General features: G+C 61.6%; 215 protein-coding genes, 1 tRNA gene, 1 other RNA gene, 1 pseudogene and 1 riboswitch (2 of these 219 cut by a window edge). Of the genes and pseudogenes, 113 read left to right on the plus strand and 105 right to left on the minus strand.

The window, feature by feature from the left end; genetic code table 11:
• The 7 genes from ftsZ to ligA all read left to right on the plus strand — a co-directional run.
• On the plus strand, positions 1–414 hold the final stretch of the coding sequence (ftsZ, locus tag BSY240_RS01060; protein ID WP_069043772.1) for a cell division protein FtsZ. Its footprint begins 1,335 nt before the window's first position; 414 of the gene's 1,749 nt are visible here — the last part of the coding sequence; its start codon lies off the left edge, out of view; its stop codon occupies positions 412–414.
• A 261-nt stretch (positions 415–675) separates the two neighbouring features.
• Positions 676–1,632: a UDP-3-O-acyl-N-acetylglucosamine deacetylase gene (gene lpxC, locus BSY240_RS01065; protein ID WP_054151684.1), complete on the plus strand. Its 957-nt coding sequence runs from the start codon at positions 676–678 to the stop codon at positions 1,630–1,632.
• Positions 1,633–1,911: 279 nt separating this feature from the next.
• Positions 1,912–2,718, plus strand: coding sequence for an outer membrane protein assembly factor BamD (locus tag BSY240_RS01070; protein ID WP_371418484.1), 807 nt, complete (start codon positions 1,912–1,914; stop codon positions 2,716–2,718).
• Positions 2,719–2,751: 33 nt separating this feature from the next.
• Positions 2,752–4,425, plus strand: coding sequence for a DNA repair protein RecN (gene recN, locus BSY240_RS01075; protein WP_069041124.1), 1,674 nt, complete (start codon positions 2,752–2,754; stop codon positions 4,423–4,425).
• Positions 4,426–4,483: 58 nt separating this feature from the next.
• Entirely contained in the window at positions 4,484–5,932 is a 1,449-nt protein-coding gene (cls, locus tag BSY240_RS01080) for a cardiolipin synthase (RefSeq protein ID WP_069041125.1), read from the plus strand.
• Between the two features lie 76 nt (positions 5,933–6,008).
• Positions 6,009–6,821, plus strand: a complete 813-nt coding sequence (locus BSY240_RS01085; RefSeq protein ID WP_069041126.1) for an endonuclease/exonuclease/phosphatase family protein — start codon at positions 6,009–6,011, stop codon at positions 6,819–6,821.
• A 63-nt stretch (positions 6,822–6,884) separates the two neighbouring features.
• Entirely contained in the window at positions 6,885–9,041 is a 2,157-nt protein-coding gene (ligA, locus tag BSY240_RS01090) for an NAD-dependent DNA ligase LigA (RefSeq protein ID WP_069041127.1), read from the plus strand.
• A gap of 2 nt (positions 9,042–9,043) precedes the next feature.
• Here ligA and BSY240_RS01095 read toward each other — a convergent pair whose 3' ends face one another.
• From BSY240_RS01095 to BSY240_RS01115, 5 genes are all read right to left on the minus strand, one after another.
• Positions 9,044–9,892 (minus strand): GGDEF domain-containing protein, encoded by an 849-nt coding sequence (locus BSY240_RS01095; RefSeq protein ID WP_069041128.1) that lies wholly within the window; start codon positions 9,890–9,892, stop codon positions 9,044–9,046.
• Positions 9,893–10,141: 249 nt separating this feature from the next.
• The gene (locus BSY240_RS01100) at positions 10,142–10,552 is read right to left on the minus strand and encodes a hypothetical protein (RefSeq protein WP_069041129.1); all 411 of its coding nucleotides are present in this window, start codon (positions 10,550–10,552) and stop codon (positions 10,142–10,144) included.
• 11 nt (positions 10,553–10,563) lie between these two features.
• Complete coding sequence (locus tag BSY240_RS01105) at positions 10,564–11,433, minus strand: TIGR02587 family membrane protein (RefSeq protein WP_069041130.1); 870 nt, start codon at positions 11,431–11,433, stop codon at positions 10,564–10,566.
• Positions 11,434–11,576: 143 nt separating this feature from the next.
• Positions 11,577–13,688: a DEAD/DEAH box helicase gene (locus BSY240_RS01110; protein ID WP_069041131.1), complete on the minus strand. Its 2,112-nt coding sequence runs from the start codon at positions 13,686–13,688 to the stop codon at positions 11,577–11,579.
• Positions 13,689–13,856: 168 nt separating this feature from the next.
• Complete coding sequence (locus BSY240_RS01115) at positions 13,857–14,390, minus strand: GNAT family N-acetyltransferase (RefSeq protein ID WP_069041132.1); 534 nt, start codon at positions 14,388–14,390, stop codon at positions 13,857–13,859.
• Positions 14,391–14,637: 247 nt separating this feature from the next.
• On the opposite strand from BSY240_RS01115, the gene BSY240_RS01120 reads away from it, so the two are divergent.
• Both BSY240_RS01120 and BSY240_RS01125 read left to right on the plus strand, forming a co-directional pair.
• Positions 14,638–15,279 carry a 3'-5' exonuclease gene (locus BSY240_RS01120; protein ID WP_069041133.1) on the plus strand — a complete coding sequence of 214 codons (642 nt, stop codon included), beginning with the start codon at positions 14,638–14,640 and terminating at the stop codon, positions 15,277–15,279.
• A gap of 43 nt (positions 15,280–15,322) precedes the next feature.
• Positions 15,323–15,811 carry a CreA family protein gene (locus tag BSY240_RS01125; RefSeq protein ID WP_054151695.1) on the plus strand — a complete coding sequence of 163 codons (489 nt, stop codon included), beginning with the start codon at positions 15,323–15,325 and terminating at the stop codon, positions 15,809–15,811.
• Between the two features lie 210 nt (positions 15,812–16,021).
• Here the strand turns inward: BSY240_RS01125 and BSY240_RS01130 are convergent, their stop codons facing one another.
• The 4 genes from BSY240_RS01130 to BSY240_RS01145 all read right to left on the minus strand — a co-directional run bounded on the left by BSY240_RS01130 (position 16,022) and on the right by BSY240_RS01145 (position 20,018).
• The gene (locus BSY240_RS01130; protein WP_054151696.1) at positions 16,022–16,381 is read right to left on the minus strand and encodes a hypothetical protein; all 360 of its coding nucleotides are present in this window, start codon (positions 16,379–16,381) and stop codon (positions 16,022–16,024) included.
• A 219-nt stretch (positions 16,382–16,600) separates the two neighbouring features.
• Complete coding sequence (locus tag BSY240_RS01135) at positions 16,601–17,065, minus strand: chemotaxis protein CheW (protein WP_006725961.1); 465 nt, start codon at positions 17,063–17,065, stop codon at positions 16,601–16,603.
• A gap of 2 nt (positions 17,066–17,067) precedes the next feature.
• Positions 17,068–19,035, minus strand: coding sequence for a methyl-accepting chemotaxis protein (locus BSY240_RS01140; protein ID WP_069041134.1), 1,968 nt, complete (start codon positions 19,033–19,035; stop codon positions 17,068–17,070).
• Between the two features lie 194 nt (positions 19,036–19,229).
• Entirely contained in the window at positions 19,230–20,018 is a 789-nt protein-coding gene (locus tag BSY240_RS01145) for a DUF2189 domain-containing protein (protein ID WP_069041135.1), read from the minus strand.
• A 51-nt stretch (positions 20,019–20,069) separates the two neighbouring features.
• Between BSY240_RS01145 and BSY240_RS01150 the strand changes: the two genes are divergently transcribed.
• From BSY240_RS01150 to BSY240_RS01160, 3 genes are all read left to right on the plus strand, one after another.
• Positions 20,070–20,312, plus strand: a complete 243-nt coding sequence (locus BSY240_RS01150; protein WP_069041136.1) for a hypothetical protein — start codon at positions 20,070–20,072, stop codon at positions 20,310–20,312.
• 119 nt (positions 20,313–20,431) lie between these two features.
• Positions 20,432–21,031 carry an SCO family protein gene (locus BSY240_RS01155; protein WP_069041137.1) on the plus strand — a complete coding sequence of 200 codons (600 nt, stop codon included), beginning with the start codon at positions 20,432–20,434 and terminating at the stop codon, positions 21,029–21,031.
• 86 nt (positions 21,032–21,117) lie between these two features.
• Complete coding sequence (locus BSY240_RS01160) at positions 21,118–22,002, plus strand: 50S ribosomal protein L11 methyltransferase (RefSeq protein WP_069041138.1); 885 nt, start codon at positions 21,118–21,120, stop codon at positions 22,000–22,002.
• A 153-nt stretch (positions 22,003–22,155) separates the two neighbouring features.
• Here the strand turns inward: BSY240_RS01160 and BSY240_RS24060 are convergent, their stop codons facing one another.
• On the minus strand, positions 22,156–22,329 hold the full coding sequence (locus BSY240_RS24060; protein WP_054151702.1) for a hypothetical protein: 174 nt from the start codon (positions 22,327–22,329) through the stop codon (positions 22,156–22,158).
• A gap of 264 nt (positions 22,330–22,593) precedes the next feature.
• On the opposite strand from BSY240_RS24060, the gene BSY240_RS01165 reads away from it, so the two are divergent.
• A complete protein-coding gene (locus BSY240_RS01165) occupies positions 22,594–24,429 on the plus strand; it encodes an aminopeptidase P family protein (protein WP_069041139.1) in 1,836 nt (611 codons plus the stop codon).
• 3 nt (positions 24,430–24,432) lie between these two features.
• On the opposite strand, the gene BSY240_RS01170 is transcribed toward BSY240_RS01165, so the two are convergent.
• The 6 genes from BSY240_RS01170 to pncA form a co-directional block, all read right to left on the minus strand.
• Positions 24,433–24,744, minus strand: a complete 312-nt coding sequence (locus BSY240_RS01170; RefSeq protein ID WP_054151704.1) for an AzlD family protein — start codon at positions 24,742–24,744, stop codon at positions 24,433–24,435.
• Positions 24,741–25,451 (minus strand): AzlC family ABC transporter permease, encoded by a 711-nt coding sequence (locus tag BSY240_RS01175; protein ID WP_069041140.1) that lies wholly within the window; start codon positions 25,449–25,451, stop codon positions 24,741–24,743. The genes BSY240_RS01170 and BSY240_RS01175 overlap by 4 nt, the downstream gene beginning before the upstream one ends.
• Positions 25,452–25,651: 200 nt before the next feature.
• Complete coding sequence (locus BSY240_RS01180; protein ID WP_054151706.1) at positions 25,652–25,993, minus strand: hypothetical protein; 342 nt, start codon at positions 25,991–25,993, stop codon at positions 25,652–25,654.
• Between the two features lie 142 nt (positions 25,994–26,135).
• Positions 26,136–26,963, minus strand: coding sequence for a 3-methyl-2-oxobutanoate hydroxymethyltransferase (panB, locus tag BSY240_RS01185; RefSeq protein ID WP_054151707.1), 828 nt, complete (start codon positions 26,961–26,963; stop codon positions 26,136–26,138).
• Between the two features lie 2 nt (positions 26,964–26,965).
• Positions 26,966–27,838 (minus strand): pantoate--beta-alanine ligase, encoded by an 873-nt coding sequence (gene panC / locus BSY240_RS01190; protein WP_069041141.1) that lies wholly within the window; start codon positions 27,836–27,838, stop codon positions 26,966–26,968.
• Positions 27,839–27,927: 89 nt separating this feature from the next.
• A complete protein-coding gene (gene pncA / locus BSY240_RS01195; RefSeq protein WP_069041142.1) occupies positions 27,928–28,554 on the minus strand; it encodes a bifunctional nicotinamidase/pyrazinamidase in 627 nt (208 codons plus the stop codon).
• A gap of 192 nt (positions 28,555–28,746) precedes the next feature.
• On the opposite strand from pncA, the gene BSY240_RS01200 reads away from it, so the two are divergent.
• From BSY240_RS01200 to BSY240_RS01210, 3 genes are all read left to right on the plus strand, one after another.
• The gene (locus BSY240_RS01200) at positions 28,747–31,086 is read left to right on the plus strand and encodes a glucose/quinate/shikimate family membrane-bound PQQ-dependent dehydrogenase (RefSeq protein WP_069041143.1); all 2,340 of its coding nucleotides are present in this window, start codon (positions 28,747–28,749) and stop codon (positions 31,084–31,086) included.
• A 140-nt stretch (positions 31,087–31,226) separates the two neighbouring features.
• Complete coding sequence (locus BSY240_RS01205) at positions 31,227–31,508, plus strand: DUF6074 family protein (protein ID WP_054151711.1); 282 nt, start codon at positions 31,227–31,229, stop codon at positions 31,506–31,508.
• Between the two features lie 114 nt (positions 31,509–31,622).
• A complete protein-coding gene (locus BSY240_RS01210) occupies positions 31,623–32,222 on the plus strand; it encodes a thymidine kinase (RefSeq protein WP_054151712.1) in 600 nt (199 codons plus the stop codon).
• A 12-nt stretch (positions 32,223–32,234) separates the two neighbouring features.
• On the opposite strand, the gene BSY240_RS01215 is transcribed toward BSY240_RS01210, so the two are convergent.
• Both BSY240_RS01215 and BSY240_RS01220 read right to left on the minus strand, forming a co-directional pair.
• The gene (locus BSY240_RS01215) at positions 32,235–33,017 is read right to left on the minus strand and encodes a glycosyltransferase family 25 protein (RefSeq protein ID WP_069041144.1); all 783 of its coding nucleotides are present in this window, start codon (positions 33,015–33,017) and stop codon (positions 32,235–32,237) included.
• 76 nt (positions 33,018–33,093) lie between these two features.
• Entirely contained in the window at positions 33,094–35,571 is a 2,478-nt protein-coding gene (locus BSY240_RS01220) for an ATP-dependent helicase (protein ID WP_069041145.1), read from the minus strand.
• Between the two features lie 279 nt (positions 35,572–35,850).
• Between BSY240_RS01220 and BSY240_RS01225 the strand changes: the two genes are divergently transcribed.
• From BSY240_RS01225 to BSY240_RS01240, 4 genes are all read left to right on the plus strand, one after another.
• A complete protein-coding gene (locus tag BSY240_RS01225) occupies positions 35,851–37,062 on the plus strand; it encodes an efflux RND transporter periplasmic adaptor subunit (RefSeq protein WP_069041146.1) in 1,212 nt (403 codons plus the stop codon).
• The gene (locus BSY240_RS01230; protein ID WP_069041147.1) at positions 37,059–40,208 is read left to right on the plus strand and encodes an efflux RND transporter permease subunit; all 3,150 of its coding nucleotides are present in this window, start codon (positions 37,059–37,061) and stop codon (positions 40,206–40,208) included. Before BSY240_RS01225 ends, BSY240_RS01230 begins: the two co-directional genes overlap by 4 nt.
• Before the next feature lie 117 nt (positions 40,209–40,325).
• Positions 40,326–41,735 carry an FAD-binding oxidoreductase gene (locus BSY240_RS01235; protein WP_069041148.1) on the plus strand — a complete coding sequence of 470 codons (1,410 nt, stop codon included), beginning with the start codon at positions 40,326–40,328 and terminating at the stop codon, positions 41,733–41,735.
• Positions 41,736–41,808: 73 nt separating this feature from the next.
• On the plus strand, positions 41,809–45,540 hold the full coding sequence (locus tag BSY240_RS01240; RefSeq protein WP_069041149.1) for an AsmA family protein: 3,732 nt from the start codon (positions 41,809–41,811) through the stop codon (positions 45,538–45,540).
• On the opposite strand, the gene BSY240_RS01245 is transcribed toward BSY240_RS01240, so the two are convergent.
• The 4 genes from BSY240_RS01245 to ssrA all read right to left on the minus strand — a co-directional run bounded on the left by BSY240_RS01245 (position 45,533) and on the right by ssrA (position 47,180).
• Positions 45,533–45,811 carry a ribbon-helix-helix domain-containing protein gene (locus BSY240_RS01245; RefSeq protein WP_069043773.1) on the minus strand — a complete coding sequence of 93 codons (279 nt, stop codon included), beginning with the start codon at positions 45,809–45,811 and terminating at the stop codon, positions 45,533–45,535. The two genes, BSY240_RS01240 and BSY240_RS01245, sit on opposite strands and share 8 nt — an antisense overlap.
• Before the next feature lie 62 nt (positions 45,812–45,873).
• Positions 45,874–46,062 (minus strand): DUF4169 family protein, encoded by a 189-nt coding sequence (locus BSY240_RS01250; protein WP_054151719.1) that lies wholly within the window; start codon positions 46,060–46,062, stop codon positions 45,874–45,876.
• 53 nt (positions 46,063–46,115) lie between these two features.
• On the minus strand, positions 46,116–46,619 hold the full coding sequence (locus tag BSY240_RS01255) for an SspB family protein (RefSeq protein ID WP_069041150.1): 504 nt from the start codon (positions 46,617–46,619) through the stop codon (positions 46,116–46,118).
• 184 nt (positions 46,620–46,803) lie between these two features.
• Positions 46,804–47,180, minus strand: a transfer-messenger RNA (tmRNA) gene (ssrA, locus tag BSY240_RS01260).
• A gap of 117 nt (positions 47,181–47,297) precedes the next feature.
• On the opposite strand from ssrA, the gene BSY240_RS01265 reads away from it, so the two are divergent.
• From BSY240_RS01265 to BSY240_RS01290, 6 genes are all read left to right on the plus strand, one after another.
• Entirely contained in the window at positions 47,298–48,092 is a 795-nt protein-coding gene (locus tag BSY240_RS01265) for a thymidylate synthase (protein WP_069041151.1), read from the plus strand.
• 23 nt (positions 48,093–48,115) lie between these two features.
• Positions 48,116–48,640, plus strand: a complete 525-nt coding sequence (locus BSY240_RS01270) for a dihydrofolate reductase (protein ID WP_069041152.1) — start codon at positions 48,116–48,118, stop codon at positions 48,638–48,640.
• Positions 48,641–48,789: 149 nt separating this feature from the next.
• The gene (gene hflK, locus BSY240_RS01275; RefSeq protein ID WP_069041153.1) at positions 48,790–49,926 is read left to right on the plus strand and encodes an FtsH protease activity modulator HflK; all 1,137 of its coding nucleotides are present in this window, start codon (positions 48,790–48,792) and stop codon (positions 49,924–49,926) included.
• Position 49,927: 1 nt separating this feature from the next.
• The gene (gene hflC, locus BSY240_RS01280; RefSeq protein WP_054151724.1) at positions 49,928–50,884 is read left to right on the plus strand and encodes a protease modulator HflC; all 957 of its coding nucleotides are present in this window, start codon (positions 49,928–49,930) and stop codon (positions 50,882–50,884) included.
• A 4-nt stretch (positions 50,885–50,888) separates the two neighbouring features.
• The gene (locus tag BSY240_RS01285; RefSeq protein ID WP_054151725.1) at positions 50,889–51,074 is read left to right on the plus strand and encodes a DUF2065 domain-containing protein; all 186 of its coding nucleotides are present in this window, start codon (positions 50,889–50,891) and stop codon (positions 51,072–51,074) included.
• A 110-nt stretch (positions 51,075–51,184) separates the two neighbouring features.
• A complete protein-coding gene (locus BSY240_RS01290) occupies positions 51,185–52,780 on the plus strand; it encodes a Do family serine endopeptidase (RefSeq protein ID WP_069041154.1) in 1,596 nt (531 codons plus the stop codon).
• Position 52,781: 1 nt separating this feature from the next.
• Here the strand turns inward: BSY240_RS01290 and BSY240_RS01295 are convergent, their stop codons facing one another.
• Genes BSY240_RS01295 through serB form a run of 3 tightly spaced genes read right to left on the minus strand, consistent with a single transcriptional unit; the run spans position 52,782 to position 56,669 of the window.
• The gene (locus BSY240_RS01295) at positions 52,782–55,157 is read right to left on the minus strand and encodes a putative bifunctional diguanylate cyclase/phosphodiesterase (protein WP_069041155.1); all 2,376 of its coding nucleotides are present in this window, start codon (positions 55,155–55,157) and stop codon (positions 52,782–52,784) included.
• A gap of 48 nt (positions 55,158–55,205) precedes the next feature.
• Positions 55,206–55,769 (minus strand): GNAT family N-acetyltransferase, encoded by a 564-nt coding sequence (locus tag BSY240_RS01300; RefSeq protein WP_069043774.1) that lies wholly within the window; start codon positions 55,767–55,769, stop codon positions 55,206–55,208.
• Positions 55,770–55,778: 9 nt separating this feature from the next.
• A complete protein-coding gene (gene serB, locus BSY240_RS01305) occupies positions 55,779–56,669 on the minus strand; it encodes a phosphoserine phosphatase SerB (RefSeq protein WP_069041156.1) in 891 nt (296 codons plus the stop codon).
• Between serB and miaA the strand changes: the two genes are divergently transcribed.
• The gene (gene miaA / locus BSY240_RS01310) at positions 56,668–57,582 is read left to right on the plus strand and encodes a tRNA (adenosine(37)-N6)-dimethylallyltransferase MiaA (protein WP_069043775.1); all 915 of its coding nucleotides are present in this window, start codon (positions 56,668–56,670) and stop codon (positions 57,580–57,582) included. The genes serB and miaA overlap by 2 nt on opposite strands.
• Before the next feature lie 3 nt (positions 57,583–57,585).
• On the opposite strand, the gene BSY240_RS01315 is transcribed toward miaA, so the two are convergent.
• A complete protein-coding gene (locus BSY240_RS01315; RefSeq protein WP_069043776.1) occupies positions 57,586–59,712 on the minus strand; it encodes an ATP-binding protein in 2,127 nt (708 codons plus the stop codon).
• Between the two features lie 365 nt (positions 59,713–60,077).
• On the opposite strand from BSY240_RS01315, the gene BSY240_RS01320 reads away from it, so the two are divergent.
• Together BSY240_RS01320 and ilvN are read left to right on the plus strand one after the other, a co-directional pair.
• Positions 60,078–61,835: an acetolactate synthase 3 large subunit gene (locus BSY240_RS01320; protein ID WP_442856005.1), complete on the plus strand. Its 1,758-nt coding sequence runs from the start codon at positions 60,078–60,080 to the stop codon at positions 61,833–61,835.
• Between the two features lie 17 nt (positions 61,836–61,852).
• Positions 61,853–62,425 carry an acetolactate synthase small subunit gene (gene ilvN / locus BSY240_RS01325; protein ID WP_054151731.1) on the plus strand — a complete coding sequence of 191 codons (573 nt, stop codon included), beginning with the start codon at positions 61,853–61,855 and terminating at the stop codon, positions 62,423–62,425.
• A 356-nt stretch (positions 62,426–62,781) separates the two neighbouring features.
• Here the strand turns inward: ilvN and BSY240_RS24295 are convergent.
• Positions 62,782–63,030: pseudogene (locus tag BSY240_RS24295) on the minus strand (metalloregulator ArsR/SmtB family transcription factor); the annotation flags it as partial.
• 161 nt (positions 63,031–63,191) lie between these two features.
• Positions 63,192–64,037 carry an aldo/keto reductase gene (locus BSY240_RS01335; protein WP_069041157.1) on the minus strand — a complete coding sequence of 282 codons (846 nt, stop codon included), beginning with the start codon at positions 64,035–64,037 and terminating at the stop codon, positions 63,192–63,194.
• Positions 64,038–64,193: 156 nt separating this feature from the next.
• Here BSY240_RS01335 and BSY240_RS01340 point away from each other — a divergent pair, with 156 nt between their 5' ends.
• The 5 genes from BSY240_RS01340 (at position 64,194) to BSY240_RS01360 (ending at position 67,668) form a co-directional block, all read left to right on the plus strand.
• Positions 64,194–64,787 (plus strand): LysE family translocator, encoded by a 594-nt coding sequence (locus tag BSY240_RS01340; RefSeq protein WP_069041158.1) that lies wholly within the window; start codon positions 64,194–64,196, stop codon positions 64,785–64,787.
• Between the two features lie 9 nt (positions 64,788–64,796).
• Positions 64,797–65,447: a nitrile hydratase subunit alpha gene (gene nthA / locus BSY240_RS01345; protein WP_069041159.1), complete on the plus strand. Its 651-nt coding sequence runs from the start codon at positions 64,797–64,799 to the stop codon at positions 65,445–65,447.
• On the plus strand, positions 65,444–66,103 hold the full coding sequence (gene nthB, locus BSY240_RS01350; RefSeq protein WP_069041160.1) for a nitrile hydratase subunit beta: 660 nt from the start codon (positions 65,444–65,446) through the stop codon (positions 66,101–66,103). The genes nthA and nthB overlap by 4 nt, the downstream gene beginning before the upstream one ends.
• Positions 66,090–66,464, plus strand: a complete 375-nt coding sequence (locus BSY240_RS01355) for a nitrile hydratase accessory protein (RefSeq protein WP_069041161.1) — start codon at positions 66,090–66,092, stop codon at positions 66,462–66,464. The genes nthB and BSY240_RS01355 overlap by 14 nt, the downstream gene beginning before the upstream one ends.
• 73 nt (positions 66,465–66,537) lie before the next feature.
• Positions 66,538–67,668 carry an ATP-dependent DNA helicase gene (locus tag BSY240_RS01360; RefSeq protein ID WP_054151737.1) on the plus strand — a complete coding sequence of 377 codons (1,131 nt, stop codon included), beginning with the start codon at positions 66,538–66,540 and terminating at the stop codon, positions 67,666–67,668.
• Positions 67,669–67,683: 15 nt separating this feature from the next.
• Here the strand turns inward: BSY240_RS01360 and BSY240_RS01365 are convergent, their stop codons facing one another.
• The 3 genes from BSY240_RS01365 to BSY240_RS01375 form a co-directional block, all read right to left on the minus strand.
• On the minus strand, positions 67,684–68,196 hold the full coding sequence (locus BSY240_RS01365; RefSeq protein ID WP_069041162.1) for a DUF4405 domain-containing protein: 513 nt from the start codon (positions 68,194–68,196) through the stop codon (positions 67,684–67,686).
• Between the two features lie 106 nt (positions 68,197–68,302).
• Entirely contained in the window at positions 68,303–68,989 is a 687-nt protein-coding gene (locus tag BSY240_RS01370) for a MerR family transcriptional regulator (RefSeq protein WP_069041163.1), read from the minus strand.
• 181 nt (positions 68,990–69,170) lie between these two features.
• Positions 69,171–70,148, minus strand: a complete 978-nt coding sequence (locus BSY240_RS01375; RefSeq protein WP_069041164.1) for a hypothetical protein — start codon at positions 70,146–70,148, stop codon at positions 69,171–69,173.
• A 244-nt stretch (positions 70,149–70,392) separates the two neighbouring features.
• On the opposite strand from BSY240_RS01375, the gene BSY240_RS01380 reads away from it, so the two are divergent.
• The gene (locus BSY240_RS01380) at positions 70,393–71,145 is read left to right on the plus strand and encodes a pyridoxine 5'-phosphate synthase (RefSeq protein ID WP_069041165.1); all 753 of its coding nucleotides are present in this window, start codon (positions 70,393–70,395) and stop codon (positions 71,143–71,145) included.
• A 14-nt stretch (positions 71,146–71,159) separates the two neighbouring features.
• On the opposite strand, the gene BSY240_RS01385 is transcribed toward BSY240_RS01380, so the two are convergent.
• A complete protein-coding gene (locus tag BSY240_RS01385; RefSeq protein WP_069041166.1) occupies positions 71,160–71,873 on the minus strand; it encodes an aspartate/glutamate racemase family protein in 714 nt (237 codons plus the stop codon).
• A gap of 164 nt (positions 71,874–72,037) precedes the next feature.
• Between BSY240_RS01385 and BSY240_RS01390 the strand changes: the two genes are divergently transcribed.
• The gene (locus tag BSY240_RS01390; RefSeq protein ID WP_069041167.1) at positions 72,038–72,502 is read left to right on the plus strand and encodes an Lrp/AsnC family transcriptional regulator; all 465 of its coding nucleotides are present in this window, start codon (positions 72,038–72,040) and stop codon (positions 72,500–72,502) included.
• Here BSY240_RS01390 and BSY240_RS01395 read toward each other — a convergent pair whose 3' ends face one another.
• From BSY240_RS01395 to BSY240_RS01420, 6 genes are all read right to left on the minus strand, one after another.
• On the minus strand, positions 72,503–72,889 hold the full coding sequence (locus BSY240_RS01395) for a DUF4087 domain-containing protein (protein WP_069041168.1): 387 nt from the start codon (positions 72,887–72,889) through the stop codon (positions 72,503–72,505).
• A 132-nt stretch (positions 72,890–73,021) separates the two neighbouring features.
• A complete protein-coding gene (locus tag BSY240_RS01400; protein WP_069041169.1) occupies positions 73,022–73,270 on the minus strand; it encodes a hypothetical protein in 249 nt (82 codons plus the stop codon).
• Positions 73,271–73,369: 99 nt separating this feature from the next.
• Positions 73,370–73,618, minus strand: a complete 249-nt coding sequence (locus tag BSY240_RS01405; RefSeq protein ID WP_069041170.1) for a hypothetical protein — start codon at positions 73,616–73,618, stop codon at positions 73,370–73,372.
• Positions 73,619–73,716: 98 nt separating this feature from the next.
• Entirely contained in the window at positions 73,717–73,965 is a 249-nt protein-coding gene (locus tag BSY240_RS01410) for a hypothetical protein (protein ID WP_069041171.1), read from the minus strand.
• A 114-nt stretch (positions 73,966–74,079) separates the two neighbouring features.
• Positions 74,080–74,328 carry a hypothetical protein gene (locus BSY240_RS01415; RefSeq protein WP_069041172.1) on the minus strand — a complete coding sequence of 83 codons (249 nt, stop codon included), beginning with the start codon at positions 74,326–74,328 and terminating at the stop codon, positions 74,080–74,082.
• Between the two features lie 103 nt (positions 74,329–74,431).
• A complete protein-coding gene (locus tag BSY240_RS01420) occupies positions 74,432–74,671 on the minus strand; it encodes a hypothetical protein (RefSeq protein ID WP_069041173.1) in 240 nt (79 codons plus the stop codon).
• Between the two features lie 404 nt (positions 74,672–75,075).
• Here BSY240_RS01420 and BSY240_RS01425 point away from each other — a divergent pair, with 404 nt between their 5' ends.
• Complete coding sequence (locus BSY240_RS01425) at positions 75,076–75,762, plus strand: TetR/AcrR family transcriptional regulator (protein WP_054151078.1); 687 nt, start codon at positions 75,076–75,078, stop codon at positions 75,760–75,762.
• 23 nt (positions 75,763–75,785) lie between these two features.
• Positions 75,786–76,805, plus strand: a complete 1,020-nt coding sequence (gene ilvC / locus BSY240_RS01430) for a ketol-acid reductoisomerase (RefSeq protein WP_054151077.1) — start codon at positions 75,786–75,788, stop codon at positions 76,803–76,805.
• A 73-nt stretch (positions 76,806–76,878) separates the two neighbouring features.
• On the opposite strand, the gene BSY240_RS01435 is transcribed toward ilvC, so the two are convergent.
• Positions 76,879–78,066, minus strand: coding sequence for a GGDEF domain-containing protein (locus tag BSY240_RS01435; RefSeq protein WP_069041174.1), 1,188 nt, complete (start codon positions 78,064–78,066; stop codon positions 76,879–76,881).
• A 201-nt stretch (positions 78,067–78,267) separates the two neighbouring features.
• Between BSY240_RS01435 and BSY240_RS01440 the strand changes: the two genes are divergently transcribed.
• The 5 genes from BSY240_RS01440 to BSY240_RS01460 all read left to right on the plus strand — a co-directional run bounded on the left by BSY240_RS01440 (position 78,268) and on the right by BSY240_RS01460 (position 82,653).
• Entirely contained in the window at positions 78,268–79,491 is a 1,224-nt protein-coding gene (locus BSY240_RS01440) for an aminotransferase-like domain-containing protein (RefSeq protein ID WP_069041175.1), read from the plus strand.
• Between the two features lie 99 nt (positions 79,492–79,590).
• The gene (locus BSY240_RS01445) at positions 79,591–80,700 is read left to right on the plus strand and encodes an endonuclease/exonuclease/phosphatase family protein (RefSeq protein ID WP_069043777.1); all 1,110 of its coding nucleotides are present in this window, start codon (positions 79,591–79,593) and stop codon (positions 80,698–80,700) included.
• The gene (locus BSY240_RS01450; RefSeq protein WP_069041176.1) at positions 80,697–81,434 is read left to right on the plus strand and encodes an NUDIX hydrolase; all 738 of its coding nucleotides are present in this window, start codon (positions 80,697–80,699) and stop codon (positions 81,432–81,434) included. The genes BSY240_RS01445 and BSY240_RS01450 overlap by 4 nt, the downstream gene beginning before the upstream one ends.
• Before the next feature lie 76 nt (positions 81,435–81,510).
• Entirely contained in the window at positions 81,511–82,428 is a 918-nt protein-coding gene (locus BSY240_RS01455) for a PhzF family phenazine biosynthesis protein (protein WP_069041177.1), read from the plus strand.
• Between the two features lie 149 nt (positions 82,429–82,577).
• Positions 82,578–82,653: transfer RNA gene (locus BSY240_RS01460), tRNA-Lys, on the plus strand.
• A gap of 320 nt (positions 82,654–82,973) precedes the next feature.
• Here the strand turns inward: BSY240_RS01460 and BSY240_RS01465 are convergent.
• The 3 genes from BSY240_RS01465 to BSY240_RS01475 are packed head-to-tail and all read right to left on the minus strand — an operon-like array spanning position 82,974 to position 85,734.
• On the minus strand, positions 82,974–83,765 hold the full coding sequence (locus BSY240_RS01465; RefSeq protein ID WP_054151072.1) for a heme ABC transporter ATP-binding protein: 792 nt from the start codon (positions 83,763–83,765) through the stop codon (positions 82,974–82,976).
• Positions 83,765–84,835, minus strand: a complete 1,071-nt coding sequence (locus tag BSY240_RS01470; protein WP_377278489.1) for a FecCD family ABC transporter permease — start codon at positions 84,833–84,835, stop codon at positions 83,765–83,767. Before BSY240_RS01470 ends, BSY240_RS01465 begins: the two co-directional genes overlap by 1 nt.
• Before the next feature lie 20 nt (positions 84,836–84,855).
• The gene (locus BSY240_RS01475) at positions 84,856–85,734 is read right to left on the minus strand and encodes an ABC transporter substrate-binding protein (protein WP_069043778.1); all 879 of its coding nucleotides are present in this window, start codon (positions 85,732–85,734) and stop codon (positions 84,856–84,858) included.
• Between the two features lie 246 nt (positions 85,735–85,980).
• Here BSY240_RS01475 and BSY240_RS01480 point away from each other — a divergent pair, with 246 nt between their 5' ends.
• The 8 genes from BSY240_RS01480 (at position 85,981) to BSY240_RS01515 (ending at position 94,090) form a co-directional block, all read left to right on the plus strand.
• Positions 85,981–86,325 carry an antibiotic biosynthesis monooxygenase family protein gene (locus tag BSY240_RS01480; protein WP_054151069.1) on the plus strand — a complete coding sequence of 115 codons (345 nt, stop codon included), beginning with the start codon at positions 85,981–85,983 and terminating at the stop codon, positions 86,323–86,325.
• Between the two features lie 7 nt (positions 86,326–86,332).
• Positions 86,333–86,851 carry a heme utilization cystosolic carrier protein HutX gene (gene hutX, locus BSY240_RS01485; RefSeq protein ID WP_069041179.1) on the plus strand — a complete coding sequence of 173 codons (519 nt, stop codon included), beginning with the start codon at positions 86,333–86,335 and terminating at the stop codon, positions 86,849–86,851.
• Between the two features lie 120 nt (positions 86,852–86,971).
• Positions 86,972–89,560, plus strand: coding sequence for a mechanosensitive ion channel family protein (locus BSY240_RS01490; RefSeq protein WP_069041180.1), 2,589 nt, complete (start codon positions 86,972–86,974; stop codon positions 89,558–89,560).
• 110 nt (positions 89,561–89,670) lie between these two features.
• Entirely contained in the window at positions 89,671–89,943 is a 273-nt protein-coding gene (locus tag BSY240_RS01495; RefSeq protein ID WP_054151066.1) for a hypothetical protein, read from the plus strand.
• A gap of 151 nt (positions 89,944–90,094) precedes the next feature.
• The gene (locus tag BSY240_RS01500; RefSeq protein ID WP_054151065.1) at positions 90,095–90,919 is read left to right on the plus strand and encodes a response regulator; all 825 of its coding nucleotides are present in this window, start codon (positions 90,095–90,097) and stop codon (positions 90,917–90,919) included.
• A gap of 193 nt (positions 90,920–91,112) precedes the next feature.
• Positions 91,113–92,327 carry a diguanylate cyclase gene (locus tag BSY240_RS01505; RefSeq protein ID WP_442856006.1) on the plus strand — a complete coding sequence of 405 codons (1,215 nt, stop codon included), beginning with the start codon at positions 91,113–91,115 and terminating at the stop codon, positions 92,325–92,327.
• 78 nt (positions 92,328–92,405) lie between these two features.
• Positions 92,406–93,332 (plus strand): ABC transporter ATP-binding protein, encoded by a 927-nt coding sequence (locus tag BSY240_RS01510; protein ID WP_069041182.1) that lies wholly within the window; start codon positions 92,406–92,408, stop codon positions 93,330–93,332.
• Positions 93,329–94,090, plus strand: coding sequence for an ABC transporter permease (locus tag BSY240_RS01515; RefSeq protein ID WP_069041183.1), 762 nt, complete (start codon positions 93,329–93,331; stop codon positions 94,088–94,090). The genes BSY240_RS01510 and BSY240_RS01515 overlap by 4 nt, the downstream gene beginning before the upstream one ends.
• A gap of 10 nt (positions 94,091–94,100) precedes the next feature.
• On the opposite strand, the gene BSY240_RS01520 is transcribed toward BSY240_RS01515, so the two are convergent.
• The 3 genes from BSY240_RS01520 to BSY240_RS01530 are packed head-to-tail and all read right to left on the minus strand — an operon-like array spanning position 94,101 to position 95,841.
• The gene (locus BSY240_RS01520; protein WP_069041184.1) at positions 94,101–94,802 is read right to left on the minus strand and encodes a TIGR02281 family clan AA aspartic protease; all 702 of its coding nucleotides are present in this window, start codon (positions 94,800–94,802) and stop codon (positions 94,101–94,103) included.
• Positions 94,799–95,020 carry a DUF1289 domain-containing protein gene (locus BSY240_RS01525; RefSeq protein ID WP_069041185.1) on the minus strand — a complete coding sequence of 74 codons (222 nt, stop codon included), beginning with the start codon at positions 95,018–95,020 and terminating at the stop codon, positions 94,799–94,801. The genes BSY240_RS01520 and BSY240_RS01525 overlap by 4 nt, the downstream gene beginning before the upstream one ends.
• Before the next feature lie 35 nt (positions 95,021–95,055).
• Positions 95,056–95,841: an adenosylcobinamide-GDP ribazoletransferase gene (locus BSY240_RS01530; RefSeq protein WP_069041186.1), complete on the minus strand. Its 786-nt coding sequence runs from the start codon at positions 95,839–95,841 to the stop codon at positions 95,056–95,058.
• Between the two features lie 124 nt (positions 95,842–95,965).
• Here BSY240_RS01530 and cobT point away from each other — a divergent pair, with 124 nt between their 5' ends.
• Complete coding sequence (cobT, locus tag BSY240_RS01535) at positions 95,966–96,988, plus strand: nicotinate-nucleotide--dimethylbenzimidazole phosphoribosyltransferase (protein WP_069041187.1); 1,023 nt, start codon at positions 95,966–95,968, stop codon at positions 96,986–96,988.
• A complete protein-coding gene (locus BSY240_RS01540; protein ID WP_054151058.1) occupies positions 96,981–97,403 on the plus strand; it encodes a diacylglycerol kinase in 423 nt (140 codons plus the stop codon). The genes cobT and BSY240_RS01540 overlap by 8 nt, the downstream gene beginning before the upstream one ends.
• Here the strand turns inward: BSY240_RS01540 and BSY240_RS01545 are convergent, their stop codons facing one another.
• Positions 97,404–98,939 carry a sensor histidine kinase gene (locus tag BSY240_RS01545; RefSeq protein WP_069041188.1) on the minus strand — a complete coding sequence of 512 codons (1,536 nt, stop codon included), beginning with the start codon at positions 98,937–98,939 and terminating at the stop codon, positions 97,404–97,406. It abuts the gene before it with no gap.
• 118 nt (positions 98,940–99,057) lie between these two features.
• Between BSY240_RS01545 and BSY240_RS01550 the strand changes: the two genes are divergently transcribed.
• The 3 genes from BSY240_RS01550 to BSY240_RS01560 all read left to right on the plus strand — a co-directional run bounded on the left by BSY240_RS01550 (position 99,058) and on the right by BSY240_RS01560 (position 100,868).
• Positions 99,058–99,624, plus strand: a complete 567-nt coding sequence (locus tag BSY240_RS01550; protein ID WP_069043779.1) for a thermonuclease family protein — start codon at positions 99,058–99,060, stop codon at positions 99,622–99,624.
• Positions 99,625–99,668: 44 nt separating this feature from the next.
• On the plus strand, positions 99,669–100,313 hold the full coding sequence (locus BSY240_RS01555; protein WP_069043780.1) for a uracil-DNA glycosylase family protein: 645 nt from the start codon (positions 99,669–99,671) through the stop codon (positions 100,311–100,313).
• Between the two features lie 66 nt (positions 100,314–100,379).
• Positions 100,380–100,868 (plus strand): Lrp/AsnC family transcriptional regulator, encoded by a 489-nt coding sequence (locus BSY240_RS01560; protein ID WP_054151055.1) that lies wholly within the window; start codon positions 100,380–100,382, stop codon positions 100,866–100,868.
• 13 nt (positions 100,869–100,881) lie between these two features.
• Here BSY240_RS01560 and BSY240_RS01565 read toward each other — a convergent pair whose 3' ends face one another.
• The 4 genes from BSY240_RS01565 to BSY240_RS01580 form a co-directional block, all read right to left on the minus strand.
• Positions 100,882–101,568 (minus strand): DNA alkylation repair protein, encoded by a 687-nt coding sequence (locus BSY240_RS01565; protein ID WP_069041189.1) that lies wholly within the window; start codon positions 101,566–101,568, stop codon positions 100,882–100,884.
• Complete coding sequence (locus BSY240_RS01570) at positions 101,565–102,437, minus strand: NAD(P)-dependent oxidoreductase (RefSeq protein ID WP_069041190.1); 873 nt, start codon at positions 102,435–102,437, stop codon at positions 101,565–101,567. The genes BSY240_RS01565 and BSY240_RS01570 overlap by 4 nt, the downstream gene beginning before the upstream one ends.
• Positions 102,438–102,508: 71 nt before the next feature.
• Positions 102,509–104,074, minus strand: a complete 1,566-nt coding sequence (locus BSY240_RS01575; RefSeq protein WP_069041191.1) for a hypothetical protein — start codon at positions 104,072–104,074, stop codon at positions 102,509–102,511.
• A 93-nt stretch (positions 104,075–104,167) separates the two neighbouring features.
• Positions 104,168–104,986, minus strand: a complete 819-nt coding sequence (locus BSY240_RS01580) for a class I SAM-dependent DNA methyltransferase (RefSeq protein ID WP_069041192.1) — start codon at positions 104,984–104,986, stop codon at positions 104,168–104,170.
• Positions 104,987–105,112: 126 nt separating this feature from the next.
• Here BSY240_RS01580 and BSY240_RS01585 point away from each other — a divergent pair, with 126 nt between their 5' ends.
• Positions 105,113–105,850, plus strand: coding sequence for a DUF2270 domain-containing protein (locus BSY240_RS01585; RefSeq protein WP_069041193.1), 738 nt, complete (start codon positions 105,113–105,115; stop codon positions 105,848–105,850).
• Positions 105,851–105,852: 2 nt separating this feature from the next.
• Here BSY240_RS01585 and BSY240_RS01590 read toward each other — a convergent pair whose 3' ends face one another.
• The 4 genes from BSY240_RS01590 to BSY240_RS01605 all read right to left on the minus strand — a co-directional run bounded on the left by BSY240_RS01590 (position 105,853) and on the right by BSY240_RS01605 (position 108,809).
• Complete coding sequence (locus tag BSY240_RS01590) at positions 105,853–106,119, minus strand: usg protein (protein ID WP_054151049.1); 267 nt, start codon at positions 106,117–106,119, stop codon at positions 105,853–105,855.
• 175 nt (positions 106,120–106,294) lie between these two features.
• Positions 106,295–107,125, minus strand: a complete 831-nt coding sequence (locus tag BSY240_RS01595; RefSeq protein WP_069041194.1) for an ABC transporter permease — start codon at positions 107,123–107,125, stop codon at positions 106,295–106,297.
• Positions 107,122–107,925 (minus strand): ABC transporter permease, encoded by an 804-nt coding sequence (locus BSY240_RS01600; RefSeq protein ID WP_069041195.1) that lies wholly within the window; start codon positions 107,923–107,925, stop codon positions 107,122–107,124. Before BSY240_RS01600 ends, BSY240_RS01595 begins: the two co-directional genes overlap by 4 nt.
• Positions 107,926–108,035: 110 nt before the next feature.
• Positions 108,036–108,809: an ABC transporter substrate-binding protein gene (locus BSY240_RS01605; protein ID WP_069041196.1), complete on the minus strand. Its 774-nt coding sequence runs from the start codon at positions 108,807–108,809 to the stop codon at positions 108,036–108,038.
• 360 nt (positions 108,810–109,169) lie between these two features.
• On the opposite strand from BSY240_RS01605, the gene BSY240_RS01610 reads away from it, so the two are divergent.
• Positions 109,170–111,449: an OmpA family protein gene (locus BSY240_RS01610; RefSeq protein WP_069041197.1), complete on the plus strand. Its 2,280-nt coding sequence runs from the start codon at positions 109,170–109,172 to the stop codon at positions 111,447–111,449.
• 66 nt (positions 111,450–111,515) lie between these two features.
• Here BSY240_RS01610 and mobB read toward each other — a convergent pair whose 3' ends face one another.
• Genes mobB through BSY240_RS01630 form a run of 4 tightly spaced genes read right to left on the minus strand, consistent with a single transcriptional unit; the run spans position 111,516 to position 114,805 of the window.
• Complete coding sequence (mobB, locus tag BSY240_RS01615) at positions 111,516–112,037, minus strand: molybdopterin-guanine dinucleotide biosynthesis protein B (RefSeq protein ID WP_069041198.1); 522 nt, start codon at positions 112,035–112,037, stop codon at positions 111,516–111,518.
• Positions 112,034–112,660, minus strand: coding sequence for a molybdenum cofactor guanylyltransferase MobA (gene mobA, locus BSY240_RS01620; protein ID WP_069041199.1), 627 nt, complete (start codon positions 112,658–112,660; stop codon positions 112,034–112,036). Before mobA ends, mobB begins: the two co-directional genes overlap by 4 nt.
• A 4-nt stretch (positions 112,661–112,664) precedes the next feature.
• Positions 112,665–113,870: a multidrug effflux MFS transporter gene (locus tag BSY240_RS01625; RefSeq protein WP_069041200.1), complete on the minus strand. Its 1,206-nt coding sequence runs from the start codon at positions 113,868–113,870 to the stop codon at positions 112,665–112,667.
• Positions 113,871–113,899: 29 nt separating this feature from the next.
• Positions 113,900–114,805, minus strand: a complete 906-nt coding sequence (locus BSY240_RS01630; protein ID WP_069041201.1) for a DMT family transporter — start codon at positions 114,803–114,805, stop codon at positions 113,900–113,902.
• 229 nt (positions 114,806–115,034) lie between these two features.
• On the opposite strand from BSY240_RS01630, the gene BSY240_RS01635 reads away from it, so the two are divergent.
• Complete coding sequence (locus BSY240_RS01635; protein WP_069043781.1) at positions 115,035–117,569, plus strand: methyl-accepting chemotaxis protein; 2,535 nt, start codon at positions 115,035–115,037, stop codon at positions 117,567–117,569.
• Between the two features lie 24 nt (positions 117,570–117,593).
• Here BSY240_RS01635 and moaA read toward each other — a convergent pair whose 3' ends face one another.
• On the minus strand, positions 117,594–118,580 hold the full coding sequence (moaA, locus tag BSY240_RS01640) for a GTP 3',8-cyclase MoaA (RefSeq protein WP_069043782.1): 987 nt from the start codon (positions 118,578–118,580) through the stop codon (positions 117,594–117,596).
• Between the two features lie 205 nt (positions 118,581–118,785).
• Between moaA and BSY240_RS01645 the strand changes: the two genes are divergently transcribed.
• Entirely contained in the window at positions 118,786–119,148 is a 363-nt protein-coding gene (locus BSY240_RS01645; protein WP_054151040.1) for a gamma-butyrobetaine hydroxylase-like domain-containing protein, read from the plus strand.
• Here BSY240_RS01645 and BSY240_RS01650 read toward each other — a convergent pair.
• Positions 119,129–119,620, minus strand: coding sequence for a MarR family winged helix-turn-helix transcriptional regulator (locus BSY240_RS01650; protein WP_054151039.1), 492 nt, complete (start codon positions 119,618–119,620; stop codon positions 119,129–119,131). The two genes, BSY240_RS01645 and BSY240_RS01650, sit on opposite strands and share 20 nt — an antisense overlap.
• Positions 119,621–119,668: 48 nt before the next feature.
• Here BSY240_RS01650 and BSY240_RS01655 point away from each other — a divergent pair, with 48 nt between their 5' ends.
• Together BSY240_RS01655 and BSY240_RS01660 are read left to right on the plus strand one after the other, a co-directional pair.
• On the plus strand, positions 119,669–120,595 hold the full coding sequence (locus BSY240_RS01655; protein WP_069041202.1) for an alpha/beta hydrolase: 927 nt from the start codon (positions 119,669–119,671) through the stop codon (positions 120,593–120,595).
• 67 nt (positions 120,596–120,662) lie between these two features.
• Positions 120,663–121,271 carry a pyridoxamine 5'-phosphate oxidase family protein gene (locus BSY240_RS01660; protein ID WP_069041203.1) on the plus strand — a complete coding sequence of 203 codons (609 nt, stop codon included), beginning with the start codon at positions 120,663–120,665 and terminating at the stop codon, positions 121,269–121,271.
• Between the two features lie 13 nt (positions 121,272–121,284).
• Here the strand turns inward: BSY240_RS01660 and BSY240_RS01665 are convergent, their stop codons facing one another.
• Both BSY240_RS01665 and BSY240_RS01670 read right to left on the minus strand, forming a co-directional pair.
• On the minus strand, positions 121,285–122,349 hold the full coding sequence (locus tag BSY240_RS01665) for a GGDEF domain-containing protein (protein ID WP_054151036.1): 1,065 nt from the start codon (positions 122,347–122,349) through the stop codon (positions 121,285–121,287).
• Positions 122,350–122,566: 217 nt separating this feature from the next.
• Positions 122,567–124,174 (minus strand): fumarate hydratase, encoded by a 1,608-nt coding sequence (locus BSY240_RS01670; RefSeq protein ID WP_069041204.1) that lies wholly within the window; start codon positions 124,172–124,174, stop codon positions 122,567–122,569.
• Between the two features lie 167 nt (positions 124,175–124,341).
• Between BSY240_RS01670 and BSY240_RS01675 the strand changes: the two genes are divergently transcribed.
• Positions 124,342–125,214 (plus strand): GGDEF domain-containing protein, encoded by an 873-nt coding sequence (locus tag BSY240_RS01675; RefSeq protein ID WP_069041205.1) that lies wholly within the window; start codon positions 124,342–124,344, stop codon positions 125,212–125,214.
• Positions 125,215–125,262: 48 nt separating this feature from the next.
• Here the strand turns inward: BSY240_RS01675 and fumC are convergent, their stop codons facing one another.
• A complete protein-coding gene (fumC, locus tag BSY240_RS01680; protein ID WP_054151033.1) occupies positions 125,263–126,651 on the minus strand; it encodes a class II fumarate hydratase in 1,389 nt (462 codons plus the stop codon).
• A 448-nt stretch (positions 126,652–127,099) separates the two neighbouring features.
• Between fumC and BSY240_RS01685 the strand changes: the two genes are divergently transcribed.
• Positions 127,100–128,971: a L,D-transpeptidase family protein gene (locus BSY240_RS01685; protein ID WP_069041206.1), complete on the plus strand. Its 1,872-nt coding sequence runs from the start codon at positions 127,100–127,102 to the stop codon at positions 128,969–128,971.
• A gap of 68 nt (positions 128,972–129,039) precedes the next feature.
• Here BSY240_RS01685 and BSY240_RS01690 read toward each other — a convergent pair whose 3' ends face one another.
• The gene (locus BSY240_RS01690) at positions 129,040–129,711 is read right to left on the minus strand and encodes an HAD family hydrolase (protein WP_069041207.1); all 672 of its coding nucleotides are present in this window, start codon (positions 129,709–129,711) and stop codon (positions 129,040–129,042) included.
• Positions 129,712–129,857: 146 nt separating this feature from the next.
• Between BSY240_RS01690 and rpiA the strand changes: the two genes are divergently transcribed.
• From rpiA to gor, 3 genes are all read left to right on the plus strand, one after another.
• Positions 129,858–130,559: a ribose-5-phosphate isomerase RpiA gene (rpiA, locus tag BSY240_RS01695; protein ID WP_054151030.1), complete on the plus strand. Its 702-nt coding sequence runs from the start codon at positions 129,858–129,860 to the stop codon at positions 130,557–130,559.
• Positions 130,560–130,576: 17 nt separating this feature from the next.
• On the plus strand, positions 130,577–131,116 hold the full coding sequence (locus BSY240_RS01700; RefSeq protein ID WP_054151029.1) for a DUF2059 domain-containing protein: 540 nt from the start codon (positions 130,577–130,579) through the stop codon (positions 131,114–131,116).
• 115 nt (positions 131,117–131,231) lie between these two features.
• Positions 131,232–132,620 carry a glutathione-disulfide reductase gene (gor, locus tag BSY240_RS01705; RefSeq protein ID WP_069041208.1) on the plus strand — a complete coding sequence of 463 codons (1,389 nt, stop codon included), beginning with the start codon at positions 131,232–131,234 and terminating at the stop codon, positions 132,618–132,620.
• Between the two features lie 444 nt (positions 132,621–133,064).
• Here gor and BSY240_RS01710 read toward each other — a convergent pair whose 3' ends face one another.
• Positions 133,065–133,922, minus strand: a complete 858-nt coding sequence (locus tag BSY240_RS01710) for an alpha/beta hydrolase family protein (protein WP_069041209.1) — start codon at positions 133,920–133,922, stop codon at positions 133,065–133,067.
• 241 nt (positions 133,923–134,163) lie between these two features.
• On the opposite strand from BSY240_RS01710, the gene BSY240_RS01715 reads away from it, so the two are divergent.
• On the plus strand, positions 134,164–135,540 hold the full coding sequence (locus BSY240_RS01715; RefSeq protein ID WP_054151026.1) for a class II 3-deoxy-7-phosphoheptulonate synthase: 1,377 nt from the start codon (positions 134,164–134,166) through the stop codon (positions 135,538–135,540).
• 82 nt (positions 135,541–135,622) lie between these two features.
• A complete protein-coding gene (locus BSY240_RS01720; protein WP_069041210.1) occupies positions 135,623–136,018 on the plus strand; it encodes a GFA family protein in 396 nt (131 codons plus the stop codon).
• A 6-nt stretch (positions 136,019–136,024) separates the two neighbouring features.
• On the opposite strand, the gene BSY240_RS01725 is transcribed toward BSY240_RS01720, so the two are convergent.
• Complete coding sequence (locus BSY240_RS01725; RefSeq protein WP_069041211.1) at positions 136,025–136,921, minus strand: hypothetical protein; 897 nt, start codon at positions 136,919–136,921, stop codon at positions 136,025–136,027.
• A 203-nt stretch (positions 136,922–137,124) separates the two neighbouring features.
• A complete protein-coding gene (locus BSY240_RS01730) occupies positions 137,125–139,086 on the minus strand; it encodes an LTA synthase family protein (RefSeq protein WP_069041212.1) in 1,962 nt (653 codons plus the stop codon).
• 170 nt (positions 139,087–139,256) lie between these two features.
• Between BSY240_RS01730 and BSY240_RS01735 the strand changes: the two genes are divergently transcribed.
• The 4 genes from BSY240_RS01735 to bluB all read left to right on the plus strand — a co-directional run bounded on the left by BSY240_RS01735 (position 139,257) and on the right by bluB (position 143,138).
• Complete coding sequence (locus BSY240_RS01735) at positions 139,257–140,936, plus strand: NAD+ synthase (RefSeq protein WP_069041213.1); 1,680 nt, start codon at positions 139,257–139,259, stop codon at positions 140,934–140,936.
• A 2-nt stretch (positions 140,937–140,938) separates the two neighbouring features.
• A complete protein-coding gene (locus tag BSY240_RS01740; RefSeq protein WP_069041214.1) occupies positions 140,939–141,274 on the plus strand; it encodes a hypothetical protein in 336 nt (111 codons plus the stop codon).
• 19 nt (positions 141,275–141,293) lie between these two features.
• On the plus strand, positions 141,294–142,130 hold the full coding sequence (locus BSY240_RS01745; RefSeq protein ID WP_069041215.1) for a TolB family protein: 837 nt from the start codon (positions 141,294–141,296) through the stop codon (positions 142,128–142,130).
• A gap of 39 nt (positions 142,131–142,169) precedes the next feature.
• Positions 142,170–142,359, plus strand: a riboswitch (cobalamin riboswitch).
• Positions 142,360–142,400: 41 nt separating this feature from the next.
• The gene (gene bluB, locus BSY240_RS01750) at positions 142,401–143,138 is read left to right on the plus strand and encodes a 5,6-dimethylbenzimidazole synthase (RefSeq protein WP_069041216.1); all 738 of its coding nucleotides are present in this window, start codon (positions 142,401–142,403) and stop codon (positions 143,136–143,138) included.
• Here the strand turns inward: bluB and BSY240_RS01755 are convergent.
• From BSY240_RS01755 to BSY240_RS01770, 4 genes are all read right to left on the minus strand, one after another.
• Positions 143,095–144,264: a DUF2865 domain-containing protein gene (locus tag BSY240_RS01755; protein ID WP_083229531.1), complete on the minus strand. Its 1,170-nt coding sequence runs from the start codon at positions 144,262–144,264 to the stop codon at positions 143,095–143,097. The two genes, bluB and BSY240_RS01755, sit on opposite strands and share 44 nt — an antisense overlap.
• Before the next feature lie 15 nt (positions 144,265–144,279).
• Positions 144,280–144,921 (minus strand): acyl-homoserine-lactone synthase, encoded by a 642-nt coding sequence (locus BSY240_RS01760; RefSeq protein WP_054151081.1) that lies wholly within the window; start codon positions 144,919–144,921, stop codon positions 144,280–144,282.
• 121 nt (positions 144,922–145,042) lie between these two features.
• The gene (locus tag BSY240_RS23880; protein WP_150127367.1) at positions 145,043–145,750 is read right to left on the minus strand and encodes a helix-turn-helix transcriptional regulator; all 708 of its coding nucleotides are present in this window, start codon (positions 145,748–145,750) and stop codon (positions 145,043–145,045) included.
• A gap of 115 nt (positions 145,751–145,865) precedes the next feature.
• Positions 145,866–148,181 carry an NADP-dependent malic enzyme gene (locus BSY240_RS01770; protein ID WP_069043784.1) on the minus strand — a complete coding sequence of 772 codons (2,316 nt, stop codon included), beginning with the start codon at positions 148,179–148,181 and terminating at the stop codon, positions 145,866–145,868.
• Between the two features lie 199 nt (positions 148,182–148,380).
• Between BSY240_RS01770 and BSY240_RS01775 the strand changes: the two genes are divergently transcribed.
• The 5 genes from BSY240_RS01775 to BSY240_RS01795 all read left to right on the plus strand — a co-directional run bounded on the left by BSY240_RS01775 (position 148,381) and on the right by BSY240_RS01795 (position 153,420).
• A complete protein-coding gene (locus BSY240_RS01775; RefSeq protein WP_150127368.1) occupies positions 148,381–149,238 on the plus strand; it encodes a UDP-2,3-diacylglucosamine diphosphatase in 858 nt (285 codons plus the stop codon).
• A gap of 171 nt (positions 149,239–149,409) precedes the next feature.
• A complete protein-coding gene (locus tag BSY240_RS01780; RefSeq protein ID WP_150127369.1) occupies positions 149,410–150,561 on the plus strand; it encodes an ABC transporter permease in 1,152 nt (383 codons plus the stop codon).
• 10 nt (positions 150,562–150,571) lie between these two features.
• On the plus strand, positions 150,572–151,381 hold the full coding sequence (locus BSY240_RS01785; protein WP_069041218.1) for an ABC transporter ATP-binding protein: 810 nt from the start codon (positions 150,572–150,574) through the stop codon (positions 151,379–151,381).
• A 3-nt stretch (positions 151,382–151,384) separates the two neighbouring features.
• On the plus strand, positions 151,385–152,758 hold the full coding sequence (locus BSY240_RS01790; RefSeq protein WP_069041219.1) for an MlaD family protein: 1,374 nt from the start codon (positions 151,385–151,387) through the stop codon (positions 152,756–152,758).
• Between the two features lie 26 nt (positions 152,759–152,784).
• Positions 152,785–153,420, plus strand: a complete 636-nt coding sequence (locus tag BSY240_RS01795) for an ABC-type transport auxiliary lipoprotein family protein (protein WP_442856007.1) — start codon at positions 152,785–152,787, stop codon at positions 153,418–153,420.
• A 112-nt stretch (positions 153,421–153,532) separates the two neighbouring features.
• Here BSY240_RS01795 and BSY240_RS01800 read toward each other — a convergent pair whose 3' ends face one another.
• A complete protein-coding gene (locus tag BSY240_RS01800; protein WP_069041220.1) occupies positions 153,533–159,385 on the minus strand; it encodes a hypothetical protein in 5,853 nt (1,950 codons plus the stop codon).
• Between the two features lie 473 nt (positions 159,386–159,858).
• On the opposite strand from BSY240_RS01800, the gene BSY240_RS01805 reads away from it, so the two are divergent.
• Positions 159,859–160,233, plus strand: a complete 375-nt coding sequence (locus BSY240_RS01805) for a transcriptional regulator (protein WP_069041221.1) — start codon at positions 159,859–159,861, stop codon at positions 160,231–160,233.
• Positions 160,234–160,327: 94 nt separating this feature from the next.
• On the plus strand, positions 160,328–160,648 hold the full coding sequence (locus BSY240_RS01810) for a 2Fe-2S iron-sulfur cluster-binding protein (RefSeq protein ID WP_054151010.1): 321 nt from the start codon (positions 160,328–160,330) through the stop codon (positions 160,646–160,648).
• Between the two features lie 292 nt (positions 160,649–160,940).
• On the opposite strand, the gene BSY240_RS01815 is transcribed toward BSY240_RS01810, so the two are convergent.
• On the minus strand, positions 160,941–161,567 hold the full coding sequence (locus BSY240_RS01815) for a DUF922 domain-containing Zn-dependent protease (RefSeq protein WP_054151009.1): 627 nt from the start codon (positions 161,565–161,567) through the stop codon (positions 160,941–160,943).
• 103 nt (positions 161,568–161,670) lie between these two features.
• On the opposite strand from BSY240_RS01815, the gene folP reads away from it, so the two are divergent.
• From folP to folK, 3 genes are read left to right on the plus strand one after another with little or no spacing between them, the layout of a single operon-like run.
• The gene (folP, locus tag BSY240_RS01820) at positions 161,671–162,546 is read left to right on the plus strand and encodes a dihydropteroate synthase (RefSeq protein WP_069041222.1); all 876 of its coding nucleotides are present in this window, start codon (positions 161,671–161,673) and stop codon (positions 162,544–162,546) included.
• Positions 162,543–162,914 (plus strand): dihydroneopterin aldolase, encoded by a 372-nt coding sequence (gene folB / locus BSY240_RS01825; RefSeq protein ID WP_054151007.1) that lies wholly within the window; start codon positions 162,543–162,545, stop codon positions 162,912–162,914. The genes folP and folB overlap by 4 nt, the downstream gene beginning before the upstream one ends.
• 58 nt (positions 162,915–162,972) lie before the next feature.
• Positions 162,973–163,419, plus strand: a complete 447-nt coding sequence (folK, locus tag BSY240_RS01830; protein WP_236759349.1) for a 2-amino-4-hydroxy-6-hydroxymethyldihydropteridine diphosphokinase — start codon at positions 162,973–162,975, stop codon at positions 163,417–163,419.
• Positions 163,420–163,446: 27 nt separating this feature from the next.
• Here the strand turns inward: folK and BSY240_RS01835 are convergent, their stop codons facing one another.
• From BSY240_RS01835 to BSY240_RS01850, 4 genes are all read right to left on the minus strand, one after another.
• Positions 163,447–163,989 (minus strand): hypothetical protein, encoded by a 543-nt coding sequence (locus BSY240_RS01835; RefSeq protein ID WP_054151005.1) that lies wholly within the window; start codon positions 163,987–163,989, stop codon positions 163,447–163,449.
• 141 nt (positions 163,990–164,130) lie between these two features.
• Positions 164,131–165,231: a YcjF family protein gene (locus tag BSY240_RS01840; protein ID WP_069041224.1), complete on the minus strand. Its 1,101-nt coding sequence runs from the start codon at positions 165,229–165,231 to the stop codon at positions 164,131–164,133.
• Positions 165,228–166,700, minus strand: a complete 1,473-nt coding sequence (locus tag BSY240_RS01845) for a YcjX family protein (protein WP_069041225.1) — start codon at positions 166,698–166,700, stop codon at positions 165,228–165,230. The genes BSY240_RS01840 and BSY240_RS01845 overlap by 4 nt, the downstream gene beginning before the upstream one ends.
• Positions 166,701–166,830: 130 nt before the next feature.
• Complete coding sequence (locus BSY240_RS01850) at positions 166,831–167,325, minus strand: SixA phosphatase family protein (RefSeq protein WP_069041226.1); 495 nt, start codon at positions 167,323–167,325, stop codon at positions 166,831–166,833.
• A gap of 34 nt (positions 167,326–167,359) precedes the next feature.
• Between BSY240_RS01850 and BSY240_RS23885 the strand changes: the two genes are divergently transcribed.
• The gene (locus BSY240_RS23885; RefSeq protein WP_150127371.1) at positions 167,360–167,578 is read left to right on the plus strand and encodes a hypothetical protein; all 219 of its coding nucleotides are present in this window, start codon (positions 167,360–167,362) and stop codon (positions 167,576–167,578) included.
• 22 nt (positions 167,579–167,600) lie between these two features.
• Entirely contained in the window at positions 167,601–168,020 is a 420-nt protein-coding gene (gene dksA / locus BSY240_RS01855; RefSeq protein WP_006726101.1) for an RNA polymerase-binding protein DksA, read from the plus strand.
• A 98-nt stretch (positions 168,021–168,118) separates the two neighbouring features.
• On the opposite strand, the gene BSY240_RS24300 is transcribed toward dksA, so the two are convergent.
• Entirely contained in the window at positions 168,119–169,585 is a 1,467-nt protein-coding gene (locus BSY240_RS24300; protein ID WP_069041227.1) for a flagellar biosynthetic protein FliO, read from the minus strand.
• A gap of 254 nt (positions 169,586–169,839) precedes the next feature.
• Here BSY240_RS24300 and cckA point away from each other — a divergent pair, with 254 nt between their 5' ends.
• A complete protein-coding gene (cckA, locus tag BSY240_RS01870) occupies positions 169,840–172,461 on the plus strand; it encodes a cell cycle histidine kinase CckA (RefSeq protein WP_069041229.1) in 2,622 nt (873 codons plus the stop codon).
• 90 nt (positions 172,462–172,551) lie between these two features.
• On the opposite strand, the gene BSY240_RS01875 is transcribed toward cckA, so the two are convergent.
• A complete protein-coding gene (locus BSY240_RS01875) occupies positions 172,552–173,478 on the minus strand; it encodes a pseudouridine-5'-phosphate glycosidase (RefSeq protein WP_054149779.1) in 927 nt (308 codons plus the stop codon).
• Positions 173,479–173,508: 30 nt separating this feature from the next.
• Entirely contained in the window at positions 173,509–174,453 is a 945-nt protein-coding gene (locus tag BSY240_RS01880; RefSeq protein ID WP_069041230.1) for a carbohydrate kinase family protein, read from the minus strand.
• 242 nt (positions 174,454–174,695) lie between these two features.
• Here BSY240_RS01880 and recA point away from each other — a divergent pair, with 242 nt between their 5' ends.
• The 3 genes from recA (at position 174,696) to BSY240_RS01895 (ending at position 179,982) form a co-directional block, all read left to right on the plus strand.
• On the plus strand, positions 174,696–175,784 hold the full coding sequence (gene recA / locus BSY240_RS01885) for a recombinase RecA (RefSeq protein WP_054149777.1): 1,089 nt from the start codon (positions 174,696–174,698) through the stop codon (positions 175,782–175,784).
• Between the two features lie 152 nt (positions 175,785–175,936).
• Entirely contained in the window at positions 175,937–178,594 is a 2,658-nt protein-coding gene (alaS, locus tag BSY240_RS01890) for an alanine--tRNA ligase (protein ID WP_069041231.1), read from the plus strand.
• 137 nt (positions 178,595–178,731) lie between these two features.
• Positions 178,732–179,982: a GGDEF domain-containing protein gene (locus tag BSY240_RS01895; RefSeq protein WP_236759302.1), complete on the plus strand. Its 1,251-nt coding sequence runs from the start codon at positions 178,732–178,734 to the stop codon at positions 179,980–179,982.
• 5 nt (positions 179,983–179,987) lie between these two features.
• Here BSY240_RS01895 and BSY240_RS01900 read toward each other — a convergent pair whose 3' ends face one another.
• Positions 179,988–181,622 (minus strand): SulP family inorganic anion transporter, encoded by a 1,635-nt coding sequence (locus BSY240_RS01900; RefSeq protein ID WP_069041232.1) that lies wholly within the window; start codon positions 181,620–181,622, stop codon positions 179,988–179,990.
• 206 nt (positions 181,623–181,828) lie between these two features.
• Here BSY240_RS01900 and BSY240_RS01905 point away from each other — a divergent pair, with 206 nt between their 5' ends.
• Positions 181,829–182,353 carry a hypothetical protein gene (locus tag BSY240_RS01905; RefSeq protein ID WP_069041233.1) on the plus strand — a complete coding sequence of 175 codons (525 nt, stop codon included), beginning with the start codon at positions 181,829–181,831 and terminating at the stop codon, positions 182,351–182,353.
• A 33-nt stretch (positions 182,354–182,386) separates the two neighbouring features.
• Here BSY240_RS01905 and BSY240_RS01910 read toward each other — a convergent pair whose 3' ends face one another.
• The gene (locus BSY240_RS01910; protein ID WP_054149773.1) at positions 182,387–183,601 is read right to left on the minus strand and encodes an NADP-dependent isocitrate dehydrogenase; all 1,215 of its coding nucleotides are present in this window, start codon (positions 183,599–183,601) and stop codon (positions 182,387–182,389) included.
• 220 nt (positions 183,602–183,821) lie between these two features.
• Between BSY240_RS01910 and BSY240_RS01915 the strand changes: the two genes are divergently transcribed.
• From BSY240_RS01915 to BSY240_RS01935, 5 genes are all read left to right on the plus strand, one after another.
• The gene (locus BSY240_RS01915) at positions 183,822–184,340 is read left to right on the plus strand and encodes a hypothetical protein (protein WP_069041234.1); all 519 of its coding nucleotides are present in this window, start codon (positions 183,822–183,824) and stop codon (positions 184,338–184,340) included.
• The gene (locus BSY240_RS01920; RefSeq protein ID WP_069041235.1) at positions 184,337–184,924 is read left to right on the plus strand and encodes a hypothetical protein; all 588 of its coding nucleotides are present in this window, start codon (positions 184,337–184,339) and stop codon (positions 184,922–184,924) included. The genes BSY240_RS01915 and BSY240_RS01920 overlap by 4 nt, the downstream gene beginning before the upstream one ends.
• 67 nt (positions 184,925–184,991) lie before the next feature.
• Complete coding sequence (locus tag BSY240_RS01925) at positions 184,992–185,825, plus strand: RNA methyltransferase (RefSeq protein ID WP_069041236.1); 834 nt, start codon at positions 184,992–184,994, stop codon at positions 185,823–185,825.
• The gene (murI, locus tag BSY240_RS01930) at positions 185,803–186,633 is read left to right on the plus strand and encodes a glutamate racemase (protein ID WP_069041237.1); all 831 of its coding nucleotides are present in this window, start codon (positions 185,803–185,805) and stop codon (positions 186,631–186,633) included. Before BSY240_RS01925 ends, murI begins: the two co-directional genes overlap by 23 nt.
• Positions 186,634–186,775: 142 nt before the next feature.
• On the plus strand, positions 186,776–188,002 hold the full coding sequence (locus tag BSY240_RS01935) for a hemolysin family protein (protein ID WP_069043786.1): 1,227 nt from the start codon (positions 186,776–186,778) through the stop codon (positions 188,000–188,002).
• 244 nt (positions 188,003–188,246) lie between these two features.
• Here the strand turns inward: BSY240_RS01935 and BSY240_RS24065 are convergent, their stop codons facing one another.
• Positions 188,247–188,540, minus strand: coding sequence for a hypothetical protein (locus BSY240_RS24065; protein ID WP_171901541.1), 294 nt, complete (start codon positions 188,538–188,540; stop codon positions 188,247–188,249).
• Positions 188,541–188,788: 248 nt separating this feature from the next.
• Here BSY240_RS24065 and BSY240_RS01945 point away from each other — a divergent pair, with 248 nt between their 5' ends.
• The gene (locus BSY240_RS01945) at positions 188,789–189,925 is read left to right on the plus strand and encodes an MFS transporter (RefSeq protein ID WP_069041239.1); all 1,137 of its coding nucleotides are present in this window, start codon (positions 188,789–188,791) and stop codon (positions 189,923–189,925) included.
• A 100-nt stretch (positions 189,926–190,025) separates the two neighbouring features.
• Positions 190,026–191,546, plus strand: coding sequence for an ATP-binding protein (locus BSY240_RS01950; protein ID WP_069041240.1), 1,521 nt, complete (start codon positions 190,026–190,028; stop codon positions 191,544–191,546).
• Positions 191,547–191,573: 27 nt separating this feature from the next.
• Here the strand turns inward: BSY240_RS01950 and pepT are convergent, their stop codons facing one another.
• Both pepT and BSY240_RS01960 read right to left on the minus strand, forming a co-directional pair.
• Positions 191,574–192,809 carry a peptidase T gene (gene pepT, locus BSY240_RS01955; protein WP_054149765.1) on the minus strand — a complete coding sequence of 412 codons (1,236 nt, stop codon included), beginning with the start codon at positions 192,807–192,809 and terminating at the stop codon, positions 191,574–191,576.
• Positions 192,810–192,838: 29 nt separating this feature from the next.
• A complete protein-coding gene (locus BSY240_RS01960) occupies positions 192,839–193,660 on the minus strand; it encodes a D-alanyl-D-alanine carboxypeptidase family protein (protein WP_069041241.1) in 822 nt (273 codons plus the stop codon).
• Between the two features lie 354 nt (positions 193,661–194,014).
• On the opposite strand from BSY240_RS01960, the gene rpsD reads away from it, so the two are divergent.
• The 6 genes from rpsD to BSY240_RS01990 all read left to right on the plus strand — a co-directional run bounded on the left by rpsD (position 194,015) and on the right by BSY240_RS01990 (position 199,597).
• Positions 194,015–194,632: a 30S ribosomal protein S4 gene (rpsD, locus tag BSY240_RS01965; RefSeq protein WP_006726124.1), complete on the plus strand. Its 618-nt coding sequence runs from the start codon at positions 194,015–194,017 to the stop codon at positions 194,630–194,632.
• 113 nt (positions 194,633–194,745) lie between these two features.
• Complete coding sequence (locus BSY240_RS01970) at positions 194,746–195,672, plus strand: glutaminase (protein WP_069041242.1); 927 nt, start codon at positions 194,746–194,748, stop codon at positions 195,670–195,672.
• Between the two features lie 58 nt (positions 195,673–195,730).
• Entirely contained in the window at positions 195,731–196,636 is a 906-nt protein-coding gene (gene ttcA / locus BSY240_RS01975; protein WP_082347656.1) for a tRNA 2-thiocytidine(32) synthetase TtcA, read from the plus strand.
• A 137-nt stretch (positions 196,637–196,773) separates the two neighbouring features.
• Positions 196,774–197,604 carry an inositol monophosphatase family protein gene (locus BSY240_RS01980; RefSeq protein ID WP_054149762.1) on the plus strand — a complete coding sequence of 277 codons (831 nt, stop codon included), beginning with the start codon at positions 196,774–196,776 and terminating at the stop codon, positions 197,602–197,604.
• A 209-nt stretch (positions 197,605–197,813) separates the two neighbouring features.
• Entirely contained in the window at positions 197,814–199,019 is a 1,206-nt protein-coding gene (locus BSY240_RS01985) for an alpha/beta fold hydrolase (RefSeq protein WP_054149761.1), read from the plus strand.
• Positions 199,016–199,597, plus strand: coding sequence for a protein-S-isoprenylcysteine O-methyltransferase (locus tag BSY240_RS01990; protein WP_069041243.1), 582 nt, complete (start codon positions 199,016–199,018; stop codon positions 199,595–199,597). The genes BSY240_RS01985 and BSY240_RS01990 overlap by 4 nt, the downstream gene beginning before the upstream one ends.
• A 5-nt stretch (positions 199,598–199,602) precedes the next feature.
• Here BSY240_RS01990 and BSY240_RS01995 read toward each other — a convergent pair whose 3' ends face one another.
• On the minus strand, positions 199,603–200,220 hold the full coding sequence (locus tag BSY240_RS01995) for a thioesterase domain-containing protein (RefSeq protein WP_054149759.1): 618 nt from the start codon (positions 200,218–200,220) through the stop codon (positions 199,603–199,605).
• Positions 200,221–200,399: 179 nt separating this feature from the next.
• On the opposite strand from BSY240_RS01995, the gene BSY240_RS02000 reads away from it, so the two are divergent.
• Complete coding sequence (locus tag BSY240_RS02000) at positions 200,400–201,227, plus strand: inositol monophosphatase family protein (RefSeq protein WP_054149758.1); 828 nt, start codon at positions 200,400–200,402, stop codon at positions 201,225–201,227.
• A 55-nt stretch (positions 201,228–201,282) separates the two neighbouring features.
• Here the strand turns inward: BSY240_RS02000 and BSY240_RS02005 are convergent, their stop codons facing one another.
• The 3 genes from BSY240_RS02005 to BSY240_RS02015 form a co-directional block, all read right to left on the minus strand.
• Positions 201,283–202,488 (minus strand): multidrug effflux MFS transporter, encoded by a 1,206-nt coding sequence (locus BSY240_RS02005; protein ID WP_069041244.1) that lies wholly within the window; start codon positions 202,486–202,488, stop codon positions 201,283–201,285.
• 130 nt (positions 202,489–202,618) lie between these two features.
• Complete coding sequence (grxD, locus tag BSY240_RS02010; protein WP_054149756.1) at positions 202,619–202,951, minus strand: Grx4 family monothiol glutaredoxin; 333 nt, start codon at positions 202,949–202,951, stop codon at positions 202,619–202,621.
• Between the two features lie 107 nt (positions 202,952–203,058).
• Positions 203,059–203,289 carry a hypothetical protein gene (locus tag BSY240_RS02015; protein ID WP_054149755.1) on the minus strand — a complete coding sequence of 77 codons (231 nt, stop codon included), beginning with the start codon at positions 203,287–203,289 and terminating at the stop codon, positions 203,059–203,061.
• A 122-nt stretch (positions 203,290–203,411) separates the two neighbouring features.
• On the opposite strand from BSY240_RS02015, the gene BSY240_RS02020 reads away from it, so the two are divergent.
• Positions 203,412–204,569 carry a hypothetical protein gene (locus tag BSY240_RS02020; RefSeq protein ID WP_069041245.1) on the plus strand — a complete coding sequence of 386 codons (1,158 nt, stop codon included), beginning with the start codon at positions 203,412–203,414 and terminating at the stop codon, positions 204,567–204,569.
• A 58-nt stretch (positions 204,570–204,627) separates the two neighbouring features.
• Here BSY240_RS02020 and BSY240_RS02025 read toward each other — a convergent pair whose 3' ends face one another.
• The 3 genes from BSY240_RS02025 to BSY240_RS02035 all read right to left on the minus strand — a co-directional run bounded on the left by BSY240_RS02025 (position 204,628) and on the right by BSY240_RS02035 (position 208,765).
• Positions 204,628–204,861 carry a BolA/IbaG family iron-sulfur metabolism protein gene (locus BSY240_RS02025; protein WP_054149753.1) on the minus strand — a complete coding sequence of 78 codons (234 nt, stop codon included), beginning with the start codon at positions 204,859–204,861 and terminating at the stop codon, positions 204,628–204,630.
• 114 nt (positions 204,862–204,975) lie between these two features.
• Positions 204,976–207,198 carry a phosphoribosylformylglycinamidine synthase subunit PurL gene (purL, locus tag BSY240_RS02030; RefSeq protein ID WP_069041246.1) on the minus strand — a complete coding sequence of 741 codons (2,223 nt, stop codon included), beginning with the start codon at positions 207,196–207,198 and terminating at the stop codon, positions 204,976–204,978.
• Between the two features lie 148 nt (positions 207,199–207,346).
• Positions 207,347–208,765 (minus strand): aminotransferase-like domain-containing protein, encoded by a 1,419-nt coding sequence (locus BSY240_RS02035; protein ID WP_069041247.1) that lies wholly within the window; start codon positions 208,763–208,765, stop codon positions 207,347–207,349.
• 81 nt (positions 208,766–208,846) lie between these two features.
• Between BSY240_RS02035 and BSY240_RS02040 the strand changes: the two genes are divergently transcribed.
• Complete coding sequence (locus BSY240_RS02040) at positions 208,847–209,107, plus strand: DUF1127 domain-containing protein (RefSeq protein WP_069041248.1); 261 nt, start codon at positions 208,847–208,849, stop codon at positions 209,105–209,107.
• On the opposite strand, the gene BSY240_RS02045 is transcribed toward BSY240_RS02040, so the two are convergent.
• The 5 genes from BSY240_RS02045 to purC all read right to left on the minus strand — a co-directional run bounded on the left by BSY240_RS02045 (position 209,108) and on the right by purC (position 211,526).
• The gene (locus BSY240_RS02045) at positions 209,108–209,494 is read right to left on the minus strand and encodes a hypothetical protein (protein WP_054149749.1); all 387 of its coding nucleotides are present in this window, start codon (positions 209,492–209,494) and stop codon (positions 209,108–209,110) included.
• Between the two features lie 61 nt (positions 209,495–209,555).
• Complete coding sequence (gene purQ / locus BSY240_RS02050) at positions 209,556–210,227, minus strand: phosphoribosylformylglycinamidine synthase subunit PurQ (protein ID WP_054149748.1); 672 nt, start codon at positions 210,225–210,227, stop codon at positions 209,556–209,558.
• On the minus strand, positions 210,224–210,481 hold the full coding sequence (locus BSY240_RS02055) for a hypothetical protein (protein ID WP_069041249.1): 258 nt from the start codon (positions 210,479–210,481) through the stop codon (positions 210,224–210,226). Before BSY240_RS02055 ends, purQ begins: the two co-directional genes overlap by 4 nt.
• 19 nt (positions 210,482–210,500) lie before the next feature.
• Positions 210,501–210,743, minus strand: coding sequence for a phosphoribosylformylglycinamidine synthase subunit PurS (purS, locus tag BSY240_RS02060; RefSeq protein ID WP_069041250.1), 243 nt, complete (start codon positions 210,741–210,743; stop codon positions 210,501–210,503).
• A gap of 18 nt (positions 210,744–210,761) precedes the next feature.
• Complete coding sequence (purC, locus tag BSY240_RS02065; protein ID WP_054149745.1) at positions 210,762–211,526, minus strand: phosphoribosylaminoimidazolesuccinocarboxamide synthase; 765 nt, start codon at positions 211,524–211,526, stop codon at positions 210,762–210,764.
• 243 nt (positions 211,527–211,769) lie between these two features.
• Between purC and BSY240_RS02070 the strand changes: the two genes are divergently transcribed.
• Complete coding sequence (locus tag BSY240_RS02070) at positions 211,770–212,084, plus strand: DUF1476 domain-containing protein (protein ID WP_054149744.1); 315 nt, start codon at positions 211,770–211,772, stop codon at positions 212,082–212,084.
• Between the two features lie 38 nt (positions 212,085–212,122).
• Here the strand turns inward: BSY240_RS02070 and BSY240_RS02075 are convergent, their stop codons facing one another.
• Positions 212,123–214,636 (minus strand): bifunctional diguanylate cyclase/phosphodiesterase, encoded by a 2,514-nt coding sequence (locus BSY240_RS02075; protein WP_069041251.1) that lies wholly within the window; start codon positions 214,634–214,636, stop codon positions 212,123–212,125.
• Between the two features lie 133 nt (positions 214,637–214,769).
• Complete coding sequence (locus tag BSY240_RS02080) at positions 214,770–215,324, minus strand: RBBP9/YdeN family alpha/beta hydrolase (RefSeq protein ID WP_054149742.1); 555 nt, start codon at positions 215,322–215,324, stop codon at positions 214,770–214,772.
• Between the two features lie 167 nt (positions 215,325–215,491).
• Between BSY240_RS02080 and BSY240_RS02085 the strand changes: the two genes are divergently transcribed.
• Both BSY240_RS02085 and BSY240_RS02090 read left to right on the plus strand, forming a co-directional pair.
• Positions 215,492–217,150: a tannase/feruloyl esterase family alpha/beta hydrolase gene (locus BSY240_RS02085; protein WP_069041252.1), complete on the plus strand. Its 1,659-nt coding sequence runs from the start codon at positions 215,492–215,494 to the stop codon at positions 217,148–217,150.
• A 245-nt stretch (positions 217,151–217,395) separates the two neighbouring features.
• Complete coding sequence (locus BSY240_RS02090) at positions 217,396–218,187, plus strand: DUF2189 domain-containing protein (RefSeq protein ID WP_069041253.1); 792 nt, start codon at positions 217,396–217,398, stop codon at positions 218,185–218,187.
• A 10-nt stretch (positions 218,188–218,197) separates the two neighbouring features.
• Here the strand turns inward: BSY240_RS02090 and BSY240_RS02095 are convergent, their stop codons facing one another.
• The 5 genes from BSY240_RS02095 to rpe all read right to left on the minus strand — a co-directional run bounded on the left by BSY240_RS02095 (position 218,198) and on the right by rpe (position 221,812).
• Positions 218,198–218,494 (minus strand): hypothetical protein, encoded by a 297-nt coding sequence (locus BSY240_RS02095; RefSeq protein WP_069041254.1) that lies wholly within the window; start codon positions 218,492–218,494, stop codon positions 218,198–218,200.
• Positions 218,495–218,573: 79 nt separating this feature from the next.
• Entirely contained in the window at positions 218,574–219,875 is a 1,302-nt protein-coding gene (purB, locus tag BSY240_RS02100) for an adenylosuccinate lyase (protein ID WP_069041255.1), read from the minus strand.
• A 64-nt stretch (positions 219,876–219,939) separates the two neighbouring features.
• The gene (locus BSY240_RS02105) at positions 219,940–220,419 is read right to left on the minus strand and encodes a hypothetical protein (RefSeq protein WP_054149737.1); all 480 of its coding nucleotides are present in this window, start codon (positions 220,417–220,419) and stop codon (positions 219,940–219,942) included.
• Positions 220,419–221,138, minus strand: coding sequence for a DUF2259 domain-containing protein (locus BSY240_RS02110; RefSeq protein ID WP_069041256.1), 720 nt, complete (start codon positions 221,136–221,138; stop codon positions 220,419–220,421). Before BSY240_RS02110 ends, BSY240_RS02105 begins: the two co-directional genes overlap by 1 nt.
• Entirely contained in the window at positions 221,135–221,812 is a 678-nt protein-coding gene (rpe, locus tag BSY240_RS02115; RefSeq protein ID WP_069043787.1) for a ribulose-phosphate 3-epimerase, read from the minus strand. The genes BSY240_RS02110 and rpe overlap by 4 nt, the downstream gene beginning before the upstream one ends.
• A gap of 210 nt (positions 221,813–222,022) precedes the next feature.
• Between rpe and BSY240_RS02120 the strand changes: the two genes are divergently transcribed.
• On the plus strand, positions 222,023–222,787 hold the full coding sequence (locus tag BSY240_RS02120; RefSeq protein ID WP_069043788.1) for an SDR family NAD(P)-dependent oxidoreductase: 765 nt from the start codon (positions 222,023–222,025) through the stop codon (positions 222,785–222,787).
• Between the two features lie 6 nt (positions 222,788–222,793).
• Here the strand turns inward: BSY240_RS02120 and BSY240_RS02125 are convergent, their stop codons facing one another.
• The gene (locus BSY240_RS02125) at positions 222,794–223,888 is read right to left on the minus strand and encodes a branched-chain amino acid ABC transporter substrate-binding protein (protein ID WP_069041257.1); all 1,095 of its coding nucleotides are present in this window, start codon (positions 223,886–223,888) and stop codon (positions 222,794–222,796) included.
• A 165-nt stretch (positions 223,889–224,053) separates the two neighbouring features.
• Here BSY240_RS02125 and BSY240_RS02130 point away from each other — a divergent pair, with 165 nt between their 5' ends.
• The 3 genes in view from BSY240_RS02130 to BSY240_RS02140 are tightly spaced (at most 26 nt apart) and all read left to right on the plus strand, a layout consistent with a single transcriptional unit that may run on beyond the window.
• Positions 224,054–224,539 carry a flavin reductase gene (locus BSY240_RS02130; protein ID WP_069041258.1) on the plus strand — a complete coding sequence of 162 codons (486 nt, stop codon included), beginning with the start codon at positions 224,054–224,056 and terminating at the stop codon, positions 224,537–224,539.
• Positions 224,540–224,565: 26 nt separating this feature from the next.
• Positions 224,566–225,498, plus strand: coding sequence for an AAA family ATPase (locus BSY240_RS02135; protein WP_069041259.1), 933 nt, complete (start codon positions 224,566–224,568; stop codon positions 225,496–225,498).
• A gap of 1 nt (position 225,499) precedes the next feature.
• Positions 225,500–226,186 carry the 5' portion of a vWA domain-containing protein gene (locus tag BSY240_RS02140; protein WP_150127373.1) on the plus strand. It continues 588 nt past the right edge of the window, so the window shows 687 of its 1,275 coding nt (coding positions 1–687); its start codon is at positions 225,500–225,502; the stop codon falls past the right edge of the window.

Consider the following 226,186-nt stretch of genomic DNA (forward strand, 5'->3'; position numbering starts at 1 on the left):
GTCATGCAGGCGCCGGTCGCTCCGGCACCTGTGATGACAGAGCCGCGCATGGCAGCTGAGCCCGTCCGCATGCCGAAGGTGGAAGACTTCCCGCCGGTGCTGCGCGCCGAGATCGACCACCGCGCCCAGCCGGCAGCACCCGCTGCCCAGGACGAGCGCGGCCCGATGGGTCTGCTGAAGCGGATCACCAATTCGCTCGGTCGTCAGGCTGACGAAGAGACTGTCATGGGTGACATGACCGGTTCTGCGCCGGCTGCTCCGTCGCAGCAGCGTCGTCCGCTGTCGGCCGAAGCCAGCCTCTACGCTCCGCGTCGTGGCCAGCTTGATGATCAGGGCCGTGCCACGCCGGCACGCGCCACCAGCGAAGACGATCAGCTTGAAATCCCTGCTTTCCTGCGTCGCCAGACGAGCTAAGGAAAGCACGACTCACCTTCGACAGACCCGGGTCGAGAGGCCCGGGTTTTTTGCGTCTCACACTTTGTGACAACACGTCGAATTCTTGAGGATAATCAAGGGACTGCCTTCGTTACAAAGCGAAAGAATCAGTGATTTGGCTCACGTCCCGGTCACACGTATGTATGTGATCGAACACAGGGCCTATCAGCCCTTTGACAAGAGATTGCGACGGGAAGCAAACGATCCACCGCCTCGTCGCTTCATTTTAAGGCTATCGGAATGGCAATTGCTTTGCTCGGATTTCAGACCACGATCGCAGCGTCTCTCACGCTGACGGGTATCGGGGTTCATTCCGGCCGCGAGGTCTCCATCACCCTCCAGCCGGCTGAAGCCGGGACAGGTATTGTGTTCGTCCGCCAACACGATGACGGTTCTACCAGTGAGTATCGCGCAGTGTCTGCGCATGTCGGCAATACCGATCTCTGCACCGTGCTCGGCACCAATCCGGCTCGGTCCGTGGCCACGATCGAACATGTCATGGCCGCATTTTATGCGCTCGGTCTCGACAATGTCGTGGTCGAAGTCGATGGTGCTGAAATGCCGATCATGGATGGCAGTTCGGAAGTCTTCATCGATGCGATCGAACAGGTCGGCATCACGAATCTCGGGGTCAAGCGCCGCTACATTCGCGTCATCAAACCGGTTCGCATCGAGGCCGGTGCGTCCTGGTCCGAGTTCCGCCCCTATGACGGCACGCGTTTCGAGGTCGAAATCGACTTCGACAGCAAGCTGATTGGTCGACAGAAGTGGGAAGGCGACCTGACGGCCGAAACCTTCAAGACCGAATTGTCGCGCGCGCGCACCTTCGGCTTCATGCGCGATGTCGAGCGCCTTTGGGCTGCGGGCTTCGCACTGGGTTCTTCGCTTGAAAACTCGGTGGTCATCTCGGACGACGATACCGTGATCAATGTCGAGGGGCTGCGCTACGAAAAGGATGAGTTCGTCCGTCACAAGACGCTCGATGCCGTGGGTGACCTCGCTCTCGCCGGTGCCCAGTTCATCGGCTGCTACCGCTCCTATCGCGGCGGTCACAAGATGAATGCGAATGCACTGAAGGCGCTGCTCAGCGACCCGACCGCCTATGAGGTCGTGGAAGCGCCGAGCCGCAGCCACCAGGTTCGCGCCCGGGAATTCGTTCCGGTGCAGGTTTCGGAATTCGCGCCCTGGTCGGCGTAAGTACAAGACAGGTCAATCAAAGTTCAACGCCGGCTTCTTCCTGAAGGCCGGCGCTTTGCTGAGCAGGCAAGGATAAGGGCAGAATGGCACTTTCTGGGTGCCCTGCCACAAAAATGCGTTAAAGTCACATCACTGCGTTGCCCTAGTGCCGCTTTTGTGGCTAGAAACGCCAGTTGAAGGCGACGGTTTTCAAGCGGCGCTGCAATCGGGATCTTTCGAATGAATCAAGTGGGATCGGTCGTTGTGAAGAATGCCGTGCGTATTGCGGGCCTGAGCGTGATGTTGTCTTTCGGCGCCGTGCTCGCGGGATGCCAAAGCGACCCTGATATCGACATCAGCAAACTCGCTGCCGAGACCGAGCCGCCGGAAGTGCTCTACAATCAGGGCCTTGCCAACATCAAGGCTGGCAATATGAGCGAAGCGTCCCGCAAGTTTGACGCGGTCGACGCCCAGAACCCGTTCTCTGAATGGTCGCGCAAGGCACTCGTCATGAGCACCTTCACGAAATACCGCCTTGGCCGCTATGCCGACGCGATTGCGACCGGCAACCGCTACCTGAGCCTCTATCCGAAGTCCGAGGATGCCGCTTACGCGCAGTATCTCGTCGGTCTGTCCTACTGGAAACAGATTTCCAACGTCACGCAGGATCAGCGCAATTCGGTCAAGACGATCGAAGCGATGCAGCGCGTCGTCAACGACTTCCCCGATTCGGAATATGTCGATGACGCACAGGCGAAGATGCGTTTCGCGCGTGACCAGCTCGCCGGCAAGGAAATGCAGGTTGGACGCTACTATCTGGAGCGGAAGGAATATCTCGCAGCCGTCTCGCGCTTCCGCGTTGTCGTCGAGCAGTATCCCAACACCAACCAGATCGAAGAAGCTCTCGCCCGTCTGGTCGAGTCATACTACGCGATGGGCGTGGTTTCGGAGGCCCAGGCTGCGGCGGCGGTGCTCGGACACAATTATCCGGACAGCCAGTGGTATGCCGACAGCTATGCGCTGTTGCAGAGAGGCGGTCTCGAACCGCGTGAGAATTCCGGTTCGTGGATCACCCGCGCCGGTCGCAGGCTGCTGATCGGGACCTGACGGTCTTAAGTCACGAAGTGAGAAACTGAGCCTATGCTGGTCCAGCTGTCGATCCGCGATATCGTTCTGATCGAGCGGCTGGATCTTGCCTTCGAGACCGGTCTATCCGTGCTGACAGGGGAAACCGGGGCCGGAAAATCCATTCTTCTCGACAGCCTCTCGCTGGCCCTTGGTGGCCGCGGCGACGGTTCGCTCGTGCGCCATGGCGAGGACAAGGGGCAGGTCACTGCCGTCTTCGATGTTGGCGGTAGCCATCCGGCCCGGACACTGCTGAAGGGGAATGGCGTCGATGACGACGGCGACCTCATCTTCCGCCGCGTGCAATCCGCCGATGGCCGCACCCGTGCCTATATCAATGATCAGCCTGTCAGCGTGCAGCTGATGCGCCAGGTCGGCCAGTTGCTGGTCGAGATCCATGGCCAGCACGACGATCGTGCGCTGATCGACACGAATGCCCACCGCATGCTGCTCGACGCCTTTGCCGGTCTGACCGACGAAGCGCTTGAACTCGGGGACAGCTATCGCCGCTGGCGTGAGGCCGAGCGGGCCTACAAGACCCACAAGGCGAAGGTTGAGGCGGCCGCACGCGAAGCCGATTACCTGCGGGCCTCCGTCGAGGAGCTGGAGGGTCTCTCGCCGCTTGATGGCGAGGAGGACGAGCTCGCCGAGCGGCGCTCCGCCATGCAGAAATCCGAACGCATCGCCGGCGACATCGCCGAGGCCTCCGAATTCCTGAATGGCAATGCCTCGCCAGTACCGCATATCGCATCCCTGATGCGCCGACTGGAGCGCAAGAGCCACGAGGCTCCCGGACTGCTGGAAGAGACCGTGCAGCTGCTTGGCACGGCCCTCGACACGCTGTCTGCAGCGCAGATGGAAGTCGAAGCCGCCTTGCGCCGCACGGAGTTCGATCCGCGCGAGTTGGAGCGCGTCGAGGAGCGTCTGTTTGCGCTTCGCGCGGCGGGCCGGAAATATTCGGTCGCCGTTGCAGATCTCCCAGCGCTTGCCGAAAAAATGGTGGCCGATCTCGCCGATCTCGATGCCGGAGAAGAGCGGCTTGGCCAGTTGGAGGCAGCCGTCCGCGAAACCCGGGCGCATTACGACCAGCTGGCGCTGCAACTGTCTGGCAAACGGCAGAACGCCGCCCAGGCGCTTGCCGATGCCGTCATGCAAGAACTGCCGGCGTTGAAACTTGAGCGCGCCCGTTTCATGGTCGAGGTCTCAGCCGACGCCGACAATGCGACTGCGGACGGTATCGACACGGTCGAGTTCCACGTCCAGACCAACCCCGGCACCCGACCCGGCCCGATCATGAAGGTTGCCTCAGGCGGTGAGCTCTCCCGCTTCCTGCTGGCACTCAAGGTGGCGCTTGCGGATCGAGGCTCCGCGCCAACACTCGTCTTCGACGAGATCGACACGGGTGTCGGCGGTGCGGTGGCCGATGCCATCGGCCAGCGGCTGAAGCGCCTGTCTGCCAAGGTTCAGGTGCTGTCCGTCACCCATGCGCCGCAGGTTGCGGCTCGCGCTTCTGCGCATTTCCTCATCTCCAAGGGACCGACCGGTGATGCGGGGGACAAGATCGCGACCCGAGTTGCCATCATGGAGCCGGAGCATCGGAAGGAAGAGATCGCCCGCATGCTTGCCGGCGCTTCCGTCACCGATGAGGCGCGGGCGGCAGCCGCCAAACTGCTTGCTGCCGGCGAGTGAGCCACATCCATCCGGCCGTGGTTGCCTTCCACCCTGAAACCTGTTTCGTTGCCGCATCATGATGGACCTGATCCAGATCTACTGGGCCGAAACCCTTGCCGTTCTGTCCGTCGTTTTCGGCACGGTGGCGGCCACCCATGCGGCGATGACGAAACGCGAGGTGCGCTCGGCGCTCGGCTGGGTCGGCATCATCATCCTGTCGCCGCTGGTGGGCGCAATGATCTACGCGGTCGCGGGGATCAACCGCATCCGGCGCGCAACGCTCATCTCCAGACGCGCGCTCGAACTCGACGAAATCTGGCGCAGCCTTTCGCTCTACAGCATCGACCGCGAAACCGTGGCCGCCCAGTTCGGTGATCGATTCGGACCGATGAAACTGCTCGGTGACAGGGTAACCCGGCATCCTCTGTCGTCGGGCAACCATATCGCGATGCTCTCGACCGGGGAGGAGACCTTCGATGCCATGTGTCAGGCAATCGAAGCCGCGCAACACAGCATCATCCTCGAAACCTACATCTTCGATCGCGATGTCGTCGGCCGACGCGTGGCCGACTGCCTGATCGCCGCGCATCAGCGCGGTGTCGCCGTCCGGGTGATCGTCGATGCCGTCGGTGCGCGTTACAGCGTACCCAGCATCATCGGCTATCTCGAAGAGGGGGGCGTTCCGGTCGCCGTCTTCAACGGGCAGGTCATCATGGGCCTGCGGCTGCCTTACGCCAATCTGCGGACGCACCGGAAAATCCTGGTGACGGACGGGGCCACCGCTTTTGTCGGCGGCATGAATATCCGTGCGGGTTTCACCGGGCCGGATGGCGCGCGCGACACGCATTTTCGGGTGACCGGACCTGTTGTCGCCGACATTCTGGCGGTTGCTGCCGAAGACTGGCACTTCGAGACCGGTGAAGTGCTGCTGGGGCCGGAATGGGGCGTCCGGCTCGATGACGCGGTGCCGGGGGCAGGGACCGCTGTTCGGGCGGTGGTATCCGGCCCTGACACCCATATCGAGACGAATCATCGGCTTCTGCTCGGCGCGTTTTCCGTGGCCGAACGGTCGATCCGGATCGTCTCTCCATACTTTCTGCCCGACACGACATTTATTGCGGCACTGAACACGGCTGCCCGTCGGGGCGTTCAGGTGGACGTGATCGTGCCCTCGCAGAACAATCTGGCGATCGTTGCGCGTGCAATGATGGGGCAGTTCGACCAGATCCTGCGCGAAGGGTGCCGGGTGCATCTGGCGGATGGTCCATTCGATCATTCGAAGCTGATGGTCATCGATCGGCAATGGTGTTTCATTGGCTCGTCCAATCTCGATTCGCGTTCGCTGCGACTGAATTTCGAGATCGATCTCGAGGTCTATGATCGTGACCTTGCCGCGCAGATCGAAGACCGGATCGATCGCAGCCTGTCCAGCGCCGGGCAGGTCACTCTTGATACACTCCGCACACGATCTCTGCCCAATCGGATGATTGATCGCTTGTTCTGGCTCGGATCGCCCTATCTTTGACCGAGGACGGCGTTTTGTGCATGGCCTCAACCGCAACCGGCCCCCGGCCCAACCGACGACGGATGCAACAGGTGTGATGAAGAAGACCAAGCCGAGCCTCGCCCGCACGATGGTGACATCCATTCGCAATCGCAGATGGCGTCCAGCAGAGCGGGTGGTCAAGGCACAGGTCGATGGTGCGCTGACCGTCGCTTCCTACAATGTGCACAAATGCGTCGGCACTGACGGCCGATTTGATCCCGAACGCATCATCGACGTTATCAGGGAAATCGGTCCCGACGTGATCGCGCTGCAGGAGGCAGACCAGCGTTTCGGCGAGCGCTCCGGGCTTCTCGATCTCAATCGGCTGCGGCTGGAGACTGGTCTTCTGCCGGTACCGGTACTCACCGGGCCGAAGTCGCATGGATGGCGGGGCAATGTGCTGCTGTTTCGCGAAGGGATTGTGCGTGACGTGCATCAGGTGGCACTGCCCGGTCTTGAGCCGCGGGGCGCTCTGGTGGCCGAAATCGATATTGAAGGCCGGGCCGGGCTGCGGGTGATTGCGGCGCATCTCGGATTGTTGCGCTGGGCGCGCCGCCAGCAGGCGGATGTCATTCTCGATCTCTTGCAGAACCGCGCCGAGCGGGCCACGCTCTTGATGGGAGATTTCAACGAGTGGCGGCTGGGGCCCGGCTCGGCGCTCACACGGCTTGAGCCGGTTTTTGGGCCGTTACCGCCACCAATCCCGAGTTTTCCCGCTCGTCTGCCGGTTCTCTCGCTCGACCGGATCATGGCGAACCGGTCCGGCCTGATCGCCGATCTGACGGCCCATGATACACCTCTTGCTCGCCTTGCTTCCGATCATCTGCCGCTGACGGCAAGGCTCGATCTCAGCAAGGTGGAGGAGTGAGCACACGCTCTTTTCATTCGCCGATTTTCCGCTAAACCCGACTGAAGAAATGCGGAGGTTGCCATGGCTGTTGAGACCATTCCTGTCGAGACCTTGACCGAGGAACAGGCGAAGGCCGAATTGCAACGGCTGGCAAGCGAGATTGCCCATCATGACGCGCTTTATCATGGCAAGGATAAGCCGGAGATCTCGGATGCGGATTATGACGCGCTGAAGCGGCGCAATGACGCGATCGAAGCGCAGTTTCCGCAGCTGGTGCGGACCGATAGTCCCTCCCAGCGCGTCGGTGCGGCCCCTGCCGGCATCTTCGCGCAGGTCGTTCATGCCCGCCCGATGCTGTCGCTCGACAACACCTTTTCGGATGAGGACGTCCAGGACTTCGTGTCTTCCGTCTACCGCTTCCTCGGCCAGTTGCCGGACAATTCCATCGCCTTTACCGCCGAACCGAAGATCGACGGGCTCTCCATGTCGCTGCGCTACGAGAACCGTAAACTGGTGACGGCCGCGACGCGAGGCGACGGGACGACGGGCGAAAACGTCACCGCCAATATCCTGACGATCAAGGAAATCCCGACCGAGCTTCCGGCGGATGCCCCTGACATCGTCGAGGTGCGCGGTGAAGTCTATATGGCGAAGTCCGACTTCCTGGCGCTCAACGCGCAGATGGAGGCCGAGGGCCGGCAGACCTACGTCAATCCGCGCAACACGGCTTCCGGTTCACTGCGTCAACTCGATCCGAAGGTGACGGCCAGCCGCAAGCTGCGCTTCTTTGCCTATGCCTGGGGCGAGATGAGCCAGATGCCGGCCGAGACGCAATGGGAGATGGTGCAGGTCTTCGGCCGCTGGGGTTTCCCCATCAATCCGCTGACGCAGCGGCTGACGTCGATTTCGTCCATACTCGACCATTACCGCGAGATCGGGCTGCAGCGTCCAGATCTCGACTACGATATCGACGGTGTCGTCTACAAGGTCGACCGGCTCGATCTTCAGGCGCGCCTCGGTTTTCGGTCCCGATCGCCGCGCTGGGCGACGGCTCACAAGTTCCCGGCGGAGCAGGCCTTCACCACGGTCGAAGCCATCGACATCCAGGTGGGCCGCACAGGTGCGCTGACGCCTGTCGCGCGTCTGACGCCGATCACCGTCGGAGGCGTCGTCGTGACCAACGCGACGCTGCATAACGAGGACTACATCAAGGGCATCGGCAATTCCGGCGACCGCATCCGGCCTGACGACCAGGACATTCGTATCGGCGATACCGTGATCGTCCAGCGCGCCGGAGATGTCATCCCGCAGGTGCTCGACGTGGTGCTGGAAAAGCGGTCAGAAGCTGCGGCGCCGTATGTCTTCCCGAAGACCTGCCCGGTCTGTGGCAGCCATGCTGTGCGGGAGAAGAACGAGAAGACGGGCAAGCTTGATTCTGTCACGCGCTGCACCGGCGGTTTCGTCTGCCGTGCGCAGGCTGTTGAGCACATCAAGCATTTCGTCTCACGCAATGCCTTCGACATCGAAGGGCTCGGGACGAAGCAGGTGGACTTCTTCTTCGAGAGCGACGATCCGGCGCTGATGATCCGCACGGCGCCCGACATCTTCACGCTGAAGGCACGTCAGGACCAGTCGCTGACGAAACTTGAAAACATCGATGGGTTTGGTCGTGTCAGCGTGCGCAAGCTGTTCGAGGCGATCGATGCCCGGCGCGAGATCGCGCTCCACCGCTTGATCTTCGCGCTCGGCATCCGCCATGTCGGCGAGACCACGGCGAAGCTTCTGGCCCGCTCCTATGGCAGCTACGCAGCCTTTGCGGAAGCCATGCAGGCGGCAGGGCCAAAGTTTGGCGACGCCTGGAACGAGTTGAACAGCATCGATGGGATCGGCGAGGTGGTCGCCGCCTCGATCGTCGAGTTCTTCAAGGAGCCGCGCAATCTGGAAGTCGTGCAGCGCCTTTTGAGCGAAGTGACGCCCGTGGACGCCGAGGCGCCGGTCGCAAGCGACAGTCCCGTGGCTGGCAAGACCGTCGTCTTCACCGGATCGCTGGAGCGCTTCACGCGTGACGAGGCGAAGGCCCGGGCAGAAGGGCTCGGAGCCAAGGTTGCGGGCTCCGTGTCGAAGAAGACGGATTATGTGGTCGCGGGGCCGGGTGCCGGCTCCAAGCTCGACAAGGCCCGTGAGCTCGGCGTCCAGGTGATGACCGAAGACGAGTGGTTGACGCTGATCGGCGGCTGAGGTCAGGCTGCGGTAATCGCCGTTTCCGCAAGGTCGAGCCGAACGGGTTCCGGCTGATAGGGCGTGCGCGGCAGATCGCGTTCGAGCACGATCCTGTTGCGGCCGGACGACTTCGCGAGATAAAGCGCCTGATCGGCTGCGGCGTAGACGGCCGTGAAATCGCGAAGCGGTGTGATGTCGGCCAAGCCGCCGGATATGGTGACGGCGATCGACTGGTGCATGGACTCGACCAGACGGTTGGCAATGTTTCGCCGTAGCTTTTCCGCCATCGCGATGACATCGGCAAACTCGGCATCCCGAAAGAGGATGGCGAACTCTTCCCCGCCGATACGCGCGACGAGATGGGCGGGTCCGGTGATTTCGCACAGCGTTCTTGCAACCGAGACAATCACGTCGTCGCCGGCCAGATGGCCATAGCGATCGTTGATCTGCTTGAAACGGTCGATGTCCAGGATCAGCAGATGCCCGCGCTCAACCTGAGAGAGATCATCGATGAAGGCGCGGCGATTGAGAAGGCCGGACAGCATGTCGGTTCGGCTCAACTGGCGGAACTCGAGCCGTGTTCTGGCGAGGTGAATGACCGCATAGCCCATGTAGAGCGAGCAGAGCATCGTCAGGACGAAGGATACAATCATGGCGATGCCGCAGCCGATTGCCAGATCGCGCAACAACGGGTTGAGCAAGACATCGAAGGCATGCAGGACAAGCAAGATGCCTGCGACCATGAAGCAGGCGATGATGGAATTACGGATCGACAGTCTGGTCGCAAAGCGGATTACCGCATCCCAGTTGTCGAATTCTGTGAGCCCAATATCGCGGATGACCCACGCTTCAATCCGTTGCTTCAACATAGGTTTTGACCATACAGAATGACTTGAAACGAAAATCGATCAGTCGACGCGAGAGCTTATCTGCCGCCGTCTGCTGTCATGAAATATGTTTGCTCGCAAACATTGCGACCGTCTTACGTCAAGGTGCCGAATGCAACCCTGGCCGTAAAGAGTTCATTTTCATTTATACTAGTATTAATCCCCTAAAAATTAAGGTTCGATGAATCCAAAACCCTGGATTGCATATGGCCGCGTGCCGATCCGAGACGTTCACGGCTCAGTGAAACCGGATGGGACAACCTGCAGCTGATGGAGAGACGGATTGTTGACGAAAAGCAGACCGCCCCGGGAAGTCGACCCGGCAGCGACGTAGTCGAAGGTCATTCCCGCTTCCTCGACCAGCTCAGGTCCGTCGAGGAGCGCCGCCTTTATTTCCACCGCAGCGGCCGCCTGATCACCTGAATTGCGTACCTCGATCATGACGCGCCAGCCGGAGAGCTGGGGATCAATGGCGAGGATCAGGACGGCAAGCTCCGGTGGGCGGTCGTCGCTCGTCATCGCTTCGAATGCCATCCAGCCGATCACCGCCACGACAATGGTGGTTGCCGCAAGGCCGGTGAGCCATTCCACCCAATGCGGGCGTATGGGGTCGGTCGCTTTGCTGGCATTGTCACGGGTCATGTCGGGCCTCCTTAAAGAATAAGTCTGGCGGCGGCCGCGCCGATCGCTGCCGGAAAGCCGAGCACGACCAGCGTCAGAAGGGCCTCTGCCATGCCGAGGTCATCCAGCCGACCGAAGGTCCAGAGGCTGTAGAGACTGACGGCGAGGGCGACAACGTAACCGGGGATGGTGAACCAGACAAAGGCATGCCAGACCGGCGTTTCCTCCTGAAGACTGTGGCCGCCCTTGAAGGCGAGCGCATAAACGAAGCCATGCATCAGCATCATCGACAGTGCCATGAGGGCAAGCGCATGCCAGATGGTCATTTTGTAGGCGAGAAGGATCATCTCCTCTGTCGGGGCCAGATTGAGCGACAGGAAAAGTGCACCCACGGCCATCATGAAGAGCTCGGTGAGGTAGCCGGTATTGGCCTCCTGGCTTGGATCGGCACCGTCCTGCTCGTCATCGGCATCCTCGTCCTGCATGCTGAGCTGGCTTCGGCCGAGCAATGCACCGATGCTTGCCGGTACTGCCTGTAGCGCCACCATTCCGACCCATTCGCGCGGCGCCATATCGAGCGTGATCACCCCGAGCAGCACAAGGATCAGCGCACTGGCGGCGACGCCCATGCCATAGGCAACGATCGCGTCGCGGGCCGATTCGCGCCATGTGGCGGTCCGTTCGAAGCCGATACGGTGGGAAAGTCCGACGAGGAGAGGCAGGTTGAGGACCAGCAGCAGAAGAAGCCGCTCTCGGTCCATGTAGAAGCCGAGGAACCACATCTCCATGGTCATCAGCATGGGGATGGAGAAGAGAAGGGCACCGGCAAGCCCGCGTGCAAGGCCGACGAGAAACCGGCTTACCCGTGCCGATTCGTGACGTTCATCTGCGACTTCTGCCATTGTTCCACCGTCCCTTGCCGCGCAGGGAATGCGCAAATGGGGGTGGTTGTTCCGTCTGGCGGGAGGTTGACCGGCTGCCGTGAGGCAACCGGTTCATGTCTGGCAGGAGCGTTGCATGTACACGTCCTGCGGCCAGGGGCCGATCAGCCCTTCGGCTTGAAGGTCTTTTTCTTGGGGCCTGCCGATGGGCCACGGTCGTCGAACTTGCCCTTGGGCTTGCCGGCGCCGGCGAAGGCGGGCTTGTCGCCCTTCGGCTTGCCGGCCCAGTCGGGCTTGGCAGGCTTGTCCCAGGAATTCGACGCACCCTTCGGCTTCTTCTTGAAACCGGGCTTGTCGTCGCTCCAGTCGGGACGCTTCGGCTTGGGCGCGTCGCCCCAGACTTCCGAGTCCGTCACCGCCATGGCGTCGCGCGGTGGCCGGGCAGGGCCGTCGTCCTTGCGGGCGTAGGGCTTCTTGTCGCCGAACGGCTTCTTCTCACCATAGGGTGCCTTGTCGCCATAGGCCTTCTTCTCGCCGTAGGGCTTCTTGTCACCATAAGGCTTCTTGTCGCCAAAGGGCTTGCGATCGCCTTCCTCGCGCGGTGGGCGGGGGGCGCGCTCCTTCGGAGCCGCGTTGAAGTCCGGCATGCCGGGGAGCTGTGACAGCGTAATGCCGCGCTCAAGCGCCTTGTTCGGGCCAAGCGCGCCCAGGAACGTGTCGAGTGCGCTTTCAGCGATCTCGACGAAGGTTTCCTCCGGCTGCATCTTGATCGCGCCGATCTCGTTCTTGGTGATGTTGCCGTTGCGGCAGAGCATCGGGATCAGCCAGCGCGGCTCGGCATTCTGGCGGCGGCCGACGGAAACGGAAAACCAGACGCTGGCGCCAAAATCGCCACGCGGCTTGGTCGCCGAGTTGGCCGGGTTGGCATAGTCCGGCTCCTTGCGGGCCTTGCCGGCTTCGAGGCTGACGGGGATCAGATCTTCGGGTGCCGAACGCTTGCCGCGCTGCAAACGCAGGAAGGCAGCGGCCACCTGTTCGGCGCCGTGGGTCGCGATCAGCGATGCGATCATCGGTGCTTCGTCTTCGGTGATCACTTCCGTCAGCATGGGATCGCCCATCAGGCGTTCATCGTCGCGGGCCTGAACTTCGTCGGCGGAGGGCGGAAGCGCCCAGGTCGGGCGAACATTGGCGCCGCCAAGCAGGCGCTCGGCCTTGCGACGGGCACTGTTCGGCACGATCAGCGCCGAGACGCCCTTGTTGCCGGCGCGGCCTGTGCGGCCGGAACGGTGCAAAAGGGTTTCGGAATTGGTCGGCAGGTCCGCATGGATGACGAGCTCGAGGCCCGGCAGGTCGATGCCGCGGGCGGCGACATCGGTCGCGATGCAGACGCGCGCACGGCCATCGCGCATGGCCTGCAGCGCATGGGTGCGTTCATTCTGCGAAAGCTCGCCTGACAGCGCCACGACCGAAAAGCCGCGGTTGTGCAGGCGTGAGGTCAGGTGGTTGACGGCAGCACGGGTGGAGCAGAAGACAATGGCGTTGCGGGCTTCATAGAAGCGCAGCACGTTGATGATGGCATTCTCGCGATCGGGATTGGCGACGGCGAGCGCACGATACTCGATGTCGACATGCTGCTTCTGTTCGGACACGGCCTCGATGCGGCGTGCGTCGCGCTGGTAGCTCTTGGCGAGGTCAGCGATCGAGCGCGGCACGGTTGCCGAGAACATCAGCGTGCGTCGATCGTCGGGCGATTCTTCCAGGATGAATTCGAGGTCTTCGCGGAAGCCGAGATCGAGCATCTCGTCGGCTTCGTCGAGCACGACGACACGCATCTGGGACAGATCGAGCGCGCGGCGGGTAATGTGGTCGCGCAGGCGTCCCGGTGTGCCGACGATGATATGGGCACCGCGCTCCAGTGCGCGGCGCTCATTGCGAATGTCCATGCCGCCGACGCAGGAACCGATGATCGCGCCGGTCTCGGCAAAGAGCCACTCCAGTTCGCGCATGACCTGCATGGCCAGTTCTCGGGTCGGTGCGATTGCGAGAGCCAGCGGTGCGCCGGCGCGCTCGAAACGACCGCCTTCCGGCAGCAGCGTCGGGGCCATGGCGAGACCGAAGGCAACCGTCTTGCCGGAGCCCGTCTGGGCGGAGACGAGCGCGTCGCGACCTTCCAGCTCGGGGTCGATCATGGCCTGCTGCACGGGTGTCAGGGTATCGTAGCCGCGCTTGCGCAAGGCCTCAGCGATCGCCGGAACGATGGCGTCGAAATCAGTCATGGAGTGGTCTTTCGAATGTGATGGATGATGCGGGCCAAAGCACCGCGCCCGCCGATTGCGGGTATGTTGGCGCTGTTCCTACCCGTCTCGACCCAGAAAGTCGAGGGGCAGGGAACGAAAACGCTGCGCTATGGTGAACCATAGGCCTCGCACCACCCGGACACGTCATCAGCGAAGCCGCGCCATGGCCAAGGCCTCGACATAGGCTCCGCCGCGAAAAGCGTAGTCCACCATCCTCCCTTCCACGGTGAAGCCGAAGCTCTCATAGAGGGCGATCGCGGCGCAATTGTCCGCATAAACGGTCAGTTCAAGGCGTCGCAGGTTCAGCCAGTCATCGGCGATGCCGACGGCTTCGCCGAGGAGCGCGCGCCCGATCCCGCGTCGGGTAAAGTCGTCATGCACGCCCATGCCGAGCGTTGCGACATGGGCACGCCTGCCTTTTGCCGGCGACAAACCGATATCGCCGACCACCGTGCCGTCGAATACGGCCACGAGGTATCGGGCATCGCCGGACTGCTGTTCTATGCCGCGCCTGATTTCCTCGACGCTGTGATAGGGGAGGCGCATGGTGCCCCAGCGGTAGCCTGGCAGATTGTGCAGGTCGGCGATCGCGGCGGCGTCGACTTGAGATCGCGCACGGATCATCAGGCCTTCTGGCCAGGGATGCTCCTCGCGGGAAGCGACGGGATGTGATTGCGGCATTCTTGCTCTCCATGTCGTGGGCGGGAGAGCGAACCGGACGCCTGCTCAACCGCAGGGCGTTCGGGATAAGTAGGTTCTACAGACGCGACCTGACCCGGACACCCTTGCAAAGGGGGATCACAAGAAGGGTCATAGAGGTGGTCGAGTAAGTTTTAGCCATAGGCATATGGTGGAGAGGGCGCAGGCGTCGGTCAAGAGCGACGCCCGGACCCTTGTCCGAATCCGCTTGAGGTTTTAAGGCTTTCGAATGTCCACCTCCCAATTCTCCGGCAAGACGATTGCCATCGACTTCGAGACCGCGACCGAGGCGCGTGCCAGTGCCTGCTCCATCGGCCTCGCCTTTATCGAGAACGGCCGCGTCGTGCGCGTCGAGGAGCGCCTGATCCGGCCGCCGGAAAACCGCTACTCGCCCTTCAACATCGCCATTCACGGCATCCGGCCCGAACATACGGCCAATGCGCCCGAGTTTCCCGATGTGATGGCAGAGTTCGCCGGTGACTTCGAGGGCGCGCGGATGATCGCCCACAATGCCTCCTTCGATTTTTCGGTGCTGAGGGCCTGCCTCGATTTTTCGGGACTGGAGTATCCGGAGCTGTCCTATCTGTGCAGCGTCAAGCTCGCCCAGCGCCACTGGCCCTCGCTCGGATCGCACCGGCTGAACGTGCTGGCCGCGCATCTCGGCTTCAGCTTCCTGCACCACAATGCCGCCGAAGATGCGCGCATCTGCGCCGAAGCCTGCCTTGCCATGGCTTTGGAGGCCGAGGTTGAAGACCTCTTCGATCTCGCTGTGACGCTCGGGCTCAATCCGGGGCGTTTGCACCGGCATGGCTATGATGCCTGCTCCTTTGCCCGCAAGCCGAAGAAGAAATCGCTCGCCTTGCAAGCGTGACCGGGCATCCTATCTTCAGGGATATCACGAAGGAGTGAAGTCCATGTCGATTCGCAAAGCCGCCGCCGCTGCCGCCATTCTCGCCTCGACGGCGATCCCCGCATCGTCCGAAGTCGTCGGCAAGGTCGGCGTGGACTGGGTCGGCAATGACATCGTCATCGAAGCGATGACCGATCCCGAAGTGAAGGGCGTTACCTGCCACGTCACCTATTTCGATCGCTCGATCATCGATCGGCTGTCCAAAGGCAACTGGTTCGAGGATCCCTCGAACAACTCGATTGCCTGCCGCCAGACGGGACCGATCGAAATCGGCGATATCGATCTTTCGGAGGATGGCGAAGAGGTCTTCCGGGAAGGGCTCTCGATCATCTGGAAGTCGCTCGTCGTCAATCGCATCTACGACAAGAAGAACGATACGCTGATCTATCTTGCCCATTCGCGACAGGTTGTAGAAGGCTCGGCCAAGATGGCGATCTCGACCGTGCCGCTGTTCAATCAGACGGTCGTCTGGACATCGGGCAAGCCGAACTGACAGACCAGTTTTGGGGAGAATCGGGATCGGCATGCCCGGTGTGACATCTGTCACTTCAATGGGGCGATACAGTGGGTCATGCATTTTGAACCGGCTCCGCGTCACCCCCAATTTCGCAGCCGGACGGAGAGCATCCTGTTCAACTCTCCACACAAAGACGCCCTGGAGCCTTGCGGATCCAGGGCGTTATTGAACGTTACGTAAGCGAGCTTACTTAACGTAGACGACCTTGCCACCGTTTGCGGCCGTCTCGACGTCGATGACGTTCATGGTTTCGATGCTCTTTTCCTGCAGAGCTGCCATGATAGCCGGATCAGCGCTTGCTTCAGCCTGCGCTTCAGACAGGGCGCTCTGGTCGTTGACCATGGCTTCGAGGCGCGTATGCTGCTGACGGTTCTGATCATTGTTCAGGCTGTCAAGGTAAACGATGTTCACGCCTTCAGCCATCGTCGTGGAATTGGTGGTGGTCGTCGTGTCGACCATCGGTGTAGCGGTCTGCGCGAGAGCAACGCCCGAGACAGAGGCGATAGACATAGCACCGGCGAGCGCGAGCTTTACTGCATTATTCATGATGTTTCTCCTTGGTTTCTTTTCAGAAACTTCCGCGTCGTCGGAAGTCATGGAGAAACGTCAAAATGCCGCGACGGTTCCGTATTTGGTAAAATAAGTGTTTACTATAACTTGTAGTCCCGCTCGCCCAGGCGGATATCCAGCGGGCCTGTCTGCTGCGCAAACGGGAACGAGCCCCGACAATGTCGAGGCTCCTTCCTGGGAAGAAATAAGATTTGATCAGGCGGCCTGAGCGAGCTCGTCGGCGATGACGGTGTCGAGGTTGAGGAAGCAGACCATCGACTTCTCAAGTGCGACGATGCCGCGGCAGAAGGCGCGCTGGGCTTCCGGGATGATTTCCGGTGCCGGCTGCAGGTCTTCACTCTTGATCGTCATCATGTCCGAGACCTGTTCGACCAGGAGACCGACCAGCTTGCCGGCGATGTCGGTGACGATGATCGCTGCCCGTTCCGACGGTTCGGTCATCTTCATGCCGAGACGGCAGGCCATGTCGATGACCGGGATGACGGCGCCGCGCAGGTTGATCAGGCCGAGAACGTAAGGGGGGGTATGCGGCATCGGGGTGACCGGTGCCCAGCCGCGGATTTCGCGGATGGCCATGATGTCGATGCAGAATTCCTGATCGCCGAGGTGGAAGGATACGATTTCCAGATAGGCGCCCGACTGTTTGATGGCATTACTCATGTTCAGAACTCTTCCCAGTGTTCCTGTGCTGCGGCAGCAGAGGCTGTTGCCGTGGCGGTACGGTTGAACGATCCCGCAACCTTGTTCATCAGCGCCCGTGCGGGAGACGGTCTCTGAGGGGAGGCGGCGCGCGCAGCCTCCTGATATTGGTCATGAGCAGCCTCGCCCAAGTTCACCTTGAACTGTCCGACAAGTCGCGAAAGGTTTTCCGCGTCACTTGCCAGCGTGTGGCTCGCCGCATTGGTCTGCTCCACCATCGCGGCATTCTGTTGCGTGACCTGGTCCATCTGGCTGACGGCCGAATTGATCTCGCTCAGTCCAACTGATTGTTCTCTCGCGCTGGTAACGATTGCCTTAACGTGCTCATTAATTCGTAAAACATCTTCGCCAATCCGGTGCAGCGCCTGTCCGGTCGCCGTCACCAGCTCCACCCCGGAGCGCACTTCGTCGTTGGAACGGGTGACCAGGGTCTTGATGTCGCGCGCCGCATCGGCAGCGCGTCCGGCCAATGCCCGGACTTCCTGCGCCACGACGGCGAAGCCCTTGCCGGCGTCGCCGGCACGGGCCGCCTCGACGCCCGCGTTCAGGGCGAGAAGGTTGGTCTGGAAGGCGATCTCATCGATGACGTTGATGATCTTGCCGATTTCGTCGGTCGCATCCTCGATGCGGTTCATCGCGGACATGGCGTCATTGACGACTGCGCCGGATTTCTCGGCGTAGTCCTTCGCATTGTCGACCATGTGGCTGGCTTCTTCGGCCCGGTCGGTTGCGCTCTTGACGGTTTCGGTGATCTCGGAGAGGGCGGCGGACGTTTCCTCGAGCGAGGCGGCCTGCTGCTCGGTGCGACGCGCAAGATCGTCTGCGGCGCTCTTCATCTGCTGGCCGTTGGCGCGAATCGAGCTGCTGTTGGTCGCGATCTCGGTCATGACCCGCTTGAGGTTGATGGCCACTTCGTTGAAATCGATCCTGAGCCGCTCGAGATCCTGCGGGAAGGGGCCGGCGATGGTTGCGCAGAGATCACCCTGAGACAGGCGGGTCAGTCCTTCGCCGAGCGCGTCGACCGCGAGCTTGAGGGCGCGCGTGTCGGCTTCCATGGTTGCCGTGCGGCTCTCGCGCTCAGCCTCGTTCTGCAGCCGCTGGGAAAGGCTTGCTTCCTCCAGGTCATGCTTTTCGATAGCCGCCTTGCGGAAGATATCGGCCGAACGGGCCATGCCGCCGATTTCGTCATGCCGGTCAGTCCCGGCGACTTCCGTCTGGTAGTCGCCATCCGTGATGCGTTGCATGCTCGTGCGAACGAGCCGGATGCCGTTGGCAATCGAGTTGCCGTGAATGAGCTGGAGTGCGATAACCGAGAAGAAGGCGATACTGCCCAGCCCAAGCTGGAAGGTCAGCGCCTGATTGCTTCGGCGTGTCGCCTCGTTGACATAGTCCTCGACCAGATTGCCACCGAGGGCCGAGAGGTTGTTGAGCACGTTGCCCAGACGCTCGCCCGCACCGTCGATCGCATCGTCGATGGCGGCGTATTCTTCTTCCGGCGCGCCGGTCTCGACCATGCGTTTCAGGTCGACCTGGATGGCTTGCGCGACGGCATTCAGGTCGGCTTCGTAGCTAGCCACTTCGCCCGGCGAACCGGCTTCTGCAGCGACAGAAGCAAGGACGGACGCACCATCCTGAAGGAGCGCGACAGCGGCGTTGATGATCTCGACACGCTCCGGCTGGATGCTTCCTTCCCCGCTGTCGATGATCGTGTCCATGGCCGCCAGCACCATATTGGCATTGGCCAGGCGCATCTCGTTGATGCGCTCGACTTCATTCTTGATTTCGATTGAGTCGTGGATTGCGGTCGATATGCGTGCGTTCTGGTACCAACCGACTGCCAGCATCGAGCCGATGCCCAGCACTGCCGCGGCGCCCAGCGTCATAAGGCGCTGTTTGACGGACAGGTCTTTACCCGTGATGAGATTGACCATGAAACTCCCCAGCCCTTGTCCCGACTGCCCCTGCACGCCGGTGACGTGTCATGCGCAATCCGGAGAGGAGTATCCCGGCGGACGATCATGTCCGCTTGGCTCATTTGAGCCAAAACGCCGATGCAGAATCTCTAATATTAGTTAATCAGGAACTAATAATGCAGCCAGCGGTCGAATTCTTTGTGTCTCGCGAGTTAGGTGGCTGTGATTGCGCGACGATAAAGGTGCCATGTCGCGTGTCCCGCGACCGGCAAGACGACCAGCAGCCCGAGAAAAAGCGGCGCCATGGCGAGTATGGCCAAGGCGGCAATGATCAGTCCGAAGACGAGCATGGGGGCTGCGTTCTCGATCACCGTGCGCATGCTGGTCAGCATGGCGGTGACGAAATCCACATCGTGATCGAGAAGCAGCGGCATCGAGATGACCGTGGCGCTGAAGAGGATCATCGCAAGGACTGCTCCAACCACAGTGCCCACGGCGAGGAAGAGCAGACCTTCCGGGGTGGTGAGCACGACATTGACGAATGCGTCGAGGGTTGCGGGAACGCGGAAGCCGAGGAACAGAGCCATCAAAAGACGAACCTGGTAGATCCAGATCCAGAAGATGAAGAGCACGACGAAGGCCATCCAGGACAGTTGCCGCTCGCGTTGGCGAAAGACTTCAGCGAGGATCGCCTTCCAACTGACGGGTTCGCCAAGCCTGTGCCGGCGGCTGATCTCGTAGAGACCAACGGCAATGAACGGTCCGATCAGCGGGAAGCCGATCGCGACCGGAATGATCATCCATGGCAGGTGGTAATAAGTAAGCATCACGGCGATGAAGATGCCGCCTGCCGCATAGATTGCACCAAAGAACAGGCCGTAGGCGGGATAGGTGCGAAAGTCACTCCACCCGTCGGAAAAGGCGGCACGGATATCGTTCATGCGCAGCCGGTTGATCTGCAGCTTCGGCAGAGAGCCCCGATCGAGTGCCTGCTGTTCCATGTGTCCCTCCCAAGACATGCGGTGCTGCGACAATCTGTCAGAAACTACCACGTGTGTTCCTTGATATCCGTCAAATCGCAAGGCCCGGAGTTCAAATTCTCGCGTTTCATCCTGAACGAACTGCGCTATCATGGCGTCATGTCCGATTTCGCGCGCTCACAGAAATGGTTGCCTCTGACCGCCCTCATGCTTGCAGGGACGTTGTTCACTGTGACTGTCTTCCTGGGCTGGCTGCACTATGGCTCGGACATCTTCCTAAGCTTGATCGAATCCGGTCTGGCCTATTGCTTCTAGCCATCGTGGTCCGTGACAAATCAGCGCTCGTTCCAGCATTTACAGCGAGTTGAATTGCCTTCTTTCGCCGGGAGGCTTATCCGGCTGGGCGAGAAGTTCGATTTCAAGGGAATGCCATCATGAAAACGGTCAGGGTCATCTTGTGGGCGGCGGTGGTCGTCATGGCGGGTGTTCTCGGCTGGCTGACCTACTCGGTCACGCAGTCGGATCAGAAGACAGCGGAGGCGCCCTTCGGCGTGCCGTTTGAGCTCGTCGACCAGAACGGCCAGCCGATCACCGAACAGGCGTTCCGCGGCAAGCCGACGGCGCTTTTCTTCGGCTTCACCCATTGCCCGGAAGTCTGCCCGACAACGCTTTTCGAGCTGGATGGCTGGTTGAAGCAGGTCGATCCCGACGCCAAGGGTCTGCAGGCTTATTTCGTGACTGTTGATCCCGAGCGGGATACACCGGAGATCCTCGGCCGTTATGTCTCCAACGTCACGGATCGGGTGAAGGCGATTGCTGGGGAACCCGACAAGGTCGCAGAGGTCGTCAGGGGGTTCCGGGTCTACGCGAAGAAGGTCCCGCTCGATGAGGCACAGCCCGATGGTGACTACACGATGGATCATACTGCTTCGATTTTCCTGCTCGATGCCGAGGGGCGCTTCAAGGGCACGATCGCCTATGGCGAGAACCCGGATACGGCCGTCAAGAAGCTCGAAAACCTGATGAAGGGCTGATCTCAGCTGCTTCGCCGGAGGTTGCCATGGCGTCATTTGCGTTGTACCGCAACGCCTGACCGCCCAGACCTTCGAGGAAGACGACCGTGAGCGAAATTCGCCTCTATGTGAGCACCACCGAAAAAAACGCCAACCGGATCCTCGATCTGATGAGCTTTGCTTTCGGCGAAGAGGATTTCGCGATCGCGACCACCGAGGTCGATGAGAAGGCGGATGTCTGGGAAGCGTCCATCTATATGATGGCGGACCAGGAAGACGAGGTCAGGCCACGTGTCGAGGACCTGCTCGCCGAGGAATTCTCCGATGCGACGATCGTGCGGGAGGTTATCCCGGACATCGACTGGATCGCCAAATCGCTCGAGGGATTGAAGCCGGTGCGCGCCGGTCGCTTCCTGGTGCATGGTTCCCATGACCGGGACAAGGTGCAGATGCATGATGTCGCGATCGAGATCGACGCTGGCCAGGCCTTCGGGACAGGTCATCACGGCACAACGGCAGGCTGCCTGGAAGTCATCGAGAAGGTGGTTCGCTCTCGCAAGGTCCGCAATGCGCTAGACCTGGGTACGGGCAGTGGCGTGCTGGCAATCGCCGTGCGCAAACTGCTCCCGGTACCGGTGCTGGCGACGGACATCGATCCGATCGCCGTCCGCGTCGCCAAGGAGAACGCGCGTCGCAACCAGATCGTCGAGGGTATCGACTTCCGCACGGCGCCCGGGTTTCACTCGACGGCTTTTCGCCAGCATGGTCCGTTCGATCTCGTCATTGCCAACATTCTCGCGAGACCGCTGATCAAGATGGCACCGCAGCTGGTCGCGCATCTCGCGCCGGGTGGCTCCGTGATCCTCTCCGGTATCCTTGCCGAGCAACGCTGGAAGGTGATTGCGGCCTATAGCGGCCAGGGCCTGTCGCATGTGAAGACGATCTGGCGCAATGGCTGGGTGACGATCCACTTCACGCAAGGGAAGGGCTGACACCTTACGTCAGCCAACGAAGAATACAAAAAAAAGGCGGCCCGCAAGGAGCCGCCTTTTTGGCATCGGCATCATGCCGCGCCGAGGTCCGCGAGCGTGGGAGGAGCGCTCAAGCGGATGCTAGACTGTACGGACGTTCAGACCGTCAAGTGATCAGATGATCGAGTGCTGGTGCGGACGACGGCGCAGTTCCTCGCGCTTCAGGCCCATGGCCTCCAGCGATGCGTCATCGAGCGACAGGAGAGCGCCCGTCGTATAGAGATCGGCACGGCGCTGGCGTGCCTCGACGAGATTGCTGAGGGCGGTGCGCAGGAAAGACTTGGCCATCTCTCGGTTCCTTTTCCGTTGTGGACGCTGGTTTGTCGCGTCCTCGATGACCCTGATATAGTCTGTTCTCGCTTGTTCAGTCAGAGGGGCTAGAGCACGGGAGACTTGCGAATGCTGCATAGCAGCATAAGCTCTGCCTGAATTTGCGGCATAACAATAGCTGCTGACGCGCATATGCTGCGAAAGCGTGCGGCGGTGGTGGTGGGGGCGATGCGGCCTTGCTATAAGCCCTGACAGAATCCGAAACCCATCGCGAGCCATGCCATGTTTCAGTCCTTTGAGGTCAAGTCCACGCCGCATCACGGCAAGTCCAGGATCGCAGCCCTTCGCGCGCTGTTTGCCGAACTTCAGATCGATGGACTGCTCGTGCCGCGCTCGGATGAGTATCTCGGAGAATATGTGCCTGAGTCCGCCGAGCGTCTCGCCTGGGCGACGGGCTTCACCGGTTCCGCCGGCATGTTGATGGTAACCGAAACGCTCGCCGTCGTTTTCGTCGACGGCCGCTATGTCACGCAGCTTGCCCAGCAGGTCGATGCATCGGTGTTCACGCCGGGCGACCTCGTCGGCGAGCCGCCGCACAAGTGGATCGAAAACCGCGCATCGAAGGGTTTCCGCCTCGGCATCGACCCCTGGACCCATACGGGAGCGGAAGTCCGCCGGCTGGAGAAGGCGTTGGCCGACAAGGGCGGCAGTCTGGTGTTCCTGCCATTCAATCCCGTCGATCGCCTCTGGACCGACCGTCCGGCCGAGCCCAAGGGCGCGGTGATGATCCAGGCGCTGAACCAGGCCGGTGTTTCTGCCGCCGACAAGCTGAAAACCATTGCCGCCGATCTCCGCGACAAGAACCTGGCGGCTGTGCTGATTGCCGATCCCTCGTCGGTGGCCTGGATCTTCAACCTGCGGGGTAGTGACGTGCCGCATACGCCGCACCCGCTTTCGCGTGCGATCATCAAGGCAGACGGTTCGGCCGAACTCTTTCTCGACAGTGCAAAGACCAATCTCGAAGTGGAAAGCTATCTGCGCGATCTCTGCGTGCAGGTGGATCCGGCGGTTCTGGCCGAACACATCGAGCGAGTGGCGGGTGACGATGCGCGCATTCTGGTCGATCCTGACTTCACGCCCTACGCACTTTCGCGGATGATCCGCGAGAGCGGTGGTGAAGTTGTCGAAGGCAACGACCCGGCGAAGCTTGGTCGGGCGGTCAAGAACATGGTTGAGCTCAACGGCTCGGCGGCTGCACACCTGCAGGACGGTGTGGCAATGGTCGAGTTCCTTCACTGGTTCAACGAACAGCCGCATGGCAGCCTGACGGAGATTGCGGCGGCGCAGAAGCTCGAAGCGGTGCGCGCAGCGGTTGGCGAGCGGATGCAGAACCCGCTCAAGGACATTTCCTTCGACACGATCTCCGGTGCCGGCGAGAACGCCGCCATCATGCACTACCGTGTCACCACCGAAAGCGACCGACAGATCCGTTCGGCCGAGATGTTCCTGATCGATTCGGGCGCGCAGTATGTGAACGGAACCACCGACATCACCCGCACGCTCGCTGTCGGCGAGGTTCCGGCGGAGCAAAAGCGCTTCTTCACGCTGGCGCTCAAGGGGATGATCGCGATCAGCACGGCGCGTTTCCCCAAGGGCACGCGTGGTTGCGATCTCGATCCCCTGGCGCGTATCGCCCTCTGGAAGGCCGGAGCCGACTTCGCCCATGGCACGGGCCATGGCGTCGGTTCCTATCTCTCGGTGCATGAGGGGCCGCAGAGGATTGCCCGGCTTTCGACCCAGGAGCTGCTGCCCGGCATGATCCTGTCGAACGAGCCCGGCTACTATCGTCCCGGCAGTTTCGGTATTCGTATCGAAAACCTGATCTATGTGCGCGAGGCCGAGGCGATCGAAGGTGGTGACCAGCCGATGCTCGGCTTCGAGACGCTCACCTTTGTGCCGATCGACCGTTCGCTCATCGTCGAGGATTTGCTGACGCGCGACGAGCTGCAATGGCTGGATGCCTATCATGCCAAGACGCGCGCAGAGCTCTTGCCGTTGATCCGGGACGCTTCGACCCGGGAGTGGCTGGAACAGGCAACGGCGCCCTTTGGGCGCTGAGCGTCAGCCGACGAACTGACGCATCAGCATGACGGCGGCCCAACCGCCGATCAGCATCGGGATTGCACCGAAGCGCAAGCCGATCAGGAAGGCCGCCGCCATGGCGACCTTCACGTCGATCTCGCCATAGAAGAAGGCTGGCGCGACAAGGGTCGTCAAAACCGCTGCCGGAACCGCGTTCAGCGCCGCCTCAAGTCGGGGCGGCATGTGCTTCAGGCGCTTCACCAAGATATAGCCGCCAATGCGGGTTGCGAAAGTTGCAGCGGCAGCGGCGGCGATCAAAAGCGTCATGTAGGGCGTGAAGAGTGTGCTCATCGGCTCGCCTCCTCGTGCTCGACCGGAGGTTCGGGCAGCGGCAGCAGGGCCGCGAGCAGGACGCCGGCGAGTGCCCCGACACTGATGTGCCAGGGTGAGCCGATCAGATGCTGGGCAATGATGGAGACCACCGCACTCACCACCACGATCAGCAGGAAATTGCCTCGCTTGCGGAAGCCGAGCACCAGGCCGAGGAAGTAGATCGGCAGGAGCACGTCGATGCCCCAGTCTGCCGGATCGCCCATTGCCTTGCCAACCAGTCCGCCGACGGCTGTCATGGCGACCCAAGGCACATAGATCATCGCGCCGAAACCGACATACCAGGGGAAGGAGACGCCGCGGCCGCTTTCGCCACGCGCCAGCGTTTCGGCGAATTGCGGATCGGTGAGCAGGAAGAAGCTCAGCATTTTCTGGGGCAGCGTGAAATGATCCATGAAGGGCGTGATCGCGGCCGAATAGAGGATGTGCCGGAAGTTCACCGCGAGGATCGACAGGATCACGACCCACATGGGCACGGCCTGGCCGAAGAGCTCGATGCCGACCAACTGACTTGCGCCGGCATAAACGGTCGCGCTCATCAGGGCGGCCTCGGCGACCGTCTGGCCGTTTGCCACTGCCACCGCGCCAAACAGCACGGCGAAAGGCCCCGCTGATATGATGACGGGGAGGGCCTTCAATGCACCCACGGTGAACTCTGATCGGGACATGGCGCAGTTTCTCACGTTTCTCTGCTGGCTAGCCGCTGTCGGCTTGTCCGACAAACCAATTCCGCTGATGGAACGACCATCGGCATTGATGATTGCCTATTGGCCTTGGGTGACTGCCGGCGTCTTGTCGAAAAGTCGCATTCAAGGAAGTTCACGGACTGCCCGCGCTCCGGCTTCATCGCCGCGGCTGTCGATTGTGGTCAGATCGACACCGGGCTTCGGCCGTCAATCACGACCCGCTTGCGCTGTGAAATCGGCGGATATCTGAAAATACTGTTTTCAGGTTCCTCCTGAATCAGCGCTCCTTCCACTTCGACCGCGCTGATCCAGGATAGGCCATATTGGGTGGCGAGATCCCGAACGGCTCTCCAATGCGCCGCTTTAGCGGTGTCTCCGGCTCGGATGGCGCTTCTGATATAGGTGATGCACTCGTCGGACAGTCCCACTGTCAGAGGGTGTCCCCACGCCTCGCGCAGCGCACAGAAGTCGCGCCAAACCTCGCCGCTGACAACAAAGATCACGTCAGGGCGATAGTCCTTCATCGTCCTGGCCCGACTGTCACATGAGTGCGTTGCGCGACATCTGTGTCAGCGTTCCCCAGCGCCAACCGCGCTTCATCTAACTCCTGAGAGCAACCGTCGCGGAAACCATTCCGGTCAGCTGAGGGACCCATCGAAATTTTGGCTATTTCTTCGGCCGGATCTGGAACGTGTGTTCCTGGCCAGGGAAGATGCGCTCCTTGACCTCAGCCGCGTAGTCGCTTGCGGCTTTCTCGATCACCTCGGCAAGTTCGCTGTAGTGCTTGACGAAACGCGGCTTGAACTCGTTGAAAAGGCCCAGCATGTCATCGGAGACGAGGATCTGGCCGTCGCAGGCCGGCGAGGCGCCGATGCCGATTGTTGCTGCCTTCACCGTGGTGGTGATCTCGCGGGCGAGCGGCTCGACAGTGCCTTCGATCACCATGGCAAAGGCGCCGGCTTCATCGATCGCCTTGGCGTCGCGGCGGATCTTGTCCTGCTCGACTTCGCTATGCCCCTTCGAGCGATAGCCACCCGACGTATTCACCTGCTGCGGCATCAGGCCGATATGGCCGAAGACCGGCACGCCGCGGCTGACGAGGAATTCGACGGTTTCCGCCATTTCCGCGCCGCCCTCGAGCTTCACGCCGTCGCAGCCGGTCTCCTTCATAAGGCGGACAGCATTGCGGAAGGCCTGTTCCTTGCTCTCCTGGTAGGAGCCGAAGGGCAGGTCGACGATGACGCAAGCACGGGACACGCCGCGCATGACGGCCTGACCGTGGGCGACCATCATGTCCATGGTGACGCCGACGGTCGTGTCCATACCGTAGAGCACCATGCCGAGGCTGTCTCCGACGAGCAGCAGGTCGCAGTGGCGGTCGAGGATGCGGGCGATGGGGGTCGTGTAGGCGGTCAGCGACACGATCGGCCTGACGCCCTTAAGGGCGGTGATGTCGGCCGGGGTGAAACGCTTCTGGCGGGGTGGTGTGCTCATGTTCAGGCGGCCTCCATGCCGGTGGCGGCCGCTTGGCCGATGATGCGGTTATCGAGAAGTTTGGTCTTGCCGAAGCGCACGTAAAGAAGCACGAGGGCGGTCTCCTTGACCGTCTCGATGCGCTCGAGCGTGCGCGGATCGCGGATGGCTACTACCTCCGGCTCTGCCAGCGGTTCTGTCTGCAGGAACTCGACGAGTTTTGCTTCCAGGGTCGCGACGTCGCGGATGCCGGTAAGCAGAAGCCTTTCGGCCTCGCCAAGAGTCTTCGGTACGATCACGGCTGCGGCACGTTCGGCGGGCGAGAGATAGACGTTGCGCGAGGAACAGGCGAGGCCGTCGGCTTCGCGGACCGTTGGCACGGGTACGACGCGCACCGGCTGGGCCAGATCTTCGACCATCTTCTGAATGATGGTGACCTGCTGGTAGTCCTTCTCGCCGAAATAGGCGGCATCCGGCTGGACGATGTTGAAGAGCTTGGTGACCACGGTCGCCACACCGGCGAAGTGGCCCGGACGAGCCTCGCCTTCGAGCTCCGAGCCGAGTTTCGGCAGATCGACAGCCGTCTGCATCGGTTCGGGATACATGTCTTCCACGCCCGGCGCGAAGAGATAGTCGACGCCGGCCTGTTCCAGCATCGCGCTGTCACGGGCCAGGTCGCGCGGATACTTCTCCAGATCCTCGTTCTTGCCGAACTGAAGCGGATTGACGAAGATCGAGACGACCGTGACGTCGTTTTCGGACTTGGCGCGGCCGACCAGGCTCAGGTGACCCTGATGCAGATAACCCATGGTCGGCACGAAGCCGATGGTCTGGCCGGCGCGGCGGCGGGGCGCGAGCTTCTGTCGCAAAGCGGCGATCGTGGTGACGACTTCCATGACCGGCGTCCTCCCTGTCTTCTCACTGGCTCGGCTCTAGCGCTTGCCGTCAAAAAAGGCAATCGCACGAATCCTTTGCAGAAACTTCCTCAGAAACCGATTCGGCTGCTGTCGATGATCTCGACGTCCGCCTCGCGCATGGCCTCGATTGCGTCCTCCACGCCCTTCGCATCGATACCACGGCAACCATCGGCGATCAGGCGGACCTTGACGCCCGGCAGCATGTCCACGGCATCAAGAGCTGAAAACTTCACGCAGTAGTCTGTGGCCAGTCCCATGACGTGGAGTTCGGTCACAGCCTTTGCCTTCAGCCAGTCGGCCAGACCGGTGAGTGCGGCTTTGTCATTGTCGCGGAAGGCGGAATAACTGTCCACGGCGGGGTTCTCGCCCTTGCGCTGGACGAAATCGATGCGGTCTGCGTCGAGATCGGGGTGAAAGTCCGCGTCCTGCGTGCCCTGCACGCAATGGTCCGGCCACATCACCTGCGGCTGCCCGGAGAGTTCGCCCATGTCGAAGGGCTTCTTGCCCGGATGCTGGGAAGCGAAGCTGCCGTGGTTTGCAGGGTGCCAGTCCTGCGAGGCAACGACCAGATCATAAGTGCCGTTTGCCATCAGGCGGTTTGCCACGGACACGACTGCGTCGCCGTCTTCAACCGGCAGATTGCCGCCCGGGCAAAAACCGTTCTGGATGTCGATAAGCAGCAGGGCCTTGGTCATGATCGCACTCCCATTCTTGTGCGGCGCAAGATGGCAATCGATAGCGGCGGGATCAAGAGCATTCCACGGTTTCCGAAGAGGTTTCAGAAAATGGAACAATCACGCTTTTGCCACGTTCGGCCTTGGTGATTGTTGTCTTTACCTCAAAAGGTCAGGGCCAATTTTCCATCTCGCATTACGATTGGAACCGGTATGTTTCTCACTATCACCGCTGTCATATTCGGCGTGCTGGGCCTGGTGCTCGGCATCGGTGGCGCACAGCTCTTGCTGCTCGGCGGCAGCCCTTATTTCCTGATCGCCGGCCTTGTTTTTCTCGGGACGGCCGTGCTGCTTGTCCTGCGCAGGGTCGAGGCTCTCTGGCTTTACGGCCTTTTCATTCTTGGCAGCCTCGTCTGGGCGCTGTCCGAAGTCGGGCTCGACTGGTGGCAGCTTGGACCGAGAGGTGGACTGATCGTCGTTCTCGGCCTCTGGCTGATGCTTCCGGCGGTTCGCCGGCAATTGGGGCCGGCCCATCGCCGTGGCCGTGTGGCGGCGGGTCTCCTGCCGGTCGCCGTGCCCGTGCTGATTGCGACGGTGGTCGCTGTCATTTCGCTGTTTACCAACTCGTATGACCGCGATGGTCGGCTTCCTACCGAACAGGTGGCGGCAGCGCCGGCGCTTGGTGGTGACGTGCCCGACGCTGACTGGCACCAGTATGGTCGCACACCCTACGGGCAGCGCTATTCGCCGCTGACCCAGATCGATACCGAAAACGTTCAGGATCTGAAGATCGCCTGGACCTATCAGACGGGTGACGTCAAGCTGCCGGAGGATGTTGGCGAGACGACCTATCAGGTCACTCCGCTCAAGGTCGACGATACGCTCTACCTCTGCACGCCGCACAATTGGGCGATCGCAGTGGATGCCGAGACTGGGCAGGAAAAGTGGAAGTTCGATCCGAATGCCGGCCTCGAACCCGACCGCCAGCACCAGACCTGCCGCGGTGTCACCTACTACCGCGATCCGACAGCCGTTGAAGGCACTGTTTGTGCCGAACGCGTTTACCTGCCGACCTCGGACGCGCGTCTGATCGCGCTGGATGCCGGAACCGGCGCCATCTGCGAGAATTTCGCCAATGGCGGCACGCTGCGTCTCGAGCAGAACATGCCCTACAATCCGGCCGGTTACTACTACTCGACGTCGCCGCCGGTCATCGCTGCTGGCAAGATCATCATTGGGGGTGCCGTCAACGATAACTACTCGACGCAGTCGCCGTCCGGCGTGATCCGTGCCTTCGATGTCAACACGGGCGAACTGGTCTGGAACTGGGACAGCGGCAACCCGACGGAAACTGCTCCGATCGGCCCCGACGAGGCCTATACGCCGAATTCTCCCAACAGCTGGTCGATCTTCTCGGTCGATGATGCACTCGGCCTCGTCTATATCCCGCTGGGCAATCAGGTTCCTGACCAGCTCGGTATGGGGCGTAGCGAAAGCGTCGAGAAATACTCTTCTTCGATCGTCGCGCTCGACGTCAACACGGGACAGGATCGCTGGGTGCGCCAGACCGTGCATCACGATCTCTGGGACATGGACGTGCCGGCACAGCCCGTGCTTCTGGATTTGACGAATGCCGAGGGTGCGGTGACACCCGCGCTGATTGGCCCAACGAAGCAGGGTGACATCTATGTGCTGGACCGCCGGACGGGCGAGCCGATCATTCCGGTGCGCGAGATCCCGGCACCGGGTGGTGCGATCCCCGAAGACTTCACAGCGCCGACCCAGCCGATCTCGGATCTGACCTTCCGTCCGCCGACACTCACTGAAAGCAACATGTGGGGCCTGACGATCATCGACCAGATGATGTGCCGCATCCAGTTTCATCAGCTGAAATACGAGGGTCAGTACACGCCGCCTTCGCTGGAAGGGACACTCGTCTATCCCGGCAATTTCGGCACCTTCAACTGGGGTTCGGTCGCCGTCGATCCGGAGCGCCAGGTGATGTTCGGCATGCCGACCTATCTCGCCTTTACATCGAAGCTGGTTCCGCGTTCCGACATTCCGCCGAAGGAAGAAGGCGCAACAGGGTCCGAGCAGGGACTGAATCGCAACGAGGGCGCACCTTACGGCGTCGTCATGGGGCCGTTCCTGTCGCCGCTCGGCATTCCCTGCCAGGCGCCGCCGTGGGGCACCATTGCCGGCGTCGACTTGCGGTCGGGCGAGATCGCCTATCAGAAGCGCAATGGTACGATTTACGACATGACGCCGCTGCCGCTGCCCTTCAAGGTCGGAGTGCCAGGTATTGGTGGTCCGATGATCACCAAGGGCGGCGTGGTGTTCCTCGGTGCAGCCGTCGACAACTACCTGCGTGCCTATGACCTGACGACCGGCGAGCAGCTTTGGGAGATCCGCCTGCCAGCTGGTGGCCAAGCGACCCCGATGACCTATGCGCTCGACAACGGCAAGCAGTATGTCGTGATGGTCGCTGGCGGTCATGGCTCCGTGGGCACGGATCCGGGCGACTATATCATCGCCTACTCGCTGCCCGATTGACCATGGTTCAGTAGTCTTGAACCCGCCCGCGATCGCGGGCGGGTTCACTTTCGGCACACTTCAGCGTGTCTGGCCTTGCTGCGAAACGGAACGTTAACCATGTGATTCTACACACATGTCGTAACGTGAGGATGTTTCGCATGAGTAGCCAAGCCATGAACGGCCAGTCCAACCCGACGACAATCGCCTTCTTTCCGCTCGCGAGCCGCCGGGATCTGGTGCGCCGTTCCGCGATCGAACTCGACCGCCTGAATGGCTATGCCGCGACGGAATTCTGGAAGACGACATGCCGCCGGCTCGGCAACGAACTTCTCGAACTCGGTTGCCCGGAAGACGAGATGCGGGCCGAAATCATGGACTTCCAGGCGGCAGTGCAGGTCGAACTGATGTGGCTGCATCGCGAGGAAGCCGCGCAGGGCTGAGTGCCCGAGGTCAGGCGCGATACTTCCTGTTGGCAACGCTGGCCGGTGCTTGTCCGCCATCTCACCTCTCCGGTATGACGGCGCCAGCATCACTCCAGTTCGAGCAGCGCAGCCTTGGCCAAACTTCATTTCATCTATGCCACCATGAATGCTGGCAAATCGACGCTTCTTTTGCAGGCTGCGTACAACTACCGCGAACGCGGTATGCGGGTGGCAATGCTGATCAGCGCGCTGGACAATCGCGCGGGCAAGGGCTTCATCGGGTCGCGGATCGGTTTAAAGGCCGAGGCCGATGCCTTTGGTCAGGAAGAAGATCTCTTCGCCGCAATCAAGGCCGATCACGAGACTTCACCGCTCTCCTGCGTCTTCATCGACGAGGCACAGTTCATGACGACGGATCAGGTCTGGCAGCTTGCGCGGGTCGTCGATGTGCTCGACCTCCCGGTCATGGCCTATGGTCTCAGAACGGATTTCCGCGGTGAACTTTTCCCCGGCTCCAAGGCGCTGCTCGCGATTGCCGACGAACTCACCGAGGCCCGTTCCATCTGCCATTGCGGCCGCAAGGCGACCATGGTCGTTCGTGTCGGCGAAGACGGCAAGGCACAGCGGGACGGTGCGCAGGTGCTGATCGGTGGAAACGAGACCTACACCTCTCTCTGCCGCCGTCATTGGCAATTGGCCTTCGCCGCGGAAGAAGTTACCGCCAGCAAGTGAGCATTTGCAGCGTCAGCCGTTCCGGTTGACCAGCTTCTGCCAGAGCAGCAGTCCGCCGCGCGCCAGAACCCGGCTCAGCTCCAGATAGGCCCGGTAGGGCAGAACCGTGAGATAACGCCAGCGCGGCAGCTTGTGGGCGTTGATGTTGCCCTGGATCTGCGATTCGAAATCGGAATCCTGGCTCGCCACCAATGGGCTGACGAAGGCGCCCTTCAGACCTGATAGATATTCGAGATCGAAGGCGATGTCATAGGCAAGGCGCATCGGCACCAGTTTCTCCGCAATCCAGCGGGCGGCCTTGCGGTTGATCATGTAGGCGCCCGAGCCCTTCTCACGGGTGAGGGCAATTGCCAGCGAGCGACGGTCCGTCAGCTTGCGATAGGGGAATTTCCGGCCGCTGCTGACTGTGGTGAGGCGCAAAATGTCCCAGGCGTCGGCATTCTTCGCTGCAGCATCGATCGTTTCGAGAAAGTCCGGCTCGAATGTCACGTCGTCTTCGAGGATGAGGCAAAGATCCGCGTCGGAGGCGAGAAAGCGGCGTGCGCAATCGACATGGCTCAGATAGCAGCCGACCTCGCCGTGTTTCAGGCGACGGCCATGCAGCAGCTTGTAGGAGAGTTCGGAGAATTCCGGAATCGGGAAGTTGAGGTTGCGCCCGATCACCGCCGGGACACGCTCCGCGACGATGCCGGCGGCAGCCGTCTCGCGGTTCATCACCTCCATGCGATCTTCCGCGCCGTCCATGTTGATCAGGTAGACGGCGAGGTTCAGGCGGCTTTCCGGAAGGACTTGCAAAGCTGTCTCCAATGACAGGGTCGAACAGCCTGCCTTCTGCGCAATCCGCACGAAAGCGTCAATAGTGCCTGTCGTCTCAGGCCTTCTCGACGAAACCGTCGAGCACGCGCTTCTGGCCGGCGCGGTCGAAATCGATGGTCAGCTTGTTGCCTTCGATGGCCGAGATATTGCCGTTGCCGAACTTGATATGAAAAACGCGGTCGCCCACGGAAAAGCGTGACGGTTCCGATGTCGTGGACTTGGCGACGAGTTCGCCATCGATCGTCTTCGCGCGTGGTCCGCTTTCGCCGTAGCCGATGCGCTCGACCGCATGGCCGGAGCGGTTGCCCCAGTTGTCGCGTGTGGCGTCGGTCTTGTTGGCTTGGGCGCGCTTCCAGCCTGGCGTCGAATAGCTGTTCTGGAAGGGCTCCTGCTTGTCGAAGCGGGACTGGCCATAGGGGTTGCGGCCATAGCCGCCATAGGAGGTCTCGGCTTCGGCGACCTCGACATGGGCGGGCGGCAGCTCTTCGAGGAAGCGCGAGGGCAGGGTGGATTGCCAGAGGCCGTGAATGCGGCGGTTCGAGACAAACCAGATGTGGCAACGGCGCTTGGCGCGAGTGATGCCGACATAAGCGAGCCGGCGCTCTTCCTCGAGGCCTGAGCGTCCGCCTTCGTCCAGCGCGCGCTGATGGGGAAACAAGCCTTCTTCCCAGCCGGGCAAGAAGACGGTCTCGAATTCCAGGCCCTTGGCCGAATGCAGCGTCATGATCGACACGGCGTCGAGGTTCTCGTTGGTCTCGGCATCCATGACCAGCGAAACATGTTCGAGGAAGCCGCGCAGGCTCTCGAAGGCTTCCATCGAGCGGATGAGTTCCTTCAGGTTTTCCAGACGTCCCGGCGCTTCCGCCGACTTGTCGTTCTGCCACATGGCCGTATAGCCGCTCTCGTCGAGGATCTGCTCGGCAAGTTCGGTATGCGGCGTGTTTTCGAGCAGGGTCTGCCAGCGGCGGAAATCGGTGACGACGTCGAAGAGCGCCTTGCGGGCCTTGGGCTTCAGCTCGTCGGTTTCGATGATGTCTGCTGCTGCCGCGAGCATCGGGATGTCGCGGGCGCGGGCATAGTCGTGCAGATTGCGGATCGTCGTGTCGCCAAGGCCGCGCTTCGGCGTGTTGACGATGCGCTCGAAGGCGAGGTCGTCGGCCGGCTGGCAGACAAGCCGAAAATAAGCCATCGCGTCGCGGATTTCGAGGCGCTCGTAAAAGCGCGGGCCGCCGATGACGCGGTAGTTGAGACCCAGCGTGACGAAGCGATCTTCGAATTCGCGCATCTGGAAGGAGGCGCGGACCAGGATCGCCATGTTGTTCAGCGGATGCTGGTTGCGCTGCAGCTGTTCGATCTCTTCACCGACGGCGCGGGCTTCCTCTTCAGAATCCCAGGCGGCATGGACGACGACCTTGTCGTCGTTGGGATCGACGCGGTCAGTAAAGAGGGTCTTGCCGAGGCGGCCCTCATTGTGCGCGATCAGAAAACCGGCGGCACCGAGGATATGCTCGGTCGAACGGTAGTTTCGCTCGAGCTTGATGACCTTGGCGCCGGGGAAATCCTTCTCGAAGCGGAGGATGTTGTCGACTTCGGCGCCGCGCCAGCCATAGATCGACTGGTCGTCATCACCGACGCAGCAGACGTTCTGCGGCACGCCCGGCGGCCGCTGGGCGAGCAACCTGAGCCACATATACTGGGCGGTGTTGGTGTCCTGATACTCGTCGACCAGCACGTATTTGAAGCGCTGGTGGTATTCCTTCAGGACATCAGGGTTCGCCTTGAACATGCGGATCGGATGCAGGAGCAGGTCGCCGAAATCGCAGGCATTCAGGGTCTTCAGACGGTTCTGATAGGCGATATAGAGCTCGCGGCCCTTGCCGTTGGCGAAGGCGCGGGCGTCGCCCTCGGGAATCTGGCTTGGGTCGAGACCCTTGTTCTTCCAGCCGTCGATCATCTGGGCAAATTGCTTGGCCGGCCAGCGCTTGTCGTCCAAACCTTCAGCCTGGATGATCTGCTTGATCAGACGCACGACATCATCGGTATCCAGGATGGTGAAGTCGGAGCGTAGGTCAACCAGTTCAGCGTGGCGGCGCAAGAGCTTGACGCCGATCGAGTGGAAGGTGCCGAGCCAGGGCATGCCTTCGACGGCGCCGCCGACAAGATGGCCGATACGCTCCTTCATCTCGCGGGCAGCCTTGTTGGTGAAGGTCACCGCCAGGATCTGGCTCGGGAAGGCCTTGCCGGTTGCCAAGATATGGGCAATGCGGGTGGTGAGCACGCGGGTCTTGCCGGTGCCGGCGCCTGCGAGCACGAGTACCGGACCATCGACGGTTTCGACGGCTTCACGCTGTTCCGGGTTCAGGCCGGAGAGATAATCGGGCGCACGAGCCTGATCACGGGCAGCCATAGCGCGGGCCGCAATGCCAAGGCCACCGGCAGCAGGAGCGCCAGAAGTGGGGGCAGGGGACGCGGCAGGCTTGCGCGGTGCGGGTTCTTCGTCGAAGAAGGGAATGTCGTCGAAACCGTTACTCATGCGGCTCAATGTAGTGATTCGGGTCGGAAAGGCCAGTGACGGCGTTCTGGTTTTATTCCTTGCGCCGTGTTGCGCACGGATTTCGGCAGGCTTTAGGCTGTGGGATGTGCTAAGCTTCTGGCCGAACGGTTTCGCCCGGCATGCAGTGGTTGCGGGATCACGGCGGCGTGAAAAGACGCGAGATTACAAATCAGTAAGCTTGACGTTCTGGCATTGCCACTGACTGTTTGCGCCCGATACTTAACCGCTGACATTCCGTTTTACATTTTGGAGCCTTGCATGCCGGTTTGGAAGCAACTCGCCATCAGTTTCGCCGTTCTTTTCGTCGGTCTCTGTTCCCTCGTCTATTTTTCACCCGGAGCGGGGCAGGCTCTCGTTTCCATGGGGGTGCCCGCTTCGGCCGTGGCGCTGGTGTCGGGCACGGCAGAAGGTGAAGGGCAGGGTCAGCGGGGCCAGGGGCAGGGCGGGCAGCAGGCGCAGTCCGGTGGACAGGGGCAGGGCCAAGGAAACCGGCGTGGTGGCGGCAATCAGGCCATTCTCGTGGCTACACAGCCAGTCGCCATGGGTGTCGTCAACGACCGCCTGAGCGCCATCGGCGACGGGGAGGCGATCGAGGCGGTGACTGTCATGCCGCAGGCGTCCGGAACCCTCGACGAGATCCTCGTGTCTTCCGGCCAGAAGGTCAGCAAGGGTGACCTCATCGCCCGGCTCGATCGTGAGGAGCAGGTCATCCTGCGCGATCAGGCGGCCGTTGCGCTTCGCAGTGCGAAGGAAAAGGCCGAATCCTACCGCAATCTCCAGAGCTTCTCGCGGCTCGATGTCCTTGACGCGCAAATTGCAGAGGAACAGGCGCAGCTGCAATTAACCACCGCCGAACTCAACCTGAAGCGCCGCGACATCGTGGCGCCGATCGATGGTGTGATAGGTATCGTTGGCGTCAGTGTCGGCGACAATGTCACGAATACGACAGCCATCGTCTCTCTCGACAATCGCAGCCAGCTGCTCGTCGATTTCTGGGCTCCCGAACGTTTCGTCGCGGCCGTGCGGCCGGGCATGCCGGTCGAAGCCAAGTCCGTCTCGCGTCCAGGCCAAGTTTTCCAAGGCACGGTCGAAGCGGTCGACAGCCGCGTGGATCAGGCGAGCCGCACGATCCGCATTCGCGCCAAGATCGACAATCCCGATGATGTGCTGCGCGCCGGGATGTCGTTTGCCGTGGCGATGCGGTTTCCCGGTGACAGCTATGCGGCCGTCAACCCGCTCGCGGTGCAATGGGACGGTGAGGGCTCCTTCGTCTGGCAAATTGTCGACAACAAGTCCGTGAAGACGCGCGTGACGATCGTGCAGCGCAATTCTGACCAAATCCTCGTCGAAGCACCGCTCAAGGAAGGCGACGTGGTCGCCGTCGAAGGGCTCCAGCGTGTGCGTGAGGGTGGGACCGTCGAAATTGCCGGCGAAACCCGCGCCGATGCCGAGGAGGTTGCTGTTCGATGAGCGCGAGTGAGAACGGTTCCGAACAGTCCGGGCGCAGCTTTACCGCCCTTTTCGTGCGCCGCCCGGTTCTGGCGGCGGTGCTGAATACACTGCTTGTCGTTGCAGGTCTGGCTGCCCTTGCCGGCATCGAAATCCGCGAATTGCCTGACGTCGACCAGCCTGTCATCACGGTCAGCACGGACTATGATGGTGCATCCGCGCAGACCATGGACCAGGAGGTGACGCGCATCATCGAGGGCGCAGTCGCCCGGGTCAGCGGCCTCAAATCCATGTCGTCGCGCTCCCAGTTCGGCGAGAGCCGAACGACGCTGGAGTTCAGCGACAATGTCGACTTGGCTGTCGCCGCAAACGACGTGCGCGATGCGCTCGGTCGGGTGCGCAACCAGTTGCCCGACGACACGGACGAACCGCGCATCGTCAAGGCGGACGCGGATTCGCAGCCGATCATGCGGCTTGCCGTGACCTCCACCACGCTTTCGATGGAAGACCTGACGCTGCTGGTGGACAACGAAATCTCGGACCGGCTGGCAGCCGTCGAGGGCGTCGCCGACGTCCAGATCTATGGTGATCAGGAAAAGGTTTTCCGCATTGACGTCAACCAGGCGGCACTCGCCAGCCGTGGCTTGAGTGTGGCCAGCCTTGCATCCGCCTTGCAGAATTCCTCGCTCGACGTTCCCGCCGGTTCGCTCGAATCACAGACGCAGGACATCGTTGTGCGGGCGACCGCCAGCCTCGCCACGGTCGACGATTTCGAGAATGTGTTGATCGGTGAGCGCGTGCGGTTGCGCGACGTGGCGACCGTGACGCTCGGGCCCGACGATGGCTCGACCTCGCTGCGTTCCAATGGTGTGCAGGGTGTCGGTCTCGGCATTATCCGTCAGGCGCAGTCCAACACGCTGAACATCTCCGCCGGCGTCCATGGTGCCGTCGAGGGCATGGCGAGCGCCCTGCCGGAGGGTACGCGGGTTATCGTCACCAGCGACGATGCGGTCTTCATTCAGGGCGCTCTGCACGAGGTTGAGATCGCGCTCGGGCTCTCCGCCGTAATCGTGCTTGTGGTCCTCTTTCTGTTCCTGCGCGACTGGCGCGCGACGTTGATCCCGGCGCTCACCATGCCCGTCGCTCTGATCGGCACGCTGGCTGCGATCTATATGGTCGGCTTCTCGATCAACATTCTCACACTGCTCGCAATCGTTCTCGCGACCGGCCTCGTCGTGGACGACGCGATCGTCGTTCTCGAAAACATCGTCCGCCGCCGGGCTGAGGGCATGGGGCCGCGCGCGGCTGCAGTGCTCGGAACACAGGAAGTTTTCTTTGCGGTCCTTGCGACCACGGCCACACTCGCCGCAGTCTTCGTGCCTTTGTCCTTCCTGCCGGGCCAGCTCGGTGGTCTCTTCCGCGAATTCGGCTTCGTGCTGGCCTTTGCGGTTCTGCTCTCGTCGGTCACGGCGCTTACCTTGTGTCCGATGATGGCATCGCGCATGCTCAAACGGGAAGCCGATGACGACCGGGGATTGCTCGGTGCGTTCGGCAAGCGCTTTGCCGGCTTCTATGGCCGAACGCTTCGGGCCTGCCTTTCAAATCCGTTGATCGTCTGCGTCGTTGCTGCGGTGTTCTCCGGCGCCGCCTATCTCGCGTTTACGTCAATCCAGAGCGAGATCACGCCCCGCGAAGACCGCTCGGTTGTGCTGATGCGGCTTTCCACCCCGCAGGGGTCGAGCCTTGCCTATACGCGTGATCAGGTGCAGCGGGTGGAGGAGAACCTGAAGCCGCTCCGTGACAGCGGGGAGATTGTCAGCATATTCTCGATCTCCGGTCAGGGCTCATCCAACAGCGCCTTCATGGTGATGACGCTGGCACCCTGGTCGGAGCGTGAACGCAGTCAGAACCAGATCGTTCAGGACGTCAACGCCGCCGCCGCTCTGGTGCCGGCGCTGCGTGGCAATGTGTTCCAGACCAACAGCCTCAGAATCCGTGGTGCCGGCAGCGGCCTGCAGATGGCGGTCGTCGGTTCGAACCATGAAACGCTGACGGCATCGGCACTGCAGATCGTCGAACAGTTGCGTGACCGTCCGGAGTTCCAGACACCGCGTCTCGACAATGAGCCGACCCAGGCACAGATCTCGGTGACGATCGACCGCGAACGGGCCTCCGATCTCGGCATAGATATCGGCGCCATCGGCACGTCGTTGCAGGCGCTGCTCGAGGGACGTTCGGTCACCGATGTCTTTGTCGATGGTAATTCGATCCCGGTTCGCCTTGTGTCGAGCACACAGCCGATCAACGACCCGACGGATCTGGAAAACATCTTCCTCACTACATCCGACGGTCGCGTCGTTCCGATGTCGACGATTGCCTCGCTCCAGGAAAATGCCGTCTCGCCGACGCTGAACAGAGATCAGCAGCTCGCCTCGGTGTCCTTCTCGGCAGGCCTTGGCGACGGCGTTGCGCTCGGAGATGCTGTCGAGATGGTGACACAGATTGCGCAGCCATTGCTGCCGCCAGGCTCGCGCCTGATCCCGCTATCCGAGGCGGCGACTCTGGAGGAGAACAGCTATGGCATGGCGCTGACCTTCGGCTTCGCGATCGCGATCATTTTCCTGGTGCTCGCCGCGCAGTTCGAAAGCGTTGTGTCTTCGCTGATCATCATGGCGACGGTGCCGCTCGGGCTTGCCTGTGCCGTCTTTGCGCTTGTTGTCACTGGCTCGACGCTGAACGTCTATAGTCAGATCGGCCTTGTGCTACTCGTTGGCGTCATGGCGAAAAACGGCATCCTGATCGTCGAATTTGCCAACCAGTTGCGTGACAGGGGGCTATCCGTTCGCGAGGCGATCGAAACGGCCTGCACCATCCGTCTTCGTCCCGTGATGATGACGATGATCGCAACCGTGCTCGGTGGCGTGCCGCTGGTGCTGGCGCAGGGCGCCGGTGCGGAGGCGCGCATCGCGCTCGGTTGGGTGATCGTCGGCGGTCTCGGCTTTGCGACCCTCGTGACGCTCTACATCACGCCGGTCGCCTATCTCCTGCTTGCCCGCTTCTCCAAGCCGCATGCCCAGGAAGAGGCGCGTCTGAAGACGGAACTCGAGGATGCCACGCTGAAGATCGCCAATGATCGCGGCGCGCCGCCGAGGGTTGCGGCCGAGTAACAGGAATAGCTTGCCTGTGCGGCTGTCTGACGACTGGACAATCTCCGAGCCCTATCCCATAGCAGGGACGCACCAATTTCCCGGTGCGTCCCAAGGCTATTATTCGGGAGGTCGCGGATGGCCCGCAAGGATGTGATCGACGGCAAACGCAATGAAGAAGGCATCGCTCTGGCCTTGCCGCTCCTCAAGCAGCGTTTCGGGGAGCGCTTCCAGACAGGTCAGTCGTTTTGCGACCAGCACAGCCACACCACCACCTATCTGCCGTCACAACGACCGGATGGGGTCGTCTTCGCCGAAAGCAGCGAGGATGTTCGAGAGGTCGTGCGGATCTGCGCCACGCATCGCGTGCCGGTCGTGCCCTTCGGCACGGGCTCCTCTCTGGAGGGGCAGGTGAACGCACCTTGCGGCGGCATATCGATCGATTTCAGCCGCATGAACCGGATCCTCGCGGTCAATGCCGAAGATTTGGACTGCACGGTCGAGCCCGGCGTGACGCGCGAGGATCTCAACACCTATCTGCGCGACACCGGTCTCTTCTTCCCCATCGATCCGGGCGCGAATGCGTCGCTCGGCGGCATGGCTGCAACGCGTGCATCCGGTACCAATGCGGTGCGTTATGGCACGATGAAGGACAATGTGCTGGCGCTGACGGTGGTGACGGCCGATGGTGAGGAGATGCGCACCGCGCAGCGGGCCCGCAAGTCGTCGGCCGGCTATGATCTGACGCGGCTGTTCGTCGGTTCGGAAGGCACGCTCGGGGTGATCACCTCGGTTACGCTCAGGCTCCAAGGCATTCCGGCGAAGATCAGCGGCGGTGTCGTGGCTTTCCCGACGCTCGAAGACGCCTGCAATGCCGTGATCATGACGATCCAGATGGGCATTCCCGTGGCGCGCATCGAACTCTTGGACGAGATGCAGATCCGCGCCTGCAACGCTTATTCGAAGCTTTCCTATGCCGAGCGTCCGACCTTGTTCGTCGAGTTCCATGGCACGGAAGAGACGGTGGCGCTCCAGGCCGAACAGTTCGGCGAGATCGCGGCCGAGTTCGGCGGTGGAGAATTTGCCTATACCGCCAATGCGGAAGAGCGAAATCAGCTTTGGAAGGCGCGCCACAATGCCTATTGGGCAAGCCGGGCACTGGCGCCGGAACTTTCGGCCCTGTCGACGGATGTTTGCGTGCCGATTTCGCGTCTCGCGGAATGCGTGGCCGCGACGCAGGCTGATATTCGCGAACATGGCTTTCTGGCCCCGATTGTCGGTCATGCCGGAGATGGCAATTTCCACGTCCTGCTGTTGTTCAACGACAAGGACGCCGCTGATGTCGAGAAGGCCGAAGCCTTTCTGGAGCGGCTGAACGGGCGGGCGCTTGCCATGGAAGGCACCTGCACCGGCGAACATGGGGTCGGACAGGGCAAGATCAGCTATCTGGAGCAGGAACTGGCCTCCGCACTGCCGGCGATGCGCGCCGTCAAGGCTGGGCTCGATCCTGACAATATCTTCAATCCCGGCAAGATCTTTCGGCTGTGACTGCAAGAGCTTGCGGGTTGCCCCTGCGGTGAATTGCGTTACCTTCGGGCCGTAATCAAGGGAGTGGCATTCGGTGCTCGGACGCATATTGGTAACGCTTGGCGGCCTGCTCGTGGTTGCGCTTTTTGCAGCGCTGCTTGCGCCGCTGTTCGTCGACTGGACCAATTTCCGCCGTGACTTCGAGGATCAGGCGAGCCAGTTGCTCGGCAAGAAGGTCGTGGTCAATGGTGAGGTTTCGGCACGGCTCTTACCGTTCCCGTCCGTCACCATGGAGGATGTCACTGTCGGGACCGACGTGGACGGTACGCCGCTCGTCAGGATCGCCCGCTTCTCGCTCGATGCGGAACTCGCGCCGTTCCTGTCTGGCGAGGCGCGCATCTTCGACATGCGCATCGAGGAGCCGAAGGCGCGTATCCGGCTTTTGCCTGATGGGACGCTTGACTGGTTGCGCGGCAGCAGACCCAGCATTCCGGCGCGCACGGTCGTTCTAGAGAAGGTCTCCGTCACCGGCGGTAGTGTCGAGTTCATCGATGAGCAGTCGGGGCGAAATCGCATGCTCACCGAGTTGGACGCTGCTCTTTCGGCGCGAACGCTTGCGGGCCCCTGGTCGGTCGAGGGCAGGGCCGTATTGGACGGAGAAGCGGCGCAGTTCGGCCTGACGACCTCGGAAGTCTCAGGCGTTGCCCTGCCGCTTCGCCTGCGGATCGAACCTGAAGCGCGTCCCTTCGACCTGATGCTCGAAGGCGAACTGGCGCTGGAAGAGGGCAAGCCGCAGTATGCCGGAAGCTTCTCGTCCACCTGGAAAGTCGCGACACCGGCCGAGGCCCTGGAGCCGGGGCAGACACCTGTGCCTGCACCGCGGATGCGGGGCGAGTTCAAGCTTGCCAATGACAGCATCACGGTTCCGAGCTACCGCCTTGAACTCGGCGAGGTCGTCGACCCTTATGTGATCTCGGGCGAAGCCAAGCTCGACACCGGTGCCAATCCGGAGTTCCTGCTGACGGCCGAGGGCCAGCAGGTCGACGTCAACAGGCTGGCGGCCGATGGTAGCCGGGCCAAGACCTCGCGCAATGGCAGCGTGTCGGTCCAGCAGCGCCTGGCGCTCTTGCTCGCCAGCGCTGCAGAGATCCCGATCCCCAAGGTTCCTGGCCGTGCCACGCTGCGCCTGCCGGCGATTGTCGCGGGCGATACCGTGTTTCGCGACCTGCAGCTCGACGTCCGCCCCGCAGGCAACGGCTGGGCCGTGGAAAAGGCCGTCGGCCTTTTGCCGGGCCGCACTCAGGTCGAGGCGAGCGGCCGGCTGACGCTCATCGGCACGCCATCTTTCGAAGGTAATCTCCTGATCGCATCGACCCAGCCGTCAGGCCTCGCCACTTGGATTGCGGGGCGCGTCGATCCGTCGATCCGAGGCCTTTCCTCGGCCGGATTTTCGGCCTCGGTCAATCTGACGCCCGAACTGCAACGGTTCGAAAACCTGGAGCTTGCGATCGGCGCGGAGCCTCTGAAGGGAAGGATCGAGCGAGAATCGCCCATCGGTCAAGCGGCGAGCCTCTCCATCGATCTGACGGGAGACGGTCTTGATCTCGATGCGGCTCGGGCGATCGTCGCCCTGGTCGTTGGCGAGGATGCCGAACAGCGGCTGCTCGCCGAACGGGTCGCGACCCGTCTGAAGCTCGGCACCCTGCGCGCGTTCGGTGTCAGCGCGGAAGATGTCGAAGCGATCGCCACCTACGAGGCGGGGCAGCTTTCGATCGAGCGGTTCAATCTGGGTAGCGTTGCGGGCAGCGCGATCCGGGTGAGCGGTGCGCTGAGAGAGACAGAGACTACTCCAGTAGGTGAAGCGGAGATCGGTTTCGTCTCTGACGACCCAGGCCCGTTCCTTGCACTGCTGCGGGAACGCCTGCCGGCCAACGCTCTCGTCGATCGCTTGGCCCAGAGCGCGCAATGGTATGCCGACACTGACGTCAAGGGCAGGTTGCAGGTGACGGAGGCGGGTGCCGTGACGCTCGGCCTGACTGGCCGCGTCAACCAGACAGCGCTTGCCGTGACAGCCGAGGCTGACGAGATCTCTGCGCTTTTGGGCGGCGGGCAACGCAGTGTAGAAATCCGGCTGGAGAACGAAGAGGCACAGGTCCTGCTCGGGCAGGCAGGTTTTGATCCGCTGCCTTGGACCACCGGTGAAGGTGGTGTCTTGACCTTGACGGTGAATGCCGCAGGTGAAGGCAATGCCGATGCCGTCGTCAGTTTTGCCGGGCCTGTCACTACGCTCGAGGCAACGGCGCAGCTGACGGCTATGGACACGCCTGGCATGCTGGATGGCAAGTGGGATGTGTCGCTCGATAGCCAGGACATCGGCCCCTATCTGATGGCGCTTGGTCTCAGCCTTCCCGACGCGGCAACCGGTCTGCCGCTCAAGGCAGAGACGCAATTCTCGCTTGGCGATGATCAGCTTGCGATCGAACGCATGACGGGCACGATCGGTGGACAAACGGTCGAGGCTGAGGGACAGGTGAACCTGACGGGATCCGTTCCCTCGATTGCCGGCACCGTGAGCCTCGATCAACTCGATCTCGACTGGCTTGCGGCGAACATGGTCGGCCCGCTCACGGATCCGGTTGATGGCGCCTTGTCGGAGGCGGCTCTTGGCGTCGTCAGCTTGCCCTTCGATCTCGATCTCGGCCTGACCGTCAAGCAATTCTGGCCAGGTGCGGCAGAGGCCATGACGGATGTGTCCGGAACGCTGCGCAACAAGGCCGGTGAACTAAGCTTCGATGACATTGCTGGTGACTGGCTAGGCGGCAAGGCCAAGGGTCGGTTCTCGGTGGCCAACACCGACGGAAACGGCTTCCTGCAAGCCCGCCTCGATCTCGAGGGGGGCGATGTGCTGAGAACGGTCAATTCACTTCGCATCGGACGCGGAATGACGGAGGCCGAAACGCCCGCCGGGCGCATGGATGTGACGCTGGTTGCCGAAGGCGCCGGCAAGACGCCGGCTGAGTTGATCGGTACGGCCAGTGGCTCTGGCGAGGCGCGGTTCAACAGCCTCACGCTCGACCGGCTGCAGCTCGACATCATGCCGGCACTGATTGCCGAGGTGGATGCTTTGGGAACGGAGATCAGTGAGGACAAGGTTCGGAATATCACCGATCGTCTGATCGAGGATGGCCGAACGGAACTGAGGGGATTGGTCCTGCCCTTTGCCTTGTCAGACGGTACGCTGCGCATTCAGGCGGCGAGCCACCAGGCGGATGCGGCCAAGCTCGACGGTGCGCTCAGGCTCGATCTGCGATCCGGCCTGCTCGACGGGGAAATCGGTGTCGCCCTGAACGCCGGAGAGGCCGCCATGGAGGGGGGAGAGCCGAATTTCCGGCTTCTCTTCCAGGGTGACGCGCTCTCGCTCAGTCAGTCACTTGACGTTACGGAACTTACCAATTTTGTCTCTCTGCGCGCCTTCGAGGCCGAGCGGCGGAGGGTTGAGGCGCTGCAGGCAAGCGTTCTCGAAAAACAGAGGCTGAGGCGTGAGGCGGCACTTGCGCGGTCGCGTGCCGAAGAGCGGGCGCGGGCAGAAGCGGAACGCCTGCGGCTGGAAGAGGAAGCGCGGCTCAAGGCGGAAGCGGAAGCCCAGGCGGCACAAGAGGCCGATACCTTGGATGCTCAACCTGAGGCGCCGGCGGCCACACCGGTGGAGCCCCTGACGACGGACACGGTGCCCGTTGCACCAGTTTTGCCGGTCGCACCGGAAGAGCGCGTGATCCGTCAGCCCTTGCCGGAGATGCGGTTCGAGGGACTGCCTGGGGTCAACTGACCGGATTGCGTTGGAAGTTCGCCTCTGCCGGTCTTTCCAAGACCTTCCCCTCCGCCTCCTGAGCCGTCTGCTTTAACTCGCGCAAGACGAACAGACGAAGGGCAGAGGAGAGGTTCGAGTCGAGCGGCCGGCTTTCGTCGATTTCGGCGATCAGGGCAGCAAAGCTCAAACCGCGTTTCCTGGCGATGGTCTTCAACTCGTCGAGGAAGGGATCTTCGACCGAAAAACTGGTGCGGTGTCCGTGCAGGGTGATCGAGCGTTTGCGGATCATGGCGGTCACCGTCTGGATGTTCGAGGTATGGCCGTCCCGATGCGCCCAGGCATCTTTTCGGATCAATCCTGCTCGGGCTTCTCGATCCGCCCCTGTTCGTGCTGCCGGGCTGCCTTGTCGTTGCGTGCCTTGGTCAGCGATTTTTCCGCTTTGGTTCTGCCATGGCTGATGCGGTTCTGTTCGGCCACGCTCTCCCGCTCGTCGCGGGCTTTCGCCTTGCGGAACTGACGGAGATTGACGATGTCGGCCATGGTCTCAACTCCACGGAAAAGGCCGGGCAGGGGCCCGGCCGTTCGTCATGTCTTCACTGCTTCTTGCGGAAAGCGTCGAGCGAAACGACGGAGCCTTCCTTCTTTTCTTCCGTCTTTCCGGCTTCCGTCTCTTCCGTCTTGGCGACGGCTTCCAGCGGGTAGGCGGTGATCTCGGCCTCGCCTTCCTCCTCGTCCGCCAGCGGCACGTCGAATTCGAGTTCGAAGTTCACGGAGGGGTCGTAGAATCCACGGATGGCGTTGAAGGGCACCACGAGCTTTTCCGGTGTGTCGGAGAAAGAGAGGCCGATCTCGAAGAGGCTGTCGGTTACCTTCAGGTCCCAGAACTGGTGCTGGACAACGATCGTCATCTGCTCGGCATATTTCGCCTTGAGATGCTGGGAGATCCGTACGCCCGGCGCGCCGGTCAGGAAGGTGATGAAGAAGTGATGGTCACCCGGCAGGCGCCCCGTCGCGGCAACCTCGGCCAAGACCTTGCGGATGACGCCACGGAGTGCGTCCTGGGCCAGAATGTCGTAGCGAATATGGTCGTGCCCCATCAGATCCCTGCTTTCGTTATCATGCCGATTTTCAGCGGCTTATGCCACGACGCGGCGGCGCGGAAAAGCCCCGGCGCGTGAAACTGGTTCGCGCAATGTACATCAAATCTCTGCCTGCTGGTAGCAGCGAAATCCGAAGCAAAGTCATGGGGAAAGACTGAGGGTTATTTGTGCGTAGGAGGTAGGTGAAGGCTTCTGTTGCCAGGTGCCTTCGGACCCCGCCTTAAGGGGCTAACCCTAAGGACTTAGAGCGGGTTTCCCGCACCGCCATTAGGCAGCGAGAGCGTAACCCTTAGCGTTGTTGTCGTTTGCAACTACACTTGTGACCCGATAACGGCGGTATCATGCCGAGCAAAAGTTCGATCTTTACGCCCTTGTCGATCCTATTTCGCCCCCATCAAAAGCCGGTCTGAAAACATATCAGATCCGACCGGTTTTTGGTGGAGGCGCCGGGTACCGCCCCCGGGTCCAATAGGTTTATTACACCGACCGTTTATTGCCATAGCCGGAGCAAGCCCCGGCAAAGGTGATATAGGTGTTTCCGATCCCGATGAAAAGAGGGCGAACGGACCGGAACGCGGATTATGCCGCGCCGACGGGGAAAACCCGTGAAACCGCATTGGTTCGGGGCTCCGGCAGCGATAAGGTGACATCGTCAACGACTCGATGAATGGACCCATGCACCAGTATCACGACCTTCTGCGCCACGTTTTGGAGACCGGCAGCGATCGCGGTGACCGCACGGGAACCGGCACCCGCTCCGTGTTCGGTTACCAGATGCGCTTTGATCTGGCGGACGGTTTTCCGGTCATCACGACGAAGCGCTTGCATTTGAAGTCGATCATTCACGAGCTGCTCTGGTTCCTGAAGGGCGATACGAATATCGGCTACCTGAAGGAAAACGGCGTCAGCATCTGGGACGAGTGGGCCGACGAAAATGGCGACCTCGGTCCAGTCTATGGTGCCCAGTGGCGCTCCTGGCCTAACTATGACGGCGGGCATATCGACCAGATGGTGAAGCTCGTCGAGAGCATCAAGACAAACCCGAACTCGCGCCGCCATATCGTCACGGCCTGGAACCCGGCGCTGGTCGACGAGATGGCGTTGCCGCCATGCCATTGCCTTTTCCAGTTCTATGTGGCCGACGGCCGCCTTTCCTGCCAGCTCTACCAGCGCTCGGCCGACATCTTCCTCGGCGTTCCCTTCAACATCGCTTCCTACGCGCTGCTGACGCTGATGATTGCGCAGGTGACCGGTCTCGAACCGGGTGATTTCGTTCATACGCTGGGCGATGCCCATCTCTACGCCAATCATTTCGATCAGGCGAAGCTGCAGCTGACGCGCACGCCGAAGGCGCTGCCGGTCATGAAGCTCAATCCCGACGTCAAGGACCTGTTTTCCTTCGCGTATGACGACTTCAACTTGATCGGCTACGAGGCCGATGCAAGCATCAAGGCGCCTATCGCCGTCTGACGGTGTGGTGAAACAGGTTGGACATGGCTGACATCAAGACCGTCATCATCGTTGCCGTGTCACAGAACGGCATCATCGGCCGCGACGGCGACATGCCGTGGAAGCTGTCGACCGACCTGAAGCGCTTCAAGGCCCTCAGTATGGGCAAGCCGCTGGTGATGGGCCGCAAAACCTTCGAATCGGTCGGATCGAAACCCCTGCCGGGGCGGCCGCATCTCATCGTCAGCCGCAGTCAGGCCTTCGACATGCCCGGCGTTGAAACCGTGACGAGCCTGGACGAAGCCCTTGAACGGGGCAGGGCAATTGCGGCCGAACTCGGTGTGGACGAGGTGTGTGTCGTTGGTGGTGGCGAGATTTACCGCCAGGCACTGGGGTTTTCCGATCTCCTGCATGTGACCCATGTCGAGACGGTCGTCGACGGAGATACCTCATTCCCGACGATCGATCCTGCGACGTTCGAATGTGTCGAGGAAATCGACGTTCCGCCCGGCGAGAAGGACAATTACCCCACGCGCTACGCGATATACCGTCGCAGGGATGCCCGATAACGCAAAATTTGCCCTTTCCGAAGAAGAAGTTGGGCCCCTCGCGTTGAAAGCGGGGGCTTCGATACCTATAACCCTCTGGAACCTCATGCATGTCGGTCGATCGATCAGCGGGCGGGGGACTTGGGAGCTTTTACAGCAAAGAGGTATTGATGCCCTGGAGCAATCAAAACGGCGGCGGCGGCGGTCCTTGGGGCGGCGGCGGTGGCGGCGGTAACAATCAGGGCCCCTGGGGGCAGGGGCCAAACCGGTCGCGTGGAAACGGCGGCGGCGGCGGTGGCGGCAACCAGCCCCCGGATCTGGAGGATCTGATCCGTCGAGGTCAGGATCGACTGAAAAACATCGTGCCCGGCGGGTTCAACGGCGGTGCATTTGTGATCGTCGGTATCGTGCTGGTCGCCTTCTGGGCGATGCAGGCCGTCTATACGGTTCAGCCGGACGAGCGCGGCGTGGAACTTCGCTTCGGTAAGCCGAAGGAAGAAATTGCAATGCCGGGCCTGCATTTCCATCTCTGGCCGATCGAAGCGGTCGAGATCGTCAAGGTCACCGAACAGCAGCAGAACGTCGGCAGCCGCCCGACATCGAACAATCCCGGCGCCGGCCTGATGCTCAGCGGCGATCAGAACATCGTAAGCGTCCAGTTCTCGGTGCTCTACACCGTGTCGGATCCGCAGTCCTATCTGTTCAACCTCGAAGATCCGACGCAGACACTGCAGCAGGTGTCCGAAAGCGCTATGCGTGAGGTGGTCGGTCGTCGTCCTGCCCAGGACGTCTTCCGCGACAACCGCGAAGAGATCTCGACGCAGGTTCGCGACATCATCCAGGGTACCATGGACACCTATGGCGCCGGCATCGCGATCAACGCGGTTCCGATCGAAGATGCGGCACCGCCGCGTGAAGTGGCCGAAGCCTTCGAAGAAGTGCAGCGTGCCCAGCAGGATGAAGATCGTTTCGTCGAAGAAGCCAACCAGTACGCCAACCAGCGTCTCGGTCAGGCCCGAGGCCAGGCAGCACAGATCCGCGAAGAGGCAGCCGCCTACAAGGATCAGGTCGTCAAGGAAGCAGAGGGTGAGGCGCAGCGCTTCATTTCGATCTACGACGAATATGTGAAGGCGCCTGATGTGACGCGCCAGCGTATCTACCTGGAGACCATGGAGAACGTCCTGCGCAATTCGAACAAGGTGATCATGGGCGATCAGCAGGGTGTCGTACCGTACCTGCCGCTCAATGAACTCATGCGCCAGCCGGGCAACCAAACGACCGGCCAGTCTACGACGGGAGGGAACTGATATGCAGAACCGTCTTCCCTATTTCCTCGTCGCCCTCGGCGTCGCATTGTTCTTCGTCTACTCGTCGATCTTCGTGGTCAACGAGCGTGAACAGGCGATCGTTCTGCGCTTCGGTCAGATCCAGGACGTGAAGAGCGAGCCGGGCATCTATTTCAAGCTGCCCTTTGCCTTCATCGATGCTGATCGTGTCCAGTATGTCGAGGATCGCGCGCTTCGCTTCGATCTGCCTGACATCCGTGTTCAGGTCCGTGGCGGTGCGTTTTATGAAGTCGATGCATTTGCCGTCTATCGCATCAGCGATGCCCGCCGTTTCCGTGAAACGGTGTCGGCGGACCGCGAAGCTGCCGAATCGCGTCTTCGCACCCGTCTCGATGCAGCGCTCCGCCGCGTCTACGGTTTGCGGAACTTCGATGCGGCGCTTTCCGAAGAGCGTGGTTCGATGATGTCCGACGTTCGCAACGATCTCCAGGCGGCGGCTGAAAGCCTCGGTCTGCAGGTCACTGACGTTCGCATTCGTCGTACCGACCTGACGCAGGAAGTCTCGCAGCAGACCTTCGAGCGGATGAAGGCTGAGCGTTTGGCCGAAGCAGAATTCATCCGCGCCCGCGGTAACGAAGAAAGCCAGCGTCGCCGGGCTATCGCCGACCGTCAGGTCGTCGAACTCCAGGCCGAAGCGCAGCGCGATTCGGAAATCCTGCGCGGTGAGGGCGATGCCCAGCGAAACAACATCTTCGCTGACGCGTTCCAGCGGGACCCGAGCTTCTTCGAGTTCTATCGCTCGATGCGCGCCTATGTTGCTTCCATGAGCAACCAGGGCACGACGATGGTGCTGTCGCCCGACAGCGACTTCTTCCGCTTCTTCAACAGCGGAGCAGGCACGGGCAACTCGGCGACACCGACACCCGCACCAGCGGTTGCCCCGCAACCGGCTACGCCGCCGGCGCCTGCCGGCAACTGACACCATGGACGACCTGCTCGCAGGGATCGCCATATTCATGATCATCGAGGGGCTGGCCTATGCGCTGGCCCCTCGTTTTCTTGTGCGCATGGCCCGGCTCCTGCCGCAGATCCCGGAGGATCAGCTGCGTCTGCTCGGCCTCACCGCGATTACCACGGGCGTGGCAATCGCGTGGTGGGTGCGCGGCTGACAAGATCTGGTCGCAAGTCGAGGTTAGATCTCTTCCGGCAATTGTGATTTTCCCTCAGCCCATTCCGCCTTATGTTCACTACGACCCCAGACAAGCCAGTGAGGAAGCCGATGATGAAACCTGCCCGCGCGTCGCGAATGATTCTTTCGGCGCTTCTCACGGGGACGGCCCTGATCGTCGGCACCGTGAGTGCACCGAACCCGGTGGTCGCCCAGCAAGGGCCTCAATCCGTTGCCGATCTCGCAGGCGGCCTGCTCGGCGCCGTTGTCAATATCTCGACGTCGCAAAGCGTTGCCGACGAGGGCGATGGTCCGCTTCCGCAGGTTCCGGAGGGCTCGCCCTTTCAGGAATTGTTCGAGGATTTCTATCGGAATCGCGAAGGCGGCGGGACCAACAACAAGGTGAATTCACTGGGGTCCGGCTTTGTGATCGACCCGACTGGTTTCATCGTCACCAACAATCACGTGATCGAAAACGCCGATGACATCGAGGTCATTTTCTCCGACGGTTCGAAGCTCAAGGCGACGCTGGTCGGCACCGACACGAAGACCGACCTTTCCGTTCTCAAGGTCGAGCCGCCGCAGCCGCTGACATCGGTGAAGTTTGGCGATTCCAAGACAATGCGAATCGGCGACTGGGTCATGGCCATCGGCAATCCGTTCGGCCTCGGGGGCTCGGTGACCGTCGGCATCATCTCGGCAAGCGGCCGCAACATCAATGCCGGCCCCTATGACAACTTCATCCAGACGGATGCGGCGATCAACAAGGGGAACTCCGGTGGACCGTTGTTCAACATGAACGGCGAGGTCATCGGCATCAACACCGCGATTATATCGCCGAGCGGCGGCTCGATCGGCATCGGCTTTGCCGTGCCGACGGAATTGGCTGAAAACATCGTCAATCAATTGATCGAGTTCGGCGAAACGCGTCGTGGCTGGCTTGGGGTTCGCATCCAGCCGGTTTCCGACGAGGTGGCGCAGAGCCTGAACATCGACCGAGCCCGCGGCGCGCTGATCAGCGGCATCGTCGAGGGTGGCCCTGTCGCCAACGGGCCGATCCAGGTCGGTGACATCATCACCACCTTCAATGGACGGGCGATTTCCGAAACACGCGACCTGACCCGTATCGTTGCCGAAAGTCCGATCGGTGAACCGCTCGACGTTGTGATTCTGCGGAACGGGCAGGAGCAGTCGGTGAAGGTGACCCTTGGGCGTCTTGATGATGACGAGGTCGCAAGCAACGAGACGGATCCCGAAACCACCGTCGAGCCCAATGAGGAGGGCACGGCACCCGATGGCGATCAACAGGCGCCTGCAGAGCGTCCGGCCGGCGAGGAGGCCCCTGACGGAAACGAGCAGGGCGAGCCTCCGGCTGCGCCCGATCAGGCACAGCAGAGCGCGCCCGTGACGGAAGGCTTGATCGGTGTGGAGTTGACAGCACTTACCGATGCGAACCGTCTGAGCTTCTCGATTGCCGAAGGTGTCGAAGGCGTTCTCATCACCCGCGTGCTTCCCGGCTCCAAGGCCGAAGGCAAGGGGCTGAAGGTCGGCGAGGTGATCGTGGAGGTCGCCCAGGAATTCATGAAGACGCCGCAGCAGGTTGCGGAAAAGCTCACCAACATCAAAGGCGAGGGGCGTCGCAGCGGCTATCTGATGATCGCCGACAAGGACGGCAATCTTCGTCTCGTGGCGGTCCCGCTGGAATAGCTCAGGCGTAGAGCCTCTCGACCGAGGTGCTGTTCTGCCTCAGATATTCCTCGAACTGGTCGACCGGCATCGGTCGGCCGGCGAGGAAGCCCTGGATCTCGCCGCAGCTCATTTGCCGAAGCAGGTCGAACTGACCCCGGGTTTCGACCCCTTCTGCGGCGACGCTCATGCGCAGATCGCGCGCCAGGCGAATGACGGAGTCGACGATGGCGCGGCTGTCGGCATTGGTCTCAAGGTCGGATATGAACGACTGGTCGATCTTCAATTTGTCAAAGCGATACTGGCGCAGGTAGCTCAAGGATGAGAAGCCCGTGCCGAAGTCATCGAGCGCTATGCGAAGCCCGAGCCTTGCAAGGGAGGCAAGGGTCTGTTCGACCCCGATCGTGGTTTCCATCAGTAGACTTTCCGTCACCTCCAGTTCGAGACGGTGAGCGGGCAGGCGGTTCTGCTTCAGCGCGCCTTCAACGAGTGGCAAGAGCCCCGGGCTCAGAAACTGGCGTGAGGACAGATTGACTGCCACGCGGATGTGGTCCGGCCAGTTGACGGCGTGCTTGCAGGCCTGGCGCAGAACCCAGCTGCCGATTGCGCCGATCTGGCCGGATTCTTCGGCGATCGGGATGAATTCGCCAGGGCTGATGGGGCCGAGCGTCGGATGGTTCCAGCGCAGCAATGCCTCGGCACAGACCACCTGCCGGCTCTGGGCGTCGACGAGCGGCTGGAAGTTGACGGTCAGGCTCTCCTGGGCAACTGCAAGCGCCAGTTCCTGTTCGATCAGATTGCGGCGTCGCGCAGCGGCATCCAGCGAGCTATCGAAGAAGCGGTAACGGTTGCGTCCGTCTGTCTTGGCCCGATAAAGGGCAAGATCGGCGTTGCGCATCAACTGGTCCGGATCGGTGCCGTCGATCGGGGCGCAGGCGATGCCGATGCTGACGCCGACATGGGCCGTGCCGCAGCCAAGACTGATCGGTTTGCCAAGCTTTTCGATGATGCGGGAGGCGAGGCCCGCAGCGCTTTGCGGATCGTCGCCAGACATATGGAGGATCGCAAATTCGTCGCCGCCGATGCGCGCCAGGGTGTCCGTCTCACCGCGGATCTGGCTCAGAATGCTGGCAATGGCGCGCAGCAGTTCGTCGCCGCCGGCATGGCCGAAATTGTCGTTGATGTGCTTGAAGCGATCGAGATCCAGCAGCAGGACCGAGAAAGGGTCGCCGAAGCGCTGATAACGCGATACCGCGCGTTCGAAATCTTCGGAAAGGAGAACCCGGTTGCCGACTTCCGTCAACGGATCATGCCGGGCCATGTGTTCGATGCGCAGACGGCTTTCGCGGCTTGCCGTGACATCGCGACCTACTCCGCGATAGCCGCAGAACTGCCCTTCGTCGTCCTGTATTGCCTTTGCCGTCAAGGACCAGATCGCCAGTTCCCCTCCCAGTTCGACACAGATATCCTGATCACGGAAGGACTGTCTCGTCTCCAGACAGGTGATGAAGTTCTCCCTGCAGTCCATGCCCTCGATCCCGACGGCGGCGAAGGGCATGATCGCGGCGAGCGGCTTGCCGATCACCATGGCTTCGGGGACCTGCATCTGTTCGTAGAAACGGTTGGAGGCGCGAACCAGGTTGATATCTTCGTCGGTGCCCCACAACCAGTCCGCCGCATTCTCTTCGAAGTCGTTCAGCAAGAGATTGATGACGTCTCGCTGTTCGTCGGCTGCAAGTTTGGCCCGGACGCGCTCCGTGAGGCTTCGGCAGACCGCGAGTGACGAGCGGATGATGATCGCGGCGAAGATAAGGTAGAGGACGAAGAGATAGGCGCCGACAATGGTCGGATCGCGGGAGAGCGCGATCGCGGCCCCGACGGCAACGGTGCCGCAAAAGACGATCGATGCCGGCGGGATGGTCGCCAGGGCGAAGCCGCCGCCACCGGCCATTCCGACGGTGAGCGCGATCAGGACCATGCGCTGTGTTTCGTCCGCCGTGTGGTAGGCGGCCACATCGAGGGCTGCCCAAAGGCCGCTCAGGATCGCGGCATAAATGATCGCGCGAACTGTTCCGCGCAGGCTTGCCCGCTCGCGCATGCCGCGTTTGCGATTGCGCCACCAGGAAAGGGTTGTAAAGGCCACTACAGTCAGGATCAGGCCGCAGATCACATAGACTTCGGTTGCGGACGGGCTGCCGTAAAAGGCAAAAACTGTAAGGACCGCGTTGCAGAGGTTGGCCGCCATCATCCACGGCGTACTGGTGCCGACGACCGACAGTCGGACTGCGCGGATACGTTCTGCCTCTTCCGCCGTCTGGTCACCTTCACCAAGGCGCAGGAAGCGGTCGTACAGGTTCGCAATCGGTGCCGCGACATACGCGGAAAACATCTTCTGCATACGGAAGTTCGTAGCAGAGACATTTTAAGTCTCAGTAAATTAGGAATATCACCTTGTTCGGATCTCGATGGATTCGAACTGTGTTCTGAACAATACATGCCGCTTCAGGTGCGGATGTGTTTCGGGGACCTTGGGATGATCGAAATCCTGGCCAATCAGACGCTGCATGCCGATCCTTTGCATGACAGCGATCGAGCGGTGATTGCGGTCCACGGCAAAGGCATGGACGTCGGGCAAGCGGAGGTCGGCGCGCGCGTATTCAATCAGGCGAGATGCCGCTTCGGTAACGTAGCCTCGACCCCAGAAGCGGGTGGCCAGCCGCCAGCCGATCTCGATTGCTCCCTCGGGCAGGATGCCGGGAAGGTCCACGGGTGAGAGGCCGCAGAAGCCCATCGCTTCGTTGGTTACACGATCGGTCAGCGCGTAGAAGCCAAGACCCGTTTCGCTGATCATGTCCCGGTTCCGGTCGAACAGGATGTCGCATTCGGCATGGCTGCGGCGGAGCGGGAAGAACTCCATGACTTTTTCGTCGCGGTTGATCTCGTAGAACAGGTTGCGATCCTCGTCCTGCCAGTTGCGCAGGATCAGCCTCTCCGTCTCGACGATCAGCATGATCAACCCTTATTCGGTCACGAAGTCCGACTTGCGGTAGCCCTGCAGATAGAGAAGCGCGGTGAGATCGCCGTGGTCGATGCGGATCTTCGCCTCGGCGGCTACGGCCGGCTTGGCATGCAAAGCGACGCCGGAGCCGGCGATGCCGAGCATGCCCAGATCGTTGGCGCCGTCTCCGACGGCAATTGTCTCGTTCGGGCTGATGCCGAGGCGGCCTGCGATGTCGAGCAGGGAATCCACCTTGGCCTGCTTGCCGAGGATCGGTTCGGCAACCTCGCCGGTCAGGACGCCGTCCTGCTCGATCAAGATGTTGGCGCGGTTCTCATCGAAACCGAGCATGGTGGCGATCGGTCCGGTAAAGACGGTGAAGCCACCGGAGACGAGTGCGGTGTAGCCGCCTTTCGCCTTCATCGTCGCAATCAGTTCCTTGCCGCCCGGCGTCAGCGTAATGCGCTTTTCAATGACCTCGCCGACGACCGAGATCGGCAAGCCCTTCAACAGCGCCACACGTTCGCGCAGGGCCGGTTCGAAAGCGATCTCGCCGTTCATGGCGCGGGCCGTGATCTGGGAGACCTTGTCCTTTAGGCCGACCTCGGCTGCCAGTTCGTCGATGCATTCCTGGCCGATCATCGTCGAATCCATGTCGGCGATCAGGAAGGACTTGCGGCGGGTATCGGCATCCTGGACCGCGACATCGACGGGCTGACCCTCCAGCGCCTGCCGCAGGGCGCGTTCGGCCTCGATCGGATCAGTGCCATCGGGAAGGGGTATGTCGCAGGCGATCCCGTCGGCCAGCCAGTAGAGGCGCGAGGACGCGACGGCCTCGGTGGCCTTCTCGGCGAGGGCCCGGCTCAGAACAGGGTTTGACGGATTGGCGACAAGCGTGGCAACCAAGGCCATGATGGAAGATCCTGACAAGAACAATGACGCGATCCTGATAACCGGGCCGACCGCCAGCGGCAAGTCTGCGCTCGCGCTTCAATTCGCCCGTCGCCATAACGGCGTCGTCATCAATGCCGACAGCATGCAGGTCTACGACACGCTACGCGTCGTCACTGCCCGCCCGGGCGAGGCAGAGATGGGTGGCGTGCCGCACGAGCTCTATGGTCATGTCCCGGCCGGCCGGACCTATTCGACCGGCGACTGGTTGCGTGAAGCGGGTGCGCTGGTCGAACAGTTGAAGCACGAGAAGCGTCTTCCGGTGTTCGTCGGCGGCACCGGGCTCTACTTCAAGGCGCTGACCGGCGGGCTTTCGGAAATGCCCGCAATCCCGGCCGACCTGCGGGTGGAGATCCGCCAGCGGCTTCAAACCGAGGGTGCCGATGCGTTGCATCGGGAATTGGCTGAGGTAGATCCGGCGATGGCGCAGCGCCTCAGTCCGGGCGATGGTCAAAGGATCGTGCGGGCGCTCGAGGTGTTCCGAGCGACAGGACGGTCGATCGCCGAGTTTCAGAAGCAGTCCGGACCGCAGCTGGTCGATCCGGATCGCGCCCGCAAGCTCGTGGTCCTGCCAGATCGCACGGTGCTGCACGACCGGATCAACAGGCGCTTCGAGCTGATGATGGACGAGGGGGCGATCGAGGAGGTCGAAGCGCTTCGGTCGCTTGGCCTGAAGCCGGAGATGCCTGCCATGAAGGCGATCGGCGTGGCGCAAATCGCCGACATGCTTGCCGGCCGGATTAGCCGAAACGAGGCGGTCGAGCGCGCGTCTGCTGCGACGCGCCAATATGCAAAGCGCCAGATGACCTGGTTCCGTAACCAGATGGATGAAAGCTGGGAGCGGGTCGACCCGGCAGTTTTCCGGTTCGACTGACGTTTAGTCGCGCTTGTAGAGGCTCGATAGCGGCTTTTTGAGAATGCTCTCGCGCAGGGAGGAACCACCTTCGCGGCGCAAGGGCTGGGAGCCGAACGTTGCCGAGGGGGGATCGCCAGCCGTGGTGTGAGCCGGAGCCGGGGCTTCCATGCGTTGGCGAGGCGCGTCGTCGATACCGGGACGGGGCAGCATGTCCGGACGGTAGGGCTCGATCGTCGGCGTCTCCGAGGCTGGCAATGCCTGTCGCTGGATCGGCGTCTCGAAAGGCTGACGCGTCACGGGTGACGGTGATGTCATCGGGAAAGAGGCTGCGGTCGGTCGCGCCGGTGGCTGTGGGGCAGGCGAAGGGCGCAGCGTTTCGAAGGCTCCGTCGTCGTCGAACTCTTCATCGTCATAGAGGCCTTCCGGCGCAGACGGCATGCCGCCGAAACTGGTCTCGAAGCTCTGCTGGAAGGCTGAGATGTCCGGCCCGGCGATGGCACGCATACGACCGACAATGGTGCGCAGATCGACGGTGTCAGGCGTTTCTTCGGTCTGTTTGGCGTTGACGCCGTTGGCTTTCGGCAGCGCCGACTCCGCCACACGGGTGAAGCGCATGCGCATGGGAACGGCGATCGCCTCACCGAAGGCGATGGCTTCGCCGTTGCCGATCGAGGAAATGAAGCTGGTGGTCGAGATCGAACTGTCGGGGATGGCCGAGCGGATGATCTCCTGGTCGCGGTCGTTGGCAAGGCGCATGGCAAACAGCGTCGAGCACTGCGACAGGATCGTCTGGTCGAGTTCGCCCGGGCGCTGGGTGATTACACCCAGCGAGACGCCGTATTTCCGGCCTTCCTTGGCGATGCGGGCGATGGCCTGGCGCGTCGGGAAGAAGCCGAGAGTGGGGTCGGCAGGCACGTAGCGGTGGGCCTCTTCGCAGACGACGAGCATGTGGATCGCGCCGTTCGACCAGAGCGCCAGTTCGAAGGCCATGCGGCAGAGAACCGAAGCAACCGAGTTGACGACTTCCGACGGTATGCCGGCAAGCTGGAAGGTCGAGATCGGGCGGTCGTCACCCGGGATGCGGAAGATATGCGCGATCGTCTCCATGATCGTGTCGCTGATCGTATTGTTGGAGAACATGAAGTGATAGCGCGGGTCGTTGACCGCCGACATGATGCGCATTTTCAGCGAGCGCAGGAATGGCTTTTCGCCGCGACCTTCCAGACGTCCGATGCGCTCGTCGATGAGCGCGAGCAGGTCGGCGATGCGGTAGGGCACCGGTGTGTCGGCGGTCATCGAGCTCTTGTCGGCCATGCGCCGCATCAGGGCGCTCTCGTTGCCACGGAAGGCGCGTTTGGCTTCGGGCATCAGGTCGCGCAGGATGTCGAGTTCTTCGGCAACTGGCGGGCGGCCGCGGAACAGGACTTCGGCAAATTCGTCGAGGCGCATGAGCCAGAAGGGCAGGTCTAGCGTGTCGGTGTCGATGACGACGGCAAGCTCGGGGAAGGCGGCGGCAAATTCGTTATGCGGATCGAGAATGAGGATGCGCAGCTTCGGATCGCTTTCGATCGCCTTGCGCAAGAGCAGCGAAACGGCGGTCGATTTGCCAACGCCGGTCGAGCCGACCACGGCGAAGTGCTTCGACAGCATGGACGGGACATGGATCGTTGCGTCGATCGTTTCGTCCTGGGTGAGCTTGCCGATGACTGCTGTGTCGCCGAGGCGGGTGTCGTAGATGCGCAGAAGATCGGCCGCACGAATGCGGTGGGCGATGGCTCCGAGATAGGGATAGCGCGAGATGCCGGTCGAGAAGAGTTCCTGGCCGTCTTCGTGAACGTAGACTTCGCCGAGCAGTTCGACCTCGATGAGAAACTGGTTGTCGGCCCCTTCGCCCCAGTCCTTGCCCTCCGTCTGCATGGAATAGGCGAGTGCTACGACGCGGTTCTTGCCAACGGTGATCGAGATCAGACGACCGACGGACCAGAGCTCCGTGAGATCCGTGCCGCCGTCTTCGGCGACGGCTGCAATCGTTGCACGCGCGCCGTTGCAGGCGACGACGCGTCCGAGCATCCGGTTGCCAGGCCGCATGCCATCGCGGCGGTCTTGATCTCCGGCTGCGCCGGACTTGCGAAGATCATCATTCAACAAGCGCATTCTCCCTGCTGGCGCAAGCTTATGGGGGCGCGCTTAAAATTTCGTGTAACGCATTAGGCTGGCGGTGATGATTCATCATTGTCTGCGCAACAAACTTTCGCTTCGGCGTCGGAAATTTTGCAAAAGATGCGTTGACGCTTGCGGGCTTTCTGGCTAACACTTCGACCCATGAAAAACTCGGTTGCACTTATCGTGGTGGGACGGCGCATGGGCAGGATGGTGTAACCATCCGGCGATAGCCACCCATGCGCTAGATGACAGGCTCCTCAAGGGGCCTTTTTTTATGCCCTGAACCGGGTTATCAGCCCCAAAACCAAGAAGGCAGATGGAAACACAGCATGACGGGTAAAGACAATCAGATGACTGGCGCCGAGATCGTCCTGCGCGCGCTCAAGGATAACGGTGTCGAACATATCTTCGGCTATCCCGGCGGCGCCGTGCTTCCGATCTATGACGAGATCTTCCAGCAGGAAGACATCCAGCACATCCTCGTGCGCCACGAGCAGGGTGCCGGCCACGCAGCTGAGGGATATGCGCGCTCGACCGGCAAGGTCGGCGTCATGCTGGTCACGTCAGGTCCTGGCGCCACCAATGCGGTGACGCCGCTGCAGGATGCTTTGATGGACAGCGTTCCGCTCGTCTGCATCTCCGGCCAGGTTCCGACCTCGCTGATCGGTTCGGATGCCTTCCAGGAATGCGATACCGTCGGCATCACGCGTCCCTGCACCAAGCACAACTGGCTGGTCAAGGACGTCAACCAGCTGGCCTCGATCATCCATGAAGCCTTCCGGATCGCCCAGACGGGCCGTCCGGGTCCGGTCCTCGTCGATATCCCGAAGGACATCCAGTTCGCCACCGGCACCTACACGCCGCCGGATGCGCACAAGGCGCTGAAGAGCTACCAGCCAAAGGTTTCGGGCGATGCCCGCGCCATCCAGGCTGCCGTCGAGCTGATGGCGACGGCTCGCCGTCCGATCATCTATTCGGGTGGCGGCGTCATCAATTCCGGTCCGGAAGCCACCAAGCTGCTGCGTGAACTGGTCGGTCTCACCGACTTCCCGATCACCTCGACGCTCATGGGGCTCGGCTGCTATCCGGCTTCGGGCAAGAACTGGCTTGGCATGCTCGGCATGCATGGTTCCTACGAAGCAAACATGGCGATGCATGACTGCGACGTCATGGTCTGCATCGGTGCGCGCTTCGACGACCGTATCACCGGCCGCCTCAACGCGTTCTCGCCGAACTCGAAGAAGATCCACATCGACATCGATCCGTCGTCGATCAACAAGAATGTCCGCGTTGACGTTCCGATCACCGGCGATGTCGGTCGCGTTCTCGAAGACATGGTCCGCGCCTGGCGTGCCCTGCCGAAGAAGCCTGAGGCGTCGCAGACGGCCGAATGGAATGCCAGCATTGCCAAGTGGCGGGCTCGCAATTCCTTCGCCTACACGCCGTCCAAGGACGTCATCATGCCGCAATATGCGCTGCAGCGGCTTTATGAGCTGACCAAGCATCGCGACACCTACATCACGACGGAAGTCGGCCAGCACCAGATGTGGGCGGCCCAGTATATCGGCTTCGAGCAGCCGAACCGCTGGATGACCTCGGGTGGCCTCGGCACGATGGGTTACGGCCTGCCGGCCGCAATCGGCGTCCAGGTCGCACATCCCGACGCGCTCGTCATCGATGTCGCGGGCGATGCCTCGATCCAGATGTGCATTCAGGAAATGTCCTGCGCCATCCAGTACGAGCTGCCGGTCAAGATCTTCATCCTCAATAACCAGTACATGGGCATGGTGCGCCAGTGGCAGCAGCTGCTGCACGGCAACCGCCTGTCGAGCTCCTATACGGAAGCCATGCCTGACTTCGTCAAGCTGGCGGAAGCCTATGGCGCGGTTGGCATCCGTTGCGAAAAGCCCGACGATCTCGACGGTGCCATCCAGGAGATGGTCGACGTGAAGAAGCCTGTCATCTTCGACTGCCGTGTCGCCAATCTCGCCAACTGCTTCCCGATGATCCCGTCGGGCAAGGCCCATAACGAAATGCTGCTGCCGGACGAGGCGACCGACGAAGCGGTTGCCACTGCCATCGATGCCAAGGGCCGTCAGCTCGTCTGACCGGGAGGAAAAAGATCATGAACGCTCATCTTCAGCCGACCGGTTCGGCCTATTTCATCGCCAAGGAAACCTCCGCCATCGAGAGCCATACGCTCTCGGTGCTCGTCGACAACGAGCCCGGCGTTCTCGCCCGCGTCATCGGCCTGTTCTCCGGTCGCGGCTACAACATCGAGAGCCTGACGGTCTCGGAGACCGAGCACGAGGCGCATCTGTCGCGCATCACGATCGTGACGCGTGGAACGCCTGGTGTGCTTGAGCAGATCAAGGCGCAGCTCGAGCGCATCGTGCCAGTGCACCGCGTCCTCGACCTGACGGTTCGGGCTAAGGAGCTCGGCCAGGAGCGGCCGATCGAGCGGGAGGTGGCGCTGGTGAAGGTCGTTTCGACCGGTGAAATGCGTGCCGAGACGCTTCGGCTTGCCGATGCCTTCCAGGCGAAGGTCGTGGATGCGACGGTCGACCATTTCATCTTTGAGATCACCGGCAAGTCATCGAAGATCGACCAGTTCGTCTCGATCATGAAGCCGCTCGGGCTCAACGAGATCTGCCGCACCGGCATTGCTGCGATGAACCGCGGCCCGCAGGGCATGTAAGGAATTCGGTAATTCCTGAAGTGAAAAGGGCGGCCTCGCGGTCGCCCTTTTTTGTTGCCGGCCTTTCAGTTCATGCCGAGGAGATCGAGAAGGCCCATTTGTTGCGGCGCCGGGGGCGGATCGGCCTCTGCCTTCTTCGGCTTTTCCTTGGCCGGTTTGTCGCTCGCCGGCTTCATCTTGGCTTTCTTCTCGGCCTTCGTTACCGATGGGGCGGTCTCGGCTGCGTCGTTCTTCTTCTTGGCAGACTTTTTCGGCGGCGCTGGCACATCCGCTGCCGCTTCCACTTCGGCCTCGTCGTCTGGTACCGTGGTCGTGGTCAGCATGGCAGTCAGTGCATGCCGCAGGGCCGCCGGCCTCAGGCTGTAGTGGATATACTGGCCCTTCTTCTCGCCCTCGATCAGCTCGGCATTTTCGAGGATCGAGAGGTGCTGGGAGATCGAAGGCTTGGCCATGTCGAAGCGGGCGGCGATTTCGCCGGCGGTCAGGGTTGATTGGGAGAGGTGTACCAGCATCATGCGGCGTGGATCGGAGGCGAGTGCGTGGAAGACGCGGGACGAGATCTTGTCCATTGCCGGATGTATTTCGGTTTTTCCGCGCTTTGCCATGTGGTCCCTCAGTCGTGCGGCTCTTTCTCCGCAATTCTCGAATTAGGCAATCTCCTAATTTCCTGAGGGGCTGGCGTAAAGTGCTGGAAATGCTGGGCCTGTGGATAGATCGCGATTTTCCGATGCATGGGAGAGGATCGGGCGCCCGGGCTCTCTCCCCTTTACAACATCGCCAGCGCTACTTTCCGGGACGGTGGCGGGAAGGCCGCGTCCAGACGTGCCCAGTCTTCATCGGAGATGTCGAGATCGACCGCCTCGCGATTTTCCTGCAGGCGGCGCAGGTTCGAGGTCTTCGGGATCGGGATCACGCTTTCGCGCTCCAGCAGGAAGGCGAGCGCGACCTGTGCCGGAGTCGCCTGATAGGCCTTGGCGATGTGGATCAGTTCAGGGTGCTGGAGGATGCGGCCCTGCTCGATCGGCGAATAGGCCATGACCGGGATCTGGTGCTCCTGGCACCAGGGCAGGAGGTCGAATTCGATGCCGCGGCGGGAAAGATTGTAGAGGACCTGATTGACGGCACAGTTCCCGCCATCGGCCACCGAGAACAGTTCCTCCATGTCATCGATATCGAAATTCGAGACGCCCCAGGCGCGAATGCGGCCGGCCGCCTTCAACTCTTCCATCGCAGCGACTGTGTCTTCGAGTGGGTGTTCTCCCCGCCAGTGCAGGAGATAGAGATCGAGATGATCGCTCCCCAACCGGTCGAGGCTGGTATGGCAGGCCTTGATCGTGCCGTCGTAGCTGGCATTCCAGGGCAGGACCTTGGAGACGAGAAAGGCGTCTTCGCGCCGATCCTTCAGCGCTTCGCCGACAATGCGTTCGGCGCCGCCATCGCCATACATTTCGGCCGTGTCGATCACGGTCATGCCAAGGTCCAGTGCCAGCCTGATGGCATCGACTTCGGCTTTCGCGGCGGATCGATCCTCGCCCATCATCCATGTGCCGAAGCCGAGGCTCGGGACCTCTGCGCCGCCCGGCAAGGTGACAGTCGGGATGGTATCATGCATCGTGAAGCTCCTCGAGGCGGGGTGTGCGAAGGATAGCGAGGCGGTCCCGCGAGGCAAGCGACAAAGTCCCGCTCCTTCGTGTCACCATTACAAGAATGGTGATGGCGTGGGCTCAAAGGACAGATAGGCTGACATAAAAATCCGGGAGAAACATCCATGTCGGCCGATACGCTTCTGGCGCTTGTGGTCTTTGCCTTCGCGACCTCGATCACCCCGGGGCCGAACAACATGATGCTGTTTGCGTCGGGGGTGAACTTCGGCTTCCGCCGGACCATTCCGCATATGCTCGGGATCGGTGCCGGATTCTTCTCGCTGCTGATCGGTGTCGGCCTCGGCCTCGGCGCTATTCTTTCGGCCTATCCACCTGCCTTCATCGCGCTTAAGGTTGCAGGCGGGCTCTATCTCCTCTGGATCGCCTGGAAAATCGGTTCGTCACGCACGATGGGTGAGGGGGAGGCCAAGGCGCGACCGATGAGCTTCCTGGGGGCTGCCGCCTTCCAGTGGGTCAATCCGAAAGCCTGGGTGATGGCCGTAACCGCCATGGCGGTCTATCCTAATCCGGAGCATTATGCTCTGACTGTCGGCATAGTCGCGCTGGTCTTCGCGGCCGTCAATGTTCCCAGTGTATCCACCTGGGCGGGCTTCGGCTCGGCTCTTCGGGAATGGTTGTCGGTCCCGGTGCGGCTCAAATGGTTCAACATCACCATGGCCTTGCTGTTGGTGATGAGCCTTTGGCCCATGCTCAAATAGGAAACTTCGATGTCTGGTCACCACCATGAAGATCATGATCATCATCACGGGCATGATCACCACCATGACAACCGGTATTCCGATATGGAAGCCCGCGTGCGGGCGCTCGAGACTTTGCTGACCGAAAAGGGTCTGATCGATCCCGCGGCGATCGACGCCATCGTCGAGACCTATGAGACGAAGGTGGGACCGAGGAATGGCGCGCGGGTGGTGGCGAAGTCCTGGGTCGATCCCGAGTTCGCCGACTGGCTGACGCGCGATGCGACGGCGGCGATCGCGAGCCTCGGCTATACGGGCCGGCAGGGCGAGCATATGCGCGCCGTCTTCAACACCCCTGACACCCACAATTTTGTCGTCTGCACGCTGTGCTCCTGTTACCCGTGGTCGGTGCTCGGTCTGCCGCCGGTCTGGTACAAGGCGCCGGCCTATCGGTCCCGAGCAGTAATCGATCCGCGCGGTGTGCTTGCCGAATTCGGGGTGACCTTGCCGGAGGAGATGCAGATCCGCGTCTGGGATTCCACGGCGGAGCTTCGCTATCTCGTAGTGCCCTTGCGTCCTGCAGGGACGGAAGGGTTGGACGAAGAGGCACTCGCCAAGCTCGTGACGCGCGACTCGATGATCGGCACTGGTCTCGCGTTGTCGTCGGAGGTCCTGTCATGAACGGGCCGCATGATCTTGGCGGGCAGATGGGCTTCGGTCCGGTCGCGCCTGAGAAAGGCGAACCCTACTTCCATGCAGAATGGGAGAAGCGGGCGTTCGGCATCACGCTCTCCTGCGGCGCGTTCGGTGCCTGGTCCATCGACGAGAGCCGGCATGCGCGCGAGAATATTCCGCCGGCGAGTTATCTGGCGGCGAGCTATTACGAAGTGTGGATACGCGGGATCGACATGCTGCTCGAGCGGCATGGTTTTGCCACCGCCGAAGAGCTGGCAACAGGGCAGCACGCGGAGCTGGGCCGAGCGCCAAAACGAGTACTGACAGCCGAGATGGTCGAAGGCGTGCTGGCCCGTGGCGGGCCGTGCGACCGGCCCGTCGAGACGGGGCCGAAGTTTGCCGTCGGTGACCGGGTGCGGACGAAGAATTTCCATCCGGCGGGCCACACGCGTCTGCCCCGTTATGCCCGGGCGAAAACGGGTGTGGTCGAGGCCGTTCAAGGCGGCTTCGTCTTCCCTGACGATAATGCCCATGGACGGGGCGAGAGCCCGCAATGGGTCTACACGGTCGTGTTCACGGGAGAGGAGATCTGGGGCGAGGACGCCGACCCGACCTTGACCGTCTCGATCGATGCATGGGAGAGCTATCTTGAGCGCCTGTGAAACGGTGACGGATCTTGCGGGATCGCCGGGCTTGCCGCGCTCGCCCGAAGGCGCGCCCGTCTTCGCCGAACCCTGGCACGCGCAGGCCTTTGCCATGACCGTGCATCTGCACGCACGTGGCGTGTTCAGCTGGACCGAATGGGCGGACAGCCTGTCTGCCGAAGTCCACAGACCGGAGCGGGCGACTGACGGTTCCGACTATTTCGACGCCTGGGTCGCGGCATTGGCCGGGCTGCTGGAGCGCAAGGGGCTGGCCGATCGCGATACCGTCGAGGCCTTGCGCGAAAGCTGGCAGCGGGCGGCCGAGGCGACGCCGCATGGTACGCCCATCGAGCTCGCCAATGATCCGCTCAAGGGCTGATGTCCACGATTTGTTCTGACTTTCCCGGCTTTGGCCTTGCATCGGGCCAACGAATCCGCGCATGACCTAGGTCATGCAATTCGCGCCCCAGCAAGACGAGGCCCTCAAGGCCGTTTCGAAATGGCTGAAGGAGGGGAAGACCCCCGTCTTCCGTCTGTTCGGCTATGCCGGTACGGGCAAGACGACGCTCGCCAAACATTTTGCCGAGCATGTCGATGGCGAGGTGCTGTTTGCCGCCTTCACCGGCAAGGCGGCGCAGGTTCTGCGCTCGCGTGGCGCCTCGAATGCCAAGACCATCCATTCGCTGATTTATCGCCCGCGCGGCGAGGAGGCAGTGGAGGACGAGGAAACCGGCAAGACCTCGATTGCGCCGATGTTCTCGATCAACCGCCAGAGCCCGGTCGCCAAGGCGGCACTCATTGTCATCGACGAATGCTCGATGGTCGATGAGGCGCTGGGACGCGACTTGATGAGCTTCGGCACGCCGATCCTGGTGCTGGGTGATCCCGGCCAGTTGCCACCTGTTTCCGGCGGTGGATTCTTCACCGATCAGGAGCCGGACTATCTGCTGACAGATATCCATCGCCAGGCGCGCGACAATCCGATCATCCAGCTTGCCATGCATATCCGTGAGGGCAAGGAGATCATGTATGGCGATTACGGCGATACCGCACGCGTGATCTCGAAGAACGAGGTGACGCAGGATCTTGTGCTGGGGGCGGATCAGGTTCTGGTCGGCACCAACAAGACACGGCGGCGCTACAACATGCGGCTGCGCGAGTTGAAAGGCTTCACCGTCGACTATCCGCAGGCCGGCGACAAGCTCGTATGCCTTAGGAACGATCAGGTGAAGGGCCTGCTCAACGGCTCGCTCTGGCAGGTTATGACGTCGTCGCGCGAGACGGTGAAGCCCGGCATCAATCTCCTGATCAAGCCAGAAGACGACGACATGGATCGCGGGGCAGCCAAGATCAAGCTGCTCAAGGACGCCTTCGCGGATATCGAGACGGAGATACCTTGGTCGACGCGCAAGCGTTACGACGAGTTCGACTACGGCTATGCACTGACCGTGCACAAGGCCCAGGGCTCACAGTGGAACGATGTTGTCTTGTTCGACGAGAGCTGGGCGTTTCGCGATACACGCGAGCGCTGGCTCTATACCGCCGTGACCCGCGCGGCAGAGACGCTCACCATCGTCAGATGAGCGCTCCTGACTAGGTCACTTCGCCTTGAGGGCGGTCAGCGTCGCCATCAGCTCCACGTTGTCCTTGCCGGACGCCTCGGCAATCTCGGACAGGCTCGTAGCGCCATCCGCTGCCGCAAAGCCCTTCTGTTTCAGCCCATCGACCACTTCGGCTTCAGATCTTCCGAGCAGAGGTGCAACCTCACCCGGCGTGCCGGCTGCGATGATATTGATCATGGCAAAAGCCGGATTTCCACCGCTACCGCTTGCCGAACCTGTGATGGCAGGCCAGGCGAAGGCGAGGCCGGTGACCAGACAGAGGCCGAGCGACAGGGTCATCGGCAGGCGCTTGAAATAGGCGAGGAACGGGCGCCAGTTTTTCCAGACATGCTGGACGAAAGGCAGAATGAGAACAAGGCTCAGCCATTCATGCATCTCGCGGAAGGCGGTCGTGCCGTAGTGAAAGAACAGGGCTATCCCGGAGATCAGCGAGACCAGAAACAGGCCCGTGGTTAAAGGAGTGGCATAGCGGGAAAGCAGATTGGGCATGGGGCGACCTCAGTCTTTGGGTATGACCCGCTCCTAGCTCCAGCTGCAGCCGCTGTCCCGTTAAACTTCCTCCACTATTGATGATGGACAAGACCAAGGCGGGTCTTCAATTGGCGACCAAACCGAGAAGAACGGCTTTCGCCACGGCCTGGAAGCGGTTTTGCGCTTGGAGTTTGCCGACGATGCTCGCCTCCACGGTACTGACCTCTTCGGTTTTCAGTTCGAGCGTCCGCGCGATCCGGATCGGCGTATAGCCTTCGACCATCAACTGCAGGCAGCGGGCTTCCGTCTCGGTCAGGGTTGGCCCCTTCTGTTCCGTGTTCAACTGACCGGCTTCGACCTCTTCGTGGTCGAGCAGGGCATTGAGTTGCTGGAGCTGACGGTGGACCGTCGAAAGGTTGGACGCCAGTTCACGGCGACGGCCGAGCAGGGCTTCCTCAAGAATCAGGTTTGCTTCGCTTGTCGAGGTGGCGGTCGAGAGTGTTTCGAACAGGTCCTGGATGAGCGAGACCGACATGCCGACCTCTCGGCACACATTGATCAGCGCCATCCGGGCGATTTCATCGCATCCGTAGACCCGCATCAGGCCCATGCGTCGGGCGGTGAGCAGGCCCTTTTCCTCGTAGAAATGCAGCGTTCGGTGGGTGACGCCGAAGAACTCTGCCATTTCGGCAATCGCGACCGGCTCTTTCGGTGGGGTTCTCGTCTGGACGAGGTCCGGCAAGAGAAATACCTTGTTAGGCTGACCGGATACGCTGGTGATCGGTTGCAGATGGTGTGTTCCGTGCGGCATGTACCCCTCCATGTTCAGTGCCAACGCGTCTGCTGAAGCCGATAGTTCCTCTTTTGCTGTGCTGTCTCGCTGACCCCGCTGCATCTCGAATCGCCGTCTGATTGAAGATTATAGTATATTTGAAATCCGTAAAATAAGTTTTCGCAAAAGGGAATTGCGCCTCATGTCTGGAACGCGTGGCTCAGCGTGGCAGGGAGGAAAGGGCGATCAGCTTCGTCATCTCGGTGATGATCTCGCTGCTCTGGCCGAGGCCGGCCCATTGCTGCTGGGACTGACGGGCATTGATATAGCTCGCGTCCGAACCCTCCAGCGTATAGCGATAGGTGGCTTCGAGGCACTGCATCTGTCCCGTCGACAGATCGTTCTTGTGGCAGAAGCGATAGATCGAGCCGGGGATCGTAAGATTTGCGCCAGCAAAGCCGTTGGCGAGGGCGCCGATTTCCAGACTGTCGCCGGAAGTCTCGCAGACGCCCATGCTGATCGGCACCTCGCTGCCGGAGCGGAGATGGCGCAGGCCGAGTTTGAGCTCGGTGCCGAGACTATGCGCCTTCAATTCGAAATGGAGGGGATGCGGTGCTCCGCCTTCGAAACTGGGTTTTTCACTCGGGCCGGCGATGCAGACCGCCCAGAGCCTCGTGCTCCAGAGCCGGGTCGCATTGACGAAGATCGAGGCGATGAGATCGTCGCCGTCCGGGCGGCGGATGAAAAGCCTTGGAAGTGAGGCCTTGTCGTCGGCGAGAGCAGGGCTCTCGACATCAGCGAAGGTGGTCTCGATCAATTCGAGGTCGCGCTCACGGACCATGCTGGCTTGCGATGCGACGCGGTCGTAGACCGGAACATAACCGCCGAGCGGAATGCGAATGCGTAGCGGATCATCGCGGCCCTCGGAGGCATAGAACTGGTTCAGCAGCTTGCGCAACTTTCCGGCCTGGACACGGACCAGCGGATCTGTGCCCGGATCGAAGCCGTGGCTGCGGCTGAACACATCGATACCGATCGTGTAGCCTTTCAACTGATGCGACAGGCCGAGTTGCTCCATCTCGACGATGAATTTGAGGAAGGAGCGCAGCCTTTCGGAGCGTGCGAATGTCCTGCTCCGCAACACCCGCTGCAGAGCGTCCGAAACCTGCCCGCCATCGATCCCGGTTTCCGTCAACATGCTTGCTCCAACCGCCGCAGGGGACGCCTGCGCCGTCATCCGATAGTGCGCATTTGTGCGATCCGTCACAATCGAGACCTGACTAAAGGATGGGGGCTAGGCGTCAATACCTTAAAGTCTAGGGGGTGGACGCGATTGCCATTCATCAATTTCCCGCATCGGAGCATTTGCGATTCTCGTTGGCCTTCGATACCGCGATGCCGTAAGGATGCCCCAGACCTCTTCATCGCCGGATCATGCCGCCATGCCTGCCAAGCTTTCCGTCAACCTCAATGCCATCGCCATGCTTCGCAACCGCCGGGATCTTCCCTGGCCTGACGTGGCCGGTCTCGGCCGTATTGCCCTTGCTGCTGGTGCCAGTGGCCTGACGGTGCATCCACGCCCGGATCAGCGGCATATACGCTTCAGCGATCTGCCGGTGCTGCGGGCTCTGATCGACGACGCGTTCCCCACGGCCGAGTTCAACATCGAAGGTTATCCGAGCGAGGATTTCCTGGCGCTCTGCGAGGCAACCGAGCCGGAGCAGGTCACGCTGGTGCCTGATGACCCGTCGCAGGCGACGTCCGACCATGGCTGGGACCTTGTCGTGCATCAGGATTTTCTCAAGCGTGTCGTGTCGCGGCTTCGCGCCAAGGGCATGCGGGTGTCGCTCTTTGTTGATGGCGATGGGCGGTCCGAACCGATGGCGCTTGCAAAGGCGACCGGTGCCGAGCGCGTCGAGCTCTATACCGGCCCCTATGGCGGCTGTTACGACAATCCGGATGAGGCTCTGCGTCAGGTCGAACTGCTCGGCCTGACGGCCGATGCCGCCCGCGCCGAGGGGCTCGACGTCAATGCCGGGCACGACCTGACGGTTGCCAACCTGCCGCTTCTGGTCAAGCGCATCCCGCATCTTGCCGAAGTCTCGATCGGTCACGGCCTGACCGCCGATGCCCTGGAATACGGTATGGCCGAAACCGTCCGGCGGTTCTGCCGCGCCTGCGGCCAGACGATCTGAACGCAGGCCACTAATCAGGCAGCCCGGATGTCGCGATCGCCTTGCAGTGCGAAGGTAACGGCCGCTTCGGCATGGATGGTCGTCGAGTCGTAGCCGGGCAGCTGAAGTGTCGTCGGGTCGAGGATGAGGCAGATCTCCGTGCAGCCGAGGATAACGCTGTCGGCACCTTCAGCCTTGGCCTGTTCGATGATTCCGTTCAGCTTGTCGCGTGACGTGTCGAGAACCCGGCCCGCGCAGAGCTCTTCGAAGATGACATCATGGGTGACGGTCCGCCCTTCCGCATCCGGCACCATGATCTCGATGCCGTGGCGCTTCATGCGCTCGGCGTAAAACGGTTGTTCCATGGTGTAGCGTGTTGCGAGCAGCAGCGGGCGTTTTGCGCCGCCGGCTTTCAATGCATGGGCGGTTTCATCGATGATGTTGATGAGTGGTACGTCGATCCGTGCCTGCACCTCGTCGGCGACGAGATGCATGGTGTTGGTGCAGATCAGAACGCAGTCCGCGCCGGCCTTTTCCAGGCCTGTTGCGACGTCGCCCAGACGCTTCGCGGCAAGGTCCCAGCGGCCGGCCTTCTGCAGTGCGACGATCTCCGCGAAGTTGACCGAGTGCATCAGGACCTCTGCCGAAGTGAGGCCGCCGAGGCGGGCGCGAACGGCCTCGTTGACCTGGCGGTAATAGACCGCCGAACTTTCGAAACTCATCCCGCCAATCAAGCCAATCGTCTTCATGTCTCGTCTCCGTCATTTGATGCGAAGATGATGATGCGAATTCGGCGCAATTGGGTTGCAATGATCGGATAGAGAACAGCCCTTGGCGCATGGCAGTTGGCGCGATATGAGGGGATCGCGCAGATTATTTGCGCATTCAGGGGTTTGGGCCGGGGAGATGTGGCGTGATCGACGAAAGAGACAGGAAGATTCTCGATCTGCTGCAGCAGGATGCGAGCATTGCGGTTGCAGATCTCGCTGAGCGCGTGGCCTTGTCAACGTCTGCCTGCTCGCGGCGGATCCAGAAGCTGGAGGAGCAGGGCTATATCGCCCGGCGCATCGTCGTCCTCGATCGCGAGAAAATCGGCGTGCCGACCACGGTCTATGCCCTGGTGAAGACAGCCCATCATGCCGACGACTGGATTGAGGAGTTTCGCCGCGCGATCAGCGATATCTCGGAGATTGTCGAAGCCCATCGTTTGACGGGGCATTACGACTATATCCTGAAGCTGGTGCTGCCGCGCGTCGAGCACTACGACGTCGTCTATCGCCGGCTGGTGAAGCGCGTCGAACTCTTTGACGTCTCGGCATCAATCTCTATGGAAATTCTCAAGCAGGGGCTGGCCGTGCCTGTCGATTACGCGCGTTGATTATTCCGGCGAGGGCAGGGCCTTGTCGGCGCGGCATTGGCTGATCGGCAACTGCTTCACGGCGTAGATGGCCGAGATCCTGCCGAGGAAGCTGTCACCAAAATCGCTGCTGCGCTCGGTTTCAGCCTCGATACAGCCGCAGGCATAGCCATAGTAGCCGTTCGTCTGGACGAAATCCCCTGTGGTGAAATCAGGCATGTTCTCCATGCCGAGCGGCTCGATCTCGGAGCCTTGCGTCATCAGTATCCATGAGCCTTCGCCATCATCGAGCCAGTAATTTCCGGGGGTCGGATTCTGTATCCAGCCGCAGCGGTTTTCCTTGGCGGAGAGGGCCGAGGTTCCGGCAAGTGTCAGGGCAAGGCAGATGAGGAGGTGTTTGGTGCGCATGGTGTTTTCCTAGATTTCGCCGCACCATACCCATCACCTTTGGCGCTGGGAATGACCAAGTCTGGACACTATCGCAAATGCAAAAAAAAGGCCCCGGGACTGATGCCCCGAGGCCCACCACGCACCCTGGAATCAGGAAGCGTTGGAAACTGTGCGGGTGACGAGGGTCACCGTCTGGTCGGCATTGACCTTATAGACTTCGTTCACGTCACGACCACTGCCGTCTGAGAAGGTGTGGAAGAAGGTCGAACCAACAGGTGCCTTTTCCAGCTGAACGTTTGCGTTGTCATAGGTGATCGAGCCCGGGATCGGCTGGACGGAAGCGAAGGCTGCCGAGCCGGCTGCGAGGGTAATCAGGGCTGCAGAGATGATGGTCTTCATGGTTATATTCCTTTGTGCGTTGGGTTGGCGGCGGCTCAGTGTCAGTGGGGGAGGGGCCGAGCCTGCCGCCGAATGGTTTTGCGTCCTGGGAGACGCTGATTACGAAGCGTTGGAGATCTGGCGGTTAACGAGGGTCACCGACTGGTCTGCGTTGACCTTGTAGACTTCGTTGACGTCACGACCGCTGCCGTCTGAGAAGGTGTGGAAGAAGGTCGAACCAACAGGTGCCTTTTCCAGCTGAACGTTTGCGTTGTCATAGGTGATCGAGCCCGGGATCGGCTGGACGGAAGCGAAGGCGGCCGAACCGGCTGCGAGGGCGATCAGGGCTGCAGAGATGATGGTCTTCATGGTTATATTCCTTTGTGCGTTGGGTTGGCGGCGGCTCAGTGCCAGAGGGGAGGGGCCGAGCCTGCCGCCGAAGGGTTTTGCGTCCTGGGAGACGCTGATTACGAAGCGTTGGAGATCTGGCGGTTAACGAGGGTCACCGACTTGTCGGCATTGACCTTGTAGACTTCGCTGACGTCATGGCCGCTGCCGTCAGTGAAGTTGTGGAAGAAGGTCGACCCGACAGGGGCCTTTTCCAGCTGAACATTGGCGTTGTCATAAGTGATCGAGCCCGGGATCGGCTGGACGGAGGCGAAAGCGGAGGTGCCGGCAGCGAGGGCGATGAGGGCTGCAGAGATGATGGTCTTCATGGTCGTATTCCTTGTGTAGCGTTTTGTGGGCGGCGGCTCGGGGCGGTGGAGAGGGTCGAGCCTGCCGCTGGAGGTCTTCACGTCTTGGGAGGCGTGTTGGGTTGAACGTTTCGATTACGAAGCGTTGGAGATCTGACGATCGACCAGGGTTACCGTCTGGTCGGCGTTGACCTTGTAGACTTCGCGAACGTCGCGGCCGTCACCGTTGGAGAAGGTGTGGAACAAGGTCGAACCAACAGGTGCCTTCTCGAGCTGAACATTGGCGTTGTCATAGGTGATCGAGCCCGGGATCGGCTGGACGGAAGCGAAAGCGGCCGAGCCGGCTGCGAGGGTGATGAGGGCGGCAGAGATGATGGTCTTCATGATCGTGCTTCCTTATCTTGAATTGAGCTCAGCCTCAGGCGTTCAGCTCTAGATTGTATTGATGGGTAGCATCTACCCGTGATGGGGATCGTCTTGCGTGCCGTCAGTCGTTCGCCATGGAACGGGAGACGATGGAGACGGTCCGGTCTGCATTCACCTTGCAGATCTCATGGACTTCCGTGCCGTTGAGATGGAAGGTGTGGAAGAAGTTCGAACCGGCGGGTGCCTGTTCGAGCCTTGGCTGCGCACCGCCATAGGTGATTGAGCCTGGGACTGGCTCGATCGCGAAAGCGGCCGAAGCGGCTGCGATGGTGGTCAGGAGTGCTGCTGCGATGGTCTTCATAGTGTGTAAGCCTTTAGAACCTTGCTTTATCGAACTGCTCGGTTCGATGAGATGTATTTGGCGTATGGCGCTGGAGAAATCAATACCCCTTTGCGCGCAATCGAACTGATTGGTTCGGTGAGAGTACCCGGTATCACGGAGGATACTTGAAGGGTGAGGTGAGGAAAAACAGCGGGTTAGGCTGCAAATGCACCGTCATTTAACTATGACATACAACGATTATTTTTTGTCACAATCACCCTTTTGTGACAACTTGGTGGGGTGAAAGGGGAGGGAGTGATGCTCAAAACAGGATCTCCTTCCTGAGGCATCTGCTTGCTTTTTTCGCAAATTCATTCTTGACCCGCGCGCCTCCGCGGTACATAAAGCGTGCGAACCGTACCGTACGGTACCAGGAGCCGGCCATGTCCATCGACAATCAGACTTCGGAATTTACGCCGCGTCAGAACGCCGTTCTGGCGGAGGCTCTGCGTCTCCTCGTGGAGGGCGGCGACAAGGCAGTCACCACGGCCGGTCTGGCGCGCGCTGCCAATTGCTCCAAGGAAAGCCTCTACAAATGGTTCGGCGACCGCGATGGTCTGCTTTCAGCGATGATTTCCTATCAAGCCAGCAAGGTACGGACGTTTGAGCGGCCGGGTGAGCGCCTGACTGTTGCCACCCTTACAGATCATCTGGAGGTCTTTGCCCAGGATCTGCTCGAGGTTCTCGCCGGCGATGTTTCGCTCGCCCTCAACCGGCTGGCCATCGGCCAGTCGAGCCGTGACGGTTCGAAGCTCGGCACGTTGCTTCTGGAGCGTGGTCGGCGCCAGATCGATCGCCGGGCGAGGGCGCTGCTTGACGCCGGTCAGCGTGACGGCCTGTTGCGTTTCGGCGATGGCGAGGACGCGTACCGTACCCTTTACGGCCTGATCGTCAGCGATCTGCATGTCCGCATGCTGCTCGGCGAGGCGCCGCAGACCCACAAATTCGGCGCCCGGGCGACGAAGGCGGTTTCCGCCTTTCTCGCTCTCTACGGGACCGACCGCGTACTGGCGGGCCTGGATGGGGCATCCCGTTCCGGCTCTCCGATCAACAACATCCACCACAACTGAAAAGCATAGGGAAGGACACTACAATGCGCGTCTATTACGATCGTGATGCCGACTTGAACCTGATCAAGTCGAAGAAGGTTGCCATCATCGGCTACGGTTCGCAGGGCCGCGCCCATGCGCTGAACCTCAAGGATTCGGGCGCCCAGAACCTCGTCGTTGCCCTGAAGGCCGGTTCGCCGACCATCAAGAAGGCTGAAGCCGATGGTCTCAAGGTCATGACGGTTGCCGAAGCTGCCGCCTGGGCCGACCTGATGATGATGGCGACCCCGGACGAACTCCAGGCCGACATCTACAAGGCCGACATCGCGCCGAACATCCGCGACGGCGCCGCCATCGCATTCGCGCACGGCCTGAACGTCCATTTCGGCCTCATCGAGCCGAAGTCGACCGTCGACGTTGTCATGATTGCTCCGAAGGGCCCCGGCCACACGGTTCGCGGCGAATACCAGAAGGGCGGCGGCGTTCCCTGCCTCGTCGCAATCCATCACAACGGTTCGGGCAACGCGCTTGAACTCGCTCTCTCCTACGCCTGTGGCGTTGGCGGCGGCCGTTCGGGCATCATCGAAACCTCCTTCAAGGAAGAGTGCGAAACCGACCTCTTCGGCGAACAGGTCGTTCTCTGCGGCGGCCTCGTCGAGCTGATCCGCGCCGGCTTCGAGACGCTGGTCGAAGGCGGCTACGCGCCTGAAATGGCCTATTTCGAGTGCCTGCACGAAGTGAAGCTGATCGTCGACCTGATCTATGAAGGCGGCATCGCCAACATGAACTACTCGATCTCCAATACCGCCGAGTGGGGCGAATATGTCACCGGTCCGCGCATCATCACGGCTGAAACCAAGGCTGAAATGAAGCGCGTACTGCACGACATCCAGACCGGCAAGTTCACCTCGGACTGGATGCAGGAATACCGTGCCGGTGCTGCCCGCTTCAAGGGTATCCGCCGCATGAACGACAGCCACCAGATCGAAGAAGTCGGTGCCAAGCTGCGCGGCATGATGCCGTGGATCGCCAAGAACCAGCTGGTCGACAAGGCCCGCAACTGATCTTCATCTTCAGGGATGAATGAGAGGCCGGAGAGGGAAACTTCTCCGGCTTTTTCGTATCCGTGTGGCGTGCTCAGGCGGAGCCCACGAGCCTTTCCTCATGGTCGGTGTCGCAGACCCTGTTCCTGCCGCATGCCTTCGCATCGTATAGCCTGCGATCGGCAAGGGCGATCAGGCTGCGCTCATCGTCTTCAGGGCCAGCGGTTGCAACGCCGATGCTGACAGTCAGGTCCGCTGATCCACCATCTGCCGTCGGCAGGAACAGTGAAGCGACGCGTTTGCGCAGGTCTTCGCCGAAGACAGCCGGCTCCAGGGCATGATTGCCCTGCAGGACGACGGCGAATTCTTCTCCGCCATAGCGTGCAGCCGTGCCGTCGACGTCCCGCATGCATGCAGCGATCACTTCCGCCACCACCTGAAGTGCAGCGTCCCCGGCCTGGTGGCCCCGGGTGTCGTTGAAGAGTTTGAAGTGGTCGATGTCGATCAGGAGCAGCGCCAGAGGTTCGCGGTCATTGCGGTATCGACCGAGACGATGGCTTAACTGCACGTCGAAGCCACGCCTGTTGCCAAGGCCGGTCAGGGCGTCGGTCTCGGCATGACGGCGCAATTGCTCGTTGGCATAGGTGAGTTTCTCGTTGCTTTCGGCCAGGGCTGCCACCAGCGTTCGGGTCTTCGTCTCTGCCGCCAGGCGTCTCTCGTCCATGGCGATCAGCCGGATCATGTAGCTGGCGAGAAAGCCGACATAGGCGAGGCAGATCGGAACCATGATCCAGTTGCCCTCGCGGACCGCGACCAGGTTGATCGCGGCGATCATCACGAAAATGACCAGCAGAGTAGAACGGGGCGCCATATAGGCGCGTGCCGCACTCGATTGGAGGATGCCGCAACCGATGGCGAGGATGACCACCTGCGTGTCGGGGCTGCCGCCGCTATAGAGGATGGCAAGTGAAGCGCCCCAGGCGACGCCCGAAAGGACCGAGATAAGGGTGAATCGCTTGAGCCATTTCTGCGCCGTGTCGGATGGATGCCGTCGCCGGAAGCCAAGGTCGGCAACCCCTCGCATGATCACCTGCAGCGAGAGGATCGCAAACACGACCAGGACCTCGAACGTCCGACCCTCCATATATGGGAGGATGGCGGCCGACAGGATCGCGATGGCTGCGACGATGTGGGGGAATATATGGAAGAGAGTGCTCAGATGCTCCCAGGGCGGATCCGCTTCATTGTCGATGCCGACCATCGGCAGGGTAAGCTTTTGCATCGGCAAGTGGCGGGTCCTTTCACTGTTGCGGAGACTATAGAGCGAATCATCTCGCGTTTTAGGCTTGCCTGAAGAAACAGCAGCAACATGGTTGCCAAACTGTAAAGTGCAGCGGTCAACCTCGATAGGTCAGTATTGTTGACCTATCGAGGTTTTCATGGTCTGCTGCCTCAGATAACAACAAGTCTTGAGGAAACACCGATGCTGAACTGGGATCATGTCTTTGCCACGCGTTCGTCCCGCATGCGCGCCTCCGAAATTCGAGAGCTCCTGAAGCTCCTCGACAAGCCGGACATCATCTCGTTTGCAGGCGGCATTCCCGATCCGGCACTGTTTCCCGAACGGGAGTTTGCCGAGGCTTATGCCGGCCTGTTTGCCGATGGAAAGGCCGGCGGCGCGCTGCAGTATTCGGTGTCTGAGGGGTATCTGCCGCTGCGTGCCTGGTTGAAGGAGGAAATGGGGCGGTTGGGCATCGCCTGCGAGCTCGACAACATCTTCATCACGTCAGGCTCGCAACAGGCGCTCGACTATCTCGGGAAGCTGTTTCTGTCGCCCGGCGACACGGCGCTTGTGACCTGGCCGACCTATCTCGGCGCGTTGCAGGCCTTCAATGCCTACGAGCCTGCCTATGATCAGCTGTCGATCGGAAACCGGACGCCCGAGAGCTACAGGGCGGAGGCGGCGACGCAGGGGAGTGCCGTGAAGTTTGCCTATCTCTCCACCGATTTCGCCAATCCGACGGGTCAGACTGTCAGCCTTGAGGAGCGGCACCAGATCCTGGCCTTGGCCGACGAGCTCGACATTCCGGTGATCGAAGACGCGGCCTATCAACATCTGCGCTATGACGGCGAGGCCATTGCGCCCATCCTTGCGCTCGACATTGCCCGCAGCGGCGGCATCGACGCCTGCCGGACCATCTATTGCGGCAGCTTTTCCAAGACGCTGGCACCGGGTCTGCGCGTCGGCTATGTCGTGGCTGCCACGCCGGTCATCCGCAAGCTCGTGTTGATGAAGCAGGCGGCGGATCTGCATTCCTCGACGATCAACCAGATGGTCGTGGCCGAGGTGGCCGCACAGCATTTTCCGGCACAGATTGCGAAGATCCGGGCAGCCTATGTGGCGCGCCGCGATGCCATGCTGGCGGCGCTGGAAAAATACATGCCCGAAGGTGCCGAATGGACGCGGCCGGAGGGCGGGATGTTCGTCTGGGTCACGCTGCCTAACGGTATGGACGGCGCAGAACTGCTGGCCCGGTCGGTCGAGACGGAAAAGGTGGCTTTCGTACCGGGCCAAGCCTTCTTTGCCGATCGTTCCGGTGCCAATACGATCCGGCTTTCCTATTCCTGCGCCAACGAAGCGATGATCGAGGAAGGCATCCGTCGTCTGGGCCGGCTCGTCGGGCATGCGCTGGCCCAGGCGGCCTGACAGCTTTAGGCGCGCCTGCTTTGGGTTGCGGATACGGAAGGGGCGTGATTGACTGCCGTCGATCCGCCGCTTTCGCAACCGACCTCCCGTCAGGTGTTCATGTCCATTCGCATCGCGACCTTCAACATCGAAAACCTGATCGCCCGCTTCGATTTCACCGGCTATCGCAACCAGCTGAAATCCGATCGGGTGTTGAAGCTGTTCGACATCAAGTCGGAAGCCGACTACCAGCGGCTCGAAGCGGCGCGGGTCGTATCCTCCACCGACGACACCCGGCAGCTCTCGGCGCTGGCGATTGCCGACACCAATGCCGACATCCTGTGCCTGCAGGAGGTCGACAACATGGAGGCGCTCAAGGCCTTCGAATACGGCTATCTCTTCCGCATGATCGGCTCGGGTTATCGGCAGAAATATCTGGTCGAGGGTAATGACAGCCGCGGCATCGACGTTGCCGTGCTGATGCGGGAGAAGACCCGCGACGGTCAGCCGATCGAGCTGCGCGACGTCACCAGCCATGCAGCGCTCACCTATCACGATCTCGGCCTCTATCATCCGGGGCTCGGGGAGCGGATCCGGCCAGATGACCGGATCTTCAAACGCGACTGCCTGGAACTCGACCTGCGCGTTGGTGGTCGGCCACTGACGGTCTATGTGGTGCATTTCAAGTCGATGACCAATGGCCGTGATGGAATGGATGGCCGCACCTCGACCATGCCGATCCGCGAGGCCGAGGCAAAGGCGGTACGGCACATCATCGAGAATCGTTTCGGGTCAGAGAGTGCTTCGCGGCACAACTTCGTGATCTGCGGCGACATGAACGACTATCAGGAGCGCATCGACGTGATCGGCGATCGGCGCTCGGGCTATGACTACGTCCACCGGCCGGACCTGCCGAGTGCCCTCGATGTGTTCTCACATGACGGTTTTGCCGAAAACCCCATGCTGCGGCGGGACCCGCTCGATCGCTGGACGCTCTATCATTCGCGCGGTCCCGAAGAGCAGCACCTGTGTCAGCTCGACTATATCTGGCTTTCCAAAGGGCTCGCACAGGCCAATCCGCAGGCGTTACCAGAGGTCATCCGCAACGGTCAGCCATTCCGCACACCCTTTCCGCCGGGGCAGGAGGTCGAACGCTATCCGCGTACCGGATGGGACCGGCCCAAGGCATCCGACCACTGCCCGATTGCCATCACCTTGCATCTGCCATGAGCGATCTCTTGACTGACGAGGTTGGTCTGCCGACCGATGGCAGCCTGTATCCGGTTCGCTCGCTGGCGCTCAGGGTGGCAGCCGATCCGCATCCGCTGGACCTCACTCAAGGCACTGCCATCTCTGCCAATTGGGAGCGTGAGGTGACGGCGAACCCGGCACTCTTCAACGGCCGGATGATCCTGCAGCGTCAGATCCGCTATCGCGATGGGCATCTTGAGGCACTCGGCCATGTGTCGAACTTTGCCACCTTCCTCTGGTGGCGGCGCCAGCCGGAGCTTGCCGGTGCCTGTCACCTGTTCGGCTATCCCGTCATCGTCTCATCCGACGGGGCGCTGGTCGCGGTCGAGATGGCGCCGCACACCGCCAATCCCGGACAGGTCTATTTTGCGGCGGGCTCGCTCGACTTGTCCGATGTCGTTGACGGGGCCTGCGACATCGAGGGCAACATGCGGCGCGAGGTGATGGAGGAGACAGGGCTCGATCTTGATCTGGCGCATGCCGATCCTGTGCTTTACGCCAGCTATCGCTCGCGACGCCTCACCTTGGCACGCGTCTTCACGTTTTCGGAGACGGCGGAGGCTCTTGCCGATCGGATCGACGCCTTTGCCCGCGATTGTTCGGAGCCGGAAATCTCCCGTGCGGTCGTGATCCGCTCTGGCGATCCTGCAGCGCAGCGTTACGGGGCCGCGATGCTGCCGATTCTCAGCTGGTATTTTCAGGATCGAGGATGATCGGGGCTCGGCTTGCCTTGCCGTTTCGCCTCGGGCAGTGTGTGCCGCGAGCGTGACCTTCAACGGAGATAGGCCCGTGGCGAGACAGTATGCCATCTATGACGTGTTCACCGACCGCAAACTGGCGGGCAATCCGCTCGCTGTGATCTTCGACGGTGCCGGCCTGTCCGACGAGATGATGCAAACAATTGCCGGAGAGATGAACCTCTCGGAGACCGTTTTCGTCCAGCCCGCCGATCACGCATCGCACACCGCCCGGATCCGGATCTTTACCCCTGGCCGAGAACTGCCCTTTGCCGGGCACCCGACGGTGGGTACCGCGATTGCGCTGGCCGAGCGCGCCTATAGTGGCGAGACCGCCAACATGGATCTCGTTTCCGTGCTGGAGGAGACGATTGGTCCTGTGCGCTGTGCCGTCCGGGTCAGGCCGGGGGAGGCAAGCTTCGCCGAATTCGACCTGCCGCGCCTGTCGAGCCGCCATGAGTTGCAATTGGATCGGCAGGGGCTTGCCGATGCGTTGTCCGTCAAGGTCAGCGCCATAGGGTTTGAAAACCATGTGCCGACGGTGTGGAGTGCCGGCGTCCCGTTTCTTCTCGTGCCTCTGCACGATGTGGCGACGATCGAGAGCGTCGAATTCGAGCCGCAACTGTGGGAACGCGTGGCGCCGATGAGCGAGGGGCGACTGACGTCTGCCTACATCTATTGTCGCGGCGGGGTGCATCATGCCGCAAAATTCCATGCGCGGATGTTCTCGCCCGATATGGGCATTCACGAGGATCCCGCGACTGGGTCTGCCGTGGCAGCGCTTTCAGGCGCCATCCATCATTTCGACGCACTGCCGGACGGTCATCACCCGATGATGATCGAGCAGGGGGTTGAGATGGGCCGCCCTTCCTACATTCACCTGCATATCGATGTGAAAGACGGCGCCGTCTCGCGGGCGCGGATCGGTGGTCAGGCCGTCCGCCTGGCCACGGGAATGCTGGATCTCTGAAAACATTGGGTATTTCCAGGTTTTTGAAATTTTTTTGACCAAACGGCCAAGAATTTTTGCAGCGGCGCTAGACAAGGTCGCAGATCCTGTTTATACGCCCGGTCACGCCACCAGAAACGGGGCGGACGAGACCGGAAACGGTGTCAGGCGGGTGATTAGCTCAGTTGGTAGAGCAGCTGACTCTTAATCAGCGGGTCGTAGGTTCGAGCCCTACATCACCCACCATTTTCTTCTTCAAAACAATATGTTGGCCTTATGCGCAGTTCTGCGCACCTCGGGTTTGTTGGTGTCTTCAGGGCGTGCCTGGATGGCGATAATCAACCTGACTGGTCGTTCGGCAAGCCCTTCCTGGCCGAGTCACAAACCAACTTAGCCGGCTATCAAAAAGTCGCTGGAAAAAGCGGGCGGACATCTGTCGCTCTGGTCGCCGATGTTCTCTAGGCGTTCTCACGCCTGGTCGCGTGTGTTCCTTGTTCGTTGCGGTTTTTTGTGCGCGTTCGTTGATTTTGCCCTGTGGATAACTGTGGACAACTAAGGTAGCCGGCTCAGCGTGTCGCGCTGAACCGGGCCTGGGGCAAGACATAGGGTATCGCCGCGCTCGGCAGCCGTCCGACACTGCCAGCAATGCCGTAGACATGCGCGATGGTCCCATCGTCGATGGTTTCCTTCGGATGGCCTTCCCGGATGAGTTTGCCGTGGTGAAGGACGGCCAAATGATCTGCGAATTCGGCGGCAAGGTTGAGGTCGTGCAGAATGGCCAGGACGACACCGCCGCGTCGGGCAAAGTCACGGGCGAGCTCAAGAACCGAGATCTGGTGACCGATATCGAGGCTTGCCGTCGGCTCGTCGAGGAAGATCGCGCGTGGACGACCATCAAGAACAGGATCGGGCATCTGTGCCAGCACGCGGGCCAGCTGCACGCGCTGTTGTTCGCCACCTGATAGCGCGTTGTAGCTGCGCCCCTCAAAGCCACTCAGCCCCACACGGACGAGCGCCTGGCGTCCCGCAAGATTCGGATCGCGGCTGCCATGCGCAACGGCGCCCATGCGCACCACCTCAAGCGCCGTGAAGGGGAAGGATAGTGCTGTGGATTGCGGCAGCACTGCCCGCTCTCGGGCGAGCTCCACGGGGCTCAGCGAGGCGATACGCCGGTCCTGGTAAAGGATGTCACCGTGGTCGGGGCGCATCTCGCCGGAAAGGGTCTTCAACAGGGTGGACTTGCCCGCCCCGTTGGGGCCGATGATCACGGTGACCTTGCCGGCTTCCAGATGGAGGCTGACCTTGTCGACGAGAACGCGTCCACCGCGGCTGATTGTGATGTCGTGTGCGCGGATCATTACAAGCCCTCCATGGCCTGGCGGCCCTGTTTGCCGAGTAGAAGCATCAGGAAGACGGGCGCGCCGAGGATCGCGGTGATGATGCCGATCGGCAGTTCTGCCGGTGCGGCGATGGTGCGGGCGACCGTATCAGCGAGAAGCAGCAAGGCTGCCCCGCCGAGCGCGGAAGCCGGCAGCAGGAAGCGATGTGACGGACCGATCGCGAGACGCAGCAGATGCGGCACGACGATTCCGATGAAGCCAATCGAGCCGGCAGCGGCGACGGTTGCGCCACAGGCGGCTGCCACGGCGAGGATCGTCATGCGCTTCAGCCGCTGCACGGGCACGCCCATGTGGAAGGCTGCGGCGTCACCGAGGATCAGTGCGTCGAGGCCGCGTGCGACGAAGGGGATGATCGCCAGCACGAAGACAACGAAGGGCAGGATGGCGATGATCTTGTCCGTCGTCGCGCCGCTCAATGAGCCGAGAGACCAGAAAGTGATGTCGCGCAGCGCCCGGTCATCGGCGATAAAGATCAGGAGGCCGGTGGCAGCCCCTGTCATGGCGGCGATCGCGATCCCCGAGAGGATCAGGGCTGTCGTCGATGTCTGGCCGTTACGGGTGGCGATGACATAGAGCAGGAAAGTGTTGCCGAGACCACCGAGGAAGGCCATCAGCGGCAGAAACTGTTCGCCGAACACGACCTGCAACGGAAATAGCAGTGTGGGCCCAAGCACGATGGCGATCACGGCGGCAAGTGCTGCCCCGGAAGTGACCCCAACGATGCCGGGGTCGGCCAGCGGATTGCGGAAGAGGCCCTGCATCATGGCGCCGGAGACACCCAGTGCTGCGCCGATCAGGAGGCCCATGCCGGTGCGTGGCAGGCGCACAGCTTCCAGGATTATCAGGTTCTGCTGGTCCATGCTCGCATGATCGCCGGTCACATAGGCGATCAGATGCGGCAGGCCGACGCCGGTTGGACCGATCACGATCGAAACGAAGATGGCGATCGCCAGCAGAACTGCCAGCAGGGCAAGGACGATAAACCCGAGAGCGGAGCGATCTCCGTCACGCCTGCCGAGGGTCGACATCAGGGCCAGCGTGTTCACGATTACTGCCCTTCCGGATAGAGCATGGCGTTCAGGTCACGGGCGGCGTCGGCAGCACGCGGTCCAAGACCGAGGAGATAGAGGCCGTCCATGGTGAGGAAGGCCTTGTTCGCGCCGGCCGGGGTTGCTGCAAGGGAGGGGAGCTCAAATGCCTTTTCGGCCGTCAGATGCTGGGCGCCGCCGCTCATCACGAGGATAACGTCGGGGGCTGCGGCAATCACCGCTTCATCGGTCAGCGGCTTGTAACCGGAGATCGTGGACACGGCGTTCTCGCCACCGGCCAGCCGGATCATCGCGTCTGCAGAGCTCTCACTGCCGGCCGCCATGACGCGTCCATTGGCGAGGGAGAGAGCGAACAGGACTTTCTTCTTCGGCCCTGTTGCCGCCTTCACCTTGTCTTCAATGGCTTTGAGGCTGGCCTCGACCGATTTTGCCAGTTCGTCTGCCTTTTCCGCGCGCCCGATTGCCTGGCCGATGGCGCGGATCTTTGCTGGGATAGCCGATGTTTCAGGGGGCGAGGGGATGCTGACGAAGCTGAGGCCGCTCGCCTTGAGGATGTTGATGGAATCGATAGGGCCGGCACCGGCTTCCGCGATGATCAGATCGGGTCTTTGGGAGAGGACACCTTCTGCCGAGACCTGGCGAACATAGCCGATATCAGGCTTGGAGCTTGCCTCCGGCGGATAAAGGCTCGTCGTGTCGACGGCGACCACCCTGTCCCCCTCGCCGAGCGCATAGATGATCTCCGTCACGGTGCCCCCGATCGCGACGATCCGCTCGGCATCCTTGGCCCCTGCCGTCTGCGGCAGAACAAGCGTCAAAGAAAGCGAGAAGGCGAGGGCGGAGATGAGCTTGCGGCGGGATGGGCGAATGGACAACATGGATGTGCTCGAACCTATGATCCGGGCGCCCGGAGGCAGGCACAAAGCCGTCTCCGGATCGCCGATAATGAAAATACGCATGTGCGGGAAGCTCCCGACATTTAACTTGACTGTGCTACACAAGTTTAAATAGGAAGGCAACAGATCGCGGTTGTTCCAGTAGGCCGGATTTCGGGGTAAACTCGTCAGCCGCCGATGCCCGACCGCGACGATCAGATCTTGTCTTGCAAAGAGGGAAACAGACCCATGTACATCGCCATGAACCGTTTTCGCGTCGTCCCGGGCTTCGAGGAAGCCTTCGAGAACCAGTGGAAGGCCCGCGAAGGCCGACTGGCTGAAATGCCGGGCTACATCGAATTCCACATGCTGAAGGGCCCGAAGGCCGAAGACCATACGCTGTACGCTTCGCACACCGTCTGGGAAACCCATGGCCATTTCGTCGCCTGGACCAAGTCGGAACAGTTCCGCGCCGCCCATGCACGCGCCGGCGAAAGCAAGGTTCAGTATCTCTCCGGTCCGCATTTCGAGGGCTTTGACGTCATCATCCATGAAGATCGCTCGGGCAAGCGCTCGGCTTCCGAAGCTGCGTGAGGCCTAGATGGACACGTTGACGCAAAGCCACGGCGAAAGACGCGAGCGGGCGCTGGCGGCGCTCGCCGAAAAGCCTGACGGTGTCATCGAGCAGATCGCCGCCAAGGCCGAGGTGACGCCTGCCGACGTGCTCGCCATCCTCCCGGAAGGGGCCGCTGTGGTGGTGCCTTCCGAGAAGTGGGAGCCGATCTGGAAGGACCTCACATCCTGGGGCGAGATCCTGATGATCGTCCACACCGAAGACATCGTGCTCGAAGTCGAGGGCAGTCTGCCCGAAGGCAGCGAGGGGCATGGCTGGTTCAACATCCATGGCGACAGTCCGATCGGCGGTCACATCCGCAAGGAACGTTGTGTCTCGATCGCTTTCGTCGATCGCGGCTTCCATGGGCGCCGGTCTTGTTCTGTCTGGTTCATGAATGCCGACGGAAAGGCTATGTTCAAGGTCTTCGTCCGTCGCGACAAGGAGCGCAATCTCCTGGAAGATCAGGTCGCGCGTTTCGAAGCTTTGCGACAGACTTTCGCCTGACGCATCAATTTGGCCCGCCGGTCCGTCAGGGGCGGCGGGTTCTTCCATTAAGCCCTTCTTTCTTTTGCCTTTAACTGGATCTATTGTCCTGCGGCTTTCATCCACGCACTGGACCACGTTTTGATCCGATTCCGTTCGATTTCTTTCGCCGTCGCGCTCAGCCTGCTGGCGGCGGGCTCTTCTTTCCTGCTTACGCCAGGCGTCGGTCTGGCACAGGACACCGATGCCACGCCGGCGGTGACTGAGCCGGCCCCGGTTGAAGCGCCCGAGGGGCCGCAGCTGCAACCTGAGACATTGGCCCCGGCTGCTGCCCCGGTCGCGCCGCCGCCTCAACGTGACGAGCAGATCGTCGCCGCCGAGAAGCGCGTCGAGGAAGCGCGAGCGCGCCTGACCGGCCTGCGCGATCAGGTCGAGAAAAACCTCCAGGAAGACGGCGTCCTTGCAGATCTCAAGGTTCAGTCCGATGCTCTCGGGCGGGAAGCGCTTGCGATTACCGTCGATTTGCGTCCTCGGATCGATGCCATTCAGGGTCGGTTGACGGAACTGGGCGAGCCACCCGCCGAGGGGCAGCCCGCCGAAAGCGCGAGCGTCGCTGAGGAGAGGTCGCGGCTCAATGCCGCGCGGGCGGAAGTCAATGCGCTCACCGGCCAGGCCGAGGATCTGTCGATCGAGGCGAAGACGCTGTCCGATCGGGTCTCGGACACGCGTCGGGCACTGTTTACCAGCCGGCTGCTCGAGCATACCGAAATCAATGGAAGTGTGCTCGAGGAGGCGCTCCAGTCTTTCTCCGCCGATGCGGCGCGGGTTCAGCGCAGCATCACGAGCTGGCTGAGCTTCGTCATCAAGTTCAAGGCCTTGCAATTGGCCATTGCAGTTTTTCTATCGATGGCCTTGGCTTCGCTGATCCTGTTTGTCGAGTACCGACTGTTCGGACGGATCAACAGGCGCGATCCGACCAACGAAGCCCCCTCCTATCTCAGCCGCTTCTCGGTCGCCTTCTTCTCGACGATCCTGCCGTCTCTGGCACTGAGCTTCTTTCTGGCTTCCACCTATTTCCTGCTCGATACGTTCAATGTGCTGAGAACCGACATCGCTCCGATCGTTGCATCGGTCTTTGCATTGATCGGTCTTGTCTTTTTCGTCATGGCCATTTCAAGAGCGGTGCTTGCGCCCGCGGCGCCAAACTGGCGGTTGGTCAAGCTTTCAAATAAGGGAGCGCGCGACCTCAGTATCGCAATCTTCCTGATGGCGCTCGTCAACGGCCTCGACTACGTCGTGTCCGTCATTAACGAGAGCTACAGCTCGCCAGTCGTGCTGACGGTGATGCGCAGCTTTGCCTCCTCCGTGGTCATCGGCCTGCTGCTGTTCTTCGTGTCCTTCCTGCGGCCGGTGCTCGCCGAGTCAGGCGATCCCGCTGTCCGGGGACGGCCCTGGCCACGGGCGGTGGCGATCACGCTTCGGATTGTCGGCGCCGTCCTGATCCTCGCTGCTGCCATCGGCTATGTCGGGCTCGCGCGTTTCCTCGCGACCCAGATCGTTCTCACGGGCGCGGTTCTGGCGACGATGTATATCGGCATCCTGACCGGCAAGGCGATTTCCGCTCCCAATCAGTTCGGTGAAACCAGGGTCGGTCGGTTTATCGGCCGCCGTTTCCGCCTCTCGGCTGTCGTGCTGGACCAGAGCGGTATCGGCGCCGGTCTGGTCATCTACGCCTTTGCGCTCGTGACCGGCATTCCGCTCATCCTGATGTCCTGGGGGTTCCAGCCGCGCGATCTGCAGCTCTGGCTCTTCAACCTCTTTACCGAGATCAATGTCGGCACGATCCGCATCTCGATCTTCGGAATTCTCGGCGGTATCCTGCTTTTCGCTGCCGGCCTTTTCGTGACGCGCTGGTTCCAGAAGTGGCTGGACGGCAATGTCATGGCGCGCAGCCATATCGACGGCGGCGTGCGCAATTCGGTGAAGACCGGTGTCGGTTATCTCGGTACCGGCATTGCCGGCATCATCGGCATTTCCGCAGCCGGTATCGATCTCTCCAGCCTGGCGCTTGTTGCCGGTGCCCTGTCTCTCGGTATCGGCTTTGGCCTGCAGAACATCGTCTCCAATTTCGTCTCCGGCCTAATTCTGCTGGTCGAGCGACCCTTCAAGGTCGGCGACCACGTGATCACGGGGGTCAATGAAGGCATCGTCAAGCGAATCTCGGTCCGTGCGACCGAAATCGAGACCTTCCGGCGCCAGTCGATCATCGTGCCGAATTCCGAGCTCATCAACTCGCCGCTCGGCAACTGGACGCATCGCAACCGCATGCAGCGCTCCGAAGTGCCGGTCAGCGTGGCCTATGATGCCGATCCGCAGGAGGTGATTGACGTGTTGCTGGCCGTGGTCAACGAGCGGACCGACGTCTTGCGCAATCCCGAGCCGCATGTCGAGTTCTTGCGCTTCGGAGCATCCTCGCTCGATTTCGAACTTCGTTTCCACCTCGGTGACATCGCCGATGGTCTGCGGGTGCGCAACGAAGTCCGTATCGAAATCCTCAGACGTTTCCGCGCCCGCGACATCGTCATGCCTTACCCGCATCAGGACGTCATGCTGCATCTCCAGGAGCATGACCGGCAAGCTCTTGTCCGGCGCAAGAAACGGGCGGACGATCGTCCCGAGGTGGCGGAGGAATTGTCTCCGGACCCGGATGATGACAAACTCCTGCCATGAACGCCGCATTCAGCCGCCATTCAGGCCAAATGGGGCACAAGAGGGGCAGGAGCGGTCGGAAGTGTACCGGGCGCGATTGAGAGGACGGAGCCTTTGGCTCCGCTATCGGCATGAAGCAGTTCTATGCGCAGCTGGTTGTCGTGGTTGTTAGCAGCTTGTTGGCGGGGCCGACACTGGCAGCCTCGGTGCTGAACACCGGCAGCTCCGCCGTGGTTATCGTCGTGGTCGAAGAAGGCACACGAACCGAGATTTCGCTCGATGCCGGGGGCTCCGACACGATCTGCGCATCCGGGTGTTTCCTGACGCTGCCCAACGGAGACCGGATCGGGCTCGCCGGTGATGAAACCGTCGAAATCAAGGATGGTATCGCCACCATCAAGTGAACGGCTTTGACGCTGCTCGCCGAGATACCTGGATATTCTTGAATGCTTAACTATGCGGGAGTGTTGATACGGGCCGAGGGCCTGAGTTAACGCTTCCGCAAAGGGCCTTTGTTAGATGTCTTACAAATAAACAAGACAGTGAAGGCTGGTCATGGCAGTTCTCGGCATTTCTGGAATGCAGTATTCGGGAGAGACTTTTCCCGACGTTCGGATTGTTCTCGGTGAGGACTCCAATGTCTTCACGCAGATGATCAGTCAGCGCCTGAAGGAGCTGATGGGTGTCGACATCGAGATATGCCGCACGTTCGAGGACTTGCAGATGGCCAATGAGCTGTCGCAGGAGCCGGTGGTGCTGGCGATCTCGAACATCAACCTGCCGGGCGCCGAAAACGGCGAAGCGCTGGAATACCTGATCGACTGCAACATCCCGACCGTGGTCTTCACAGGGACTTTCCAGGACGAGATGCGCGAAAAGCTGCTCGCCAAGGACATCGTTGACTATATCCTCAAGGACAATGTCTTTGCCGTCGAAATGCTGGCGGAGTCGGTCTATCGCTTCTTGACCAACCATCGTCATCACGTTTTGATCGTCGATGACAGCCCGACCGCACGCGCCCTTCTGTCGAGCCGCCTGCGCCGCTACAATTTCCGCGTCAGCCTCGCCGAGAGTGGCGCCAAGGCGATCGAGATCCTGAAGGCCAATTCGGATATCGGCCTCGTGGTCACAGACTACAACATGCCCGATATCGACGGTTTCGAACTGACGCGACGCATCCGTTCGGTGCGCGGGTCGCATGAACTGCGAATCATCGGCGTCTCGTCGTCGACCAACCGACTGCTGTCGGCACGCTTCCTGAAGGTTGGCGGAAACGACTTCATGCTGCGTCCCTTCATCGACGAAGAGTTCTATTGCCGCGTGAACCAGAACCTGGACACGCTCGTTCAGATTAAAGCTGCGCAAGCCCGCAAAAAATAGGTGCGACTTATAATTAAGGTCGCTAGTGTTCTGCCGAGGGAGGAGGTCGCTTATTGAGCGATCTCGGGAATTCGGTGGATGTTTTATGTATTTTTCTGAGCAGTTTGACACCAAGCCCGCTGTCGTGGGTTCAAAACGCGCGGAGCAGGGCCGAGTCCTGATCATCGAGGATTCCCGCGCGGTCTCCCAGGTGATGCGTCACCGATTGGAAAACGACTTCTTCTGCCAGGTGACCCAATGCGCCTCGGCAGACGTCTTTCGCAACGTGGTGCGCGGCGGTGAGAAGTTCGACGTCGCAGTCGTCGATTTGAACCTGCCCGGTGCATCGGACGGCGAAATTCTTGATGCCGTGATCGCTCAAGGAATTCCGGCGGTCGTGTTCACTGCCGACTTCAATCGTGACCTGCGCGAGCGTCTGCTGCAGAAAGGCGTCGCCGATTACCACGTCAAGAACAATGAAGGCGCGATCGACCTCGTCGTCTCGTCGGTCTTGCGCCTCCTTGGCAATCGACAGGTCGGCGTGCTCGTCGTCGACGACCTGCCTTCGGCCCGGGCCATGCTGGCCGATCTCCTGCGTGTGCAGAAGTTCCAGGTCTACGAGGCGTCGACCGGATATCAGGCCATGGATATCCTGACGCGCCAGCCGCATATCGAGCTCGTGATTACCGATTACAACATGCCTGACATGGACGGCTATGAACTGACGCGACGAATCCGTCGCGACCACAATAGCGACCGTCTGAGGATCATCGGCATTTCCTCGTCCGCCGACCGCCTCTTGTCGGCAAGCTTCCTGAAGGCCGGCGCGAATGACTTTGTCTATCGTCCCTATGTCATCGAGGAGTTGCAGTGCCGTATCCAGCACAATATCGAAACGCTTGCGCAGCTCAGGCAGCTCCGCGTGGCCGCGTTCAGCGATTATCTGACAGGTCTTCCTAATCGTCGCTTCTTTTTCGACGAGGGGCCGGCGCAAGTGGCAGGACGTCTCGAGCGGCGCGAGCCATGCTGCATCGCCATGCTCGACATTGATCATTTCAAGAAGCTCAACGACACCTATGGCCATGAAATCGGCGACCGGGTTCTGCAGGCGGTCGGTGCCAAGCTCGCGCGCCGGCTCGACGGCAGCGGTCACCTCATGGCCCGGCTTGGTGGCGAGGAGTTCAGTGTCTTGATGCTGGGCCTCGATGTCGAAAAGGGATCAGCGCTCTGCGAGACATTGCGGCGCGAGATCGAGAGCCTGCGAGTGGCACTCGACGACCAGGATATCAACGTGACCATCTCGATCGGGCTTGCGGAAATCGCCGGACGGGAGAGTTTCAGCAATTATCTCGCAGCGGCCGACCAGTTGCTTTACCTCGCGAAGAGCTACGGCCGGAACCGTGTCTATTCCGAGACCATGCTTTCCTGACCTGAATTCCATTGCGCTCTGGTCGTGCTGCGGGCGCATGCCCATATGTGTGCGACCATCCGCAGCCCGGAGAGTCAAATGCCTCCCATTATTTCTATCAATTCTCTCTCCAAGACCTATTCCAACGGTTTCAAGGCGCTCGACAGCGTCAGTTTCGACATTGAAGAAGGCGAGATCCTCGCACTTCTCGGTCCCAACGGCGCCGGCAAGACGACGCTGATCTCGATCATCTGCGGCATGACCAATCCCAGTGGCGGGCAGGTGACGGTCTCCGGTCATGACGTGGTCAAGGACTTTCGCAAGACCCGGGCCGAGATCGGTCTGGTGCCGCAGGAACTGACGACCGACATGTTCGAGACGGTGTTCAACACAGTCAGTTTCTCGCGGGGCCTGCACGGCAAGAAGCCCGATCCCGCCTATATCGACCAGATCCTTAGGGATCTCAGCCTCTACGAGAAACGCAACAATGCGCTTCGCGAATTGTCGGGTGGCATGAAGCGGCGGGTGTTGATCGCCAAGGCGCTGTCGCACCAGCCGCGCATCCTCTTCCTCGACGAGCCCACCGCCGGCGTCGACGTGGCGCTGCGCAAGGACATGTGGCAGCTCGTCGAGCGCCTGCGCAAGACCGGCGTGACCATCATCCTCACCACCCACTACATCGAGGAGGCGCAGGGCATCGCCGACCGTGTGGGCGTCATCAATCGTGGCAAGCTGCTGCTGGTCGAGGAGAAGAATGCGCTGATGCGCAAGCTCGGGCGCAAGCAATTGACCATCGTGCTCACCGAACCCATCCAGGCGATACCGGCAGACCTCGCCGGCTATTCGCTCTCACTCGGCGAAGACGGACGCGAACTCGTCTACGACTATGAACTTGGAAGCGAAGACGGTGAGATTGCCCGGCTTCTGGCTGCGATCGATGCCGCCGGCCTGAAATTTAGCGATGTCTCCACGCGCCAGACGTCTCTGGAGGACATTTTCGTCTCGCTGATCGGAGAGGCTGCATGAACATCGAAGCGATCAAGTCCATCTATGTCTACGAGATGGCACGGATGCGCCGCACACTGCTGCAGAGCGTGATCTCGCCCGTCCTGTCCACAGCGCTCTATTTCATCGTCTTCGGGGCAGCCGTTGGCTCGCGCATGGAAGAGATCGGCGGTGTCTCCTATGGCGCCTTCATCACGCCCGGTCTGATCATGCTGGCGCTGATCACCCAATGCGTCTCGAATGGTTCGGCGGGCATCTATTTCCCGAAGTTCACCGGCACGATTTATGAAATCCTCTCGGCGCCGGTGGCGATGACGGAGATCCTGATCGGCTATGTCGGAGCTGCTGCCACGAAGGGCATGATGATTGGGCTGATCATCTTGGCAACGGCGATGTTCTTCGTCGATCTGCAGATCGAACATCCCGCGCTCATGCTGTTTTTCATGGTGCTCACATCGATCACATTCAGCCTCGCCGGCTTCATCATCGGCATTCTGGCGAAGAATTTCGAGCAGTTGAGCCTCGTGCCGTCGCTGGTCGTGCCGCCGCTCACCTTCCTGGGCGGCACCTTCTACTCGATCGACATGCTGCCGCCGTTCTGGCAGGCGGTGAGCCATCTCAATCCGGTGCTCTATCTGGTGAGCGGTTTCCGCTGGAGCTTCTTCGAGGTGTCGGATGTGCATCCGCTCATCAGCCTCGGCATGATCGCTGTCTTCCTCGCTGCGTGCCTTGGTTTTCTCGCCTGGATCTTCAGGACGGGCTACAAGCTCCGGCCCTGAACCGGCTCCCTCAGTCGCGCAGCCTGAGTTCGTCTGTCTGCATCTGCATGGAACTCAGGGTCGAGAGAAAACTCATGCCGAGAAGGCTCTGGTCGAGCAGGCCTTCTTCGAGCACGACAGCATCCACGTTTGTGCGGATGATCGGGCCGAGCCGCATTTCGGGAATGCGCAAGGGGGCTGCGGAGGCGCGGCCGTTGGCGGTAAGCACCGTGCGGGTGAAGCTAAGCTCGCCGGGATCGATGCCCATCAGCATGGCGTCCTCGTAACGCAGTGCGACGGAACTCGCTCCGGTGTCGATCAGCACGGGTACTGCGACGGCTCCAATCTCGACCGTGGTCTCGAAATGCCCACCGAGCGCCTTGTGCAGGATCACTTCGGCGGAACCATCGGCTGTCGTTACTGTAATCGCCCGTCCCGGAATCAGGCCTGCCAAGACGCGCTCGCCAACGCTGCGAAAATCGCCGCGATAGAGATAGCCGGTGACGAGGACGAGAGCGATCAGTACCCAGATCGCCATCTGGCGCAGGCTTTGGCCCAGATTGCGCCGGCCGACCAGAATGCCGGCTGAGATCATCAGCAGGATTGGGAGCGCCACGACCAGGCGGCCGAAGGCTTCGTTGTCCAAGCCGAAGCTTTGGCCGCTATCGTGGTTCATCACGAGAATGACAAGGCCGATCGCGAGAATGGCGATGCCGATAACAAACCGCATCAGCCGCCCTCGCGTTCACGCACCAGGCGCGTGCGGCGTGTCTCGCGGCGGGGCTTGCGCTCGACGTTTTCGAGCCGCGCCGGCAGTTCAGCCATGATCGATCGCCGCTCGAGGCCGGTATAGCTCGTCCACAGGCCGATCTCTTCGCGCGTTCGGCCGCATCCGAAGCAGTAGCCGGTCTTGTCATCGATCGAACAGATCATAATGCAGGGAGATTCCATCGCGAGCCCTTTGGTTTCGCTCCTATATCGGTCGCTCAGAGAATGATGGCAAGGGCCACGAGGAAGGCGATCTCGCAGAGTTGTTGACTGGCGCCGATCGTGTCGCCGGTATGCCCCTCGATGCGCCTGCGGCAGTGGCGCGTGAAGGCCGCCACGATGCCGGCCGCAAACAGGCCGGCGGCAGACCACGCGTGGAACGGGAGGGCAAGGAGGCCGATGCCGGCCGTCAATACGCCACCGAGAAAGAGGGCTATGCGCGTCGCCTCCGGATCAGGGGCGCCGGCCGATCCAGCCACGCCATCCGGCCGAGCCGAGGGCAGGGCGGACCAGTGCCAGACCATCAGGCTTCGGCTGAGGTTTGCTGCAGCCAGCCAGGCAAGGGCCATGGCAAGCGGTGGTAGGGTTTCGATCAGGATCGCGAGCGCCGCGACACGGAGCGCGATCGACAGGATCAGCGCCAGCGCACCATAGGTGCCAATGCGGCTATCCTTCATGATCGCCAGCGCCTTCTCGCGGCTGCGACCACCTCCGAGCCCGTCCGCGGTGTCTGACAGGCCGTCCTCGTGCAGGGCGCCGGTCAGCATGACCTGCAGCCCGATACCTATCAGAGCCACAAGCACCGGGTCGACACCGGAGGCCGACAGGAGTGCCATGATCGAGGCAGCGGGGAGGGCGATGATCAGGCCAGCCAGCGGGAATCCGGCGACCGTGCGGCTAAGGCTTCCGTCATGGCCTGCAAAGAAGCGATCCGGTACCGACAGGCGGCTGAGGAAGGAAATGGCACGCGCCGTTTCCGTGACTAGGTTCTCGACGACCTGCATGGTTCCTTTCCGTTTTGTCCTCGACCGACTGCGTCGCTTTTTTGAGTTGAGCGGTGCGGGTCCGGTCTTTAAGAGAGAGGCCACAAAGCCTGATTTGCTGGAAGAATACAAGGAAGCCCGACCCATGAGCGTTACCGGCCTGCCATTCGACGATTTTCGCACGCTGTTGCGTGACCTGCCGGGACCCAGCACTGCGGCGCTCGTGGCGGCGCGCGAACGCGACAAGCAACTGACCAAGCCGCCGGGCGCGCTTGGACGGCTCGAAGAGATTGCCATGTGGCTTGCCGCCTGGAGTGGTCGCGCGCCTGCGGTCAATCGTCCACTGGTCGCGATCTTCGCCGGCAATCACGGGGTTACCAAGCATGGCATCACGCCGTTCCCGCCGTCGGTCACCCAGCAGATGGTCGAGAATTTTGCAGCCGGCGGCGCTGCCATCAACCAGATCTGCGTGACGCATGATCTCGGCCTGAAGATCTTTGACCTCGCGCTCGACTATCCGACCGGCGACATCACCTGTGAAGCGGCACTGTCGGAGCGCGATTGCGCCGCGACCATGGCCTTCGGCATGGAGGCGATTGCCGGCGGAACCGATCTTCTTTGCATCGGTGAAATGGGCATCGGCAACACGACGATTGCGGCCGCGATCAATCTCGCGCTCTATGGCGGCGAGGCAGAGGACTGGGTCGGTCCGGGCACTGGCTCGGAAGGCGATGTTTTGGCGCGCAAGGTTGCCGCCGTCAAGCAGGCGGTCGAGTTCCACCGCGAGCATCTGTCCGATCCGCTCGAAGTCCTTCGTCGTCTCGGCGGTCGCGAGATCGCCGCAATGGCCGGTGCGATCCTCGCAGCCCGTATGGAAAAGATCCCGGTCCTGATCGACGGCTATGTCGCAACGGCGGCTGCCTCGATCCTGAAGGCGGCCAATCCTTCCGCGCTGGATCACTGCCTGATCGGCCACGTTTCGGGCGAGCCTGGTCATCTGCGTGCAATCGAACGCCTCGGCAAGACGCCGCTTCTGGCGCTTGGCATGCGGCTCGGTGAAGGCACTGGAGCCGCCCTCGCGGCCGGCATCGTCAAGGCTGCGGCGGCCTGCCATTCCGGCATGGCAACCTTCGAACAGGCTGGGGTATCCAACAAGTCGCATGAGTGATCGCACATCAAAGCCCGGCGATGCGGAGCCGCTCGCCTCTAAAGTCATCAAGAAGAAGACAGGTATCGCGCATCTCTTTGCCGCCGCTCAGTATTCGGCTCAGGGATTTCGACGTCTGATCCAGGAGGCGGCCTTCCGGCATGAGCTTCTGGCGTTTGTCGGCGGTCTGGTCGTGTTCGTTCTCGTCGGTGCGAGCCTCTTTGAATTCCTCGGCTTCGTCGTTCTGATGATGCTGATGTTTTCGGTGGAGGCGCTCAACACCGCGATCGAAGAACTCGTCGACCGCATCTCGCCGGAGATCTCGACGGTCGGCCGCAATGCCAAGGATCTCGGATCCTTCGCCGTCTTCTGCCTGATCATGGCCAATGGCGCATTTGCTGCTTACGTCGTGATCAGCCGGCTGTTTCTCGCCTGATCAGGCGAATTGCCGGCGGCGCGGTTCGATGGCTTTGACTTCCGAGACAGCCGGCAGGCTTTCGAGGACGCGGCTCGATGGCAGGATGGCGATGACTTCCGTGCCTTCCCTGAGCTTCGACTTCAACTTGAATTCGCCGCCATGCTTGGCGAGGATTGCCTGGACGATCGGCAGGCCGAGCCCCGTGCCCTGTTCGGCACTCTTGATCGCAATCGAGCCCTGACCGAAGGCGGAGAGGACGACGGGGATTTCGTTTTCCGGAATGCCCGGGCCGTTGTCCTTGATCGAGATGTATTGTCCGCCGCCGGCGGTCCAGCCGGCCTTGACCATGATCTCGCCGCCCTGAGGCGTGAATTTCACCGCATTCGACAAGAGGTTTAGGATCACCTGGCGCAAAGCCTTTTCGTCGGCCCAGAGTGACGGCAGTGCCTTTTCGAATTGCTGGTCGATGCGGATGTTCTTCGATTTGGCGCGCAGTTGGATCATGCCGATGCAGTCTTCGGCGACCTCCAGGAGAGATACGCTTTCTTCGCTCAGCTCGTATTTGCCGGCCTCGATCCGCGACAGGTCGAGGATCTCGTTGATCAGTTCGAGCAGATGGCTTCCCGAGCGATGGATGTCTCCAGCATATTCCTTGTAAAGCGGGTTGTTCAGCGGCCCGAGCACTTCCGTCGCCATGACCTCGGAAAAGCCGAGGATGGCGTTGAGCGGGGTGCGCAGTTCGTGGGACATGGAGGCGAGGAAGCGCGACTTTGCCATATTGGCCTCTTCGGCCCGACGCCTTGCCTCATCGGACAGGGACTTGGCGACTTCCAGTTCGGCGATCAGGTCGTCCTTTTCCGTCTGGAAGGACAGAAGCTTGAGATTGGCCTGATGCAGTCGGTTGGTGATGTAGATGAAGAAGATCAGCGCCGTGGTGAAAACCGCCGTCAGGCCGATGTCGAGGATATTCCGGCCGGTGATCGACACGACGGTCAGCGCGGCCACCGTGGGCAGGAAGCCGAACAGCACGGCCTGACGCAAAAGCATGCTGGCCATGGCCGTAATGGAAAGGGCCACCAGCAGCACGGCACCCTTGTAGAAGGTGAAGGCGGTCGGGTTGCAGGTGTCGCAGTCCTGCAGGACGAAGATCGCCCAGGACAGTCCCATGGCTGCCTGCGCGGCCAGCAGGATGCGACGCCATCTGATCTGGTTTTCCGGCGAGATTTCGGTCTTGGATGCGCGCCTGACGATCAGGATGCCGATTGCATGCATCGTGAGCGCAAAGAGGCCCCAGATGATGAAATGCGGCTGCGCAGTGAAATAGGCACCGGAGGTCGCGATCAGTAGGATCGTGATCGGGATGACGGCCGCACCCTGCAGGCAGGCGCCGACATGCATCGCGAGGATCTCTGCATCGAAGGCCGGGGAGGTGCCCGGGCCCGTCTGAAGACGTTCGCGGGTGGTCCGGACAGCGCGCGTCGTTGCCCTGTTGCGATTGTGTCGCGTCAGGTCGAGAACGTTTTTGTCCGCCGATGTATCTACGCCGTTACTCATTGCGTTGCAGTCTTCCGCGCCTTGGTGAACCCTAGCGGGGAAATCTTAAGAAGATCCTGTCTTGGAAGGTTTTGTTTGCCATGTGTAAAAAGGATCTGTTGTTGAAGTGGGTGGAAATGTGACGAGACACGTTCGGCGCCTGCGCGACCTGGTGCTAGGGCTCGCCATCCTGGCGCTCGCATTGCTTGTCATCGCCAAGCTCGAGAACGAACAGGCGCTGCGCTTTTCCGGCTTGTTCTCAGTGATCGATGGCGACACGCTCATCGCAGACGGCGAGCGGCTGCGCATCGAAGGGATCGATGCACCCGAACTTTCTCAGGTTTGCAAGGCGGCGGATGGGGCACCCTATGCCTGCGGCGAGGAGGCCCGCCGTGCCCTGATTGCGCTCGTGTCCGGGCGTGGCTTCGAATGCACAGGTACACGCCGTGATCGTTACGGCCGGTTGCTCGTGGTCTGCAAGCGGGGCCTCGACGATCTCGGGGAGATACTCGTGCGGACCGGGTCTGTCGTTGCCGATGGACGTTACCTTGCGAGTGAGACAGAGGCCCGACGGGCAGGCGAGGGGATCTGGCGGGGCGATTTCGAGCGCCCAGCCGACTGGCGACGACAGCGACAGATCGATGAAGCGGAACTCACGGGTTGGGTCGAGGCGTTACCGCCGCGATGGCTGACACATTGGTTTTGAGGACGAAAGAGAGAATGGCCGCTGACAATCCTTCGCTGCCGAGCATGCCCCGCGGTGACGTGCCGCCGACGATCGACGCCTTGTCGAGCGCAATCGCCCGCTGTCGCATTTGTCGCGATTGTCCGGCCGGAGGTCCCGAGCGGCGGATGCCGCATGAACCGCGACCGGTCGCCTGGCTTTCGGCGACAGCACGGGTGCTGATTGCCGGGCAGGCGCCGGGGCTTCGGGTGCATGAGACGGGCATCCCCTTCAACGACGCCTCCGGTGACCGCCTGCGCCAATGGTTGGGCATTGATCGCGACACCTTCTATGATCGCAGCAAGCTGGCGATTGCGCCGATGGGCTTCTGTTTTCCCGGCTATGACGAGAACGGACACGATCTGCCGCCGCGCCGGGAATGTGCGCCGCATTGGCGACAGACGGTGATGGATGCCATGCCGCGGGTCGAGCTCATTCTCGCCATCGGGCAATATGCGCAGGCCTGGCATCTTGGACGGCTGCGCCGCAAGACCATGACCGAGACGGTGACCCATTGGCGGGACTTCCTTCTCGCCAATCGCGAGGGGCCACGCGTCTTGCCCCTTCCCCATCCGAGCTGGCGAAACACGGCCTGGCTGAAACGTCACCCCTGGTTCGAGGCCGAGGTGCTGCCGGTGCTGCGACGAGAGGTTTCCTTGTTGATAGCTTGAAATGATTTTCCATAATTTTTATCAAATCGGCTATATCAAGAAAAATCAGTTTTTATAGGGTTTGCCATGGACCGCCTCGATCGCAAAATTCTCCGTATTCTTCAGGAAGATTCGACGCTGGCCGTTGCCGATCTCGCCAAAAAGGTCGGGTTGTCCACGACGCCTTGCTGGCGCCGCATCCAGAAGATGGAAGAGGACGGTGTCATCCGTCGGCGCGTGGCCTTGCTCGATCCGGCCAAGGTCAACACGAAGGTAACGGTGTTCGTCTCGATCCGCACGTCCAGTCACTCGATCGAATGGCTGAAGCGGTTCTCCGAGGTGGTGTCCGAGTTTCCGGAAGTCGTCGAGTTCTACCGCATGAGTGGCGATGTCGACTATCTGCTGCGCGTCGTCGTGCCTGACATCGCGGCCTATGATGCCTTCTACAAGCGCATGATCGCCAAGATCGAGATCCGTGACGTGTCCTCTGCCTTTGCCATGGAGCGGATCAAATACACGACCGAGTTGCCGCTCGACTACATGGTCCTCGACAATAATAAAGCCGGCGAAGAATAGACCGCGGTGGCGATTACCTGAGCTTCGCGATCCGCTTGGGGTCGCGCATTTCCCGCAAGGCATCCTTGCCGATCCAGCGGGCTGTGGCATCGCTCTTTCCCGCCAGTTTTTGAGCCACAAGGACCGCACCCGTGTGGCAGGCGCGGCTGCGCTTGCCCGTGTTGCGCAAGGCCCAGTTCACAGCCTTCTTGACGAAGTTGCGGGGATCGGTGGCGTGCCGCTCAATCAATGGCAGCCATTCGAGGAACGTCGCGTCCGGCTCATTCCGGTTGTGAACAGTCGCGCCCGCGATCATGGCGAAGGCGCTTCTGCGGATGAACTCCCGGTCGTCGGCGGCGAAGTCTTCAACCAGTTTGCGCCAGCCGGGCGTCCCGGTCAGCAGGTCGGCCGCCGCGTCGACGATTTCCCACGAGTTGAATTCGTCGGCGAGCCGCCGGATGTCGTCCGATGACAGCAGCGTCGGAACGAAAGTCCAGATCGCCAGCAGGCGCGCTTCTCGTATGCCGGATGCCCAGAGGTCTTTCGCGCGCGCCTGATTCGGGCCGATCACCTTGGCCATCTGCCGCAAAGCGGGATTGCCGATGCCAAGGGCATCCTCGGTGACAATCCCGTAGCGCGCCAAGCCGGCTATGTTCTCCTCCGACCGCATCGAGCGCAAGTATGCGATGATCTCGGCTGCGGTGGAGGAGGGGCCGATCATTTTGTTTCGAGCCGGGCCAGCAGGGAAGATGTGTCCCAGCGGTTGCCGCCGAGTTTCTGCACCTCGCCGTAGAACTGATCGACGAGCGCCGTGACCGGCAGGTTCGCACCGTTGCGGCGCGCTTCCGAGAGCACGATGTCGAGGTCCTTGCGCATCCAGTCGACGGCAAAACCGAATTCGTATTTGCCCTGGTTCATGGTCTTGTGGCGGTTTTCCATCTGCCAGGAGCCGGCAGCCCCCTTGGAGATGACCTCTATCACCTTTTCGATGTCGAGCCCGGCCTTCTTGCCGAAATGCACGCCCTCGGCCAGGCCCTGGACGAGGCCTGCAATGCAGATCTGGTTGACCATCTTGGTCAACTGGCCAGCGCCGGCGGGGCCCATCAGGCCGACCATGCGGGCAAAGGAGTCGATGATCGGCTTGGCGGCCTCGAAGGTGTCCGGTTCGCCGCCGCACATCACGGTGAGCACACCGTTTTCAGCACCTGCCTGGCCGCCCGAAACCGGGGCGTCGATGAAGCCGCAGCCTTTGGCCGCGGTGGCTTCGGCGAGTTCGCGTGCGACCTCGGCGGAGGCCGTGGTGTTGTCGATCAGGATCGCGCCCCGCTTCATGGCGGCAGTCACGCCGTTTTCGCCCAACGTGACCGAACGCAGGTCGTCGTCGTTGCCAACGCAGGTGAAGACGAAATCTGCGCCCTCTGCGGCCTCAGCCGGGGTCAAGCCATGGCTGCCGCCGAACTTCGCCACCCAGTCCTCGGCCTTGGCCGTCGTGCGGTTATAGACCTTTACCTCGTGGCCACCCTTGACCTTCAGGTGTCCTGCCATGGGAAAACCCATCACGCCCAAACCGATGAATGCGACCTTTGCCATTTCGTCTCTCCTGCCTTGCGGTATGAGACATGCATAGTCGAAGCTCCGTGGCCTTGAAAGGCCTTCTACTGTTATTGGGCAGTGTCGGGGGCAGCCGCTTTCCGACGGATCTCATCGTCCGGGGTCAGTTCAAGGCTCATCTTGCCCAGACGGCTTGAGATCTCGTTCCACAATCGCCGTAGACGGCGAACATGGAGGTCGTCGCCGATCCAGTCCATCAGATGCTCGATGGCCCGCGAGGACATCTCCGGCGTTTCACTGATGGTCGTCAGTGCCCAGATGCTGAATTCCCGCGCATCGACTTCCTTGATCTGCCCGTCTGCACCGGGAATCAGGAATTTTGCCGTACTCGTTTCCTGAACGTGCTTCATCGGCCCGGTCGGGGCCAGAAGAACTGCTGCATAGATGCGGTCAAAGGCATCGATTGCCTTTTCTTCCGTTGAGGTGTCGCTGTTACGGTTCTGTTTCAGGGCCCGTTCTAGGTCGAAGATCGTGCGGACGTTGAACTGGCGCAACAGCAGAAAACGATCGAGACCGACGACGCAGCACAGTTGGGCCTGGGCGATCCAGTCGACCGTCTGGTAGATGCCGAAGGGTGTTTCGATGTGCAGCATGATCGGATTGTAGGTGGCGAGCGATTGCACATCTGAGATGCCGCATTCTTCCAACCGGAAGCGCGTGAAGAAATCGATGCCGTCGATCGCGTCGAGCGGCACGACCCTTGTCCACTCGATGAAGCGGTTGTCGGATTGCTTGATCCAGTTGATCTGGCTCCCCACCTTGACGAGGATGAACTGGAGCACGCTGCCGGGCAGCAGGCCGAAGGCCAAGCCAAGCAAGATCCAGAGAGAGGACAGCTCGGTGACGGGCGCGGTTCTCTCGATGCTGATCACCTCCTGGACCGAACTGAGATCCGGCAAGGCTCGATAGAGTGCGGCCGAGGCAAGCACCGAGATCACGATCATCGCCGCCTGTCGGATCATCGTGTAGCCGTTCAGATCGAAGACCGCGAGCGCCTGGATGAGATAGCGCAGAGAGGACAGGTAGGCGCCGACAAATGTAATCGCTGCGACCGTCAGGACGTTTTCGGCGAGCTGCCTGAGGTCGGTTGCAGCGGTATCTGCCGCAAAATTCATTCCTCCGACGGTCAGGAGGTTGAAGGTCGGAATGCTTGGGCAGTCCCCGGTCGGTGCAAGACATCCAAAGCCTGAGAGGGTCAGCGTAAACCCGGCAAAGACGACCAGCGAATAGGGAAGGGCCGCGACGAGCAGTCTCATGTCACCGCGATTGAGGAAAAACCGTGTCTGTGAGATCGTCTCGTTGATCTCGGTGATGATGTCTTCCGGAGATCGTCCTGTGTGATGCGCACTCGCGTCACCGTTCTCTCCATTGCCTCTCACATCGGCGGCATATTTGGTCCGGACAAACTCGAAGGAGGGGCTCGTCGCATCCTCAGCCTGATCGACGACCGGAAAGGTTTTGACGTAGTCCCGGATGAGGCGCAAACGCCGCAACCTGATCTCGTATCGCCCGAAGATCAAGGCGAAGACGGTCACCAGAGAGATTACAAACGCTAAGATAAGCGTCCAGATGACGGGCCCGCTCCCGCCAAGCGCAGTGGCAACTTCTGTTTGCATGACTTCCCCCTTTTTGTCAGGGGAAGCCTAGGGATCGGGCGCTTCTTGGCTACTAATCGCATGCAGCCTTGGGTGGAAAATACATCCTTGGGTTTAGGTTGTGGTCTTTTTCGCGACGACCAGATGCCCTGGCGACGGGTTGCCGTCCTGCATGCGTACGTTGATGTCGGTGATCTCGACCACTTCGAAGCCTGTCGCGGCCAGTCGTTCACGCACATAGGTCTCGGAATGTACGAAGCGCTGGTGCGGGCCGACCATGAAGGGCCTCCCGGCCATGATGTCGTCCGGCATCGTTTCGGACGAGAAGACGAAGATCCCGCCGTCGCTCATGTTCTCGGCAGCGCCAAAGAAAAGCGGTTCGAGGGCGCCGAGATAGGGCAGCACGTCGGTTGCGGTCACGAGGTCGAAGGGTTCGTCGTCATTGTCCTCGAGGAAATCCTCGAGTTCGGCCACATAGAGGGTCTCGTAGAGATCCTTTTCATGGGCGATCTCGACCATCTTTTCGGAAATGTCGATCCCGGTCATGTCGTCCACCACGTCGCGCAGCGCGCCGCCGGTCAGGCCTGTGCCACAGCCGAGGTCGAGAAGGCGCTTGAACGGGCCGAGACCGAGCGACTGCAGGCGCTGGCGGACCATCATCGGCACGGTGTAGCCGAGCTGTTCGACGAGAATGTCCTCGAAGGCTTCGGCGTGCTGGTCGAAGAGCGTCTCGACATAGGCGTCGGGTGCTTTGGGCGGGGCTTCGCCGCGGCCAAGTGCAGCAATACGGACCGATGCGCCGCCGTGGTCATCGGGGTCGATCGCCAGCACTTCCTCATAGGCCTTGACAGCTGCGTCGATATCGCCTGCCTTCTCAAGGGTGAGTGCGCGGTTATAGGCTTCTGCCAGGGCTTCTTCGTCGATCTTGGCCATGTAAGGCTCCTGTTATCGCGGCCGCTCATCGGGCCTTTGCCGGTCGTCTAACGGGTCAGGCCGAGCTTGGCAATGCAAACGGAACACTGCGGGGGCTCTTGGTGTTTCCTGATCAGGGAGCTAAGCATGGAACAAACGTCTGAGGATAGGTCCGACATCCTGCCGCTGGAGAGCGCAGAGCCCGCGCGCCTCGCACCGGCCTTGCCGGCGAGTTCGGCCGAGAAGGCCAACATGATCATCCACTATTATCGGGGCGAGATCGGTCGCATGACGAGCTGGCGCGACCGGATAGACCGAACGACGAACTGGTCTATGACGGTCGTGGCGGGCCTTTTGTCCGTTTCGCTGTCAACGCCGTCGTCGCATCATGGCGTGGTGCTGTTCGCCATGCTTCTGGTCTCGGTCTTCCTCTTTATCGAGGCGCGCCGCTATCGCTTCTTCGATGTCTACCGGGCGCGGGTCCGCCTGCTCGAGCGGCACTATTTCTCCCAGGCGCTCTGCCCGCAGGCCGAATTGAAACCCGATTGGGCGGCGGCGATCGCGGCCAGCCTTCGACGGCCCGTCTTCCTGATGGCGTACCGCGAAGCACTCTTCCGTCGTATCCGGCGAAACTACATCTGGATGTATCTCATTCTGCTTCTCGCCTGGGCGCTTAAAATCTCCAGCCCGAAGCTGCAACAGAACGAGGTGCCCGCCGAGTTCGTCAGCAGCCTGTCCCAAATCGTCCAGAACGCCCATCTTGGACCGCTGCATGGCGGCATCGTGCTGGCGCTGGTCGGGGCCATCTATATCGCGCTGCTCCTCGCCATCCTATACCGGGAGCCGAAAGATGGCGAAATTGCCCATGGCGAGGTGCATGTCTGATGTCAGTGCAGAATGAACTCGCCTTTCAGTGAACGCCATTCGCTGGCCGCGATCATCCTCTTGTGCACATAGGTCACCGAGTGGAGCGGGCCTTCGATCTTGTCCTGCCAGAAGCGCAGGAAGCCGCGCATCTCCGGAAAGTCCGGAGCCAGATCGTAATGCTGCCAGATATAGGTCTGCAGCAGGGAAGGATGATCGGGCAGGCGGTAGAGGATCTGGGCGGTTGTCAGCCCGTAACCCTTCAGCATCAGTTCCATTTCGCTGTTCATGTGCCGACGTTCCCCGTGTTCTCGTGGAAGACGGATCGACGCGGGCGGTGTCATCGCTTCCGCGACCGACCGGGGCCGCGACCGACGCGGGCCCTGACATGATGGAAACATCGGTTGGTGAAGGAAGTGCTAATGAAGGCGGTTGGCGACCCAAGACGGGGTCGCCAACCGATGGTCAGCGTTTCAGGTGGCGGGTCAGGCGCGCCTCGATCGCACCCCATGCGTGGCGCAGCGCCTCGACGATGGCGAGATAGAAGATCGCCGCCCAGAGATAGGTCTGGTAGTCGAAGGTGCGCGAGAAGGCATAACGGGTCTGGCCCATGAGATCGAGAACGGTGACGACTGCGACGACGGCCGAGCCCTTGATCATGAAGATGATCTCGTTGCCATATGGGCGAAGGGCGACGATCAGGGCCTGCGGCAGGATGATCTTCCAGAAGGTAATCGACGTGGGCAGGCCAAGAGACTTGGCACCTTCCGTCTGACCACGCGGTACGCTTTGGATCGCACCGCGCAGGATTTCCGCCTGATAGGCTGCCGTGTTCAGCGTCATGGCAAACAGCGCGCAATACCAGGCCTCGCGGAAGAACCACCAGAGGCCGATCGCTTCGATCTGCGGACGGAATGAGCCGAGGCCATAATAGATCAGGAAGATCTGCAACAGCATCGGCGTGCTGCGGAAGACATAGACATAGGCGTAGGCCACCGTGTTCAGGATCGGGTTCCGCGCCATGCGGGCGAAGGTGACGGGAAGAGAAAGGAGCGCGCCGAGCGTGATCGACCCGAAGGTCAGCATCAGGGTGGTGGCGAGACCGTCCAGGTACCGCCAGCCATAGCGCTCGATCTTTGCCGGATCCCAGCTCGATGCGAGGTACAAGACAAGTGCGAGCCCGAGAACAGCCCAGAGAGTGAGGATTCCATAGCCGGCGACGCGGGCCAGGTTGATGCGGCTTGCCTTCACCGGTGGCGCCGGGCGGGCAGGGATCATCTCCAATGCGTGGGTCATCGGCTCGCCTCCGCGCGGTTTGCCCAGCGTGCGATGGCGTTCAGGCCGATCGAGGAGACTGTGGCAAGCACGAGATAGAGAAGGCAGGCGATCCCGTAGAACATGAAGGCTTCCTTGGTCACGCGCGCCGCCACACCGGTCTGCCGCACGATATCTGCCAGGCCGATGACCGAGACGAGCGCCGTATCCTTCAGGAGCACCAGCCAGAGATTGCTGAGGCCCGGGAGGGCGATGCGGATCAACTGGGGCACGATGATCAGCCACATGGTCTTGCGCCTCGACAGGCCGACCGCGCTACCGGCCTCGTACTGACCGCGCGGGATGGCCTGGAACGCCGACAGCAGAACTTCCGAGGCATAGGACGAGAAGACGACGGAGAGGGCGATCATGCCGGCCACGAAGGCATTGATCTCGACGCGTTGGTCGATCCCGAGCCAGGTCAGGACGGACTGGACGAGAATCTGGAAGCCGAAATAGACGATGAAGAGTGTCAGGAGTTCGGGCAGCCCGCGAAAGATGGTCGTGTAGACGCCGGTCGCAGCCCGTAGGCTCCATTCACCCGATTGGCGCGCCAGTGCAATAAGGAAGCCGAGGGCAAGACCGACGGGCAGTGTCGCAAGTGCCAGCGAGATCGTCACCTTGACGCCGAAGGCAATCTCGTCGCCCCAGCCGGTGTCACCGCATCCGACAAGCGTATCGGTCGCCAACAGCCGGAAGAGCCCGACGGGACCACAGAGCGGATCGAACGTGTAATTGATCCATTCCCAGATCGAGCCGAGCGCGGAAGACAATCCGCCCATGCCATTCCCCCTTGGCGGTTTTTCCCGCCTTTTCATGTCGTTGCAGTTCAAATGCAAAATGGCGGAAGTGTTCGACTTCCGCCACTTGGTTTTATCGGTCTATCCCGGGATCACTCGCCGTAAACGTCGAAATCGAAATACTTCTTGTTGATTTCTTCGTACTTGCCATTGGCACGGATGCCGGCGATCGCTGCGGTGAACTTGTCGGCCAGCTCTGTCTCGCCCTTGCGGACGGCGATACCAGCGCCATCGCCGTTGATTTCGACATCAACCGGAAGCGGCGTCAGGATCTTGCAGCAGGCGCCGGCTTCGGTCTTCAGCCATTCCGAGAGAACGACGATATCGTCGACGACGGCGTCAACGCGGCCGCCTTCGAGGTCGAGCTTGTATTCGTCAGCGGTCGGGTAGAGCTTCAGTTCGCTGTACGCCATATGCTTTTCCGCATAGTTGGCATGCGTGGTCGAAGACTGGGCGCCGATCGTCTTGCCAGCGAGGCCGGCTACGTCGGTGATGGTCGAATCCTTCGGCACGGCAACGGCCGGCGGAGTGTTGTAGTACTTCTTGGAGAAGTCGACCTTCTCCAGACGTTCCGGGGTGATCGACATGGATGCGATGATGGCGTCGAACTTCTTGGCCTGAAGGGCTGGAATGATGCCGTCCCAATCCTGGGTGACGAATTCGCAGGTGACCTTCATCTCCTCGCAAAGCGCCTTGGCGATGTCGATGTCGAAACCAGACAGCGAGCCGTCGGCTTCAAGGTTGTTGAAGGGCGGATAGGCGCCTTCGGTGCCGATGATCAGCTTTTCCTGCGCCATGGCCGAACCGGCAAAGAGCGAAAGGGCAGCGATCGATGCTGCGGCCAGAAAACGTGTCGGAATACGCATGAGATCCTCTCTGTTGGGTGGACGCCGTTTGTTGTTTTGAGGCGGCTGTCCGTGATCGTGTGGTATAGTCGACCACACTTGGGCCCAATATTCGTCTGGTTTCGCAGCCGAAATCAACTACAAACCGCGTGATCGACGAAATTTGCCCCCTTAATTCCACCAGGGGCCACGGAAGACATTTTTTTGTTCAGCCCGGTGTTGTCTGGTGGAGCAAAAGCCGCTCCAACTCGTTCAGCCACGGTTAATTATGAGAAATCTAGTTTGGCCACAGCTTCGGTTCGCACAATCGAGCACGCATTCAACAGCACGGACCCGGATGACACTGTCACCGGCCCGTGCGTAGGGAAGGAAACGCAAGGTATGTTCAACAAGAGATTGCTCAACACAGTGGCAATCCCGGTCCTGTCTGTCGCGGTACTGGCGAAGCCTGTCGCTGCGTCTGTCACCGGACATCCAGAACGCCAGACGCAGACGCGACAGGCTGAAGAACAGCTGATCCAGCTGGCCCAGGCCGTCACCTGCACGGATGGCTCGGAAGCGCCTGATGCTGAGACGTGCGCTGCCCGCGATGCCCAGGCGGCGGCTGAGGAAGAAGCACGCCGCCAGGCCGAAGCGGAAGCTCAGGCTGCCGCCGAGGCGGAGGCGCAGCGTCAGGCTGAGGCAGAAGCCCAGGCAGCCGCTGAGGCGGAAGCTCAGCGTCAGGCCGCTGCCGAAGCGCAGGCCGCCGCCGAAGCAGAAGCTCAGCGTCAGGCCGAAGCCGAAGCCCAGGCAGCCGCCGAGGCGGAGGCACAGCGTCAGGCCGAAGCGGAAGCTCAGGCCGCCGCCGAGGCAGAGGCTCAGGCAGCAGCAGCAGAAGCAGAAGCCCAGGCCGCTGCAGAAGCGGAAGCTCAGCGTCAGGCCGAAGCAGAAGCTCAGGCTGCCGCAGAGGCCGAAGCCCAGCAGCAGGCTGAACAAGCGCAACCTGTCGAGGAACCGCAGGCCGTGACTTGTGCCGATGGTTCGCAGGCAGCCTCAGAAGCTGAATGCCCGGCTCCCGCAACTGAGCCGACCGAGGAGCCGCAGCCCGCTGAAGAACAGCCAGCCGAAGAGCAGCAGCCGACCGAGGAGGAAGCTGCACCCCAGCAGACCGACGAGCAGGCTCCTGCCGCCGAAGAAGAGCTGCGCCCCGGTCAGGACGCTGCAGGCGAACAGCCGGCGACCGAAGGCGAAGTGCCTGCCAATCAGGCTGAACAGCCGGCCGACCAGCAGCCCGTGGAAGAGCAGGCAACCGGTGAGGACGTACCAGCCGAAGGCCAGCCGGAAGGCGAGCAAGTGCTCGTTCCTGCCGTAGAACCGCCGGCTGATCAGCCGGTGCAGGAGATCACCGACACCCGCACGACCGAAGAGAAGGAAGCCATCGCCGAGGATCCGTCCCAGACGTCCGAGACGGTCGTTCTGCCGGTTGAAAACGGTGCAGCCGTCCTCGACAGCGACAAGGATGCCGACAACACGGGCGGCGAGGGTGTGCGTGAGCAGCGCAACGAATTGCGTGCCCAGGAAGATGTGGCGCCGCCGCCGGAAACCGATGCTGAGGCTCAGGTCGAAACGACCGCCGCCGATCAGGAGACGATGCAGGCGACGATTGCCGAGCAGGGCACGACGCTTGATGCTGCGCCGACCTTCGAAGTGCCGACAACCGTCGTCAACAACGTGTCGAACAGCACGGTGACCAACAATGTCACCAATAACGTCACCAACAACACGATCGTGCAGAACAACGTGGTCAATCAGGTCACAGAGGTCCGGGTCATCGAGCAGATCGATAACCGCACGGTCATCAATGTCGGCGACCGGATCGTTGTTCGTGGCGACGACCGCGAACGTCTGCGCTACGATGCCGAGGAGACCTATTACGAGCAGCTCCCGCGTGGCCGCACGCGTGAGACCATCGAGCGTGCCGACGGCAGCAAGCTGGTGACGGTGTACAACCGTTACGGTGACATCATCATCCGTTCGCGCATTTCTCCGCGCGGTCGGGAATATGTACTGATGTATTCGCCGGAAGCCGACAGAGAACGTCCGACCATGTATGTCGACGTCGGTCTGTCCTTGCCGCCGATGCGTCTGACCATTCCGGTCAGCGACTACATCGTCAGCACAACGCGTTCGCCGGACCGGGACTACTATGAGTTCCTCGGCCAGCCGCCGGTCGAGCGTGTCGAGCGCGTCTATTCGATCGACGAAGTGAAGTCGTCGGCGCGTATCCGCGACAAGGTTCGTCGTATCGACCTCGATACGATTACCTTCCCGTCGGGTTCTGCCGAGGTGCCGCTGGAACAGGCTCGTACCCTGCGCAAGGTTGCCCAGGCGATTGAGCAACTGCTCGAAAAGGATCCGGGCGAAGTCTTCCTGATCGAAGGCCATACGGACGCCGTCGGTTCGGATCGTTCGAACCTCGTCCTTTCCGACCGGCGTGCAGAAACCGTCGCGAACCTACTGACCGAAGTTTACGGCATCCCGCCGGAAAACATGTCGGTCCAGGGCTACGGCGAGCGCTTCCTGAAGATCCGCACGGAAGCGGCCGAACAGCAGAACCGTCGCGTCGCGATCCGCCGCGTGACCACGCTGGTCCGCCCGGCCGGTGTGTCGAGCAACGATTGATCGACCAACTGACGAAACGAAGAAGGCCGCCGGAGCGATCCGGCGGCCTTTTCTGTCGGGGGTATGTCAGGACAGCGGTGGCAGCTCCGTGACCGAGGCGATGAAGTCGGCAATCGCCGTGGTGTCGTCGAGGTCGAAGACCGGCAGATCGGTGTCCTCGACGCGGTGATCAGCCGCGATCGCGCGGATGTGCGGATCCGTTGGTGCCAGAGGTTCTCGGTTGGCGGATGCTTCCCGACGCGCTTCGATCTTCGGGACGGGCTCTCGCTTGTAGCCTTCGATCAGCACGAGGTCGCAGGGGCCGATGCGGGCGAGGATTTCCTCGAAACTCGGTTCGGGAGCGCCACGCAGCTCGTGCATGATGGCATAACGGGTTCCGGACACGATGACGACCTCGTGGGCGCCGGCCTCGCGGTGCCGATAGCTGTCGGCACCGACCTTGTCGATGTCGAAGTCATGATGGGCGTGTTTGATGGTCGAGATCTTGTAGCCGCGCCGGGTGAATTCCTCAACCAGCCGCACGGCAAGCCCGGTTTTTCCGGAATTTTTCCAGCCGGCAATGCCGAAAATGCGCGGGGTTTTGGTCATCTTGAACCCTGATCGACGATGGCCTCGGCGATTGCGAGGTCGTCGGGCGTATTGATGTTGAAGAAGGGGTCGACTGGACCAAAGGGCCCTTCGTAGGGGTCGAAATCCACAACCTCCACCGGGTGGCGGGCGACGTAGTCGAAGACGCGGCGATGCTTCGGGTCATCAAGCCAATGTTCGAGATCCTCTGCCAAAGCGACCGGCCAGAGCGCCGTGATCGGATGGGTGCGGCCGTTGCTGGCTGCCAGCACGATCACTTCGCTTCTCGCGACTTCTGCCAGGCGCATCACCAGATCGCTGGGCAGGAAGGGCGTGTCGCAGGGGGTGGTCAGGAGATGCGTCGCCGCATCAGGTAATTCGGTAAATCGCTTCATGCCTGCCAGCACTCCAGCGAGAGGACCGGGCCGGTCGGGACGCGTGTCCGGGATCAGCGGGAGACGCGCTGCAAGCGGATGTCCTTCAGAAGCGTTGAGGTAGACTGCGGAAGCCTGCGGCTGCAACCGTTCGGCCACCCTTAGGGCTAGCGGTATCGCTCGCAGTTTCAGTTCCGCCTTGTCTGCGCCCATTCGGCGTGACAGGCCGCCAGCGAGAATGACGGCGGGAGGTCGGAACTCGTGCGTCATAGGCTCACCGCTCTTCCCCTGGCGCAAAGCGCAGGAAAACGACCGCGACAAGTGCCAGAATGCAGCAGGCGAGCATGACGAGAAGCAAGGGCATGGCGCCGGTTTCGACCGACAGGATTCGGGATGCAAGCCAGGAGACGAAGGCGCCGCCGCCCATGGTGATCGCGCCACCGAGCCCGGAAGCCGAGCCCGCGAGTTCCGGCCGGACGCTGACGATGCCGGCATTGGTGCTCGGCAGGGAGAGGCCATTGCCGAAGCCGACCACGACCTGCGGGGCGAAGAAGGCTAGATAGGAGACATATCCCTGGGCAAGCAAGATGATCGGAATGGCGGCGCCGACCAGGGCGACCACGCCGCCGACCAGCATCATCATGTCTATGCCTGCGCGGCGAGCGAAACGTCCGGACAGATAGTTGCCGGCGATATATCCAGATGCGATGAACATGAATTGCAGGCCGAGCATGCTGGGCGTCAGGTCCATCAGTGTGCCGCCGACGAAGGGTGCACCGCCGAGAAAGGCGAAGAAGGCGCCAGACGTGAAGGTGCCGGCCATGGTGTAGCCCCAAAAGCGGGGGGACGCGAGAAGCCGTGGCCAGGCCCGGAACTGCTCGGAAAAACTGCCGCTCTTCTGGCGGTTGGTCTCGCCGAGATCGCGGTAGACGAGCAACAGGACGGCAAGTGCTGCAATCAGGATGGCTGCGAAATTCGAGCGCCAGCCGAAATTGTCGCTGAGCACGCCGCCGAGCGTCGGGCCGACCATCGGGATGAGCGTCATGCCCATGGTCACATAACCGATCATCGAGGCCGCTTCGTCCATGGGGACCATGTCGCGGATGATGGCGCGGGAGAGAACGAGACCCGCGACCACAGCCGTCTGGATCATCCGGGCGAATGTCAGGACCTCGATCGAACTTGCCAGCAGGCAGACCAGCGAGGAAACGATCAGGATCAGCAATGCGCCGATCATCACCGGTCGCCGGCCATAGCGATCCGACAGAGGGCCGATGACTAGCTGCACCAGCGCGGTCATCGCAATATAGCCTGAGACCAGGACCTGCACACGGTCGTAGTCGACGCGCAAATCGAGGGCCATGGCCGGCAGCGCCGGCAGAAAGATGTTCATTGTCAGGGCCGACAATCCGGCAATCGCCACGAGACTGACGATATGCGGGGCCGTGGTCCTGTCGAAAAAGCGAGACTGCTGCTGCACGCTCAAATGTCCTTGCACTGCAAACGAGATCAGCCCGGGGAGGCCGGATCGGCGCGGCGGGCGAGGGCCGCCTTCCGCTTGCTCTCGCGATAGAATGTGTAGAGGCCGGAGCCGATGACAATGGCAGCGCCGACGACCATCCAGACATCCGGCACTTCACCGAAGAAGATCATGCCGAGCAGCACCGCCCAGAGCAGGCTGGTGTAGCGGAAGGGCGCGATGAAGGAGATCTCGCCGGTGCGCATGGCCATGATGATCGCCTGATAGCCGGCAAACAGGAAGATCGAGGCAAAGGCGAGCTTGCCGAGCGCGCTGCCGGACATCGGTTGCCAGCCACCAAAGGCTGGAATGAGCAGCAGGCCGGCAAAGGAGATGGAGGCTGCGGTGAAAAGGGTGACGGAGAGAGACGAGATGCTCGGATCGATCCGCCGCGTGACGAGATCACGGCCGGCTGCGGTGATCACGCAGAAGACGATGTAGAGGGAGGCGAGCGTAAAGCCCTCAGGGCCTGGCTGGATGATGACGAGCACGCCGATGAAGCCGAGACCGATCGCCGTCCATCGACGCCAGCCCACGGGCTCCTTGTAGAACAAGGCGGCGCCAAGGGTCACGGCCAAAGGCAGAGACTGCAGGATCGCCGAGGCATTGGCCAGCGGCACCTGGCCGAGTGCTGCGAGAAAGGCGACGGCTGCGACCGTCTCGAAGGCGATGCGCAACAGGATCAGGGGCTGCAGGATGTTCTTGATGTGGTCGAGCGCACCCATGCGGCGCGCAACGATATAGACCAGAACCGCGGTAAATGCGCCGCGCACGAACATGATCTGCGCCACGGTCAGTTCAGCGGTTACCGATTTCGTCAGAGCGTCGTTGAAGGTGAAGCCCGCCATCGAGATCGCCATCAGAAGGGCGCCTCGGGTGTTCTCGGATAATGCCATGCTCGATTCCCGTGCGTACCCGCCGGTTCTAGACCAAGGAGCACGCGCGAGAAACCTTATTCCAGCTGTTATGGCCCTGAAACGATGCTGCAGTGCCAAAAACGCGGTATCCGGTTAACCTTTGCTCAAACTCCCGAAGACAAGCTCGCCGATGGAACTGCATGAGGCGGCTCCTTTCCTTCGATCCTGCGCGATGACCTCGCGGGATTTCGGCCTTCCCGAGGGTCTCATGAGTTTTATTGATCGTCTCCTGCAAAGTCGCAGGATCGTCACCAAAGTTTTGCTTTTTGTTGTTCCTCTCGTTCTGCTCATGGCCGGTGTCGGCCTCCTGGGCTATTGGACTGCGACCACCCTCAACGGGCATATGACCGTCACGCGTGCCACGATCGGCAATATCAGTGATCTGGAAAAGCTGCAGCAGGGCCTGCAGGAGTTCAGCCTCGATCCGACAGAGGAGAGCAGGGCAGCTCTTCTTTCGGCCATCGACAGCCAGGACAGGGGGCTCGGCGTGCTGAATGGCGTGCTCGCCAAGCAGGCTCAGACCGTCGACCTATCGGCACTGACGCAGTTGCCGGTCCAGATGCGGGCTCAGACTTCAACCTTGTGGGACAACAAGACCGCGCGCGAGGAACTGGATTCCGGCCTGAACGCGGCCGTTGCCGCCTTGCAGGCGGAGGGCCAGCAGATCGTCAAGCAGGTCGATTTCGTCCGCGACGATCTTGCCGGCAAGGAGCGCTTCGCCAAGGAATTGCTGTTCGACGCCTCCGCCTTCAAGTCGCTGCTTGATCGTCTCGGCAAATTGCGTGTCGGCGTGCAGATGGCCTTCACACCGGAAGAACAGCTCGACGAAGCGAAACTCTATCTCGCTCCGATGCAGAAGGATCTGGCCAAGGCGAACGAGATCGCCTCCGAAAAGGGCAAAGTCCTTGTTGGCGAGGTCGGTGCCGCAATCGGCAAGATCGAAACGATCCTTGCCCAATCCAACCCGGTTGATGCCAAGGCCCGGGAACTCGGACTTGTGCTGTCCGAACTCGTTGAGATCGAGCAGAAGATCACGTTGCAGGCCGCCAAAAACAGCGATGTCGCCGCCGACCGTTTCGTCAGTCTCGACAGACTCGTTGCCGAACAGAAGGAGCTGATGGCCCTCGTCGATACCGCAGCACTCGGAGTGGCGACCATCGAGTTGCGGGTGCAGCAGATGCTGGGTTCGCTCGACGACGACCGCCGCATCGTCGTCATCCGCGAAATGGACGCTCTTCAATCTGTCGCCGGCCGGATCTCTGAACTTGGCGCCAAGAACAGTGCACTGCGCGACTTCCCCCAAAAGATTGCACCGCATCTGGCGGCAATCACGGAGATGTCCCAGGCTAGGCTCGACGCCGGGCGTAGCTGGCAGAACGAGCGACTGGCCGCCAATGCGGCCGTTTCTGCCGCCATGGAATCGCTGCGAAATTTCGTCGCCCAAGCCCAGGAAATCGGCCGCGAGGACAGCGAACGGTCGGCGACGATTTCCGTGATCACCATGGTTGTCGGGACGCTGCTTGCGATCATCGGCGGTCTGATGCTTGTCGAGACACTGCGTGCGCCGCTCAAGCGGATCACCGGCGTGATGTCGCGACTGGCGAGTGGCGACCTGTCTGTCCCGATCGAGGGCCGCAATCGCGGCGACGAAATCGGCGATATGGTGCGGTCGGTCACCGTTTTCCGTGATGCGGCGCTCGAAAACCGGCGACTGGAAGAAGAGGCTGAAGCTGCGCGCACGCGCTCGGAGCAGGAAAGCGCGCAGCGTGCCCAGGACCGGGCCCGCGTCGAGGCCGACCAGCGGTCGGCGCTCGAAGCGCTGTCCTCGGTGCTTGAGGCACTTGCCAACGGCCAGCTCAACGTCTCCATGCGTGACGACCTGCCGGCCGATTTCGTCGCAATGGCCTCGACATACAACCAGGCGGTCGAAGCACTGCGTGCGACGCTCGAAGAGGTTCGTGCGGCAAGCGTCGACATCAATGCCGGAACGGAGAACCTTGCGGTGTCTGCCGATGATCTTGCTCGCCGGACCGAACAGCAGGCGGCGGCGCTTGAGGAAAGCGTGAGGGCGCTCTCGCATCTGAGCGATGTCGTACGCTCGACGGCCGACGGGGCAGGGCGTACCGCCCAGTCCGTGCAGTCGGCGCGTGATCACGCCCGCCAGTCCGGCGTGGTGGTCAAAAAGGCGGTTGAGGCCATGGCTGAAATCAGCCGTTCCTCTGAGAAGATCTCGACCATCATCGGCGTCATCGACGAGATCGCCTTCCAGACGAATCTGCTGGCATTGAATGCGGGTGTCGAAGCTGCTCGGGCCGGCGAGGCTGGTCGTGGCTTTGCTGTCGTCGCGCAGGAAGTGCGTGACCTTGCTCAGCGCTGCGCCAATGCGGCGAAGGAGATCAAGACGCTGATCTCAGTCAGCGGCAATCAGGTCAAATCGGGAGTCGAACTGGTCGAGAACACCGGTGTCGCGCTGCAGTCGATCATCGATCAGGTCGAAGAGGTGCAGTCGCTGGTGGAACGCATTTCGGCGGCGACCCGTGAGCAGTCAACCGGCATCAGCGAGGTGACGTCCGCCGTGCGTGATGTCGAGCTGATTACCCAGCAGAATGCCGCCATGGTCGAGGAAAACAATGCCGAGATCCAGGGCCTGCGTCAGCGGGTCGATATCCTGATGCACAAGATCTCGCGCTTCCGGACCGATACTGAGCGCGGTGCGCCACAGGCTTATCGCCGGTCGGCGTAACTGTGAAGAACAAGCCGGCGGCGCTTAGCCGCCGGTGACGCTCATGTGGCGGGCCACCGCTGGTTTGCGGTGGTTGCGATCGATGATGAAGTCGTGGCCCTTGGGCTTGCGCGAAATCGCTTCGTCGATCGCGGCAGAGAGATAGGCGTCGTCGTCCGAGGCGCGCAGTGCTGTACGCAGGTCAGCGGCATCATCCTGACCGAGGCACATGTAGAGCGTGCCGGTGCAGGTCAGCCGGACACGGTTGCAGCTTTCGCAGAAATTGTGGGTGAGCGGCGTGATGAAGCCGAGGCGCCCGCCGGTTTCCTTCACCTCGACATAACGGGCGGGGCCGCCGGTGCGGTAGGGAATTTCGTCGAGGGTAAACTGTTCTTCGAGCCTCTGACGCACGAGGGAGAGCGGCAGATACTGGTCTGTCCGGTCTTCGCCGGTCTCGCCCATGGGCATGGTCTCGATCAGCGTCAGATCCATGCCTTCGCCATGGGCGAAGCGCAGCAGCTCCAGAATCTCGTGTTCATTGAAATCCTTCAAAGCGACAGCGTTGAGTTTGATGCCGATGCCGGCGGCCTGGGCCGCGCGAATGCCTTCAAGCACCTTGTCGAGTTCGCCCCAGCGGGTGATTTCCTTGAATTTTGCAGGATCAAGCGTGTCAATGGACACGTTGATGCGGCGAACGCCGCAATCCGCAAGCTCTGCGGCATGGCGGGCGAGCTGCGAGCCGTTGGTGGTGAGGGTCAGTTCGTCCAGACCGCTGCCGAGATGGCGGGAGAGGCCGCGTACGAGATGCATGATGTTCTTGCGCACCAGCGGTTCGCCGCCTGTCAGGCGTAGCTTGCGCACGCCCTTGGCGATGAAGGCGGAACAGAGCCGGTCGAGCTCTTCCAGTGTCAGGAGATCCTTCTTCGGCAGGAAGGTCATGTTTTCCGCCATGCAATAGGTGCAGCGGAAATCACATCGATCCGTGACGGAGACGCGCAAGTAGGTAACCGACCGGCCAAAGGGGTCGATCATCGGGCTTGCTTGGTCAACGAGCGGTTCTGCATGGCGCCAATCGGCGGGGCTATGATCCAAAAAACTCTCCCGGGTGTTTGGATCAATGTGGTGCCAAGCCTTGCAGGCGTCAAGTTGACACCGGCCCGTTGCATCAATTCGGATTGCAAACGGAGCGGGATCGACCTAGGTCTGCGCCAACTGCCTGGAACACTGCGAGGACTGCATGACCGAGATCTGGCCGACCGAACTGAAGGTGTCCAAGGACAGGCGCCTGCTGACCGTGAGCTTCAATGACGGCGTAGTCGCCGCTCTTCCTGCCGAGATGCTGCGCGTGCTGTCTCCCTCGGCAGAAGTCCAGGGTCATGGTCCAGGCCAGAAAGTCACCGTGCCGGGCAAGCGCAATGTCGCAATCCGGCAGATGGTGCCGACAGGCAATTATGCCGTTCGCATCGCCTTTGACGACGGCCATGATACCGGCATCTTCACCTGGAACTATCTGCGCGAACTCGGTGAGATCGGCGGCGAAAAGTTCGCGGCTTACGAACAGGAACTGGCAGAGAAGAAACTCAGCCGCGATCCTCGCTGAGGTCAGGATCGACCAGAACGTCGGACGAGAGCATGCGCTGGATCAGGAGGTCCATCGTCTCGGCGAGGCGTTGGCAGTCGTCGAGCGGCGTTGCAGACAGTGTCCGCTCGATGAGCTCCGTCTGGATCTGCATCGCCTTCTCGCTCAGGCTCCGGCCCTCTTCCGTCAGGAAAAGTCTCAGCACTCGCTTGTCCCGCTGGTCGGCCCTGCGCTCGAGAAGCCCGCGCTTTTCCATCTGTGGCAACAGCATGCTCATATTGGAGCGCCCAACCAGAAGCTTGCGGGCGAGTTCCTGCTGGGAAATCCCCTCGAACCGGTAGAGATTGACCAGGATATCGAGGTGCGGTGGCTTGATGTCGAGCGGAGCGAGCGCGCGTGCGAGTGCCTGCTGCATCAGCTGGCAGGCGCGCGCCACCGATATCCAACTGCGAAAACGAGGATGGTCCCAGGGGAAGGCTTGCTTTTCGTTCATTCTTGTACTTTATTGTTCAGCATTGAACATTATGATGGGATTCCGACTATGCCATCCTTTCCTCTCAAGGTCACCCGCCTGGCTTTCGCGCAGCTGGAGAAGGTCTCGCCGACCGTTGCCGGCCGGATTGCCTTCGAGCTTTTCTGTCGAACCCCGAGCCGCCGCCCGAAAGGCGAAAAGGCACGGCAGGTCTTCATCGCCGGACGCAGTCGGCTGCGTCAGGCCTCGACCGTTCGTCTGGCACTGACGCGCGGCATGGCCGCCGCCCACCATCTCAGTTCGCAGTCGGGGAGCGGTTCTGCCCCAAGGTTTCTTGTGGTCCACGGCTGGGGCTCGCGTGCGGAGTATCTCTCCGAAATGGCGCTCGGATTGCGTGAAACGGGTGCCGAAGTGGTGGTCCTTGACCTGCCGGGGCACGGTGCGTCCAGCGGCCGCCGGCTCGACCTCAAGATTGCGGCCGAAGCCATCGTTGCCGCCGAGCGCCATTTTGGGCGGTTCGATGGCGTCGTCGGCCACTCTTTCGGTGGTGCCGCCGTCATGATGGCGGCAGGGCGCGTGTTTCCGGAACTGCAGCCGCTAAATGCGCCCAGGATCGCGCTGATCGGTTCACCTTCCAGCATGGGCGAGGTGTTCAACGGTTTTGCTGCCATGGTGGGGCTTGGGCGTGGCAGCGTCGGCGCCATGCGCAATCGGGCCATGGATCTGGTCGGCGCGCAGGTCGAAGATCTTGATGGTGTCGCGGTCGCACGACGCATCGATCGGCCGCTGCTCGTGGTGCATGCCGAAGACGACAAAGAGGTCAATGTCGGCCATGCGCAGCGCTATATCGGCGTGTCGCCGCATATCCGCCATCTCTGGGCCAATGGCCACGGACATCGAAGGATCGTCAGCGCGCCGGAGGTCATCGCTGCGGTTGCCTCCTTCCTCGCCGGCGCGGAGGGCGTGTTGAGGGCCGGGGACCGCAAGGTGTCATAGAACCGTCATTGCTCTTGCCTAACCCGGGGCTGCCGCTAGGCTCGGCGCTCGGAGTGAGGAGTTCGGCATGACAGTGATAAAGACGGTCGAGGACCTGAAGGCGATCTATGGCGAGGCAGGAGAGGCCTCGACCGCCAAGGTGACTGCCTCTTTGACCCCGGCTTACAGGACGATGATCGAGCGCTCGCCCTTCGTGGCGCTGGCGACCGTCGGTCCGGAGGGCCTTGATTGCTCGCCGCGCGGTGATCGCGGCGCGGTGGTGCGGATCGAAGACGACCGGACGCTCGTTCTTCCGGACTGGCGCGGCAATAATCGCGTGGATTCGCTTTTGAACATCGTGCGGGACCCTCGCATTGCACTGATGTTTCTCATTCCGGGCTCGGACAGTGTCATGCGGATCAACGGCCGGGCTGTGGTCTCGGTCGCGCCCGAACTTCTGGAAAGCTTTGAGATGGATGGACGCCATCCGCGAAGCGTCGTCGTTGTGACGATCGAGGAGGCATACTTCCAGTGTGCGCGGGCCGTGATGCGGGCGGAATTGTGGAATGTCGAAAGGCAGGTCGCGGCGAACGATCTGCCGACGCCTGGTGACATGCTGAAGGCTGCAAAACAGGACTTCGATCGCGATACCTATGACCGTGAATGGCCTGAGCGGGCTGCGAAGACGATGTGGTGATCTCCGGAAGGGATCAACGTTTGTAGATCAGCCAGCTCTTGGTGAAGTCCTTCTTCATCCCGTCTTCATAGGGCTTCGTCCGGTTCCTGCCGGCATTCTTGGCGCAGTAGAGGGCGATGTCGGACTTCGCGTAAAGTTCGCCGGCATCTTCAGCATCTGCGGCCATGGCGAACCCGAGCGATATGGTGATCGGGCCGTAATTGACGCCGGTCTTGGAGTTCTTGAACGGCGTCGTTTCAAGCGCAATGCGGACACGTTCGCAGGTCTGGAAGATTTCCTCTGCGGTGTTGCCCTCGATGATGATCGCGAACTCTTCGCCACCTGTGCGGGCGACGAAGCAGTCCTTGCGGACATTGCTGCGGATCACGGTGGCAACTGTTGCGAGGATCTTGTCGCCGACCGGATGGCCGTACGCGTCGTTGACCTTCTTGAAGTTATCGATGTCGGCGAGCACGAGAGCCGCCAGCGGTCTGGCATCGCTCGTGTAGACGGCGGCGAGCTTTTCGTCGAAGGCGCGACGATTGGCAATGCGCGTCAGGGAATCGGTGTTGGCAATTCGCTTGTATTCGTCGAGTTCGCGACGGACTTCGTCCATCTCCTTCGACCGTTCGGACATCTGCACGACGGTTTGTTCGCCATGCGCCATGGTCGAGCCTGTGGCTTCCGTCAGGATGTTGATGGCGCTGCGCAGGATGTCGGTACTGTTCGTGCTCTTCGAGTTGATCCGGTGATAGGTTTCGCCGAGGAGCCGGTTGTAGCTTTGCAGTGATGTCTGTTCCTGCTGCAGCAGGCGCAACAGTCCATCCAGCTCGCCGATCAGCTTCGAATGGGCGTTCTCGATGGCGCGGCCCTGATGATTGCCGAAATACTGCTCTCCGAGCGCGTCGAGCTCGTCCTGCGTGGCACGGCTACCAAGTGCTGCCAGCTCGCGGGTGAGAGACGGATTGGAGCCGATATAGGCTTCATAGAACAGTTCATAATTGCGCGGGATCGGGGCGACCCCCATCGAGCGCATTGCGTATGTGATCTGTGCCGCAACGTCAGGTACCTGCGTCTTTGGCGGTGTTGCCGTGCTCATTCGGCCAACTCCAATTGTGGTCACTCGAGACATTCAAGGGTCCAAAGATTCAATTAGCGGCAAATGATTTGAAAATGTTTAATCTTCTCGCCATGAGAAGTGACGGGCGCGAAATGAGCGCTTAGCGCCTACTTTCACAACATCTTGTAAAACAAGCGGTAATTTACCGTTGCGGAGGTTTCCCTCCGCAACGTGCGAGCATTGTTTTCGACGAATTTCAGCCGAGATTGAATTCCTGGAAGAAATCGTTGCCCTTGTCGTCGGTGACGATGAAGGCCGGAAAGTCTTCGACTTCGATCTTCCAGACGGCTTCCATGCCAAGTTCAGGATACTCCAGTACCTCGACCTTCTTGATGCAGTCTTGGGCGAGACGGGCGGCAGGGCCGCCGATCGATCCCAGGTAGAAGCCGCCATGGGTCTTGCAGGCCTCGCGCACGGCGCGCGAACGGTTGCCCTTGGCCAGCATCACCATGGAGCCGCCGAAAGACTGGAACTGGTCGACATAACTGTCCATGCGGCCGGCGGTGGTCGGGCCGAAGGAGCCGGAGGCGTAGCCGGTCGGGGTCTTGGCCGGACCGGCATAATAAACCGGATGGTTTTTCATGTAGTCCGGCATGCCTTCGCCCTTTTCCAGCCGGTCGCGGATCTTCGAATGGGCGAGGTCACGGGCAACGATGATCGTGCCGGTCAGCGACAGGCGTGTCTTGACCGGATGCTTGGTCAATTCGGCGAGGATCGCGCTCATCGGCTGGTTGAGATCGATCTTGACGACCGACGCGGAGAGGGCGGTGTCGTCGATCTCGGGCAAGTATTTCGACGGATCTGTCTCGAGCTGCTCGATGTAGATACCGTCCCGGGTGATCTTGCCCTTGGCCTGGCGGTCGGCGGAACAGCTGACACCGAGGCCGATCGGCAGCGATGCGCCGTGGCGGGGCAGGCGGATGACACGCACGTCATGACAGAAATACTTGCCGCCGAACTGAGCGCCCACGCCCAGAGACTGGGTGAGCTTGTGGATTTCCTTTTCCATCTCCAGATCGCGGAAGGCGTGGCCGCTCTCCGAGCCTTCGGTCGGCAGGTCGTCGAGATAGCGCGCCGAGGCGAGTTTGACGGTCTTTAGCGTCATCTCGGCGGAGAGGCCGCCGATGACGATTGCCAGATGGTAGGGGGGACAGGCTGCCGTACCCAGCGTCAGGATCTTCTCCTTGAGGAAGTCGATCATCCGGTCATGGGTCAGAAGCGACGGCGTTCCCTGATACAGGAAGGTCTTGTTGGCCGAGCCGCCGCCCTTCGCCATAAATAAGAACTTGTAGGCATCCTCACCCTCTTCATAGAGGTCGATCTGGGCCGGCAGGTTGGTCTTGGTGTTCTTTTCCTCGAACATCTTGATCGGTGCGAGCTGCGAATAACGCAGGTTGCGGCGCTCATAGGTGTCACGCACGCCCTCGGCCAGTGCGGCGTAATCCTGCCCGTCCGTCCAGACGCGACGGCCCTTCTTGCCCATGACGATCGCGGTTCCTGTATCCTGGCACATCGGCAGGATACCGCCGGCTGCGATATTGGCATTCTTCAGGAGGTCAAAGGCGACGAAGCGGTCGTTGTCAGTCGCCTCAGGATCTTCGAGGATGGAGGCGAGCTGCTTCAGGTGGCCGGGGCGTAGGAGGTGGTTGATATCCGAGAGTGCGGTTTCGGCGAGCAGGCGCAAGCCCTCGGGCTCGACCGTCAGGATATCCTGACCCTTGAAGGTTTCGACAGAGACGTAGTCGGACGTGATCTTGCGGTAGGGGGTCGTGTCTTCGCCAATTGGGAACAGATCGTCTGCCATCACAGGGCCTTTCGTGGCATCAGCTTGGAGTTTGCGGTGGTTTAAGCGTTAGCCCTTAAGATTTCAATGCGCCGAAAGCCGAAGGCTCAAGCGTTGACAGGGCGGCCGCGTATCTGAAAAACCCCGGCCCGGACACGCGTTGCGTGCGTTGGATTCGGAGGTGCATCATGGGCTTGAATGTAACGCAGGGAACGAGCTGGCGACGATCGATCGTCGTCAAGATTTTTCTGGTCTGCTTCGTCTGCATCCATATCCCGTTGATCGCCTTGCTGCTCAACTTCGGCACTGGCGCCAGTTCGAACGCGCTGTCCGTCGGCCTTGTCGTTCTGGTGGCAACGCTGATCGGTACGATTGCCTGCCTCGCAACGATGTGGTGGCTGACGCTACCGCTGCGAAACCTCGCGAGCGCAATCAGCCAATACCGCGCCGGCGGCACCTTCACCGAGGAAAAGCTGAGTAAACACGGCGAAGACGAGATTTCGGTGGTCACGCGGGCCGTCTGCGGCATGGTCGGGGAGATTTCGGCACTTGCGGAACGGGTGAACGGACAGCCGGCACTTGATCCGCTGACCGGTCTCTTGAACGCCAGCGCCGCTTACGCGGTGCCACTGCCGCACCTTCCCGGTCAAGTCGACGGTGGCATCGACATCATCGTCGTAGTCTTCGAACTGGAGACGATCGAGGCCCTGAGTGCCAGGCATGGACGCGAGTTGGCCGATCTGGCGCTCGTGGCCGTCGGCGATCTGGTGCGCCAACATTTTGCGCCTCGACAGATTGCTGCACGCATGTCGGGAACGACCTTCATGCTGCTTTTTGCCGATGACGCGCCCGCCGCGGTCCATGCCTGCTGCGAGGCCATTCGGAGAAGCGTCGAGCAACTTGAAGTCGGCCCGCTCTCTCCGGGCAGCCTCAAGCTGACCTTTGGCCTTGCTCCACGCCGGGGTGATGAAGCAATGGCCTACCTCCTGCACAGAGCGGACATGGCGCTTTTCAGAGCCAAGGATACGCTTCGCACCGGACTGGAGACATTGAAGCCCTGAAGGCGAGGGGCTCGTACCCCTCGCGTCTTGCGGACCTGATGACAGGCGTCACTGCGGTCCGATCATCAGCTCCGGCCGCACATATTGGTCGAATTCCTCGTTGGTGAGATAGCCGCCGCCGACGGCCTCCTCGCGTAAGGTGGTGCCGTTCTTGTGGGCTGTCTTGGCGATCTTGGCGCAGAGGTCGTAACCGAGCTTGCCGTTGAGCGCCGTCACCAGCATCAGCGAATTCTCGACGCCCTTGCGGATGTTGTCCTCGCGGGCCTCGATGCCGACGACGCAATTATCGGTGAAGGAGACGGCGGCATCGCCCAGAAGCTGGACCGATTGCAGGAAGTTGTAGGCCATCATCGGATTGTAGACGTTGAGCTCGAAATGGCCCTGGCTGCCGGCGAAGGTGATGGCCGTCTGGTTGCCGAAGATGTGGGCGCAGACCTGGGTGAGGGCCTCCGACTGGGTCGGATTGACCTTGCCCGGCATGATCGACGAGCCGGGCTCGTTTTCCGGGAGCGCCAGTTCGCCGAGACCGGCGCGGGGACCCGAGCCGAGGAAGCGGATGTCGTTGGCTATCTTGAAGAGAGCTGCGGCGGCTGCATTGATCGCGCCATGGGCAAAGACCATGGCGTCATGGGCGGCCAGCGCTTCGAACTTGTTCGGCGCGGTGATGAAGGGCAGGCCGGTGATCTTGGAGATTTCGTCCGCCACCTTCTCGGCAAAGCCGATCGGGGCGTTCAGGCCCGTGCCAACGGCCGTGCCGCCCTGGGCGAGTTCGTAGAGGCCGGGCAGGGTGATTTCGATGCGCTTGATCGATGAGGCGACCTGAGCGGCATAACCGCCAAATTCCTGACCAAGTGTCAGAGGCGTCGCATCCTGCGTGTGCGTACGGCCGATCTTGATGATGTGCGCAAAGGCTTTCGCCTTGGCATCCAGCGCGGCGTGAAGGTGCTTGAGCGCCGGCAGCAGATGATGGACGACATGTTCTGCCGCCGCGATATGCATGGCCGTCGGATAGGTGTCGTTCGACGATTGGCTCATGTTGACATGATCGTTGGGGTGAACAGGCTTTTTCGAGCCCATCTCGCCACCCAGCATCTCGATGGCGCGGTTCGAGATCACCTCATTGGCATTCATGTTCGATTGCGTGCCGGAGCCCGTCTGCCAGACCACAAGCGGAAAGTGATCGTTGAGCTTTCCGTCGATCACCTCCTGGGCCGCGGTGACGATCGCATCGCCGAGAGCAGGATCGAGCTTTCCGAGCGCCATATTGGCGCGCGCGGCCGCCTGCTTGACGATCCCCAGCGCTCGCACGATCGGCAGCGGCTGCTTCTCCCAGCCGATCTTGAAGTTCCCGAGCGACCGCTCAGCCTGTGCGCCCCAATAGCGGTCGGAGGCGACCTCGATCGGGCCGAAAGTGTCGGTTTCTGTGCGATGGGCCATGGGTTTTCCTGCCTGTGAGATGGTGGGTCTGGCTGGTAACGGAGCGGTGCTTTGCATTTAGGGAGCGACGCATGTGATGCAAGCCGATGAACATAAGTAGACGATTTATGTCAAGTAATCTGTGGTGCCGCTCACGCATGCCTGATGTCGGGCGGCTGTGTCCTTTCCGGCACGTCTCACGACTATTTGTCCGCGGCTTTAAAGGGTTCGTCCGTCGTCTCTGTGCAGGATTTGTTAACGTCAATCAAAATTTAACGAATATTTCCATTTAGTTTGCGCTGAGGCGATGGCGGAAATCGCCGGTCGGGTCACGCAAAGTTGAGGCCGACGGGTGAACCCGCATGACATTGTCCAACTTTTCAATGAAATGCCGATCCGCTAGTGATCCGCGCATGGCCAAACGCGCCGCGAGTCCTTTTGCGACTCGGACCGGGAGATGGAACAGAGAATGACGAGAAACAGGAAATTCGCAGTCACCGCACTTCTTGCTGCGACGACTGCGGTCGGAACTCTTCCGGGCGATGCTGCCGCCACCACGCTTCTCGATCTTCTCCGGGGTGGGCCCGGACGCCAGGCAAAGGAGCAGGCAGCTCCCGCCTCGCTGGAGAGCCAGGCCCAGGGCGGCCTCGAAATGGGCGATCCCGAGCCGCTGCCGAAAATCGCCGGCCCGCGTTACTATACCTACAAGCCCGAGGCGCAGCGCGCGATCAAAATCAAGCTGCCGGTGACGGAAGCGGCAGCAGGATCGACCGAAGCCGCCTCCGCAGAAGTGCTTGGCGCCCGCCGTTTTCTGTCCGATGTCTCCGTCCGCGCTACGGATGAAGTCGCCAAGACCGTTGAGGCCTACTACGGCAACCCCAACAAGCCGCTGATCTGGACCAGTGAAGACGGTATTTCCGAGCGCGGTCGCGCCATGATGTCGGCGCTCGCAAGCGCCGACACGGTCGGTCTGTCGCCGGACGATTACCTTGTGGCGATGCCGGCCGAGACCGCCGACCCGACGGATCCCGAAAAACGCCAGCGCGAACTGATGGCCTTCGAGGTTGCTCTGTCCGCCAAGGTTCTCACCTACGTCCAGGACACCACGCGCGGCCGGATCGATCCGAATAAGATATCCGGCTACTACGATTTCAAGCGCAAGGGCGTGAACGTTGCGCCCGTGCTCGACATGCTGCGCATGAGCCCTGACGTCGCGGCCTATCTGCGCAACCGCGATCCGAAGAGCCCGCAATTCGTGGCACTGCGCGATGAACTCGCGCGACTGAAGGCTGAGGATGCTAAGGCCGATACGCAAACCATCACCATTGCGCCCGGCACGCTTCTCAAGCCCGGCCAGAGCAAGCCCGAAACGGCGCAGGTCATTGGCGCCCTGAAGCAGGTCGCTTCGGACGCGGTTCTCACGCAGCATGCTGCGACGCTGACAGCCTATACCGGCACGCCGGAATACACCCCCGAACTCGTTGCTCTGGTCGAGCAATTCCAGGAAGAGAAGGGCTTGAAGCCGGACGGCGTCGTTGGTCCTGCGACGATCCGGGCAATGACCGGTCACACCAATGCCGAGAAGATCGCCAAGCTGCAGGTCGCCATGGAGGCGATCCGTTGGCTGCCGGCCGATCTCGGTTCGCGTCACGTCTTCATCAACGCACCGGCCTTCGAGGCAACCTATGTCAACGAGGGCAAGGAGCAGCTGTCGATGCGGGTGGTTGTCGGTTCGAAGGCGAACCAGACCTATTTCTTCCAGGATCAGATCCAGACCGTCGAGTTCAACCCCTATTGGGGCGTGCCGAAGTCGATCATCGTCAACGAGATGCTGCCGAAGCTCCGGGCCGATCCGTCCTATCTTGATCGTCTCGGCTATGAGGTTTCCTATGGTGGCCGTAAGGTGGCCTCAAGCCAGGTCGACTGGAACACCACCCATGCGGTCGATGTGCGCCAGCCGCCTGGTGGTGACAATGCGCTCGGCGAACTCAAGATCCTGTTCCCGAACGAACACGCCATCTACATGCATGATACCCCGTCGAAGAGCTACTTTAACAGGGACATGCGCGCGCTGAGCCATGGTTGTGTGCGTCTCTCCGAGCCGCGGGTCATGGCGGCAGCCGTCATGGGCACGACCGTCGAGGAGATTGGCAAGCAGATCGCATCGGGACAGAACCGCGCCGTGCAGGTGCCGGAAAAGATCCCGGTCTACGTCTCCTACTTCACGGCCTGGCCGAACAAGGATGGTGTGATCGAATACTTCGATGACGTCTATAGCCGCGACGACTTTACGGCCAAGGCGTTCAAGGCGACGACCGACGCGCGTGCGCCGCGCGTCTGAGTTTGCGATCGGATTTGAGGCATGACGGATGGCGGACCCTCGGTCCGCCATTTTGCTTTTTGGCTGTGTCAGCCAACCAACTGTTCGACGAGTTCGACCGTCAGTTCGTCGAAATGGCTGATGATGCGCGAGGCGCCGAGCTCTTTCACCGGTACGTCCGAATAGCCGAAGGGCACCGCGATCGAGGGGATGTTGCCATTGCGGGCGGCCATGATGTCGTTGATGCTGTCACCGATCATCAGGACCTTGCCTGGCTGACCGCCGGCACGTTCGACCGTCGCAAGAATATGCGCCGGATCCGGTTTGCGAAAGGCGAAGGTGTCGCCGCCGGTGATCGTGGCGAAATAGGCTGTTAGTTCCAGACGCTCGAGGAGCGGGAGCGCCAGTCGCTCCATCTTGTTGGTGCAGACAGCGAGAATATAGCCAGCAGCCTTCATTCGCTCGAGTGCCTCGATCAGCCCGGGATAGGGGCGGCTCTTGCCCGGCATGCCGACTTCATAGTGGGTGATGAAGCGGTCGAGCAGGGCAGGGATCTCGTCTTCTGCAATCGGTGCGCCGCGCAGGGAAAAAGCGCGCTGGATCATCACGCGCGCGCCCTGGCCGACCAGATGCGTCAGGTCCTCGTAGCTCACGGGTGCGAGATCGCGGGCCGCGATCGTGTGGTTCAGGCTTTCGACGAGATCGGGTGCGGTGTCGATCAGGGTGCCGTCGAGGTCGAAAACGATGGTCGTGGTGGTCAAGCCGGCTCTCCCGAGACAATTCCAATGTGTTCGCGGGTTATGGGAAATCCTCTGAAAAGGCAATGTCGCATGGCGATGCAGGGCTTTCACTCGATCGAGGAGGCGTGTAAACAGCTTCCAACGAAACGGACGGGAGCTTTCGGCGCATGGACGCCCGCGAAATGAAGATCAAGGCCGCAGCCGCGGCGCTGGAGCATGTTGAAGACGGCATGCGTCTTGGGATCGGAACCGGTTCTACGGCCGAAGAATTCGTCCGGCTGCTGGCCGAGAAGGTTGCCGGTGGGTTGAAGGTTCAGGGTGTGCCGACGTCCGAGCGTACGGCGCGTCTCTGCCTCGAACTCGGCGTTCCGCTGAAGTCGCTCGACGAATTGCCCGAGCTCGATCTGACCATCGATGGCGCTGATGAAATCGATCCGCAGTTCCGTCTGATCAAGGGTGGTGGCGGTGCGCTGCTGCGTGAAAAGATCGTCGCTGCGGCCTCGACACGGATGATCGTGATTGCCGACGAAACAAAGCTTGTCGAGACGCTTGGGGCATTCCCGCTGCCGATCGAGATCAACCCGTTCGGCCAGGCATCGACCGTCTTGGCCATCGAACGTCTGGCATCCGAACTGGGCCTGTCCGGACCGATGAAGCTCAGGACCCGGTCGGATGAAAGCCTGTACATGACGGATGGCGGTCACCTCATTCTGGACGCATCTTTTGGCCGCATTCCTGATGCAGACGCACTGGCAAGCCGGCTCAATCAAATCCCCGGCGTGGTGGAACACGGCCTTTTCATAAACCTGGCATCGCTTGCAATCATCGCCGGACCGGCAGGTGCGCGAGTGCTGGAGCCGAAGAACTAACAGGAGCATAGAATTTCATGATCAGCTTTACGCGTATGGGCCGCTTCGCCTCGATCGCCGTGATTGCCGGTAGCGTCATGCTGGGTGCGGTCTCCGCCAAGGCCCAGGATGTGCCGGCAGAGCATCTGCAGGCTGCACGCGAGGCGATCAGCGCACTCGGCGTGACCGATCGCTTCGATGCCATCCTGCCGAACATCGTCGACCGGCTGACCGCCCAGCTCATCCAGGCCTATCCGAATCTGCAGGACGTCATCTCGGCGAAGGTCGAAGAGGAAGCCCTCAAGCTCGCCGCGCGCCGTGCCGATCTGGAGCGTGAAGCAGCTGTCGTTTACGCGAATGCCTTCACCGCTGCGGAACTGAACGAGATCTCCGCCTTCTACGGCAGCGAAACGGGCAAGAAGCTTCTCAAGGATGGTCCGATCGCCACCCGCGAACTGCTGAAGGCAGCGGATATCTGGACTGCCGGTATTGCACGCGATCTGGAACAGCAGGCGAATGATTCGCTGCTTGCCGAGGTCCAGGCAGAACAGCCTGCCGCTGAAGCGGCGCAGCCGTAAGTCGACCAGCGTTGATTTTTAAGCCCGGGCGAAAACCCGGGCTTTTCTTTTTGTGCTCTCGCCTCCTATATCAGGCGCAGTTGCAGCAAGAGCCCGACCGGGCAGGAGATCCCCCATGAGCCAATTCGACTATGACCTCTTCGTCATCGGTGGCGGCTCCGGCGGGGTGCGCAGTGCGCGGGTCGCGGCATCCCTCGGCAAAAAGGTTGCAATCGCAGAAGAGTATCGCTTTGGCGGGACCTGCGTGATCCGGGGCTGCGTGCCGAAGAAGCTGTTCGTTTATGCGTCGCAGTTCCACGAACATTTTGAAGATGCCGCTGGCTACGGCTGGACCGTCGGAGAAAGCCGGTTCGACTGGCCGTCGCTGATTGCGGCCAAGGACAAGGAGATAGCGCGCCTCGAAGGCCTCTATCGCAAGGGGCTGGATAACGCCGGCGTCGAAATCCTGGAGACGCGCGCCGAATTGACCGGGCCGCATAGCGTTCGCCTGGTGAAGTCCGGCAAGGAGGTGACCGCCGAGCGCATCGTCGTGGCCGTTGGTGGTGCCGCCAATCCCCATGCCGCACTTCCTGGCCACGAATTCTGCATTTCCTCCAACGAGGCCTTCCATCTGGAGGCGCTGCCGCGATCGATCCTGATCGCCGGCGGCGGTTATATCGCGGTGGAGTTTGCCAACATCTTCCACGGGCTTGGTGTCGAGACGACGCTGATCTATCGCGGGGCGGAAATCCTCAGCCGCTTTGACCTGGACATGCGGCGCGGCTTGCACGAGGCGATGGAAGCCAAGGGTATTCGCATCATCTGCCATGACCACATCCAGAAGGTGTCGAAGTCAGCCGCCGGCAATCTGGAAGTCGAGACGATCAACAATGGTCGGCTTGTCGTGGAGCAGGTGATGCTGGCGCTCGGCCGCGATCCGAACACGACGGGCCTTGGGCTCGAAGCTGCGGGTGTGGAGACCAACGAGCGCGGTGCGATCGTGGTCGACAGATATTCCCGCACCAATGTGCCGAGCGTCTTTGCGCTCGGCGACGTCACGGATCGTGTCCAGTTGACCCCCGTCGCCATTCACGAAGCGATGTGTTTCATCGAGACGGAGTACAAGAACAATCCGACGTCGCCTGACCACGAACTGATTGCCACCGCCGTCTTCTCGCAGCCGGAAATCGGAACGGTTGGCCTCTCCGAAGAAGCCGCGGCGAAGAAGTTCGAGGAGATCGAGGTCTATCGAGCGCAGTTCCGCCCGATGAAGGCGACGCTGTCGGGGCGCGCCGAGAAGATGATCATGAAGCTGATCGTCAATGCGGCCGATCGCAAGGTTGTCGGCGCGCACATTCTTGGACACGACGCCGGCGAGATGGCGCAGCTTCTCGGCATCACGCTGAAGGCCGGCTGCACCAAGGATGACTTCGACCGGACCATGGCGGTTCATCCGACGGCAGCGGAAGAACTTGTGACCATGTATACGCCGAGCTACCGGATCAGGAACGGCGAACGGGTCTGATCCGTCGCCGCTCTCACGCTCGGCAGGCATTGCGGGCCTCGAAAAGGCCCGCCTTCGCCACTCAAAGTTTCGAGATTAGATCCAGGCCCAGAACGGGTGCCGACAGGGCGGCGAGGCTCAGGAGAGAGAGCAGGATGATCCGCAGTCTGCGGCTCTTTCGGGTTTGTATGCCAGTCCAATCATACGCCATCACACGATCCTCATGATCAACGCAGGAAGCCGAAACTTCCCGAACACCACGCTACGCCCCCGGGTGGCCGAGGTAGAGGTCGAGGCTTGCGTGAGGCTTGCCTCCGACCGGATCCATGAACGACTGCTTAACTCACAGTCCCTTCAGACATTACATGCTGGCATCAATGATTTGCTTTGCAAGGAAATGCTGATGCGGCGACGGGATTGCCCCTGTGAATCATGTGGGTAACGATGGTGCGGTGCAGCAGTTGCTCAACGTTTCAACCAGTCGATTGCCGGCTGCCACAATGTGTCTTTGAAGGCTGAACGGAAGAAACCAAGGTGTCCGACGCGGCCGCCAGCTTCCTCCGGCGAAATCCAGCGGATCTCCGTCGGAGCACGGTTGTAGTATTTGAGCAGCGCCTGCTGCGCTTTCGGTGTGCCCCATGGGTCGTCCGTCAGGCCGATCGCGAGGATCGGGGTCTCGACTTCCGCAAAGCGGCGGGCGGCATCCATCGTCGGGTCGGCGAAGAAGTATTCGGGATGTCTGCCCCAGCGCGCCCATTCCCGGAAGATGGTGCCTGGCAGGGTCTGGCCAAGGCCGATCTGGCCTGGGACCCTGCCGAGCAGCGTTGCCAGGGGAACGCCGACGAGGTTCATCTGGCTGAAGACACGAAAGCGCGGCTTGGTGTTGCCCCAGTAGCCCGTCATTGTCGCCACCATCAGATAGCGGGAGAAGCGCTTCGAGCGCCCGCCAAGGGCAAGAACCTGTCCGCCGAAGGACTGGCCGATGCCGACGAGCGGGTGATCAGGTGCTTCCAGTTCAAGCCGATGCAGGGCGGCGGGCATGTCGAAATGAGCCCAGTCGCGCATCAGCAAAGGACGTTTCCAGTGGCGCGGAGCCTGTGAGCCGGCGACCCCGCGATAGTCGTAGGTCAGTGCGGCTCTGAAACCGTGATGGCTTACGAGGTGTTCTGCGAAGCGGGCGTAAAACCCGCGGGGTACGGCGGCGGCTGATGAGATGAGAGCCATGGGACCATTGCCGCTGCCGCGCATCAATGTGCCGTGCAGGGGGAAATGATCCGTGGTTTCGAACTGGATCTCGGATTTTTCCATCAAGTGTTGCGTCATGCCGAACCTCCCGTTCCGGATGTCAACTCAGATCTTACGTTTACGTTCATGTCATATCAAGCGCAGGGCTAGGTTCGTCCGGATGAGGCGACTTTTCCTCATGTGGACGATGTCCGCCCCCGGTGTCCCACCCTTCGAAAGTCCCTAAACTACGGCTTTGCAAGCGGAGATTAACCGTTTATAAGCCCCCATCCGATGCGGCCGGGAGGTTGCCGCAGTTAGTTTCAGACAGGTGAAGACCATGGCGCAGAATTGGACCCCGAGCAGCTGGAGACAGAAGCCCATCAAGCAGGTTCCGGCTTATCCGGACCTCGATGCATTGAAGGCTGCCGAGCAGCAGCTCTCGACCTATCCGCCGCTGGTCTTTGCGGGTGAAGCCCGTCGCCTGAAGAAGTCGCTTGCCCAGGTCGCCGAAGGCGAGGCATTCCTGCTGCAGGGCGGCGACTGCGCCGAGAGCTTCGCCGAGCATGGCGCCGACAATATCCGCGACTTCTTCCGCGCCTTCCTGCAGATGGCCGTTGTCCTGACCTTCGGTGCGCAGCTGCCGGTGGTCAAGGTCGGTCGTATCGCCGGCCAGTTTGCCAAGCCGCGCTCGTCCGACATGGAAAAGATTGGCGACGTCGAGCTTCCGAGCTACCGCGGCGACATCATCAACGGCATCGAGTTCACCGAGGACGCACGCATTCCGAGCCCGGAACGCCAGCTGATGGCCTATCGTCAGTCGGCCGCGACGCTCAACCTGCTGCGCGCTTTCGCCATGGGTGGCTATGCCAACCTCGAAAACGTCCATCAGTGGATGCTCGGCTTCATCAAGGACAGCCCGCAGGCCGAGCGTTACCGCAAGCTCGCCGATCGCATCTCTGAAACGATGGACTTCATGAAGGCCGTCGGCATCACCTCGGAAAACAATCCGAGCCTGCGCGAAACCGATTTCTTCACCAGCCACGAAGCGCTGCTTCTCGGCTACGAGGAAGCACTGACGCGCGTCGATTCCACCTCGGGCGACTGGTATGCCACATCCGGCCACATGATCTGGATCGGCGACCGTACCCGCCAGGCCGACCATGCGCATCTGGAATACTGCCGCGGCATCAAGAACCCGATCGGTTTGAAATGCGGCCCATCGCTGCAGGCCGACGATCTCTTGAACCTGATCGACATCCTGAACCCGCAGAACGAGGCCGGTCGCCTGACGCTGATCTGCCGTTTCGGTCACGACAAGGTTGCCGAGCACCTGCCGCGTCTTATCCGTGCTGTCGAGCGCGAAGGCCGCAAGGTCGTGTGGTCCTGCGATCCGATGCATGGCAACACGATCACGCTCAACAACTACAAGACCCGCCCGTTCGAGCGGATCCTGTCGGAAGTCGAAAGCTTCTTCCAGATCCACCGTGCGGAAGGCTCGCATCCGGGCGGCATCCATATCGAGATGACCGGCAAGGACGTGACAGAATGCACCGGCGGCGCGCGTGCGGTCACCGGCAATGATCTTGCCGACCGTTACCACACCCATTGCGACCCGCGCCTCAATGCCGACCAGGCGCTGGAGCTGGCCTTCCTGCTCGCCGAGCGGATGAAGAGTGGCCGCGATGAAAAGCGCATGATGGTTGCGAACGGCTGAAGCATAGGTTCAGCTTTCCGAGTTTGACGACCGGGCGGGCTTCCACGAAGCTCGCCCGGTTCTCGTTTCGGAGGTGGATATCATGCAAGACAAGACGGGGCGCTGCCTGTGCGGCGCAGTGACCATTGCGGTTCGCGGAAAACTTGGTCCGGTGAGCTATTGTCACTGCTCGCAGTGCCGGAGACAGACCGGGCTCTACTACGCGACGACCGATGCCCTGATCACAGACGTCGAGATCACGGGGCGCGATAGCATAGGGACCTTTCGTGCAAGCGCCGACGCGGAGCGGGCCTTCTGCCGCCAGTGTGGCTCGGCACTCTACTGGAAGGGTGATGGAGAGGGCAGGATTTCGCTCCTGGCCGGCCTTTTCCCGAACCCGACGGAGTTCGAAGGCGGCTACCACATCTTCTGCGCCGACAAGGGCGACTTCTACGAGATCAATGACGGACTGCCGCAATATGCTGCGAGCCGCGACTGAGCGTCGTCAGGCTGCGGCGGAGTCGGCGTCTGCTGTCTCGATCCCGAGTTCCGCCAGGGCCTTGTGGTAGGAGAGATCGACGGCGGCGAATTTAGCAGACTGCCAGCCGAAATAATCCTCGACGAAGCGGCTGCTGAGCATCAGATCACCCCGGCGTCGCGGCTGTTCCCAATGCAGCAGGTTCTCGGTCTCGGCCTTTTTGAACATGCGTTTCAGGTTGGTGGTCGAAACCTGATAGGTCTCGCTGAGATCCGTGAGGCTGACCGGGCCACAGGAATGGGCCTCGGCCGTGCGGTTCACGTCGTCCAGGCGAGAGATCAGATCGTGCAGTATGATGCCGCCGAGATCAGACCACAGGAAATGGCCGATCGTATCCGGCGGATCGCGCCAAATCGGATCGCCCACCATAAGCTCAGCGCCGATCGGCTGGGCGATCAGGAAAATCCGCTCTTCCGCATGCGATGTCATTTCCCGGTTTCCGCCATCGAGGCGGTCTAGGCAGGCGAGGTGCCCGTTGAACCAGCTTCTCAGGCCATTCAGGCTGAGTTCCGTCGGTTCGAGGACGCGCACGCGCTTGTCGGGCACTTCGGGAACATCCCGCAAGAACTTGTAGGCGACCAGCTCGGCGAGGTAGCCAGTTGCCGTGTTGCGGCTGGCTGCGCCAAGGCGCATGACCGTTTCGACGAAGCGGGTGGCTGTCAGACCCGACAGCGGATCATCAGGCGTGCGCCGCAGTGCCAGCGCAAAGACCGACTGCGTCATCAGCCACTTGCGATGCGATGCCTTGAGACGCGACATGCGCGGTGTGCGCATGTGGATCGCAATCAGGTGCTGGGCAATCTGTTTTTCGATGGCCGGGTAAAGCTGATGTGCAAATATTTCGGCGCGCGTCAAAAACGGCATGGCAATGGCTCGTCTCTAAACTATGAGTGCCAACAAAGGGTCCGGCTAAACACGCAATCCGGACACGACAGCATTCGCAATACTGTCAAGAACTCTGATTTGTCGAACAAAAAAAGTCTATGGCCGAAATCGGGGGGCTCTGCAATAGCAGTTCCCCGTCAAACTCTCTTTATGGATAATTGTGATCGCAAGTAACGGCCCGCTTAGCTGCTGGGCTGAAGTCTACCCGACTGTTCCGGGAAGAAACGATCCATACCGTAGCCTTCGCCGAACATCACGTCATGCTGAAGCAGGCGATAGTCGCGGATTAGCGGATCGATCCGGCCCGAAAGGGCCCAATCGGCCTGGGCCTTGTTGTTACGGCCAATCAGCTGATGGCGGTCGATGACGGCGTAACGTTCGGCCACACGACCGAGCATGCCGGTGTAATAGGGATGGCGGTAACCTGCCATACGCACGATGTAATAGGGCAGCTGCGACGGGCTCACGGAGCCGATATCCTTCTGGACGCCACGCTTCGACGACCAGACGACCAGCGGCGTCTCATGCTCGCGCTTCATCGTCTCGACCGACGCCTTGCGGGTCGCCACCACATTCGCCATGTAGCCGCTTTCTGTATAGACCTCGTTCAGCGGCGGCAGATGGTCGCCGAACAGCACAATGATCGTTTCGCGGCGCCGCTTCTTGGCCCAGTCCATCAGATCCTTGAGGCTCTGGTCGGCTTCCTTCACACCCTGCGTGTAGGTCTCCAGTGCGCTCACGTTGTGCTCGGACAGGGTGGGTGCGTCCACGCCGATCGTATTCTTTGCATAGCGGTTGCGCTCGTAAGGGCCGTGGCCCTGCAGCGTGACGGCAAAGAAGAAGAAGGGCTCGTCCGTGTTGTCGGCCTCCTTGATGATGTAGCTTGTCAGCGCGTCGTCGGACGCAAAGATGCCCCGCTTGTCCATGGCCGGCATCGTTTCTTCCGAATGGAACTGGCGGAAGCCGAGCGACTGGTAGACGTTGTTGCGGTTCCAGAACCAGCCCTGGAAGGGGTGGAAGGCCTTCGTCACATAGCCCTTGGATTCAAAGAAGGTCGCAAGCGAGGGGACCGGGCGGCGGATATACTGCTGATAGGGGATGCTGCCATAGGGCAGGAAGGCGTTCGAGAAACCGGTCAAGGCCTCGAATTCGACGTTGGCGGTCATGCCGCCGAATTCCGGCGAGAAGACGTGGCCGGATTGGCTCGCCCGGATGGTCGGCATCGGATCCGCCGAATAGCGGATGCTGCTCATGCGGGTCGGATCCCAGAGGGATTCGCTCATCACGACGATGACATCGGCCTGACGGCCGGAGAAGAAGGAGGCCGGCAGCAGATCGGTCTGCATGTCGGTGATTGCGACCTTGCTGTAGCCGTCGGGTGCTGCGACGTTGGCCATCGGTACGTTGAAGGCGAATGCAAGCAGGAAGCCGTTGTGGCGATAGTTTTCTTTCTGGTCCCACATCATCGGCACGATGTTCAGCCGATCACGCAATGCCGAGAAGGTCATTGGATCCATCAGCGACGCGAAGCCGGCGAGCAGCGGAATGGCAAGAGCAGCCCGAACTCCGCGGCCTGTCAGGTTGAGGCGTGGGAAGACCTTCCGGCTCCTCCAGATCAGCGCGACAAAGGCCGCAACGGCAACAAGGCCGCCAATTGCGAGTGCGACTGCCTTCATCGGTTCTGCGGCGACCATAGCTGGCAGGAGCTGCAGGATCTGGCGACCAAAGAGAAGGTCGCTGGGAAAGAGCGGATCCGACAGGAATAGCTGTTTCTGGCCGGAGAAAAAGGCCGGCAGAAGTGCCAGCGGGGCGACGAGAAGTGTCGACTGATAAGCCTTGCCAATGATTGCATCTGCAAAGGCGAGTATCAGGAATACGATGCTGACCGCCACCAGACCCGGACGGCTCGACGCCGTCATGTAGTCAACCACATCGACCATGGTGCCGCGCGCCAGGATCTCGCTCAGCAAGACAATGGCGACGGCGATCAGTGCGGTGTTGATCAGCTGGATTGCGAGCTGGACGATTGCGGAGCTGCCGTATTCGCGTTCGCGCACCGCGCCAAAGGCGCTGACAATTGTTGCGACTCGCGATTTCGGGCTCGTTTGGACCACGTCTAACTCCAGATCATGGGAGGGTGTCATCAAAGGTTCGCATAGGTGTCACATAAGCGTCATGAATGCTACATGAACCACGACATATGAGCTTAAGTTCCCGGTGTTTTCCGCGGTTTGGTTAGTGTCGGGCTCGCCTGCAGTCCGCCTTCGAAAGAAGCGACATTGCGATCCGTGCGACGAGCCGCTAAATCGGTGTCATGAGCGAAACAAAGAAGATCTCCGACGTCCTGCGCATTGCGGTGGCACAGTTCAATCCTGTTGTCGGCGATGTCGTCGGCAATCTTGCCAAGGCGCGTGCGGCTCGTGCGGACGCTGCCGGGCAGGGGGCTGACCTCGTCTTGCTGACGGAGCTCTTCATTTCCGGCTATCCGCCCGAAGATCTCGTCCTGAAACCGTCCTTCCTGAAAGCCTGCCTGCAGGCTGTAGAAGCGCTCGCGGCTGATACCGCCGATGGCGGACCGGGCGTCATTGTCGGCTTTCCGCGTCAGGGTGAGAAGGGACGGCACAACTCCGTCGCTATCCTCGATGGCGGCAAGATCCTCGCCTTCCGCGACAAGATCGATCTTCCGAACTATGGCGAATTCGACGAGAAGCGGGTGTTTACCGAAGGCGAGATGCCGGGACCGGTCAATTTCCGCGGTGTGCGGATCGGCGTGCCGATCTGCGAAGAGATCTGGAACGATCTCGGCGTCTGCGAGACGCTGGCCGAGACGGGCGCCGAAATCCTGCTCGTGCCAAACGGCTCGCCCTATTATCGCGGCAAGGTCGATATCCGCCATCAGGTGGCGCTCCGCCAGGTGATCGAAACCGGCCTGCCGCTGATCTTCGCCAACCAACTCGGTGGTCAGGACGAACTGGTCTTCGACGGTGCGAGCTTCGCCTTCAACGGTGACAAGTCGCTGGCCTTCCAGATGAGCCAGTTCGAGGAGACGCTGTCGGTCACCACCTGGAAGCGGACCGCGGATGGCTGGCGTTGCGATCAGGGGCCGATGTCGCGCATTCCGGAAAAGGAAGAGGCGGATTACCGTGCCTGCGTTCTCGGCTTCCGTGACTATGTGAATAAGAACGGCTTCAAGAGCGTCGTGCTCGGGCTTTCGGGTGGCATCGATTCCGCCATCTGTGCGGCGATCGCCGTGGATGCGCTCGGCGAGGAGCGGGTGCGCACGATCATGCTGCCTTACCGCTACACGTCGCAGGAGAGCTTCTCCGATGCCGAGGCCTGCGCCAAGGCGCTGGGCTGCCACTATGACATCGTGCCGATCCAGGAACCGGTCGAAGGTTTCCTCTCGTCGCTTTCCGACATGTTCGAGGGGACCGAGAGCGGCATTACCGAAGAGAACCTGCAGAGCCGGACGCGCGGCACGATCCTGATGGCGATCTCCAACAAGTTCGGCTCGATGGTGGTGACGACCGGCAACAAGTCCGAGATGTCGGTGGGTTATGCCACGCTCTACGGCGACATGAATGGCGGCTTCAATCCGATCAAGGACCTCTACAAGATGCAGGTCTATGCGCTCTCGGCCTGGCGCAACGAAAACGTGCCGCCCGGTGCGCTTGGTCCGTCCGGCGAGGTGATCCCTGAGAATATCCTGTCGAAGGCGCCGTCTGCGGAACTTCGCCCGAACCAGACCGACCAGGACTCCCTGCCGCCCTATCCGGTGCTTGACGACATTCTCGAATGCCTCGTCGAAAAAGAGATGGGTGTCGACGAGATCGTCGCGCGCGGCCATGACATTGCGACCGTTCACCGGGTCGAGCATCTGCTCTATCTCGCCGAATACAAGCGTCGCCAGTCGGCACCGGGCGTGAAGATCACCAAGAAGAACTTCGGACGTGATCGCCGCTATCCGATCACGAACCGGTTCCGGGATCGCTGAGCGTGTCGATAGAGGATATCGATGCCTTGGCTGCTTTGCCTGATTTCACGGCGGAGGAGCGCAGCTATATCTTTGCTGTCGGAGCGCATGACAATCAGGATAGCGGGCTGTACCGGACGCTCTCGGGCGCCGCCTATTTCCTGCCCTCGATCGCGATTGGCTGCTACGGCCTGTGGGACGGGAGCTACAAGATGCTCGGCATCGGGTTCCTCACGCTGAACGTCAGCCTGATCTGGGGTTTCTACACCGAATGGCGCAGTGCTCATGTTGAGCAGACGGGCCGGGCGATCTTCGCCAAACTGCGCCAGGCGATGGAAAATCGCTCGACCGCAGACTGATTTTTCCAAGGAGACCATGATGCGCAGTTCGGTCGAGATCTACGATATGACGACCCGTGAATGCGAGGTCGTCTGGCAGACGGATGACCTCGTCGAGGCGCCCAACTGGTCGCGCGATGGCGAGTTTCTCGTCATCAACGGCGATGGTCTTCTTTATGCGTTGCCGCTCGACGAAGACGATCCCGAACCGGAGCTGATCGACACGGGTTTTGCCGTGCGGCTCAACAACGATCATGGGATCTCGCCCGATGGCGCCTCGATCGCGTTTTCCGATCATACGCTTTTCGGCAAGTCCTGCATCTATCTGCTGGGTGATGGTGATGACGAGCCGCGCCAAGTCACCGACAAAATGCCGTCCTACTGGCACGGCTGGTCGCCGGACGGTAAGGAGCTTGCCTATTGCGGCGAGCGCAACGGCGCCTTCGATATCTATACCATCTCGACCAAGGGCGGGGTCGAGCGGCGGCTGACCAACGGCGAAGGGCACAATGATGGTCCTGATTACTCGCCTGATGGTCAGTGGATCTATTTCAACTCCAGCCGTACCGGCACCATGCAGATCTGGCGCATGCGCATCGATGGCAGCGACCTGCAGCAGCTGACCTCAGACGGTTATGGCGACTGGTTCCCGCATCCTTCGCCGGATGGGAAGAAGATACTCTTCCTCTCCTACGATGCCGATGTCGAAGGTCATCCGCGCGACAAGCAGGTTCGGCTTCGACTGATGGACGTCGATGGCGGCAATGTCGAAACACTCATCGAGTTTTTCGGCGGTCAGGGTTCGATCAATGTCCCGAACTGGGCGCCGGACGGATCAGCTTTCGCCTTTGTCCGCTACTTCCCGGTCGAGGCTTGAGCCTGTCGCATTCCACTCTGTCCTGCGGCTGGTTCTTGCGGTATTGATCCCACGTCAGGTGCTTGCCGTTAGGTGAGAGAATCGGGAAGCCGGCGAAAATCCGGCACGTGCCCAACGCTGTGAGGCGGACATGATGCGCGAGGGGAAACCCGGCCACTGGAGCAATCCGGGAAGGCGCGCATCCTGGATGATGCCCAGTCAGAAGACCGGCCTGGCGAGATAGACCTTTCCCGCGTGGACGGCGGGTGGTTGCGCATTGTGGGGATTACGATGCACGACAGACCGAACGAGTTCCTCGTCCGGACGGCGCCCTTCGCCGATCAGGACAAACAGGCCGTCTACCGAGCCATTCACACGCGACGCGATGTCCGCGACCAGTTTCGCTCTGATCCGCTGCCGGATGATCTGGTGCGGCGATTGCTCGAAGCGGCGCATGCCGCCCCCTCCGTGGGCTTCATGCAGCCCTGGAGTTTCCTGCTTATCCGCTCTGCTCGAAAGCGCGAGGCCATCTGGCAGGCGTTTCTGCGGGCGAACGAGGAGGCGGAGGCCATGTTTCCGGTTGAGCAGCGCGACGCCTATCGATCCCTGAAACTGGAAGGCATCCGCAAGGCGCCGCTCAACATCTGCGTCACCTGCGATCCGGATCGTGCGGGACCCGTCGTGCTCGGACGCACCCATGATGTCAGGATGGACGCCTTCTCGACTGTCTGCGCCATCCAGAATCTCTGGCTCGCAGCACGTGCGGAAGGGGTCGGGCTCGGCTGGGTCAGCATCTTCCACGAGGCCGAGGTGAAGGCGCTCCTTGGCATCCCGGAGCGGATCCAGATCATCGGTTATCTTTGCCTTGGCTATGTCGACGAACTCTATGCGACGCCGGAGCTTGAGGTGAAGGGATGGCGCAAGCGATTGCCGCTCGACGATTTGATCTTCGAGGAAAGCTGGGGCCAGATCGGGGAACGGCCGATCACTCTTGCAGCGGCTGTGGACCTGACGTCGCCGGGTTCCTGAGGTCGATCGTGCCCTTGTCGGAGGGGAGGAAGGCCGGGCCGACGCGGCGTACGTTGAGGCTTGCCTCATCCAGCACGCGCTCCGTGGCAGGCACCGTCGCTGACGCAGCCTCCCGTTTTCCCGGTGCAACTTCGATGACGGACGACTGGTAGTCCGGTACGGCCGGACGCGGCGTCATGCGCTGGTAGTATTGCTGCAGGTTGCAGGCGCAGGCGGGTTCTGCGTCGCTGCGCCGGTTGCGGTAGAGGAAGGCGTTGGGCAGATCGCGATAGGGGCGGCCGCTGACTGCCGAGATCATGTCCACGGTCTCGCTGCGCTCCGGCGCGTGGAAAAACAGCTCCGTTTCCGTGCCCGGACACATCTGCTGGCATTGCGCCGCATCGCGGCCGAAGTTCATCGCCGAGGTCTGTGACGAGATCGGGAAGAAACCGCCATCGCAGGTGCGCACACACAGCGTGCGGACATTGCCGCTGGGCATCATGCTCATCGGCGGTGGCGGCGCTGAGTAGGCGGCTTCGGCTGCCCGGTCCGGACGATAGGGTTCCGCCAGCGTGTCGAGGTAAGGGATACGCTCTGCTTCTTCCGGATAAGCCGCTTGATCCGGCCCACAACCATTCGCCTCAAGTGCTGTGACGAGGGCGGCGCGCGCATCTTCTACGCGGCTTTCGCGCAGATCCGAAAGCCTTGCTGCCAGGATGTCGCGATTGGCCTCCATGCGGGAGATTGCCGATGCCAGATCGCTGCAGTCATTGCCGCCATCGGGACGGATCTGGACGATGGACGAGGTCAGGCATCGCAGCCGCCGCTGATCCTGGCGGGCCTTGCGAAGTTCGAGGTTCTGCTGGGCTATGGCGCTGGCATAGCTGTTAATTTCAGGCGACTGTCCGCCCTGTTCGACCAGAACCAGCCTGTCGCGCAGCCGCTCGCAGAGCGCCGAGGCCTCAGCCTCGTTCGGCAGCGCGCTGCCGAGGGCGATCAGCAAAGCAATGGAACTGACTATCCTGCTCGGCACATCCGGATCCCAGTTGTCGTTTGCAGGGCGGAGGACGACCCTAGTGACATCAGGATAGCCGAGTGCCGGCCAAATGAAAATGACGGATGACGTGGCGGAGGCGCGAGCGGCCATCCGCCACGTCTCGCGTCAGGCGGCCTGCGCTGCCGTCAGGGTCATCGGCGCTTCGAGCACGCTGCCGTCGATTGCTGCCACCGCCTTCATTCGATCGAGCAGATCCTGCGACACCTCCCAGGAGACTGCGACCGCCTGGACCACACCGATCCGCTGAGGTTCACCGATCCGAATGCCCGGGCACCCCATACGTTTGAACATGCGTTCCAGGAAAACATCGGTGACGGTAACGATATGGCTGAGACCGGATGCAAGGCCCAGCTCGCCCACCCCGCACATCAATTCGGCCGCCGCGATCGTCACCTGGTTGCTTGCCCGGTCTTGAGAAATCTCCGGATCGATGCAGAAGCGGCTCGATTCCCAGACTGCTGCGCTGCGGATCTGCGGTCCATCACCGAGGAGGACGGGAAAGGTGTCGTCGAGCATGTTGGGGCCGAGCGTCGGCAGCAGGCGCAATGACCCGCGCAGTTTTCCCTCGTCGCCATAGGAGAGGACATAGAGAGGATTGGCGCGATCATAGTCGTCGATTTCCCAGGCGTCGCGCACCTGGACGTCCCAACCCAACAGGTCATGGAAGACCCGCTTTCTCAACCTGTGCATGGCGTCGATATCGGCGGGAAACTGATTGCGACGGGTGCCGTTGATGATCCTGATCATGCTTTGCTCCTTCTTGCAGAACGGAACAGGCAGCATGCGTTTCCCAGGAAAATTCTAAAACTGGCGGTGGCGCCAGCTTTCGGAAATGCAATCTATGATATCGTGAAGGGATTTCTCCTTGTCATGGGGATTCTGGCTCGACGAGCCGCGGGATCAGGCCGCGCCAGACTGCTTCCGCGACGGCCTGGGCATTGTTGACGACGTCGAGCTTCTGCCGCGCATTGGCCATGAAATGCCGGATGGTTCGTTCGGAGATGCCGAGGATGACGGCTGTTTCCCAATAGCTCTTGCCGGCTGCGATCCATGCCAGTGTTTCGCGTTCTCGACGGGTGAGAGGACGGGCGCGGGCCGCTTCCAGCTGTGCATCGGTCGATGCTCTGGCGAGGCGCGCGTTCAACAAGGTGCCGAGGCTCAGCATGTCGCGGTCATGGGCGCGGCGCCAGGCCGCCAGGCCCTCCGCAGTGGCGTTCAACTCGACCAGCAGACAGCTTTGCCGTCCCGGCAGGGGGTAGCCGACGATCCGGTGGTCGCGATTTGCGCTGCGCTGCCATGCCTTGAGCTCGACAGGTTGAAGCCCTGGCAAGAGGCTGGCGATCTGTTCAAAAGCCGCTTTGCGGTTGAGTGAGCGGGCGAGGTGAAGGGAATTTCGTCGGTGGCTGTCGTGAATGTTGTGGGCGCGCAGGCGTGCGCTAGCGATCAATCCACCGAGATAGGTGATGCGGCCCGTCCGGTAAGCGCTCTGAAGCCTTGACAGGAAGTCTCCGGGATCAAGCGTCTCCTGCCGCTCCAGCAACTCCAAGAGATCGAAATACGTGCCTGAGAGCCCCATCAACAATACCCGAGATTTCAAGGGGCGCAGTGTCGGGGCTACAGCTTTGGCTTGTCCAGATGGCAAATTTCGTGAAAGCGAGCGGCAAACCTGATCGCCGCTCGCAAAAGCTTTTTCAGACCGCCGGCTGCGAAGCCTCGACGACGGCAAGCGCCGCCATGTTGACGACGCCGCGCGACGTGACCGAGGTGGACAGCACGTGGGCGGGCAGGGCGGCGCCGAGGAGGATCGGGCCTACATGCAGCGCGTCCATCATCATGCGGACGATGCCGAGCGATATATTCGCGGCATCGAGGTTCGGGAAGACGAGCAGGTTTGCTTCGCCGGTCAGCGTGCTGTCCGGCATGGCGCGCTTGCGCAGAACTTCCGACAGCGCCGAACCGCCCTGCATTTCGCCGTCGACCTCCAGATCAGGGGCGCCAGCGCGGATGATTTCCAGCGCCCGGCGCATCTTCGAGGCGCTGGCGGACGGCCGCGAACCGAAGTTCGAATGCGACAGGAGGGCTGCCTTGGGTGCAATGCCGAAGCGACGGATTTCCTGGGCCGCCAGCATCGTCATTTCGGCGATCTCTTCCGCACTCGGATCGTCGGTGACGAAGGTGTCGGTGAAGAAGATTGCACCGCGCTGCGAGATCAGAAGGCTCAAGCCCGAATAGTCGCGTACACCGGCGCGCTTTCCGATGATCTGGCGAACGTCGCGCACGTGGCGGTCGAAACGGCCTTCTACGCCGCAGATCAACGCATCTGCGTCACCGCGTTTCACAGCCAGGGCACCAATCACGGTGGTGTTGGTGCGCACGATCGTGCGAGCCGCTTCCGGGTTGATGCCGGCGCGGCCGACGAGGGCGAAGTAGTCGTCGACATAGTCGCGGTAGCGCGGATCGTCTTCCGGGTTGACCAGTTGGAAATCGGTGCCCGGGCGGATGCGCAGGCCATAGCGCTTCAGGCGGGTCTCGATGATCTGCGGGCGGCCGATCAGGATCGGTTCGCCGATGCCGTCTTCGAGCAGCACCTGGGCGGCACGCAGCACGCGCTCGTCTTCACCTTCGGAGAAGATCACACGCTTTTTGGACGCAGTCTTCGCTGCCGCGAAGATCGGCTTCATCACGAAGCCGGAGCGGAAGACGAAGCGGTTCAACTGGTCGAGATAGGTGTCAAAATCGGCAATCGGGCGGCGAGCGACGCCGCTGTCTGCCGCGGCCTTGGCGACAGCCGGTGCGATGCGCAGGATGAGACGCGGATCAAACGGCGAGGGGATGAGATAATCCGGACCAAAGGTCGGCGTTTCCCCGGTATAGGCCTTGGCCGCGACTTCCGAGACTTCTTCGCGGGCGAGCGCTGCAATCGCACGCACCGCCGCCATCTTCATCTCTTCGTTGATGGTGGTTGCGCCACAGTCGAGCGCGCCGCGGAAGATATAGGGGAAGCACAGGACGTTGTTGACCTGGTTCGGGAAATCCGAGCGGCCGGTGCAGATCATCGCGTCCGGACGGGCGGCGCGCGCCTCTTCCGGCATGATCTCGGGCTTCGGGTTGGCCAGGGCCATGATCAGGGGCTTCGGCGCCATGCGGGCCAGCAGTTCCGGCTTCAGGACGCCGGCTGCCGAGAGGCCGAGGAAGACGTCGGCATCGTCGATGCTTTCGGAGAGCGCGCGCTTTTCGGTTTCCTGGGCGTAGACTTCCTTCCAGGGATCCATCAGCTCGTTGCGGCCCTTATAGACGAGACCCTCGATGTCGTGCACCCAAATATTCTCGCGCTTGGCACCGAGGATGACGAGCAGGTTGAGGCAGGCAAGGGCGGCTGCACCGGCACCCGAGGCGACGATCTTGACGTCCGCAATGGTCTTGCCGGCCAGTTCCAGACCGTTCAGGATAGCGGCCGCAACGATGATCGCGGTTCCGTGCTGGTCGTCGTGAAAGACCGGGATGTTCATCTTGGCGCGGAGCTGGTCTTCGACCTGGAAACATTCCGGTGCCTTGATGTCTTCGAGGTTGATACCGCCGAAGGTCGGCTCCAGCGCGGAGATGGTGGAAACCATCTGATCAACACCGGGTGCATCGATTTCGATGTCGAAAACGTCGATGCCGGCGAACTTCTTGAAGAGGACGGCCTTGCCTTCCATGACAGGCTTGGAGGCGAGCGGTCCGATATTGCCGAGGCCGAGAACGGCCGTACCGTTGGAGATGACGGCGACGAGGTTGGAGCGCGCCGTGTAGTCATCGGCTGCTGCCGGATCGTCCTTGATGGCGAGACAGGGGGCGGCGACGCCGGGCGAATAGGCAAGCGCCAGGTCGCGCTGGTTGCCAAGCGGCTTGGTGGCCTGGATCTCCAGTTTCCCGGGACGGGGATAGCGGTGATAGAAAAGCGCCTGCTCGTCGAGATCAGCGGTCGGGTTTGCAACTTGCGGCTTGTTCTTGTCCTGAGAAGTCATCGGTTCACCGGCAATTCCTGTCTTCACTTACTCCTTGTCGTCATACACGAATTGGCTGCGAGTGGTAGACTTTAGTTCCGCGATCCCCTGTCTGTGGAATGCGTGCCGGAACCGGCGATCCGCCGCGAATCTCCCGATGTCATCTTCCTGAAACACGAGTCTGATTAAGCGCTCATCAGACAGCGATGAGGACCGTGCCGTGAAAGACGCCAGCGAAACACGCCATTTCAGGACCCTGTTCATTTCGGACGTTCACCTCGGATCGAAAGCCGCCAAGACCGACTTTCTCCTGGATTTTCTGCGCACGCACGAGGCCGACACCATCATCCTGGTCGGTGATATCGTCGACGGCTGGCGTCTGAAGCGCAGCTGGTACTGGCCGCAGTCCTGCAATGACGTTGTGCAGAAACTGCTGCGCAAGGCCCGCAAAGGCACGCGCATCGTTTACATTCCCGGCAATCACGATGAGTTCATGCGCGACTTCCCGGGCATCCATTTCGGTGGCATCGAAGTTGCGCAGCGGATCGTGCACGAGATGGCCGACGGCAAGAAATATCTGGTTCTGCATGGCGACGAATTCGACGTTGTGGTTCGCAACGCCCGCCTGCTCGCCTATCTCGGCGACTGGGCCTATGACACGGCGATTGCGATCAATGTCATGCTGGCGGCCGTCCGCCGTCGTCTCGGCATGCCCTACTGGTCTTTCTCCGCCTGGGCCAAGTTGCAGGTCAAACATGCGGTGAACTTCATCGGCGAATTCCAGCGGGTGGTGGCCGACGAGGCTCGTCGCGCCGAGGTTGACGGTGTCATCTGCGGCCACATCCATCATGCTGTCATGGAAGACATCGACGGGATCCACTACGTCAACACGGGCGACTGGGTCGAAAGCTGCACGGCGATCGCCGAGCACCCGGATGGCCGTCTGGAGCTGATTTCCTGGGGTCACAAGATTAGCGAAGCACCAGCGGCCAGCAAGCGTGCGAACAAACTCGTCCCCATTCTGCTGCCGAAACCGATTGCCGAAACGGCCCAGGACGACGGGATACGCGCGGCCTGAACCACAGCTCTGTTGCAAAGCGGTCATGACGCCCCGCAATCGGGTTGGAAAACGCAATTAACGGTTTGCAAAGGATTTCTTCGCAGGCGGCGATGGTTATAGTGTGCAGCCATCTGTCACGTGATTTGCGAACCCGGATCCCCCGGCGCGAATTTGGAAGTTGTCGCCACCTTGAGTTCGGTTGAGCAAGAAGACGCCCGTATTGAGATCGATGAGCAGCCGGACGGAAACGCCCGGCTGATCCGGCTTGCCGGTCGCTGGAAGAACAACAGCCTCAGCGCGATGATCAAATCCGCCGGCCCGTTGGTCGATTCTCCGGTCGTGCAGCGAGAGACGATCGATCTCAGTGCCGTAAGCGACATGGACACGGCCGGCGCATGGCTGGTTCGACGCTTCATCACCGAACGGCGCGAGCGCGGCGGTTCGATCGAGATCGTCGGCGGATCCCCCGGCATGCGTGAGTTGATCGAAGCCCTTCCTGAGCACGTCACTGCTCCGGAAAAGCCCGTCGATCACCGCACCCGTTTCGAGCGCATCTTCGAACCTGTCGGGAAAGTCACACTCAGCCTTTGGGGCGATCTGATCGCCATGATGTTCGTCCTCGGATCTGCTGTCCGCGGTGCGCAGACCAAGGCTGGTCGCGGCTCCGGGGTGTCTCCGGCCTCCGTGGTCAACCAGCTTGACCACATGGGGGTGAGGGCGGTGCCGATCATCGTCCTCATGTCCTTCCTGATCGGCGCGATCATCGCTCAGCAGGGCGCATTCCAGTTGCGCTATTTCGGAGCGGAAGTTTTCGTCGTCGATCTCGTCGGCATCCTGCAGCTGCGCGAAATCGGCGTGCTGCTCACCGCGATCATGATCGCGGGTCGTTCCGGCAGCGCCATCACGGCTGAAATTGGTTCGATGAAGATGCGTGAGGAAATCGATGCCCTGAAGGTCATCGGCCTCAATCCGATCGGGGTGCTGGTCTTTCCGCGACTTGTTGCGCTGACGATTGCACTGCCCCTGCTGACGATCGTCGCCAACTTCTCGGCGCTCTACGGCGCAGCGGTCGTGGTCTGGGCCTATTCCGGCATCACATTCGATGTCTTCATCACCCGCCTTCACGAGGCGGTCGATTATTCGACGCTTGCGACCGGCATGATCAAGGCACCGTTCATGGCGCTGATCATCGGCATCATCGCGGCTGTCGAAGGCATGAAGGTGGGCGGCAGCGCCGAATCTCTCGGACGCCATGTGACAGCATCCGTGGTCAAATCGATCTTCGTTGTTATTCTCGTGGACGGGCTGTTTGCCATGTTCTACGCCGCGATCGATTTTTGAGGAGGGCCAGATGAACACCAGACCCTCCCAGGACCGCGAGGTCATCCTGTCGGTGAAAGATCTGACGGTCGGCTTCGGCGAGAAGATCGTTCTCGACAAGCTGAACCTCGACATCTACCGCGGCGAGATCCTCGGCTTCGTCGGAGCATCCGGCGCGGGCAAGTCCGTTCTGATGCGCACTGTGTTGCGCCTCCTGCCGCGTCGTTCCGGCAAGATCGAGATCCTCGGCGCGGATTACGATGCGGTCGACGATCTGCAGCGCATGACGCTCGACACACGCCTGGGGGTTCTTTTCCAGCACGGCGCCCTATTTTCCTCACTGACTGTGAAGGAAAACATCCAGTTGCCTATGCGTGAATATCTGGATCTGCCGCAATGGCTGATGGATGAGCTTGCCTATCTCAAGATCGAGCTGGTCGGCCTCCATCCCGATGCTGCGGACAAATATCCATCCGAACTCTCGGGCGGCATGATCAAGCGTGCGGCACTGGCGCGTGCACTGGCGCTCGATCCGGATCTCGTCTTCCTCGACGAACCAACCTCCGGTCTCGATCCGATCGGGGCTGCCGAATTCGATGAATTGATAGCGCAGCTGCGCGACACCCTTGGATTGACCGTCTATATGGTGACCCACGATCTCGACAGCCTGTTCTCCGTCTGCGACCGTATTGCGGTCCTCGGGCAGAAGAAGGTTCTGGTCGAGGGGACGCTGGACGATATGCTCGCCTTCGATGATGCGTGGGTGCAATCCTATTTCCGGGGCAAGCGTGCCCGTTCCATTCCCCGGCCGGAGCAATCCGCCGGACATCCGGTAGAGTGAGCCATGGAAACCAAAGCCAATTACGCGATCGTCGGTTTTTTCACGATGCTGGTCATCGGGGCCGCCTTCGGGTTTGTCTATTGGATGGCGGAATATGGAAGGGGCGGAGAGATGGCGCCGCTTGCGATCCGCATCCCGGGCTCGGCCAACGGTCTGAGCATCGGCTCGCCCGTTCGCTTCAACGGCATCTCCGTCGGTTCGGTCCGCAATCTCTACATCGACAACGAGGACCCGAACTTCTCCGTTGCTTTCACGGAGGTGCGTGCTGATGCACCCGTGACGTCGGGCACGAAGGCTGTTCTGGAAATTCAGGGTCTGACCGGTGCGGCTTATGTCGAGCTTTCCGGCGGAGGTCCAGGTTCCGGTGACGCGATCCTGAAGCGGGCACTCGATACCGGGGAGCCGGCCATTCTGATCGCCGACCAATCGAGCGTGACCAATCTGCTTTCGACGGCAGACCGCATCTTGCAGCGCGCTGACGGCGCTGTTGCCGAGCTGCAGGGGTTCATCGAGGATGCACGGGGACCGCTGACCAACACGGTGCGCAACGCGGAAACCTTTTCGAAATCGCTCGCAGACAATGCCCAGGGCATCGATGAATTCCTGAAGAGCGTCAGCGCCCTTTCCGATTCCGTCTCGGGCCTGTCCGGCCGCCTCGACTCGACATTGTCCGCCGCCGAAGATCTGTTCAGAGCACTCAACTCCGACAAAATCGATCAGATCCTGACCAATACCGAGGAGGCGACGGCAAGCTTCGCGCAGGCCTCTAAGAGCATCGGGCCTGCGATCGACAGCTTCCGCGAGACGGCCACCACCTTCCAGCGCTTTGGCAACAATGCCGATCAGACGCTTGAGAAGGTCTCCAGGCTGATCGATGCAGTGGACAGCCAGAAGATTGGCCGCGTGGTCGACGACGTCTCTGTCGCGACTGCCGATGCGCGTCAGGCCATTGCCGGCTTCCGGGATCTGTCGAACAGCATTACCGGCCGCAAGGACGATATCGACCGGGCGATCGATGACTTCACGCAGCTTGCGAACCGTCTGAACACCTCATCCCAGCAGGTCGACGGGATCCTTAGGAAGGTTGATGCGTTCCTTGGCTCAGGTGATGCAAATTCGCTCAGCGTGGAAGCCCGCAAGACGCTCGAGGCCATCCGCATGACGGCCGAGAACCTCAACGCCCAGATTGGACCGATTGCCGCCAACCTGCAGCGCTTCTCGGCGACGGGTCTGCGCGATATCCAGACGCTGGTGAACGATACCCGCAACACCGTTCGCGGCCTGAACGAAGCGATCACCAATTTCGACCAGGATCCGCAGCGCCTGCTCTTCGGCGGCGACACGGTCAAGGAATTCGACGGACGGACACGCCGATGACGAGCAGCACCGAAAAGGACAACAGCATGGACGGGATCGGCGTGAAGGGGTTGGCGGGCATGGCTCGGTTCCGGCGGCTTCTTCTGGCCTCGGTGCTCGTGCCTGGCCTCGGCCTTGGCCTTGCGGCCTGTGGCTCGAAAGCGAACAACGACACATTCGATCTGACCGCTTCCGTGAGCGAGGTGGCGACATCTTCCAGCGCCCGCAACCGCCAGCTTCTGGTGGCCGATCCTTCGGCGCTCAAGGCTCTCGACAGCGAGCAGATCCTGGTGCGCGTATCCGGTGCCGAAATCCGCTATCTGTCACAGTCGCAGTGGAGCGATCGGCTCACGCGGGTCGTTCAGTCGAAACTCGTGGTCGCCTTCGAAAATTCCGGGCGCCTCGGTGGCGTTGGACGGCCGGGGCAGGGACTGGCGATCGACTTCCAGCTGATCACAGATGTCCGCGCCTTCGAAATTTCAGCCGAGGGAACAGATCGCGGGGTCGTCGAGATATCGGCCAAGCTGCTCAACGATCGCAATGGCACCGTCAAGGCGCAGCGGGTCTTCCGCGCCGAAGTGCCGTCCTCCGGCTCGGACAACGCAGCTTACGTGGCGGCACTCGACCGTGCTTTCGCCCGCGTCACGGCTGACATCGTGGCGTGGACGCTGCAATCGATCTGACCGACGACAATTCCCATTCCGTCGAGCAAAAGAAAACCCCGGATCAAGCAATTTGATCCGGGGTTTTCCGTCTGTGAAGAGCCGGATGACCGGCTCCATTATTGGTTAGCTATCAGCTGAAACGGCCTGCCGCATGGGCAAGCATTGTGTAGACCTTGCCCGTGTCCGAGGTCAGGTAGGACTGGGTGATCGACTTGTCGCGGTCGGTGCGGGCAACGTCCGAAAGCAGTTTCTCGAAATCGGCGATGTAGCGATCCACCGCAACGCGGAATTCCGGCTCGCGGTCATACTTGCGCTTGATCTCGTCAAAGGTCTGCTGGCCCTTGAGCGTGTAGAGGCGACGGGTGAAGATGTCGCGCTCGCCGCGCTGGTAGCGGCGCCATAGGTCGACCGAGGCGTCGTGGTCGATGGCGCGGGCGATATCGACCGAGAGCGAGTTCAGCGATTCGACCATGTGACGCGGATTGCGGGTGTCACCCTGGCGGGCCGGCTGGCCTTCGGCCACCGGGCGCTGCGGTGCAGGGGCCGGGGCCGGGCGGGTCGGAGCCGTTTCCTGCGGCTCCTCGCGCGAGGCGCCTCGCAGCAGATCGCTGATCCAGCCACCGCCTTCGGCGCGCGTCGTGGCCGTGCTCTGCTGGCCGTAGGCTTCGGTTGCGCCGAGGCTGCCGCGAAGCCCGAGGGTTTCGGTCTGGCGCGCCGGCGGCTGTGGCTGCGGTGCGGCGGGTGCGGCGGCCGGCTGGCGGCGTACCGGTTCAGGCTGGGCTTCGGCCAGGCGGCGTGCAACCGGCTCGGAGATTTCCAGCGTCTGGCTGGTTCGGCCGACGAGCTGCGAGATGTCCTGCAGGGCTTTGATCTGCTCGGAGACGGCGCGGCGCATCTGGGCGGCGCTTTCCTTGGCTTCCTCGGGCAGGTCGAAGGCACCACGCTTCAGCTCGTTGCGGGTCAGGTCGAGTTCCTTGCGGATATCGACTGCCGAGCGGCGGATCTCGTCGGTGGCGCCGGTGAAGCGGGCAACAGCCTCGCTGACGGCTTCCTGCATGGCCTGACGCAGGGCAGCGGCTGCCCCTTCCGACTTGCGGCCGGCTTCGCCGAGCAGGTGGTCGATATCGTTGAGCGAGACTGCCAGTCCGCCGCGCAGGCGGTTTGCCAGTTCGCCTGAACGCTTCTCGGCCTCGGTCAGCGTCTTGTCGATGGAAACCTGTGCTTCCTGTTCGGCTGACAGGAGGGCATTGCGCATGTTGGCGGCGGTGATCTGCGCCCTTTTCTCGGTCTCGCCGAGCATCTGTCCCACGTCGGAGAACGAGGCCTGGACGCTGTCACGCATGGAGGCAGCCGTCGACTGGGCGCGCTTTTCGGTCTCGCCGAGGATTTGGCCGATATCGGAGAAGGAGGCCTGGACGCTCTGGCGCAGGTTGCCGGCCATCTGGCCGGAGCGCTGCTCGGCGCGATCGAAGGCGGTCTCGACCATCTTGCCGAGGGTCTGCATCGTCGTTTCGATCTCTTCCGAGCGCTTGACGAGGCCGATCGAGAGATCGCGGAGAGCCTGCTGGCGTTCTTCAAGCGTGCCCACGAGGTTCGACTGGGCGGCCGACAGAAGCTCGGAGGCCTTGCCCAGCACCTGGGTGTGGTCGCCGAAGCGGCTGACGATCGACGATACCTGCTGTAGCGTCTCGCCGGAGACGGCGGTGAGGCGGCCGAGCTTGTCGTCGAGCAGGCGGTTCGAGGTCGACAGCATGTCGGTTGCCTGGTTCGCCGTTTCGCTGAAACGGTTTGCCGTTGCGCCGAGGCGGCTGTCGAGCGAGCCGATGCTCTGCACCGCCTGATCGATCATCGTGGACAGGCCGACATTGCTATCGCCGAGGCGCTCGATGAGCTGCGAGGCACTGGCAACCAGGTTCTGCTCGGCGGTGCCGAGGGTTGCAACAGCGCGGTCGGTGCGCTGGCTGATCGCGTCGACGAGGGCTGCGTTTTCGGCGCGCAGGCGCTCTGCGCTCTGTTCTGCTGCGGCGGCAATCTGCTCGGCGGCTGCACGGCCGGTCTCGGCATAGGAGGCGACCACGGGGGCTGCCTTCTCGTCGATGAGGCGCGACAGTTCGGCCGAGCGCGTCGAAAGCATGGAGTTCAGCTCGCGGGTCCGGTCGTCGAGCACCGAGCGGATCGAATTGCCGCGGGCTTCCAGTGCCTTTTCCACCGCATTCATGGTGGTGGCGAATTCCTGCGTGTTGCCGGAGATCGCGTCGCGAATGGAGTTGCCGCGAGCCTCGAGTGCCTGCTCTGCCGCGTTCATGGCAGCAGCGAGTTCCTGAGTGTTGCCGGAGATCGCGTCTCGGATTGCGGCGGCGCGCTGTTCCAGCGTGGTGCTCACTTCGCCGAGAGTGCCCGAAAGGTTGGCAACCTGGGCGCTGACCAGGGCTTCTGCCTGGTTCACCTTGTTGCTGATGACATCGCCGGCCTGCGAGAAGGTTTCGGCGATCGTCGCGGCCTGTCCGGCGAGGCGGTTCTGTGTGTCGGTGATGCGCCGCGCGAGGTCCTCCGAGCGCTCCTCGACCGTGCGGTTGAGTTCGGCGCTGCGTTCGCCGATCTGCTCAGCAAACTGCGAGGTGGTGGTTGCGAGGCGATCGACCGAGCGCTGAGCCTCGGCATCGAGGTCGCGGGCAGCGTCGGTGACGGCGCTGCGCAGTGCGGTTGCAAGACCGGCTGCCTTGCCTTCGATGGTGCGATTGACGTTTTCGAGGCCGATATTGAGGGCACGGTCCATGGTCGCCAGACGCTCTTCGATGACCGGCGTGCGGGTGTCGAAGGTTTCGGCGACGCGGGTGGTGCCTTCATCGAGGACCTGGGCGACGCGCATGCTGGCTTCTGCGCCGACACGTTCGATCGTCGCGACCTTGTCGTCGAGGCGTGAAGCGAACTTTTCGCCGGCATCGTTGACGCGGGCGTCGACGCCATCGAGGCCATTGCGCAGACGGTCTTCCAGCGTGCCGAGGCTCTGCTCGATGCGGGTGCTGGTTTCGTCAAGGCGGCTGGTCATGCCGGATACGGATTGTTCGACCGTGCCCGAGAAGCCCTGCGCCGAGCGGGTGATATCATCGGCGGCTTCGCGGATCTGCTCGGTCAAGGCGCCGGCCGTGCCACGCAGGCGCTCGTCCAGCGCACGGCTTGATTCGTCGATCGCCTTGCGCAGGCTTTCCTCGTGATCCTCAAGGCTCATTTCGAGCATGCCAGCGCTTGCTGCAACGGAGGCGCCGATCGAGGTCGCATGTTCGCCGAGGCTCAAATCCAGCGCATCGCGCGCGTCGCCGATCGCCGCCGTGATCGCCTGTGTCCGGTCGTCGAGCGTGGCGCGGATCCGGTCATGCGTGTTGACGAGACGGTCGTCGATCGCGTTAACGCCCTGGTCGATCGTCTGCGCGATCCGGTCGGTGTTCTCGCCGAGCGTGGTTGCCAGCGCGCCGGTCGCGGCATCGAGGCTGGAGCGCAGATAGGCGCCGGTCTCGGCAATGCGGCCGTCGATGTCGTTGACGCCCGACTTCAGCGTTTCGGCGATCTGGCTCGCATTGTCGGCAACGGTATTCGAAATCGTGCTCGAGGCGGTCGTGAGCAGGGTATCCAGCTGCTGCTGGCTCGCACCCAGTCGGGTTTCGAGCTCGGAGATGCCGTTGGTGACGGTTTCCGCGATCTGGCCCGAGGCTTGGCCAAGGCTACGCTCGATGTCGCCGGTGGCGTCTTCCAGCGTAGAGGTGAGGTAGGAGGTATGGCTGGCAAGCGAAAGTTCCAACCGCTCCTGGTTTTCGCCATAGGCATTGCGGATAGTCTCTGCCTTTTCGCTGAAGGCTGCGTCGATGCGACGGTCGGCATCGGCGACCGTCTCGATGATCGCGGAGGCGCGCTGGGTCAGTGTCTCGTCGATCCGGCGCTGGCTGTCGTTGAGGGTCTCGGAGAGATCCTGGGTGCGGGCGGTCAGCGTCAGGTCGAGTTCGAGGCTCTTGGTGTTGAGAGCATCGATCAACTGCTCGCTCTGACCTTCGACCAGGCTCGCGATGCCGCGCGCCTTGGTGTCGAGGGTTTCGGCGAAACGATCCTGGTTGGTTTCAAGCGCGTTGACGATGTGCTCGGCTCGGGTCGAGAGCGTCTGCTCGAAGCGCGACTGGTTGTCGGTCAGCGCGTTGTAGAGCGAGCCACTGCGCTCTTCCATCACCTGGTCGATCCGCTTCTGGGCGTTTTCCAGGCTTTCGGTGAGTGCCGCCGCGCGTGCCGACATCGCTTCCGCAATTTCCTGGGCGCGGTCGGACATGGAGCTATCAAGCATTTCCTGGCTGGTGCTCAGGGTCATTGCAAGCGCAAGCGACTGATCGGTCAGCGTTCCGCCGAGACGCTCGATGCTTGAACTCAGGATGCCACTGATAGAATCCGTTCCGCCGTTCACCGTTTCGTTGATGCGGGCGAGGCTTTCCATCAGCTTGGAATCGAGCGAGCCCGAGCGCTGGTCGAAGGCGCTGGCGAACTCGGCGACCCGCTGGTCGAAGGTTGCGTTGATCTGGCCGATTGTGGTCTGGAAGCGATCCTCGAACAGGCCCGAACGCAGGTCGAGATCGACGATGGCATCGTCGGCGCTGGCCTGAAGGCTCTGGCGGAAGCTGCGGCCACGCTCGTCGAGCGAGCTGTTGAGGCGTCCCAGCACGTCGTCGAGCGATGAGGTGATCGCGCTTTCGCTGCCCTTCAGGGTCTCGGCGATGTCACGGGTACGCTCGACAAGCGTTTCGTTCAGCTGGCGGGCACGCTCGTTGAGGGCCGCGTTCAGCTTCTCCGTGTTGGCGTCAAGCGTTGAAGCTCGGGTCGCGAATTCACCGAGAAGTTCGCGACCGCGTTCGCTGAGCGTTGACGTCAGCGACTTGAGCTGGGTGTCGAACTCGCTGGACAGAGACATGCCGGACGCGGCCAGTGTCTGGACCATGTTTTCTGTCTTGTGCGCGAGCAGGGAGCCGAGTGCGGTTACGGCCGCATCGGACTTTTCCATGATCGTTGCTGCGCGCATGTCGATCATCGAGGCGAAGGCCTCGCCCGACGTCTGCAGGCGGACGGAAATCTCTTCGGTCGCCAGCGACAGCTCTTCCTTGAGCTGCTCATGGGCGCCGACGATGGAGGAACGGATGCGCTCGGCGTGGTTGACGATCGCGTCGCGCTCGGCGCCGAGTTCGTGGACCAGGCCGCGGACGCGCAGTTCGTTATCGGTGTAGCTGCGTTCGAGCGCCGTTACCTCGGAATGAACGAGCGTTTCAAGCTCCGTGGCACGCGCAATGGTGCGTTCGATGCCTTCGTTCATCGCCGAGACTTCGCGGCGCACCGCCTGGCCGACGGTCATGATGCGTTCGGAGGCGATCGTTTCGGGTTCGGCCAGACGAAGCGCCACTTCCGCCATCGAGCGGGCGGCGTTGCGCAGGTCATGGGCGCGGGCCATCATGATGGCGAAGGCGAAGAACAGCATGATTGGCAGGAAGGTGCCGACGACGATGGCGACCACGCCCGGCATGGCGACAATGTCGGCAATCGATCCAGCCTGCCAGATCGCGCCACCGTAGAGCAGTTGGGTCAGGCCGAGGGCGCCGAGTACCCAGAGTGCCGAAACGACAGCAGCATTGCGCAGTGCAGAGGTCAGCGACGCGCCGTCCAGGGACTTCAGTATGGCGGAGGGTGTGCGCCGAGAGCCGTCATTGGCTGGAGCGAAGGCTGGCGCCTTGGGGGCAGGTTCGGGATTGAGTTCACCGGCGCGGGCGGAGCGCCGCTCGATCGTCTTCTTCGCGGCGGAACGCGGGATACTATCGGACACATTTGCCTCCGGGGCGCGTGCTTGAGACCGTGCCTTGGGGGGCGCGGCGGCTTCCTCACCGTCGAAATCGATGCTCAGGGCCGCCTCGAGTGCCTGGAACGCGTTCTCGTCAATCGAGTCGGTCTTCTTGTTCGCCATAGGGTTACGCCTCGTTACCGCTTACTCTCGGGAGGACGGACTGAAGCGGCGATGCCGCTCATCGCCATGCCGTATCCGGACCTCACCGTTTACCTGAAACCCCGCCTGCCGCCACGCCAGACGAAATCCCTTCTTTTCACAGTGCGGCCACTGACAGCCGGCGTTCCCGCCGGAAGTTCTAGCACCGACTGGCTTGCAGGCAAAGTTCACGCAACTTTGCCCAATCAACCGTATCGTACTGACACATTTGGTCATCCGTTACAATTAATGCGCTTTCGCGGTGCCTGGTCCCGCAGCTCTTGTTAACAGTATTTCAATCAAGGTTGCGGCTGAAAAGCCAGTCTGCGTCGGGGTTTAATTTGCATTAACCATACCTCAAGCTTTTTGCCGCCATCCCCGGCATTTTTAACGGCATGCCCATGTGGTGGCCGCAAACTGGCGGCAGCAAATAACAAGAAATCAGGATCAAGGGCATGGCAGCAGCAGTCAATATCGCATTCGAGGCTCCGGACAACCTGCATGGCCTCACCCCTGCGCAACAGCGTCCGATCGACCTCGTGCATCTGGCGACGCAGACGAAGGGCGACAAGGCCGTCGAGAGCGAGATCCTGCAGATCTTCGCGCGTCAGGCCCGCGGTTGCCTGGTGGCGCTCTCCAGTGGTCGCAGCAAGGTCGAGGTCAAGGCGGCCGCCAATCGCCTTCGCAACGCCGCGATGGCCGTTGGCGCCCTGCGGGTCGCGACGGCTGCAGATCTGATCGAAACCAGGGGGGGCGATGCGGATGCGCTTGCGTCCGTTGCGGCTGCCGTGCTCGAAGCCGAGCACTTCATCCTGAAGCTGGCCCGCTGAGCCGCACACCATCGCTTCGCCGTGAGTTGACTGACTTTCCGATTTGGGAGATGACTTCGCCGGTTTTCACAAGGCGAAGTCTGGACAGGAACTCATGGCAAACATCAGCATCATCGCATTTGACGGCACACGTTTTGACATCGCGGCAGCCGACGGCTCCACGGTCATGGAAAACGCCGTCCGCAACTCGGTCCCCGGGATCGATGCCGAATGTGGCGGTGCCTGCGCCTGTGCCACCTGTCATGTCTATGTCGATGATTCCTGGTCAGAAAAGGTCGGCCAGCCGTCGGCCATGGAAGAGGACATGCTGGATTTCGCCGTCGACGTGCGCCCAACTTCGCGACTTTCCTGTCAGATCAAGGTGACGGCGGCTCTGGAGGGGCTCGTCGTTCACGTGCCCGAGCGCCAGGGCTGAGCACTTCTGTCAGCGCTACCCGCCCAAAAAAGCCCCGCTTTCGTTTTCACGAAAGCGGGGCAAGGGGGCGCATCGCCAACCAGGCGAGGGAGGAAGCACCTGTGGCACCAGGACGCGCCGGGAGAACGGGGAAATCGCTTACGCTCATGCAACGTATTCGATGACACTTATATTTCAGATTTGTATCAAGGGCCACGCCGAGAAATAGCCGGTTATTCACAGGCCATGTCGCAAGCTTCGTGCAAGCCGAAGCCTTGCAGCAACACTTCCCCTTGGAAGTCAGGGGTGATTTCTACTGATTTTCCTGGCTTTCGCGACGGTAGCGCAGGATCCGCAGCATGCGATCCTGGAAATTCTTCGCTTCAACACGATCGAATCGCATCTGTGCTGCGTCATGGGATGCAGTCACGTCGTCGGTGACGACAGCGACCCGATCCTGCAGGATCTCGCAATTGCGTTCCGGTCGCAGCTTCATCAGCCTCTGTTCGAGCAGCTTTGCATGCTGGCGCGCGATTTCGGCATGACGCTCCTCGTGCCGCTTGATGTCGGCCGACAGTGCGTCCCACAACAGCGCCATCTCGGTGGATGCGCGTTTGCGGTTCTTCCAGCGCGGCAGGATGAGCTTTGTTTCGACAGTGACGCGCACATCATCGATTGCGCAACGGGTTCCGCGTCGTGTGTAGGTGAGGTCGCCGCCGAAGCGTATCTGGGTGGCGCCGGGGTGGCGACTTCCGCTCGCCTGGGTGAAGGGCCCTTTGCGCGACAGTTCCGCATCGAGTTCGGCTGCCGTGCGGCCGCCGATCTGAAAGTAGGTAATGGACTTCTGGACGACGACGTCCGCGCTGGCCGAAAGCGGCAGGGATATGCCGGTCAGGACTGCCATGATCACGGCGGCCCGAAGACGGCGGGAGTGCTTCATTCTTTTTTCCGCAATGTTGTATTCGCCGCGCCCTTGGGGCATAGCCAACCCGGTCTGCACTATCGCAGCTTCATGCTTTTCCGTCGAGGGGTTCGAAGGTCGGGTGGCCATAGTTGAGCATACAATTTGGCGCGTAGGGCACGGTCGCACACTCGACCTCGTCGAGCGCGGCGCACTCATGGCCATCGTCAATGTGACGCCGGATTCCTTTTCCGACGGCGGTCTGCACAATACCGTCGATGCGGCCGTGCGGCACGCGCTGGCGTGTGTCGATCAAGGTGCCGTGATCCTCGACATCGGAGGTGAATCGACGCGCCCGGGTGCGGCCGAAGTCAGCGTCGAAGAGGAGATCGCCCGGGTCATCCCGGTGATCGCAGCGCTCCGAGAGCAGACCGACGCGCTCATTTCCATCGATACCTATCGAGTGGCCACCGCAAAAGCGGCCGTCGAGGCCGGCGCGCATATCATCAACGACGTGCATGGCCTGCAGCGGGAAGCCGAGATTGCGAAGGTCGCGGCGGAACATGGCTCCGGGCTTTGCATCATGCATACCGGCCGCGGCCGCGAGAAACTCTCCGATCCGATTGCCGATCAGCGGCACTTTCTCGAGCACTCTCTTGGGATTGCCGCGCAGGCCGGTGTTGCGTTGGAAACAATCGTGCTCGATCCGGGTTTTGGTTTCGCCAAGGAAAGCCCGGAGGAGAACATGGAACTCATCGCCCGCTTCGAGGAACTGCACGACTTCGGTCTGCCGCTGTTGGCGGGGACGTCGCGCAAACGCTTTCTCGGTGCGCTGACCGGCCGGGATGCCGCCGACCGGGATGTGGCAACTGCGGCGACGACTGTTGCGCTTCGCTTGAAGGGCGCCTCCGTTTTCCGGGTGCACAATGTCGCGATCAACCGGGATGCCCTGATCATGGCCGATGCTATGCTCGCAACCGAGCGGCGGATTGCTGCGAGGAAGGATAAGACTGCATGAGCGGTGTTTTCACCATCACCCTGAAGAATTGCGCTTTCTTCGCCCATCACGGCGTTTTCCCGGAGGAGGGGGTGCTTGGACAGCGTTTCTTCGTCGATGCGGAGTTCGACGTGGACGCGATTGCTGCCGCAGAGACCGATACGCTCGATGGGACCGTGCATTACGGCATTGCCTTCGAGGTGATCCGCGACATCGTCACCGGCAGCCGCCGGCAGTTGATCGAGGCGCTGGCGCTGGCCATTGCGCGCGGACTGCTCGACCGTTTCCCTGAAATGCTGCGCTGCCGGATCACGGTGCGCAAGCCGAGCGCGCCGATCGCCGGCATCCTTGACCATGTGCAGGTGAGCGTTGAACAAGTCAGAAGTTAAGCGCTGGCAGGCCGCCACACTGGGTCTCGGTGGCAATGTCGGCGATCCCGTCACGGCGATGGCCGAAGCGCTGCGCCGGCTCGACCAGCGGTCCGATTGCCGCGTGACCTCCGTGTCGAGGCTCTATCGCACGCCTGCCTGGGGCAAGACGGATCAGGCCGATTTCTACAATGCCTGTGCAGCGGTCGAGACGCTTCTCGAGCCGCAGGAACTGCTCGCCGCCTGTCTTGAGATCGAGCGGACAATGAAACGCGTGCGCGTCGAGCGCTGGGGGCCGCGGACCATCGATATCGACATTCTGACCTTTGCTGGGCGCATGATCGATGCCGAGCATCTGAAGATCCCGCATCCGCGCATGACAGAGCGCGCTTTCGTGCTGATGCCGCTCGCCGACATCGATCCGCAGCTTCCGGTCAAGGATCGGGTGGTCGCTGACTGGCTCGCGGATGTCGATCGGACGGGTATTGCCGTTGCAAACGAAAACCGCGCCTGGTGGCGCGGTTGAACTTCTAGCCGAAGGTTAACTGGCAGATCAGTCGTTCTCGGCCATGGCGGTTGCCTGACGGTTCAGCTTGAGGCCGATGACAGGGATCATCCGGTCTTCTACTTTCACTGAAATGGTGATGTTCATTGCATCGCCCTCTTCCAGGCGCGCGACCATGGCACCGTTCAGCTTGGCGCGATTGATGCCCATGACAGCGCGGTTGCCGGTGACCTGGCCCGATACGATGTCGAGGCCCTTGCCGTCTGCGCCGTCCAGGAACTGGCCCTTGTAGCTGCCGCCGGCCTGAGAAATGACGGCCGACATCGGCTGGCTGAACATGCCGACGCGGCAGGTGCCGTCCAGCTTCAGCCCCGTTTCCTTGCCCTCGGCCGGCAGGCCGATGAGATTGCAGGTGAACTTGGTGCCCTTGTATTTGCCGGCAACGATCTCGCCCGGGCCCTTCCAGGATCCGGCGACGGATTCGAAGAAGCGCTTGTCGCGCGAAGCAGCATCAGCGACCGTGACCGGCACGAGTGCGGCAACGGCAAGGATCGCGGCGCAACGGCCGAATGTCGAGGAGCGAGAGAACATCGATTTGCCTTGGTACGAGAAACCAGAAACCCCGCGAAGACCCTAGCGGAAAAATGGTTAATGCATCCTTGCCAATACCCTCAAATCGGGTGCTCGACAATCGGCAAAACACACTGGTTTCCCGGGTGTGGCCCGTCTGCCTCACCCGGCCCTGGTTTCATCCTTGCCCGTCATCGACGGCGTCAGGTCACCGATGAAGTCGCCGATGCCGGGACGCTTGGCTGCGCGAAACGGCAAGGGCCGGCAGAGATCCATGGCGGCGATGCCGATTCTGGCCGTCATCAGGCCGTTGATTACCCCTTCACCGAGGCGGGTCGACAGGCGCGCCGCGAGGCCATGGCCCAGCACCTGCTGGGCGAGGCCGTCGCCGATGGCGATGGAGCCGGTGACCGCGAGATGGGCAAAGACGTCGCGGAGCAGCCGCAGCATGCCGAGCGAGCCGGGGCGTCCGCCATAGAGATCCGCCATGCTGCGGACGAGGCGCACCACTTCGAAGAGAACATAGGCGAGGTCGACCACCGCGCGAGGGCTGACGGCCGTGACGACCGAAACCCTTTTGGCGGCGTTCAGGATGAGAGCCCGCGCCTTGATATCGAGGGGTGACAGCAGTTCCCGTTCGGCAAGTTCGATCAGCTGCGGTGCATCGATGATGTCGTCCTCGACGGCGGCGAGCGTCTTCTGACCGCGTGCGGTCTCGGCGCGATGTGCGACGAGTGCGGTCAATTTCTTCACCACCGTGGCTGCCTGCTTGCGCTTGCCGCTCTCGGCTGCTGCTTCCGCCTCAACCTTGAGGTCTTGCACAGTATCGAGGCGCCAGAGCCCAACCAACTCGCGTCCGACGGCGACAATCAAGGCCAGAAGCCCGATGGCCAGTGCGCCTATCGCGAGGTAGCCGAGCCAGTCTGCCCGGGCGAAGAGATCCGAGATCAGGCGGTCAACCCAAAGGCCGAAGGCGAGCGACAGGAGGAGCCCGAAGGCTCCGGTCGCAAGCTTGGCGAAGGAGAAACGTTTGCGGCGCGGTGCAGCGACGGGCACTTCGGGCAGGGTCTCGGTTGCGGCGATGAAGGGGTCCTGGTCGTCAGGCACGATGACAACGTCGCCGGCAAAGCTGCGCGGCGTACGATTTTCGGCCGTGCGGGTGCGTGGTGCCTCGGGCTCGACGGTGAAGGACGCCGGCCGCCTCTGGGGGGCAGAGTGGGATGACGAAGACGGGCCGGTCGGAGGTACGGTCGGTTTCTTCATGCGAGACGGTCTCCGAGCAGGAATTGCAGCGCCCGGTCGAGGCGGATATGCGGCACGGACAAGGTGATACCCTGCTTCTCATCGAGTTCGGGCGGCCTGAAACGCACGATGCTGAGATCGGGCAGGGCGGCGGAGGCGTCGTTTTCATCGACCGAGCGGAAGTAGGCTTCCGGATCACGCGGCAGATCGCCGGGAAACACTGCCGTCTTGCGTTTGCCGTCGAAGAGTTCGTCGCCGATGCGCTCGCCGGCCATGGGGGTGCCCACGATAACAGGGAGGTCGTGGCCGTCCTGCTTCACATTCGCTTCACGGGTCGCTCGCACGGAGGCCAGCGCCATGACCTCGATGCCGGCGCCGCTCATGCCGATCGTCTTGATGGCGCGGTTGACAAGGCGTCTCGTCAAAACCTCAAGACGGTCATGGCTTTCATGGTGCAGGTGGTCCGCCTTGGTGGCGGCAACCAGCACCCGGTCGATCCGGCGGCGCACGAGGGCCGTCAACATGTTGTTCGATCCTGCGCGGAAGCAGGCGAGCACGTCGCCGAGCGCCCGTTCGAGATCCTGGACCGCTTCGGGGCCGCGGTTGATCGCCTGGAGGGCATCGACCAGCACGATCTGGCGGTCGAGCCGGGCGAAGTGCTCGCGGAAAAAGGGTTTGACCACGACGGTCTTGTAGGCCTCGAAGCGGCGCTCCATCATCGCCCGCAGCGAACCCTTCGGCGCTCGGCCTTCCGGCAAAACGGGGAGCGGGGCAAAGGTCAGGGCCGGCGAGCCGTCGAGGTCGCCCGGCATCAGGAAGCGCCCCGGCGGAAGCGTCGAAAGGGAGCGCTCATCCGACTTGCAGAGCCGCAGATAGGTGGTGAAGGTTTCGGCCAGCCGTTTTGCCACCATTTCGTCGGCCGGCCCATCGGGATCCACCGCAGCTGCGAGCGCCAGCCATTCACGCGCCAGTTCTGCGCGAACGCCGGAGCCCGCGAGGCTCACCGTGTTTTCGGAAAATGTCCTGTAGTCCTGCCCCAGCAAGGGCAGGTCGAGAAGCCATTCACCGGGATAGTCGACGATGTCGATCGACAGCTTCCCCGAAGACAGCATCCGGTTCCAGGTGCTGGCGCTCTTGTACTCGATCGTCAGGCGCAATTCCGAGATCGCACGGGTCGAGTCCGGCCACACCCGCTCCTCCACCAGTGCGCGGATGTGATCCTCGTACTGGAAACGCGGCACGGCGTCATCGGGTTGCTCCTGCAGAGCTGCACCGATCATGCGCCCGGAACGGAGCGGCTCGAACAGCGGCAAGCGACCGCCATGCAGGAGATTGTGAACCAGCGACGAGATGAAGACCGTCTTGCCTGCCCGCGACAATCCCGTCACACCGAGCCGGATTGTGGGATTGACCAGATGGGCGGCGCGGTCGGCGAGATTGTCGAATGCGATCGCGGCTTCGTCGGTCAGGCTGGTGAGGGAAGGGGGCAAGGCATCGTCCTGCAGAGACTGTGGCGGGTATGGCTTGCCGGCGGCACGCGGCCGTCAACGCCATTTCACTACATATAGGCGGGGCGTGCAGCGCAAAAAAGAGGCGACCTACGCGTCTCGGCTGATCTGGTCAGCCGACGAGAAAGTCCCGAAGCGCATAGGCTTCCTCGCTGATCGCGTCGACCACTGCGAGGCCAGAGGTCGGATAGCCCTCTGGCACGGTGCGGGCCATGACGTCGTTTCCGCACAGCCGCGCAAAGACTTCCTCAATGGCCGGGTTGTGGCCGACTAGCATCAAGGCCTCGACGCCACGGATCGAGCTGACGATTTCGAGATAGGCCTCGGCGGGTGCGTTGTAGAGCGCGTCGACATAGCGAAACTCGACGAGGCCGGAGAAGACGCGGTTGATCGCCTCTGCCGTCTGTCGGCAACGCTTGGCCGTCGAACATATCACCAGATCGGGGCGATAGCCCCTGTCGGCTGCTGTTTCCGCCAGGATTTCCGCTTCGGCGAAGCCGGCATCCGAAAGGCTGCGGTCGAAATCGCGACCGCCGGGCTCGGCCCAACCGGATTTTGCGTGACGCAGCAGATAGATGCGCTGGGGAAGCTGAATGGAGGGCGTCATCCTTGAGGTATCCACATGCGATGGAGCTTGAGAATTGACCTACCGGTTCTTAGGCCTTGCCGTCAACCATGCCGCATTGAAGCCCGCATCAGCCTATCGTGGCGGAATGCTATGTATCGGCCGTCTGGATGCAAGCAATTTATGCTTAAAAAATAGAAGTTTAGATGAAAAATGTAACAGATTTAAAAATGGCTTTGAAACAGTCAGAAGGCTTGAACCGGTTGCCTTGAAAGGATATACACCCGCCCATTGAGATGTTCTTCAGGAGAATCGCGTTGAGTGAGAAGATCAATCTTAGCAATTATGTGCTCTCGGAGGACGAAGAGTTCATGAACGCCAATCAGCGGGCCTATTTCAGGGCAAAGCTGATCGCCTGGAAAAACGACATCCTGCGCGAAGCGCGTGAGACGCTCGACCACCTGGCTGAAGAGAGCGCCAATCATCCTGATCTTGCAGACCGGGCTTCCTCAGAAACCGACAGAGCCATCGAACTGCGAGCCCGTGATCGGCAGCGCAAGCTGATTTCCAAGATCGACGCGGCACTGCAGCGGATCGATGACGGGACTTACGGCTACTGCGAAGAGACCGGTGAGCCGATCGGTCTGAAGCGTCTGGATGCCCGCCCGATTGCGACGCTGTCGATCGAGGCACAGGAACGGCACGAGCGCCGCGAAAAGGTCTATCGCGACGAGTGAGGTCATAGCCTCAGGTAAATCTTCCGAACGAGTTCAGACCCGCCATTGGCGGGTCTTTTCGATTTTGCGGCATGCTTTGATGCCAGAGCCGTAACCCGTCACGGATTTCGGCTGGCCGACATCTCGCCGAAGATCCGGGCAATCTCGTTCTGCAGATTGGGTTCGGGAGCCGGCTGTGGGGCGTTGGGTGTTGCGGCAGTTGCGCGATTTGCTTCCGACAAAATGGCGGCAATCGGCGGGCGCGGGCGGTCGGCGCGGGTTTCTGGCAGGATCTGCGGCGTTTGAGGCGCCGGCTGCGGCGCCGGGTCCGTGGCCAGATGCAGAGCCATTTCTTCTTCGAGGACGCGCTCGAAATCGCTCATGTCGCGCGCTTCGGGTTCGGCCGGTACGCCAGAAGCCTCGCTTTCGACCTGCGGTTCAAAACGTTCCGGTTCCACGAGACGGGAGGTTGCGGGAGCTTGAGCCGGCACAAGAACCCGTTGGCGTGCCGCTTCCAGCAGATCTGCTGCGGCGGGCGCATCGATGACGGTTGGCCCTGCCGCTTGCGGTCCGACCCTGACGTCCTCGACCTTCGGGGCATCAAGCTCGTTCCTCGTGATCGGCTCGACCGGCTCAACCCTGAAAGCTTCAATCGGAGGCGTGCCGCTCGTCTTGGCCTCCGAGGGGCTGTCACCCCTGTCGAGCATCGGCTCATTGCGGCGCATGACCTGTTCGACGGCGGCAGAAGCGGTTGCGGTTGGCGCGGGTGCGACCATCATCGGCTCAAGGCTTGCGGTCGGCTGGGTTGCTGACGGCTCGACAGGCGGTTCAGGGCGCGCGATCGGTTCCATTGCGGGCGACTGGACCCGAACGGGAGGCGCCATCTCCGGGCCTCTTGCGGTGGTCACGGCCGCAGCCGCTATGGGGGGCGCTGCGGCGGCCGCAACTGCTGCCACCGGGGCTGCTGTCACCACGTTCTCGACGGCAGGTTCGGGGCCGCGCACAGGTGCCGCTTGCTGACGACGCTGCTCGACCACAGGCGTGGGCGCGGGCGCGGGCTGGGGATCGGCCGGCGGAGAAACGGTTGCGGGCCGGGGCGTTTCCGCGGCCACAGGGCGTCTGGCCGGCGCTTCTGCTGCGCCATTGGCCACAATGGCAGGCGATGCCACAGCGGGGGATGCGATGGCCGGTGCGGCCGGTTCGGTCGCGACGAGCGCCGGTTGAGCAGCGGGTTTGGGTAAATCCTGCTGCTCGGCCAAAGCCTGGGGCTGGATTGGTCTTGCGCTGAGATAGGGACGTTCGTCGCCGATACCGCTTTCGATCACGATGTCGGTCGGGCCACCGATCATCACGAGATGCTCGACATTGTCGCGGCGGACCAGCACGATCCTGCGGCGAGTGTCGACGGCTGCGGCATCAAGCACTTGCAGCCGGGGCTGGCGGTTGCGGCCGCCACGCACAAAAGGCGAGGGAGCCCGGTTGCGCAGAATCCAGAGCACGATGAACAGGCAGAGCAGAGCGAGGCTGACGCCGAGTGCCGCCACGAGAAAACGATTGCCATAGGCCGAGATCAGGTCATCCAGCATGTGCGTGCTCCTTTTGACTGGCTTTCTGGCAGAAGACGGCCCCTTCCGCAATCTTGCGTGCGACCGCGCCCCTGTCGCCGGGGGCGGAAGGTCGGGCAAGATCGGCCAGGATTGCGGCATTCCTGTGGGGGAGCGGCTGGGCGGAGCCGTATGGCCCTTTCTTTGCTTTTTGCAGCTACGGCATATTGATAAACAGGTGGGAGCGCCGATTCTCGCTAGGTCGGATCTTCCGTGCGCTTAGGCAAGAGGCATCAATGACACGAAAGCAGTATGATCGAGATGGAGACGGCCCGCTGGTCGATCGCCGTAATGGCGTCGGCATGGCGTTGCGCATCCTGCTGCTCGCCCTTGCCCTGATCGCGGCGTCCGCCGCCTTCATCTTTTTCCGCGACCAGCTCGACAATCAGGTTGTGCTTGGCGTTCTCGGCATCCTTGCGATGATGGGGATCTTCTTCATCGTGTCCGCGGTGATCGGTTTCATCGAGGTCATGCCGCAGTCGAACAGCGACACGCTTGCGCGCCGTTTCCTCGCAAGCCAGCCGGATGGCACGCTGATTACCGACAGCGAAGGCCGCATTGTCTTCGCCAACGTGGCCTACGGCACGATGACCGGCGCGCGCAAGCCAACGGAGGTGCAGACGCTCGAAGCGCTACTATCGCGCTACCGGGAATCGAGCGAGGCGCTCTACCGCCTGACCAATGGTCTTCGCGAGGGGCGCGACAGCTACGAGGAGTTCCGGCTGCTGAAGCCGCTCGGCAACCAGACTGTCAACGGCTCGGGTGCACACTGGTACCGGCTGAAGGCGCGGTTGTTGTCGGGTGAAGGACGTGGCAAGCCGCTGCATGTCTGGCAGATTTCGGACATCACCGCCGAACGTGACGATCAGGAGCGCTTCTTCAAGGAATTGCAGCACGCGATCGATTATCTCGACCATGCCCCCGCCGGTTTCTTCTCCGCCGGCCGCAAGGGCGAGATCTATTATCTCAACGCGACGCTCGCCGAATGGCTGGGTGTCGATCTTACCCAGTTCAATCCGGGCTCGATGACGATCTCGGATCTCGTGGCCGGGGAAGGCATGGCGCTGATCGATTCGGTGCAGGCCGAACCGGGCCAGGCTCGCACGGAAACCGTCGACCTCGATCTCAGGCGCGTGAACGGCCAGAGCCTGCCCGTGCGCCTCGTGCACCGCGTCCGCGCCGCTCGCGATGGTGCGCCAGGTGAAAGCCGGTCGATCGTGCTTGCGCGGAGCCAGAGCGAGAACGGCGACCAGTCCGATTCGGTCGCTTCGATGCGCTTCACCCGCTTCTTCAACAATACGCCGATGGCGATCGCCTCTGTCGACGGCGAGGGCCGGATCCTGAGGACCAACGCCCCGTTCATGAAACTCTTTGCCGATATCATCTCGCGGGACGAGATCGAACGGCACGGGCTGATCGAGGTGGTTCTGCACGAGAGCGAACGTGAAGGCTTCCGGGGCGCGCTCGCCGCCGCCATGGACCGACAGGTGGACATCTCGCCGATCGACAGCCGCCATCCGACAAATGACAGCAGGCATTTCCGCTTCTACGTGAACGCCGTGATCGACCAGAGCGACGAGGCGCCGGAAGAGGCGGCGATCGTCTATGCCGTCGACGTGACCGACCAGAAGGCGCTTGAGGCGCAGATGGCGCAGACGCAGAAGATGAACGCGGTGGGGACGCTCGCCGGTGGCATCGCGCATGACTTCAACAACGTGCTGACGGCCATTCTTCTGTCCTCCGACCACCTGCTTCTGCAGGCGCGGCCGTCGGATGCAAGCTTCGCCGACCTCATGGAGATCAAGCGCAACGCCAATCGTGCGGCGGTGCTTGTGCGCCAGCTGCTTGCCTTCTCGCGCAAGCAGACAATGCGGCCGAGTGTCTTGAACCTCACCGATGTGATCGGCGACCTCAGAATGCTGGTCGATCGATTGATTTCGGGCACGAACGTCAAGCTCAAGGTCGAATACGGTCGCGATCTGTGGCCGGTGAAAACAGACCTGTCGCAGTTCGAGCAGGTTCTCATCAACCTCTGCGTCAATGCGCGCGATGCGATGCCCGATGGCGGTTCGATCACCGTTTCGACACACAACATAACTGCCGAGCAGGCCGAAGGTTTTGGCTATCGCGGTTTGCCGTCGGAAGACATGGTGCTGGTCGAGGTGGCCGATACCGGCACCGGTATTGCGCCCGAGATCATGGACAAGATCTTCGAGCCTTTCTTCACGACGAAGGAAGTCGGCAAGGGTACGGGCCTCGGGCTTGCAATGGTCTACGGCATCGTCAAGCAGTCCGGGGGCTACATCTATCCCGAGTCCGAGGTCGGCAAGGGGACGACTTTCCGCATCTTCCTGCCGCGCCACGTGCCCGAGGTTCAGCCGGTGGCCGAAGGCCAGGTCCTGGCCTCAGTCAGCGGTGACACGATCACGGTTGCGACGGCCAGTGCCAAGGCTGAGGCGCAGGATGCTCCTGATCTCACAGGCAAGTCGGCCGTCGTTCTTCTCGTCGAAGATGAGGAGGCTGTTCGGCGCGGCGGTAAGCGCATGCTCGAGACGCGCGGCTATACCGTGCATGAGGCCGGCTCCGGCGTCGAGGCGCTCGACATCATGGAAGAGCTCGACGGGGCGGTAGACATCGTCGTCTCCGACGTCGTCATGCCCGAGATGGACGGCCCCACCCTGCTCACCGAGCTGCGCAAGAAATATCCGGATCTGAAGTTCATCTTCGTGTCGGGTTATGCCGAGGACGCCTTTGCCCGCAATCTGCCGGCCGACGCCAAGTTCGGCTTCCTGCCGAAGCCCTTCTCGCTCAAGCAGCTGGCCGTCGCCGTGCGTGAAATGCTGGATGGCGAAGGCTGAGGCGTTCGTAGAGTTATGGAGTGTGCTTGAAACAAAGATCCCGCCGGATCGCTCCGGCGGGTTCTTTTCTTGTCACGTGATGTGTGGCTGTCAGCCGTTCATGGCGACGGCGATCTCGGCTGCAAGGCGGGCATTGTTCTCGACCAGCGCAATATTGGTCTTCAGCGAGCGACCGCCGGTCAGGTGGAAGATGTTGTCGAGCAGGTATGGTGTCACTGCCTTGCCGGCGATCTCGTCGCGTTCGGCATTGGCAAGCGCCCGGCTGATGTAGATTTCCATCTCCTCGCGCGGGATCTCGTCGCCTTCCGGAACCGGATTGGCGATCAGCATGCCGCCATCGATGCCGAGTTGGTCGCGCATCTTCTGGAAATTGGCGATCGCGGCCGGGCTCTGCAGGTTGAGCAGGCTCTTCAGGCCCGAGCTGCGCGACCAGAAGGCGGGGAAGTCTTCGCTGTCATAGGTGACGACCGGAACGCCGCGCGTTTCCAGAACTTCCAAGGTCTTCGGAATGTCGAGGATCGCCTTCGGGCCGGCCGAAACGACGATCACTGCCGTGCGCGCCAGTTCTTCGAGGTCGGCGGAGATGTCGAAGCTTTCTTCGGCGCCACGGTGCACGCCGCCAATGCCGCCGGTTGCAAAGACATGGATACCGGCGCGGTAGGCGGCGATCATCGTTGCTGCAACGGTCGTCGCACCGTTGCGCCGCTCGGCGATCGCAAAGGCGAGATCGGCGCGTGAGAGCTTCATCACATGCTCCATCTGCGCCAGCGCCTCGAGCTCTGCCGGTTCCAGGCCGATATGCAGCACGCCCTTGATGACGGCAATGGTCGCGGGCACGGCGCCCTGCTGGCGCACGATGTCTTCGACGCTGCGGGCCATCTGCAGATTGCCCGGATAGGGCATGCCATGGGTGATGATCGTCGATTCAAGTGCGACGATCGGCGCGCCGCGCTGCTTGGCGGCGCTGACTTCGCTCGAATAGGTGATGGGCAGAAGGGGCGAGATGGAACGGGTCATGGGGGGATCTTCCGTTAGAAATTCAGGGTCTCATGACAGGAAACGGGCCGGCGCGACAAGAGCCATCTGACGTGCAAGCTTTTCCGGGGAGAGATTTTCATCGGTCGCATTGGGACAGGCGAGCGTGATCGCGGCACTTGCCGTGCCATGGCGGAGCGCTTCGTCCAGTTTCGCGCCGGACAGGCGGGCATGCAGGAAACCGGCGGCGAAGGCATCGCCGGCCCCGGTGACGTCGGCGATCTGCTCGAGCGGCTTCGGCTCTATCACGGCGACGCTGCTCTCATCGAAGACGACGGTTAGGCCGCTGCCGCTTGTGACGCTGCCACCGCGCAAGCCGTTGGCGCGCAACAGGTCCGGCCAGTCCTCCGGCCGCTCGGGGCGCTGACCGGCAATCGCTTCAGCCTCAGCACCATTCATGAAAAGATGGGTGAGCAAGGGCAGGGCGCGCGCGAATTTCACCACCTTGGCAGGCGAAATCGCGATGGCCGACAGCCCCTTGCCGGCCGCATGGCAGGTCGCCGCCAGAACGGTCAATGTGTCTGCCGGCAGGTTGGCGTCGGCCAGAACATGATCTGCCTCGGTCAGGCTGTCGCGCAGCGATCGCGCCCGCATCCGCCGCGCTGAAAAGGCGTCATACAGTGCCATGTCGGCAAGGGCGATGACCAGATTGCCGTCGCGCTCCAGGATGGCCGTGTAGCTCGGGGTCGCGCGATCGAGGAACATCACGGGTTGGTCGTCGAGACCGGCGCGTTCGGCTGCATCCGCCACCATCTGGCCTGCCGCATCGCCGCCGCGTGGCGCAATCAGGCGGACCGAGCGGCCCAAGCGGGAGAGATTGCAGGCCGCGTTGAAGACGCCGCCGCCCACCTCCTCGAACCATTGGCCGGGATTGCTGGCGCCCGGCTTCGTCTCTGCAAAAATGCGGCCGCGTCGGTCGATATGGGCGCCGCCGATCGCCAGGATTTCGATCGTCATGGGCATGCCTCCAGCATCGTCGAAACACGAATCGAACCGCTACCCGGCCGCGTTGACTTAGCAGCTACGCCCGCCACGCGCGGACTCGTGCAGGCGCGCGGAACATCATTCGAACACGCTCTCGAAAACGATTGAAATTCAACCGCTTGGCTTGCTCTTGCAAAATGAGAACAAAAAGAGTACATATTCCCCATCGGCGGCTTCATTGCCTATGCGGCCTCAATAACCTAAAGGTGGATCAAATGGCACAGAATTCTTTGCGGCTTGTAGAGGACAAATCGGTGGATAAAAGCAAGGCATTGGAAGCGGCGCTCTCGCAGATCGAACGGTCGTTCGGCAAGGGCTCGATCATGAAACTCGGCGCGAACGAGAGCGTGGTCGAAGTCGAGACGGTCTCGACGGGGTCGCTCAGCCTCGATATCGCGCTCGGCATTGGCGGCCTGCCGAAGGGGCGCATCATTGAAATTTACGGGCCTGAAAGCTCGGGTAAGACGACGCTTGCGCTGCAGACTATCGCCGAAGCGCAGAAGAAGGGCGGCATCTGCGCCTTCGTCGATGCCGAACATGCGCTTGATCCTATCTATGCCCGCAAGCTCGGCGTCGATCTGCAGAACCTCCTGATTTCGCAGCCGGACACCGGCGAGCAGGCACTTGAAATCACCGATACGCTGGTGCGCTCAGGCGCGATCGACGTGCTCGTGGTCGACTCGGTCGCTGCGCTGACGCCGCGTGCGGAAATCGAAGGCGAAATGGGCGACAGCCTGCCGGGCATGCAGGCTCGCCTGATGAGCCAGGCGCTGCGCAAGCTGACGGCCTCGATCTCCAAGTCGAAGACGATGGTCATCTTCATCAACCAGATCCGCATGAAGATCGGCGTCATGTTCGGCTCGCCGGAAACGACGACCGGCGGTAACGCGCTGAAGTTCTACGCCTCCGTGCGTCTCGACATTCGCCGTATCGGTGCTGTCAAGGATCGCGAAGAGGTCGTCGGCAACCAGACTCGCGTCAAGGTCGTCAAGAACAAGATGGCGCCGCCCTTCAAGCAGGTCGAATTCGACATCATGTATGGCGAAGGCGTCTCCAAGACCGGTGAGCTCGTCGATCTCGGCGTCAAGGCCGGCATCGTCGAGAAATCTGGCGCCTGGTTCTCCTATAACAGCCAGCGTCTCGGCCAGGGGCGTGAGAACGCCAAGCTCTTCCTGCGCGACAATCCTGCGGTGTCCCAGGAAATCGAGATGGCGCTGCGGCAGAATGCCGGACTGATCGCGGAGAAATTCCTTCAGAACGGCGGGCCCGACGCCAACGACGGTGATGTTGCCGACGACGCGTAAACTGCCCTCCATTTTCGACTATCGTGTCGGCCGCGTTTCCTTCGAGACGCGGCCGGTTTTCGTTTCGGCTGCTGGACAGGGATGAAGCCGGGCGATAAAAGCCATTGATTTTGCAAATTGGCCGGCTTCCCGGCCTGAATGAAGGGCGTGACATGAGCGGTGTAAACGACATCCGGTCGACTTTTCTCGATTACTTCAAGACGAACGGTCACGAGGTCGTTTCCTCCAGCCCGCTGGTGCCGCGCAACGACCCGACGCTGATGTTCACCAATGCCGGCATGGTGCAGTTCAAGAACGTCTTCACGGGTCTTGAGCAGCGCCCCTACTCGACGGCTGCGACCGCGCAGAAATGTGTGCGCGCTGGCGGCAAGCACAACGACCTGGACAATGTGGGCTATACCGCGCGCCACCACACCTTCTTCGAAATGCTCGGCAATTTCTCCTTTGGCGACTATTTCAAGGAACGTGCCATCGAGCTTGCCTGGAACCTGATCACCAAGGAATTCGGCATTGACCGCAACCGTCTGCTGGTCACCGTCTACCATACGGATGATGAGGCCCATGGCCTCTGGAAGAAGATTGCCGGCCTCTCGGACGACAAGATCATCCGCATCCCGACCAGCGACAATTTCTGGGCGATGGGTGATACCGGCCCCTGCGGTCCATGCTCGGAAATCTTCTACGATCATGGCGACCACATCTGGGGTGGCCCTCCGGGGTCGCCGGAAGAAGACGGCGACCGGTTCATCGAAATCTGGAACCTCGTCTTCATGCAGTATGAGCAGGTGACGAAGGAAGAGCGCATCGACCTGCCGCGGCCGTCGATCGACACCGGCATGGGTCTCGAGCGCGTTGCGGCACTCCTGCAGGGCAAACACGACAACTACGACATCGACCTGTTCCGCGCATTGATCGACGCCTCCGTCGATCTCACCGGTGTGAAGGCCGAAGGCGAGCGTCGCGCGAGCCACCGCGTCATCGCCGACCACTTGCGCTCGTCCGCCTTCCTGATCGCTGACGGCGTGCTTCCTTCAAATGAAGGTCGTGGCTACGTGCTTCGCCGCATCATGCGCCGTGCGATGCGTCACGCGCAGCTGCTCGGCGCGAAAGATCCGGTCATCTACAAGCTGCTGCCGGTCCTCGTGCAGCAGATGGGCCGCGCCTATCCGGAACTGGTGCGCGCCGAGGCGTTGATCTCCGAGACGCTCAAGCTCGAGGAAACCCGCTTCCGCAAGACCCTGGAGCGCGGCCTGACGCTGCTGTCCGATGCGACGGCTACCCTCGACAAGGGCGACAGCCTCGACGGCGAGACCGCCTTCAAGCTCTACGACACCTATGGCTTCCCGCTCGACCTGACCCAGGACGCGCTGCGCGGCCGGGGTATCGGCGTTGACCTCACCGGCTTCAACGATGCCATGCAGCGCCAGAAGGCCGAAGCCCGTGCCAGCTGGGCGGGCTCCGGTGACAAGGCCCAGGAGACCGTCTGGTTCGAGCTCAAGGAAAAGTTCGGCGCAACCGAATTCTTGGGTTACAGCTCGGAGACCGCCGAAGGCCAGGTTCTGGCCGTCGTCAAGGATGGCAAGGTCATCGAGCAGGCGAGCGCCGGTGACGAGGTGCAGATCGTCGTCAATCAGACGCCGTTCTACGGGGAGTCCGGTGGCCAGATGGGCGATACCGGCGAGATCGTCGGCGAAGGCTTTTCGCTTGCCGTCAGCGACACCCAGAAGAAGGGCGAGGGCGTCTTCGTGCATGTCGCGACCGTCCAGAACGGCGTGGTCAAGGCCGGCGGCGCGGTCCAGCTGAACGTCGATCATGCCCGTCGCTCGCGGTTGCGCTCGAACCATTCCGCTACCCACCTTCTGCATGAGGCACTGCGCGAAGTGCTCGGCACGCATGTCGCCCAGAAGGGTTCGCTCGTTGCACCCGAGCGCCTGCGTTTCGACATCTCGCATCCGAAACCGATCTCGGCCGACGAGCTGAAGGTGGTCGAGGAGATGGCAAACGAGATCATCATCCAGAATGCACCGGTCACCACCCGCCTGATGGCGGTTGACGATGCGATTGCCGAGGGCGCCATGGCGCTGTTCGGTGAAAAGTATGGCGACGAGGTTCGCGTCGTATCGATGGGAACGGCGATGCGTGGCGAGAAGGCCGGCAAGTCCTACTCAACCGAACTTTGCGGCGGCACGCATGTGTCGGCGACCGGCGATATCGGGCTGGTTCGTCTGGTCGGCGAAAGCGCCGTGGGTGCCGGTGTGCGCCGCATCGAAGCGCTGACGGGTGAGGCGGCGCGCGCCTATCTCGCCGAGCAGGACGAGCGCGTGAAGACGCTCGCTTCGACGCTCAAGGTTCAGCCGACTGACGTCGTCGCCCGTGTCGAGGCCCTCGTCGACGAGCGCCGCAAGCTCGAGAAGGAGCTTGCGGATGCCAAGCGCAAGCTCGCCATGGGTGGCGGCGCATCGGGCGGTGCCGAGGCACCGAAGCAGGTGAACGGCATCAATTTCATCGGCCGCATCCTGGCTGGCATCGACGCCAAGGATCTAAAGGGCATGGCTGATGAGGCGAAGGCCGATCTCGCGACCGCTGTCGTCGTCCTGATCGCAGTTGCCGAAGATGGCAAGGCGAGCGCCGTGGTCTCCGTCACGCCTGACCTGACCGACCGTTTCAGCGCTGTCGATCTGGTGCGCGTGGCCTCTGCCGCGCTCGGCGGCAAGGGCGGCGGCGGACGTCCCGATATGGCTCAGGCCGGTGGTCCGGATGGTGCGGAGGCCGAGGCAGCGATTGCTGCTGTCGAGGCAGCACTCGCCTGATCTGATTGCATTTGCGGGATGATCGAGGCCGGGCGTTGCCCGGCCTTTTTCGTTTGAGATTATCGGGATTTACCAATTACTTTTCAATTTCCTTCAGCCTTGCGTGCTAAGCCAAAGTCCTCTTTGAGGTTCGCGACTTGGCCCAAGTTTTTCACATTCCGACGCTTACCGTTTGCCTGGCGGGAACGCTGATCATGGTGTCGGGCTTTCTGACCCTGCTCTGGACCCATGAGCGGGACAACCGAGCCCTGGGTTTCTGGGCGCTGGGTTTCTCGGCCGGTGCGCTCGGCATGGTTCTGGTCAGCCTTCGCGACCTGGCCCCGCCGTTCATCGCGCTTGGTCTCGGCAATGGGCTTGGGATTTTCAGTCTTGGCCTGATCTGGCTTGGTTGCCTTGCCTTCGAGGGCGAAACCAGAAAGGGAGCTGGCTTGGTTGCGGCGGCGGGCGGGATCGTCTGGCTGTCGCTTTTTGCCGTGCCGACATTTGTCGCAGACTTGGGCGTCCGCATTTTCGTCGCCTCCGTCCTCTATTCGGGCTATTCGTTCCTGATCATGCCGGTCCTGTTTCGGGGACAGCGTCGCGAACCTCTTCCCGCTCGCATGCTCGCGCTCATCGCCTTTGGAACGCATGGGGCCGCCTATCTCATCCGTATCCCGATGCAGTTCGTCGAGCCGGTGCAGCTCGTCGCCGGGCATGCGCCATTCTGGTATGGCGCCATGACATTTGGCTTCTTCCTCCAGGGGCTGGTTGCCGCATTGGCTATCTTTGCCATGGTGCATGAACGGGCCACACGCCGATACAAGATCGCCTCCGAAACCGATGCTCTGACCCTCTTGCGCAACAGACGGGCGTTTATCGACGCCATCACCCGGGCGCGTGCCGATATGGGCGGTTCAGCGCCAGGTGCGGTGCTCGCAGTTGTTGATGCGGATCATTTCAAGCAGGTCAACGATACTTACGGCCATGCGACCGGCGATACGGTTCTGGTGGAACTCGCCCGCCTCTTAACACGTGAGGTTCCCGAAGCTGGCATCGTCGGGCGTCTTGGTGGCGAAGAGTTCGGCGTCTATCTGCCGGCCAGTGTCGTGCTGCGTCAGCCGGATCTCTTGGATGTTCTGCGTATCCATGTCAGCAGCATGATCGTCCACCATGAGGTTCTGCTACCGACGATAACCGTCAGCATCGGTGCGGCGTCGCTACCCTCCGGGCCGCTCGATTTCCCCCGTGCCCTGGCGCGCGCCGACAAGGCGCTCTACGTTTCGAAGAAGGCCGGGCGCAACCGGGTGACCTGGGGCGGCTTGGACTGTCCTGCGGAGAGCCAGCACCATCCCCAGGCGACGGAAACTTCCCCCGAATCGGCTTCCGCCGAATCAAGGTCCGCAGCCTGATCGGTTCAGTCGTGACCTTGCGCCGGGCCATGGGCGAGGGTTTCGCGTGCTTCTGCGAGTGTTTTCACGAAGTGGACGCCCGTTTCCGGGATTTCCTGATGATGCAGCATCGTCTTCAACTCGCTGCGTTCCGTGACAACATAAACCTCGACGCCGTGGCGGATGGCCTTGCGGATCACGCTTGCCAGAAGATTGACGCCTGAGGTGTCGACGAAGCGGATCCCGGTGCAGTCGAGTACAAGGTTGCGATGGTCGTCCCCGATGCGGTCGAGCACCGCGCCGGCCGCTGCCACGGCGCCGAAGAAGAAGGCGCCGTCCAGGCGATAGGTGACCGTCGCCGTGTCTGTTGCGTCCAGCGGTTTTTCCGGCCCTTCGGCGGTCACGCGAATGTTCTTCGACATGTGGTGGATGAACTGCAGCGCGGCGAGCGAAAAGCCGACCACTATGCCTTCGGTCAGGTCGCGGAAGACGACGAGCAGGAAGGTGACGGCGAGGATGAGTGCTTCGCCGCGCGAGGAGCGCACGAGGGCCGCAATCGCCGATTTCTCCACCATGTTCCAGGATACGACGGCGAGCACGCCCGCGAGTGCTGCCAGCGGGATATAGGCGGCAAGCGGGGCGGCGATCAGCATGAAGGCAAGCAGGAAGGCCGCATGCAGCATGCCGGAGACGGGGCTCGTGGCGCCGGCTCGCACATTGGTCGCGGTGCGCGCGATCGTGCCTGTCACACAGATGCCGCCGAAGAGCGCCGAGCCGATATTGGCAACGCCCTGTGCCAGCAGTTCCGTGTTCGACCGATGGCGCCGTCCGGTCATGCCGTCCGCAACGACTGCGGAAAGAAGCGATTCGATCGCGCCCAGGAGCGCAAACGCGATGGCATCCGGGAGAACGGCGATCGCCAGTTCGGGCGTGATGGTCGGTAGGGAAGGCAGAGGCAGGCCGGAGGGAATACCACCGAACTTCGAGCCGATCGTTGCGACCGGCAACTGCAGCAGTGCAGCGGCGAGCGAGGCGACGATGACCGCAATCAACAGGCCCGGCCAGGTTGGTCGCGTTCGGCGCAGGACAAGGATGATGGCAATGGTGAGAGCCGCGATTGCTGCGGCTGAGGGGGAGAAGGCCGGAAGGGCGGCGACAATCGCTTCGAGTTTGTCGGCCAGAGGGCCGGGTTCGCCACCGGGGAATGTCAGGCCCAGCAGTTCGCCGATCTGGCTTGCGAAGATGATCACGGCAATGCCGGCCGTAAAGCCGACGGTCACCGGATAGGGGATGAACTTGATGTAGTCGCCGAGCCTCAGCAGGCCGCAGGCGATCAGCATCAGTCCGGCCATGGCGGTTGCGAGCAGCAGGCCGTCGATTCCGTGGGTGGCAACAGTTGTGCTGACCAGAACGATAAAGGCACCGGCCGGTCCGCCGATCTGGTGGCGGCTGCCGCCCAGAAGCGAGACGAGGAAACCACCGATGATCGCAGTATAAAGCCCACGGTCCGGCGTCACGCCGGAGGCGATCGCAATGGCCATGGAAAGCGGCAGGGCCACGATGGCAACGGTCAATCCTGCCAGCGCATCCGCCTTGAGGCGGCCAAGGCCGTAGCCTTCGCGAAATACGCTGATGGTTTTGGGCAGGATGACGTCAGTCATGGTGGTCGCGCTTGCCGGATTGGGGCGTGGCTGGCCCCTCCCGCCACACCTGTAGTTCTATTGGACGCTGAGTCCCGACTTTTGACAACATGGCCAAAGGGATAGTGTCGGTGCGCTGCGCTAGCGGCTCCCAGCGAACGCTGACCGACAGCTGCTGCCAAACCGGTTCTGTTCGCCGTCGTGAATATTGCCTATGGTGATCGTTGATGAAGACCGAGACAACATATCCCACCCTGATCGTCTATCCGCGCCGGGGCTTTGCCGTCCTCTGGGCGGCGACATCCGCAATCGTCATGTCCGTGGCCTTCGGCGGATTGCTGGCCAGCCTGCTCGGGAGCGGTTGGGCCAGTCCCATGGTGCTGGTCTATCTCGCGCTCCTGGCGCTTTCACTCTTCGGTCTTCGAAGGGGCTGGCAAGGGATTGCAGGGTCGATGCGGCCCCTTGTCGAGCTCAACAACGAAGAGCTGATCGACTATCGCACCGATCGGCGGATCGCCTGGGCATCCATGGTCGAACTGGCGCAGCGGCGCGTCGAAGGGCGCTGGGTGATCGATATCGACCATCTTGACGAGGATGAACCCGAGCGGCTGGAGACCTATGCGCTCCCGCTTTCGGGCTATCACATGACCGGCCGCAGGCTCGGTGCGGAAATCCGCAAACGCTTCGACGAGGTCGATCAGGGCGAGGATCTTGCTGATCCAGAATTGGAAAACCCGGCCACGTTGCCGTGACCGGGTTCTGAATGCTCAAACCTTGGCTGCCAATCAGGCGGCCATGGCCTTCTTCAGGTTCTCGTCAACCTTGTCGAGGAAGGCTGTCGTGGAGAGCCACGGCTGGTCCGGACCGATGAGCAGGGCCAGGTCCTTGGTCATGAAGCCAGCCTCAACCGTGTCGATGCAGACCTTTTCCAGCGTCGTTGCGAAGTTGGCCAGCTCGGTGTTGTCGTCCAGCTTGGCGCGGTGGGCGAGGCCACGCGTCCAGGCGAAGATCGAGGCGATCGAGTTGGTCGAGGTTTCCTGACCCTTCTGATGCTGGCGGTAGTGGCGCGTGACCGTACCGTGGGCAGCTTCGGCTTCGACCGTGCGGCCATCGGGCGACAGCAGAACCGAGGTCATCAGACCGAGCGAGCCAAACCCTTGCGCAACCGTATCCGACTGTACGTCACCGTCGTAGTTCTTGCAGGCCCAGACGTAACCGCCGGACCACTTCAGAGCCGAGGCGACCATGTCGTCGATCAGGCGGTGTTCGTAGACGATGCCGATTTCCTCGAACTTCGCCTTGAACTCGGCCTGGTAGACTTCTTCGAAGATGTCCTTGAAGCGGCCGTCATAGGCCTTGAGGATGGTGTTCTTGGTCGACAGGTATACCGGCCACTTGCGCATCAGGCCGTACATCATCGAGGCGCGAGCGAATTCGCGGATCGATTCGTCGAGGTTGTACATCGCCATGGCAACGCCGGCGCCCGGTGCGTTGTAGACTTCCTTCTCGATCACTTCGCCGTCTTCACCGACGAACTTGATGGTCAGCTTGCCCTTGCCCGGGAACTTGAAGTCGGTCGCCTTGTACTGGTCGCCGAAGGCGTGACGGCCGACGACGATCGGCTTGGTCCAGCCGGGAACGAGGCGGGGGACGTTCTTGCAGATGATCGGCTCGCGGAAAATGACGCCGCCCAGGATGTTGCGGATAGTGCCGTTCGGGCTCTTCCACATTTCCTTGAGGTTGAATTCCTTGACGCGCTGCTCATCCGGGGTGATCGTTGCGCACTTGATGCCGACGCCGTGCTTCTTGATGGCGTGAGCGGCATCGATCGTCACCTGGTCGTTGGTGGCGTCGCGGTTCTCGACGGACAGGTCGTAGTATTCAATGTCGAGATCCAGGTAGGGCAGGATCAGCTTGTCCTTGATGAACTGCCAGATGATGCGGGTCATCTCATCGCCGTCGAGATCGACGACCGGGTTGGCTACCTTGATCTTGGTCATGAATATCCTCACGAGTTTTTGCCTGACGCGCAGGCGCGGGGAGGGCGCTCTGCCGATGGCCTGCCTATAACATTCTCTCGTTACAAGGCAAACAGCAGAGGCCGCCTTCGGGGAAAATCTCGCTCAGACTTTTGGCGTGCGTTTTCGTCCCAAACTTGGTCCTGATGGCGCGCACGCTTTCAGTTAGAACGGCGGGAGAGAAAGCCTCGGGAGAGTTTTCATGAAGAGCACCTGGATCGTATTGCTGCTGATGCTGTCGTCGGGCACCGCAATGGCCGCGGATGTCACAGCGCCCGTCCGCGAAGTGGTGGAGGCGACCGCCCGGAATTGGGCCGAGGGCACCACTGGCCAGGAAGAGGAGGTCTTCTCGAAGGACCGGCTGTCTCGCGTGTTCAGCAAGGACTTCGCATCGGCCTTCGAGGCGGCTTCGAAGAACCCGCCCTATGACATTCCCGAAGGAGAGACCACGGGCTTCCCCTTCGACTATGACCCGATCGCGCAGGGACAGGATGGTTGCCCCTTTGAAGACATCAGGATCGAGGACGACGGCGACGGGCAGGTAACCGCACTGTTCGACAACCGCTCCTGTTTTGGTGGCGGCGATGCTCCGGATACCGTCCTGATCTTTCACGTTGTCGAGGAGGGCGGTCGCCCTGTCATCGACGACATCTATCCCGTCGAGAACGGGCAGTCCGGCAGTTCGATCAAGCAGGACCTGAAGCGGCAGGGTGGCCTGTGAACCGCCTCCGCTCCGTCGGCCTCACCGCCGTTGCCGCAATGGTGGGCTTAATTCCGGCAAAGACGGTCCTGGCAGCCGATCCGCTCGAACCGGTGCGGATCGTGATGAGCATCGCTGGATGGAAAGACAAGGATGCGCCCAAGGTGGAGGCGTCCGGCTATTTCGATGATCGCCTGCTCGCCACGATCTACAGCGCAAGCTTTGTCGACGTCTATCGTCTCGCCGAGAAGACGGACGCGTTGCAGGATGGCAGCGGCTACATGCTCGGCTATGACGTGGTCATTGGCGGTCAGGACAGTTGCGAATTGAAGGATGTCCGCATCGAGGCCCGGGCGGAGCGGGATGGGGTTACCCCCGTCGACGTCTATTTCGATGCCGTCTCCTGCTTCGGCCATGCGCCTGATCTCTCTCGACCACAGACGGTTTTCCATGTCGTCGAGGAGAACGGTCGCTACGTGATCGACAACCTGTGGAGCGATAGCGACCGCGAGGGTGCGCTCGAAAGCTCGGTCAAGGCGCAATTCGCTGCCATGACCAAGGCCTATCTCGATTTCCGGCTGACGGGATCTTGGCCCAAAGAGTAGGCCCTCCTCTTTGCCTGCGGGGCATTTTGTGCCAAGGGGTGCGCGAAATAGCTTTGAGGGAAACGTAATGGCAGGGACGAACAGCGAGCGCGTTCTGCTGGCCGAGGGGCCGGCAATCATTCTGGTGGAGCCGCAACTCGGCGAAAACATCGGCATGGTGGCGCGCGCCATGGCCAATTTTGGCCTGGTTGAGCTGCGTCTCGTCAATCCGCGTGACGGTTGGCCGTCCGATAAGGCCCGTGCCGCGGCCTCCAAGGCCGATCATGTCATCGATGGCACTGTCGTCTATGACACGCTTGAGGAGGCTATCGCAGACCTCAACTTCGTCTACGCGACGACTGCGCGCTACCGCGACGGCTTCAAGCCTGTCCGCTCACCGGTAACGGCGGCGGAGACGCTCCGAGCCAAGTTCCGCACCGGTGAGAAGACCGGCATCCTCTTCGGTCGCGAAAAGTCCGGCCTTTCGAACGAGGAAGTGGCGCTTGCCGACGAGATCGTCACCTTTCCCGTCAATCCTGCCTTCGCCTCGCTGAACATCGCCCAGGCCGTTCTGCTCATGTCCTACGAGTGGATGAAATCCGGCATGGAGGATGTGCATGGGGTGCCTTTTGACGCGCCGGAACAGCCGCCAGCGACCAAGGAGCAGGTCATCGGCCTGTTCGAACATCTGGAAGAAGCGCTCGATGCGCGCAACTACTTCCATCCGGTCCACAAAAAGGCCAGGATGATCGAGAACCTGCGAGCCGTGTTCAGCAGACGTGCTTTCACCGGTCCGGAGATCCATGTGGTCCGCGGTGTCATCAGTTCGCTCGACCGTTTTGCACGACCGGGCCAGAGACCGCCTGCGGGAAAGAGCGAGAGCGAGGCTGAGGCTCAGCATGACGACAGCCGGGACGCCTGATCTCAAGCCGATCCTGGTCTTCGATTCCGGGATTGGCGGTCTCACCGTCTTGCGCGAGGCGCGGCTGCTGATGCCGGAACGTGGCTTCATCTATGTCGCCGACGATGCCGGCTTTCCCTATGGTGGCTGGGAGGAAGAGCCACTCAAGGCGCGCATTGCCCTGCTGTTCGAAGAGCTTTTCGACCGCTACGATCCAGACGCCGTAATTGTCGCCTGCAATACGGCGTTCACGCTTGCCGGCGCCGATCTCAGGCATCGCTTCCCTGACATGCGCTTCATCGGTACGGTGCCGGCGATCAAACCTGCTGCGGAACGCACGCGATCCGGGCTTGTCTCGGTTCTGGCGACGCCGGGCACTGTCAAGCGGGCCTATACCCGCGATCTGATACAGTCTTTCGCCTCGCAATGCCATGTGCGGCTCGTCGGCTCCGAAAACCTCGCGCGCATGGCGGAAGCCTATATCCGCGGCGAAACCTTGGATGATGCGGATGTTCTGGCAGAAATCGCGCCGTGTTTCGTCGACAGGGAAGGCTTGCGGACAGACATCGTGGTGCTCGCCTGCACCCATTATCCTTTCCTCGCCAATGTCTTTCGCAGGCTTGCGCCCTGGCCGGTGGACTGGCTCGATCCGGCGGAAGCGATCGCGCGTCAGGCGCGGCGGCTTGTCCCGCTCGTCGACGGGGCCGAGCATCCCGATAATTTCGATTTTGCGGTCTTTACGTCCGGCAGCCAGGATTTCTCCACTCGGCGCCTGATGCAGGGCATGGGATTGGCCGTGAAGCCGCTCGACACGCCATTTTTCCGCTGATCTCCCTTTGGGACCTGAGGTGCGCCGTGTTACCTATGAGGCGTTGCCGGACGCTCAGCCGGTGTAGAGGAGCTTAGCCCCTTAGTTGTTTACTGAAATTGCGATTGTTCTCTTTCTGACCGTGCTCAACGGCGTTCTCGCCATGTCGGAGCTTGCGGTCGTTTCTGCCCGTCCTGCGCGCCTCAAGGTGCTTGCGGAACAGGGCAGCCGGGGAGCCGAAACGGCGCTCAAGCTTCAGAGTGACCCCGGTCGTTTTCTGTCCACTGTCCAGATCGGCATCACGCTCGTCGGCGTCCTGTCCGGCGCTTTCTCGGGCGCCACGCTCGGTGCGCGGCTTTCCGGCTGGCTGCAGTTGCAGGGGTTTTCAATTGTCGTCTCCGATGCGCTCGGCGTCGGTACGGTGGTCGTTCTCATCACCTATCTGTCGCTGATCGTCGGCGAACTGGTCCCGAAACAGGTCGCACTGCGCAACGCCGAAGGTGTCGCTGCACGTGTCGCCATCGCGATGTCGGTCCTCTCGAGGGTTGCTGCGCCGCTCGTCTGGCTGCTGGACGGGTCGGGCAAGCTTGTGCTTGCCCTTCTCGGACAGAGTGGTGCTGGAGGTGGCAAGGTGACGGATGAGGAAATCCGTACAGTGTTGGCCGAGGCCCACAGCGCCGGTGTCATCGAAACCAGTGAATCCGCCATGCTCTCTGGCGTCATGCGGCTCGCCGATCGGCAGGCACGTGGCCTGATGACGCCGCGTCGCGACGTGCAGATCCTCGATATCGGGGACACGGTGGAGGAAGTCCGCCTGAAACTACGCGAGATCCCCCATTCGCGCATCCCGGTGCGCAGTGGCGATTCCGACGAGATTGTCGGCGTGCTCTTCACCAGGAAACTGTACGAGCAGATTGCCGAAGGCGGCGCGCTCAATCTTCCAGACCTTATCAGCGAAGTGCCCGTGGTCTCTGATCTGGCAAAGGCGTCCGACATCATCGAATCCCTGCGCCGTACCGCTCTGCATATGGTCCTCGTCTATGACGAATACGGCCATTTCGAAGGCATCATCACCTCGGGCGACATTCTCGAAGCCATTACTGGTGCCTTCAGTCAGGACGAGACGGAAGAGCAGGCGATGGTGCAGCGCGAGGACGGCTCCTATCTGGTGGCCGGCTGGACCCCCGTCGACGAGTTCATCGACATCATCCGTGTGCCGATCGATCCGGATCCGGATTACACGACCGTTGCCGGCTTCGTACTGGACGAATTGAAGCGGATCCCCGAACTCGGCGAGAGTTTCGTCAAGGGCGACTGGCGTTTCGAGGTGATTGACCTCGATGGCCGCCGGATCGACAAGCTCCTCGTTTCCCGCGCCGTCGAGGTTTAAAGTCGACAGACGCCCTGCGACAATTTGTTGCATAAGTGCAACGGCGCGCCGCAAGTTCTGCAATCTCGAATTGCGCGCTTGCGGCGCTCTTTTTGGCGTGGCATGTTCCCAGCATCCGCAACACAAACAACAGGAGGCGACAGATGACTCAATTTTTCATGCGTATGCGCCTCTCTGGCGGATCGGTGTCACCGGCTTTCGTGGGATTTTCTGCGACCTGCCGCTACACCCGATGACTGTCTGATCAGTCATTTTCCCTGCCTTTTTCGGCGTTTTTCCACCATATGACGTGACTTGCCGCCTGCGCGTGTGAATGCGTTCGCGTGCCTGCATCACGTCGCTTTTCATCATCGAAAGGACCTGGGCGCATCCGCGTTTCCGGGACGGACAAGTCATGCACAAAAATCAATCCATAGTTGAATTGCCGCTGGCCGAGCGGATGGACGAACTTCTTGAGCGTTTCGGCTCCTGGCGGCTGTTGGCCGCTCTGGTCGGGGCGAGCTGGAGACGGCGGCAGATCCGCAATCTGGCGTCTCATCTGTCGCCCCAGCTGCGGCGCGACATCGGGCTCCCGGAAGAGGACGAGGCGTGGAGGAGACCGAGAAGCCTCGTCCTCTGGGATTTCCGTGTCTGAGGCAAGGAAGAACGGTTCAGGCGACTGAGCCGTTATTCCTTTTTTGCGGGCAAGAAGACCAGTCGACGCAGTGGTCTTCTTTCCAAACCGGTGCCGCTCGCTGACAGTTGGGATCCATGTGATTCCCTGCCATACCTCCCTCCGGTTCGTTGATGTCCCCCAAACTCACCATCATGGTAGCCTTCTTCTTGCAGCCGATTGCCTTTGGCAGCTGGCTGCCGCAGATCCCCGGCGTTCAGGAGCGGCTGTCGCTCGGCCCTGCCGAACTCGCCATGGCATTGCTCGGACTGCCTACCGGTATCCTCTTGATGCTGCCCTTTGCCGGGCAATTGGTTGGGCGTGTTGGTAGCCGCAACACGCTGATCTTCGGGTTTCCGGTGTTTCTGGCGCTCGTGCCGCTGCCTGTGGCTGCCCCCGGTCTCGCCTCGCTGTTCTTCCTGCTCGTGCTTCTCGGGATCGGCCTTTCGACGATCGAACTCGGGCTCAATGTCGAGGCGGATGTGATCGAAAAGCGCGGCACGGTGTCGATCATGAACCGTTGCCACGGTTTCTGGAGCCTCGGTATCATGATGGGTAGCCTCATCGGTGCCGGTTTCCTTGCGCTTCAGACATCGCCCTTCGTGGCGATCGGCCTGCTGTCGCTCGTCCTGATCCCGATTTCAGTGATGGTTTGTCGCGCACTACCCGTCCACGAGGCTCCCGTGACCGAAGCGCAGCCTCGCTCGTCGTGGCGGCGCCCAAGCCCCGGTATTCTCGGCATCAGTCTCTTCGTCTTTGGCATCACGATGACGGAAGGGGCGGTGGCCGACTGGTCCGCCGTCTACCTCAAGGATGTGTTCGCGACGTCCGGCATGGCAACCGGCATGGGTTACGTCGTCTTCGCCCTGATGGTCTCGGTCGGGCGATTTGTCGGTGATGGTGCAAAGGAGCGGTTCGGTTCGGTCATGCTTGCGCGGGTCTGCCTCGTATTCGCGCTTTCCGGTATGGTGGTCGTCGTCATGGCGCCGGTCACGCCGCTGGTATATCTGGGGCTCGCCTGCGTCGGGCTCGGCGTCTCAGTCGGGTTCCCGCTCGCGGTCACGGCGGCCGCCGATCTCGGCGACCGTCCGGCGGCCGAGAATGTTGCGATCTTGAGCTTCATTGCGCTTCTCGGCTTCCTGGTTGGGCCGCCAATGATCGGTTTCGTCGCCGAGGTGCTCGATCTGCGTAGCGGGCTTGCCACGCTGCTGCCGGCACTGCTACTCAGCATTCTGCTTGCAGGACTGTTGCGTCCGCGCCGGGGCGCCTGAGAACGCGCAGTTCCCTGTGGGTTTCGCGGATGCGCCCCACACGCAAGCGTGCAAGTCTGTTAGGGACTTGAGATCAACACATGATTTGAGGATGCCGTCATTGAAGGTCGGAATCGATATGGGAACGGTGCAGGGGGGACAGCCTGCCAAGCTCGATATCGAGGAGCTTCTCGCCACGCGCCTTTTGGTGCAGGGCAATTCGGGCTCGGGCAAGTCGCATCTGCTGCGCCGCCTGTTGGAGCAGTCTGCCCAGTGGGTGCAGCAGGTGATCATCGACCCCGAGGGTGACTTCGTCACGCTTTCCGACAAGTATGGCCATGTGGTCGTGGATGGCGAGCGCACTGAAGCCGAACTTGCCGGTATCGCCGACCGCATCCGCCGCCACCGTGTTTCCTGCGTGCTGACGCTGGAAGGTCTCGATGTTGAGCAGCAGATGCGCGCCGCCGGCGCCTTCCTGAACGGTCTCTTCGATGCCGATCGCGAATTCTGGTATCCGGTGCTGGTCGTCGTCGACGAAGCGCAGATGTTTGCGCCTGCCGTCGGCGGCGATGTCTCCGAAGACGCGCGCAAGATGTCGCTCGGCGCGATGACCAACCTGATGTGCCGTGGCCGTAAGCGTGGACTTGCGGGCGTGATCGCGACGCAGCGTCTGGCAAAGCTTGCGAAGAACGTTGCGGCCGAAGCCTCCAACTTCCTGATGGGGCGCACTTTCCTCGATATTGACATGGCGCGTGCAGCCGACCTGCTCGGCATGGACCGTCGCCAGGCGGAGATGTTCCGCGATCTGCAGCGCGGCAATTTCGTGGCGCTTGGTCCTGCCATGTCGCGTCGTCCGCTGCCGATCGTCATTGGGGCGGTAGAAACGTCGGCGCGTTCGTCATCGCCCATGCTGATGCCACTGCCGGATGCACTGCCGGATGTCGAAGACCTGATCTTCACGCCGGACCCGGAAGAGTTCACACGACCGATCGTGCGGCGTGCACCACCGGCGCCGCGTCCGACGACGGATATTCTGGCCGAACTCTCCCGCTCGACGCCGGCTTCACTGGCTCCCTCCTCGAGTGAGACGCCCAGCCGTGGCGCGGAAATGTCGGCCGAGGAGCGTGAGGACCGGCTATCCGCCGTGCTTGCCGAAATCCTCGGCGATCCGCAGGCCGCTTACCGGACCGACAGCGTGCTCTACCAGGAGTTCCTGGTGCGCGCCCGCATGCGCCGCGTGTCCGGCCCGCCCATGCCGATGGGAGAATTCCGCCGTCGTGTCGCAATCGCCCGTGCCGGTGTGGACGAGGAGACAGCGGCGAGCGAGGGCTGGCAGACGGCGCTGTCGCTGTCCGTCCGCGTTTCCGACGATTTGCAGGGCGTGTTCCTGCTGCTTGCCAAGGCGGCGCTTCGCAATGAGGAGTGCCCCTCGGACCAACGCATTGCGAGAGCCTACGGCACCCATTCGGCGCGCCGTGCCCGGCGTCTTCTCGGCTATTTCGAGGAGCAGGGGCTGGTCGTCGTGCACACCGACTTTTCCGGCAAGCGCATCGTCGCCTTCCCTGATCTCGAAGCCGAGACGCAGCCCGGCGATCCGAACCAGGTGGATGCCGAGGAGCGGACGCCATCGGCTGCCGAGTGAGAGCCTGGCGGCTCTTTACCGGGCGGCTTAGGCCGCCCGCTCTTCCCAGACTCGGACGAGAGCGACAATCGTCTCCACCGCCTTTTCCATGTCCTGAACGCTCACCCATTCGAGCGGTGAGTGATAGGCGTGGCCGCCGGTGTAGATGTTGGGGCAGGGCAGGCCCATGAAGGAGAGGCGCGAGCCGTCGGTGCCGCCACGAATGCTGTGGCGGACGGGTTCCAGTCCGACGCGGCGCACGGCTTCCTCGAGATTGTCCATGATCTCCGGATGGCGGTCGAGGACTTGCCGCATGTTGCGATACTGGTGCCTGACCGTGAGCGTGTGGTTCGAGCCCGGATAGGTTGCCATGACCTCCTGGGTGATCTTCTCCAGCAGCTCTTCCTTCTCTTTCAGGCCGACTTCAGTGAAATCTCTGACAATGAGCTGCAGTCTGGCGCTTTCCATGCTGCCGGAGATGTCGACCGGGTGGATGAAGCCCTGGCGTCCGTCGGTGGTCTCCGGTGCGATGTCACGCGGCAGGCGGGCGACGATGTCGCTTGCGGCTTTGATGGCGTTCTCCATCTTGCCCTTGGCATAGCCTGGATGCATGGCGACGCCGGTGATCTCGATCACGACACCATCGGCGGAAAAGGTCTCGTTTTCGATCTCGCCGACCGTCGAGCCATCGAGCGTATAGGCGAAGCGGGCGCCGAGCTTTTCAAGGTCGACCTTGTCGGCGCCGCGACCGATTTCCTCGTCCGTCGTGAAGAGGATCTTGATCGTGCCGTGCCTGATGTCGGGGTTGGCCATGAGATGAGCGGCTGCCGTCATGATCTCGGCCACACCTGCCTTGTCGTCCGCGCCGAGCAGCGTCGTGCCGTCGGTGGTGACGATGTCGTTGCCGATCTGGTTCTTCAACTGCGGATGGGAGGCGACACGGATCACCTGGCTGGTGTCGCCGGTCAGCGTGATGTCGCCGCCCTGGTAGTTGCGCACCAGCTGCGGCTTGACGTTCGTGCCCGTGAAGTCGGGCGCCGTGTCCATGTGGCTGCAGAAGCAGATGACAGGCACGTCCCTGGCCGTGTTGGACGGGATCGTCGCATAGACATTGCCGTGTTCGTCGAGATGGGCGTCGGTGAGACCAAGCGCCAGGAGTTCGGTGACCAAAACGCGCCCGAGATCCTTCTGCTTCTCCGTCGAGGGCTGGCTGTCGGAGGCCGGATCGGACTGGGTGTCGATGACGACATAGCGGAGGAAGCGGTCGAGAACGGTGTCGGTCATGGCAATGGCTTTCTTGGGGCTTCCTGTCGTCACTGGCTGGCTTTGGTTCCGAAGTGACGGTCGAACAGCGTGATCATTTCCTGCGTGCGAGCATTGGCGCTGTCAGCACCCAGAACCACGCCGATCAGGCGGCGGTCACCCTGGCTTGCCGATGTCACGATGTTGTAGCCCGAGGCATTGGTGAAGCCGGTCTTGATCCCTTCGGCGCCCGGATACTGCACCAGGAAGGCGTTGTGACCGCGAAATTTCATGCTGCGGAAGGTCATGCCGCGCGAGGCGAACAGCTTGTACTCTTCGGGGAAGTCCCGCAGCAGCGCCAGACCAAGACGCGCCATGTCGGTGGCGGTCGTCACCTGGCGGGTGTCGGGCAAGCCCGATGGATTGGTAAAGACGGTGCTGGTCATTCCCAGTTCGCGGGCTTTCGATGTCATCATCTGTCCGAAGGCTTCCTCCGAACCGGCAAGCGTTTCGGCAACGGCGGTCGCTGCGTCATTGGTCGAAAGCACGACCATGCCCATGACGGCTTCCTGCACGCTGATCGTGTTGCCGGCGCCGACTGCGAACTTGTAGGGCTCCTTGCCGTTTGCATTCTCGGACATAACGAGGCGCTCGGCCCACTTCAATCGTCCGGAATGCAAAGCCTCGAAGGTCAGATAGAGCGTCATCATCTTGGTCAGCGATGCCGGATAGAGAACCATATCGGCATTCTCAGCCTCGAGGATCGCACCGGTGCCAGCGTCGATGAGGATATGGGCATGGCCGGGTTTCTGGACTTCGGCCGCTGCCGGCGCAAACATCGAGAGCGTTACAGCGAAGGCGAGCAGGATACGGCGGGACAGGTCTGTCATCATCGAGGAAGAGACTTCTTTCATGGAGGATGGTATGGGGGATAGCGAACTTCTGTGCCTCTGTCAGCCTTTGCAGGCGCTATCGCCCGGTTTTCCGCCAGAGAATGGGCAGATGCTACAGTCACTCTTTCGTCACACACGCTCCTGATAACGTGTTGACATTTCTCACGCACCCCACTAATGACGCCCCAACGCCGGGCCGAAACGCCCGGTGTTTGTTTTGACATGTCCCGTGGTTTTCTCCGTTCGCTGACGTGAGAATCCTGTCGGAGCCTCGGAAACGGAGGCTCAGAGGAGGGCGTGTTTCCTTAAGCGGCTTGGTAACAAACCGCTGTAACCTGTTGAGAGGAAATACGGATGAGCAAGCGCGCATCTTCCAAGTACAAAATTGACCGCCGTATGGGCGAAAACATCTGGGGCCGTCCGAAGTCCCCGGTGAACCGCCGCGAATACGGCCCTGGCCAGCACGGCCAGCGCCGCAAGGGCAAGCTTTCCGACTTCGGCGTGCAGCTGCGCGCCAAGCAGAAGCTCAAGGGCTACTACGGCGATATCCGCGAGAAGCAGTTCCGCGCCACCTACGACGAAGCCAACCGTCGCAAGGGTGACACCGGCGAAAACCTGATCGGCCTGCTCGAGTCGCGTCTGGACGCCATCGTCTACCGCGCCAAGTTCGTACCGACGGTCTTTGCTGCCCGCCAGTTCGTCAACCACGGCCACGTCACTGTCAACGGCGTTCGCGTCAACATCGGTTCGTACCGCTGCAAGGCCGGCGACGTCATCGAAGTTCGCCAGAAGTCGAAGCAGATGGTCACTGTTCTGGAATCGGTATCGCTCGCTGAGCGTGACGTTCCTGACTACATCGAAGTCGACCACAACAAGATGGTTGCCACCTTCGTTCGCGTTCCTGGCCTTTCGGATGTTCCGTATGCGGTCATCATGGAGCCGAACCTGGTCGTCGAATTCTACTCGCGCTAATTGCTCGCGAGACGGATTTGTGGAAAGCCGCCCTTCGGGGCGGCTTTTTCTGTTTGCAGTGCAGCGTTCACCGGGAAAGATGACGGGGTACGAACGCGGGTAAGGGGAACGACATGGATCTGCAGCTGATCGCCGACGAGATTGTCAGTGCGCTCGAACCGCGCCTTGGCGAGGGCAAGGTGGCCGACTACATTCCCGAGCTCGCGCGTGTCGATCCGAAGCAGTTCGGGATCGCGATCACCACCGTCGACGGGAAAACCTTCAAGGCCGGCCATGCCGATACGGCCTTTTCGATCCAGAGCATTTCCAAGGTCTTCATGCTGACGCTGGCACTCGGCAAGGCGGGCGAATCGATCTGGAAGCGGGTGGGGCGCGAGCCGTCCGGCTCCTCTTTTAATTCCATCGTACAGCTCGAACACGAGCACGGCATCCCGCGTAATCCCTTCATCAATGCCGGTGCGATCGTTGTCACCGACATGGTGCTTGCGGGCCATGCACCGCGCGAGGCCATCGGCGAGTATCTGCGCTTCATGCGCTATCTCGCCGATGACGAGACACTGTCGATCGACGAGAAGGTGGCCCAGTCGGAGCAGCGCACCGGCTATCGCAACTTTGCGCTCGCCAATTTCATGCGCGGCTTCGGCAATCTGCAGCATCCGGTCGAGCACACGCTCGGGGTCTATTTCCACCAATGCGCGCTGGCGCTGTCCTGCGTCCAGCTTTCCCATGCAGGCTTGTTTCTCGCCAATCGCGGCACCAATCCGCTGAGCGGCTTTTCTGTCGTCTCGCCGAAGCGGGCGCGCCGCATCAACGCCTTGATGCTGATGTGCGGCCATTACGACGGCTCGGGCGATTTCGCCTATCATGTCGGTCTGCCGGGCAAGTCGGGCGTCGGCGGTGGCATCCTTGCCGTCGCTCCGGGCAAGGCGTCGATCGCCGTCTGGTCGCCCGGGCTGAACAAGGTCGGCAATTCGGCGCTCGGCTCGGCAGCGCTTGAAATGCTCGCCACCCGCACGGGCTGGTCCGTCTTCGGGACTTGATCTTGCCGGTCGCAAAGGGCATTGGAGAGCCGAACAGCCGCCGAGGCCGGAGCCGAAGATGAACCTCGTCAACATGATCGACAGTCAGAATGCCGCCTTGCTCGAGGGTGAAGGCGAGGATGAGCTTGATCTCTCGACGGTGCATCCGGTCTTCACTAGGGCACCGCGCTCGGTCTCGTTCAACAAGCTGCGCAAGCGGCTGATCCGCCAGGTGCGCCAGGCAATGTCTGACTTCGACATGCTCAAAGGTCAGAAGCGGTGGCTGGTCGGTCTGTCGGGAGGCAAGGACAGCTACGGCCTGCTGGCGATCCTGCTCGATCTGCAATGGCGTGGCTTGCTGCCGGTCGAACTGGTCGCCTGCAATCTCGACCAGGGGCAGCCGAATTTTCCGAAGCATGTCCTGCCCGAATATCTAGCCTCAATCGGTGTGAAACATCGCATCGAGTATCGCGATACCTATTCGATCGTGAAGGAGAAGGTCCCCAGCGGCGGCACCTATTGCTCGCTCTGTTCGCGGCTGCGTCGCGGCAACCTCTACCGGATCGCCCGCGAAGAGGGCTGCGATGCGCTGGTGCTCGGCCATCACCGCGAGGACATTCTCGAAACCTTCTTCATGAACTTCTTCCATGGTGGCCGCCTCTCGGCCATGCCGGCCAAGCTGTTGAACGACGAGAAGGATCTCTTCGTCCTGCGTCCGCTGGCTTATGCCGCGGAAGAGGACATGGCGCGTTTTGCGCAGGCCATGGAATTCCCGATCATTCCCTGCGACCTCTGCGGATCGCAGGACGGTCTGCAGCGCAATGCGATGAAGGAGATGCTGGCTGGTATCGAAGCGAAGATGCCCGGTCGCAAGGATGCGATGCTGCGCGCGCTTGCCCATGTCGATCCCTCGCATCTGCTCGACCCGAAGCTCTTCGATTTTGCCGGGCTCGCTGTCATGACGCCGTCACAGACGGACGGCTAAGAACGACCACCTTCAACCTCAAGACCCCAAGACAGATCTTCATGCAAGGGCTCCAAGGAATGCCAAGTGGCGATCCGCGAGAGCTCGACGTATGTCTGTCATCCTGGCGTCTAGGCAGTGCAAGACGGACCAAGTGCATGACTTTTCGCGACAGTGATCTCTTCGATATCCTCGACCTTGTCAGGACGGCCGGGCAGAGGGAGATCCTTCCGAGGTTCCGCCGCTTCGATGCGCCCGATATCGTCGAAAAGAAGTCCTCGATCGATCTTGTAACCGATGCGGATCTCAAGACCGAGGCCTATCTCACGGCAGAGCTTCTGAAGCGATGGCCGGAGGCGCTGGTCGTCGGAGAGGAGGCCTGTGAAAGCAATCCGGCGCTCGTATCCGCTCTGCCCGATGCAGACCTGGCGTTTGTCATCGACCCCGTGGACGGGACCTTCAATTTTCAGGCTGGTTTGCCGGTCTTCGGGACTAACCTTGCCGTGGTCAAAAGGGGCGAGACGATCGCGGCATTGATCCATGACTGCGTGCTCGCTGACACGCTGGTCGCGAGCAAGGGTGCGGGCGCGCGCTGGCTGAGGGCCGACGGCACTGTGGCCGCGATCCGGGTTGCCGCGGCGACGGAACTTTCGATGATGGTGGGCACGATATCGATCAATGACATCGGCGAGGAAGAGCGTCGGCGTATCGCCGGCAATCTGGCGCAAACCAGGATGGCCTTCGCCTATAACTGCTCGGCCTACGAATACTGGCTTGTCGCAACCGGCAAGGTTCACTTCATCGGGCACCACAAGCTGATGCCGTGGGATCATCTTGCTGGCGTTCTTCTGCATGAGGAAGCCGGTGGCGTGACGAGGAGGTTTGACGGCTCGCCCTATCTGCCCGGGCAAACGACCGGTGGCATTCTCAGTGCACCGGATGCCGATAGCTGGGAGATGATCCTGTCGAGAGTGGTTCTTGCGAGCTAGGGCGATTTGCGATGGGTCGTTGGCGGGCTGCCTCCGGGTGGCTCGATCGGCAGGTCCCAGGTCTGTCGCAAACAAGACACAGGAAATGTCAGTATTTCCGGAAGTGCTTGTGACTTTGGCTGGACTGTGTCGGAGCCTTCTTGCACATTGCGGGTCAACGAAGATCCTTGAGCCTTGCTCTAGGTTTCGAGCAGTGCGTAGGAGTAGGAATGTCTGAGGTCGCTCAGCCTTCGGTGTCGAGACGTGCCGTCTTTCTCGTCGGAGGATATGAACGCAACGATGCTGCAGGCTTCTTTCGGCGCATCGGTCGCGAAATGGAGCGCTTCTGCAAGTGCTGGTCGGTCGAAGCCAAGCTGGGGGTACCGGTCGAAGCGACCGGCACCATGGCAATGACTGCGGTGGCCGATTATCGCGGGCCCGACGGTGCCTGCCGATCCGAGATCACTTTTTTGAGTTTCGACGATATCGTCAAGCATGATGGGGCCAGACCGTTCATCTCGCGGCTCTTTGCCTATCTCATTGCGTTCATCGACTATGTCGTCTCTGGAACGATGTTCCGCTTCTTTGCCACCAACTGGCGCTTCGCACTCTATTTCCTCTATCCCCTCGTCATGCTGGGGCTGTTCGTCTGGTTCGGGACGATCGCTTACCGTCTCGTGGACTGGATCGGGCTTCCCGGTGACCCGCTTCTGCCGGGACTTGCCGGCCTTGCTGTCATCTATGCTCTCGGGCGTTATGTCGGCCGCCGCTATTTCGTCTATCATCTCATGGATCTCTGGTCGTGCAGCCGCGAGCACCTCCATTGCCGGCGCCCCAGCATGGATCAGCGGATCGATACCTGGGCCGCGTTGATTTCGCAGCGCATTGCGCAATCGGCCTATGACGAAGTCCTGCTTGTCGGGCATTCGACGGGCGGCGCTCTCATCCTCGATGTCGCTCACCAACTGGCCGAGAGGCTGGTGGCTGAGGGCAGGCCCGTCGACTTCCAGCTGGTCACCGTCGGCTCGACATCGCTCAAGGTTGCGCTGCACCCGGCAGCATCTCGGGCACGTGCGCGACTTGAGGTGCTTGCCCGTCATCCCGGCATCCGCTGGACAGAGTTCCAGGCGCTGACCGACATCATCAACTTCTACAAATGCGATCCTTACGCCCGGGCTGGTCTCAAACATCAGCGGGCTGATCAGTTCCCGCGGCAGTTCCAGGTGCGCATTCGCGACATGCTCGAGCGGGAGACCTATCGGCGCGTGAAGAAGAACTTCTTCCGCGTTCACTATCAGTTTATCTCGGCCAATAGCCGCCGGTATTTCTACGATTTCTTCATGATCTGCTGTGGCACCCGGCCGATCGAAGCCGTAAGAGGCGATAGGCTGCCGCTATCGGCAGAGGCAGGCAAGACGGTAGAGGCGACTTCATGATCCGCATTTCCTTCATCCTCTGGGCCCTGATGCTGGTGACCTGGTGCGGCATGCGTTATCCGGCTATGCGTCGGGCGCGGCGGCAGAAGACGGCGGTCGACAAGCGCACGCCGCTCGACATTTCATTGCTCGTCTTCTGCACGTTCGGGCTGGTTGTGATGCCGGTTCTCTGGCGGCTGGAGGTCCTGGGAGGGCTGGCCGATCGCGGGCAGGGGGGTGTGACCCTTGTCCTCGGGACGCTCTCCGGGATCGCCTTTCTATGGCTCTTCCGCCGCAGCCACAAGGATCTCGGCAAGAACTGGTCGGTGACGCTAGAAGTGCGCGAAGGACACCTGCTGGTCACCGGCGGTGTCTACGCCTATGTGCGTCACCCGATGTATGCCTCCTTCCTGCTCTGGGGCGTGACCCAGGCGCTGCTCATTCCCAACTGGATTGCAGGCCTTGCCGGACTGGTCGCCGTCTTTGCCCTTTATGCCGTGCGTCAGTCACGCGAGGAGGCGATGATGCGGGACACCTTCGGAGCCGAATACGACGCCTATTGCGCCCGCACCAAGCGGCTGGTTCCCGGCATATTCTGAGCGCCTCAGCGACGACGAAGCGCCTGCTTGATTTCCTTGATCGACCGCTCGTGCAGCTTCGGGTTCTTGTCGATGTTGAAATGGCCGATGCCACTGATCGCCGTTTCGCCCTGGCGCAGGTTGATGTTGGCGAGTTCGCCCTTGAAGCCGGGCGCGGGCAGGACGGGTGACCAGAGGTTTTCGCCGCCGGTGTAGAAGTTCAGCGTCTTCTTGACGTTGGCGGGCACAGGCCCCTTGCCGGTCGGATCGAAGCTCAGGATCAGAGCGACCGGGATCTTCATTGGCTGCAAGGCGCGTGCAACTGAAAAGGTCATGTCGGCCCCGAGCGAATGCCCGACCAGGACTATCGGGCGGGCACCCTTCGAGGCGCGGTAGCGATCGGCAATCCTGCGTGCAAAGGTCTGAGCATTCGGGAGAGACATCACCTGCGCGTTGACGCCATCCGCCTTCAGCTGCTGCCCCAGGGTATTCAGACCCGTCGAGAAAATATCGGCAAATCCGCGAAACAGGTAAACCTGGCCATTCGGCTGCTGCGGCTTTCGGGGCTTTGCGGCTTCGGCGGGCAGTACGGAGGCTGCGAGAAAGAGAGATGCGTGGGAGAGGAGGGTGCGCCTGGAAATCATGTCTGAAGGACATCCTCGAAAATGGAGTGCTTTCGGATTCATGCATGATTTGACGAGCCTGACAACCGACATGCCGGGCCATCGGCCCTGTACTTCGCCCTTGTCGGCAGGCTAGAACGGGCGCACCCCGGACGGCGCCAGATTTCGCGCCTCTCTTTCACGGATCAGAAAGGCCACTCATGACCGCGACCATCGATATCGCCGCCCTTGCAAATCTCCTGCAGGAGGCTGCCGTCGAAGAGATCCTGCCGCGCTTCCGCAATCTCGGCGACGGTGATGTCAGGATGAAGACCGAAGCGATCGACCTGGTGACAGAAGCGGACGAGGCTGCCGAGCGTGTCATCCGCAAGGGGATCGAGGCTATCATGCCTGATGCCCTGTTCGTCGGCGAGGAATCGGTCGCGGCCGATCCGGCGCTTCTCGATCGACTGAAGGGCGCCGAGCTTGCCGTCGTGGTCGATCCGATCGACGGGACCTTCAACTTCGCATCGGGGCTAACACTGTTCGGCATGATCCTCGCCGTGGTGTCCAAGGGCGAAACCATCGGCGGCGTCATCTACGACCCGATCGGTAACGACTGGGCGCTGGTAGAGAAGGGATCGGGTGCCTGGATCTATCGGCCAGATGGCAGCCAGGAGCAGATGCAGGTGCGGCCCAGCGGCCCGCTCGAACAGATGATCGGGATCGCCAATACCGGTTTCTTCGATATCGAGACTCGCCGAAAGATCCTGTCCAATCTCGCAGAGGTCCGTCTCTTCACCAGCTATCGCTGTGCCGCCCATGAATACCGGCTGCTCGGCCAGGGGCATATGGATTTTGCCATGTACAACAAGCTGATGCCCTGGGACCACCTCGCCGGCGCGCTGATGATGCAGGAGGCGGGCGCCCATGTCGCGCGCTTCGATGGTTCGCCCTACCTGCCGCATCATACGTCGGGCGGACTGCTCGTGGCCTCCGATGCCGACGCCTGGCAGGAGTTGCGCGAACGCATCTTCACCGTCGACTGATCAGGAAAAAGGCCCGGCGATGACCGGGCCTTTCGCTTTTCTGAGGTGTCTTGGATCAGACCGGCTTGTTGTGGGCCTGGAACAGCCGACCCTTCTCGCCGATCAGCACGAAGATCAGACCGATCACCGAGACCACGAAGAAGCCTGTGACCATCGGCAGTGCGGTGCCATCGAAAGCCTGGCCAATGGCCGCGCCGATGATCGAGCCGCCGATCGTGCCCATGAAGCCTAGAACCGACGACGCGGTGCCCGCGACATGGCCGAGGGGCTCCATGGCCAGCGAGTTGAAGTTCGAACCGATCCAGCCGAACTGGAACATCGCCAGCGAGAAGAAGGTGATGAACAGGAAGAAGGGCATCGGCTGGGGGCCGAGTACCTGCACCACCAGCCAGATCAGGTTGATCGCGATGAAGCCGAGCAGCGAGCCATGCGAGAGCTTGCGCATCCCGAAGCGGCCGACCAGCTTGGCATTGACGAAGGACGACAGTGCCATGAACAGGGCCACTGCCGCGAAGGCGACCGGGAACCAGACGCCCAGACCATAAATGCCGACATAGACCTGTTGGGCGGAATTGATGAAGCCGAACAGCGCGCCGAAGATGAAGGTGCTGGCGATGGTGTAACACAGCGCCACACGGTCGGTGAGGACGATGCGGAAGCCGTCGAAGATCACCTTCACGGTGAAAGGACGGACATCTGCGGGCGCCAGCGTCTCCGGCAGGCGGACATACATCCACACGCCGACGATCACCGCGATTACCGCCATGAAGACGAAGATCCAGTGCCAGTCGCCGAACAGCATGATCACCTGACCTGTGCCGGGAGCGACGACCGGAATGACCATGAAGACCATCATGATCAGCGACATGACTTCCGCCATCTGGCGGCCACCGAAAACGTCACGGACAATCGAGACCGTGATGACGCGGGTTGCAGCCGAGCCGATGCCCTGGATGAAGCGCAGGATCAGCAGTGATTCGAAGGAGGGAACAAAGACGACGGCAAGCGACGACACGACGTAGATCGCCAGGCCGATGATCATCGGAATGCGCCGCCCGAAGCGGTCGGCGATCGGGCCGTAAAAGAGCTGGGCGAAGCCGAATCCGATCAGGTAGGCGGAAACGACATACTGGCGATGATTTTCGTTTTCGACATTCAGAGCCGCGCCAATTTCCTGGAGACCCGGCAGCATGATGTCGATCGCAAGCGCGTTGAGCGCCATCAGGAATGCCATCAGCGCGATGAATTCGGCACGTCCCATTCCCCCAAGTGTCTTGGGAGGGGACTGTAATGAATCTGACATGAATAATGACCTTAGAACGGCATGAAGGCGTTGCTTGGGACAACGCCTTCATGCCTGGAGATTTTTTGAAGCCTTGCGGCTGATGTTGTCAGGCAGCGCCGCGGACGGCGATGCCCTGATCTTCGAAATGCTTCTGCAGTTCGCCCGCCTGGAACATCTCGCGAACGATGTCACAACCGCCGACAAACTCACCCTTGATGTAGAGCTGCGGGATCGTCGGCCAGTTGGAATACTGCTTGATTCCTTCGCGGATTTCCATGTCGGCCAGCACGTTCACGCCCTTGTAGTCCACGCCGAGGTAGTCAAGAATCTGAACCACCTGACCGGAGAAGCCACACTGCGGAAACTGCGGGCTGCCCTTCATGAACAGGACGACATCGTTGGTCTTGACTTCGTTGTCGATGAATTCGTGGGCGCTCATAGCATTCTTCCTTTTCACATGCCGTTCAAGGCGGCAGCTTCGATCTGTCGTAGAAATAGCAACACGGTTTTACTTTTGCCAGTGGCGACTTTGCGACAGCGCCGGAATTAACGGCTGCGCTGGCGGCTACGCTTGGCAGCCGTGCGGCGACGGCTCACTTGTTTGCGGGGAGGGGCTTTGACACGTTTCGTCGTCTTGCGGACATAACGGCCCGTGGTCGCGGAGCGGGTCTGGCGCTTGCGCCTGCGCGTGGTGCCCTTGCGGGTCGACTTCTTGAGTATTTCCTTCAGCACGCCCTCTACGACGTCCTTGACGATGTTGCCGATCAGATCCGCCATCTTTCCTCCCCCATGCCCTCGAATTGAGAGGGTTTTTGTTCCCTCTGCTCTTTAAATCAGCGCAATTCTCGTCTAGCAAGCGCCACCTGCGGCGGCGAGCCGTCTATCAAGTGACCGTCTCAATGATCCAAAGCCGCATCGTGCTGCATTTCCCGGGCTTCGAACCCCTCGACGCCGAAGCCCATCGTCAGCGCTACAAGCGTTCTGCAGCGCAAGCCTCGGCCGTCTGGCCGGCGCGGTTTGAGGTCGGTGACCTCTTGGTTGACGGGCAGGGTGCGCATTTCGCGGTGAATGCCCTTGGGGACGGTTATGCGGTCCGGTCGCAGATCCATGTTTTCGACCATAATGCCCTGATTTCTGCCATGCGGTCAGAGCCGCTCTGGATGCAGATTGCGAAAGGCTTCAAGGCGGGCTTTGACGTGGTGCGGCAGGGCGGTGCCTGGCGCTATTCTCGCAACGCCTGGCGCTTTGGTCTGTTCTTTCTCTTCCCCTTCCTGTTCGTGGCCGCGGGCCTCGCGCTTGCGGTGAACATCGCGGCCATTCCCTCTACCTTCGAGCTCTCCGCCTGGTGGTTCCTGCTGGCACTTCCTGCCGGCTATCTCGTCTTCCGCCACGGGGTCATTCCGTTTTCGGACCGGTACCACGTCCTGCATCTGCTTGCAGACTGGCGCCTCGCCGTGGCGGTCGCGGAAAATCGCCGAGAGATCGATGCCTTCATCGAGCGGGCAGCAGACGAGGCGGCTTCGGCCTTGAAAGGCCCAGCCGACGAAATTCTTGTTACATCCCATAGCATGGGTGCGAATTTCGCCATTTCCGTCGTGGCCCGGCTTCTCGAGAAGTCACCGGGAGCGCTCCAAGGGCGACGGCTCGTCTTCGTTACCCTGGGCGGTGCCGCCCTGCAGTGCAGCCTTCTGTCGTCTGCGTCCGTCCTCAGGCAACGGATTGGCGCGCTCGCGCGCCATCCATCCGTCGACTGGTTCGATATCCAGTGTCTCACGGACCCGATCCATCTCTATAAATGCCACACCGTTGCGCTGTCGGGACATTCAAACGCGCCGCAGCCCAAGCTTGTCTTTATCCGCTTCAAGCATGCGCTCTCTGCGGAGCGCTATCAGAAGAACCGCCGCGACTTCTTGAGAATGCACCGGCAATATGTGCTGGGACCGGATCAGCCGAGCGGTTTCGACTTCACGCTGATGACGGCGGGACCGTTGCCGGCGCGTTCGTTCGAAGCGCTGGAATCGGCAAAGCCCCCGAAACTCGAAGCCTTCGCAATATAAAAAGGCCCGCCACTGATAGGGCAGGCCTTTTGCGGTGTCTCGATCGGGTCGGCTTAAATCAATCAGGGATGCTCGTCTGCAATGCCAGCGCATGCAGCACACCGCCCATATTGCCCTTCAAGGCGTCGTAGACCATCTGGTGCTGCTGGACGCGGCTCTTGCCCCGGAAGGCTTCGGCGACGACCTCGGCGGCATAGTGATCGCCGTCTCCCGCGAGGTCACGGATAACGACCTTGGCTCCCGGAATGCCGGCCTTGATCATGTCTTCGATGTCGCCTGGTTTCATCGGCATGTAATGGATCCCTCATGCAAATCAGCTATGCGAGAACTATCGTGCATTCGCAGAAGCGATTCAATGGGGCAGGCAGCGCCTACCCCATGCTCCACAGGCATGTGATCGCAGGCTTCAGGCCAGTTCGCCGTCCATAAGCGCCGGGAACCAGGCTTCGTGGGCCGTCTTGAGGTCCTCGACCGCGACAGGCTTGGCATTGCCAAGCACGACGTTCGAGCCACCGGTGCGGCCGATCCACGGGCAGAAGACGCCGGCGGCTTCGGCGCGGACCTGAACCTGGTCAACATCGGCTTCCTTGACGGTCAGCACGTAGCGGCCCTGATCTTCACCGTAGAAGACGGCGATGGGGTTTGCATCGTTCAAGGCGTTGACATGGGCGCCGATGCCCGAGGCCATGGCCATTTCGGCTACGGCCAGGCCAAGGCCGCCCGAAGAGCAGTCGTGTACCGCAGTCGCCAGACCGTCCTGGATGAGGCCGCGAACGAAATCGCCGACCTTCTTTTCATGCGCGAGATCGACATGCGGGGCAGGGCCGTCGGTGCGGCCATGAATGTCGCGCAGGTAGCAAGACTGGCCGAGATGCGAGCCCCAGCCGGACGGAGCGCCGGCCAGCAGGATCGCCTCGCCCTGAGCGGCAAAGCGGATGCGGGCCATCTTCTTCCAGTCCTTCATCAGGCCAACGCCGGCAATGGTCGGGGTCGGCAGGATGCCCTGGCCGTTGGTCTCGTTGTAGAGCGAAACATTGCCCGAGACGATCGGGAAGTCGAGCGCGAGGCAGGCTTCGCCAATGCCCTTGATGGCGAAGACGAGCTGGCCCATGATCTCGGGGCGCTCGGGATTGCCGAAGTTCAGGTTATCGGTCGCGGCGAGCGGCAGCGCGCCGGTCGCGGTGATGTTGCGCCAGCATTCGGCAACCGCCTGCTTGCCGCCTTCGAAAGGATCCGCCTCGACGTAACGCGGGGTAACGTCAGACGAGAAGGCCAGCGCCTTGGTGGCGTGACCTTCGACGCGGATGACGCCGGCATCGCCGCCCGGAAGCTGAAGCGAATTGCCCTGGATCAGCGTGTCATACTGTTCGTAGACCCAGCGGCGCGAGGAGTTGTTGGCGGAACCGACGAGCTTCAGCAGGGCGTCTGCGACGTCGCCGGCCGGGATGTCGTTTTCGGCAAGCGGGGCAGGCGTCTTCGGCTCGATCCACGGACGGTCGTATTCCGGGGCTTCGTCGCCGAGTTCCTTGATCGGCAGGTTTGCGACTTCCTCGCCCTGGTGCAGAACGCGGAAGCGTAGGTCGTCGGTGGTGTAGCCGACGATTGCGAAGTCGAGACCCCACTTGACGAAGATCGCCTTGGCGACCTCTTCCTTGGAGGGCTCAAGCACCATGAGCATGCGCTCCTGGCTTTCCGACAGCATCATTTCGTAAGCCGTCATGCGCTCTTCGCGCACCGGCACCTTGTCGAGATGCAGCTCGATGCCGAGGTCGCCCTTGGCGCCCATTTCGACAGCCGAGCAGGTCAGGCCGGCTGCACCCATGTCCTGGATGGCGATGACGGCGCCGGTCTTCATCAGCTCAAGGCAGGCCTCAAGCAGGCACTTCTCGGTGAAGGGGTCGCCGACCTGCACGGTCGGGCGCTTCTCTTCGATCGATTCGTCGAATTCGGCAGACGCCATGGTCGCACCGCCAACGCCGTCGCGGCCGGTCTTTGCACCGAGATAGACCACCGGCAGGCCGACGCCCTTGGCTTCCGACAGGAAGATACCATCGGCCTTGGCAAGGCCAGCCGCAAAGGCGTTGACCAGGATGTTGCCGTTGTAGCGGGCGTCGAACTCGACTTCACCGCCAACGGTGGGCACGCCGAAGGAGTTGCCGTAACCGCCGACACCGGCGACGACGCCGGCGACGAGGTGCTTGGTCTTCGGATGGTCAGGGGCGCCGAAGCGCAGGGCGTTCATGGCGGCGACGGGGCGGGCGCCCATGGTGAAGACGTCGCGCAGGATGCCGCCGACGCCGGTTGCCGCGCCCTGATAGGGCTCAATGTAGGACGGGTGGTTGTGGCTCTCCATCTTGAAGACCACGACGTCACCGTCATCGATATCGACGACACCCGCGTTTTCGCCAGGACCCTGGATGACACGCGGACCCTTGGTCGGCAGCGTCTTCAGCCACTTCTTGGAAGACTTGTAAGAGCAGTGCTCGTTCCACATCGCCGAGAAGATGCCGAGCTCGGTGAAGGTCGGCTCGCGTCCGATCAGGTTCAGGATGCGATCGTATTCGTCCGGCTTCAGGCCGTGGCTTGCGATCAATTCTGCGGTGATGGGACGGGAGTTGGAAACGGTCATCTGGCTCTCAGGGCAACGGGAGATCGGTGGGAGATCGGTTTCGAGGCAGGCTATAACCCAAGCCTGCGCCCGGCGCACTTGAAAAATGCGCGCAATCAAGCCTTTCCTGCGGCTTTCCAGCACAAGAAGCCTTAGCTTTTTCCGATGGTCAGACGATGGCGCTGGTGCCAAGCGGCGACTGGTCTAGGATGCGGCGGACCGTCTTCAGCCCCTCTATTGAAATCGAACGGTCGCGACCTTCGCTGAAGCCGACGCGAACATGATGATAGACCCGCGACGAACGGGCTGGCTTGAACTCGTCCTCGTCGTCGATCAGGACATCGGCATCGAGTACCGCCTGCTTGAATGTGCCGGACATCCAGGGTTCGGGAAGCTTCAGCCAGAAGAAGGGCAGGCGCGGATGGGAGCGGAAATCCTTGCCAGCGAAAAGCTCGCGGACCACGGCCTCCCGTTCGCCGATCTCGGCGAGCACCTTGCCGCGTATTTCGGCGGCGGCACCCGACAGCACCAGCCGGGCCGAGAGTTCGGCGAGCAGAAAAGGCAGACCGCCGCTTACCATCTTCTGGGTGACGCGCACGCGCTGGCTCATATGGGGCGGGCAGGCGACCCAGCCGCCGCGCACGCCCGCCGCCACGCATTTGGACAAGCCGTTGAGCAGGAAGGTCCGGTCCGGCGCCAGTTCCGCCAGAAGTGGGATCCCGTCTGCGATCATGCCACCATAGAGATAATCCTCGATCAGCCAGACATTGTACTTGCGGGCGATGTCGACGATGTCCTTACGGCGGGAGAGCGGCAGGCAGGCGAGCGTCGGGTTCTGGCCCGAGGACATAATGAAGGCTGCCTTGGGGTGTTCGCGGGCGCAGACGCGTTCGAAATCCCCGGGAAGAATGCCGTCCTGATCCGAATCGACCAGCGCGATCTGGCGGCCCATGAGGTTGGCGCTGCGCGACACCTGCGAATAGGTGAGGTGCTCGCAAACGATCCGGTCACCGGCGCCGCTGACTGCGGCGACAACGGCGTTGATGCCGGCATGCACGCCAAGCTGCGGCAGGACCTGCTCGGCCTCCGGCTGCCAGCTACCCGAAGCGAGCCATTGCCGACCCGCCTCCAGCCAATCGGGAGAGAGTGTGCGGGTATAGCTCGAAATCTCGCCCGGATGGGCTGTTGCGATCTCCGCCATGATCCGTCCGACCGTCTCGGCCTGACCGACGTCGATTGCAGCTGTCGTATCGAACCGTAGTTTGCCCGGCGGCGGAACCATCGCCCGGGTGCCCCCATAATTGATCGTCACCGGGTCGCGGGCCGAAAGCTCGTTGCCGCCGCTGCTCGCCTGGACATAGGTGCCGCGGCCAACCTCGCCGGTCACCAGTCCGCGCTCTCGGAGCAAAGCGTAGGCGCGCGAGATTGTCCCTATTGTCACCCCAACATCATAGGCGAGATCGCGCTGCGGCGGCAGCTTCGCTCCATGGGGGAGGGTGCCTGATTTTATGGCGCTTTCCGCATCATCCGCAATGCGTATGTAAAGCGGACCAGTGCCGGTATCGAGTGAGGGGAGCCAATTTGTCATGAGGACAATTCTATAGATTGTCACCCTCTTCCAGTCAATTCATAGAGAATTCCTAGAAGAGAAAAACCAGGATTTGCCGCCATGGTGACAATAGATACAATGCCGTCGAGCGACTCCCGTCAAAAGATCGCTTTGCCGATCCGCAACGAGGCGTCGTCGCCATTGAGCAGTCTTGCCCGAATGATCAAGCTGTGGTGGCGGGTGCGGAAGACGCGTGTGCAGCTTTCGCAATTGACGGAAGAGCAATTGCGCGATGTCGGACTGTCGCCTGATATGGCCGAGCGGGAAATCAGGAAGTCGCGGCTGCTTTTGATCGATCGGTGTTTTCAGCCGCCCATGTGATCAGCAGTCATTCCTGCCGTTCGCCCATCGAACGACGTCCTGGCGAATCCGCGGCGCGACATCCTCGTTCAGGAGTGGGCCGAATGCGTCAAGGCGAGGGGGCTTTCCTTCCGCCTGAACCACCAGCACGGGGCGGTCGTCGCGTGATCCCTTGCGCACCAGGAGGATCCGTGGACGACCGGAGAAAGAGCTGAGTTCAGGGGAAAGCTGGTAGGTCTTGAACGCGGCGTCTCCGGACTTGAACCAGCAGCGGTTCGCAGCGACAGCGACTTTTTCCATGATGTCGAGTGCCGATTGACCGGCTGCCGGCGGGCGCGGTGCCTCCGGCTTGCAGGCGGAAAGGCCGGCTGCTGCAACGAGAATGGCGGAGAAGGCGAGGCGGCGCATGGGCGATCTTTCGGCTGATGGCCGCCTTCCCTTAAACGTCCGTGGTTAAGCGAAGCTTACTTCAGGCCGCGATGACGTCGAGCGCCGAGGCGAAGATGCCGCGGCCATCGTTGCCGCCGTGGGCAGCTTCGATCAGGTTTTCCGGATGCGGCATCATGCCGAGCACGTTGCCCTTCGCGTTGATCACGCCGGCAATGTCGTTCATCGAGCCGTTCGGATTGGTGCCGTCGGCATAGCGGAAGACGACCTGGCCATTGCCCTCGATCGTCTTCAGCGTCTCTGCGTCCGCGAAATAGTTGCCGTCATGATGAGCGACCGGGCAGCGGATGATCTGGCCCTTGGCATAGGCGCGGGTGAAGTCGGTATCGGCGTTCACCACTTCCAGCTTGATTTCCTTGCAGACGAACTTCAGCGAAGTGTTGCGCATCAGGGCGCCCGGCAGCATGCCGGCTTCGACCAGGATCTGGAAGCCGTTGCAGACGCCGATAACCTTGACGCCCTGTTCTGCCTTTTCCTTGATCGCCTGCATCACGGGCATGCGGGCGGCAATCGCGCCGCAGCGCAGATAGTCGCCGTAGGAGAAGCCGCCGGGGATGACGATCAGGTCGACATCCGGGATCTCGGTCTCGGTCTGCCAGATCGTCACAGGCGCGTGGCCGGAGATCTTGGTGAGGGCCGCGATCATGTCGCGGTCACGGTTGAGGCCTGGGAGCTGGACGACGGCTGATTTCATGGCTGTGGCTCGAACCTTGCTTGGGCTTCCTGGAACTCGCGCAGTTCCAGACGATTGTCGATCCGGTCTAACCGGCTTTCGAAGTGTCCGACGGTTGCGCGCAGGTTGTTGACGTCGCCCTGCAGCGCATGCAGTTGCGCGCGCATTGTCTGATTATCCGCGCGCAACTCGCTGATGGCAAAGTCCACCTTGTCAAATCTCTGATGGAGCTTCTTCAGAAGCTCAAACATCAATTCGCTGGTGACGTCAGCCATCGCGCATCTCCTACAACCCTCAGGCGATGGAGATAGTATAGTTCTCGATGACCGTGTTGGCGAGGAGCTTCTCGCACATCGCCTTCAGGTCGCTTTCAGCCTTGGCCTTGTCTTCGCCTGCAAGCTCGAGATCGAAGACCTTGCCCTGGCGGATCTGGCCAACGCCGTCAAAGCCGAGCGCGCCGAGCGCGCCTTCGATGGCCTTGCCCTGAGGGTCAAGTACGCCGTTTTTCAGGGTTACGGTGACGCGTGCCTTGATCACTGATCTCTTCTCCAAAGCTTACTTGACGAGAACCGGGCCAGTGCCGCGCACCGGTTCGTTTTCATTCATGATGCCGAGACGACGGGCGACTTCCTGATAGGCTTCAAGCAGCCCACCCAGATCCTGGCGGAAGCGGTCCTTGTCGAGCTTCTCGCGGGTCTCGATGTCCCACAGACGGCAGCTGTCCGGCGAGATTTCATCGGCCAGGATGATGCGCATCATGTCGCCTTCATAGAGGCGGCCGCATTCGATCTTGAAGTCGACGAGCTGGATGCCGATCCCGAGGAAGAGGCCTGAGAGGAAGTCGTTGACGCGGATGGCGAGCGCCATGATGTCGTCGAGCTCTGCAGGGTTCGCCCAGCCAAATGCCGTGATGTGCTCTTCGGAGACCATGGGGTCACCGAGCGCGTCCGACTTGTAATAGAACTCGATGATCGAGCGCGGCAGCACGATGCCTTCCTCGATGCCGAGGCGGGTCGAGAGCGAACCGGCGGCGACATTGCGCACGACGATCTCGAGCGGGATGATCTCGACTTCCTTGATCAGCTGCTCGCGCATGTTCATGCGGCGAATGAAATGGGTCGGGATGCCAATCTTGTTCAGATGCGTGAAGACGTATTCGGAGATGCGGTTGTTCAGAACGCCTTTCCCGTCGATGACTTCATGCTTCTTCTTGTTGAATGCCGTTGCATCGTCCTTGAAGAACTGGATCAGCGTGCCGGGCTCGGGACCTTCATAGAGGATCTTTGCCTTGCCCTCGTAAACGCGGCGGCGACGGTTCATGGGTGGTTTTCTCTATTGTTGGCATCCCGGCGCGCCTGGCGCGGATGCAGTGGATCGGTCTTTGAAGCGGTCCCTTAACGGAAAACCTTCGTTTTCACAATGCGCAGATCACCCCTTCCTGCCAAAACGTCGCGCTGCCAACGACTCATCCGGACTCGCGGAAGTTTGCATTGCACTTTGTACTCCCTTTTGATTAATGGGGAAACGAAACCGCACGATGGCGGCACAAAATGGGAGATCGATATGAGCGGCATCAGTGATCGCGAAAAGGCCTTCGAAAACAAGTTCGCACACGACCAGGAGCTTCGCTTCAAGGCGGAAGCCCGCCGCAACAAGCTGGTGGGTCTGTGGGCCGCCGGCCTGCTCGGCAAGACCGACCCGGACGCCTATGCGAAGGAAGTCATCGCTGCCGATTTCGAAGAGGCTGGCGACGAGGACGTGATCCGCAAGGTCATGGGTGATCTGACGGCCGGTGGCGTGTCGATCACCGACGAAGAGCTGCGCACGAAAATGGTCGAGTTCCTCGGTCAGGCCATCGACCAGATCCAGAACAGCTGATCAAACGATCCGCGACTGCAACGACAATCCGCCCGGGCTCAGCCTTGGGCGGATTTTCTGTTTCTGAGCCGTTCGGAGACATCACTGAAGCTGGCCGGCCAGGCAAGGCCGTAGCCCTGCAGGATATCGCAGCCGAGCCGGGCGAGGATGCGGGCATGCTCCTCGGTCTCCACCCCTTCTGCCGTCACCTTGATGCCGAGTGAGCGCGCGATCTGGATGATCGACTTGACCAGGATGCGCTGCTCCTGGCTGTCGGGCACGTCCTCGATCAATTGTCGATCGATCTTCAGTGTGGTCGGTTTGAGGTTCAAAAGCCCGACGATCGATGCATGTCCGGTGCCGAAATCGTCGATCTCGATGTCTATCGCCAGGCGCCGCAGCATGTCGAGGTTGCTCATGACAGCGGAGTCCTGACGGTCGAGGAAGACGCTTTCCAGAAGTTCGAATGACACCGTGCCCGGCTTGATGTCGAGATCGGCGAGGCCTCGTGCCAGGTCGGGGTCCGTCAGCCGGCGGGCGGAGACGTTCACGGAGATCTTCGGCGGGGCGATGCCCTCCTGGCGCCAGGCGTCCAGGTCGCGAAGCGCCTTTTCAAGGATCAGGCCGTCGATCTGGGCGAGGATGCCATACTCTTCAGCGATCGGAAGGAACTTGTCGGGGCCGAGGATGCCGCGGGTCGGATGGCGCCAGCGCGCGAGGCACTCCGCCCCGGCAACGGCCCGCGTGCGCGCATCGAACTGCAGCTGGTAGTGGGGGAAGATCTCGTCGTTCTCCAGCGCCCGTAGCAGTTCGCTAGACAGCCGGTTGGTATCGGCGAGCAAGGTTCGGCTTGCCTGGACATAGAATTCGTAGCGGTTGCGACCGAGATTTTTTGCCTTGTAGAGCGCAATATCTGCATTCTGCAGCAACTGCTTCGGGTCGATGTCGCGGGTCAGGGTATGCGCGATACCGATGCTTGCGCCAAATCGGCATTCCTGGCCATTGTACCAGGCCGGTTGCCGCATCTGGGCTATGATGCGGTTGGCGATGGCGATGAGAGTGGGTGTTGCGCCGTCGTGGTCGAGGAGAACGACGAACTCGTCTCCCCCGATTCGCGCGGCAAAGTCGGTGATCCGGATGTTTTCGCGCAGGATGCGGGCCGCCAGCATCAGCATGGCGTCGCCGGCGCCGTGACCAAGCGTGTCGTTGATCTGCTTGAAGCGGTCGAGGTCGATGTGCAGGATCGCGATGCCGGATCCGAGCGCGCCCTTGCCGGCGCGCCATTCTTCGAGCTTTTCCTCGAGGTAGCGTCGGTTCGGCAAGCCCGTCAGGTAGTCGTGCAGGGCCGACTGCTCGGCCTCCAGTCTTGTCCGCTCAAGCTCCGCATTGCGTGCTTCGGCCAACATCTTCTGCTGCTCGAGTTCCTGTCTGAGGCGCTGATCCTCGGTCACGTCCCAGTTCACGCCGATCATCTTCAGCCGGCCGTCGTGGTCCATGAAGGGGAGGCTGTTGGAGCGGATATAGCGTGTGCTGCCGTCCCGGGCGATGATCCGGTAATTGTCAGTGAACGGTTTCAGTTCGGCAATCTTTGTCGCGACGTAAGCCAGCGTCCGGGCACGGTCTTCCGGATGAAGCTTGCTCTCCCAGAAACCGCCGATCTGGACTTCGCAATCGTTTTCGACCTCGAAGATGCGGCGCATCCCTTCGTCCCATTCGCTGGTGCCGGCGTCGAAATCCGTTTCGAAGATGCCGATACCCGAGATGTCGATTGCGAGCTTCAGGCGGCGGGAGAGGCCCTCCAGCCATTCTTCCTGCTGCTTGCGGGCGCTGATGTCGGTGTCGGTGCCGATGATGCGGACGGGTTTGTCGTTTTCGTCGCGCTCTACGCAGGCGCCACGGCACTCGATCCAGACATAGTGACCGTCCCGATGGAGTTCCCGGTACTGGAAGACGCTGTAATCCGGGTCGCCCGCGTTTTGCCGTTCGATGCAATGCACGACGCGCTCGCGATCCTGAGGATGCACCAGTTCCAGCCATTCCTCCATCGTTGGCGGGAAAGTGTCGTTCGGTCCCAGTCCCCGGATCTTGCGCCAGACGTCGGAGTAATAGAGTTCGCCCGAACTGCGTTGATCCCAGACACCTAAGATCGAGCCGACCAGCGCGTGGTTCCAGCGGCTTTCGCGCTCTTGCACCTCATGCAACTGTCGGCGAAGGGCTGTCACGTCCGTCATCTGGAGCAGCACGGAACCGACCCTGGAGTCTGCTGAGGCTTGGCTTGCCAGCGTGACGATGAAATGTCGTGTGTCGGCGCCCGGCGTCGAAATTTCCAGTGTCGACGGAGCCCCGTCCATTCGCCGGCCAAGGGCCAGCAGCAATTTGGCGGCGTCGGCGCCCTGCAGGTGTCTGACGAGATTGTCGCCGGGCGCAACGGCCTCCCCGAGGGCCGCGCCCAGAGCCTTGTTCATCGTCCGGATAATGCCGTCGGGATCGATCCAGGCCGCCGGGAAGGGAAGGCAGGCGATGTCGATACCACCCGCGCCGGGAGTAGAGGGAGAGGCCGCGTGTGCGCGCAAAATCAGGCTCCTCGCTTCACATGATTGCAAGGAGTCTATGAGTACCCGCTTAAGAAGGGCTTAAACTGGTCCTGAGGATGCCAGGATTAACCCAACGTTTGCATCTCTTCGGATTGGACGCTTGCTCTCGAACTCAGGCCTGCAGGCGGCCGATAAACTGCGCGAAGACCATCGTGCCTTCCGGCCATGGTCCGTGCCCGGATTCGGCGTTTATGTGACCCGATTCGCCTGCATCGATCAGGAACGAGCCCCAGGCATTGGCGATATCCTCTGCATGGGCATATTCGCCGAAGGGATCATTCCGGCTCGCGATCAGGAGCGACGGAAAGGGCAGGGTCAGGCGCGGATAGGGCCCGAAAGTCATTAGGTGCTTGGGCCGGATCTCGGGATTGGAAACGTCGGGCGCGGCGACGAGAAAGGCGCCGGCGACCTTGTTCTTCATCTCCGGGATCGCATGCACGATCGCAGGGACGCCAAGCGAATGCCCGACGAGTACGACCGGCTTGGTGGCCGCGTTGACCTCTTCGGCCACGCGGGCGACCCAGTCTTCGCGCACGGGCTTTGACCATTCCGCCTGTTCCACGCGCCGCGCCGTCGATAGCTTGCCCTCCCACCGGGTTTGCCAGTGGTCGGGGCCGGAATTGGTGTAGCCGGGAACGATCAGGATTTCTGCGTCTGAAACTTTCATGGCCCCTATCTGCTGTCCCGCATGCTCGTCGTCAAGATTATGCCTCCTCGAAGGCTCGACAAAAATAATACGCAACACATACTAGTTCGATCTTGTGGGCGGTGTTACGATCAGATCGCGCCCGGATCGGGAGGAGATCGATCGGGGCAGTTATCGGGAGGAATTTCATGAAGCACGTCCATTTGACGGCGGCGGCACTGCTGCTGCTCGGCCTTGATCCGTCTGCCGCGCGCGCTGCTATCACTTGCGCCGACCTCGCCAAAACAGAGAACACGCCCGTCGACGTAACAATCACCGAGGCTGTCGAAACGCTTCCGAGTGAGGAGGTTTCCGTCGCCCATTGCCTGATCAGGGGCAAGACGCCAGACAGGCAGGGGATCGATGGCAAGACCTATGCGATCCGCTTCGAGTTGCGGCTGCCGGTCGAATGGAACGAGCGTTTCGTTCACCAGTTCAATGGCGGGAATGACGGCGCTGTCGTTCCGGCGCTTGGTCCGCTTCTCGGAGGTCGCAAGAGTGACACGGCGCTTGCGCGGGGTTACGCCGTTGTTTCGAGCGATGCCGGTCATGACGGCAAGGCCAATCCGGACCGGGGTCTGGCCGGCGGAGCGGCCTTCGGCTTTGATCCGCAGGCGCGCCGTGATTATGGCTACGGCGCCGTCGCGACCCTGCAGCCGATCGCCGAGCAGATCGTCGAGAAGCATTACGGCAAGCCGATCGCCTATCGCTATGGGATTGGCAGCTCCAATGGCGGCCGGCACGGTATGATGGCGGCGGAGCGGATGCCCGAGGTCTTCGACGGATTGCTGGTCGGTTATCCCGGTTTCAACCTTCCGAAGGCGGCGATCCAGCACGCGCTCGACATCCAGGCCTGGTCGACCGTCGATCCCGATATTGCGAAGGCTTTCAGTCGCGATGACCTCAAGACCGTGGCGGATGGCGTGCTGGCCGCCTGCGACAGTCTCGACGGGGTTCCGGACGGCATCGTCGCGGATGCCGACGCTTGCGAAACGACATTTAGGATCGAGACCCTTGCCTGCGCGAGCGGGGCCAATGCTGGCTGCCTTCGTACGGAGCAGATCGAGGCGCTCCAGACATCCATCGCCGGGCCTAGGGATGCTGAGGGCAGGGCGCTCTATACGCACTGGATCTTCGATACCGGCATAGCCTCGTCCAACTGGCGCACCTGGAAGCTCGAAAGCCCGATCGAACCCTGGGCCAAGAGGCCGATCATCGGGGTGATGGGGGCAGCCTCCCTGGCCCAGGTCTTCACGACACCGCCGACGGAAGTGGGCGGCACTCCGGACGAGCTGATCGCTTTCCTGCGCGATTTCGACGTTGCGCGCGACGGTGCGAGGATCGCGGCGACCGATGGCACCTTTACCGAGTCGGCCATGGACTTCATGGTGCCGCCCGGTGCCGATAATCCCCGGCTCGACGCCTTCCGGGAGGCGGGCCACAAGATGCTCGTCTTCCACGGCAATTCCGACCCGGTTTTCTCGGTTGTCGATACGGTCGACTGGTACAAGAAGCTCGATGCCAACCATGATGGCAAGGCGTCGGATTTCGTGAAGCTCTACCGCATCCCGGGAATGCCGCATGGGGCGAGTGGTCCTAGCTTCAACGACTTCGATTTCTTCACGCCGCTCGTCGACTGGGTCGAGCAGGGCAAGGCGCCTTCCGGCGTTGCGGCAGGAATAACGGAAGACAATACGGAAGCTGCTTCGCTCGAGGGCACGCGCTTCCTCTATTGCCCCTATCCTGCCGTGACGCGTGCGGGCGCCGATCCGGCCGCCGAAGGCGAGGGCCGCTATACCTGCCTTTGACGGTCCGGCCCCGGCAGCGGCAGTGCCGATCTGCCGGGGCTGTCACGCCTTCGTGCGCAAGTTGCGCAGGACATGGCAAATGTTAGCTGATACACTAATTAGCTCAGGACAAAGTGCGTCGCATGTTTCCTGAAGCATGCGATGTCCCTGTTTACGGCGCGTTGTCGCGACCGCTCCGGCCCCGACGCCGCCCACGCATTTCACTTTGCAGCTTACAGACCCTGTTGCTCGAGGAGGAAGTGAGAATGTCGACATTTCATGTGATGACCGGTGCGACCGGCACGATTGTCAGGCCTACGGTACGGCAGATCGCCGTGTCCGATGTCTTTGCAGCACTGCGTGAAGGTTATGAGGATTTTCGCGAAAAGCCTTCCCACTATGCCTTCGTGGCGCTGATTTATCCGATTGCCGGCGCAATCATGATCGGTTGGAGTTCAGGCGTCGAACTGCTGCCGATGGTTTATCCGCTGCTGGCCGGCTTCGCGCTTGTCGGCCCGCTTCTGGCGCTCGGGCTCATGGAAATCAGCCGTCGCCGCGAACTCGGCCAGCCTGCCAACTGGTCCGACGTGCTCAGCCTCTTCAAGTCGCCATCATTGCCTGCGCTTCTGATGATGAGCCTCTACCTGCTGACGCTGTTCATGGTCTGGCTGGTGGTGTCGCGCGGGCTCTATCTCTCGCTGATCGGTGACTATCCGTCGCCGGGCCTCTTTGCCTTCGCGGGCGGCATTCTCGACCATCCGAATGCCCTGGCCTTCCTGTTCTGGAGCAATGGCTTCGGCTTTGTTCTTGCGCTGCTCGCGCTCGTGATCAGCATCGTCGCGTTTCCTATGTTGCTCGACCGCGATTGCGGCGCCGCCTCGGCAGTCTCGACCTCGGTCAGGGCAAGCCTTGCCAATCCTGTGCCGGTCGCCGTCTGGGGCCTGATGGTGGCCGGACTGCTGGCGATCGGGATGGCGACGCTGATGGTCGGGCTCGTGATCATCGTGCCGGTGCTTGGCCATGCGACCTGGCACTTCTATCGCCGGCTGGTGGTCTGATCCTCGACCCTTATGCGCCGCCGACGGCATAGGCGGCGAGCGCCGCCAGGGATAAGACGAGAGGCAGCAAGCGCTCGCCTCTCGTTCGCGCGTTGGTGATCAAGGCCATCATCGCAGATGCAGCCAGCGCGGCCGCAAGCAGTAGCGTGCGAACCAGCGCGCGGCTGCCATCAGTCTTGATCCCGGAGGGGTCGATGGTCGGATCAAGCCCCGGCATCCAGTCGTATCGGTCGCCGCTCAGCAGCAAAATGCCCGAGATGGCAAGGATAGCGGTTGTCGAAAGAAAGAGGCGGGAAAGGCGCGCCATGCTTCACTCCTCCCCAATCAAAACGGGCGCGAATGTCTCCGCGCCCGTCTCATTGTGTCCCATGTCCGTTCGCCGGGTATCAGCCGAAGACGCGGGCAAAGATCGTGTCGACATGCTTGGTATGGTAGCCGAGGTCGAACTTTTCGCGAATGTCTTCTTCCGAAAGCGCTGCGCGCACCTCTTCATCACCCAGAAGTTCCTCGAGGAAGTCGGCGCCTTTTTCCCACACCTTCATCGCGTTGCGCTGCACGAGCCGGTAGCTGTCCTCGCGCGAAACGCCGGCTTGCGTGAGCGCCAGCAGAACGCGCTGGCTCATCACCAGGCCCTTGAACTTGTTCATGTTCTTCAACATGTTCTCGGGGTAGATCACGAGCTTTTCGATGACGCCGGCCAGACGGTTGAGCGCGAAATCAAGCGTGATCGTGGTGTCGGGGCCGATGGCGCGCTCGACGCTCGAATGGCTGATGTCGCGCTCGTGCCAGAGGGCGACGTTCTCCATCGCCGGAACGACCGACATGCGCACGAGGCGGGCGAGGCCCGTCAGGTTCTCGGTCAGAACCGGGTTGCGCTTGTGCGGCATGGCGGACGAGCCCTTCTGGCCCGGCGAGAAGAACTCTTCGGCTTCCAGCACTTCCGTGCGCTGCATGTGGCGGATTTCGATCGCGACGTTCTCGATCGAGGACGCGATGACGCCAAGCGTGGCGAAGAACATCGCATGGCGGTCGCGCGGGATGACCTGGGTCGAGATCGGCTCCGGTACGAGGCCGAGCTTGGCGCAGACATGTTCTTCGACGCGCGGGTCGATATTGGCGAAGGTGCCGACGGCGCCGGAGATCGCGCCGGTCGCGACTTCCGCACGGGCATTGACCAGGCGGTCACGGTTGCGGGCCATTTCGGCATAGAAGCGGGCGAAGGTCAGGCCCATCGTTGTCGGCTCGGCATGGATGCCGTGGCTGCGGCCGATGCGGACCGTATCCTTGTGTTCGAAGGCGCGGGCCTTCAGCGCTGCCAGAACCCGATCCATGTCGGCGATCAGGATGTCGGCGGCGCGGACCAGCTGAATGTTGAGGGTCGTGTCGAGCACGTCCGACGAGGTCATGCCCTGGTGGACGAAGCGGCTATCCGGGCCAATGAACTCGGCGAGATGCGTCAGGAAGGCGATGACGTCGTGCTTGGTGACGGCCTCGATCTCGTCGATGCGGGCGACGTCGAATTCGGCCGGACCACCCTTTTCCCAGATGGTGCGTGCGGATTCCTGTGGGATCACGCCGAGGTCAGCGAGCGCGTCGCAGGCATGCGCCTCGATCTCGAACCAGATGCGGAACTTGGTTTCGGGGGACCAGATGGCGACCATTTCCGGCCGGGAGTAACGCGGGATCATCGGGCTCGTCTTTCGTTGGACATGGGAAAATGCTGGCCCCCCTTAGCAAAGTGGGGCGGCAAGCTCAACGGCTGCGGCGGGCCATCACCATGCTGAGCACCAGAAGCATTGCCAACCCGGCCGGCAGCAGGTGGCGCAGCCCGAGCACGGCGAACTGGTAGAGGGCGGATGCCGTGGTGAAGATCTGCTGATAAACCCAGATGCGCGAGGGGAATGGTGCGTGCCAGTGGGCATAGAAGCTTCGATATTGCAGGGCATAGATCCCTGAGATCGCACCGACCGTGACGACACCGAGCAGCAAAAGCCAGGCCGCCAGAGCAGTCTGCGGCCCGCCGCGCTTCTCGACCAGGTGGATGAGGGGCAGCGCGATGAGCCAGCCGAGCAGACCGCCGGCAGCGTAGATCAGGGTCAAGGCGAGGTCATGGCTGCTTGTCGCGCGTCCGAAGAGATGGACGGAAAGCTGAAAGCTTGCCGCCATGGCCAGAGCCCAGGCAAGCGAACCGCCCATCCACAACTGCACCGACGGCAGCGGGCGGCGCGGCATCAGGGCTTCACCGGGACGGCCAGCCAGCGCAGATTGTTGCCCTCGAAGCCAAGGGATGCGACTAGGACCATGATCATGTGCGGTCCGTTCGAGCCGTAGCCTGGGGTAACGACACCGCCGACGGCGTAAGCACTCGGGCAATTGCGGCTCTTCGGAATGGATTTGTCGCGGTAGACCTCGCGCCGCACCTCGGGTTTTGCATCATCGGCGATCGAGAGCGCAAAGCCGCGCACATTGACGTTCAGGTTGACACAGAGATCCTCGCCCTTGGCCTCGAATTGTTCGAGGCTCACGCGGTACACTCCTTCCGACACATAGAAGCTCGGATAAGCCTGGTAGCGTAATTCATCGGTTTTGCCAGCGAGTTCGCCGATCGGTGCCATGGCCACCAGATGCCCGGGGTCGTCACCGATTTTGCGTTCATCGAGGATGGCCTTCGCCTGTTTCAGGCTCTCCCGTCGTGCTTCACCGATGGAGGCTTCCTCCCGCTTGATCAGAACGCTGACCGGCGTGCCCGGAACATACTGGTCCGTTTCGGTGTCGATCACCTGAATTTCGGCATAGGCGAAGCCGGAGCCATCCTGCTCGCCGAACTGCTCGAAGGCGAAGAACTTGCCGTCAGGCGAGAAACCCAGGGGACGCATTTCCGCCACGTCTCCGGCTGAGGCCGCAGAGGCCGTCAGAAGCGCGAGCGCGATGGCAGATAGCTGCAGTTTCAAGCCCGACCTCCCTCGGCTGCCTTGCGCAGAGTGTCGACCGTCTTGCGGTAGTCGTCAACGCCCTTGCCCTTGAAGATCGCCGAGCCGGCAACCAGCGCATTGGCGCCGGCCTTGGCGATTTCGGCGGCATTGTCGGCGGTGACGCCGCCATCGACCTCGAGGTCGATCGGGCGGTTGCCGATCAGGGCCTTCGCCTTGGCGATTTTGTCCGTCATCGCCGGAATGTACTTCTGGCCGCCGAAGCCCGGGTTGACGCTCATGATCAGGATCAGGTCGAGATCATCCATCACATGCTCGAGGACCGAAAGCGGCGTTGCCGGATTGAGCGAAACGCCGGCCTTCTTGCCGAGCGCCCGTATGGTCTGCAGCGAGCGATGCAGGTGCGGACCGGCTTCCGCATGCACCGTGATGATGTCGCAGCCGGCATCAGCGAAGGCGGCGAGATAGGGATCGGCCGGCGCGATCATCAGGTGGCAGTCGAAGACCGCCTTGGTCCAGGGGCGCAGCGCCTTGATGATCGCGGGGCCGAAGGAGATGTTCGGGACGAAATGGCCGTCCATCACGTCGAGATGCACCCATTCTGCGCCGGCGTCGACGACGTCGCGCACTTCTTCTCCGAGGCGGGAGAAGTCGGCAGCCAGAATGGAAGGCGAGATCAGGAGAGGGCGGGTCATCGGAAGCTCCTCGCGGGCCAGGGATCGATCGATGCCGTCGCGGACGAGAGACGCGGGCACCAGCTGTTGATGGCGGTCCGCATAGCATCGGCGCCCTTGAGCGGCAACCATGCCTTCGGATGAGACGCCAGTCATCGGCATGGCTGGCCTTGACGATTGCTGCCCGGCGCTGCATCCCTCGGCAAAAGCATAGCCATCCGGGAGGACGTCGTGGCCAAATTTGCAATCATCACCGGCGGAAGCTCCGGCATCGGCCGTCATCTGGTGTCGGCCTTTGTGCGCGAAGGATATGACGTCGCCTTTACCCATCTCGGTCAGCCGGATGCCGCAGCGGAGGTCGAGAAGGATGTGTCTGCGCTTGGTGATCGCGCGATCGGTCGGGAATGCGAGGTGGCCAACAGCGCTGACATCGAAGCATTCCTGGACGAGGTGATCGCCTGGGCGGGACAGGTGCCGGACGTGCTCGTCAACAATGCCGGCATCCAGACCTGGGCCTCGATGCTTGAGCTTTCCGAAGAGCGCTGGGACGCCGTCATCAGCACCAATCTCAAGGGCACCTTCCTCAACAGCCAGCGTGTGGCGCGCCGCATGGTCGAGGCGGGCAAGGGCGGGTCGATCATCAATCTCGGTTCCGGCTGCAACAAGCAGGCCTTTCCGAAACTGGTCGACTATACTGCATCGAAGGGCGGCATCGAGCAGCTGACCAAAGTGTCGGCCGTCGAGCTCGGGCCGCATCAGATCCGCGTCAATTGCGTGGCACCCGGTGCGATCGAAACGGCACGCACCCAGGCCGAGGCTCCCGATTATGCGAAGACCTGGGGCGATGTGACGCCTCTGCGTCGTGTCGGCACGCCGGAAGACATCGCAGGACCGGTCCTTTTCCTCGCCGGTCCGCAATCGGCTTTTGTGACCGGCCAGACGATCTGGGTGGATGGCGGCGTGTTCAGCCAGGCCTTCTGGCCCTACCGAGACTGATCGCGGTTACTGCGATGGTTCGGACACGGGCACGAATGCGTTGTCCTGCCATTTCATCAAGCGATAGGGGTTCTCGGTCAGCTCGTGATCCTCACCGAAGGTGATCGGGCCGATCACCGTCTCGAAGGTCGTGCCGATCAGTGCATCCGTGACGGGTGTGCCCATGGCGGACGAGATGCCCCAGGAATCCGCGAGCATGGTGACGGCCGCATGGGCCGGCAGAACATAGCCCTCTGGAGCTATCCCTGCGGCCTCGAAATCGCCGATCAGCGCCGGAGCCGATGGCCCCTGCGGTGTCTCCACGAGACCGACCGCGAGCACGCCATCTTCCAGTGGAACCGGTTCATCTGCCGCCCGCATGGCTTCGCCGCCGAGAAGCGTCAGTGACAGGTCTTCAGCCTTGGCGTCACGGGCGATGATCGAGACATCGTTGCGATCGCCACCGACAAAGACATGGCTGATGCCGGCCGTCTTGAGCCGACGGACCAGTGTCAGCTGCTGCTCCTGACCCGGTCGGAAGGTGTCAATGAAGGCGGGTTTCAGGCCGCGTTCTTCGAGCGTGATCCGGATCGCCTCGGTCAGTTCTCGGCCGCGGATCGTGCCGTCTTCCAGCAGAGCCACCGGTTCGCCTGGCCAATCACGCAGGATGACCTGAGAGAGCTTGCCGGATTCCTGATCGCCATTGGGTGCGAGACGGAACAGCGGCCAGCCGGCCTTTACCGCATCCTCCATCAGCCCTTTCCAGCGGACCGACAGTGTCAGTGCGGGAAGGTTGGCATCTGCCAGAACGGGCAGGCCCTCCTTCAAGGTTTCGCTGCAGAGAAAGCCGACCGCTGCCTTCACCCCGGCCGCCGTGATCGCTTCGGCCACCGCCTGGCCGCTGCCTTCGGTGCAGGGCTCGTCGATCTCGACAATGCTGATTGATAGTCCTTCTGCGGCCAGCGCCGCGCCCTCGCGCACCTGGTCGCCGAGCACGGCGAAGCTACCGGCCGTCGGGGCGACCACGGCAAGTTTCAGCTCCGCAGCCGACGATGCGGGCACGCTGAGCACGAGCAAAGCGGGGAGCGAAAGCCAGGTTGTGAAAGGGCGTGCGTGGGTCATGGCACGATCCTAGCCGAACGCGCAGGCAATTGGAAATGCTGGCTTTACGCCGGGCAATGCGGGGCATCACCGAAATCCTGATGGTGTTGTGGAAAAGATAAGGGCTGCGGCCCATATTGCTGTGTCTTGAGGGCAAGCTTCCAAGGGGGAAACGTGAGTTTGAGCATGCAAGTTCTGGATCCAGCCGTTTATCGCGAGGCCATGAGCCATTATGCGGGGCATGTGCAGATCGTGACGACGGAGCACCAAGGCATCCGGCGCGGGGTTACGATCACCGCCGCCTGCTCGGTGTCCGACAGCCCGCCCATGGTGCTTGCCTGCCTCAACAACAGCAATGCGAGCAATGCCGTGCTTTTCGAGAGTGGGCATTTCGCCTTGAATACGCTGGGCGCCCATCACCAGGATCTGGCGAATGCCTTTGCAGGGTTCGGCAAACTCTCTGCCGAAGACCGGTTTGCCCAGGCTGAATGGCAGGTGATGGAAACCGGGTCGCCGGTGCTTGTCGATGCGATCGTCGCCTTCGACTGTGTCGTGACCGACCGCAAGGTGACGAATACCCATACGATCCTTTTCGGCGAGGTGAAGGCGGTGCATTTCGGTCAGCGTGAGCCGTCGCTCATCTATCTGGACCGGGGCTATCACACGCTATAGACTTCCCCTCGAACATGGGAGGAGACATGGCAGAGACCTCGGGAAAGGTGCTGCCGGAGACGATCGATGGCATAATCGATCTGCTTTCGGCTGAGGATTATCTGGCCGGCAGGCCGCTGGCGACGGTGCTATTTCTCGCGCTCAAGATGAAACGGCCGCTTTTCCTGGAAGGGGAAGCCGGTGTCGGCAAGACCGAAGTCGCCAAGGTGCTGGCCAAGGCGCTCGACCGCCCGCTAATCCGCCTGCAGTGCTACGAAGGCCTCGATGTGGCCTCCGCAGTCTACGAGTGGAACTACCCGGCACAGATGCTGGAAATCCGCATGGCTGAAGCCTCCGGCGTCTCGGATCGAACCCGGCTCGAGGGCGACATTTTTTCCGAGCGCTATCTGATTCGCCGTCCGGTCCTTCAGGCGCTGCAAGGCGAACCGGGACGCGCGCCGGTTTTCCTGATCGACGAACTCGACCGCACAGACGAGGCCTTCGAGGCTTTCCTGCTGGAAGTCCTCTCGGATTTCCAGGTGACCATCCCCGAATTCGGGACGGTGAAGGCCTCCGAGCCGCCGATCGTCATCGTCACGTCGAACCGCACCCGCGAGGTGCATGACGCGCTGAAGCGCCGGTGCCTCTACCATTGGGTCGACTATCCGGCCGCTGCCGACGAACTGGCGATCATCCGCCGCAAGGTGAAGGGTTGCAACGAACAGCTCTCCCGGCAGATCGTCGCCTATGTGCAGAAACTCAGGACCATCGACCTGTTCAAGAACCCCGGCATCGCCGAGACCATCGACTGGGCAACGGCGCTTACCGAACTCGACCGGTTGGCGCTCGATCCGGAGACGATCGCCGATACGCTCGGCACGCTTTTGAAGTACCAGGAAGACATCGCCCGCATCCAGGGCAGCGAGGGCGAGAAGCTGCTCTCGGAGGTCAAGGCCGAACTCCTGGCGAAGGCCGGCTGAGATGGAAAGCTTCGGGCCGCATCCCGCCAGTGGACGTGACGGAATCGTTGTGCCGCCACCGGTTAAGGGTGATGGGCGGCTTGCCGACAATATCGTGCATTTTGCGCGTGTCTTGCGCAGGGCCGGTCTTAAGCCCGGACCCGGAGCTGTGATCGATGCCATCAAAGCGATCGATGCGATTGGCATCGGCTTGCGCATCGAGTTCCATGCGGCGCTCTCGGCGATCTTCGTCAAGCGGCACGAGGATCAGCCGGTTTTCGACGAGGCCTTTTCGATCTTCTGGCGCTCACGGGATCTCGTCGGCAAGATGATCGCGCTGATGTCGCCGGTGGCGGCGATCGGAGAGCAGCAGAAGCCGAAGACCGGCGGAGCGCGTGTCAGCGATGCTTTGTTTGCCGACAGAAAACGCGAGCCGAAGCCACTCGACGAGCCGGATGTCGAGATCGATGCTCGGCTCACGGTTTCGGGCCAGGAGGTCTTTCGCCGGCTTGATTTCGGGCAGATGACGGCGAGCGAACTGAAGGAGGCGCGGCGTGCGATTGAACGCTTGGCCATGCCGCTCGATCTCGTTCAAACGCGCCGTTACCGGATGTCGCCACGCGGGCGCATCATCGATCCGCGCGCCAGCATGCGCCAGTCGCTGCGGACCGGCGGCGACCTGATGCTGCCCAAGTTTCGAGAGCGCCGG

This window comes from Agrobacterium sp. RAC06 (assembly GCF_001713475.1).
Taxonomy (GTDB): Bacteria; Pseudomonadota; Alphaproteobacteria; order Rhizobiales; family Rhizobiaceae; genus Allorhizobium.

Bases quoted from the DNA above. Each gene is read 5' to 3' on its own strand.
- lpxC (WP_054151684.1), top strand. From the start codon at position 676: ATGGCAATTGCTTTGCTCGGATTTCAGACCACGATCGCAGCGTCTCTC.
- BSY240_RS01070 (WP_371418484.1), top strand. From the start codon at position 1,912: ATGTTGTCTTTCGGCGCCGTGCTCGCGGGATGCCAAAGCGACCCTGAT.
- recN (WP_069041124.1), top strand. From the start codon at position 2,752: ATGCTGGTCCAGCTGTCGATCCGCGATATCGTTCTGATCGAGCGGCTG.
- cls (WP_069041125.1), top strand. From the start codon at position 4,484: ATGATGGACCTGATCCAGATCTACTGGGCCGAAACCCTTGCCGTTCTG.
- BSY240_RS01085 (WP_069041126.1), top strand. From the start codon at position 6,009: ATGAAGAAGACCAAGCCGAGCCTCGCCCGCACGATGGTGACATCCATT.
- ligA (WP_069041127.1), top strand. From the start codon at position 6,885: ATGGCTGTTGAGACCATTCCTGTCGAGACCTTGACCGAGGAACAGGCG.
- BSY240_RS01095 (WP_069041128.1), bottom strand. From the start codon at position 9,892: ATGTTGAAGCAACGGATTGAAGCGTGGGTCATCCGCGATATTGGGCTC.
- BSY240_RS01100 (WP_069041129.1), bottom strand. From the start codon at position 10,552: ATGACCCGTGACAATGCCAGCAAAGCGACCGACCCCATACGCCCGCAT.
- BSY240_RS01105 (WP_069041130.1), bottom strand. From the start codon at position 11,433: ATGGCAGAAGTCGCAGATGAACGTCACGAATCGGCACGGGTAAGCCGG.
- BSY240_RS01110 (WP_069041131.1), bottom strand. From the start codon at position 13,688: ATGACTGATTTCGACGCCATCGTTCCGGCGATCGCTGAGGCCTTGCGC.
- BSY240_RS01115 (WP_069041132.1), bottom strand. From the start codon at position 14,390: ATGCCGCAATCACATCCCGTCGCTTCCCGCGAGGAGCATCCCTGGCCA.
- BSY240_RS01120 (WP_069041133.1), top strand. From the start codon at position 14,638: ATGTCCACCTCCCAATTCTCCGGCAAGACGATTGCCATCGACTTCGAG.
- BSY240_RS01125 (WP_054151695.1), top strand. From the start codon at position 15,323: ATGTCGATTCGCAAAGCCGCCGCCGCTGCCGCCATTCTCGCCTCGACG.
- BSY240_RS01130 (WP_054151696.1), bottom strand. From the start codon at position 16,381: ATGAATAATGCAGTAAAGCTCGCGCTCGCCGGTGCTATGTCTATCGCC.
- BSY240_RS01135 (WP_006725961.1), bottom strand. From the start codon at position 17,065: ATGAGTAATGCCATCAAACAGTCGGGCGCCTATCTGGAAATCGTATCC.
- BSY240_RS01140 (WP_069041134.1), bottom strand. From the start codon at position 19,035: ATGGTCAATCTCATCACGGGTAAAGACCTGTCCGTCAAACAGCGCCTT.
- BSY240_RS01145 (WP_069041135.1), bottom strand. From the start codon at position 20,018: ATGGAACAGCAGGCACTCGATCGGGGCTCTCTGCCGAAGCTGCAGATC.
- BSY240_RS01155 (WP_069041137.1), top strand. From the start codon at position 20,432: ATGAAAACGGTCAGGGTCATCTTGTGGGCGGCGGTGGTCGTCATGGCG.
- BSY240_RS24060 (WP_054151702.1), bottom strand. From the start codon at position 22,329: ATGGCCAAGTCTTTCCTGCGCACCGCCCTCAGCAATCTCGTCGAGGCA.
- BSY240_RS01165 (WP_069041139.1), top strand. From the start codon at position 22,594: ATGTTTCAGTCCTTTGAGGTCAAGTCCACGCCGCATCACGGCAAGTCC.
- BSY240_RS01170 (WP_054151704.1), bottom strand. From the start codon at position 24,744: ATGAGCACACTCTTCACGCCCTACATGACGCTTTTGATCGCCGCCGCT.
- BSY240_RS01175 (WP_069041140.1), bottom strand. From the start codon at position 25,451: ATGTCCCGATCAGAGTTCACCGTGGGTGCATTGAAGGCCCTCCCCGTC.
- BSY240_RS01180 (WP_054151706.1), bottom strand. From the start codon at position 25,993: ATGAAGGACTATCGCCCTGACGTGATCTTTGTTGTCAGCGGCGAGGTT.
- panB (WP_054151707.1), bottom strand. From the start codon at position 26,963: ATGAGCACACCACCCCGCCAGAAGCGTTTCACCCCGGCCGACATCACC.
- panC (WP_069041141.1), bottom strand. From the start codon at position 27,838: ATGGAAGTCGTCACCACGATCGCCGCTTTGCGACAGAAGCTCGCGCCC.
- pncA (WP_069041142.1), bottom strand. From the start codon at position 28,554: ATGACCAAGGCCCTGCTGCTTATCGACATCCAGAACGGTTTTTGCCCG.
- BSY240_RS01200 (WP_069041143.1), top strand. From the start codon at position 28,747: ATGTTTCTCACTATCACCGCTGTCATATTCGGCGTGCTGGGCCTGGTG.
- BSY240_RS01205 (WP_054151711.1), top strand. From the start codon at position 31,227: ATGAGTAGCCAAGCCATGAACGGCCAGTCCAACCCGACGACAATCGCC.
- BSY240_RS01220 (WP_069041145.1), bottom strand. From the start codon at position 35,571: ATGAGTAACGGTTTCGACGACATTCCCTTCTTCGACGAAGAACCCGCA.
- BSY240_RS01225 (WP_069041146.1), top strand. From the start codon at position 35,851: ATGCCGGTTTGGAAGCAACTCGCCATCAGTTTCGCCGTTCTTTTCGTC.
- BSY240_RS01230 (WP_069041147.1), top strand. From the start codon at position 37,059: ATGAGCGCGAGTGAGAACGGTTCCGAACAGTCCGGGCGCAGCTTTACC.
- BSY240_RS01235 (WP_069041148.1), top strand. From the start codon at position 40,326: ATGGCCCGCAAGGATGTGATCGACGGCAAACGCAATGAAGAAGGCATC.
- BSY240_RS01245 (WP_069043773.1), bottom strand. From the start codon at position 45,811: ATGATCCGCAAACGCTCGATCACCCTGCACGGACACCGCACCAGTTTT.
- BSY240_RS01250 (WP_054151719.1), bottom strand. From the start codon at position 46,062: ATGGCCGACATCGTCAATCTCCGTCAGTTCCGCAAGGCGAAAGCCCGC.
- BSY240_RS01255 (WP_069041150.1), bottom strand. From the start codon at position 46,619: ATGGGGCACGACCATATTCGCTACGACATTCTGGCCCAGGACGCACTC.
- BSY240_RS01265 (WP_069041151.1), top strand. From the start codon at position 47,298: ATGCACCAGTATCACGACCTTCTGCGCCACGTTTTGGAGACCGGCAGC.
- BSY240_RS01270 (WP_069041152.1), top strand. From the start codon at position 48,116: ATGGCTGACATCAAGACCGTCATCATCGTTGCCGTGTCACAGAACGGC.
- hflK (WP_069041153.1), top strand. From the start codon at position 48,790: ATGCCCTGGAGCAATCAAAACGGCGGCGGCGGCGGTCCTTGGGGCGGC.
- hflC (WP_054151724.1), top strand. From the start codon at position 49,928: ATGCAGAACCGTCTTCCCTATTTCCTCGTCGCCCTCGGCGTCGCATTG.
- BSY240_RS01285 (WP_054151725.1), top strand. From the start codon at position 50,889: ATGGACGACCTGCTCGCAGGGATCGCCATATTCATGATCATCGAGGGG.
- BSY240_RS01290 (WP_069041154.1), top strand. From the start codon at position 51,185: ATGATGAAACCTGCCCGCGCGTCGCGAATGATTCTTTCGGCGCTTCTC.
- BSY240_RS01295 (WP_069041155.1), bottom strand. From the start codon at position 55,157: ATGCAGAAGATGTTTTCCGCGTATGTCGCGGCACCGATTGCGAACCTG.
- BSY240_RS01300 (WP_069043774.1), bottom strand. From the start codon at position 55,769: ATGCTGATCGTCGAGACGGAGAGGCTGATCCTGCGCAACTGGCAGGAC.
- miaA (WP_069043775.1), top strand. From the start codon at position 56,668: ATGATGGAAGATCCTGACAAGAACAATGACGCGATCCTGATAACCGGG.
- serB (WP_069041156.1), bottom strand. From the start codon at position 56,669: ATGGCCTTGGTTGCCACGCTTGTCGCCAATCCGTCAAACCCTGTTCTG.
- BSY240_RS01320 (WP_442856005.1), top strand. From the start codon at position 60,078: ATGACTGGCGCCGAGATCGTCCTGCGCGCGCTCAAGGATAACGGTGTC.
- ilvN (WP_054151731.1), top strand. From the start codon at position 61,853: ATGAACGCTCATCTTCAGCCGACCGGTTCGGCCTATTTCATCGCCAAG.
- BSY240_RS01335 (WP_069041157.1), bottom strand. From the start codon at position 64,037: ATGCATGATACCATCCCGACTGTCACCTTGCCGGGCGGCGCAGAGGTC.
- BSY240_RS01340 (WP_069041158.1), top strand. From the start codon at position 64,194: ATGTCGGCCGATACGCTTCTGGCGCTTGTGGTCTTTGCCTTCGCGACC.
- nthA (WP_069041159.1), top strand. From the start codon at position 64,797: ATGTCTGGTCACCACCATGAAGATCATGATCATCATCACGGGCATGAT.
- nthB (WP_069041160.1), top strand. From the start codon at position 65,444: ATGAACGGGCCGCATGATCTTGGCGGGCAGATGGGCTTCGGTCCGGTC.
- BSY240_RS01360 (WP_054151737.1), top strand. From the start codon at position 66,538: ATGCAATTCGCGCCCCAGCAAGACGAGGCCCTCAAGGCCGTTTCGAAA.
- BSY240_RS01365 (WP_069041162.1), bottom strand. From the start codon at position 68,196: ATGCCCAATCTGCTTTCCCGCTATGCCACTCCTTTAACCACGGGCCTG.
- BSY240_RS01370 (WP_069041163.1), bottom strand. From the start codon at position 68,989: ATGCCGCACGGAACACACCATCTGCAACCGATCACCAGCGTATCCGGT.
- BSY240_RS01375 (WP_069041164.1), bottom strand. From the start codon at position 70,148: ATGTTGACGGAAACCGGGATCGATGGCGGGCAGGTTTCGGACGCTCTG.
- BSY240_RS01380 (WP_069041165.1), top strand. From the start codon at position 70,393: ATGCCTGCCAAGCTTTCCGTCAACCTCAATGCCATCGCCATGCTTCGC.
- BSY240_RS01385 (WP_069041166.1), bottom strand. From the start codon at position 71,873: ATGAAGACGATTGGCTTGATTGGCGGGATGAGTTTCGAAAGTTCGGCG.
- BSY240_RS01395 (WP_069041168.1), bottom strand. From the start codon at position 72,889: ATGCGCACCAAACACCTCCTCATCTGCCTTGCCCTGACACTTGCCGGA.
- BSY240_RS01400 (WP_069041169.1), bottom strand. From the start codon at position 73,270: ATGAAGACCATCATCTCTGCAGCCCTGATTACCCTCGCAGCCGGCTCG.
- BSY240_RS01405 (WP_069041170.1), bottom strand. From the start codon at position 73,618: ATGAAGACCATCATCTCTGCAGCCCTGATCGCCCTCGCAGCCGGTTCG.
- BSY240_RS01410 (WP_069041171.1), bottom strand. From the start codon at position 73,965: ATGAAGACCATCATCTCTGCAGCCCTCATCGCCCTCGCTGCCGGCACC.
- BSY240_RS01415 (WP_069041172.1), bottom strand. From the start codon at position 74,328: ATGAAGACCATCATCTCTGCCGCCCTCATCACCCTCGCAGCCGGCTCG.
- BSY240_RS01420 (WP_069041173.1), bottom strand. From the start codon at position 74,671: ATGAAGACCATCGCAGCAGCACTCCTGACCACCATCGCAGCCGCTTCG.
- BSY240_RS01425 (WP_054151078.1), top strand. From the start codon at position 75,076: ATGTCCATCGACAATCAGACTTCGGAATTTACGCCGCGTCAGAACGCC.
- ilvC (WP_054151077.1), top strand. From the start codon at position 75,786: ATGCGCGTCTATTACGATCGTGATGCCGACTTGAACCTGATCAAGTCG.
- BSY240_RS01435 (WP_069041174.1), bottom strand. From the start codon at position 78,066: ATGCAAAAGCTTACCCTGCCGATGGTCGGCATCGACAATGAAGCGGAT.
- BSY240_RS01440 (WP_069041175.1), top strand. From the start codon at position 78,268: ATGCTGAACTGGGATCATGTCTTTGCCACGCGTTCGTCCCGCATGCGC.
- BSY240_RS01445 (WP_069043777.1), top strand. From the start codon at position 79,591: ATGTCCATTCGCATCGCGACCTTCAACATCGAAAACCTGATCGCCCGC.
- BSY240_RS01450 (WP_069041176.1), top strand. From the start codon at position 80,697: ATGAGCGATCTCTTGACTGACGAGGTTGGTCTGCCGACCGATGGCAGC.
- BSY240_RS01465 (WP_054151072.1), bottom strand. From the start codon at position 83,765: ATGATCCGCGCACACGACATCACAATCAGCCGCGGTGGACGCGTTCTC.
- BSY240_RS01470 (WP_377278489.1), bottom strand. From the start codon at position 84,835: ATGTCGACCCTCGGCAGGCGTGACGGAGATCGCTCCGCTCTCGGGTTT.
- BSY240_RS01475 (WP_069043778.1), bottom strand. From the start codon at position 85,734: ATGTTGTCCATTCGCCCATCCCGCCGCAAGCTCATCTCCGCCCTCGCC.
- BSY240_RS01480 (WP_054151069.1), top strand. From the start codon at position 85,981: ATGTACATCGCCATGAACCGTTTTCGCGTCGTCCCGGGCTTCGAGGAA.
- hutX (WP_069041179.1), top strand. From the start codon at position 86,333: ATGGACACGTTGACGCAAAGCCACGGCGAAAGACGCGAGCGGGCGCTG.
- BSY240_RS01495 (WP_054151066.1), top strand. From the start codon at position 89,671: ATGAAGCAGTTCTATGCGCAGCTGGTTGTCGTGGTTGTTAGCAGCTTG.
- BSY240_RS01500 (WP_054151065.1), top strand. From the start codon at position 90,095: ATGGCAGTTCTCGGCATTTCTGGAATGCAGTATTCGGGAGAGACTTTT.
- BSY240_RS01505 (WP_442856006.1), top strand. From the start codon at position 91,113: ATGCGTCACCGATTGGAAAACGACTTCTTCTGCCAGGTGACCCAATGC.
- BSY240_RS01510 (WP_069041182.1), top strand. From the start codon at position 92,406: ATGCCTCCCATTATTTCTATCAATTCTCTCTCCAAGACCTATTCCAAC.
- BSY240_RS01515 (WP_069041183.1), top strand. From the start codon at position 93,329: ATGAACATCGAAGCGATCAAGTCCATCTATGTCTACGAGATGGCACGG.
- BSY240_RS01525 (WP_069041185.1), bottom strand. From the start codon at position 95,020: ATGGAATCTCCCTGCATTATGATCTGTTCGATCGATGACAAGACCGGC.
- BSY240_RS01530 (WP_069041186.1), bottom strand. From the start codon at position 95,841: ATGCAGGTCGTCGAGAACCTAGTCACGGAAACGGCGCGTGCCATTTCC.
- cobT (WP_069041187.1), top strand. From the start codon at position 95,966: ATGAGCGTTACCGGCCTGCCATTCGACGATTTTCGCACGCTGTTGCGT.
- BSY240_RS01540 (WP_054151058.1), top strand. From the start codon at position 96,981: ATGAGTGATCGCACATCAAAGCCCGGCGATGCGGAGCCGCTCGCCTCT.
- BSY240_RS01545 (WP_069041188.1), bottom strand. From the start codon at position 98,939: ATGAGTAACGGCGTAGATACATCGGCGGACAAAAACGTTCTCGACCTG.
- BSY240_RS01555 (WP_069043780.1), top strand. From the start codon at position 99,669: ATGCCCCGCGGTGACGTGCCGCCGACGATCGACGCCTTGTCGAGCGCA.
- BSY240_RS01560 (WP_054151055.1), top strand. From the start codon at position 100,380: ATGGACCGCCTCGATCGCAAAATTCTCCGTATTCTTCAGGAAGATTCG.
- BSY240_RS01565 (WP_069041189.1), bottom strand. From the start codon at position 101,568: ATGATCGGCCCCTCCTCCACCGCAGCCGAGATCATCGCATACTTGCGC.
- BSY240_RS01570 (WP_069041190.1), bottom strand. From the start codon at position 102,437: ATGGCAAAGGTCGCATTCATCGGTTTGGGCGTGATGGGTTTTCCCATG.
- BSY240_RS01575 (WP_069041191.1), bottom strand. From the start codon at position 104,074: ATGCAAACAGAAGTTGCCACTGCGCTTGGCGGGAGCGGGCCCGTCATC.
- BSY240_RS01580 (WP_069041192.1), bottom strand. From the start codon at position 104,986: ATGGCCAAGATCGACGAAGAAGCCCTGGCAGAAGCCTATAACCGCGCA.
- BSY240_RS01585 (WP_069041193.1), top strand. From the start codon at position 105,113: ATGGAACAAACGTCTGAGGATAGGTCCGACATCCTGCCGCTGGAGAGC.
- BSY240_RS01590 (WP_054151049.1), bottom strand. From the start codon at position 106,119: ATGAACAGCGAAATGGAACTGATGCTGAAGGGTTACGGGCTGACAACC.
- BSY240_RS01595 (WP_069041194.1), bottom strand. From the start codon at position 107,125: ATGACCCACGCATTGGAGATGATCCCTGCCCGCCCGGCGCCACCGGTG.
- BSY240_RS01600 (WP_069041195.1), bottom strand. From the start codon at position 107,925: ATGGGCGGATTGTCTTCCGCGCTCGGCTCGATCTGGGAATGGATCAAT.
- BSY240_RS01605 (WP_069041196.1), bottom strand. From the start codon at position 108,809: ATGCGTATTCCGACACGTTTTCTGGCCGCAGCATCGATCGCTGCCCTT.
- BSY240_RS01610 (WP_069041197.1), top strand. From the start codon at position 109,170: ATGTTCAACAAGAGATTGCTCAACACAGTGGCAATCCCGGTCCTGTCT.
- mobB (WP_069041198.1), bottom strand. From the start codon at position 112,037: ATGACCAAAACCCCGCGCATTTTCGGCATTGCCGGCTGGAAAAATTCC.
- mobA (WP_069041199.1), bottom strand. From the start codon at position 112,660: ATGACGCACGAGTTCCGACCTCCCGCCGTCATTCTCGCTGGCGGCCTG.
- BSY240_RS01630 (WP_069041201.1), bottom strand. From the start codon at position 114,805: ATGGCATTATCCGAGAACACCCGAGGCGCCCTTCTGATGGCGATCTCG.
- BSY240_RS01635 (WP_069043781.1), top strand. From the start codon at position 115,035: ATGAGTTTTATTGATCGTCTCCTGCAAAGTCGCAGGATCGTCACCAAA.
- moaA (WP_069043782.1), bottom strand. From the start codon at position 118,580: ATGATCGACCCCTTTGGCCGGTCGGTTACCTACTTGCGCGTCTCCGTC.
- BSY240_RS01645 (WP_054151040.1), top strand. From the start codon at position 118,786: ATGACCGAGATCTGGCCGACCGAACTGAAGGTGTCCAAGGACAGGCGC.
- BSY240_RS01650 (WP_054151039.1), bottom strand. From the start codon at position 119,620: ATGAACGAAAAGCAAGCCTTCCCCTGGGACCATCCTCGTTTTCGCAGT.
- BSY240_RS01655 (WP_069041202.1), top strand. From the start codon at position 119,669: ATGCCATCCTTTCCTCTCAAGGTCACCCGCCTGGCTTTCGCGCAGCTG.
- BSY240_RS01660 (WP_069041203.1), top strand. From the start codon at position 120,663: ATGACAGTGATAAAGACGGTCGAGGACCTGAAGGCGATCTATGGCGAG.
- BSY240_RS01665 (WP_054151036.1), bottom strand. From the start codon at position 122,349: ATGAGCACGGCAACACCGCCAAAGACGCAGGTACCTGACGTTGCGGCA.
- BSY240_RS01670 (WP_069041204.1), bottom strand. From the start codon at position 124,174: ATGGCAGACGATCTGTTCCCAATTGGCGAAGACACGACCCCCTACCGC.
- BSY240_RS01675 (WP_069041205.1), top strand. From the start codon at position 124,342: ATGGGCTTGAATGTAACGCAGGGAACGAGCTGGCGACGATCGATCGTC.
- fumC (WP_054151033.1), bottom strand. From the start codon at position 126,651: ATGGCCCATCGCACAGAAACCGACACTTTCGGCCCGATCGAGGTCGCC.
- BSY240_RS01685 (WP_069041206.1), top strand. From the start codon at position 127,100: ATGACGAGAAACAGGAAATTCGCAGTCACCGCACTTCTTGCTGCGACG.
- rpiA (WP_054151030.1), top strand. From the start codon at position 129,858: ATGGACGCCCGCGAAATGAAGATCAAGGCCGCAGCCGCGGCGCTGGAG.
- BSY240_RS01700 (WP_054151029.1), top strand. From the start codon at position 130,577: ATGATCAGCTTTACGCGTATGGGCCGCTTCGCCTCGATCGCCGTGATT.
- gor (WP_069041208.1), top strand. From the start codon at position 131,232: ATGAGCCAATTCGACTATGACCTCTTCGTCATCGGTGGCGGCTCCGGC.
- BSY240_RS01710 (WP_069041209.1), bottom strand. From the start codon at position 133,922: ATGACGCAACACTTGATGGAAAAATCCGAGATCCAGTTCGAAACCACG.
- BSY240_RS01715 (WP_054151026.1), top strand. From the start codon at position 134,164: ATGGCGCAGAATTGGACCCCGAGCAGCTGGAGACAGAAGCCCATCAAG.
- BSY240_RS01720 (WP_069041210.1), top strand. From the start codon at position 135,623: ATGCAAGACAAGACGGGGCGCTGCCTGTGCGGCGCAGTGACCATTGCG.
- BSY240_RS01725 (WP_069041211.1), bottom strand. From the start codon at position 136,921: ATGCCGTTTTTGACGCGCGCCGAAATATTTGCACATCAGCTTTACCCG.
- BSY240_RS01730 (WP_069041212.1), bottom strand. From the start codon at position 139,086: ATGACACCCTCCCATGATCTGGAGTTAGACGTGGTCCAAACGAGCCCG.
- BSY240_RS01735 (WP_069041213.1), top strand. From the start codon at position 139,257: ATGAGCGAAACAAAGAAGATCTCCGACGTCCTGCGCATTGCGGTGGCA.
- BSY240_RS01745 (WP_069041215.1), top strand. From the start codon at position 141,294: ATGCGCAGTTCGGTCGAGATCTACGATATGACGACCCGTGAATGCGAG.
- bluB (WP_069041216.1), top strand. From the start codon at position 142,401: ATGCACGACAGACCGAACGAGTTCCTCGTCCGGACGGCGCCCTTCGCC.
- BSY240_RS01755 (WP_083229531.1), bottom strand. From the start codon at position 144,264: ATGGCCGCTCGCGCCTCCGCCACGTCATCCGTCATTTTCATTTGGCCG.
- BSY240_RS01760 (WP_054151081.1), bottom strand. From the start codon at position 144,921: ATGATCAGGATCATCAACGGCACCCGTCGCAATCAGTTTCCCGCCGAT.
- BSY240_RS23880 (WP_150127367.1), bottom strand. From the start codon at position 145,750: ATGGGGCTCTCAGGCACGTATTTCGATCTCTTGGAGTTGCTGGAGCGG.
- BSY240_RS01770 (WP_069043784.1), bottom strand. From the start codon at position 148,181: ATGACTTCTCAGGACAAGAACAAGCCGCAAGTTGCAAACCCGACCGCT.
- BSY240_RS01785 (WP_069041218.1), top strand. From the start codon at position 150,572: ATGAACACCAGACCCTCCCAGGACCGCGAGGTCATCCTGTCGGTGAAA.
- BSY240_RS01790 (WP_069041219.1), top strand. From the start codon at position 151,385: ATGGAAACCAAAGCCAATTACGCGATCGTCGGTTTTTTCACGATGCTG.
- BSY240_RS01795 (WP_442856007.1), top strand. From the start codon at position 152,785: ATGGACGGGATCGGCGTGAAGGGGTTGGCGGGCATGGCTCGGTTCCGG.
- BSY240_RS01800 (WP_069041220.1), bottom strand. From the start codon at position 159,385: ATGGCGAACAAGAAGACCGACTCGATTGACGAGAACGCGTTCCAGGCA.
- BSY240_RS01805 (WP_069041221.1), top strand. From the start codon at position 159,859: ATGGCAGCAGCAGTCAATATCGCATTCGAGGCTCCGGACAACCTGCAT.
- BSY240_RS01810 (WP_054151010.1), top strand. From the start codon at position 160,328: ATGGCAAACATCAGCATCATCGCATTTGACGGCACACGTTTTGACATC.
- BSY240_RS01815 (WP_054151009.1), bottom strand. From the start codon at position 161,567: ATGAAGCACTCCCGCCGTCTTCGGGCCGCCGTGATCATGGCAGTCCTG.
- folB (WP_054151007.1), top strand. From the start codon at position 162,543: ATGAGCGGTGTTTTCACCATCACCCTGAAGAATTGCGCTTTCTTCGCC.
- folK (WP_236759349.1), top strand. From the start codon at position 162,973: ATGGCCGAAGCGCTGCGCCGGCTCGACCAGCGGTCCGATTGCCGCGTG.
- BSY240_RS01835 (WP_054151005.1), bottom strand. From the start codon at position 163,989: ATGTTCTCTCGCTCCTCGACATTCGGCCGTTGCGCCGCGATCCTTGCC.
- BSY240_RS01840 (WP_069041224.1), bottom strand. From the start codon at position 165,231: ATGAAGAAACCGACCGTACCTCCGACCGGCCCGTCTTCGTCATCCCAC.
- BSY240_RS01850 (WP_069041226.1), bottom strand. From the start codon at position 167,325: ATGACGCCCTCCATTCAGCTTCCCCAGCGCATCTATCTGCTGCGTCAC.
- BSY240_RS24300 (WP_069041227.1), bottom strand. From the start codon at position 169,585: ATGCTGGATGACCTGATCTCGGCCTATGGCAATCGTTTTCTCGTGGCG.
- cckA (WP_069041229.1), top strand. From the start codon at position 169,840: ATGACACGAAAGCAGTATGATCGAGATGGAGACGGCCCGCTGGTCGAT.
- BSY240_RS01875 (WP_054149779.1), bottom strand. From the start codon at position 173,478: ATGACCCGTTCCATCTCGCCCCTTCTGCCCATCACCTATTCGAGCGAA.
- BSY240_RS01880 (WP_069041230.1), bottom strand. From the start codon at position 174,453: ATGACGATCGAAATCCTGGCGATCGGCGGCGCCCATATCGACCGACGC.
- recA (WP_054149777.1), top strand. From the start codon at position 174,696: ATGGCACAGAATTCTTTGCGGCTTGTAGAGGACAAATCGGTGGATAAA.
- alaS (WP_069041231.1), top strand. From the start codon at position 175,937: ATGAGCGGTGTAAACGACATCCGGTCGACTTTTCTCGATTACTTCAAG.
- BSY240_RS01900 (WP_069041232.1), bottom strand. From the start codon at position 181,622: ATGACTGACGTCATCCTGCCCAAAACCATCAGCGTATTTCGCGAAGGC.
- BSY240_RS01905 (WP_069041233.1), top strand. From the start codon at position 181,829: ATGAAGACCGAGACAACATATCCCACCCTGATCGTCTATCCGCGCCGG.
- BSY240_RS01910 (WP_054149773.1), bottom strand. From the start codon at position 183,601: ATGACCAAGATCAAGGTAGCCAACCCGGTCGTCGATCTCGACGGCGAT.
- BSY240_RS01915 (WP_069041234.1), top strand. From the start codon at position 183,822: ATGAAGAGCACCTGGATCGTATTGCTGCTGATGCTGTCGTCGGGCACC.
- BSY240_RS01925 (WP_069041236.1), top strand. From the start codon at position 184,992: ATGGCAGGGACGAACAGCGAGCGCGTTCTGCTGGCCGAGGGGCCGGCA.
- murI (WP_069041237.1), top strand. From the start codon at position 185,803: ATGACGACAGCCGGGACGCCTGATCTCAAGCCGATCCTGGTCTTCGAT.
- BSY240_RS01935 (WP_069043786.1), top strand. From the start codon at position 186,776: ATGTCGGAGCTTGCGGTCGTTTCTGCCCGTCCTGCGCGCCTCAAGGTG.
- BSY240_RS24065 (WP_171901541.1), bottom strand. From the start codon at position 188,540: ATGAGACGCCAGATTGCGGATCTGCCGCCGTCTCCAGCTCGCCCCGAC.
- BSY240_RS01945 (WP_069041239.1), top strand. From the start codon at position 188,789: ATGTCCCCCAAACTCACCATCATGGTAGCCTTCTTCTTGCAGCCGATT.
- pepT (WP_054149765.1), bottom strand. From the start codon at position 192,809: ATGACCGACACCGTTCTCGACCGCTTCCTCCGCTATGTCGTCATCGAC.
- BSY240_RS01960 (WP_069041241.1), bottom strand. From the start codon at position 193,660: ATGATGACAGACCTGTCCCGCCGTATCCTGCTCGCCTTCGCTGTAACG.
- rpsD (WP_006726124.1), top strand. From the start codon at position 194,015: ATGAGCAAGCGCGCATCTTCCAAGTACAAAATTGACCGCCGTATGGGC.
- BSY240_RS01970 (WP_069041242.1), top strand. From the start codon at position 194,746: ATGGATCTGCAGCTGATCGCCGACGAGATTGTCAGTGCGCTCGAACCG.
- ttcA (WP_082347656.1), top strand. From the start codon at position 195,731: ATGAACCTCGTCAACATGATCGACAGTCAGAATGCCGCCTTGCTCGAG.
- BSY240_RS01980 (WP_054149762.1), top strand. From the start codon at position 196,774: ATGACTTTTCGCGACAGTGATCTCTTCGATATCCTCGACCTTGTCAGG.
- BSY240_RS01985 (WP_054149761.1), top strand. From the start codon at position 197,814: ATGTCTGAGGTCGCTCAGCCTTCGGTGTCGAGACGTGCCGTCTTTCTC.
- BSY240_RS01990 (WP_069041243.1), top strand. From the start codon at position 199,016: ATGATCCGCATTTCCTTCATCCTCTGGGCCCTGATGCTGGTGACCTGG.
- BSY240_RS01995 (WP_054149759.1), bottom strand. From the start codon at position 200,220: ATGATTTCCAGGCGCACCCTCCTCTCCCACGCATCTCTCTTTCTCGCA.
- BSY240_RS02000 (WP_054149758.1), top strand. From the start codon at position 200,400: ATGACCGCGACCATCGATATCGCCGCCCTTGCAAATCTCCTGCAGGAG.
- BSY240_RS02005 (WP_069041244.1), bottom strand. From the start codon at position 202,488: ATGGGACGTGCCGAATTCATCGCGCTGATGGCATTCCTGATGGCGCTC.
- grxD (WP_054149756.1), bottom strand. From the start codon at position 202,951: ATGAGCGCCCACGAATTCATCGACAACGAAGTCAAGACCAACGATGTC.
- BSY240_RS02015 (WP_054149755.1), bottom strand. From the start codon at position 203,289: ATGGCGGATCTGATCGGCAACATCGTCAAGGACGTCGTAGAGGGCGTG.
- BSY240_RS02020 (WP_069041245.1), top strand. From the start codon at position 203,412: ATGATCCAAAGCCGCATCGTGCTGCATTTCCCGGGCTTCGAACCCCTC.
- BSY240_RS02025 (WP_054149753.1), bottom strand. From the start codon at position 204,861: ATGCCGATGAAACCAGGCGACATCGAAGACATGATCAAGGCCGGCATT.
- purL (WP_069041246.1), bottom strand. From the start codon at position 207,198: ATGACCGTTTCCAACTCCCGTCCCATCACCGCAGAATTGATCGCAAGC.
- BSY240_RS02035 (WP_069041247.1), bottom strand. From the start codon at position 208,765: ATGACAAATTGGCTCCCCTCACTCGATACCGGCACTGGTCCGCTTTAC.
- BSY240_RS02040 (WP_069041248.1), top strand. From the start codon at position 208,847: ATGGTGACAATAGATACAATGCCGTCGAGCGACTCCCGTCAAAAGATC.
- BSY240_RS02045 (WP_054149749.1), bottom strand. From the start codon at position 209,494: ATGCGCCGCCTCGCCTTCTCCGCCATTCTCGTTGCAGCAGCCGGCCTT.
- purQ (WP_054149748.1), bottom strand. From the start codon at position 210,227: ATGAAATCAGCCGTCGTCCAGCTCCCAGGCCTCAACCGTGACCGCGAC.
- BSY240_RS02055 (WP_069041249.1), bottom strand. From the start codon at position 210,481: ATGGCTGACGTCACCAGCGAATTGATGTTTGAGCTTCTGAAGAAGCTC.
- purC (WP_054149745.1), bottom strand. From the start codon at position 211,526: ATGAACCGTCGCCGCCGCGTTTACGAGGGCAAGGCAAAGATCCTCTAT.
- BSY240_RS02070 (WP_054149744.1), top strand. From the start codon at position 211,770: ATGAGCGGCATCAGTGATCGCGAAAAGGCCTTCGAAAACAAGTTCGCA.
- BSY240_RS02080 (WP_054149742.1), bottom strand. From the start codon at position 215,324: ATGAAAGTTTCAGACGCAGAAATCCTGATCGTTCCCGGCTACACCAAT.
- BSY240_RS02085 (WP_069041252.1), top strand. From the start codon at position 215,492: ATGAAGCACGTCCATTTGACGGCGGCGGCACTGCTGCTGCTCGGCCTT.
- BSY240_RS02090 (WP_069041253.1), top strand. From the start codon at position 217,396: ATGTCGACATTTCATGTGATGACCGGTGCGACCGGCACGATTGTCAGG.
- BSY240_RS02095 (WP_069041254.1), bottom strand. From the start codon at position 218,494: ATGGCGCGCCTTTCCCGCCTCTTTCTTTCGACAACCGCTATCCTTGCC.
- purB (WP_069041255.1), bottom strand. From the start codon at position 219,875: ATGATCCCGCGTTACTCCCGGCCGGAAATGGTCGCCATCTGGTCCCCC.
- BSY240_RS02105 (WP_054149737.1), bottom strand. From the start codon at position 220,419: ATGCCGCGCCGCCCGCTGCCGTCGGTGCAGTTGTGGATGGGCGGTTCG.
- rpe (WP_069043787.1), bottom strand. From the start codon at position 221,812: ATGACCCGCCCTCTCCTGATCTCGCCTTCCATTCTGGCTGCCGACTTC.
- BSY240_RS02125 (WP_069041257.1), bottom strand. From the start codon at position 223,888: ATGACCCACGCACGCCCTTTCACAACCTGGCTTTCGCTCCCCGCTTTG.
- BSY240_RS02130 (WP_069041258.1), top strand. From the start codon at position 224,054: ATGCAAGTTCTGGATCCAGCCGTTTATCGCGAGGCCATGAGCCATTAT.
- BSY240_RS02135 (WP_069041259.1), top strand. From the start codon at position 224,566: ATGGCAGAGACCTCGGGAAAGGTGCTGCCGGAGACGATCGATGGCATA.